The following is a 230686-nucleotide window of genomic DNA, read 5'->3' as shown; positions in this document are numbered from 1 at the left end:
TCTCGTCATCATCTCTCAAAATCGCCGCGCGACCTTGATCAATACGCCAGCGTCGCTCGGCAAGGCCTTCGTTCCGGAGCGCTAAGAACAACAACCGGACGGATTTCGTAAGTTATGTCAAACCAGCAGGGGTAACCATGAAGAAACTAGCACTCACACTCGCCACCACGGCCGCCGCCATTATCGGCTTCGCTGCCGCGGCCGAAGCGGCACCGACCAAGGTCTGCTTTGTCTATGTCGGCTCGCACACGGATGGCGGTTATTCGCAGGCGCACGATCTCGGCCGTCAGCAGGTCCAGAAGGAGTTCGGCAACAAGATCGATACGCCCTATCTCGAAAATGTTCCGGAAGGCCCGGACGCCGAACGCGCCATCGAGCGCCTCGCTCGTTCCGGCTGCTCGCTGATCTTTTCCACGTCGTTCGGCTTCATGGATGCCACCGTCAAGGTCGCCGCGAAGTTCCCTAAGGTGAAGTTCGAGCATGCGACCGGCTTCAAGAGCGGCCCGAATCTCGCCACCTACAACTCGCGCTTCTATGAAGGCCGCTACATCCTGGGGCAGATCGCCGCCAAGATGTCGAAGAATCACGGTGCCGCCTACATTGCTTCCTTCCCGATTCCGGAAGTGGTGATGGGCATCAACTCCTTCGAGCAGGGCGCGCGTTCGGTCGATCCGAGCTTCAAGCTCAAGGTCATCTGGGTCAACACCTGGTTCGACCCAGGCAAGGAAGCCGATGCTGCCAAGGCGATGGTCGACCAGGGCGTCGATATCCTGACCCAGCATACCGACACCACCGCGCCGATGCAGGTGGCCGAGGAACGCGGCATCCATGCCTTCGGTCAGGCCTCCGACATGATCGCCTCCGGCCCGCACGCGCAGTTGACCGCTGTCGTCGACACCTGGGGTAACTACTACTCCAAGCGCGTCCATGCGCTGCTCGACGGCACCTGGAAGGCCGAACAGAACTGGGACGGCCTGAAGGACGGCATCTTGAAGATGTCGGACTACACCAACATGCCTGACGACGTGAAGAAGATGGCTCAGGAAACTGAAGCCAAGATCAAGTCCGGCGAACTCGCTCCCTTCACGGGCCCGATCAACAAGCAGGACGGAACGCCTTGGCTGAAGGCTGGCGAAAAGGCCGATGACGCTACGCTGCTCGGCATGAATTTCTACATCGAAGGCGTCGACGATAAGCTTCCTGCCGCAAAGTAAGCCTCTAAATTTGAGACGGTTGAAAAAGGGCGCCCCGAGCGCCCTTTTTTGTTGCAGTGCATCACACAATGTCGATTTACAAAAGTATTACTATATGATTTTTTGCCACTGGCCGTAAGAGACGGCCAATTGGGAGGACATCATGAAATTGAAGACTGCACTGGTGAGTGCCACGATTCTTGCTGCTTGCATGTTTACGTCTGCGTCGGCAAAGAATTTGGTTGTCGGCTTTTCGCAAATCGGCTCGGAATCTGGCTGGCGTGCGGCGGAAACGACCGTTACCAAGCAGCAAGCTGAGAAGCGCGGGATCGATCTCAAATTCGCCGATGCGCAACAGAAGCAGGAAAACCAGATCAAGGCAATTCGCTCTTTCATCGCACAGGGTGTCGATGCGATTCTGCTGGCTCCCGTTGTTGAAACGGGCTGGGACGCCGTTCTGAAGGAAGCAAAGGAAGCCAAGATCCCGGTCATCCTGCTTGACCGCACGATCAACGCACCGAAGGATCTCTATCTGACCGCCGTTACCTCGGACCAGATCCACGAAGGCAAGGTTGCCGGCGACTGGCTTGTGAAGACCGTCGGCGATAAGAAGTGCAACATCGTCGAGCTCCAGGGCACCACCGGTTCTTCGCCGGCGATTGCCCGCAAGAAGGGCTTCGAAGAAGCCATCAAGGGCCATGACAACCTGAAGATCGTTCGTAGCCAGACGGGCGACTTCACCCGCGCCAAGGGCAAGGAAGTCATGGAAAGCTTCCTGAAGGCTGAGAACGGCGGTAAGGATATCTGCGCGCTCTACGCTCATAACGACGACATGGCCGTCGGCGCCATCCAGGCGATCAAGGAAGCCGGCCTGAAGCCGGGCAAGGATATCCTGACCGTATCCATCGATTCGGTTCCGGACCTCTTCAAGGCCATGGCTGCCGGCGAAGCAAACGCGACGGTCGAACTGACGCCGAACATGGCCGGCCCCGCCTTCGATGCTCTCGACGCCTACCTGAAGACCAAGAAGGAGCCGCCGAAGTGGATCCAGACCGAGTCCAAGCTGTACACGCAGTCTGACGACCCGCAGAAGGTCTACGAGGAAAAGAAGGGCCAGGGTTACTGATGTAAGAAAGCAAACCGCATCGGCCGGCAAACGGCCGGTGCGGGCTTTTCGACGCGGAACTGCGGGCGCGCTGAAACTTCACGAATTCGGGTGAAATCACCTGAATGGGAGTAAGATGAACGCACGGCGCTCTAGCGAGCGGCGTATTTCGCGCTTTTGCATAGCGGCTCAATTCAAGGAAATTCTTGGCCCATGGCTCACGATGTCGAGCGTCTTCTGACAGCTACCGGCTTCTGCAAATATTTTCCCGGTTCCACCGCCCTGGATCATGTCGATTTCACATTGCGGCGGGGTGAGGTTCATGCGCTTCTCGGCGAAAATGGTGCTGGGAAATCGACGCTGATCAAGTGCATGACTGGCGCATATCGCCGCGACGCAGGCAGCCTCGTTCTCGATGGCGCCGAAATCGATCCGCATGATACGCTCGCAGCGCAGAAGCTCGGCATCGGGACGGTTTATCAGGAGGTGAACCTCCTTGCGAATTTGAGTGTCGCGGAAAATCTGTTTCTCGGCCGTCAGCCGAAACGCCTCGGCATGGTCAGCAGCCGCGTGATGAACAGCATGGCGAAAGACCTGTTGTCGCAATACGGCATAGACATCGATGTCAGCCGTCAGCTCGACCGTTTCTCCGTGGCAATCCAGCAGGTGATCGCGATCGCGCGTGCCGTCGATCTCTCCGGCAAGGTTTTGATCCTCGACGAGCCGACGGCCAGCCTCGACACCCATGAGGTCGAGATGCTTTTCGGTATTATCCGAAATCTGAAGCAGCGCGGTTTAGGCATTGTTTTTATTACGCACTTTTTGGAACAGGTCTATCAGATCTGCGACCGCATAACCGTGCTGCGCAACGGCCGCCTTGTGGGGACGCGCGATGCTGAGGGCCTTTCGCGGCAAACCCTGATCGCCATGATGCTTGGCCGCGAACTTGCGCACGCCGAAGCGACTGCGAAGCAGGCGGTCAGCGAAAGCGGGCCGGTGAGGTACCGCTTCACCAATTTCGGCAAGCGCGGCAAGATCAAACCCTTCGACCTCGAGGTTCGTGCCGGCGAAGTGGTTGGGATTGCCGGTCTGTTGGGCTCCGGACGCACGGAAACCGCAGAGGTGCTCTTTGGTGTCGAGCGCGCCGACAGCGGCGAGGCAAAGATCGAGGACCGGACGGTGGCTCTTTCGAGCCCGCGTGCCGCGATCAAGAGCGGCTTCGGCTTTTGCCCGGAGGACCGCAAGACGGACGGCATCATCGGCGATCTGTCCATCCGCGAAAATATAGTCATGGCGCTTCAGGCCCGCCGCGGCTGGGCACGCCCATTGCCGCGCAGCGAGCAGAATGCGCTCGCTGATCGCTATATCAAGGCGTTGGATATTCGTACCACCGACCGCGAAAAGCCGATAAGGCTGCTGTCCGGCGGCAATCAGCAAAAGGCCATTCTGGCCCGCTGGCTGGCGACCAATCCCAACTTCCTGATACTGGACGAGCCGACGCGCGGCATCGATGTCGGTGCGCACGCCGAGATCATCCGCTTGATCGAAGACCTTTGCCAGCAGGGAATGTCGCTGGTGGTGATTTCGTCCGAGCTGGAGGAGCTCGTAGCCTATAGTTCCCGTGTCATCGTGCTGCGCGACCGCGAGCATATTGCCGAACTGACGGGCGACAAGATTACTGCCAGCCATATCGTCGACTCCATAGCGACGGGCGAGAGCAAGCGAGAAGAAGCATGAGTTCCCAGATCAAGGCCCTGTTATTTCGATTGGCTCCGCAACTCATTGCGTTGGCAGCCATTCTTCTTTTGAATTTCATTATGTTCCCGCAGTTCTTTCATCTGGAAATGCAGAATGGCAGATTGTACGGCAGCATCATCGATGTTCTCAATCGCGGTGCGCCGGTAGCACTTCTGTCGATTGGCATGACGCTCGTCATCGCCACCAAGGGCATCGATCTCTCGGTCGGCGCGGTGATCGCAATTTGCGGTGCCGTCGCGGCATCCGCCATCGTCTCCGGGAATTCTCTCGCCTACACGCTGCTGCTGACCATCGGCGTCGGGCTTGCATGCGGGCTCTGGAACGGGTTCCTCGTCGCGGTTCTCGACATTCAGCCGATCATCGCTACGCTGGTGCTGATGGTCGCAGGCCGCGGGATAGCCCAATTGATCACCGAAGGCGTCATCATGACCTTCAATGACGATGGGTTGATCTTCCTGGGGAGCGGGTCTTTCGCCTCTCTGCCGATGCCTGTCGTCATCTGGCTGCTGGTGGCATTGGCGGTCATTCTTCTGGTGAGGCGCACGGCGCTCGGCATGCTTGTTGAGGCGATCGGCATCAACCGTCGCGCCAGCACGCTGTCGGGCATCCAGACGCCGGTGCTGCTGATCGCCGTCTATGCCCTGAGCGGCCTTTGCGCCTCAATCGCCGGCATCATCGTTTCCGCCGATATCAAGGGCGCCGATGCGAACAACGCCGGTCTCTGGCTTGAGCTGGACGCGATCCTCGCCGTTGTCGTCGGCGGCAATTCCCTTCTTGGCGGTCGTTTCAGCATTGTCGGCTCGCTGGTTGGAGCGATGATCATCCAGTCGGTCAATACGGGCATTCTGTTGTCCGGCTTCCCGCCGGAATTCAATCTGGTGATCAAGGCCGTCATCGTCATCATCATTCTGGTCATCCAGTCTCCAGCTCTCCAATCCGTCTCGGCGTTTTTCTGGCGTCGGCGGGGTGCGGCGCAGATGATCCATGAGGAGCAGGCAAAGTGAATTCGAAATATCTTCCCCTGCTCGTGACGATCGTCATTTTCCTGCTGGCCTATACCGGCTGCGTGCTGCAGTTTCCGACCATGCTGTCGACGCGCGTTATCGGCAATCTGCTGACGGACAACGCTTTTCTCGGAATTGCCGCAGTCGGCATGACCTTCGTCATCCTTTCCGGCGGCATCGATCTGTCGATCGGTTCGGTTATCGCCTTTACCGGCGTCTTCCTGGCGATCGTTCTGCGGGATACCTCGATCCATCCTTTGATCGCCTTCGCGCTTGTTCTGGCGATCACGACGATCTTCGGCGCGGGCATGGGTGCCATCATCCACTATCTCAGTATGCCGCCCTTCATCGTCACGCTGGCGGGCATGTTTCTCGCGCGCGGCATCGCATTCGTCCTGTCGATCGACAGCATCCCGATCGAGCATGATTTCTATACGCAACTCAGCGATCTCTATCTGCTGCTGCCGGGCGGCGGTCGTCTGACGCTGATCGGCGGTATCATGCTGATCGTCTTTGCCGGCGGCATCCTGCTGGCGCATCGCACCCGCTTCGGAGCCAACGTCTATGCGCTGGGCGGCGGGGTGCAGACGGCTCAGTTGATGGGTGTTCCGGTCGGCCGGACGACCATCCAGATCTATGCGCTGTCCGGCTTTCTCGCCGGTCTATCCGGAATCGTTTTTTCTCTCTATACGTCGGCTGGATATTCGCTGGCTACCGTTGGTGTCGAACTCGATGCCATTGCTGCGGTGGTCATCGGCGGAACGTTGCTGACGGGGGGAGCAGGGTTCGTTGGGGGAACGCTTATCGGAATTCTCATACAGGGCTTGATTCAGACTTACATCACCTTTGATGGAACACTTTCCAGTTGGTGGACTAAGATACTGATCGGGCTGCTGCTGTTTGCATTTATTCTGATGCAGAAGGGTCTTCTGCTGCTTTCCCGCTTCAATCGTCGTTACGCCTGAGGGAAGGACAGAGTGCTTGCGCAGCAGATTGCTTGAATCAAGAAAAACCGAAAGAAAGTCACGAACCAGCCATGCGCAGGTCGTGGATGATCTCGGAAAAGCGATCGTGTCGGGAGCCTTTCCCATAGGCAGCATTCTCCCCGGTGACAGCGAGCTTCTGCAGCGGTTCAAGGTGTCGCGTACGGTTCTGCGCGAGAGCATGAAGACCCTGGCCGCAAAAGGCTTGGTCGTTCCGCGCGCCCGCGTCGGAACCCGCGTCACCGAGAAGATCCATTGGAACATGTTCGACACCGCAGTGCTGACCTGGCACTTCGAAAGCGGTGTCAACGAAGAGTTCCTCCTTCATCTCTATGACATTCGCTTGGCATTCGAGCCGTTTGCCGCCAGCCTCGTCGCGGAGCGCGCCAGCGCTGAGGAAATCGAGGCGCTTCGGCGGCTCGCGATGGCCATGGCTGCGCCGGAGCACACGCCAGACAGCCTTGCCGTCGCCGACCTTCATTTTCATCTGGCAATCACGGAAGCGTCCCACAATCCCTTCATGCGCACGCTCGGCGGCCTGATCGAAGCAGCCCTCGTTGGCATGTTCCGGATGAGCGCGCCGCCCGCCAGCAACGGCTTCGGCAACATAGCCGATTCGCATATGGCCATCGTGGAGGCCATCGCCGCCCATGACGGACCGGCGGCGCACAAGGCGATGGAATTCGTTATTTTCGACGGCCGCCGGCATGTTCAGCAAACCTTCGCGGCACTCGTAGACGCTTGACGCCTACCTCTAAATTCGCCGTAGTTCACCGCTCAACTAGTTGCTATGAGGAGACGAAGCCTGTTCTTGGGCCGTGTCGGACCGCATCTTTCGGAGCTTGAAATGGAACGCACCTGCCTCGCCATCATCCTCGCCGCTGGCGACAGCACCCGTATGAAGTCGTCGATGTCCAAGGTGCTGCACCCGATTGCCGGTCGTCCGATGATCGCGCATGTGATGGAAGCGATCGCAAAGACAGATATTTCCGCTGCAGCGCTCGTCGTCGGCCGTAATGCGGAAGAGGTCACCGCCGCAGCCTCCGTCGGCGGCGTCAAGGTGGAAGCCTATCTGCAGAAGGAGCGTCTCGGCACCGGGCATGCTGTGCTCGCCGCTCGTGAGGCGATTGCTGAGGGCTATGACGATATTCTGGTGGCCTATGGCGACGTGCCGCTGCTCACCGACGCGCCGCTTCGCGCAGCGCGCCGTGGGCTTGCCGAAGGCAATGACATCGTCGTCATCGGCTTTCATACGGAAAATCCGAATGCTTATGGCCGGCTGCTCGTCAAGGATGGTGAGTTGATCGCCATCCGCGAAGCGAAGGATGCGACCGATGCCGAGCTCGCGGTCACCTGGTGCAACAGCGGCCTGATGGCGATCAACGGCCGCAAGGCGCTCGACCTTCTCGACCGCATCGGTAACGACAATGCCAAGCACGAATATTATCTGACCGATCTTGTCGAGATCGCCCGCTCCCTCGGCGGCCGTGCAGTCGCCGTCGACGCGCCCGAAGTGGAGATGACCGGCTGTAACAACCGTGCGGAGCTCGCCTTTATCGAACGCCTCTGGCAGGAGCGGCGGCGTCACGAGCTGATGCTTTCGGGCGTCACCATGATCGCGCCGGAAACAGTGTTTCTTGCCTATGACACGGTGATCGGCCAGGACGCGCTGATCGAGCCGAATGTCGTCTTCGGTCCCGGCGCCGTCATCGATGGCGGTGCGGTCATCCACGCTTTCTCGCATATCGAAGGCGCCCACGTCAGCGCAGGCGCCACGGTTGGCCCCTTCGCGCGGCTGCGTCCGGGTGCGGATCTTGCCGACGGTGCAAAGGTCGGCAATTTCTGTGAGGTGAAGAACGGCAAGATAGCTGAGGGCGCGAAGGTCAACCATCTGACCTATATCGGCGACGCGACCGTCGGGGCCGGCAGCAATATCGGCGCTGGCACGATTACCTGCAACTATGATGGCGTCAACAAACACGAGACCCATATCGGCGCAAACAGCTTCATCGGTTCGAACTCGTCGCTGGTGGCGCCCGTGCGCATTGGCGACAGCGCCTATGTCGCCTCGGGCAGTGTCATCACCGAGGATGTCCCGGCGGAAGCGCTGGCCTTCGGACGCGCTCGCCAGGAGGTAAAACCTGGCCGTGCCAAGGTCATCCGCGATCGGGCCTTAGCCATCAAGGCGGCGAAGAAGGGCAGCCACTAAGCCTAAAGTCCAGCGCAGGAGCCCTTAAATCGGAATCGATTTAAGGAAAGGATTGTGCGCTACTCTAAAGTCCTGCTGTGTCCGCAACGCATCCTTTGGATGCCTCGGCGCGGTAGGGTCGCGTAACGGTCAGAAATCGAAAGTGACCATCGCGGCGATTGAGAAAACGATTAGAATCATTAGGACTTGCTCCAATATTTTGGGCAGACGGAGAATTGCATGTGCGGCATTGTCGGGATCGTCGGAACGAAGCCTGTGGCGGAGCGATTGGTGGATGCCTTGCGGCGTCTCGAATATCGCGGCTATGATTCGGCTGGCGTTGCCACCATTCATAACGGCGTCATGGATCGTCGCCGCGCCGAAGGAAAACTCTTCAATCTCGAAAAGCGGCTGGACGTCGAGCCGCTGCCCGGCGCAACTGGCATTGCTCACACCCGTTGGGCGACGCATGGCGTTCCCAACGAAACCAACGCCCATCCGCATTTTGTCGAAGGCGTCGCCGTCGTCCACAATGGCATCATCGAGAACTTCTCCGAGCTGCGCGAAGAATTGAAGGCCGAGGGCAGGATTTTCGCCACCCAGACCGATACGGAAGTCGTTGCGCATCTCCTGGCGAAATATCTCCGCCAGGGCCTCGATCCGCGCGCAGCCATGCTGAAGATGCTGAACCGCGTCACTGGTGCATATGCACTGGTCGTCATGTTCCAGAACGATCCCGACACGCTGATGGCGGCCCGTTCCGGCCCGCCGCTCGCCATCGGTTTCGGCAATGGCGAGATGTTCCTTGGCTCCGACGCCATCGCGCTGGCGCCCTTTACCAACGAGATCACCTATCTGGTCGATGGCGACTGCGCGATCATCACCCGCGCTGGCGCCACGGTCGTCGACTTCAGCGGCCGGGAGGTCAACCGCGTTCGGCAGATATCGCAGGCGACCGCCTATGTTGTCGACAAGGGCAATCATCGCCACTTCATGGAAAAGGAAATTTACGAGCAGCCGGAGGTGATCTCTCACGCGCTCAGCCATTATGTCGATTTTGGCAGCCATCGGGTGCACCCGAATGCGTCGTCGATCGATTTCAACGCCGTATCCAGCCTCGCGATCTCAGCCTGCGGCACGGCCTATCTCGCCGGCCTGATCGGCAAATATTGGTTCGAGCGCTATGCCCGTCTGCCGGTCGAGATCGATGTCGCCTCCGAATTCCGCTATCGCGAGATGCCGCTCTTGCCATCGCAAGCCGCGCTGTTCATCTCGCAGTCCGGCGAAACGGCCGATACGCTGGCGTCGCTGCGCTACTGCAGGGACAATGGCCTGAAGATTGGTGCCGTCGTCAATGTCAAGGAATCGACCATCGCGCGCGAATCCGATGCCGTCTTCCCGATCATGGCCGGCCCCGAAATCGGCGTTGCCTCGACCAAGGCCTTCACCTGCCAACTTGCAGTCCTGGCGTCTCTGGCAATCGGCGCCGGCAAAGCGCGTGGTACGGTCAGCGCCGAGGATGAACAGGCGATGGTGGGCCATCTCGTCGAGATGCCGCGCATCATGGCCCGGGTGCTGAATATCATCCAGCCGCAGATGGAAAGCCTTGCCCGCGAGATCTCCAAATTCAAGGATGTGCTTTATCTCGGCCGTGGCACCAGCTTCCCGCTGGCCATGGAAGGTGCGCTGAAGCTCAAGGAAATCTCCTACATCCACGCCGAAGGCTATGCCGCCGGTGAGTTGAAGCACGGTCCGATCGCGCTGATCGACGAGAACATGCCTGTTATCGTCATCGCTCCCTACGACCGCTTCTTCGATAAGACCGTCTCCAATATGCAGGAAGTAGCGGCGCGCGGCGGCCGCATCATCTTCATCACCGACGAGGCGGGGGCAGCGGCTTCTACCCTGCCGACCATGGCGACGATTACCCTGCCTATTGTCGATGAAATCATCGCGCCGATGATCTTCTCGCTGCCGATCCAATTGCTCGCCTATCACACCGCTGTCTTCATGGGCACGGACGTCGATCAGCCGCGTAATCTGGCCAAGTCGGTGACGGTGGAATAGGCTGCATTCCCCGCTGTTTTCCTAAAATAACGTCGTCGTGAACGGGGCTCTGATCCCGCCGATGACGTGACTGGCGGGTTGTGCTACGTGCCGATTTCTGGCACGTTTCACATAGGAGATGGTGGGGGAATTTGCCGGTTAGCGGTGGCGACGGAACGGAGTTTTCGAACGGCGAATGACGGATAGACCCATCAAAGTGTCTGTGGCAACGCGGATCAGAAACAATTTCCTGGCGGGCCTGATTATCTGCGCGCCAATCGCCATTACGCTCTGGCTCACCTGGTCGGTGGTCCACTGGGCAGATAGCTGGGTCAGGCCCTATATTCCGGCGCGCTACGATCCCGAGAGCTATCTGAATTTCGCCGTTCCCGGCACTGGCCTAGTGATCGCTATGATCTTCATCACGATCGTCGGTTTCCTCGCCAAAAACCTGATCGGTCAGAGCATCGTCCGCTTCGGCGAATCGATCGTGCAGCGCGTGCCGCTGGTGCGAACCATCTACAAGAGCGTGAAGCAGATTTTCGAAAGCGTGCTGAAGGAGCAGGGCACGTCTTTCAAGAAGGTCGGCCTCATCGAATATCCGAGCCCCGGCCTCTGGTCGATGGTGTTCATCTCGACCGACGCCAAAGGTGAGATCGCTTCGAGGTTCAACGCCATGGGGCATGACATGGTGGCCGTTTTCCTGCCGCCGACGCCCGTCCCGACAGCCGGCTTCCTGGTTTTCGTGCCGCGTGAAAAAATCACGATCCTCGACATGAGCCCGGAAGATGGCGCCAAACTGCTGATCTCCGGCGGCCTGGTTTCGCCGGAATATCGGGAAAAGCTGATCGGCAAGGAACTGCCGCCGCCGGCGCCTGTCCCCGTAAAAACGCTGTCTTAGAACTACGCTTTTTCTGATCTCTTCCTCTCTCGCCCACGCGTTTGGGGCGAGTTGTCATGTCCTTATCATGTTGCCGTCTTAGACCGTCTGCCGGAAAGGCAATCGGGGCGCACCTCATTGTCGAAGTCCGGATCACTAGAACCGGATGCATCGTTCGACACGGCTTTGGCCGTGTCTGAAGGTGAATGCCGTTCCAGCAAAAAGGGCTTTTTCATCAGGAGGATATTGCCTTGAAAAACGTGCGTTCAATGACATTGCCGCTGCTCTCCGCAGCGCTCGCCACTTTTGTTTTCTCCGCGCCGATCGCTGCCCTCGCCGATAGCTCCGTCGCCGTCGGCGGCGTCATGTTGGTCAACAAGGGCCGCGTCGCCGTTGGCCGTATCCCGGCCAATCTGCGCGACAAGTTCGGCGAGACCTTCGGCTCCGGTTCGGGTATGTCCATCGACACCAAGAGCTGGGTGCGCAATGCCGATGGTTCCTACAAAGGTTCGCTGTGGCTATTGCCCGACCGCGGCTACAATGCTGTCGGCACGACCGACTATCGCCCGCGTCTCAACACCATCGATGTCCAGTTGACGCCGGTTGCTCCGGGCGCAACACCGCCGGTCGGCAAGGAACAGTCTGGCGTCGATGCCAAGCTCGCCGACACCGTGCTGCTGACCGACAACAAGGGCGCCGACACGACCGGTCTCGATCCGGCTAACGGCACCCGTCAGCCGGCTGATGGCATGCCGCTGCTGCCTCAAGCGCCGAACGGCAAGATTTCGCTCGATACCGAAGCCGTCGCCCGACTGCCCGATGGCACCATGTTCATCAGCGATGAGTATGGCCCCTATATCTATCGCTTCGCCGCCGATGGCCGCATGATGGCCGCAACCCCGCCGCCGACTGCGCTGCTGCCGATGCGCAATGGTGCCGTCAACTTCGCCTCCAACAATCCCGGTCCTGGCGAATCCGCTCCGGACCCGAAGGATCCGACCAGCGGCCGCCAGAACAATCAGGGCCTAGAAGGCATGTCCCTGACGCCGGACGGCAAGTTCCTGATTGCCGTGCTGCAGTCCGCAACCCGCCAGGATGGCGGCGATTCCAGCTCGACGCGCCAGAACACCCGCACTTTGGTCTACGATGCCACCGATCTGGCCCATTTGAAGCTGGTGCATGAATATGTCGTGCCGCTGCCGGTCTTCACCGACGCCAAGGGCAAGACGGCCGTCGCCGCCCAGAGCGAAATCGTGGCTCTCTCGCCGCAGACCTTCCTCATGCTGGCCCGCGACAGCAACAACGGCTACGGCGTGAAGGGCGATAAGTCGCTCTATCGCAGCATCGACATTGTCGATGTCTCAGCCGCAACCGATATTCACGGCACGGCATTCGATGCCGATAAGCCGGTCGCTCCCAAGGGTGTCGTCGATCCCTCGGTGAAGCCGGCGGCTGTGAGCCAGTTCATCGACATCAACGACAGCGCCGATCTCGCTCGCTTCGGCCTCCACAATGGTGCGCCGAACGATCGCAACAATCTCTCCGAAAAGTGGGAAGCCATGTCGCTCCTGAGCGTCATGGATCCGAAACTGCCGGACGATTACTTCCTGTTCGTCGCCAACGACAACGACTTCCTGACCCAGGACGGTTTCCAGGTTGGCGCGGCCTATAAGGGCGATGGTGGAGCTGATGTCGACACCATGTTCCAGGTGTTCCAGGTCACGATCCCCGGCCTTTCGGCCAAGTAACGGCCTATGATTTGGATGGACGCGATTGCCGCGTCCATCCACCTATCCCGCTCTCAGAAAACGGATCGCCTCGTCGCGGCGGAAGAGATAGAGCAGGGTACGCACAGCCATGCCACGCTCACCCGTCAGCTCCGGATCGCGCTCGATCAGATAGGCGGCGTCCTTGCGGGCGATTTCCAGGAGATCGGCATGGGCCTCGAGGCTGGCGATGCGGAAGCCGGGCGTTCCGGACTGGCGCGTGCCGAGCAACTCGCCCTCACCACGCAGCTTCAGATCCTCCTCGGCAATGCGGAAACCGTCCTCGGTGTCGCGCATGATCGACAGCCGGGCATGACCAGTTTCACCCAACGGGCCCTTATAGAGCAGGATGCAGGTGGACGCCTCGTCGCCACGTCCGACGCGCCCGCGCAACTGGTGCAACTGCGCCAGACCGAAACGCTCGGCATGCTCGATCACCATGATCGTCGCGTCCGGCACATCGACGCCGACCTCGACCACCGTTGTGGCGACCAGCAGGCGGATATCTCCATTCTTGAACGCCATCATCACGGCATCTTTTTCCGGTCCGCTCATGCGGCCGTGAATGAGCCCGATCCCAGGCCCCAGCGCCTTGGTCAAGCTCGCATGCCGTTCTTCGACCGACATTAAATCAGATTCTTCGGTTTCCTCGACAAGTGGGCATATCCAATAGGCTTTTTTGCCTTCGGACAAAGCGCTCTTCAACCGTGCAACGATATCGCCGGTTCGCTCGGTCGGAATGGTGATCGTCTGGATCGGCTTGCGGCCGGCGGGCTTCTCGGTGAGCTTGGAAACGTCCATATCGCCGAAGGCGGCAAGTACCAGTGTGCGTGGGATCGGCGTGGCGGTCATGACCAGCATATGCGGCGAGATGCCCTTCGCCGTCAGCCGCAAGCGCTGGTGCACGCCGAAACGGTGCTGCTCGTCGACGACGGCCAGCATGAGATTGGCGTAGCTCACGCTATCCTGAAACAGCGCGTGCGTGCCGATGACGATCTGCGCTTCGCCGGACGCGATGCGTTCCAGGATGGCGTCGCGCTCGCGGCCTTTGGTACGGCCCGTCAGCACTTCGACGGTAAGATTGGCACTGGCGGCAAATTTCGAGATCGTCGCATGATGTTGTCGCGCCAGGATTTCGGTCGGCGCCATCAACACCGCCTGGCCGCCGCTTTCGATGACCGCGGCAATCGCCATCAATGCCACCAGCGTCTTGCCGGCGCCGACATCGCCCTGCAGGAGCCGGAGCATGCGCTCCGTGCCCGCCATGTCCTTGAGAATATCGGCCACGGCTTCCTTCTGACTGTTCGTCATGGAGAAGGGAAGGGATTCCAATATGTTCCGGCTGATTGTTCCCGTAGGACGCACGGGCTGGCCGGCAACCTTGCGCAGACGCTGGCGCACAAGCGACAGCGACAACTGCCCAGCCAGGAATTCGTCATAGGCAAGCCTGCGGCGGGCTGGCGCCTGCGGATCGATATCGGCAGCATCCCGCGGCGCATGCAGCATGTGGAAGCCGTCTGAAATCGAGGGAAAGCCTTGCTTCTGTGTGAGCGCCGCATCGTCCCATTCCGGCAGTTCCGGTATGCGCGTTGTGGCCGCTTCGATGGTCTTGCGCAGGAATTTCGGCGAGAGCCCGGCGGTAAGGGGATAGACCGGCTCGACCAACGGCAGGTTCTCCGCCTCGCTTTCGCGCATGATGTAGTCCGGATGCACCATCGACGGCCGGCCGTTGAACCAGTCGACCTTGCCGCTGACGGTCACTACTTCATCGATCGGCAGTTGCTTTTCCAGCCATTGCGCCTTGCCGCGGAAGAATACCAGACCGAGTTCGCCGGTTTCGTCATGCAGGAAGACGCGGTAGGGCACGTTGCTGCGCGCATTCGGCGGCGGCTGGTGGCGGTCGACGCGGCCGGTGATGGTGACGATCGCGCCCTGCGGCGCCCGCGCAATGCCCGGCTGCTCACGCCGGTCGATGATGGAATGCGGCGCATGAAAGAGCAGGTCGATGACCCGGCAGTCGTCGATGCTTTCCCGATCGAGCAGCTTCACCAGCAGTTCGGCAATCTTCGGCCCGACGCCGGGCAGCGAAGAGACGGAGGTAAACAGCGGATCGAGGATGGCGGGTCGCATGGCCGGCAAAATGCGACGGGGAGGGTGGCTTGGCAAGGCCTGAGGGTCATGCGAGCTTCTAGGAGGCACATACTCCCCGGAAAATTGCGCTCGGCATGCTTTTTTCCGAAAAACCGGTTCCCACCTTTCAAGGCTGGTTTTATAGAGACCCATCAACATAAAGGTGTTTTTGATGACTGGGCTGACTCTCAGCAGTGCCGATCTCGATCCCCGCCGCCGGCGCATTCTCTTTCGCTGTTGGCACCGCGGTATCCGCGAGATGGATCTTGTTTTCGGTCAGTTCGCCGACAACGAATTGCCCCGGCTTGCCGAGGCCGAACTCGATGAACTCGAGCGCATCATGGCCGAGGAAGACAACGATCTCGTCAAATGGATACTCGGAACGCAGCCGGTGCCGGAGCATCTGCGGACGCCGTTATTCATACGCCTTGCCGCCTACCAGCCCGATTTCGAGCAGGTCGCCGAAAAGCTTGGGATAACCAGATGATCCCTGGTTTCGACGCGAAGAAACTGATCGCGGCAAGCGAGCCGCTGACGATTGGCCATGTTCCCGCCGGCCTGGAGCCTTTTCTGCTGGCCGAGCTGGCGAAAACAGGCCAACCGGTTGCCTATGTCATGTCCGATGGCCAGCACATGGCCGACGTCGAACAGATGCTCGGTTTCATCGCGCCCGATATTCCGGTCCTGACGCTGCCCGCCTGGGACTGCCTTCCCTATGACCGCGTTTCGCCGAGTTCCGACACCTCGGCCCGCCGCCTGGCAGCGCTCTCCGGTCTGATCGCCCACCATCACAAGCCGCATGCCGCGATCGTCCTGGTGACGGTCAATGCCATGCTGCAGAAGGTGGCGCCGCAGGATGTGATCGAGAGCCTGGCCTTCTCTGCCCGGCCGGGCAATCAGGTGCATATGGATGACATCGCCGGCCGTCTGGAGCGCAACGGCTTCGATCGTGTCGCGACGGTGCGCGAAGTCGGCGAATATGCCGTGCGCGGCGGCATTCTCGATGTTTTCGTGCCGGGTACGGAAGAGCCGGTGCGCCTCGATTTCTTCGGCGACACGCTGGAAAGCATCCGCAGTTTCGATCCCGCCAGCCAGCGCACCACCGGCCAGATCCGCTCCCTCGACCTCAACCCGATGAGCGAAGTGACGCTGACGCCGGATACGATCAGCCGTTTCCGCAAGAACTATCTTTCAGCTTTCGGCGCGGCGACGCGCGACGACGCCCTCTATGTCGCTGTCTCGGAGGGACGTCGCTATGCCGGCATGGAACACTGGCTGCCGCTGTTCTATGAGAAGCTGGAGACGGTTTTCGACTATCTCCGCGGCTTCCGGCTGGTCACCGATCACACGGTGCGCGAAGCGGCCGAAGAGCGTTCCAAGCTCGTCTTCGACTATTACGATGCCCGTCTGAATTCCGGGCAGGCGGCCAAGGGGCAGATGGCGCAGGGCACGCCCTACAAGCCGGTAACGCCCGGCCAGCTCTATCTTGACGGCAATACCTTCGCCAAGGCACTCGATGCCTTCAATGCTATGCGCATCTCGCCCTTCAATGAACATGAGGGCGAGGCGCGCCGCGTCGTCAGTGTCGACGCCCGTCAGGGGCCGCGCTGGGCACGATCCTCCACCGAGAGTGCCGATAGCGAGCGCGTCAACGTCTTCGATGCCGTGGTCAAGCACATCGCCGACCGCCGCGCCGCCGGCGGCAAGGTCTTGATATCGGCCTGGACGGAAGGTTCGCTCGATCGCCTTTTACAGGTGCTGGCCGAACACGGGCTTGCCCGCGTCAAGACGATCGAAGCCTTCAAGGATATTGGATCGCTGGAGAAGGGCGAGGCGGCCGCCGCCGTGCTGAGCCTGGAAGCAGGCTTCGAGGCCGGCGATCTCGTCGTCATCGGCGAGCAGGACATTCTTGGCGACCGCATGGTGCGCCGCTCCAAACGCCGCAAACGCGCCGCCGATTTTATCTCCGAAGTGGCTGGTCTGGACGAGGGTTCCATCGTCGTCCATGCCGAACACGGTATCGGCCGTTTCGTCGGCCTCCGGACCATCGAGGCGGCCGGCGCGCCGCATGCCTGCCTCGAGCTGCAATATGCCGACGATGCCAAACTGTTCCTGCCGGTCGAAAATATCGATCTCCTGTCGCGCTACGGCGGCGAGGGCACGGAGGCGCAGCTCGACAAGCTGGGCGGCGGCGCCTGGCAGATGCGCAAGGCCAAGCTTAAGAAGCGCCTGCTGGACATGGCCGGCGCGTTGATCCGCGTCGCGGCCGAGCGCCTGACGCGGCATGCGCCGGTGCTGACCTCGCCGGAAGGGCTTTACGACGAGTTTGCTGCCCGCTTCCCCTATGACGAGACCGAAGATCAGATGAACGCCATCGACGCGGTGCGCGACGATCTCGGCGCTGGCCGGCCGATGGACCGCCTCGTCTGCGGCGACGTCGGCTTCGGCAAGACTGAAGTGGCGCTGCGCGCCGCCTTCGTGGCCGCCATGAATGGCGTACAGGTCGCCGTCGTCGTGCCGACGACGCTGCTTGCCCGCCAGCATTTCAAGACCTTCTCGGAGCGCTTCCGTGGCTTGCCGATCCGCGTCCAGCAGGCCTCGCGCCTTGTCGGCGCCAAGGATCTGGCGCTGACCAAGAAGGAAGTGGCCGATGGCAAGACCGATATCGTCGTTGGCACGCATGCGCTGCTTGGCTCCGGCATCCAGTTCGCCAATCTCGGCCTACTGGTGATCGACGAGGAGCAGCACTTCGGCGTCAAGCACAAGGAGCGGCTGAAGGAGCTGAAGAGCGACGTGCATGTGCTGACGCTGTCGGCAACGCCGATTCCGCGCACGCTGCAGCTCGCCATGACCGGCGTGCGTGAACTGTCGCTGATCACCACCCCGCCGGTCGACCGCATGGCGGTGCGCACCTTCATCTCGCCCTTCGATTCGCTCGTCATCCGCGAGACGCTGATGCGCGAGCATTATCGCGGCGGCCAGAGCTTCTATGTCTGCCCGCGCCTGGCCGATCTCGCCGACATCCACGCCTTCCTGCAGTCGGATGTGCCGGAGCTGAAAGTGGCTGTCGCGCATGGTCAGATGCCGGCCGGTGAGCTCGAAGACATCATGAACGCCTTCTATGAAGGCCGTTATGACGTGCTGCTGTCGACTACCATCGTCGAATCCGGTCTCGACGTGCCGACGGCCAATACGCTGATCGTCCACCGCGCCGACATGTTCGGCCTGGCGCAGCTCTATCAGTTGCGCGGCCGCGTCGGTCGGTCGAAAGTGCGCGCCTTCGCCCTCTTCACCTTGCCGGTCAACAAGGTTCTGACGACGACCGCGGAGCGCCGCCTGAAGGTGCTGCAGTCGCTCGACACGCTCGGCGCCGGCTTCCAGCTCGCAAGCCACGATCTCGATATCCGCGGCGCCGGCAATCTGCTTGGTGAAGAACAGTCCGGTCACATCAAGGAAGTGGGCTTCGAGCTTTACCAGCAAATGCTTGAAGAGGCTGTCGCCGAGGTCAAGGGCGTCGACGAGATCCAGGATACCGGCTGGTCGCCGCAGATTTCCGTTGGCACGCCTGTCATGATCCCCGACGATTACGTGCCGGACCTGCATCTGCGCATGGCGCTCTATCGCCGCCTCGGCGAGATCACCGAGATCAAGGAGATCGACGGCTTCGGTGCCGAAATGATCGATCGATTCGGCCCGATGCCGCTGGAGGTGCAGCATCTCCTGAAGATCGTCTACATCAAGTCGCTTTGCCGCATCGCCAATGTCGAAAAGCTGGACGCCGGCCCGAAGGGCGTCGTCGTGCAGTTCCGCAACAAGGAATTCCCGAACCCGGCCAACCTCGTCGGCTATATCGCCAAGCAAGGCACCATGGCAAAGATACGCCCCGACCAGAGCGTCTTCCTGACCCGCGACCTGCCATCACCGGAAAAACGGCTCCAGGGCGCGGCTGTGGTGATGACGCAGTTGGCGGAATTGGCGAAGTAGTGGGTGCGATGGTATGTAGCAAATACCATCAGCAGCAACTCGCGATTCGATACGGATACTGGCGTGTTGGGCCGAGGACAAAAGTCAATAATATTCCCCGTCAAGGGTCTGGCTATGGGAGCTCATGCTATAGGCAACCTTGTCACTCCACGTGTATTTTAAACCTCCAAGAGTGAGCTAGCTCTCGCAATACAGACTGCACTCAAGTCGATTGCGGCTGCAAATATCGGTCGCGGAGATGAACTGTAGTTTGATCTATGCTCGGGTAAACCGTTGTTGCATTAATATTGATGCTGTCGAGTTGGGCGAGGATATGCTTCTTGTTCGTGATCCCTATTCGAGCGATTTCAATCCCGTCGGTGCCAACTTCCGGCAATATCGCCTCATGTCCAAATAGGAGGAATGCACCGGACTGAGATTTTATTCTACTGTTCGTCCTCTTAGCTTTGACACAGAGGATGGAGCCGAGATCATCGGGCTGGATGCGACCTTCAAAGTAGCTTTTTTCCGATTTGATATGGTGAAGTAGCTTGTGAGCGACATCTTCATTGTTAAACTGGATCAACTCCATACCGAGATTAATTTCGCTCTTTTGGCTGTTAGTGAGATTGGACAAATTGGATAAGCAACTCACAGTATCAGAGTCGTAGTATTTGATCTTCTCACGCTCGATACGGAATATGATGACTTCTCCGTCACTGTTCATAAGATCTTCCCTGCAATAACAGGCAAAAAATAGCGCCATTAGTGGATTGCCGGAGATATCCAACAGGCGGGTGGGTAGCCCGTAGTGCTGCATACGAACCAGGCGGTCAAAGCAATATTGATCGCCTTGGAATTCGTCATAATGCGCTATGAGTAATTCCTTACAGAGCCGATCCTCGTTCGGCATGTATTTCCATGCTCCATCCGGCCATTTCCTGAGAAGCGAAGGCGTCAACTCAAAGCTCGCATCCTCATGTCCACGATAGAAGTTTTCCATCGAGGTATTAACGGGCAATCCATGGAGTAAGCCAAGGAAAATCTCAACGCTATCTGCTACACCGATGATATTCTTCTCGCGCACCGGAGGCTCGGCAACGACGGTTGTCTCATCGGGAGTTAGCTGTTGTTCGATAGCGCCATGAAACTCTGGATAAGCTTGCGCAATCTTCCTAAGAATGTCTCGAAAATCACCCGATCGAACGGCCCAGTGCGTCCGGTAGAGCTGAAATCCGTCAGCCCCGAAGAGCTCTTTAGCCTCTTCTACGCTATCAAACTTTACCTCTCCAAAATCGATCACCACCTTAAAACGGGTCGAAACCTCTTTTCTGTCTGCTTGCGTCTGTCCTATGTGACCGTACTTGATCAGCATCGACACGAAGCCCAAATCTTTTGAAATCTCGCTACATAAGAATGTCGGCAACTTCTCAAGAAAGTCTATGGCGGTCGATCCAACCCCCTCGAGCCGCTTCTCGATATCTGTAGGGGTATATTCGAACATGCGACCTCTGCTCATGGTGAGGTCAATTTCATCCCCGTCTAGATAGTCCCGGTTGCCAAAGGAGATATAATTGAAGTTCTCCGACACGCCAGCGCTCCTCTGCGGCATATGCAGCCCTGCAATAGTCTGGGCTAGTATTCACATCTATCACCCCTACAATAAGATCTGGCTAACGGCCATAATATTGGAGCGGTGAAATTGGCGACGCGATACCTAACAAGATGAAGATCTTTTTCCGGGAGGCTGCGCTTACCTTAAGCCGAATTTTCGTGCCTCCGAGGAAAACTACGCACTGATTGCAATCTATCTGACCACGAGAGAAAACTGGAATGCGACGGGAAAGCCTCGAATCTAGAAATTAAGGCTCCACAATTGGCACAAAGCGGTCTCCCACCTCTCTAAAATGGTCGTCAACCTTTGCTCCCTAACGATGGAAATAGGAATACGCTCAATTCATCCCAGCCCGCGCTTCCGCCTTTAGCTTGGCGATATCCCGCAGCGCCCCAACCAGAACGTCAGGCGTTTGAGCACCGCTCACCGCATATTGCTGGTCGAAGATGAAGAAGGGCACGCCGTTGACGCCGATCTTTTGGGCGGCGTCGATTTCGCCGACGATGAGATCGCGGTCGGCGTTGGAGGAGAGCAGGGTGGCGATGACGGAGCGGTCGAGGCCGGCCTTTTCGGCGATGTCCAGCAGCACGGCATGATCGCCGACATTGCGGCCTTCTTCGAAATTGGCCTTGAACAGGGCGGTGACCACCTTTTCCTGCTTCTCGCGGTCCTCGGTGCCTGCCCATTGGATGAGGCGATGGGCGTCAAGCGTGTTCGGGCCGATCTTGATCGCTTCGAAATCGAACTTGATGCCCACTTCGCGGCCGAGATCGGTCAGCATCTTGTGCGCCTGCGCGACGCGCTCGGCGCCGCCGAGCTTCTGCTCAAGCGCCGTCTTCTGGTCGACGCCTTCGGGCGGATAGTCGGGATTGAGGCGATAGGGCCGCCAGTTGATGTCGACGCCCACTTCGTCCTGCACCTCGGCGATTGCCAGCTCCAGCCGAGCCTTGCCGAGATAGCACCACGGACAAACGACGTCCGAGACGATATCGATCGTGATGCGTTCCATGGCTCAATCCTTCCGATCTATGGGGCTTTAAGGTGCCATCTAGGCCTTTAGGGCGGAGGCTTCAACCAGTTACCGAAAAGGAACCGGGTAACAATTGGCGGCGGAAGCCTTTATTGCACCGATGCATCCCACCAAACGGGCAACTGATAGCCATAGAGCGGCAGGACATCGGGATGGGCGATACGGCTGCGCCGCGCCACCCATTGCTGACCAATATGGTAGAGCGGCACGACATAGTAGCCGGAAATCAAGATACGATCGAAGGAGCGCACCGCATCCCGGAAATCTTCGGCGGAGCGGGCGGCAAGGAAATGATCCATCAACATGTCGACGTCAGGATCGGCGACACCCGCAAAATTGAGGCTGCCCTCGGTTTTGGCGGCAACAGACCCCCAACGCCCTACCTGCTCGATGCCAGGCGACAGCGATGACGGGTAGGCTTTCAAGATCATATCGTAATCGTAGCTTATCGTCCGGCGCTGATATTGCGAATCATCGACGGTGCGGATGGTCACCGCGATGCCGAGCAGCGCTAAAGATCGGCGATAGGCGATTGCGATACGTTCCTGGTCGGGATTCTGCGTCATGATCTCGAAGCTGAGTTGACGCCCGGTGCTATCGACCATCTTTTCGCCTTTGATCGTGTAGCCGCCCTGCTTGAGCAGATCGACGGCCTTGCGCAAAATGGCGCGGTCGCGACCAGAACCGTCGCTGACGGGCAGCCTGTAGGTGCCATCAAGTACATCTGGATCGATGCGATCCTTGATCGGGCCTAGCATGGCAAGCTCGCGTGCATCCGCGGGCACGCCGAGCGAGGAGAGGTCGGAGTTCTGCCAATAGCTCTGCGTGCGCGTATAGGCGTTCGAAGAGAGGCTCCGGTTCACCCATTCGAAATCAAAGGCAAGTGCTAGGCCCTGGCGAACCTTCTTGTTGGCAAAGATCGGCCGGCGCGTATTGAAGACGAAACCGAACATGCCACTCGGCAATTCCGGCTTAAAAACGTCTTTGACGACAGCGCCGGAGGTCACTGCCGGGAAATCATAGGCCACCTGCCAATGGCCGGGGCTGCCGTCGGGATAAATGTCGATGTCGCCTTTCTTGAAGGCTTCAAACAGCGTGGTTTCCTGCAGGAAATAATTGACTGAAATCTCGTCGTAATTGTCGACGCCGACTTTCACGGGAATGTCCTTGCCCCAATAATCGGGATTGCGCTCAAACACGATGCGCTGGCCGGGATCGATGCTCTTGACCCTATAGGGGCCAGAGCCGATCGGAATGCTGAGCGTCGTCCGGTCGAAATTATCGGGGTCGATCGCATGTTTCGGCAGGATCGGCAGCGACGAGGCGATGATCAGTGGCGTTTCGCGATTGGCCTTTTCGTTGAAATGGATCAGGACGCTATGCTCGCCGACCTTCTCCATCTTGCCGATCGTTTCCAGCCAGGACGAAAGCGGCACGCGACCCTTATCGTGCAGCAGTTGGAGGGTGAAGATCACATCCTCGGGCGTTACCGGCTGCCCATCCGACCACTTGGCATTCGGATTGAGGTTGAACTGAATATAGCTGCGGCTGTCGTCCCATTCGACCGTCTTCGCCAGCAATCCGTAAAGCGTGAAGGGCTCGTCACGCGAGCGCTGCATCAGCGATTCGTAGATGAGATTGCCGTAATCCGGATCCCACATGCCGCGCGCCGTCGTGCGCATGCTTTTCAGGATGAAGGGATTGAGATTGTCGAATGTGCCGACGACACCATAGTTGATATGGCCGCCCTTTTTTACGTTCGGATTGACGTAGGGAAAATGCGTATAATCCGCCGGTAGGGCGGGATCTCCATGCATAGCGATACCATAGAGCGGCTGAGCGAGCGCGGCACCGCAGAATGCTGAGAAGAACAGGAAAATAGCGATCCGGAGCGCTTGCATGGCATCCTTTCCGGTAAGGGGCATGATTCTGCGGAACCTTATCATGAGAGTGCCGAATCCAACACGCGCCTACGGGAATTCTTAGGTCTCGACAGAAAAGACCAAAGAAAAGCTGGATATCCGCGCCGGTGCGATGTAACAGGGGTGCCGGGTTTCTCGGGTCATGCATTTGCCTTAATCTTTCGACAGGTGGACGGCGGTTTGACCCGATTGGCATGGGGCGGCAGGCTGTCGTCCCGCATCGGATTTCAGGAGGCGGTTTCGCTATGACGTTCAAGACTGACAACAAAATGCGGGCAGGACTTTCTGCTCTGGCTCTCATGATCGGTGCAGCGCTTCCGGCTGCTGCTTTCGCTCAAGATGCCTCGGATGCAGCTCCTGCTGATGGTGGCGGTAACGCCGCTCAGCCGCGCCTCGGCTGGTACAAGACCTGCACCAAGCAGGACGACGCCGACATCTGCATCGTTCAGAACCTGATCATGGCCAACAACGGCCAGTTGGTGACTGCAGTCGGCCTCATCTCGGTCGACGGCAAGGTCAACCGCAAGATCCTTCAGATTTCCGTTCCGACCGCACGTCTGATCGCTCCCGGCATCACCATGCAGGTCGACGGTGGCAAGGGCCAGAAGATCGATTACGCCGTATGTCTGCCGGACAAGTGCACGGCCGAAGTGCCGCTGACCGACGCCATGATCGCAGCCTTGAAGAAGGGCACCGACGTGACCTTCACCTCGATCAACTTCCGTCGCGCTCCGAACCCGATCAAGATCTCGCTCGAAGGCTTCGGCGCTGCCTATGACGGCGCGGCAATCTCCGACTCGAAGCTGGCCGAAAGCCAGAAGAGCCTGCAGGACAGCATGCAGAAGAAGGCCGAAGAAGCTCGCAAGAAGCTGGAAGACGCCCAGAAGGCTGCAAAGCAGCAGTAAGCCGCAGGGCTTGCAGGGGTTGGCGATTGGCTGATCCCGCCTGGCCAGATCCGGGAAGTGATTCCCGACTAAAATCAAAAACCGCTTGCAACCGATTGTTGCGAGCGGTTTTTTCATTTGCCGGATGAAGGTATTCAAGCTTGACGCATCATACTGCCGCTTGCGGAGCTACAGGTGAGTCGAATGCAAGCCCCTGAGGAATTTCTGACGTCGATCGTCATCGCCGCGAACTGTTACTGGATGCCGGCAATTGGCCGGTGTCCGCTCAAAACGAAAGGGAAGACGTTGGGAGCGTCTTCCCTTCGAAAACTTGCATGAAATTGACGCTTAGTGGGCGAAGCTCATCTTGGGCTTGAACTCGCCTGTGGGCGCTTTATCGAAGATCTGAGCAATCTGCGGGTTACGGAGCGGGACACCGCTTTCGTCGCTGATCAGGTTCTGCTCGGACACGTATGCGACATATTCCGTCTCGTCGTTTTCGGCGAGAAGGTGGTAGAAGGGCTGGTCCTTGCTGGGCCGCACTTCTGCCGGGATGGAATTCCACCACTCTTCAGTGTTGGAGAATTCCGGATCGACGTCGAAGATGACACCGCGGAAGGGAAACATCCGGTGCCGAACCACGTCGCCTATGTTGAATTTTGCGTAGCGTTCTTTCATGGCGCGACTTCCTTTCAAGCAATCATGTGGTGAATTCCACCGCCGATATCAAGGATTTTGCCCCGTTTCCTTCATGCAATCGTCACATTCGATCAACGCTGTTCGCCCTACATTGTTCGATTGCGCGATACACGAATTGTAATGTCCAGTAAGGCAGCCGCGACCGAAAATACGTCTGCCTTACGCTTGCCAGCAAGCAAAAGCCCCGGCTGACCGGGGCTTTCACCTCGGTTCTTATGCCGAGTAGTACATATCGTATTCAACCGGATGCGGGGTCATTTCAAAGCGCATGACTTCCTGCATCTTTAGCTCGATGAAGGCATCGATCTGATCGTCGTCGAAGACGCCGCCGGCGGTCAGGAACTTGCGGTCCTTGTCCAGGCTTTCGAGCGCTTCGCGCAACGAGCCGCAGACCGTCGGGATCTTCTTCAGCTCCTTCGGCGGCAGATCGTACAGGTCCTTGTCCATGGCCTTGCCCGGATGGATCTTGTTCTTGATGCCGTCGAGGCCGGCCATCAGCATGGCGGCAAAGGCGAGATAAGGGTTGGCGGTCGGGTCGGGGAAGCGAACTTCGACGCGCTTTGCCTTCGGGTTGGAGCCGAACGGGATACGGCAGGAAGCCGAGCGGTTGCGAGCCGAGTAGGCGAGCAGAACCGGAGCCTCATAGCCCGGGACGAGACGCTTGTAGGAGTTCGTCGACGGGTTGGTGAAGGCGTTGATCGCCTTGGCATGCTTGATGATGCCGCCGATGTAGAAGAGGCAGCTCTCGGAGAGACCAGCATATTCGTCGCCGGCGAAAGTCGGCTTGCCGCTCTTCCAGATCGACTGGTGAACGTGCATGCCCGAGCCGTTGTCGCCGAAGATCGGCTTCGGCATGAAGGTTGCCGTCTTGCCATAGGCGTTGGCGACCTGATGAACGACGTACTTGTAGATCTGCATCTTGTCGGCGTTGCGCACGAGCGTGTCGAACTTGATGCCGAGCTCATGCTGGGCAGCCGCGACCTCGTGGTGATGCTTTTCGACGACGACGCCCATCTCGGCGAGAACCGTCAGCATCTCCGAACGCATGTCCTGGGCGCTGTCGACCGGCGGAACCGGGAAGTAGCCGCCCTTGACGCGCGGACGGTGGCCGAGGTTGCCGGTTTCATAGTCGGTATCGTCGTTGGACGGCAATTCGCTGGAGTCGAGCTTGAAGCCGGTGTTGTACGGATCGGCCTTGTACTTGACGTCGTCGAAGACGAAGAATTCGGCTTCCGGGCCGAAGAAAGCGGTGTCGCCGATGCCGGATGCCTTGAGGTAGGCTTCGGCCTTCTTGGCGGTGCCGCGCGGATCGCGGTTGTAGGCTTCGCCCGAGACCGGATCGAGAATGTCGCAGAGGATGACCATGGTGGACTGCGCGAAGAACGGATCCATGTGAACCGTGTCGGTATCGGGCATCAGCACCATGTCGGACTCGTTGATGGCCTTCCAACCCCCAATCGAGGAGCCGTCGAACATGACGCCATCGGCGAACATGTCTTCGTCGACGCAGACGACGTCCATCGTGACGTGCTGCAGCTTGCCCTTGGGATCCGTGAACCGCAGGTCAACGAACTTGACGTCGTTATCCTTGATTTGTTTGAGAATTTCGCTTGCGGTCGTCATTAAAACTACTTCCCTTGACTTAGATGACGATTACGAGCCTCGGCGTTGACGGCCGGGCCGGTTAGATGGCGTCTATACCTGTTTCTCCGGTGCGGATTCGAATGACCTCTTCCACATTGGAGACGAAAATCTTTCCGTCGCCGATCCGGCCGGTTTGCGCAGCCTTGCGGATGGCGTCGATCACCGCTTCCGCATTTTCGTCCGCCAATACGACTTCGACCTTCACCTTAGGCAGGAAGTCGACGACGTATTCGGCGCCACGGTAAAGCTCCGTGTGGCCTTTCTGACGACCGAAGCCCTTCGCTTCCGTGACAGTGATGCCCTGCAGACCGACTTCCTGAAGGGCTTCCTTCACTTCGTCCAGCTTGAAAGGCTTAATGATCGCTTCGATCTTTTTCATGAGAAAATGTCTCTCCGCTTCTCCCGTTACAGCAGGACCATTCCCCGCTTGGCCAACCTGATGCATGTATCATGCCAGTTTACGGAGGCCTGCCGTAAAAAATCCCGGCGAATTGATGCCGAGACCCCGGATTGATGAGGATTTTTCGGAAAAATGGAAGCGATTTCGCACCGAAATGCACGAGATAAGCAAAATTTTGCAAAAAAGTGCTGTATTTCTCACAATTGTACTTCGGGAGGATTTTGGATGTGTTTGCGTAATTATTATGCAAATGCGCGATATGTGGGCAAATGATGCCTCGGAATGGCGATTGTTTTTCAGGCAGGTTTCGCATTCAATGGCGTCCATCATGATGTCACCGCTCGCCGATCTGCTTCTTTCGCCCGAGGATATGGCCGCTGTCGATCAGGCGGCTGCCGCCTCTGGCATCGACTCCTACGGACTTATGGAAAGGGCAGGCCAGGCGGTGGCTGCGAGCGCCCTTCGGCATTTCCCGGAGGCCCTGCGATTTATCGTGCTCTGCGGCCCCGGCAATAATGGCGGCGACGGCTATGTCGCGGCGCGCGCCCTACGGCAAACCGGTGCGGAGGTTCGGGTCTTTCACCTTGGCGATCCCAAAATATTGAAAGGAGATGCCGCCCGCGCCTTTAAGGATTGTCCTGATGATGGAGAGGCGCTCGGGCGGTATGCGCCGCGCCCGGGAGACATCGTCATCGACGCCATTTTCGGCGCTGGCCTGTCCCGTCCCGTCTCCGATGAGGTGGCGGCGATCATCGCAGAAATTGCCGAGGCCCGCATTCCCGTCATCGCCGTCGACTTGCCCTCGGGTCTCGACGGCCGCAGTGGGCAGGTGCTGGGTGCTGCCTTTCGCGCCGTTCGCACGGTCACCTTCATGACCCGCAAACCCGGTCACCTGCTGATGCCAGGTCGCGACCTTTGTGGCGCGCTGGAAGTTTTCGACATCGGCATTCCCGCGCGCATTGTCCGCGCCCATGCGAACGGCCTGATCGCAGAAAACATGCCGGTGCAATGGCAGGCGGACCTGCCCCCGGCTGACACGGACACCCATAAATACAAGCGCGGTCATCTGGTGGTCTTTTCCGGCGGTGCGACCGCCACGGGTGCTGCCCGCATGTCGGCCATGGCGGGGCTGAGGGCGGGGGCAGGGCTCGTCACCATCGCCTCGCCGGAACAGGCGCTGTCCGTCAATGCCGGGCTGCTGACGGCGATCATGCTGCGCGCAGTCGACGACGAGGCCGCCTTGCGCGCCTGGCTCACCGACCAGCGCCTCTCGACTTTCGTCCTCGGTCCCGGTTTCGGCGCCGGCGAGAAGGCCCGGCAATTCGCGCTGGCTGTGAGTGACCGCCATCTGGTCCTCGACGCCGATGGCATCACTTCGTTTCGCGATGAACCGCAGCACTTGTTCGATGCTTTCTCGGAGGGCCCGACACGCCTGGTCTTGACGCCGCATGAGGGCGAATTCGCCCGCTTATTTCCCGATCTTGCTGCCGATGACGCATTAAGCAAGGTCGAGAAGGCGAGGGCGGCAGCAGCGCGCGCCCATGCCGCCATCATCTATAAAGGTGCCGACAGCGTTATCGCCGCACCCGACGGCCGGGCTTTGATCAATGCCAACGCGCCGCCATGGCTTGCCACCGCCGGCTCCGGCGACGTGCTCGCCGGCATCATCGGCGGGCTCCTGGCGCAGGGCACATCTGCGTTTGAAGCGGCGGCGGCCGGTGTCTGGCTGCATGGCCTTGCCGGGCAGCGCGCAGGCAAAGGGCTGACGGCCGAAGATCTCGTCGCCCATGTTGCTCCCTTCTAAGAGCAATTCCAGGAAAAGTGCGAAGCGGTTTTCCGTCCGGAATGCGTAAAAGCAAAGGGATAGAGCGATTACTTAGCCACTTCCTCCTGCAGCGCGATCGCGCCATGCGGAGCATTGACCTTGCCTTCATGGATCATGAAGGCAAAGACGTCGCGCGGCTCAGCCTTGACCTTGCGATCCCCATCGATCAGCGCCAGGTCATCGGGTATCTTGCCCTCCGCCCAGGTTTCCAACCGCTTCGCCCAGGCCTTCAATTCTTTCGGCGGATAACAGGTCTTGATGTCGTCGGATCCCTTCTGTAGGCGGGCATAGACGAAATCGGCGGTCACATCGGCGATCATCGGATATTCGAAATGCTCGGCGCAAACCGGCGCGACATTGTATTTGGCGAGCAAAGCGATGAATTCCGGCACTTTGAACGAGTCATGCCGGACCTCGACAACATGCTTCAGCGCCAAGCCGTCCTGCTTGTCCGGCAGCAATTTAAGGAACGCCTCGAAATCATCCGGATCGAACTTCTTGGTCGGCGCGAATTGCCAGAGAAGCGGCCCGAGATGATCGCCCAGTTCGCTGATGCCGGATTCAAGAAAGCGCTGCATCGATTCACCGGCCTCGGAAAGCACCCGCCGGTTGGTGACGAAACGTGTCGCCTTGAGTGAGAAGATGAAACCACCAGGAACATCGGCAGCCCATTTGGCAAAAACCTCCGGCTTCTGCGTGCTGTAATAGGTGCCGTTGACCTCGATCACCTTCAGCTTGCGGCTGGCAAAATTGAGTTCGTCCTTCTGCTTGAGCGTGTCGGGATAGAATGTCCCGCGCCAGGGCTCAAAGGTCCAGCCGCCGATACCGGTTCGGATCGTGCCTGCAGTGGTCATTCTCTCCTCCATTGATCGGCGAGGCTAACTTACTCCGCCGCCGCTACCTTCTTCATTGGCCGCCGCTCCAGCAGTTCCTTCAGAAACTGGCCGGTATAGGATCGCTTCTCCTTGACGATCGTCTCCGGCGTGCCCGCGGCGACGATTTCGCCGCCGCCGTCGCCGCCTTCGGGACCGAAGTCGAGGATCCAGTCGGCCGTCTTGATGACCTCGAGATTATGCTCGATGACAACAACCGAATTGCCCTGGTTGACCAGTTCGTGCAGCATTTCCAGCAGCTTGGCGACGTCGTGGAAGTGCAGGCCGGTGGTCGGTTCGTCGAGGATATAGAGCGTGCGCCCGGTCGATCGCTTCGACAGCTCCTTGGCCAGCTTGACGCGCTGTGCTTCGCCGCCCGAAAGCGTATTGGCCTGCTGACCGACCTTGATGTAGCCGAGACCGACATCCTTCAGAGATTGCAGTTTGTCGCGCACGGCAGGAACAGCCGCAAAGAAATCGACGCCTTCTTCGACCGTCATGTCGAGCACATCGGCGATCGACTTGGTCTTGAAGGTGACGTCCAGGGTCTCCCTGTTATAGCGCTTGCCGTGGCAGACGTCGCAGGTAACGTAGACGTCGGGCAGGAAGTGCATTTCGATCTTGATGACGCCATCGCCCTGGCAGGCTTCGCAACGGCCGCCCTTGACGTTGAAGGAGAAGCGGCCCGGCTGATAGCCGCGCGCTTTGGCCTCCGGCAGGCCGGCAAACCAATCGCGGATCGGCGTGAAGGCGCCGGTATAGGTCGCCGGGTTCGATCGCGGCGTGCGGCCGATCGGCGACTGGTCGATATCGATCACCTTGTCGATATGTTCGAAGCCATCGATGCGATCGTGGTCGGCCGGGATTTCGCGTGCGCCCATGACGCGGCGTGCGGCTGACTTATAGAGCGTCTCGACCAGGAAGGTGGACTTGCCGCCGCCTGAAACGCCGGTGACCGCGGTGAAGACGCCAAGCGGGATCGAGGCAGTGACGTTCTTGAGGTTGTTGCCTCTCGCGCCGATAACCTTGATCTCCTTGCCCTTCTTGGCCTTGCGGCGCTCGTCGGGAACGGGCACGCCGAGTTCGCCGGAGAGATATTTGCCGGTCAGCGATTTCGGATTGGCCATGATGTCCTGCGGCGTGCCATGCGCCACCACCTGGCCGCCATGTACGCCAGCGGCGGGACCGATATCGACGACATCATCCGCCGTCAGGATCGCATCCTCGTCGTGTTCGACGACGATCACCGTATTGCCGATGTCACGCAGATGTTTCAGCGTTTCCAGCAACCGGGCATTGTCGCGCTGATGCAGGCCGATCGACGGTTCGTCGAGGACATAGAGCACGCCCGTCAGGCCCGAGCCGATCTGCGAGGCCAGGCGAATACGCTGGCTTTCGCCGCCGGACAGCGTGCCGGAATTGCGCGATAGGCTCAGATATTCGAGACCGACATCGTTGAGGAAACGCAGTCGATCGCGGATCTCCTTGAGGATACGCACGGCGATCTCGTTCTGCTTGTCGGTGAACGTTTCCGGCAGCACATTGAACCAGTCGCGAGCGACCCGGATCGACATTTCCGCGACCTGGCTGATATGCAGCTTGTTGATCTTCACCGCCAGCGCTTCCGGCTTCAGGCGATAGCCGTTGCAAGCCGGGCAGGGCGCGGCCGACATGAAACGCTCGATCTCCTCGCGCGCCCAGGCGGAATCCGTTTCCTTCCAGCGCCGCTCGAGGTTCGGCACGATGCCTTCGAAATTCTTGTGCGTCGTATAGGAACGGGCACCGTCGGCGTAGTGGAACTCGATCTTATCCTCGGTGCCATTCAGAATAACGTCCTGCGCCGTGTCGGACAGGTCGCTCCAGCGGCTGCCGAGCTTGAAGCCGTAATGCTTGCCGAGCGCTTCCAGCGTCTGATTGTAATAGGGCGAGGTCGATTTGGCCCAGGGCGCGATCGCGCCGTCGCGCAGCGTGCGCTCCGGTTCCGGTACGATCAGGGCCGAGTCGATCTTTTGCAGTGAGCCAAGCCCGTCGCAGGAAGGGCAGGCGCCGAAGGGATTGTTGAACGAGAAGAGCCGCGGCTCGATTTCCGGAATGGTGAAGCCGGAAACCGGGCAGGCGAATTTTTCCGAAAACAGCACGCGTTCATGCGTCTCGTTCAGCGACTTGTTGGCGGAGCCGCCGGCCGCGGTTTCTTCCGGCGGCAACGGCTTATCAGCGAATTCTGCAACGGCAAGGCCGTCGGCGAGACGTAGCGAGGTTTCGAAGCTGTCCGCCAGGCGAGCCGAGACATCGGGTCTGACGACGATACGGTCGACCACAACGTCGATGTCGTGCTTGTATTTCTTGTCGAGCGCCGGGACATCGGCAATCTCGTAAAACTGCCCGTCGACCTTGACGCGCTGGAAGCCCTTTTTCATGAGCTCCGCCAGTTCCTTCTTGTATTCGCCCTTACGGCCGCGCACGAGCGGCGCCAGGATATAAAGCCTGGTACCTTCGCCGAAGGCGAGCACGCGGTCGACCATTTGGCTCACCGTCTGGCTCTCGATCGGCAGGCCGGTTGCCGGTGAATAGGGCACGCCGACGCGGGCAAACAGAAGACGCATATAGTCGTAGATTTCGGTAACGGTGCCGACCGTCGAGCGCGGGTTGCGCGACGTGGTCTTCTGCTCGATCGAAATCGCCGGCGACAGGCCGTCGATCTGGTCGACATCCGGCTTCTGCATCATCTCCAGGAACTGCCGCGCATAGGCCGACAGGCTCTCGACATAGCGGCGTTGTCCTTCGGCATAGATCGTGTCGAAGGCGAGCGAGGATTTGCCCGAGCCGGAAAGGCCGGTCATGACGATCAGCTTGTTGCGCGGAAGATCGAGATCGATCCCCTTGAGATTGTGCTCGCGTGCGCCACGTATGGAAATAGTCTTCAGTTCACTCATCGTCGTCTGCGGTCCCTTGGTGTCTGCCCTTATTTAGTGATGCTCGCCCGTGAGTCGAGGCTGAAATGAAGGACAGCGCCGGGTTTTCGATTCGGTTGACAGGATCATAGAGGTGAATTAGAACAAAGAAAGAACAAATTTGCCTTTGGGTCAAGGCCACATGTGATTTCGCATGTCATATAATGTCTGTGGATGAGCGCGGCAGATGGTGCCGCATAAATAGCGCCTGATGGCGGCAATGGTCTAAGGTGCTTGGATAGAATTTGGGAAGCCGTCGATGGGCGGCAAGCAGGGTAGGTAATCATGGCCGGTAGTGTGAACAAGGTAATTCTGGTTGGAAATCTCGGGGCGGACCCGGAAATCCGCCGTACGCAGGACGGCCGTCCGATCGCCAACCTCAATATCGCGACGTCGGAAACCTGGCGCGACCGCAATTCCGGCGAGCGCCGGGAAAAGACGGAATGGCACCGCGTCGTGATCTTCAATGAAGGTCTCTGCAAGGTTGCTGAGCAGTATCTGAAGAAGGGTGCCAAGGTCTATATCGAGGGCGCGCTTCAGACGCGTAAGTGGCAGGATCAGAACGGCCAGGATCGTTATTCGACCGAAATCGTGTTGCAGGGCTTCAATTCGACACTGACCATGCTGGATGGCCGTGGCGAAGGCGGCGGCGCTGTCGAAGGCGGTCGCGGTGGACGAGGCGGCGGTGACTTTGGCGCTGGTTACGGTGGCGACTATGGCGGTGACGACTATGGCCAGCCTTCGTCGCAGTCCTCCGGTCGTGGCGCTAGCGGTGGCCGTAGCGGCGCCGCAAGCAGCGGCGGCAGCAATTTCTCGCGCGATCTGGACGACGATATCCCGTTTTGATCGCCGCCTTGTTCGGTGGTCATGCCAATTGAGTTGAACAGGCCCGCTTTTCCGGCGGGTCTTTGCTTGTATGCTTCAGTCTATGTGAGCTTCAGTGCCGCTTTCGCGCCGTCCACCACGAATTGGGCGGCGAGCGCGGCGAGGATGACGCCGAGCAGGCGCGTCAGGATGGCGCGGCCGGTTGATCCCAGCATGCGGTCGAGCCGGTCCGAGATCGCCAAAGCCCCGTAGACCAGCCCGAGATTGACGGCGATAACGACGATCAACTGGGCTCGGTCGAACATTGTCTGAAGCGAACCGGCCAGCAGGATGGTTGCCGAAATGGCGCCGGGACCGGCGATCAGCGGCAGAGCCAGGGGAAATACCGCGATATTCTGGATATGATCCTTGGTGATTGCGACCTCCGTCGCTTTTTCCTTTCTGTCCTGCCGTCTCTCGAACACCATCTCGAAAGCGATCCAGAAGAGCAGCAGGCCGCCGGCAATGCGGAACGCGCCGATGGAAATGCCGAGAATGCCGAGCACGCTCGCGCCGAACAAGGCAAAGGCCGCCATGATGAAGAAAGCAATCAGCGAGCCGCGCAGCGCCACCTGATGGCGCTGGGCCCGGTTCATACCGGCTGTAAGGCCGATAAAGAGTGGAGCAAGACCTGGGGGGTCGACCGTGACGAGCAGCGTTGTGAAGGCATTGATCAGCGTATCCGCGCTCGCCATATAACCCCCGGGACATTTGTTTCTATTCGTTATTAGCCCATTGATATGCGAGGAATGACGTTTCGCAAAGCGCAATGCGGTGTAACCAAAACCTTCTGCCACGGAAATGTGCGATTTAGCGGGTTAAGAGGGCAAAAGCCTGTTTAAAAGCACCCGTCAAAATTGGCGCTTGCAGGGCCTTTCGGCTATAAATTTCGCAGTGATTCTAAAAGAGATCGTGATCTGTTTTGACTGAGCAAACACCACCCGGTGGCGGGAAGCTCCCGCCAGGCATCGAGCCAATTTCCATTATGGAGGAAATGCAGCGGTCGTATCTCGATTACGCGATGAGCGTGATCGTCAGCCGCGCGCTTCCCGATGTTCGCGATGGTCTCAAGCCCGTCCATCGGCGCATTCTGTACGGCATGTCGGAACTCGGGATCGACTGGAACAAGAAATATGTGAAATGCGCCCGCGTCACCGGTGACGTGATGGGTAAATACCATCCGCACGGCAACCTGGCGATTTACGACGCGCTTGCCCGCATGGCGCAGCCTTGGTCGCTTCGCCTGCCGCTGATCGATGGTCAGGGCAATTTCGGCTCCGTTGATGGCGACCCGCCGGCGGCTGAACGTTATACGGAATGCCGCCTGCAAAAGGTGGCTCATTCGCTGCTCGACGACCTCGATAAGGAAACCGTCGATTTCCGCGAGAACTATGACGGCACGTTGAGCGAGCCTGTCGTGGTGCCGGCAAAGTTCCCGAACTTGCTGGTCAACGGCTCCGGCGGCATCGCCGTCGGCATGGCGACCAATATCCCGCCGCATAACCTCTCCGAAGTGATCGACGGCTGCATTGCGCTGATCGACAATCCGGCGATCGAGCTGCCGGACATCATGCAGATCATCCCGGGTCCGGATTTTCCGACCGGTGCCAAGATTCTCGGCCGTGCCGGGATCCGTTCGGCCTACGAAACCGGACGCGGCTCCATCGTCATGCGCGGCGTCGCGACGATCGAGCCGATGCGCGGTGACCGCGAACAGATCATCATCACCGAAATTCCCTATCAGGTGAACAAGGCGACGATGATCGAGAAGATGGCCGAACTCGTGCGCGAAAAGCGCATTGAAGGCATCTCCGACCTGCGCGACGAATCCGACCGTCAGGGCTATCGCGTGGTGATCGAGCTGAAGCGCGATGCCAATGCCGACGTCATCCTCAATCAGCTTTATCGCTACACGCCGCTGCAGACCTCCTTCGGCGCCAACGTGGTCGCGTTGAACGGCGGCAAGCCGGAGCAGTTGACCCTGCTCGACATGCTGCGGGCTTTCGTCTCCTTCCGCGAGGACGTGGTCAGCCGCCGAACCAAGTATCTGCTGCGTAAGGCGCGCGAACGCGCGCACGTCTTGGTCGGTCTCGCCATCGCCGTCGCCAATATCGACGAAGTCATCCGCGTTATCCGCCACGCGCCCGATCCGCAATCGGCCCGCGAAGAACTGATGACGCGTCGCTGGCCGGCCGCAGACGTCGAATCCCTTATCCGGCTAATCGATGACCCACGTCACCGCATCAATGACGACGGCACCTACAATCTTTCCGAAGAGCAGGCGCGCGCAATTCTCGAACTGCGTCTTGCCCGCTTGACGGCACTCGGCCGCGACGAAATCGGCGATGAATTGAATAAGATCGGTGCCGAGATCAAGGACTATCTCGAGATACTGTCGTCGCGCGTCCGCATCCAAGCCATTGTAAAAGAAGAGCTTATTGCCGTTCGCGACGAATTCGGCACGCCGCGCCGCACCGAGATCGTCGACGGCGGCCTGGAGATGGACGATGAAGACCTGATTGCTCGCGAGGATATGGTCGTCACGGTTTCGCATCTCGGCTACATCAAGCGCGTGCCTCTGACCACCTATCGCGCCCAGCGCCGCGGCGGCAAAGGCCGCTCCGGAATGACCACGCGCGACGAGGATTTTGTTACCCGGCTATTTGTTTTGAATACGCATACGCCGGTTCTATTCTTCTCGTCGCACGGCATCGTCTACAAGGAGAAGGTCTGGCGTCTGCCGATCGGTACGCCGCAGTCGCGCGGCAAGGCGCTGATCAACATGCTGCCGCTGGAGCCCGGCGAGCGCATCACAACGATCATGCCGCTGCCGGAAGACGAGAGCACCTGGGACAATCTCGACGTCATGTTCTCGACGACGCGCGGCACAGTGCGCCGCAACAAGCTGTCGGATTTCGTTCAGGTCAACCGCAATGGCAAGATCGCCATGAAGCTGGAGGAGGAGGGCGACGAAATCCTCTCCGTCGAGACCTGCACCGAACATGATGACGTGCTTCTGACGACGGCGCTCGGCCAGTGTATCCGCTTCCCGGTTTCGGATGTTCGCGTCTTTGCTGGCCGCAATTCCATCGGCGTTCGCGGCATTACGCTGGCGTCGGGCGACAGCATCATCTCGATGACCATCGTCAATCACGTCGACGCCGAGCCGTGGGAGCGTGCCGCCTATCTCAAGCGCGCTGCCAGCGATCGCCGCTCGACCACGGGCGAGGATGAGGAAATCGCGCTGGTCGGTGAAGAAGTCACCGAAGAGGGACAGCTTAGCGATGAACGCTATGAAGAGCTGAAGGCGCTGGAACAATTCGTGCTGACGGTCTCGGAAAAAGGCTTCGGCAAGCGCTCGTCTTCGTACGATTTCCGCATTTCCGGCCGCGGCGGCAAGGGTATCCGCGCCACTGATACGTCGAAGACCGGCGAGATCGGCGAGCTTGTGGCCGCCTTCCCCGTTGCGGAAGGCGATCAGCTCATGCTCGTCTCGGATGGCGGCCAATTGATCCGTGTTCCTGTCAACGGCATCCGCATTGCCAGCCGTGCGACCAAGGGTGTCACCATCTTCTCGACCGCCAAGGATGAGAAGGTCGTTTCGGTCGAGCGCATCAGCGAGCCGGATGGCGAGGACGATACGGGTGACAATGGTGCCGAGGACGAGGTTCCGAACGGTGATGCGGAAGTCTCGAACGGTGATGCCGAGGGCGGCAGCGAGGAGTAAATCCTTCGCTGAGTTCCAACGAGGGAAGCTTGCAGCCTAACAGGCGCTCGTAAGTACCAATGGAATGTTTTCAATCGCATGAGCCTCACCACAGGCTCATGCGATTGTTTTTGGGGCATAGCCCAAGCAGAGCTTGCCGAATGATCGCGGTAGTTCCTATTCCGATTGCTTGTTGCTTTGGGAAAAGGGAGGAAGAACCTCCAGGCTTCCTCGCTCCAACTGTGCGAAAATCTCATCGTAGCCGAAGCGCGAGTGCCATCTGAGGGCGGTGCCTGCAGATTTCGATGCGTAAACACGATCGATGCTTTGCGGCAAAGGCCAGCTTCGTCGCGTGAATTCGGCGGCAAGCCTTGGCGCGCGCAATTTGATGATGGAGGCCGCATCGACGGCGAGCGCCTCGCAATCCTCTGGTATAAATGGCGTGCCGGCGGAGATGATATGCCGTTGAAAATGATCACCGTTGTTCGTCAGTGCCGCAGCATGAGCATCCGCGACATCTCGGATATCGACGCCGCGATGCAGCCGATAGGCAGCCATTACATTTGCCGGTTCTGGAAAGCTGCGAGACATGCGCAAAATCCGCACTTGCAGATCCGGGCCGGCCATATCCTCCAATATCCGCTCGGCTTCCAGCTTCGTGCGATGATAGATGCTTCTGGGTTGTGGCACGGTGTCTTCGTCGATCCACGTGCAGCGGCCCGGAAGAACCGTGTGGCCGTAAAGCGCCGTCGTGCTGGTAAAGACCAGTCGCTTCACGCCGGCTGCCAAGGATGCCTCAGCCAGCAGACGTGTTCCTTCGACATTGACGCGATGGAACTCGTCATCGGAGATCGTTCCGACATGAGGCGCGTGCAGGGCTGCGCAATGGACGATCGCATCCGCGCCCGTCAGCGCTTCGCGCAACAGCACCGCATCCGCAAAATCTCCGACGAGATGCGTTGTCGAAAACGGTGAGCGATCGACCGCTACAACCGCGTGATTTGGCGCCAAAGCGTTGAAGATCGCACGGCCGAGCCGCCCTGAGCTGCCGGTAAGAACAATGCGCACGTCGATCCCCTATGAAAACTGAATAGCCATAGCACGTTTGACGCGATTGCCGCGTGTCTTCGCGCAAACCAGCATCTTGCGGCAGCGGTAAGAGGCTCGCGGTGTAATGGGCACAAAAAACCGGACGCTGGGGGAGCGTCCGGTTCAAATTACCCCGAGCGATTGGAGGGCCGCACTCGGGATGGGGAGATATCGGAATACTTTGTCGTTCAAAGCGCCTTATGGTGCTTGTTCAGCTTCTTGCTCTCTTCGCTTTCGCGATGGAGCGCTGAGATTGTGGACGCGACGGACACAACGAACATGCTGCTGATGAAGAGCGTAAGCACCGTTAATATCGTGAACATGATCGCTCCCTTCCTCTCGTGGAACTAGCGTTCAGATCCCTTAATACTGGCTGGTGGTAACGAAGGGACGAGCCGAAGCAAAGGGACCGTAGATCTTCGACTGGTCAGGCTTTTGATCATAGAGAGCGATTGTCGCTGCAAGCATTCCCGAAATTACGGTCATCCAAACAACATTAATAAGGGTGATCTTATCGGGCATACTCTGTTTCCTTCTTACCGCAATGAGCAAATCTAAGGTTCGGGCTTTAACGCAGCGGCTGGTGATTGGTTCCGCCTGATGTTGAGCCTCTGTTTACCAACGTCCGTCTGAAGCGACCTTGAATGCCTTGTTCATCTGGCGTTCAGATTCGCGATTTCGCGATGCGTTTTACGCATGGCAATGACGATTTCTTGTGCAGAATTGGTGGTGTCGGCCTGGGGCGCCCATTCTATTTCGTAGTTGTCCGCGAAAAGATGAACGAGGTATTCGACGACGAAAGAGCCGATAATGGCAACTGCAACAATGAGGACCAACATGGCCTGATCTTCCCTAAGCCGGAGGCGGTGGGCCGATGAAAGCGGCCCGTTTCGATGTTGATGCGAATAAAGCATTGTTGATCTGAAACGGGCTTGAACGCCGCATTCATCTGCTGTTCAGAGGCAGCCAAGGGGTTGTAAATGACTTGCGATACCGGCCCATCCGTGACAAAAGGCGTCGAAACAATGGGCCGGTTTGGTATGACGACAGCCTTTTATCCTGGATCCTTCGATCCGATGACCAATGGACATCTGGATGTCCTCGTGCAGGCGCTGAACGTCGCCTCCAAGGTTATCGTCGCGATCGGCATTCATCCTGGCAAGAAACCGCTTTTTTCCTTCGAGGAGCGGGCGGAACTGATCACCCGATCGCTCGCCGAGGCGCTGCCGCAGAAGGTCGGCGATATTTCCGTCGTCGCCTTCGACAATCTGGTGGTCGATGCGGCTCGCAAGCATGGCGCGAGTCTCTTGGTGCGTGGCCTGCGCGACGGCACCGATCTCGACTATGAAATGCAGATGGCGGGCATGAACCGCCAGATGGCGCCCGATATTCAGACCCTGTTTCTGCCGGCCGGCACGGCATCGCGGCCTATAACCGCCACATTGGTGCGGCAGATCGCATCCATGGGCGGCGATGTCAGCGCTTTCGTGCCAGCAGCGGTTCTTGAAGCCCTGATGGGCAAGTTAAAAGATACGGTCCAATAAAAGACTGGCCGAAATTCATCTTCCGAACGGAGCACCCATGAAACTCTTTCATCTCGCATTGGCAGGTTTTCTCAGCCTCGCCGCCTTCGCAGGCAGCGCCTTCTCGGCAGCGGCCGACGATTTTCTGACGATCCAGCTCAAGGATGGTCCCGTCGTCATTCAGTTGATGCCGGATGTTGCTCCGAAGCATGTCGCGCAGATCGAAGCGCTGGCGAAGAAGGGTGCATACGACAACGTCGCCTTCCATCGTGTCATCGACGGCTTCATGGCCCAGACCGGCGACGTGCAGTACGGCAACATGTCGAAGGGCTACAATCCCCAGAAGGCCGGTACCGGCGGCTCCGATATGCCCAACCTTCCGGCTGAGTTCTCCAAGGTTCCGTTCAAGCGCGGCACGGTCGGCATGGCCCGCGCCCAGGATCCGAATTCCGCCAACTCGCAGTTCTTCATCATGTTCGGTGACGGCGACTTCCTGAATGGCCAGTACACGGTCGTCGGCAAGGTCGTTTCCGGCATGGAGCTGGTCGACAAGATCAAGCGCGGCGAAGGCCAGAACGGCGAAGTGAGCAACCCCGACCGCATGGTCAAGGTTACGGTCGGCAAGAAGTAAGATTCGAGAAGAGAAGAGGAAACGAAAATGGCTGAGATCAAGGATCCCGAAAACACCCTCATCCTGGAAACCACCAAGGGTCAGGTCGTCATTCAGTTGCTGCCGCAGGTAGCGCCCGAGCATGTCGCCCGCATCAAGGAACTTGCCCGCGAGAAGGCTTATGACGGCGTCGTTTTCCACCGCGTCATCGACGGCTTCATGGCCCAGACCGGCGACGTTCAGTATGGCAAGCAGGGCAGCGAAAGCTTCAATCCCGGTCGCGCCGGCATGGGCGGCTCCTCCAAGCCGGACCTGAAGGCTGAATTTTCCGCCACGTCGCACATTCGCGGCACCTGCTCGATGGCCCGTTCGCAGAACCCGAACTCGGCCAACTCGCAGTTCTTCATCTGCTTTGCCGATGCTCCGTGGCTGAACAAGCAGTACTCCGTTTGGGGTCAGGTTATCTCCGGCATGGAATTCGTCGACCAGATCAAGCGCGGCGAGCCGGTGCGTGATCCGGATTCGATCGTATCCGCACGGGTTGCCGCCGACGTCTGATCGTGATTATTCCTGAAGCCCGCCTCTCGCGCTTCGGCGTTGGGGGCGGGTTTCGCTTTGCTGAGATTGCCTGAATGCGCGTTGACCTTTTCGATTTCGACCTGCCGGATGAGCGCATTGCGCTGAGGCCCGCCGAGCCGCGCGACAGCGCGCGCCTGCTCGTCGTCGATCCGAATGGTGGTGAAGCGACTCTGCGCGACTATCAGATCCGCGATCTGCCGTCGTTCCTACGACCGGGCGACGCTGTCGTCTTCAATGACACAAAGGTCATCCCGGCTCAGTTGGAAGGCATTCGTCATCGCGATGGCGCGCCCGGCCAGCAGGTGTCGGCGACGCTGCATATGCGCGCGGCACCCGACCGTTGGAAAGCCTTTGCCAAGCCGGGCAAGCGTATCAAGATCGGCGATCGCATCCAGTTCGGCCATGGCGAAAATGTCTGCATCCTTGGTGCACTTGATGCTGTGGTGGAGGAGAAGGGCGAGGGTGGAGAGATCACGCTGCGCTTCGACCTTTCCGGTCCGGCGCTGGATGAGGCGATCGCCACTGTCGGCCATATTCCGCTGCCGCCCTATATCGCTGCCAAGCGCCCCGAGGATGAGCGCGACCGCGCCGACTACCAGACGATCTACGCTCGCGAGGAGGGCGCCGTCGCTGCCCCGACCGCGGGGCTGCATTTCACCCGGTCGCTGTTTGTCGCGCTGGATGCCATGGGCGTCGAGCGGCATTTCGTGACGCTGCATGTCGGCGCCGGCACCTTCCTGCCGGTCAAGGCCGACGACACCGAAGATCACAAGATGCATTTCGAGATCGGCTATGTCGACGCGACGACGGCGACGAAGCTGAATGCCGTGAAGGCGCGGGGAGGGCGCATCGTCTGCGTCGGCACGACCTCGCTCCGCTTGATCGAAAGTGCGGCTGGCGACGATGGAACGATCAAGCCCTGGCATGGCGCGACCGGGATCTTCATCACGCCCGGCTATCGATTCAAGGCGGTCGATCTTTTGATGACCAATTTCCATCTGCCGCGTTCGACGCTGTTCATGCTGGTATCGGCCTTTGCCGGCCTTGATACCATGCGCGCGGCCTACACCCATGCTATTGAGACAGGCTATCGCTTCTATTCCTATGGCGATGGCAGCCTGCTCTACCGGAAAGACTAAGACGAAATGAGCGAGAGCTTTCAGTTCCAGTTGAAGAAGACCGATGGCGGCGCCCGTCTCGGCGAAGTTTCCATGCCGCGCGGCGCGATCCGCACGCCGGCCTTCATGCCGGTCGGTACGGTCGGTACCGTCAAGGCCATGTATCTCGATCAGGTACGCGAGACCGGTGCCGACATCATCCTCGGCAATACCTATCACCTGATGCTCCGCCCGACCGCAGAGCGCGTCGCCCGTCTCGGCGGCCTCCACGAACTGATCCGCTGGCAGCACCCGATCCTAACCGACTCCGGCGGCTTCCAGGTGATGTCGCTCTCCGGCCTGCGCAAGCTTGATGAGAAGGGCGTTACCTTCAAATCGCATGTCGACGGCAGCACGCATCATATGTCGCCGGAGCGTTCGATCGAGATCCAGGGCCTGCTTGGCTCCGACATCCAGATGCAGCTCGACGAATGCGTGGCGCTGCCGGCGACGCCCAAGGAAATCGAGCGCGCGATGGAAATGTCGCTGCGCTGGGCGGAACGCTGCAAGGTGGCTTTCGGCAATCAGCCCGGCAAAGCCATGTTCGGTATCGTGCAGGGCGGTGACGTTCCGGAGCTTCGCGTCCGTTCCGCGCAGGCGCTGAGCGGCATGGACCTCAAGGGTTATGCGGTCGGCGGCCTTGCCGTCGGTGAGCCGCAGGAAGTCATGCTGCGCATGCTCGAGATCACCCTTCCCGAACTGCCGAAGGAGAAGCCGCGTTATCTCATGGGCGTCGGCACCCCGGACGATATTCTGAAATCCGTCGCACGCGGCATCGATATGTTCGATTGCGTGATGCCGACCCGCTCCGGTCGCCACGGCCTGGCCTTCACCCGTCGCGGCAAGGTGAATATCCGCAATGCCCGGCACGCCGAGGACATGCGCCCGCTCGATGATCAATCGAACTGCCCGGCCTCGCGCGACTATTCCCGCGCCTACCTGCACCATCTCGTCCGCGCCAATGAGGCGCTGGGCGGCATGTTGCTTTCCTGGCACAATCTCTCCTACTACCAGGAGCTGATGCAGGGCATCCGCCAGGCGATCGCCGAAGGCCGCTTTGCCGATTTCATGGCCGAGACCCAGGAGAATTGGGCGAGAGGCGATCTGGAGCCGGTGTAAAAATTTTTCGCCGTTGAACGTAAATGCGGCTAATGTCTTCCGTTCGCAGGTTTAAAAAAATAGTAAATTATACCAATAGGGTACGGTGTAATTCTCGATTTTTAAATGAGGAAGTGCGGCGGAAATGTGCCGACCTTTCCCAAGCGGGCCATGATGATGCCGCAATATAAAAGCATTTGGAAAAACAGTGAATCGAAATAAACATCGTTCGCCGATGATAAGATTCGCTGGCCATTTTTTGATGCTTTACGTTTGAAATTCCTTAGAACTTCGGCTACAAAGCATCCCACTTAATCGATAAGGGCTCACTAATAAAATAGGAGGCACCTGCCGTTGAGGGCGCAACGCGCATTGGGGACCTGTCTTTCCGGACTAATTTTTGTCGGATTGGCGGCCACGGGCTGTACGACGGTGGCGAAAGCACCCTCGGCCAGCAACAACTCTTCCAAGTCCATTCGACCGACGAAGGTAACTTACAACTACACCGCAAAAGATCGCGACTGTTTGAAACGGGCCATGTATTTCGAGTCGGAGCACTCGGACCATGCCGGATACCTGGCAGTAGGAACGGTCGTGATGAACAGGTTGACCTCGGGCGCTTATCCGCCGTCAATCTGCGGCGTAGTCTCGCAACAAAGGCAATTTGCGCCGGGAGTCATGACGAGGGTGGTCAGCGATCTGGCCGAACCCGAGCTCGACCAAGCGGCATCGGCGGTTCTCGGCGGACAACGGCATCCGGACGTAAAGGATGCTATGTTCTTCCATACCGAGGGCCTGAAGTTCCCTTACAATAACATGCACTATGTTGCCGTGGCCGGCGGAAACGCTTTCTATGAGAAACGCGGGCAGGACGGGGCACTTGAAACGCCGGCGCCGCTGCCGGCCTATGAAGTTGCGATGAACTACGTGCCTGTGAAAACGGTCGCGACAACGCAATTTCCGATTTTGTTGCCAACTGCAGACCAGATCCCGATCCCAAAGCCGGATCCGATGACGACTGCAAGTATCAGCGCAACGCCAACGTCTAGCGTAGCCGTTCCCTTACCCCGGCCTGCGTTTGATGGGGCGACGGTTCAGCCCGTCAGTTTCATCAAGGCGGGCGGCTAAAGCTCATCTAAGCGTGATGGGGATTTGATCGATGTTAGCAGACGCAACTCCGGTCAAATTCCCTCGCTCGTCGTGTTCGGCAGGATCTGCACGCCGTTTATCTTGTAACTGCCATCGGGCTGATGGGTGATCTGATAGATCGCCGTCCAGTCCTTGCCGTCCGTGCCGGTGATCAGCACTTCCTGATAGACGACAGCGCCGTTGTCGAGGGCGCGGCTCTTGCCGAAGGCGTAGTTGCCGGGATGGTAGACCGGCTGATAGCTTCTCTTCACCATTGCGAAGAAGGTGTCCTTATCCGGAAAGAGCGCCTGGATGTCGGGTGCAGCGAAGGAATAGGCCGAAGCCGCATCATCGCGCAGGAAAGCTTCGATCTGTTGCTGAATCAGCGTCTGGGCCGACTGCACCGGATCTTCCGCTCGTGCGGCCGGCGCGAAGGCGAGGGTGATGCAGAAGGCGGCTGCGAGAGATAAGGCGCGCATGGACGATCTCCGGCAATATCCGGGAGAGCATAGCGCGCTTTGAGCCTTCGCAGAAGGGACGACTGAGGGGCGCCGGCATCAGCGCCTATGGTCCGATGGTCGCCGAAGCCAAGCCCGACTAATGCCAGCGGCGGAACAGAGCGCTGGCATTCACGCCACCGAACCCGAAACCGTTGGAAATGGCATATTCCATTGCCATCGGTCGCGCGGTCGCGCCGACAATATCGATGCCCTGAGCCGCCGCGTCCGCCTCCTGCAGATTGCGAGTTGGAGGCGCAATCTGATCGCGCAATGCCATGATGGTGAAGACCGCTTCCAGGCCGCCGGCCGCACCCAGAAGATGGCCCGTCGCCGCCTTCGTGCCGCTGACGGCGATGCCGCCATCGCGGCCGAACACCGTCTTGATCGCCTCCATCTCGCCGCGGTCGCCAACCGGTGTGGAGGTGGCATGCGCGTTGAGATGCTGGACCTCACCGGGCGAAATGCGGGCTTGAGAAAGAGCCGCCAGCATCGCCCGGCGCGCACCGTCGCCATCTTCCGGGCCGGCTGTCATATGATAGGCATCGGCGGCGGTACCGTAGCCGACGAGTTCGGCAAGCGGGACAGCGCCGCGCGCCAGAGCATGGTCCAGCGTCTCGATCACCAGCATGCCGGCGCCTTCGCCCATGACGAAACCGTCGCGGCCGACGTCGAAGGGACGGGAGGCTTCTTCGGGTCGGTTGCTGAAGCCGGTGGAGAGTGCGCGCGCCGCCGCAAAGCCGCCGAGGCTGACCTTGTCGATGCAGGCCTCCGCACCGCCGCAGATCGCCACATCGGCTTCGCCGGCACGGATGAGCCGCGCCGCATCGCCGATCGCCTGGACGCTTGCCGCACAGGCCGTCACCGGCGCGCCGAGCGGCCCCTTGTAGCCATAGCGGATGCTGACCTGGCCGGCCGCCAGATTGACGAGGAAGGAGGGGACGGTGAAGGGCGAGAGCCGCCGCACGCCGCGCGTCTCGGCAGTGCGTACAGCATCGGCGATCGCCGGAAAGCCGCCGATGCCGGAGGCGATGACCGTGGCAGTGCGTTCTAGCTCTTCGGGATTGGTCGGCTGCCAACCGGCTTGTTTGATCGCTTCTTCGGCGGCCGCCATGGCGAAGAGGATGAAGCGATCCATCTTCTTCTGGTCTTTCACCGGCACGTAGCGATCGACATCGAAGCCGGCTTCGCTATCCTCTTCCAGGGTCGGTACGACACCACCGACCTTGGCGGCAAGATCGCCGACCATTGTCTCCGGCAGAAGCCTAAGACCCGAGCGTCCTTCGATCAGCCGCTTCCAGGCGGCGTCGACACCGACGCCCAGTGGCGAAACCAGGCCCATGCCCGTTACGACGATTCGATCCATAGTCGGGTACTCCTATTTTATCAGGCGTCGAAGCCCAGGAACCAAGCCTTCATCTGCGCTATCCGTTCGTGGACAGCCTCATCGGCCGCCGGTCCGGGCACCAGAATCGTGTCTTCGGGATGAAAGGCGCGTCCGGTCACGCGGTCGATCAGAAGGGGATCGCGATCCTCGCCCGTCGCCGGGTCGGCCAGACGCATTGCCACTTCCCCGGGCGGCAAATGCCGGTTGCCCCAGGTAAACAGCGCCATGAGAACAGGAAAGAAGTCGCGCCCCTTTTCTGTCAGCACATATTCGTAGCGCGGCGGCCGCTCGCTGTAGAGGCGGCGCTCGAACAAACCTTCATCCGTCAGATGTTTTAGCCGGCGCGTGAGGATATTCGGCGCAACGCCAAGATTCTTCTGGAATTCATCAAACCGCGTCAGCCCCTGCAGCGCATCGCGCAGGATCAAAATGCTCCACCAATCGCCGACGCTTTCAAGCGCACGGGCGGCGGGACATTTGAAGGCACTGAAGCTTGTTCTCTGCATGGCCGAGGCGAATAGCATGAGTGACTATCATCATGCAAGTCACTAGGCTCGAGTGGCGCGGTGTCCCGCTGCACAGCGTAAATACCGAAAATAGCCTAGCCGGCCCAAAGCCGAGATTCCGGCCACGTAAAAGAACATATTATGGACCTCGCATTTGCGAGGATGGCAGACGGAAATGCACCTAAAAAAGCTCTATTCTGGCAATCCACCTAACCGCGTCCGCCACTTTCCATTCCTCAGCCATCTCCTGAATCATGCAAGTCGGCTCCGCTTTTTGCCGAAGGCGCAATGCCACCAATGCCCATGGGTGAACCGTATGTTGCCAATTCCGCGTCTTGCGGAGATGCGTGAACGTCTGCAATGGGCTTGAGTTTTCCTTGGTATCTGAAGGAAATGAGAAAAATATAGATCAATAATAAGAGAAACGGTGTTGAGCGGACAATGCCGAGCCAAATCTCGGTTGGCGCATACAGAGCTAAGAATGCGTCTAGCGTTGCTAACACCAATGCCCAGGCAAAAAGCATCAAGTAGATTTCGCGCCACACCTCATCCGCAAATAATGAGCTTTTCTCGAACAATATTGTTCTGGCAAGGGATCTCCAGAAGGCAAGCATGAGGAAGATCAGTGCGAAATATGTGGCTCGCAAGACCGGTTCGAGCTTTATGCCGAATTCCGTAAGTCCGAAGAAGTGTTGAAATATCTGATCTGGAGCGCCGTTAAATATTACTCCTCCAATGAGTACGATCTGAAAAACTCTCCACAGTATCGACAGCGACGCTTTTGCATAGCGTCTGAAAAATGTGATCAACTCTTAAATCTCCATGTGTTCGGTTTTAAAAGGAATTGCTAGGTACGCGATTCCACTGGCACAGATGCCACGACTTCCTCTTCGGGAATATCGTCGAACGAGGCGTAGTTGAGATTATAGAGCTTCGAATAGAGCTTGCCGTTGGCCATGAGCTGATTGTGATTGCCGCTCTCGATCAACTGGCCGTTCTGCAGCACGATGATCCGATCAGCCTCGCGGATGGTGGCGAGGCGATGGGCAATGACGAGGCCGGTGCGTCCCTCGAGCAGCTTCACCAGCGCCTTCTGGATCAGCATTTCGGTGTAACTGTCGATATTCGCTGTGGCTTCGTCGAGCACGAGTATTTTCGCGTCGGCGATGAGGGCGCGCGCAAAGCTGACGAGCTGGCGCTGGCCGAGCGACAGGCCACCGCCACGCTCGCCGAGAACGGTGTCGTAGCCGTCGGCAAGCCGCATGATGAACTCATGCGCGCCCACTGCCTTTGCAGCCTCGATGATCTCCTCACGCGTCGCCTCGGCTTTGTTGTAGCGAATGTTCTCCAGCACGGTGCCCGTGAATAGGAATGGCTCTTGCAGCACCATGGCGATCTGTCGGCCAAGCGAATCCTGGGTGAGGGAGCGCACGTCATGGCCGCCAACGAGCACCTGTCCCTGCTGCACGTCGTAGAAACGATGGATCAGGGCCATGGAGCTTGACTTGCCTGAGCCGGTCGGCCCGATCAGCGCCACGGTCTCACCGGGATTGACCTTGAAGCTGACATTCTTCAGCACCGGATGCTTCGAATTATAGCCGAAGACGACATCGCGGAATTCGACCGAGCCGTCCATATCAGACGACAGCACCTTGGCATCAGGCGCATCCTGGATGTCGATCGGCACGTCAAGCACATCCGTCAGCCGCTGGCCGGAGGCCATGGCGCGCTGCATGACGGAATATTGCATGGTGAGCGAGCGGATAGGGTCGAAGAAGCGCTGAATGTAGAACAGGAAGGCGACCATGACGCCGACATCGAGCCGATGGTTCAGTACCATCGACCCGCCAACGATGATGACGATGGCCATGGCCATGCCCGTCAGCGTATCGACGATCGGCACCATGATCTGTGCGTATCTCGCCGCAGTCAGATGCGCCTTGAGATTGGTATAGGCCTTATCGTCGAAGAGGCCGAAATTGACGCTCTGCCGGTGCATGCCTTGAACGGCGCGTACGCCGTGGATCGCCTCGGCCAATGCGCCGCTGGTGACGGAATTTGTCTCGTGCGCGTTCATGAAAGCGACACGCGCCTTCGGCAGCCAGAAAAGACGGACAACGAAGAGGATAGGCATGACCGACAGCGTCAGCAGACCAAGCCGGAAATCGAGCAACAGCATGACGACGATGATGCCGAAGAGCAGGGCAATATCGCCGACGGAAAGCACTGATGTTTCAAGGAATTCCTGCATGGAGTTGACGTCGCCCTGCAGGCGTGACATCAGCCGCCCGACCTCGGTCTTGTCCATGAAGGAGAGCGATATCCGCTGAATATGCGCGAACATCGCCCGGCGGATATCGAAGAGCACTTCTTCCGCTACCTCGCCGACAAAGGTCTCCTGCACGTAGCTTGCAGCGTAGTTGACGAGAATAGCTGCGGCGAAGATCGCCAAGGCCAGCCAAAGTGCCGAATAATTGACAGCGCCAGCCGCCATCCCATGGTCGATCGCATAGCGGATAACGAGCGGGATGATGATCTGCGACCCGGTGAAGAGAAGCACGGCGCCGACCGAGATGTAGATCTGGCGGCGATAGGGGCCGACGAAGCTCCAAATGCGGCGGATGATCTTGCCATCGAAGACCTTGCCGAAAATCTCTTCCTCGACGCGATGGGAGCCGACCACGGCGCGGGGAGGGCGCCGCCCGTCCTCGCGCACGTCGTTGCGCTCGGTTTCCATGGTTTCCGACATTGTCAGGCCTTCCTTTTCGCCTCGGCGACCCTGTCGCTAGACACTTTCGCGTCGTCGTCGTCCGGGCGAACCTGCAGGTCGTACAGCGCCTTGTACCGTCCCCCGGCGGCCAAAAGCTGCTCATGGGTTCCGCGCTCGACAATCTCACCGTCTTCGATAAACAGGATCTGGTCGGCATGCATCAGCGAGCTCAGCCGATGGGCGACAATGAGGGTCACCCGGTCGCGGGCAAAACGCTTCATGGCGCTGCGGATGCGTTGCTCGGTTGCCGCGTCGATCGCCGCGGTGGAATCGTCGAACACCATCACTGCCGGCTTCAGCATCAGCGTACGCGCGATCGTCAAACGCTGGCGTTGGCCACCGGAAAGCGACACGCCGCGTTCGCCGACGACGGTGGTATAGCCGGCCGGCAGGCCGAGAATATAGTTGTGCAGTTGTGCGGATTCGGCGGCGCGCTCGATGCGCTGTTCCTTCGCCCAGGGATCGCCATAGGCGATATTGTTTTCGATGCTGGTGGTGAACAGGAAGGAGTCCTGCTGCACGACGGCAACCGACTGGCGCAGCGATTGCAGCGTCGCCTTGCGGATGTCCTGGCCATCGATAGTGATGCGGCCGGATGTGACGTCATAGAAGCGCGGAATCAGGTGGGCAATGGTGGATTTGCCGCTGCCGGGTGGGCCGACGATGCCGATCGTCTCGCCGCGCCGCGCCTCGAAGCTGATATTCCTGAGGACGGGGCGCTTTTCCGGGCCGGGATAGGTGAAGCCGACATTTTCGAAGCGCAGAACGCCGTCCTTGACGACAAGCGGCTTGGCGTCCGGAGCATCCTTGATGGCGATGTCGAGGTCGAGCAGAGCGAACAGCCGCGACCCGCAGGTCGAAGCGCGGGCAAATGCGTTGACCATCAGGCCGAGCTGGCGCACCGGCATCTGCAGAATGGTCATGAAGGTCAGGAATGAGGCGAGGGTACCGACGCTAATCTCGCCCGCAATCACCTTGCTGCCGCCGACCCACAATATGAGGCCCATGGCTGCGAAAAAGGAAAAGTTCATGGCGCTGGTATTGGCGACGCGGATGCCGACGCGTTTGTGGGCGAGGGTAAGCGCATTGTGCGACGCCCTGTCGAACTTCATCAGTTCATGGGCCTGTGCGGCGAACGCGCGCACGACGCGAATGCCGCCAAGGTTCTCTTCCATCACGCGGGTCAGCACCGAAAGCCGTTCCTGGAGGTCGAGCCAGGTCGCACGCAATCTTAGCTGCGTCACGGAGGAGCGCCAGGCAACGAAGGGCACGAAGCTCAGTGCCAGAAGCCCAAGCAGGACATCCGTCGACAGCAGCATATAGGCGCCAACGCCGATCAGCATGGTGAGCAGTATCATGCGTACCAGCGCCGTCGAAAAATACATGCGCACGCCTTCGAGATCCAAAAGGCCGACGGTGATGAGATCGCCCGAATGCACCTTGTCGTGGAAGCTGAAGGAGAGCTGCTGGATCTTTTCGTAGCAAGCGAGCCGCAACTCATAGCCCATATGGTGCCCGACAGATTCGCTGTAATAGTTCTGCACCATCGTGAAAAGGCCACGCATGATGCTGACGACCAGCAGAAGCAAAGCGGTGGTCACCAGCGCGTTTTCCGCGAGCTGGCCGGCCGCGCCGCCGGCAATCACCGTTTGCGTCTGGTCTACTGCACGGCCGAGCAGGCGTGGGATCAGGAGCTGAAGCGTCGCCGCAACGAACGTCGAGCCGATCGCCAGACCGGTTTGCCAGGGATGGCGTAGCGTCATATGCGTGATCCGCACGATGGTGGAGAGACCTCGACCCCAACCAGCCGCATTGACATGCGCCAACGAAGCCAATGGCTTCGCCGCGCTTCTTGATGAATCGCTGCTCACGCTCTTATCCAGGCATTTTTGAACGAGGCGGGCCCGAAATCGGGTTCGGATCGCAAAGGGAACATTGGTAGGACGAATGTCGCCGATTCCAGCCCGTCATTCAAGAGTCAATTGGTCACAAGTGCCACCTGGGCGTTAGATTGCGTGTTCGGTGATGAGGGTGTTCGGCTATGCCGCGGCGCCGCGAATTTGCGCTCGGACATGGGGCTAGCGCGGCAGGGATTGCCGACGAAGAGTTTCAGACAAAATTCCAAGCTCCTGTCGGTTTCACCCGAGGAGAAACGTCCTCGGATCGACAAACCCAAATCCAAGGAGAACATCATGCGCAGGATCATCGCAGCCACATTCGTCAGCCTCGACGGCGTCATGCAGGCGCCGGGCGCTCCGGAAGAAGATCCAACCGGCGGCGGATTCCAGTTCGGCGGCTGGACGTTCCACTATTTCGACGAAGCAACAGGTGCGGCCTTGGATCAGATATTCGACAAGCCGTTCGATCTGCTGCTTGGCCGCAAGACCTACGACATTTTTGCCGCACATTGGCCCTATGCCGGCGAAGACGATCCCATCGCCGTGTTGTTCAACAAGGTCACAAAATATGTTGCGACCCGCGGCGACACCGCACTTGACTGGAATAACAGTCGATCACTCGGCACTGACGTTCCGGCAGCGCTGACCGAGCTTAAGAAAGGCGAGGGGCCGGATCTTCTGATCCAGGGGAGCAGCGATCTCATTCAGACCTTGCTTCGCCACGGATTGATCGATGAATACACCGTGCTGATCTTCCCTCTGCTGCTCGGCAAGGGCAAAAAGCTTTTCGGCGAAGGAACGGTTCCGGCCGCGCTGAAACTCATCCGCTCCCAATCCTTTCCGAGCGGCGTCATCATGGCAACTTATCAGCCGGCCGGCGATATCAAGACCGGTTCCTTTGCCCTTAAGGACCCGTCCGAGGCCGAGCTTCGGCGCCGAGAAAGCTTGAAGTAGCCGGCCAATGACTCGGGATCCCGCCAGCCCTACGTCCGTCGGGCATGGCGGGGTGACCGGAATATTCGGCAACGACTGGAATGGCGTTTGATCCGGCACGCGACGGACGGCAAGGGGCGGATTTTGCCGTACTTCAGCCGGAAACATCGGTGATGACGATGCGGCCTGCCACTTCCACCGCATTTTCGCCAGCCACGGCATTGCGGTCGTCTTTCGCCTCTCGCAACCCGAACCATTCCGGAGAACATTTATGACAGACGCCGCAGCATCCTCGAAACTGCGCATCGCCTTGCTTTTCGGCGGGCGCTCCGCCGAGCACGCAGTCTCGGTGCTGTCTGGGACGAATGTCATGCGTGCTCTGCAGCCCGCCAAATATGATGCCGTGCCTATCTTCGTCACCCGCGAGGGCAAGTGGCTCTTGAGCTCCTTCGAAGACGGCAAACTATCGACGCCGGAGAGCGGGACGGAGGTTTGCCTTGTGCCCGGTGGACGCGGACGAATGATTGCGCTTCCGGCCGCCGACAGCGCCTACGAAATGCCGAAGATCGATATCCTGTTTCCTGTCCTGCATGGACCGCATGGCGAGGATGGTTCGGCCCAGGGACTTGCGGAAGTCGCCCGTGTGCCGCTGGTGGGCTGCGGCATTCTCGGCTCTGCCGCAGCTCTGGACAAGGACATCGCCAAGCGGCTCCTGAAGGAGGTGGGGCTGGCGACAGCGCATTCCGTCACCATTCTAGAAGACAGCCGGCCCTCCTTCGCTGATCTGGAACGCAGCCTCGGGCTACCCGTCTTCATCAAACCGGCGCGGCAGGGGTCCTCTGTTGGCGTCAGCAAGGTTACGACGGCCGGCGAGTATGAAGCGGCGCTGGTTGAAGGCTTCAAGCATGACCGCAAGCTGCTTGCGGAGGAGTTCATCCGCGGCCGCGAGATCGAGTGCAGTGTGCTCGAGGATACGGCAGGCAATCTCTTCGTTTCGCGTCCCGGCGAAATCGTGCCGGCGGAAAGCCACGGTTTCTACAGCTACGACGCAAAGTATATCGACGAGAAAGGTGCGGCTTTGAAAGTGCCGGCCGAGCTGCCGGAGGAGCTCGAGCGCCGGATCCGTGAGATGGCTGGCAGGGCTTTTCGGGCCGTTGGCTGCGATGGCATGGCGCGCGTTGATTTCTTCCTGACCGCGGACATGCAGTTTCTCATCAACGAGCTGAACACGATCCCTGGATTTACCGATATCAGCATGTATTCCAAAGCCATGGCAGCGAGCGGCGTCAGCTACGCTGAAACCATCGACCGGCTTGTGGCGCACGGGCTCGCACGCGCCGCTCGATAAGCATGGCGCCGTGCCGCCGCAAATCCTCTGAATTTCTTGCGGCGGTTGACAATCAATGGGCGAAAAAAGGCTCGAAATGCCTATCTTGGAGGGTAGGGGATCGGGTTCCCTCGTACAAATGTGCGGTCTTATATTGACTGTGGAACCCCTTCATTTCACTGCGCTTATGGCGCCCCGATAGGATCAACGCCGTACAATGAATGCACAACGGGCTGGGATATCTGGTTCTAGTTGTGTTATCCTCCAAATACCAAGGATCCATCTACCGTTGGCTGCAACTGGTCTGATGCCCCTTAAGGACCTTGGAAATACCTGGACGCATTAGGTCAAGCTGGGAGGAAACCGGGATGACCCATGATGCGCGTTTGACGCGTGAGCGCGACTTTCACAATGAACGCTTTGGTGCTGTTGAAGAACGCAAGCAGGACTCGTTCTATTTCGCCGCCCAGCCCGCTATGGACGCCTATTGGCGGCTGGCCAGGGCCGCTTGCCCGGGAAGAGAAGTACTGGAATACGGATGCTCAAACGGTATGAGCAGCATCGGTCTCGCTCGTTTCGCCAAGCGGATCACCGGTATCGACATTTCGGATGTCGCTGTTCAGCAGGCCACGAATGCGGCGGTTCGCCGTGGAATCAGCAACGTGACGTTCCAGGTCGACAATGCGGAGAACATGAATCTGCCATCAGCGGGTTTCGACGTCGTCTTCGGTAGCGGTATCCTGCACCATCTCGTCCTGGAAAAAGCGCTTGGCGAAGTCCGACGCGTGCTGCGCCCGGGCGGCAAGGCCTTCTTCTTTGAGCCACTCGGCCATAACCCTGTGATCAATCTCTATCGCAATTGGACGCCCACGGCGCGCACCGTCGACGAACACCCATTGTTGAAATCCGACTTCGAGATCGTGCGCAAACATTTCTCGAATTGCGATTTGGAATTCTTTGCGCTTGCTACGCTTGCCTCCATTCCGTTTCGCAGAAGCCCGCTCGGCGCCGCGATCCGGGCGGTCGGCAAGCAGATCGACATGCCGCTGCTGAAAATCCCCGGCGCCAAATGGCAGGCCTGGATTGTCGTTATGGCCTTGGAAGCATAAGCGGTCTGCCAAGCGACTGAAGTTCCGACCTGCCGTTACCGTAGCTGCTCAATCAATCTACGAACGTCCGGCGATCGGCGAGGGTTGGCTGCGAATAACATCAAGACATGCCAAAATCGCTAAAGTGAAGCCATTGAAATCATTAGCATGTCGCACTTGGAAATAGAATGTACCCCGCCACATCTGAAAGTCACATAAGATAGATTATGGAACTAAAATCCATGTGAAGGAGGCAAGCTAAGCTCGCCTCAAACCGCCTTTACGCGGATAATCTGGGCTCCAGTCTTCTCCGCCAAGGTTTTTGGATCGCAAGCAAAGATGCTGTCCGGCCGTCCTGCTGCGCACCACACTTGGTCGTAGCTCAACAGGCTTTCGTCGATAAAAACCGGTAGTTTCACACGATGGCCGATCGGTCCGACGCCGCCGATGGCGAAGCCGGTTTCGTCGCGAACCCGGTCGATGTCAGCGCGCTTCAGGCGCAGTCCGTAAGTGGTCGCGATATATGCTGTATCGGCATTGTGGGCGCCGGAAACAAGAAGCAGCGTCAGGCCGTGAGTCTCTGCATTGACGAAGACCAGCGATTTGACGATCTGGCCAACAGCGCAGCCGGCCGCATTGGCAGCTTCTTCCGCCGTGCGGGTCGATTGCTCCATGCGTTTGATGACGATGTCGAGGCCGAGATCGCGAGCTGCCAGTTCGACGCGCTCCAGGCTTGAAAGCTTCTTGCTGTCCTCGCTCATAGATCATCATCCTCCACATCGAGTTCGATCCGCATTTGATCGTAGGCCGGCTCGACATTGTCGGGTGTTTCAGCAAGCACGGTCGCATAGTCGAGCGGTGTGTGCATATGCGTCAGGATCGCGTGCCGTGGCTGCAGCCGTTCGATCCAGGCAAGCGATTGCTCCAGCGAGAGATGGCTCGGGTGTGGCCGGTATTGAAGCGCATCGATGATCAGGACGTCGAGGTTTTGAACTCTCTCGACAGATTCCGCCGGGAAGTCACTGATATCGCTACAATAAGCAAGGTTGCCGATGCGAAAGCCAAGCGAGTGGATGTCGCCGTGCTGCTGCTTGTGCGGCCAGAAGGTGATCGGGCCGCCCGGCCCTTCGACCGTGAAGCTTTTGTCCAGGCTTTCAATGATGATCGGCCGCACGATCGGCGGATAGTTGCTGCCTGGCGGCGTCTCCAGGCAATAGCCAAAACCCTCACTGATGCGGTCCATGGTCGGCTGATCGGCATAGATCGGAATGCGCTCATGAGAATTGTGGAAGAAGCCGCGCAGGTCGTCCAGGCCGTGGATATGGTCAGCGTGGGCGTGCGTATAGAGCACTGCGTCGATGGAGCCGACGCCGGCACGGATCATCTGCTCGCGAAAATCCGGCCCGGTATCGATGACGACAGTGGTAACGCCGCCATCCGGCGCGATCTGCTCAATCATGAAAGCAGCACGCGTACGCCGGTTTTTCGGATTCTTCGGATCGCAAGCGCCCCAATCGCCGGTGATGCGCGGCACGCCCGGCGACGACGAGCAGCCCAATATGGTGAAGCGCCGCCGATGGGTCACGCCGTCAGACCCTCGTCATCCGGGAGAAGCAGCGGAACGCATTCTCGGTGGTGACCGCAGCGATCTCGTCCATGCTGACGCCGATCGTATCCGCCAGCACCTCGGCTGTATTGACGACATAGGACGGCTCATTGCGCTTGCCGCGCCAGCGTTTGGGCGCGAGATACGGCGCATCGGTCTCGACCAGCAGCCGGTCATGCGGGATCGTCTTGGCGATCTCGCGCAACTCCTCGGATTTCGGGAAGGTGAGAATGCCGGAGAAGGAAATATAGCCGCCAAGCTCGACGCCGGTGCGGGCGAGGGCCGGGCCGGAGGAGAAACAATGCAGGATGAAGGGGAAGGCCCCCTTCCCTGTTTCGTCGGTCAGGATCGCGGCCATGTCCTCGTCGGCGCTGCGGCTGTGAATGACCAGCGGCAATTGCGTTTCGCGCGCAGCCGCGATGTGACGCAGGAAGCCGGTCTTCTGATCTTCCGGTTTCACGGTGTCGTAGAAATAGTCCAGCCCCGCCTCGCCAATCGCGATGATCTTCTCGTGCTGCTTGGCCAGCCGCACGAGATCTTCCGTCTGGATATCCAGCTCCTGATCGGCGCTGTTCGGATGCGTGCCGACCGAGCAGAAAACCGACGGATAGCGCTCGGTGAGTGCCAGCAATCCATCGAGCTTCCTGACCTTGGTCGAGATGGTGACCATCTGCTTGACGCCAACCTCATGGGCGCGCGCAACGATCGCGTCGCGTTCCTCCTCGAAGTCGGCAAAATCCAGATGGCAATGCGTATCGATCAGCATGGAAAACCTTATTCGGCAGTCGGCGCGACGTAGCGCGGGAAGACCGGTTTCGGGGCTTCTAGCGGCGTTCCGGCAACAAGACGTCCGGCCTCGCCGAGTGCGGCGAAATCGCGCTTATCGGCAGGAATGGCGATCAGATCCAGCAGCTTGGCCGAAGACTCTGGCATGAAGGACTGCAGGAGAATGCCGATCTGGCGCACGACATCGGCGGTGACGTAGAGCACGGTCGCCATGCGGGCCGGATCGGTCTTCTTCAGCGCCCACGGCTCCTGGCCAGCGAAATAGCGGTCGCTTTCGGAGACGACGGCGATGATCGAAGCCAGAGCGCGATGGATGAGCTGCTTGCCCATGTCTTCGCGGGTCGACGCCAGCAGTGCATCGGCCTGCGCCAGCAATGCCTTGTCCTCGTCGGTCAGCTCTCCGCATTCCGGGATCTTGCCGTCGCAATTCTTGACGATCATCGACAGCGAGCGGCTGGCGAGATTGCCGATACCGTTGGCGAGATCGGAGTTGATGCGCGTGCCGATCGCCTCTTCGCTGTAGCTGCCGTCCTGGCCGAAGGAAACTTCGCGCAGGAAGAAATAGCGCACCTGGTCGAGGCCGAAATGGTTCACCAGATTGACCGGATCGACGACATTGCCGAGCGACTTCGACATCTTCTCGCCCTTGTTGAGCAGGAAGCCATGGGCATAGACGCGCTTCGGTAGCGGCAGCTTCGCTGACATCAGGAAAGCCGGCCAGTAGACGGCGTGGAATCTGATGATGTCCTTGCCGATGATGTGAACATCGGCCGGCCAGTATTTCGCCCGCGGATTGTTCCGGTCCTCGATATAGCCGGTCGCCGTGATGTAGTTCGTCAGCGCATCGACCCAGACATACATGACGTGAGCCGGGTCGTTCGGGACCTTGATGCCCCAGTCGAACGTCGTACGCGAGATCGACAGGTCTTTGAGGCCTGATTTGACGAAAGAGATCACCTCATTGCGGCGTTCGGCCGGCCCGATGAAATCCGGGTTCTCCTCGTAGTGCTTCAGCAAGCGGTCCTGGTATTCCGAGAGCTTGAAGAAATAGCTTTCCTCCTGCACCCATTCGACCGGCGTGCCTTGAGGCCCATAGCGCACGCCGTCGGCGCGCAGCTCGGTTTCGTTTTCCTGGTAATAGGCTTCGTCCCGCACCGAATACCAGCCCGCATAGGAATCCTTGTAGATGTCGCCGGCGTCGGCCATCAGGTTCCAGATGTTCTGCGAGGTCTCGTGGTGGCGGGCCTGTGTGGTGCGGATGAAGTCGTCGTTGGACGCGTTCAGCAGCTTGCCCATCGCCTGGAATTCATCGGAATTGCGATCGGCTAGCTGCTGCGGCGTCAGGCCTTCGGCGCGCGCCGTCTGCTGCATCTTCTGGCCGTGTTCGTCCGTGCCGGTCAGGAAAAACACATCACGCCCGTCCAGCCGCTGGAAACGCGCCATGGCGTCGGTGGCAATCAGCTCGTAGGCATGGCCGATATGCGGCTTGCCGTTGGGGTAAGCGATCGCGGTGGTGATGTAGAACGGGGTCTTTTCGGTCATATCAGGCAATGGTCCGGTTTACGGTTTCGTCATTGTTATTCTTGCTCTCGCTCGCTTTAGCGCATGTTTGCCGGGAGCGAAACATCAAGTTTCGCGCACGCAGCATTCCTTGCTTTGTGGGCGTCTCTCGCTTGACTCGATCTCACCTCGGCTTTACCCCTTCAGAAAACCAAAGAGCAGGACAGGGGCCGTCGTGAATTCCATTTTCATTTTTAGCAGCCCGTCCAACGGCTTGAAAGGGCCGTGGCTTTGAGTTTTCCTGCGTCGTTCCAACCCCTCTATTCTTTTTCCGGCTTCTTCGTCGGCATGCTGGTGGGCATCACCGGTGTCGGCGGCGGGTCGTTGATGACGCCGTTGCTGGTCCTGTTGTTCGGCGTGCATCCGGCTACTGCCGTTGGAACCGATCTTCTTTATGCCGCGATCACCAAGACCGCCGGCACTGCGGTTCACGGCATTCACGGGCGGGTGAACTGGAAAGTAGTGGGCTTGCTCGCCTCGGGAAGCGTGCCCGCTGCGCTCGCGATGCTGTGGATCATGGCTGGCGTCAATCGCGAGAGCCCAGCGGTTGCCCATGCGATCACCGTGTCCCTGGGCTGTCTCCTGTTTCTGACGTCATTGATGCTGATCTTTCGCGGCCAGGTGCTGAGCGCTATCCGGAAATGGCGGGGCGAGCGCGGGACGCTGACGCCCCGCACCGTCGCGCTGCTGACGCTCGTCCTTGGTCTTATGCTCGGCACGCTCGTCACCATGACATCCGTCGGCGCCGGCGCGCTCGGCGTCACCGTGCTGCTGGTGCTCTATCCGCACCTCGATGTGCGCGAGATCGTCGGCTCGGACATCGTCCACGCCGTGCCGCTGACCTTGATCGGCGGCATGGGCTACTGGTTCATCGGCGAGATCAACTGGACGATGTTGTTCGCACTGCTGCTTGGCTCGATTCCCGGCATCGTCGCAGGCAGCCTGCTGGCGCCGCGCCTGCACGAGCGGCTGATCCGGATGGTTCTAGCCGTCACCTTGATGATCGTTGCCTGGAAACTACTCTTTCCTTAAGCGGAAAGCTGCTGCTTCAGATCGCCGAGAATAGTGATGATCGTTTGCTTGCGGTCGAGGTTATAAGCCTGTGATACGGTAAGCCGCTCGGTGACATCGGCATAGAGCCGGGCAAGTCTTTCGGCCACGGTGAGGTGTCCCTCCAGAGCAGCCGCCCTCGCCCGGGCCATGATGTCGTCGCCGATATGGGACACGAAGAAGCCGAAGATCGTGTCGCTTTCCTTCGCCGAAAGGGCGTCGGCGAGGCGATGCATTGCCCGGCGTGCCGCAGGACCATCCGTCGAGATGACCTGCTCATAGGCCGCGACGATCTCGCCGCCGCCATAGTTCAGCAATTTCAGGGCTTCGCTGACGCTCCCCTTGGCCGCAGCAAGCAAATCCGCGCCCTGCCCCGGTGACAAGCCAATACCGAGATGTGCCAGCGCCTTCCCCAAAGCATCGTCGCTCAGCGGCGCCAGTTTTAGCGGTAGGCAGCGCGAGCGGATGGTCGGCAGCAGCTTGCCCGGCGCATGCGACAGTACCAGGAACAGCGCCCGCTTCGGCGGCTCCTCGAGGATCTTCAAGATGGCATTGGCAGCGCTGCGATTGAGATCGTCGGCCGGATCGATGATGACGATGCGCCAATTGCCGGTGCCGGAGGTCTGTGAAAAGAACTTGCCGGCACGGCGCACCTCATCAACGGTGATCGCGGACTTTACCTTGCCGGTCTTGTCGTCGACCGGACGGGCAAGATGCAGCAGGTTGTGCGAGGCTCCGCCGGAAATCTGCCGGCTGATAGCGGAAGCCGGGTCTGGGTCGCCGATCGTCTCGGGCGCCGTGGCAGGATCGGGGTAAGACAGGACATGATTGGCAAAGCGAAAGGCGAGCGTTGCCTTGCCGATGCCTTCCGATCCCTCGATCAGAACGGCATGGTGACCCTTGCCCGAGCGATAGGATTGCGCCAGGAAGGCTTCGGCCTCCTCATGGCCGAAGAGACGCGTGTTATCCTGCGGCGCAATCGCACCGTCGAGAACGCCTGGCCGCTCTTCGCTCATTGCGCCACTTCCGGTCTGACGGCTGGCATACCGTCTGCTGATGTCAGCCGCTCTTCGACGATGCTGGCAATTTCATCGGCAATGTCATTTTCGGAGCGCTGCGCATCGATGACGTGACAGCGGCCGGGGTCGCGCGCTGCTATGTCGAGAAAGGCCTCGCGGCGCTTCTCATGCGTCTGCATTTCCTCTTTCTCGAAACGATCCGGTGCAGCGCTTGCCGAAGCACGCTTGCGGGCACGCTCCAGGCCGATCTTGGCGGGAATATCAAGGATCAGCGTGCAGTCCGGCACCACGCCGTTGACCGCGACGCGTTGCAGAGCCTCGATGAAATCAGGTTCGAGATTGCCGGTAACGCCTTGATAGACGCGCGAGGAATCCATGAAGCGATCGCAAAGTACGATCGTACCGCGCGCGAGCGCAGGGCGGATGACCTCTTCGACGTGATCGTTGCGCGCGGCGGCAAACAGGATCGCCTCCATGCGCGTGCCGAACATTTCCGCTGCACCCGAAAGCAGGACATGCCGCACCGCCTCCGCACCCGGCGAGCCGCCCGGTTCCCGCGTCACCAGCACGTCATGACCGAGCCCGCGCAACCGTTCCGCCAGGCGGCGAATCTGGGTCGATTTGCCTGCCCCTTCCCCGCCTTCAAAGCTCACGAACAATCCGGTTGCATCAGCCAATGATCATGTCCTGCACTTGTTTTCCGCATTTTTGCCGTAGCGTGACCTGTGCCCTGTTTAACCCAAGATGTTCGCCGGCGAAACCACGCAAACTATCCGAGCCTGACATTCTATATAGGCTGTAAACAAGGGATTTCACAGGACGGGAAACAATCAAGTCGGCGTCGGCGTGTCCCAAAGCCAGGAGAACAGCAGCGATTCCGTCAGCTCCATGAAGGCATCGAAGGCGCGGCTGCTGAGCGTCCCCTGGGCGACTGCATCTTTTGTATAGAGCGGCAATTCGCGCAACAGCCGCGCGCCGGAAAAGACGCGAAGCGTGCCCGCTTCGTAGCCGGCTGCGACGGGCGCCGTCAGCGGCCAGCGATAGACGATGCGGGCCGACAGGCGGTCGGGATTGTTGAGCGGCACATAGACATCGACCGGGACCTTGGCGAGCAGGCCGACCGTCGACTGCGCGCCACCATAGACGCTGGCATCGCCGATCACCTCGCCATCGGCAAAGATGCGCTGGCTCTTGAAGTTGCTGAGGCCCCATTCCAGCACGCGGCGGGTTTCCTCGGTGCGTTCCTTGTCCGATTTCAGGCCGCCAAGCGCCAGGAACAGCCGCCGGCCGTCGCGCTGGATGGAAGCGACGATCGAATAGCCCTCGCCCTCCGTAAAGCCGGTGCCGAGGCCGTCGACGCCGATATTCAGCAAGAGCAGCGGATTGCGGTTGCGCTGGTAGATCCTGTTCCAGGTAAAATCCGCCTGGCCGAGGTATTTGTAGAGATCGGCGTGTTTCTGCTGCAGGTCCTGCGCCAGCGTCACCAGTTCGTGTACGGAGACCTTGCTGCCGCCATTGGGATCGTCAGGATCCGGAAGACCGGTGGAATTGGTGAAGACCGCTTTCGGCATGCCGATCTCGCGCGCATGCGCCGTCATGCGCCGGGCGAATTCCGTTTCATTCACGGAAATGCCTTCGGCAAGGATCATGCAGCCGTCATTGGCCTGCTGCACGGCGACACCCTGGATCAGGTCGCCGACACGCACGCGCGATTTCAGCGCTGCGAACATGGTCGATGCGCGCGACGGTGCGCCACCCTTGCGCCAGGCATTTTCGGAAACGGGATATTCCGTATCGAGCGAAATCTCCCCTCGCCCGACAGCATCGAAGATAACATCGAGGGTCATCAGCTTGGCAAGCGAGGCCGGGGAAATCGGTTGATTCTCATCCTTGGCGAGCAGGATCGTGCCGGTGGAGGCTTCGATCATGAAGGCCTGTGCGGCCTTGGTGTCGAAAGCGGGCGCCGGTGCCTGTTGCGCGACGGCTGGCAGGCACTCAATTCCGATAAGGAAGAAGGAAAACGCGAAAAAGAGGCGTCTTAGCATGCCGGCTCCCCAATCCGATCGACCCCAAAATCATATTAGCCAGGGGTGAAGATTCAGGCAATGACGCCGATCATTCGACTTGCGTTTGAGCTTGATGCTGACGGTGATAGGCGGAGAGGATCGATTCCTGCGTCAGCCCGTCATTGCGCACCATGACAGCATCGAAAGCGAGATCGACATAGACTGTCTTGACCGGTGCGTCCTGATAGGCAGCGAGTGACGACGGCGCATCGAGGCTCGCCATGCCCGGTGCGAAATCCGGACGCTCATAGGGAACGGGGCCGATCTGCGGCAGAACGACCATCGTCGGCTCGACGGGATCAACCGACGGCATGGCGCCGCCGTTCCAGGTCATCGGCGGCGGATTGTTGCGCTTGTTACCGTTGTAGGAGGTCGGCGTCGAGCCGGCAAAGGCGGTCGCGGAATAAGGCGACTGCCGCAGGATCGGCGCGAGCGATGGCGCGGTGTTGAAGCTGCGCTGCTGGCGGTTCGGTCGGCGGACACTATCGGAATCAGGCAGTTGATCGGCGGTAATGCCGCCATTCGAAGCGACCATCACGCCCGTTGCGATCTGGCCGCCGGGATTGATGCTCGGCAGGCGCGAGCCCTTCGGAATGTAGGAGGCCATCAGATAGGGGTCGTCATGGCCGTCCATGCGGGCGCGGCCGACATATTGCACGCGCACGTCGCCGGTGCCGCTGTGTTGAAGGTCGAGCATCTGCGCCGTCTTATTGGAAAGATCGATGATGCGGCCAGGATGATAAGGCCCGCGATCGTTCACACGCACGATGATGGAGGAACCGGTTTCGACGTTGGTGACGCGCGCATAGCTCGGCAGCGGAAAGGTCGGATGCGCGGCGGTGAGCGCCTGCTGGTCGTAGACCTCGCCGTTTGCGGTCAGGCGTCCGTGAAAGGCCGAGCCATACCAGGAAGCGATACCGACCTTGTTATAGGCATAGTCTTCCTTGGGATAATACCACTGGCCCTTGACCTGGTAGGGATTGCCGACCATGAACCGGCCGCCGCCCTTCGGGATCGGTCCGTTGAAGGCAACCCGCGGGCTCGCCTTAACGCCGTATTCTTTTTCAGAGAAATATTCTTTGCCGTGCTGACGCTTCGTCGCAACCTGCTGGGAGGTTCCGCAGGCGGAAACGGTGGCGCACATCAGAGAGAGAGCAAACCAACGCATACCCGTTGCGTATGTCACCGCACGATTCTCGAATTTCATCTGTCCCACGCCGTTAATCAAATTACTATGGCAAGGCATGCACCGGCATATCCCTCAACCGGTTTCCTGCTACGCCTCAATCACCTAACGGTACTTTAATCATGATTGCATGTTGTCGAATTTGCGATCGGATTTAAGCGGAAACGGATATTTCTGAAGATTATGGTTAATGAATGACTAAAATTGGCTAAGCTGAAGTAGTGGCGCTGAGTGTATTTCCAGTCCACTGATGGCTTCCCCGGATCGCGACAGACGCGATCGGATTGCTATTGCACTCGGCATATTTGGGGGCAGTTCTTTCAGGCGCCTGTCTCAAGACGCATCAGTATTTTGTCGTGATAGATATCGCCAACTATCAGTGTGGCATCGCGCCGATAGCATGCCGCAGCTTGTCCGGATTGCGCGTGCAGTAGATGGCAACGACCTTTTTCTGCTCTATGTGCAGCGCGGTCGTCTGCACGACATTGCCGCCTTCCACCGTTACGAAACCTGGTAAGCCATCGATGACGGTATAGTGGATCAGTTGTGAGGGTTGCGCCCGGAAAATTCGTGCCAACTGCTCATGAAGCAGCATGACGGCTGTGAGCCCGATGTGTGGCCGCCGCGACGTCGCCACCTTGCCGCCACCGTCGGCATAGACAACGACATCCTCGGAAAGCAAGGCTTGAAGGGCTGCCATGTCTCCCGTTCTCGACGCAGTGAAGAAGGCGGTGGCAAGCTTGAGCCCCTGCTCCTTGTCGACGGCAAAACGAGGCCGGGCCTCAGCGACATGCGCCCTCGCCCGGCTTGCAAGCTTGCGGCAAGTGGCAGCTTCGCGACCGATTGCTGAGGAGACGTCGTCGAAATCCATGCCGAACACGTCATGCAGGAGAAAGGCGGCACGCTCCAGAGGTGAAAGACGCTCCAGCGCTAGCATCAGGGGCAAGGTTATGTCATCGGCCGCATCGCCGTCCTCCGGATCGAAGATCGGTTCGGGCAGCCAGGACCCCACATAGGACTCCCGGCGACGGCGAGCGGATTTCAACTCGTTCAGACAAAGCCTGGTGACGATGGTCCGAAGGAATGCCGCCGGTTCGCGAACGGAGGCATGATCGGTCCCAAGCCAGCGCAGCCAAGCATTCTGCACGATATCCTCCGCGTCCGCGACGGATCCGAGCATCCTATAGGCAAGCCGGACGAGGCGCGGGCGCTGTTCGGAAAAGATCGGATCGGAAGGCGCCTCAGTCATGGGCGGCAAGAGCGTATTGGAGCGGGGCGGCTTGGCGGCCACGAACGAACTGCAGCGTCGTCACAACGCCACACGCCGCCCAAGATAGCGCGCAGTCGCGAGATCGGATGCTGGCGGCGCGGTCTCCGGGCCTTCATCCGTGTTCGCCTGTGCCGCCGCACCGAGCCAGAAACCGAGACGGTTCATGTCCTCTTCGGAGCCGGTTGAGGAGCAGTTCGCCGGCGGAAGATCGAGGCCGACCCAATGCATTCCGTGCTGCGCCGCAAAGATCATCATCTGAATCAACGTCGAAAGCTTGTCACCGGATCGTGACCCGGAGGTGGTGAAGCCAGCCGCGATCTTGTCCTTCCACAGATAGCCGCTGGCGAGAACGGCATGCGATGTTGCCTCCTGGAAAGCTTTGAACGACGCGGAGACTGAGCCCATATAGGTCGGCGACCCAAAGATGATCGCCTGCGCCGCATTGAGATCATCCCAGTGGCGCTCCACCTTGTCCACACTCAGCAGAAGGGCCTCCATCCCCTCGACCTGCTCAACACCCGCCGTCACGGCTTCGGCCTGACGGCCCGTATGCCCGTAGCCGCTATGATAGACGATTGCGATACGCTGGCGGATCATTGTTTTCTCCTTCGAAAATGGTGTTGCGAAGGACATGACAAGGTAGGGGGCTGATTGTGACATGGTCAGGTGTTTTTTGACGGTCGTCGGCTGTCCTCATCATGACACCTTGGATTCTCTGTTCGCATGTTTTGCCGGGAATGCAGGCTGATGCAGCCGAACAAGTTGACGCGGCGTTGCAAGTCGCTATAAGCGCAAATCGGAAACTGAAGTAGCTGCGACGCGCGTAATCAATCACGGCGGCAGCACTTGATATTAGAAGAATAAAATCCTTTAATATCAAACTGATGGAAGAGTGTCCGAGTGGTTTAAGGAACCGGTCTTGAAAACCGGCGTGCGGGAAACCGTACCGTGGGTTCGAATCCCACCTCTTCCGCCAAAAGCCCAATCTATCAATCGTGGATCACGAGGCATCTTACTTATCCGGTTGGGCCGGTTTCAGATGCCTAGTTTGGCTGGGGCTTTGACAGCCATACACATTTATTATTTTGCATTGAACTGCTTTTGGAACGTCGTGAGCGCATCGCGATTTTGGTTGCTCAACTGAACGCTCTGATCACTTTTCTTAAGGAGATCTTCAAAAAATGTAGGTTGGCTGTATTTTCCCCAGTCGAATTTTACTGGTGGCTTAGCTCCCCCGTCTTGGGGGGCTGGATTTTGCGACGTCTGACCACCCGCTTCCAGCCTATTAAGTCGCTCATTTGCAACTTTTAAGGCTTCCGTGGTCTGCTTTATCGTTTCATTAGCTTGTATGTTGTCCTCAGCCAATTTTTTAACTTGACTAGCAAGATCAGCAGTCTCATCGCGCCGGGTATATTTGAGGCCACCATTAGACCATTCAAAATTGGAGACTGATGGAAGAAGCATCAGCGCAGCGCCCGCAGCCAGCACCATAGCGTGGCCGGAAGAAACTTCTCTACCTTGAAAGATCAAAATAAGCGTGATCGCTACGATGACTATGCCTGACAATGAGGCAATATTATCAGATGTGAAGATGCCCATCACGACTACTCCCCCAAAGTTGTGAACATAGATAATGCCTCAACGATAGGAAAAGTAAATTGGTGGAGTACCAGCTCAAATTCCGCACATTTTCCATATGGCGTAACGGAAACCGGCAGGCTTGATGAAGTGAGTTTCTTTCCACTACTGAGCAATTTTTGGCCCGTCGCCAGCATTTTCCCTGCACGCGTTGGCGCGTCTAAGGTGTTGACGCTCAAGCAGAAGAACTCTGCGTCCAACGAATTCGCTCACGCAGATGGTGCCGCTATCTCCTTGGTTCGCCGCCGGGCGCATAGTGAGATTTCTGCTTGAACGGGAAGACGCTGCCACAGCGGCAGCGGATCATGTATTTCGCCGGATCGTTCGATTTGCGTTCGTCGGAAAAGCCCGACGGCATTTCGTCCACGAGAAAACCGGGGTTCTCGCGGCGGGGATTGTCATCCTCCGAGACCTCGGCAAAGCCGTTATTGCCACAACGAGAGCATTCGAGCTTTCTTGAATATCGATCCCGCGCAGCCATTTTCTTCCAGTCCGAGTCTCACACGCCCCTTCCCTATCAGAGAACATTTCGTTTCTGAACCCGCATAAAGAAATGATACAGATCGATGCGATGAAACCCATCCGGCCATGATCTCCGCGACAAAATTCCCGAGATGTGAGAGCCTTGCACACAAGACTCGGCATCGAATAACCAACGGACGCCGCCCTCGCCTATGACGCCCAGCGATCAGCCCCTATCAATCGGCCCCAAGCCTCTGACTGGCCCTGCCCTCACAGCCTTCTTTTCCCGCGACGCAACTATCATTGCGTCCGAGCTGATCGGCACTCGTCTCACCGTTGCCGGCGCCGGCGGTCGCATCGTCGAGACAGAGGCCTATCGGCCTGATGACGAGGCATCCCATAGCTTTCGCGGGCCGACGGCGCGCACGGCGGCGATGTTCGGTCCGGCGGGGCGTGTCTATATCTACCGGTCATACGGCATTCACTGGTGCCTGAATTTCGTCTGCGCAGGTGCCAGCGCCGTACTCATCCGTGCGTTGGAGCCGGAGAGCGGCATTGAGGACATGGTCCGGCGGCGCGGTGTTGCCGACTTCGTCGATCTCTGCAACGGGCCGGGAAAGCTGACGCAGGCCTTGGGCGTGGATATCAGCCTGAACGGGCTGGCGCTGGATGCGGCACCCTTCGAATTCGCCTTGGCCGAACCGATACCGGTGGTGGCCGGCAAGCGGATCGGGATTACGAAAAACATCGAGCCGCTATGGCGCTTCGGCGCCGCCGGCTCGCGCTTCGTTAGCCGCCGCTTTCCTTAAAAAAGAAAAAGGACCGCCGGGGTGGTGCCCGGCGGCCCATGCTGCCGCGCAGTGAAACTGGAAAGACTGCGCGGTTACTCCATCGCGATGCTGTGGTCGACGGCCGGCGGCGCCTTGGGCTTGCGCAGCAGCACAAGCAGCGGCATGGCGCAGATCGACATCAGCATCAGCAATTTGAAATCGTCCATATAGGCTATGATCGTCGCCTGCGTGGTGATCACGCCGTCGAGCGCGGCGCGACCTGCCAACGTGACCGGGCTGACGGCCTGAGCGACCGTCGCATCGAAAGCATGGTTGAACGGCGTTACATAGGCGGCGATCGATTCGTGATTGACCTGGGTATTCTCGGTGATCAGCGCCGAGACGACGGAGATGCCCACGCTCGAGCCGATATTACGCGAAAGATTGTAGAGGCCGGTCCCCTCGCCGCGCATATGAGCCGGCAGCGTCGCAAAGGCGATCGTCGTGAGCGGCACGAAGAGGAAGCCGAGGCCCGCGCCCTGGACGAAGCCGACCGAAATCAGCGTCCATTGCGAGACATCGGGCGTCCAGCCGGTCATGTCGTACATCGCCCATGCGGTCAGGGCGAGGCCGAAGAACAGCAGCCAGCGCGTATCCACCTTGCCGATCAGCCGCCCGACGACGAACATGCACAGCATCGTGCCGAGGCCGCGCGGCCCCATGACGATGCCGGCTGTCACGACTGGGTAGCCCATCAATGTCTGCAGATAGGGCGTCATCAGCGCCAGCGATGCCAGATAGGTGACGCCGACGATGAAGATGAACAGCATGCTGACGGCGAAATTCTGGTCCAGGAACAATCGCGGGTTCACGAAGGACCGCTCCGCCGTGAACGTGTGCACCAGGAAGAGATAGAAGGCCGCGGCGCAAACCAGAGCCTCGACGATGATTTCGCCTGAATAGAACCAATCGAGCTGCTCGCCGCGATCCAGGAAAAGCTGCAGGGCGCCGATGGCGACCGACAGCATGCTGAAGCCGAATATATCGAGCTTGGCGAGCGCGTCGAACTTGGTTTCCGTCACATAGATGACGATGCCGGCAAAGGCGAGCGCGCCGATCGGCACGTTGATGTAGAACACCCATCGCCAGCTCATATTGTCCGTCAGCCAGCCGCCGATAACAGGCCCGAGCACCGGGCCGACCATGACCGAGACGCCGAACAATGCCATGGCCTTGCCGCGCTCCTCGACATTGTAGATGTCGAGGAGAATACCCTGCGACAGCGGCACGAGTGCCGCACCGAACAGGCCCTGCAGCAGGCGGAAGCCGACGATCTGGTTCAGCGATTGCGCCAGGCCGCAGAGAACGGAGGCGACGACGAAGCCAGCGATCGCAACCAGCAGCACGCGCTTGCGCCCGAACTTTGCCGACAAGAAGCCGGATGGCGGCGTCATGATGGCGGCGGCAACGATATAGGAGGTCAGAACCCAGTTGATCTGATCGGCGCTTGCCGAAACGTCACCCTGTATATGGGGCAGAGCAACGTTGGCGATAGTGGTGTCCAGCGCCTGCATGATGACCGCCAGGATGACGCAGGCGGTGATCGCGCCGCGATTGGCGATCGGGCCGGAGGGTGAAGCCGCGGCGTTACTCATGGTCCTGACCGCGGGATTGACCCAACAGGTTTGCAACGAAGTCCGGCAGGCCGCGGGCATGACCGGTATCCACATCGGCGACGACGCTCATGCCGACGCGCAACGGCGGCTTGCCCTGCATATCGTCAATGCTGACGATCATCGGAATGCGCTGCACGACCTTGACCCAGTTGCCGGTAGTGTTCTGCGCCGGCAGCAGCGAGAAGCTCGAGCCCGAGGCCGGCGAGATGCTGGCGACGGTGCCCTTCCAAGTTACGCCCGGATAGGCATCGACCGAGATCGAGACCTTCTGGCCGGGCCGGACATGCGTGAGCTCGGTTTCTTTCGGGCTGGCGTTGATCCACATATGGGTGGTGGAAACCAGCGAGAAGCCCTGCTGCGCAGCCGTCAAATAGGCGCCGACCTGAAGCGACGGAACATTGGCGGTGATGCCGTCGAATGGCGCGCGCACGACCGTGTCGTCGAGCTCGCGCTGCGCATTGTCGACGGCCGCCTTGGCCTGCAGGTAGACCGGATTTTGTTCCACCGGCTGGTCGGCATTGCCGCCGAGCTGCGCGAGTGTGGTTGCCGCCTGTGCCTGGGCGACGGAGACCTTTTGCTGGGCCGCATCGAGATTGTGCTTGGCCTGGTCATAGGCCGCCTTGGAGGCGACCGAGCTGTTGATCAGGTTCTGCTGGCGGTCATATTCGGTCTGGTAATAGGGAATGTCGGCCTGCGCCTGGGCGATTTCCGCCAGCGACTGCTTGTAGCTCGCCTGCAGGTTCAGGATCTGGTTGCGGGCAGTGCCGAGCTGCGCCTCAGCGCCGTCCAAGGCAATACGGAAGGAATCGGGCTTCAGGCGGAAGAGCACCTGCCCCTTCTTCACCGTCTCGTTTTCATGCACGTCGACCGAAATCACCGTGCCGGAAACATCGGTCGAAACACCGACCATATCGGCCTGAATATAGGCATTGTCGGTGGACATGATCTGCCCGCCGGTGACGTAGTAATAGCCGCCGATGACAAGGGCGACCGGCAGCATCGCGAAGAGGATCGGCCGTGTCGGGCTGCGGCGCTTGCGCGGCTTCTCAGGGGGAGCAACTGGAACGGCGGCACCGGCAGCAGCGGGCGCCGGCGCCGGATTGGAAGACGGCGCCTCGGCGACGGCGGCTTGGTTCTGCCCGATTGCGGTCTGTTCGTTAGCGGAATTTGCGTTCGCGGGTACGCGAAGCGAAGAGGATGCATCAGCCATGATTTGTCTCTTTGTCGCCCACCGTCATGCGGCAGGCCTGGACGAGGTTCGATTTCATAACGGTGAGCAACTGATAAAGGCGCTCATGATCTTCGGCAGAGACCCCATCCAGGGCCTCCTTGCGGGTTTGGTCGCCCATGCTGCGCATGGTGTCGAGCAGCGGCCGCGCTTCCTCGCGCAGGTAAAGCAGCCAGCTTCGGCGATCGTTCGGATGCTGACGGCGCTCGACCAGGCCGCGCTCGCCCAACTTGTCGAGAATTCGCACCAAGGTGATCGGCTCGATTTCCAACATCTCGGCAAGACCCGCCTGATGGATCCCCTCATTGTTCGAGAGATAGGCGAGCGTTTGCCACTGCGAACGCGTCAATCCCATATCCTTCGCGCGCTGCTCGAACCGCTTGCGAAGAAGCCGGGCAACGTCATGCAGGAGAAAGCCGAGAGTGGGTGTCGCATTCATGATATAAGAAGCCTGCTATTCATAAGCAACCTTATAATGCTTGCTACGTATAGTAAGTGACCATGCGATACAAGGGGCCAAGGCCCGATGTTGCGCAGATCGTCAAAAATGTCGCAGGGAGTGTCGCAAAGAAGTCGCAGGGGCGCGGGTGTTAGGTGCGCCTAACGGGAAAGCGTGTTTTCCGTTACATGTCGGGCGACAATCAGCCCGATTAGCGCCGCATAGACCAGGGCGTTGATCGCGGCAAAGATAAAGAAGCCTTGGGCAGTCTCCCGGTCGAAAGCAAAGGCCATCGCCTGCGCGGAACCGAGGCTGAGCACGATATAGGGCGCCAACACGCGAAGCAGCAGCGCTTGCCCTGCTGCCACCCTCTTCGGCGCAACGTGGAAATCGCCTCGGGAATGTGTAAGACGGTCGCGAATAGCGGCTGCGCAGCCAATGAGCGACCAAGGCCAGCGCAGGAGAAGAAATGCCACGCTCTCCCAGCTTGCGATCTTGGCATTGGCGGGTCGGAACGTGCCCGTCGCACGCCAGATGAAGACCAGCGCGATCAATGCGGCAACGATCGGCAGGAAATGCAGCAGGAAAGCGGGATAGGTAACGTCGACAAAGCTATGGCCCGTCAGAAGCGCCACGATCGGCAGGATGAAGAGGACAGCCAAGCCCAGGGAAAACAGCGGATAGCAAAGCTCGGAGAACAGGAACTGGAACTTCAACCATCCGGACAGTTTCGGCATGTAATCCGGCGCATGCCGCAGCAGGGTCGTCATCCGGCTGCGTGACCGGTCAAATTCCTGCATCATCAGATCGGTGAAAGTCGCCGGACCGTTGCCGTGGGCGATCGCATCCAGCGCATGTATCCCGCGCCAGCCGCCGGCGTTCATCGCCAGCGTCGTCGAAAGACCTTCTGCCGGTTCCTGTCTCGGCCCACCGATTTCTTTCAACGCCGCTGTGCGTACAGCGTAATGCGTGCCGACGCAGAGTGGCGCCCAGCCGTTGTTGTAGCCGGACTGCACCAAACCCTGAACGCCGGCTTCGGCAAAGAGCATGCCCCTCGCCGCCCAGCTCGATGCCGCATCGGCGTCACAGATGCTCGGCGCCGACACATAGCCGATGCCGGGGTCGCGGAACGGCCGAACCATCTCACGGAGATACGTCCTCTCGGGCACGTCGCCGGCGTCGAATTGCACAACGAAATCATATCTTTCATAGCCGAAGTGGTCGTAGAAGGACGTGAGATTGCCTTGCTTGCAATGCAGCGAAGTATCGCGAGCGTCAGCCCCGGCACTCTCGCGCGTCGTGGAGGTGAAAACGCCGTGTTCCATGCACCATTTCATCATGTCCAGGCTGGGTTTTTCCTCCGCCAACCAGACATCGAAATCGCAGCCCGTTTGATCGAGCATCGCCCGCAACGTCGTCTGCACGAGGGAAAGAGATTCGGATGATGCTCTGGTCACGACCATGGCGATGCGCCCCGCAGGCAATGGCCCGGCCTGCGGCATACGCCGCGCATCATGGACGATGACGATGAAATAGGCCGGCAGCCCGGTGATCAAGGCAAGAGCCAGCGTCACCAGCAGATAGGACGGCCAGCCGATCACATGATCGCTGCGCAACCACCACAGCCAGAAGAAGGTCATGGTCGCCGTCCAGACGGTAATGCCGATCAGGTTGGCAAAGCGCATCCTGCCTTCGAATACCTGCTCAGTCGCTGGACCGATATCGCCTGGATTGACGGACGGCCGACGCATGGCGTGGACACCGATAGCAGCGGGGATCTTGCCCATGACATCACCTTCGGAGCGAAAGAGAGGGTGGCGGCGTTCCGCCGCTGACAAGAACCGTTTCAGCTTGATGGAGGGGGGTGGATGGCGATCTTTTTGAGGAGAAAAAATCGCCATCCGTCGGAACAAATCTACGCACTACACCTCCATCCCCTTGTCAACTAACGGCGCCTGTAGGCCGCATGCTGTACTTAAAAGACTTTGAATGAGAATAGTAACGCAAATTTATTTGCAGTAATAATTCGTGTGAATCGCCAATTTTTACCAGTATCGAATCGGATATTAACTTGGTGAATAAGCAGATGATAAAACGACTTTACGCTACGTCAACGGAAATCTGATGAATGATTAGGCAAACTATACTAAATAGCTATTTCACAGGTGAGTTATTGGCCGCGTCGCGCATAAGCGTAGTCCACTTTCAGGAGGGACCTAAGCGGCTGGATTAACGCTACGGCAGGGAGGTGGGGCGCCAGTTGATTGGCCTCGATCAGAGCCTTGTTCGGCGCGATGGGATTTCCGGCTTGGGGCCTGCAAACAAAGAAAACGACCGCCCACGATGTCGCGAACGGTCGTCCCCTCTCAATTCCTATCTGTGGATCAGTTTCGCCACCGACGCGACGGATCCCGATCCAGCCCGTTGTCCGAATTGAAGAAGCGTGAGGCCGCCTCCGTTCGATTGCGGACATTCATTTTCTTGTAGATGTTGCGGACGTGAACTTTGACCGTATTTTCGGACAGGCTGAGCTGGTCCGCTATGATCTTGTTCTGTGTCCCCTTGCAAATGAGATCCAATATTTGGACCTCGCGTGTGGTCAGCGCCTGTAGACTGCCGCTGCGCATGGCGATAGCATCCTCGTAGGGTCTATGGCCGTTGGTAAAGCGCGTCTGTGCCTGATAGAGCGGCTGATTGAGATGCGGCGTGTCCCCAGAGAGCCGGCGCAGGAGCGCCGAGGGGAAGTGTTCGCCACCTTTCATCAACAGATCGATCGCTGCCATGAACACATCGAGGCGGAGATTGAGCGGCAGAACGCCGTGTATATTCCGTCCTTCGACAAGTCTGGCCACGTATGGATCGTGCAGATCGATCGTTTCGACGACCAGCCCGATTGATATTCCAGGCGAATTCGCCCTTATTGTATGTAAAGTATCCTGCATGTCCTCGGATTGAAGATGGTATAGCAGGATCAGTTTAACGCCCTCCAGAGCTTTGCCCTGAAGCGCCTTCGGGTCAGTAATGCTGATGATGTCGTATGCTGCAAATCTGGTGCCCAAAGTTTGCACCAGGCATTCAGAAAAGAGATCGGCATCCGCCAGTACGACGATAGTCTCTTTTAAGTTTATGATATTGTGGTTGTCTTCAGCATCCCCTGTTCTTACGCTTGCGATGTACATTTGTGCATCCCCCAAAGCTCGCAGCCATGTCTAGTTAACCCGCTTTTTGCCGGAATGTTTTTTATGAGCACGGTGCCCTGATAGGACTGTTTATGCAGTCTTCTTAATTAATATAAAACTATATTAATCCATGCGATCGTAGTTGGAAATTGCCCAAAGGGGTTAGTTTTGCCGCGAAAGCTCTAAAAATTATCACAAATGTGGGAATTTGGCCAAATTGGGTGCCGTACTTGTGCTTAGTTCTGCACATTTTCGGGCGTTTCTGTTTAATCAGCTAACCTAAGGTGGAGGTCACCCGTCGACTGATAATGGCCTAAATCGACCGAAATCGGTAGAACGACTCGGTGAACTGAAGACTGGCTCAAAGCATAGTAAGCGTCGATATACTTTTTATTACAATTTGAAATTTCATAGGCATGATCCATTTTTGCAACGGCTGCCGACTTAGTTAGATTTTTGAAATATATTACTTGGATGTGGCGCGACAATTTCTAGTCGTTTAAGCCGGTCGGATTAAGACTATACCAACGGCGATAACGCATTCGTGATGCCGACGAGACGACGGGTAGCCGAGAAAATCTTGAAAAACCGAATGACAACAGCGCTTTAAATCCTTGGCGCTCCTCGGGCGAAATCCGATTTATGAAACCGAAACAGGGCGCTAGCCCGAATTGGTATCTATGAGCTTGCCTTGTTTTGGGTCAAAGTCCCACCGTTCCGCACCAACCGCGGAGCTTGGGGAAAAAACGGCATTCCGGTCCTTTGTCTCGCGTCCCGGACAACCTCCTCCTCCCCTGATTTCTTAGAGACAACAGAAAGCAGAAGGCGTTGACGCTCTAACCAAGCGCCAGGGCGGATTTGCGCATTTTGTTTGGCGTAGCTGCAAATCCCAATAGGCCAGGTCTGAACCAACAGGCCGGTTTTGTCGGTAGACATGTAGTGCGTACACCTGCCGCAACGTTAACAGTTGGGGCCGCCGCGAGAAAGTCCCGTTTAGATGAGAGGGATTTCCCGAGACGGCCTCCTCATTTGGAGGAAATGTATGATGTCTCCTGATTTTGATATTGCCAATGTCAGCGCGGATGACGACCTGAAAGTCGGCGCGCTGGCGGATGGCCTCGCGACCAGCGCCGTTAATTCCACGGAAGTGGATGACGGTTCGACTGGTCTTGTTGGCGTTGCCAACAACAACAACAGCAACAATACCACCGATACGGATCTCGACGTCAAGAACAACGGCGACAATCGCGACAACACCAACAATGGCGACAATCGCGATAACAGCTATGATGAAAACCACGACAACAAGGTAATCACCAAGACTGACACCGACATCCATACGGAGGCCAACAACAACGGTGATAATCGCGACAACAGTTACGATTATGACTACAAGGCCATTACCAAGACCGATACCGACGTCCACACCGAAGCCAACAACAACGGTGACAACCGCGACAACTACTCCTACAGCGACTCCAGCACTCATTCCACTTCGGACTACGATTTTGGAACGATCAAGGATGTCCATGATGTTGGCAATCTCGGCGTAGCCGGCCATGATCTGACCTTCAATCTCGGAGACGATTACTCCTTCAATCTTAATATCGATGGCGTGCTCAACAATGCGCTGGGCGGCGGCGGCAATGATACCGGCTTCAGTCTGGTTCAGGCCAACAATCTCGCCGATCAGGATCAGGCCTATGATGTGCAGATGCAAAACCAGGGTGCCAGCATCGACCTAACGGCCGAGGGTGGCCATTCCCATGCCGACGGTCTCGATCTGGACCCGACGTTCAATTGGAACGGGGTGCCGAGCGTGGGCCACGACATGACCGGTACGGCGACAGCGGATTCTACCGCCATCATCTCCAATTCGGGCTTCCATCAGGAAGTGGTCCAGGGCGCCAATCTGCTCACCAATACTGCCGATATCACCGTAGGCGGCGATCATCACGTGACCTCCGGCGACTCCTGATTTCGAAGCGAGAGCCACGCGTTATGTGCACCGGCCGGAGGACAGGCCGGTGCACATGTCGTGGCTTGAACCTGGATTTCCTTGAAATGACAGCCGTCGGCAGCGGCGGCATCGACCCGGATAGGCCAGGCGTTTCGGAAAATTGGGGGACCATTCATGCACGCGGAAAAAATTTCGGAGATCATCGCCCATTTTATTGGGCTCTTCGACACGCAGATCGAGGATCTGCGTCTGCGGCTGAACTACACCGATGCGACATTGCCGGAGGACAAACCGGAGGAACAGCCGGACCCGACCTTGGCAAAGGATGATTTTAGTTCCGGGTTGACGGTGGTCGACTACGCGCCCGAGGTGAAATACATCGACTCGCCCTATTACTTCCGTGCTGGCTACATACATCCGCACGACAATCCCTATCACGAGCGCATGCACGATCATGAAGGCCTGGCCCCGGTGGAGGTCTCCGTCGTTCACCGCCCCTCCGAGATCGAATTCCAGCCTGCGACTCTGCCTGGAAAACTTGACGTCTACGTGGGTCCTGGTTCGGAGGTCACCCATGTGGTGCAGGCCAATGTCTTGCGCGACGACGACGTGCTCGACATGACGAATTCTTCCCACCACATCATCCGCGATGTCTCCGACGTCTACGACTGGCTGGGCCAGGCGACCGTGAAAGCCGAGGAACTTTCACCCTTTGCTTCTCTCCAGCGGCCAGAGAGCAACGAGGGCATGATAAAGCTCAACGATGATCTGCACGCATTTGCCAAAACCATCGAAGAAAGCGGCGGCACCTACATCCAAGACCCCGACGGCAGCCACTATCTGGCGATTGCCGGCAATGAGCTTGACGGCGTCTTCGTCAACGGCGTGCAGGTCACGAGCGCGCCATATCTCGAAGACTCCATGCCGGATCGCGGTCTGGCAAAAACGGACACCGAAGGAACGGACGGGGTTGTTCATCAGACAGGACCGGGTCCGAATTCCCTCAACATCGAGGCCGGCGGCAATATCGTCGCAAACCTCGTCAACATCGTCGACACGAATATCATTTCGCACGTCATGGCCGTCATGGGCGACTATCATTCCATCGACGCGATTTCACAGAGCTATATCTACAGCGACAATGATAAAGTTGATTGCCTTTCAGGCAATGACGACCAGTCTTCGCAAAGCGCCTTGACGATCGGCAGGAACATCGCCGTTTTCCAGCACAGCGAATTTCAGGCGGCCGCGACACCAGAACATTCCGACGACGGCAATCCGGCTTTCCCGAGCTTCTGGCGTGTCAGCGTCATCGAGGGCGACGTCTCGTTCCTGCATTGGACGGAACAATATAATTTCCTCTCGGACAACGACACGATGCGGGTGACGACCACCGGTGCCGAGACGACGCTGCTGACCGGCGGCAATACATTGCTCGACCTCGCCTCCTATTTTGGTCTCGGCATGCAGTACGATCTGATGATTGTCGGCGGACACGCGTTCGACATCAATTCGATCAGCCAGATCTCGGTGCTCTACGACAATGACGTGGTGACCACCACTCAAAGCGGCGAGCATGTTCAGACCGGCGGCAATCTGCTCTGGAACCTCGCCTCCATCAGCAATGTCGGCCTGTCGGATCGCTTCACTGCGATGCCCGATTTCGTCAACGACACGGTCAAGAATATCCAGAACCACACCAACGAAATACCGGACGGCCTCGCCCATGACTCGAATTTCGCCGGTCAGGAAGCGCTGAACGTTCTCTACATCACCGGCAACTTCTTCGACGTCAACGTTATCAAGCAGATCAACGTCGTTGGCGATTCCGACATCGTGCATCAGGTGGCGAGCGATGTGGTGGCGAACAACCAGAACGCCACCGTATCGATCGACACCGGCAGCAATGCCTTGGTCAACATCGCCAGTATCACCGATTACGACAGCGTCGGTCATACGACCTACGTCGCCGGCAATCTCTATTCCGATACCGTCCTTATCCAGGGCGGGCTGGTCGATCATGAGCAGACCACCAATGCGAACCAGCAGCAGAGCCAACCGTTGGCCAATGAAGCGATCGCTTTCCTTGGCGATCACGATTCACAGCCCACGCAGAATGAAACCATCGATCTCGGCCACGACATATCCTGGCACAACGGCACTGTCGGCGACGTCATGCAAACCGTCACGTAGCCGGAGACAGTAGGGGGCGCATCTGATGAACCAGTTTTCCAAGCTCAGCATGATGGAAAGCCGAACATTGCACCTGACGTCGCTGCCATCCAGCGAGGATGAGCGCGCTGCTGAGCGCAACACCGCTTCCTATATGGCGGCCATAGAGGATGCCGTGGATAGCCTGAAGCGGTTGCGGCGCGAGCCCAAGGCTGCTGTTGCATCTCCCTCACCTTCCCAACCGCAAATACTGGATGCAACGCCTGCGCCCGCCACGGAGACTGAGACTGTCCCCGCGCCGCCTGCGGCGTTTTCCGTTGTGACGAAGGTTGAGGATGGGTCCGCCACATCGACGACCGAGATCGAAATGAGAGTAGTATCGCCCACTCCGGAGGTCGATCCGGTGCCCGTGATCGAACCGGCACTCCGGGCGCCGGAAGCGGAAATGCCAAAACCCGAGATGCCAAAATCCGAGATGAAGGTGAGCCAAGCTCGGCCTTTAGCTCGCACGATCGACAGCGATACCGGCCCCGTGCGTGAGAACGAGCGCCGGTCGCTTGGCGGCGGCGGTCAAGGTGGCAATGGCGAAAGCGGCAAAGGTGGTGGTGGAGGAGGCAATGACGGCAGCATCTTTCACAAACGCAGCGCCCAGCCTATCAACTTCGCCGCCAGCCTGCGCCAAGGCATTTCCGTCGTTCAGCGCAACATGCTGATCGTGATGATCTTCACCTTGGCGATCAACATTCTGGTGCTGGCAATCCCGATCTATCTGTTCCAGATTTCCGACCGTGTTCTGACCAGCCGCTCGATCGATACGCTGGTCATGCTGACCATCGCCGTCGTCGGCGCCATTCTCCTGCAGGTCATCATGGATTCCGTGCGCCGCTTCATCCTGATGCGCACGGCGGTCGAGTTGGAAGTGCAGCTCGGCGCGCCGATCTTGAGCGCGGCCGCCCGCGCATCCCTGAACGGCAACGGCCGTGACTATCAAACGCTTGCCGATCTCCAGCTACTCCGGTCCTTTTTGACTTCGGGTACGCTGCTTGCCTTCCTCGACGCACCATTGATGCCGCTCTTTGTCGTCGTCGTCTATCTCGTGCATCCGCACCTTGGCGTGATCGTCATGACGTGCTGTGCCGTGCTGTTCATCATTGCCTATCTCAATCAAAAGATGACGGCGAAACAGTTTGCCGAAGCCAATGCCTTCGTCAGCCGCGCCAATTTCCATCTCGATTCCATGGCGCGCAATTCGCAGATCATCAATGCCCTGGCGATGATCCCCGAAGCGGTGAAAATGTGGGGGCGTGAGACCGCAGGATCGTTGAAATCGCAGGTGGCCGCCCAGGACCGCAACATCGTCTTTTCCGGCCTCACCAAGGCTTGCCGCCTGATCACGCAGGTCACCCTACTTGGCTGGGGCGCGCACCTCTCGCTTTCCGGTCAGTTGACGGGCGGCATGGTGATTGCAGCCTCGATCATCTCCGGCCGAGCCCTGGCGCCGGTCGAAGGGGCGATCGAGGGTTGGAACCAGTTCAACCATTCCCGCGCCGCCTACGGCCGCATCAAGCAGTTATTGTTGAACTCGCCGCTGAATTTCCCGCGGCTGCGCCTGCCCAATCCAGAAGGACGGCTCGATGTGGAGCGCATCCTCTTCGTTCCGCCGCCACAGAAGCGGGTCGTTTTGAACGGCATCTCCTTTTCGTTGAAAAAGGGAGAATCGCTTGCCGTCATCGGCAATTCCGGTTCCGGCAAGACGACGCTCGGCAAGATGCTGGTGGGTTCGATCCTGCCGACCTCGGGCAATGTGCGGCTCGATCTGATGGACCTGCGCAACTGGGACCAGCGCCAGTTCGGCGAGAGCATCGGCTACCTGCCCCAGGACGTGCAACTCTTTCCGGGCACCATCAAGGCCAATATCTGCCGCATGCGTGACGATGTCGACGACCGGCTGATCTACGAGGCGGCCGTCCTTGCAGATGTGCACGAGCTGATCGCCACTTTTCCGCAGGGCTATGAAACGGTGGTTGCCGCCGATGGCGCGCCGCTTTCCGGCGGGCAGAAGCAGCGCATTGCGCTTGCCCGCGCCTTCTTCGGCAATCCGAAATTCGTGGTCCTCGACGAGCCGAATTCCAATCTCGACACCGCCGGCGAGGCTGCCCTCGCCCGCGCGCTCATTCACGCCAAGAAGCAGGGCATCACCACGGTGACGATCACCCAGCGCCCTGCCCTGCTGCAATGCGTCGACAAGATCCTGGTTCTGAAGGACGGATCGGTGGCGCTGTTCGGTGAGCGCACCGAGGTGCTGAGAACGCTGAGCAATAAGCCTAATAACGAGATCGGCAATCGGCCGGCGGCAAGGATCGAAGGGTGAACGCCATGTTCGGGAGAACCAAGGGCAAAAAGAAAGAGGACAACGAAACCGGGCAAATCGAGTGGTACAGCGAAGTGCCGCGGTCCATCAGGCTCTACAGCGTCTCGGGTCTGGCGATCCTGTTCGCCTCTTTCGGCGGTTTCGGCTATTGGGCCGCGACCGCGCCGATCGCCTCGGCCGTCATTGCTCAAGGCAGCTTCGTCGCGACCGGCAATAACAAGATCATTCAGCATCTCGAGGGTGGCATCATCAAGGAGCTGATGGTGAGCGAAGGACAGGTCGTGCAGGAGGGGGATATCCTGCTCACCCTTGATCCGACGGCGGCGCTCGCCAATGATCGGGCGCTGAAGCTGAGGCGGCTACGGCTGGAAACGGTGGTCGCCCGCTTGAGAGCCGAAGCCCAGGGCAATGAAGAATTCAAGGTTCCCGATATCGTCACGGCGGAGGCCGACGATCCCGATGTGACCGCACTCATCCAGAGCCAGGTTGTCGTCTTCCACAGCAAGCAATCCAAGCTGCAGGAACAGCTCAACCTTATCGAAAAGAACATCCGCTCGCTCGAATATCGCACCCAGGGATATCAGGGTCAGCGGGATGCCTTCGTGACGCAGCTCAAGCTTCTGACCGATGAACAGGCATCGAAAGAAAAGCTTGCCAATATCGGCGTCGTCAGACGTTCCGACCTTCTGGCCGTGCAGCGCGCAGTCGCCGACGCCATGGGCGACCTTGCACGCATCGACGCTGAGCTGAACGAGAACGAAGCCCAGGTGGCCAAGTACCGCCAGGAGGCGATCATTGCCATCAACGCCAACAAGCAGGCAGCGCTCGACGCATTGGAAACGGCCGAATCCGATCTCGACAGCGTACGCGAGCAGGTGCGCGAGGCCGCGGGCGTGCTCGACCGCACCGTCATCCGTTCGCCGGTCAGCGGCACGGTCATCCGCTCCTACTATCATACCGCCGGCGGCGTCATCACGACGGGCAAGCCGATCATGGAGATATTGCCGAACAACGTGCCGCTGATCATCGAGGCACAGGTGTTGCGCACCTCGATCGACCAATTGCGCGAAGGCGAATCCGCCTCTATCCGCCTGTCGTCGCTCAACCGGCGTACGACGCCGGTTCTGAACGGCAAGGTGTTCTACGTCTCCGCCGACTCGATCGAGGACAATTCCGGTTCGACGCAGCGCGATGTCTATGTTGTTCGCGTCCAGATCCCGAGCGAGGAGATCAAACGCATTCCGGGCTTCAAGCCTGTACCCGGTATGCCTGCGGATATTTTGATCCAGACGTCCGAACGCACCTTTTTCGAATATCTCTCCAAGCCGGTGGTCGACAGCATGTCGCGCGCCTTCAGAGAGCGGTGAATGAGTTTGTCCTTTCGATGAGTTGAGCATAGGACCGCGCCATGCCTGCAATGTCCGATATTCTGCTTCGCGTCGGCCGCCTGAACTATGTCTGGACCAATACCGAAAGCCTGCTGATCTACATCATCGCGCATCTGCTGAGGGTGGAGAAGGACGCGGCCATCATCGTCTTCCTGACGCTTAACACGACGCGCGCGCGCATCGATCTGGTCGAGCGTCTGGCGAAGCTATCCTCGACACCTGCGGAAGACAGCCACGCAGTCCTGGCGTTGATGGGTCGCTTGAAGCGGGAATCGAAGATGCGCAACAAATACAATCACTGCATCTATTCCTTCGATGAAAACGGCGAAATCTCGAGCACGCAGCTCATGCGTCTTGTAGAAGACGACCGGCACGTCAAATACGGCAAGGTCGAGCAACTGGATCTGCGCGAAATCGAAAGGCTGGAAAGCTCGATCAAGGAGATCGTCGAGATCAGCAAGGCGCTTTGGGCCTTCATCCGCGCCAGCCCAACTTTTCACGACGAGCTTTAGAATACGGGCTAGCCACCTAGCGGCGGCTAAGAAGGCCAATCAGATAACCGATGCCTGCGGCTGCCGCGACCATGAAGATCGGCTCCTGGCGAACTCTTTCGCGCAGTTGATCGGTTATTTCCTGAGCCTCTTCGGTGACGACCGACTTTGCGCCCTGCCCGACCGCGGCCATGCTGCGCGAGAGCTTCGCCAGATCCTCCCGAAGCGCGGCGATCTGCAGGTTAAGGTCTTCGACAGCGGTTTCAGCCTGGGCCTGTGCTGCAGCAGATTGGGCGGAAGCGGTTTTCGTCTCGGCCATCGTCGGCTCCTCTGTTTCCCTCAGCTTTCAACGTCGATCCCTGGCAAAGGTTCCGGGTTCGCAGCACCCAGCCGGGTGATTTCCTTGGTGGCTCTTCAATTCCGGTTCGGATTGTTCTAAGGAACTCCGATTGCTTCGCCCGCGGGCGAAGACGGTATTCATGACGAGGTTTGCCTTCCGATGTTCGATGTGTTGAGAAAAATCGCCCAGACCTGGGTTGCCAAGGGCTTGATGCTTATTCTGGCGGCGGCCTTCGGCATATGGGGGGTCGAGCGTTCGCTCATCAGCGGAGGCGGCAGCAACACCGTCGTAACGGTCGGCGATCAGCAGATCGGTACCAATGAATTCCGCCTCGCCTATCGTCGCCAGATCCAGGCGATCAGCCAGCAATTGCGCATGCAGATCACGCCGGAGCAGGCGCGTGCATTTGGCATCGGACAGCAGACGGTCGCGCAGCTTGTTGCCGGCGCTTCGCTCGATCAGCTTGCCAGCGATATGAATCTCGGTCTGTCGCAGGATCGCCTCGCCCAGCTTATCGGCGACGATCCGGCATTCAAGGCGCCGAATGGCGCCTTTGACCGACAGAAATTCGAGAGCCTGCTGCGCAACAGCAGCATCAATCCCGACGACTACATCAAGGAGCGCAGCAAGGTTGCGATCCGCAGTCAGATCGTCGAGGCGGTCTCCAACGGCTTTACCGCGCCGAAGGTTCTGGTCGAGGCCGTCAAGCAATATCATGATGAAAACCGCAGCATCGATTATCTGCTTTTGACCAACGCCAATATCGACCCGATCAAGGCTCCGGCAGAGGATGTGCTGTCGAAATGGTTTGACGGCGTCAAGTCGAAGTACCGCGCGCCCGAATACCGCAAGTTCGCCTACGTAAAGCTGCAGGCCGATGATGTCGCCGATCCCGCAAGCGTGACCGACGATGCGGTTCGTGCCGAGTTCGAGAAGCGCAAGGACAGCTACACGACGCCGGCAACGCGCACTATCGAGCAGCTCACCTTCGCCAACAAGGACCTCGCCAACGCTGCAGCCGACGCGCTGAAGACGGGCTCGACATTTGATCAGTTGGTCACCGATCAGGGCAAAAAGCCCGCCGACGTGCTGCTCGGCACCTTCACCAAGGATCAGGTTCCGGATCAAACGATCGCCCAGGCCGCCTTTGCCGTTGCCAAGGAAGGCGGCACCACGCCCGTCGTCGATGGTTCGTTCGGCCCGGTGATCTTGCGCGTGACCAATGTCAAGGCGGAGACGGCGAAGAGCTTCGACGAAGTCAAGGAAGACATTCGCAAGCAGATTGCGCTCAACAATGCCGCCGATGAAATCACCAGCGCTCACGACAAGTTCGAAGACTTGCGCGGTTCGGGTGCGTCGCTGCAGGAAGCCGCACAGCAACTGAAGCTGAAGATGGTGACCGTCGATTCGATCGACGCCACCGGCCTCGACCAAGCCGGCAACGAGGTCAAGGACCTGCCGGCCAAGCAGCAATTGCTGGGTGAAGTCTTCAAGGCGGACCAGGGCGGCAATGCTGCACCTGTGGCCGTCGGCAACGATGGCTATGTCTGGTACGACGTGCTGAGCATCACGCCTGACCACGACCGCCCGCTTTCCGAGGTGCATGACAAAGCCGTTGCCGACTGGACTGCCGAGCAGCAGAAGATCGCGCTCGCCGCCAAGGCGGTCGAGCTGAAGCAGGAGGCGCAGAAGGGCAAGTCGCTTGCCGACATCGCCGCGCCGCTCGGTATTGCGGTCGAAAACAAGTCTAACATGACCCGCACCACGGACGATCCCGTTCTCGGTCGCGGTGGCGTCGCTGCCGCTTTCTCTGGCCCGGTCGACACGGCTGCCAATGCTGTCGGCGCCGACGACACGACGCAGATCCTCCTGAAGGTCACCGAGGTCAACGACAATCCGACGACGGATGCATTGGACAATGCCGATCAGCAGGCGACCCAGATTGCCAACGCCGCCGGCGACGACATTCTCGACCAGATCGTCAGCGACCTGCAGTCCAAGTACAGCGTCACGGTCAACCAGAGCCTCGCCGAACAGGCGATGTCTCACTAGGCCCGGTCGGGAGGATCGATAGCCGATGGCTGATTTGAAACCTTTCCTCGCCAAGGTCGCCAACCGCGAGGCGCTGACACGGGACGAGGCCCGTCAGGCATTCGATATCCTGATGTCGGGCGAAGCCACGCCCTCGCAGATTGGCGCTTTCCTGATGGCGCTGCGCGTGCGCGGCGAGACGGTCGACGAAATCGTCGGCGCGGTCACGACGATGCGCGCCAAGATGCTGCCGGTGGAAGCACCGGCGGATGCGATCGATATCGTCGGCACCGGCGGTGATGGCGTCGGCACCTACAATATCTCGACGCTCGCTTCCTTCATCGTGGCGGGCGCCGGTGTACCGGTCGCCAAGCACGGCAACCGCGCCCAAAGTTCCAAGGCCGGGACGGCCGATACGCAATCCGTGCTGGGCATTAAGCTCGACATTGGTCCCGAGGTGATTGCCCGTTGCATTCGCGAGGCCGGCATCGGCTTCATGTTCGCGCAACTGCATCATTCCTCGATGCGCCATGTCGGCCCTTCGCGCGTCGAGCTTGGCACGCGCACGATCTTCAATCTGCTGGGGCCGCTGTCGAATCCGGCCGGCGCGCGTCGGCAACTGCTTGGCGTCTTCGCGCCGCAATGGGTCGTGCCGCTCGCCGAGGTGCTGAGGGATCTGAATGCGGAAAGCGTCTGGGTCGTGCACGGCAACGGTCTGGACGAAATCACCACGACCGGTACGACCTCGGTGGCAGCACTTGAAAACGGCAAGATCCGGACCTTCGAGCTGACCCCTGCGGACTTTGGCCTGCCGCATGCCTCTCTCGAAGACCTCAAGGGTGGCGATGGTACCGTCAATGCGGCAGCGCTCCGCGACGTGCTCAGCGGTGCCAAGAACGCCTATCGCGATATTTCGCTCGCTAATGCCGCGGCGTCCCTAGTGATTGCGGGCAAGGCGGAAACGCTTCATGATGGCATGAAGCTCGCAGCTCAGTCGCTCGATAGCGGCGCGACCGCGGCTGCATTGGAAAAGCTGATCGCCGTCTCCAACGCCGAAGAATAGGATTAGGACATCATGACCGATATCCTCCAGAAGATCGAAGCCTACAAGCGCGAGGAGATCGCCGCCGCCAAGGCCAAGGTCTCGCTTGCCGACCTCAAGGCGATGCAGGCCGGCCAGTCCGCGCCGCGCGGCTTCCATAAGGCACTCGTCGCCAAAAGGGACGCCGGCGCTTTCGGTCTGATCGCCGAGATCAAGAAGGCGAGCCCGTCCAAAGGGCTGATTCGTCCCGATTTCGATCCGCCTGCCTTGGCCAAGGCCTACGAGATGGGCGGGGCAGCCTGTCTCTCCGTGCTGACGGACAGCCCAAGCTTCCAGGGCGCACCGGAATGCCTGACCGCCGCCCGCGCCGCCTGCTCCCTGCCGGCCTTGCGCAAGGATTTCATGTTCGAAACCTATCAGGTGCACGAGGCTCGTGCCTGGGGCGCCGACTGTATTCTCCTGATCATGGCCTCTCTTTCCGACAGCGACGCCGAGCGCCTCCAGGATGAGGCCTTCGGCCTTGGCATGGATGTGCTGGTTGAAGTGCATGACGCCGAGGAGATGGAGCGGGCATTGAAGCTGTCCTCGCCACTCGTCGGCATCAACAATCGCAATCTGCGTACCTTCGAGGTCAGCCTGACGGTCAGCGAAACCCTGTCCACCATGGTTCCCGAAGGCCGGCTGCTGGTCGGCGAAAGCGGTATTTTCACCCATGCCGACTGCAAGCGTCTCGAGACCGTAGGCATCACCACCTTCCTCGTCGGCGAGAGCCTGATGCGCAAGGACGACGTGGCGGCAGCAACACATGCGCTGCTCACAGGTGAAACCGGCGTTCTGGCGGCCGAGTGAAATGAGCGCAGACAAAGCCGTTCTTACCCATATCGGCGCCTCCGGCGAAGCTCATATGGTCGATGTCGGCGACAAGGCCGAAACGACCCGCATCGCGACCGCCGAAGGCCATGTGAAAATGAAGCCCGAGACGCTGTCGCTGATCCGTGAAGGCAATGCCAAGAAAGGTGATGTCATCGGCACGGCGAGGCTCGCCGGCATCATGGCCGCCAAGCAGACCGCCAATCTCATCCCGCTCTGCCATCCGCTGATGCTGACCAAGGTCACGGTCGACATCGCCGAAGATGCTACCCTGCCCGGCCTGCGCGTGACTGCCACCGCAAAGCTCACCGGCCGCACGGGCGTTGAGATGGAGGCGCTGACGGCGGTTTCCGTTGCCTGCCTGACGATCTACGATATGGCCAAGGCCGCTGATCGGACGATGGAAATCGGCGGTATCAGGCTATTGGAAAAGTCCGGCGGCAAATCCGGCGATTTCCGTCATCCGGAGGCCTGATACATGAGCCTTTTACCCGTCGCCGATGCCCAAGAGCGCCTGCTGAATAGCGCAACGCCGCTCCATCGCATCGAAAGCGTATCGCTCGACATGGCCGAAGGCCGGGTTCTGTCCAAGGACCTCATGGCACGCCTCACGCAGCCGCCTTTCGATGCCTCGGCCATGGATGGCTATGCGCTTCGTTTCGAGGATGCTGCTGAACCGGGAGCGGAGTTGACCGTGACTGGTGTTTCTGCCGCGGGCCATGCATTCGAGGGTACGCTTGGCAAGGGCGAAGCGGTGCGCATCTTCACCGGTGCACCGGTTCCGGCCGGAGCCGATACCGTGTTGCTGCAGGAAGACGCTGAACGGCTGGAGGACGATCGCATTCGCACGACCTATCCTCTGCGCAAGGGGCAGCACATCCGCCCGCGCGGCCAGGATTTTGTCGAAGGCGAAGCGGTGCTTCCGGCGGGCACGGTGATGGATTTCTCACGGCTGACGGTTGCCGCCGCCATGAATCACCCCGCACTCGATGTCTACCGCCGCCCGCTGGTGGCGATCCTCGCGACCGGCGATGAGCTGGTGACGCCCGGCAGTGAGCCCGGTCCCTCGCAGATCATTGCATCCAACACATTCGGCATTGCGGCTCTTGCCCGCAGCGCCGGCGCCCATGTGCTCGATCTCGGCATCGTCCCGGACGATCAGGCGGAAATCACCGCGGCGATCGGCCGGGCGCAGGTGGCGAAGGCCGATGTCATCGTCACGCTCGGGGGCGCCTCGGTTGGCGATCATGACCTAGTGCAGGCAACTATGCTCGCCGCCGGCATGCAGCTTGATTTCTGGCGTATCGCCATGCGTCCCGGTAAGCCGCTGATGGTCGGCAGTCTCGGCGAAACCCATATCCTCGGATTGCCCGGCAATCCGGTTTCCAGTCTCGTCTGCGGTTTGTTGTTCCTCGAGCCGCTGATCCGCAAGCTCGCCTCCTTGCCGCCGGTGAAGCGTGAAGCCATGGCGCGGACTGCGGTGAAGCTCGCCGCCAACGATCAGCGCCAGGATTATATTCGCGCAACGCTGACGAAATCAGCAGATGGCGGCTGGCTCGCCGAGCCTTTTTCCAAGCAGGATTCTTCGATGATGAAGGTCTTTTCCCGCTCGGATTGCCTCATCATCCGCCCGGCGCGCACGCCCGAGCTTGCTCCCGGGTCGCCCTGCCCGGTTCTGTTGCTGCGCCCGGATCTGATAAGCTAAGCCGGATATGAAAATGCCGGGCAGTTTGGGCCGCCCGGCATGAATTTTATCAAATCGAAAGAGCGAATTACTTCGCCGGCTTCTCGTGGTGGCCGCCGAAGCCTGCGCGCATGGCCGACAGCACCTTGTTGGCATAGTCGTCATTGCCGCGCGAGGCGAAACGGCCATAAAGCGCGGCGCTGAGAACCGGCGTCGGAACACCTTCATCGATTGCAGCCGAAATCGTCCAGCGACCTTCGCCCGAATCCGATACGCGGCCGGCATATTGCGACAGCGCGGCGTCGCCATGCAGCGCGTCGGCCGTGAGGTCAAGCAGCCAGGAGGTGATGACGCTGCCGCGGCGCCAGACTTCGCTGATCTCGGCGATGTCGAGGTTGTATTGATAATATTGCGGATGCGACAGCGGCGCGGTTTCGGCGTCGGCTTCGGTGGTCTGCAGGCCGACATTGGCATGGCGCAGCACGTTGAAGCCTTCGGCGTAAGCGGCCATCAGGCCGTATTCGATGCCGTTATGAACCATCTTGACAAAGTGGCCGGCGCCGGACGGGCCGCAATGCAGGTAGCCCTGCTCGGCAGTGCTGACGCTCGAGGCAGCTTCGGAGCGCATCTTCGACGGGGCGACGTCGCCGATGCCCGGTGCGAGCGTTGCGAAGATCGGCGACAGGTGCTGAACAGTCGCCTTTTCGCCGCCGATCATCAGGCAATAGCCGCGCTGCAGGCCGAAAACGCCGCCGCTGGTGCCGACGTCGACATAGTGAATGCCCTTCGGCTTCAGCTCTTCGGAACGGCGGATGTCGTCATGATAATAGGAGTTGCCGCCGTCGATGACGATATCGCCGTCTTCGAGCAGCGGAACGATCTTGGCCAGCTCCTTGTCGACGATCGCAGCCGGCAGCATCAGCCAGACGGCGCGCGGGCGGGAGAGCTTTGATACGAAATCTTCGAGCGACGTGCTGCCGGTGGCGCCGAGCTGCTCAAGCGCCGAAATGCTTTCCGGACGCGCATCGAAAACGACGGCGCTGTGGCCGCCATTCATCAGACGCTGCACCATGTTGCTGCCCATACGGCCAAGGCCAATCATTCCGATTTGCATGTGTAGTCTCCTAGGAGGGGTTTAATCGGTTTGAAAACTCCATAAAGACATTTCGCCATATTTGCCAATGAACAAATGACGAGCAAGCCATGCGGGCGCGCTGGATCGGGCTGAAAGCGCCGCGCTCACGCATCTGTGATATGCCATCGCTGCCCCTGCCTTCTTGTTAGCGCGATCGTGCCTCTCTGGCTTGAACAGAAACGGCTATTTCGACGAAATTATCAAAATTCGACACCCCATTTTCGTCAGACGCACAGGCGCAATTCGATGCGAAATGGGGTAAGTTCCCGATCGATCCGGTTTTCCTCACGCAGCTCGTCTACCAAGGCGTTTAACGTCCGTCGTCAAAGGAGACACCATGGCCACTCCCCTGAAACTGCCGCTCGTTCCGGCTGCATTCTTTGGCATAGTGCTTGGCCTCTCCGGTCTCGGCAATGCCTGGCGGGCCGCAACGCGTGTCTGGCAATTGCCGGCGGCAATTGGTGAGACGATCGTCTTCGTCTCGGTCGCTGTCTGGGCAATACTGATCGTGCTTTACGTGCTGAAATGGGCGGTGGCGCGTGAAGAGGCATTGAAGGAAGTGGTCCATCCTGTGCAATGCTGTTTCATTGGCCTCGTAGGGGTCGCCACCATGCTGGTGGCGGGTAGCTTGTTGCCCTATTCCCGCGTCGGTGCTGAAACCCTGTTCATCCTCGGCGCCATCTATACGCTTGCCTTTTCGGTCTGGCGAACCGGCGGTCTCTGGCAGGGCGAGCGTGACGTCGCCGCCACGACCGCCGTGCTTTATCTGCCAAGCGTGGCCGGAAGTTTCGTGACTGCCATCGTCGCATCAGCCCTCGGCTTTCCCGAATGGGGTCAGCTCTTCTTCGGCGCCGGATTTTTCGCATGGTTGGCGATCGAATCCGCGCTGCTGCATCGGCTTTTGACGGCGCCGGCATTGTCGCCGCCGCTGCGCCCGACACTCGGCATTCAGCTTGCGCCTCCGGCTGTCGGCGCGGTCGCCTATATCAGCGTCACGCAAGGGCCGCCCGACCTGCTGGTGCACGCCATGATCGGCTATGGCGTCCTGCAGGCTCTGATCATGCTGCGCCTCTTGCCGTGGATCAGCAAGGAGGCTTTCAGCCCTGCCTATTGGGCCTTCACCTTCGGCGCGACAGCACTTGCGACCGCACCCTTGCGCCTGATCGAGCGCGGTGATGCTGGTCCCGTCGCACAGCTTGCGCCGATCCTCTTTATCGCTGCCAATATCGCCGTGGGACTGATCGCGCTCGCGACGATCTGGCTGATCACCAATCGCAAACTGACCATCGGCTGGGCTGAGCTGTCGCGTCAAAATACCGGCGCCATTGGGCAGCGTTGACCCGATTGGAGCGTACCGGAGAGTCAGGAGTGGATATGCTGGATCATGTTACAATCGGAGTTCGCGATGTGGAACGGTCGAAGGCCTTCTACGACGCGGCCTTGCTTCCTCTTGGTATCGAACGTTTATATGGCGACGGCGTAATTTTTGCGGGATATGGGATCAGGCCGAGGGCCTTTTTCTGGATAGGACATCGGGACGCATCCCAAACTGGCGTGCACGTTGCCTTCACGGCTCAAAGCAGAGCCATCGTCGATCAGTTCTATGAAGCGGCATTGGCGGCAGGCGGGTTGGACAATGGAAGGCCAAGCATCCGATCTCACTATCATCCCGACTACTACGGCGCTTTTGTCTTTGATCCCGATGGACACAACATAGAGGCCGTTTGTCGCTTGCCGGTGACTTGAGCCTATCCGTGGAGTACCTGCCCGGATCGACTTTCCTGGCGCAGGCGCTCGCCGATCACTCCACCGGCGGACCGACGTAACGCGCGCGTGGCCGGATGAGGTGACCGCTTACGGATTGCTCCATGGCGTGTGCCAACCACCCGACGGTGCGGGAGAGCGCGAAGATGATCAGCGGTGCGTCCTGGGGCAGATGATAGGCCGATGCCATCGCCGTCAGCGCAAAATCAACGTTGACGCGTTCTCCAACCAGCTCTTCGGCCACGTTGCGAACCTCTGCGAACAAAGGCGGCAGCGTAAAGCAGGCAAGCAGTGCCTGAGCGCGTGCATCGCCATCGGGGTAGAGCCGGTGACCGATCGCCGTTAGCGGCCGCCCTTCTGCGAGATAGCTTCGGACCGCCTCTTCTGCGCCGATCGCAGCGGCCCGGTCCATCAGTGAACGCACACTTTGCCAGGCGCCGCCATGCAGCGGCCCTGTCAGTGTCGCCAGGCCCGAAAGTACCGCGGCCGACAGTGTCGCACCCGCGGACGCGGTGATCCGCGCCGTGAAAGTCGAAGCGTTGAGTTCGTGGTCGGCGAGAAGCACGAGAGAACAGCGGATGAGTTCGCCGGCATCTGACCGGTTCCACACTTCAGCAAGGCGCTGGTGCAGCGGCAAATGAGATGGGCCGGGTGCCAGAGCATCGGCGACCGTACCGAATACGCTTTCCGCTTCGGTTTGCAGCGCTGGCAACGATCGTCCAAGCGATGGCAGGTCCGTTGGGGCGCGTTCGGCCAAAGCAGCAAAGGCGGTCGTGAGCGTCGGTAGCCGGTTATGGGCGCCCTTCCCTCCCAAACGCAAAGGCCGCTTCATGTCCCATAGGAGCAGCGCGACTTCTTCCAGCGTCGCATGCTCAGCGAGCTTCGCCGCATCCTGCCCACGGTAAAACAGCCGGCCATGCGAGATCGTCGACAATGCTGAAGGCAATACGGGATCACCCCACTGAATGGCGTCGGCTGCCACGAGCTCGGTTTTTCGTCGCCCCGCGTGGCGTGCCGCCAGCCGCTTGACGTCATCGGCGAAATAAAGGCTTCGCCGCGTATCGGCCGGATCGGGTTTCGCACGGATGCGGCCGCGGCTGACATTGGCGTAAAGCGTCTGCGATTTGGTGCCCAGCAGGGTCAGAGCCTGCTCTGTCGTCAGCCAGCTCATGGTTCCTCATATTGATCAATTGCATCAAGATTGACGTCAATGAAAATAGGACTGATCTAAGCGGATAGTCAAAGGAGAATAGTGATGAAAAGTGGTCTCGAAGATATCATTGCTGCCGAAACCAAGCTGTCCGACGTCGATGGCGCCGCCGGCCGGCTGATCATCCGCGGTGTGTCGCTGGACGATCTGGTCGCGACCAGCCGCTTTGAGGATGTCGCTGCGCTGCTGCTGGACGGCTTGTTCGAGCAACATGCCGATGCCGTAAGCATCCGAACGCAACTAGGCGCCGCGCGTGCAGAACTGTTCGCACATGTCAAAGCGGCAGACACGGTATTGCTTTCTCTGCCGCCGGTGGAAGCCATGCGCGCGCTACTGGCTCGTATCGGAGACGGCGATGATTTTGCCACCGCCATCCGTTTGATGGCTGCGCCGGCGGTATTCCTGCCTGCCGTGCTGCGTCTTCAGAATGGTGAAAAGCCGATCAAGCCAGATGCCTCCCTATCTCAATCCGCTGATATTCTGCGCATGCTCACTGGCAAACGTCCCACACCGCAGCAGACTGCCGGCCTCGACGCCTATCTGGTGACGATCTCGGATCATGGGTTGAATGCTTCCACCTTCGCCTCTCGCGTCATCGCCTCGACCCATGCCGGCCTGACCTCGTCGGTGTTGGCTGCGATCAGCGCTCTCAAGGGACCGCTGCATGGCGGCGCGCCCGGCCCGGTACTCGATATGCTGGATGCGGTCGGCGAGCCGGAGAATGCGCGTGCGTGGCTGTCGCAGGCGCTTGACCATGGAGAGCGGCTGATGGGCTTCGGCCACCGCATCTACCGCGTCCGTGATCCCCGTGCCGATGCTCTGAAGACGGCGCTGCGGCCAATCTTTGCGAGCGGTCAGGCCGATGCCGGCCGCATCGCGCTCGCCGAGGCGATCGAAGCCGCGGCTCTGGCGCTGTTGAAGGAGCGCAAGCCCGACCGCCCGCTGGAAACCAATGTCGAATATTATACCGCCCTGCTGCTCGATGCCCTCGGCTTCCCGCGCAATGCCTTCACCGGCGTCTTTGCGATCGGCCGCACAGTAGGCTGGATTGCCCATGCGCGTGAACAGATGCTCGATGGTCGCCTGATCCGCCCGCAGTCACGTTACGTCGGGCCTTTGCCAAAAGCGGCCTGATACAGAAGCGGCCAACCGGCCGAATCGCTCCTCAAGCGGCTGCCACCTGTCGCGGCCGCATCAGTCCCTCGCGGATATGGCGGGCAAGTTCCGTTGCGGGCGGCGTCGCTTCGCTTTTGGACAAATAAAGGCTGACGGAAAAGATAGGCAGATCCGGCAGGCCGTCGCCCGCGCCGAGAATATCGAGATCGGCAGGGACAGTAGAGGCAAGCCAGGCGGTGATCGCAAGGTCGGTGCGCACTGTCGCCGTCGTCGCCTCGATATTGCCGTTCTCAAACACGGTGCGCCAGCGCCGCCCGTCGTCCCGCAGCGCCGCGAAAACCGATGGCCGGAAAGCGCAGGTATCGGCCACCATCGAAATCGGCAGCGGATCCTTTCGGTAAGCGGCACCCGCTTTCGCGCCGACCCAGACCAGCCGGTCGATGCTGAGGCATTCGCCTTTGGAGGTGCCGAGCGGCTCCTCGATGACACCGAGATCGATTGCACCGTTATTGAGTGCCTGCATCAGCTCCGGCGATGAGCCGCAGACCAGCGAAATCTCGACTTGCGGATGACGTTCGGCATAGGATCTGAGCACGGGCGCCAAAACCGTCCCGACGAGATCATGGGGGACGCCGAGCCGCACGCTGCCTTCGACGGTGGTTTCCGTCATATCGGCCCAGATATCGTCGTTGAGGATCAGCAGCCGGCGGGCGTTGCCAAGCAGTCGTTCGCCCGCATCCGTCAGCCGCAATCTGCGATTTTCCCGTTCGAAGAGGGCACAGCCTAGCATGTCCTCCAGCCGCTTGATCTGCTGACTTACGGCGCTCTGCGTCATGTGCAGCATATTGGCGGCAACCGTCATGCTGCCGTGATCGGCAACTGCGGCAAAAGTTCTGATGAGGGCGATATCGAAGTTTCTAGCCATATCCGCATTATAAACGCTAATACATCGGCCATTCAATATTCGTTTTTCTGATGGCAGCTATTCGCCTATCTCTTCACTGCAAAATGAAGATCGGCCCTTCATGGCTATCGAAGCCTGTCGCAGTGGTCCGCGCTCAGTCTTTTCCTGCCTGCCTGCTTGTGATTTTCATCATTCACTTGTGGCGCGGATAAAACGAAAAATGACGCATATGCCGCCAAATATGTGGGTTTTTGCGTAGTTTGAGTTAGCGAAAATGGTGGAATTATAGCCCTTACCACAAAGGGACTAGCCACAAAGACCGCTCGCTTCTTGGCCTGATTCGGTGCTATCTGCGCCCCCTAAATGTTTTCCAACTGCCATGGTGCAATATGGAACGCTACGCACGACATTGTGACAATATCGGCGTAAACTGCAGCCTTAGACCACAGGATGAATTCGGGGGGCACTTGGAGCGCCGACTGACTGCCATTCTGGCTGTCGACATCGTGGGCTACAGCCGCTTGATGGGAATGGACGAGGCCGGCACGCTGGCAGCGGTCAGGAAGCATCGCGCCGAAGTTCTGGACCCAAGGATCGCCGAACATAAGGGGCGCATCGTCAAGCACACCGGCGACGGCATGCTGGTCGAATTTTCGAGCGTCGTGAATGCGGTGGCCTGCGCTGCCGAAATCCAGCGCGATATGCTGACGCGGAACGAAAGCGCGCAGCAGGACCGCCGCATCGAGCTGCGTATCGGCATCAATCTCGGTGACGTCATCGTCGAGGATGGCGACATTTTTGGTGAAGGCGTCAATCTGGCGGCTCGTCTCGAAGCCATTGCCGAGCCGGGCGGCATCGCCGTCTCCGGCTCGGTGCGCGATCATGTCGGTTCGCGTCTCGGCGTTTCCTTCGAGGATCGCGGCGAGCATTCCCTGAAGAACATTGCCCACAGCGTCCGCGTCTATACCGTTTCTCTCAGTGCACCGACGACCTCAACGGTCGTCGCCTTGCCGGCCCGGGATGGCCGCAAGCGGCTGGTGGCGGTCCTGCCCTTCGTCAACATGAGCGACGACCAGGAACAGGAATATTTTTCCGACGGAATTACCGAGGATCTGATCACCGATCTCTCGCAGATTTCGGGCCTCAACGTCGTCGCCCGCAACACCGTCTTCACCTACAAGGGCAAGTCGGTGAAGGTGAAGCAGATCGCGCAGGAACTCGGCGCGGACTTTGTTTTGCAGGGCAGCGTCCGTAAGGCGGCTCAGCGCGTCCGCATCACCGGTCAGCTTATCGACGCCCGCAACGGCGCGCATCTCTGGGCCGGTCGTTTCGATCGCGATCTGACCGATATTTTCACGATCCAGGACGAGATTACCCATGCGATCGTCGATCAACTGAAGATCAAGCTGCAGCCGGAGGAGAAGAAGGCGATCGAGAGCGAGCCGACCGCCAATATCGAAGCCTATACCTACTATCTCCGGGGCCGGCAGTTTTCGCATGCCTGGACCCGGTCTTACCTGCTTCTGGCGCGGCGCATGTTCCTGAAGGCCGTCGAGCTGGACCCGGATTACGCCCGCGCCTATGCCGGCATCGCGGATTGCGACTCGGCGTTGCGGGACTGGAGCCCGCGCGAATATCCGCTGGAAAGCATCATGGCGATGAGCGCCAAGGCACTGGAACTCGATCCGGATTTGGCTGAGGCCTACGCTTCGCATGGCCTGGCCTTGCATCAGAGCGGCCTGAACGAGGAGGCGACGGCGGCCTTCGCACGGGCGATGGCGCTGCAGCCGAACCTGTACGAGGCGAATTTCCATTATGGCCGCTTCCTGTTCATGCATGGCCGGTTCGAGGAAGCCGTGCGCTATTTCGAGCGCGCGGCGACCATCCGTACCGACGACTACCTGTCCCCCGTGCATCTCATCAGCGCCTTTCGCTCGCTCGGAAAGACGAAAGAGCTGGAATACTGGGCAAGGATAGGCATCGAGCGTGCGGAACGGGCGCTGGACCTCAACCCGGAAAACTCAGGCCCCGCCCACCGCGGCGCCATCGCCCTTGCCCACCTTGGCGAGGCCGGGCGCGCCAGGGAATGGGCGGTGCGTGCCCTCACGATTGATCCGGACGACATCTGCGCTCAATACAATGTTGCCTGCGCCTATGCCGTGCTCGGTGATCGCGATGCGGCGCTGGACCTGCTAGAGAGATTGCTGCCCATGAGTTCTGCCTATCAGGTGCTCTGGTTCAGCAATGATTCCGATCTGGATTCGCTGCGTGACTCGCCGCGATTCCAGAAAATGTTCGAGAGGTTCAACGTTGGGCATGCCTCGGCAGAGGAAAGAGTATCCAGCGAAGACGAAGCTCTGTGTTAGAGCGCCGCACTTTTCGGGATCATGTTCGGCTGCGCCATAGCCAGACGGTCAGGGAGCCGGCACGGCCGCGCAGGCTTGCGTCGATCGGACCATCGAGCTTGCCTTCCGTATAGGGCGCGCTATCGCGTCCGGCCGACTGCAGCAGATCGTTGCTGAATGCGATCTCGACATGGTTGCGGGCAGCTACCTCCATCAGGCGGCTGGCGACATTGACGGTGTCGCCGGTCGCCGTGATCTGCTGGCGGCCGTGAGCGCCGAGCCTGGAAGCAACGATCGTGCCGAAATGTGCGCCGATCTTGAAGCCGATGCGAGATGTCATGGCCTCCGGCAGCGTTCCAAACCAGCCTCTCATTCTGTCAGCCAGGCGAATGCAGCAGCTTGCCGCATTGGCAGGATCGTCCCCCTTCGGCTGCGGCAAGCCGAACAAGATCATGGCGCCATCGCCCATGAAGCTGGTGATGGCACCGCCGCAGGCCGTCACTTCCTCGTCAACGAGATCGTAGAAACCGTTCAGCAGTTCGCGCACCGCCGTTGGGCCGATCGCCTCGCTGAGACCCGTGAAGCCGTTGAGATCGATGAAGACCACGGCCGCCTCCTGGCGCACCGGCTCCGCCAGGAAGCCGGGATCGCGGGCAAGATGTTCGGCAAGGCCAGGCGCTTGAATACGCTGCAGAAGCTCGCTCTGCTGCGCGAAATGCCGGGCCTGTTTGCGGCCGAGCCAGAGCTGCGCAGCGCCGAACAGCAGCGCCGGCGGCATCGCGGCTGCGATCGGCACGGCGGCACTCAGCCAGATGCCGTGTTTGAAGGCGCTGATGTTGACCGCCAGCCAGGCAAGGACGACGCAGAGCGCCATGATCAGGCCGATGGTGTTGCGCCGCCAGGCCAGCAGTCCGACAAGAACGACGGGCAGGCCTATGGCGAAGCCGAGATCAATGAGGCGCGCATTGTGGTCACGGACCAATCCGTCCCCGGCGATCAGATGCGTGATCGATGTGGAAATGACCTCGACGCCCGGCAGGACCGGATCGAAGGGCGTCGGGAAGACGTCGCCGCCGCCGGTGACGGTCGCGCCGATGACGACGATGTGGTCCCTAATCGCATCCTCCGGCAATTGCCCGGTCAGGGCCGCGCTGGCGCCGATGGTGCGGATCGTACCACGAGGACCGTAGAAGGAGAGCGGCATCAGATAGCCGGTGTCGGTATGCACCTGACGGTCGCCGAGCTTGATGCGATCGGAAATGACGGTCGCAGGCTCCCCGGTCGCGGCGGAAACGACGCGCAACGAGAAGGACGGTTCGATCCGCTCGCCGCTGCGAAACAGCATGGGCACGAAACGCGGCGTCCCGGTCTTGTCGGTCTGGACGTTGACGACGCCATAGGTCGCCGCCTGCGCAAACCGCGGCTGCGGCTCCAGGAATTGCAGGGCGCTGGGCACGCGCGCAAGCGGCTCCTTGCTTTCGTCGGCAACGCGCTGGCGACTTTCGGGAAAGATACCAGCGACGGCGAGCACGGCGTTGGTCTGTCTCAGTGATTGCGCCAGCGCTGCATCGTCAGCCTCCGCGCCGGGATCGACCAAAAGCATGTCGAGCCCGATCGCTTTCGGCTTCAGCACGGCGATGGCATCGATGACTTTCGCAAGCGTGGCACGGGGCAGCGGGTAGTGGCCGGCTTGCCGCGACGCCTCATCATCGATGGCGACGATCGTAACGACATCGGGCGGCTGCCGGCTGCCACCGAGCACATTCCTGAGATTGGTCAGCGTCGCCTCGGCACCATCGATAAAAGGAATGTCGCCCCGCAGATGGGCGATGCCGAGACCCGCACCCCAGACGGCGGTCAAGACGAGCGCAATCAACGTCTGCAGCGGTGGTCTGCGCATGGGAATCAGGATCTCACTGGCCGAGGCGGCCCATCAGCGCGTTTATGCGTGGTTGCCCCCAACTCGTAACATGCAAGGGGCCGCGGCTGTGATCGACATCGACCCCCTGCCCGCGCCCTAGCGTAACGCCTTGTCCGGTTGAAACCTTATTCACGGCGACGCGGCCGCGCAGCACCAGCACGGATGTCTTGCCACGCGCCGCGTCGACTGCCCATCGTGTGCCGCGCACCGCAGCGATCGCCTGCGGCGTCACCACTTCGAACCCGCCCTTGATGCGGCTGCTGTCGACATCGACCAGCGCCGCCTTGCTGTTGAGCACGATAGCATCCACCTGGCCGTCGCGATTGCGGTCGGCAAACCGGTAGCTCGCCCCGCGCTCGATGGTGATGCTGAGGCCCGGCTCGCAATTCAGCGTCTGGCGTTCAGCACTGACCGCCGGTCGCAGCGAACAACTGGCGGTTTGTGCGGTGGCCGAACCGGTCCCGATCACGCACAGAACGACGACTCCGGCTGCGCCGAGAAAACGGTTTGTCTGGGTCATGATTGTGCCCCCCATGAAATATACGTGTGGCGGCTGGCCCCTAAATTCCAGCCGCAGCAATATAAATCCGTAGGAAGTGATGATGCGTCAGGAGCGGTTAATCTGCAAGTTGTCGTAGCCCTTGGCTTTGTAGAGGATGGTCGAAATCAGCCAGCTCAACAGGAAGATGCCGACGACAGCGAAGCCGAAGTTGGCGAGATTGTCGTTGAGGTCGCTGATGAAGCTCCAGACGCCGCCTTCGAGGCCGAGCTTGTCGGAGATCAACCCCAGCGCCTCTATGCTGCCGATGAAGACGGCAACGACAACCGAAGCCGCGGTGATTGTCAGATTGTACCAGAGCTTGCGCATCGGCTTGACGAAAGCCCAGCCATAGGCGCCGGTCATCAATATGCTGTCGCTCGTGTCCATCAGCGACATGCCGGCGGTGAAGAGTGCCGGGAAGACGAGAATCGTCCAGAAGGACATGCCCTGTGCCGCCTGCGCTGCGGAAATGCCGAGCAGGCCGATCTCGGTCGCCGTATCGAAGCCGAGACCGAAGAGAAAGCCGATGGGATACATGTGCCAGGACCGCCTCACCACCTTGAACATCGGGCGGAACACGCGCGCCAGCAAACCGCCGCCGGTCAGCAACGCATCGAGGTCTTCCTCAACAATCCTCTCACCCCTTCGTGCGCGATCGAAGGCCGACCACACGCCCTTCAACACGAACAGGTTGGCGATGCCGATGAGAAGCAGGAACGCGGCCGAGACTGCCGTGCCGATAACGCTACCGATATCATGGAAGGAATCGAGCTTGCTCTGCATCGCAGCCGCCGTCGCGGCAATGACAACAGACGCAAGCACCACAATCGTCGAATGCCCCAACGAGAAGAAAAAGCCGACGGCATAGGGCTGTTTTCCCTCCTGCATCAGCTTGCGCACCACATTGTCGATCGCCGCAATGTGGTCTGCGTCAAAGGCGTGTCTCAAGCCGAACATATAGGCGAGAAATGCGGTACCCAACAGCGACGGCCTATCGGCAAAGGCGGCCCATGCCCAAGCCCAGCTAGCGACATTGAACGCAACCAGAACAATATAGGTGACGGCAATTTTGGTTTTCGACCGTTCCATCCGATCGTCAAATGGATTGAGCATCATACGTTTGTTCCCACTATGCTGACCGGCAAAGTGCCACGGAAATGGGGACCACGCGACAGTCAAATGACGTAGCGGCGGGGCTTTTTGCAGTGCGGAAAACCAGCGGGCTAGCGAGGCCTGGCGATAATGCTGGTCAGATCTTCCTTCAGCCTGACCGGCAAATCCATTCTTTCGTGCAGGATGCTCATCACGCCGATCTTGCCGCTCGGCAGCTCTCGGAAAAATATGTAATGCCGCTCGTACCGGCTTAAAAATATCGATGTCTCGGAATCGGCAGGCGCGACCAAATTTTTTGGTAGCCTGCGCCAAAGAGCTTTTGCTTTGGAAAGCTGCTCCAAGTGGGCATGAAGCCCTAGGATATATTTATTTGCTTGAGGCTCGCCCCATCGCTCAGCGGTATCGATCCAGATGCGGTTTTGAGCTGCATCCGCCCGAGAATAGAACAAATATCCGTTCATGCTAACGCGATTGGTTGCGGCGGATTACGTCTTCGGCGGAGACAGCGACAAATTCGCTTTCATCGGCCCGCAGGGCGGGCTCCAGCTCGTCCCGCAGCCATTCCCAGGCTTCGGCGCGTGTTTCCAGATCGCGGCGAATAAGTGCCCGAATATATTCGCTGGCATTTTCATAGAGACCGTTCTCGCCGATTTGCCGTTGAATGTGGGCCTGCAACTGGCCGCTTACCCGCACGTGAATGCTATTTTCCGATGCCATATCGCACTCCGTCGGTCTCTAACTGAAGGGAGCGTGTAGCACATAATGCCAATAATTGACACAAAATTTGGGAAAGGGGGCCGATCCGCAAAAGACATGGATCGGCCTTCCATCATTATCAAACCAGTCGGCTTTGCTCCGTCGCCGCCTCGATGAAGCTCGAAAACAGCGGGTGCGGTTCGAGCGGTCGGGACTTCAGTTCCGGGTGATACTGAACGCCGATGAACCAGGGGTGATCGGGGTATTCGATCGTTTCCGGCAGCACGCCGTCCGGCGACATGCCGGAGAAGACGAGACCGCAATCTTCCAGCCGCTCCTTGTAGTCGATGTTGACTTCGTAGCGGTGGCGATGGCGCTCGGAAATGTCGGTCGAGCCGTAGATTTCGGAAATCTTCGTGCCCTTCTTCAGTGCCGCCTTATAGGCACCGAGACGCATCGTGCCGCCGAGATCGCCGGATGCCGTGCGCTTCTGCAGTTCGTTGCCCTTCAGCCACTCCGTCATCAAGCCGACGACCGGTTCCTGGGTCGGACCGAATTCGGTGGAGGACGCATGATCGACGCCGGCTAGATTGCGGGCCGCCTCGATGACAGCCATCTGCATGCCGAAGCAGATGCCGAAATACGGCACCTTGCGCTCGCGGGCGAAGCGGGCCGCATGGATCTTGCCCTCGGAGCCACGTTCGCCAAAGCCGCCGGGCACGAGAATGCCGTGGACCTTTTCGAGATACGGCGCCGGATCTTCCTTTTCGAAGACTTCCGACTCGATCCATTCAAGCTTGACCTTGACGCGATTGGCGATGCCGCCGTGATGCAGCGCTTCGATCAGCGACTTATAGGCATCCTTGAGGCCGGTATATTTGCCGACGATGGCGATCGTTACCTCGCCTTCCGGCGTGCGGATGCGGTTGCAGACCTCTTCCCACTGTTCGAGCCGCGGCTTCGGCGCCGGCTCGATGCCGAAAGCGGCCAGCACTTCGTTGTCGAGGCCTTCCTTATGGTAGGCCATCGGCACATCGTAGATGTTGGCGACGTCGAGCGCCTGGATGACGGCCGAAGGACGGACGTTGCAGAACAGCGAAAGCTTGCGACGCTCGGCCTCGGGGATTTCCCGGTCGGCGCGCACCAGCAGGATATCGGGATGAATGCCGAGCGCCTGCAGTTCCTTCACGGAATGCTGCGTCGGCTTGGTCTTCAGCTCGCCGGCAGCCGGGATGTAAGGCATCAGCGTCAGGTGAACATAGATCGCCGTGCCGCGCGGCAGGTCGTTGCCGAGCTGGCGGATCGCTTCCATGAAGGGCATGGCTTCGATGTCGCCGACTGTGCCACCGATCTCGCAGATGACGAAATCATAGTCGTCATTGCCTTCGGTCACGAAATCCTTGATCTCGTTGGTGACATGCGGAATGACCTGAACGGTGGCGCCGAGATAGTCGCCGCGACGTTCCTTGTCGATGATGTTCTTGTAGATGCGACCGGTGGTGATGTTGTCGGTCTTGGTGGCCGAACGACCGGTAAAGCGTTCGTAGTGGCCGAGATCGAGGTCGGTCTCCGCACCGTCGTCGGTCACGAAGACCTCGCCGTGCTGGGTCGGGCTCATCGTGCCCGGGTCCACGTTCAGATAAGGGTCGAGTTTGCGCAGGCGGACCCGATAACCACGGGCCTGCAACAACGCTCCGAGAGCCGCGGCCGCAATTCCTTTTCCGAGGGAAGAAACCACGCCGCCAGTGATGAATACATATCGCGCCATGGGAGTCACCGGATACCTTTTAACAAATGATTCCGCCAGCCCTAAAATTCGTTTCCGGAATTTTGGACACAGAACGCGGAATGTTGACAAAACAAAACCGGCAGATCCGAAGATCTGCCGGAGGATGATAGTCGATGACCGGGCTTACTGGCCGGTCGGAACGCCGTTGCCACTCTGGGCTGGCGTTGTGGTCGTCGCGGGCGCCGTCTGCTGACCGGTGGTCGGAGCAGGCTGCGTCGTGGTCGTGGTTGCGGGCTGGGTCGCCGTAGCGGCCGGGGCCTGCTCAGTTGTCGTCGCAGCCGGTTGAGTCGTCGTCTGAGACTGCGGAGCAACCGCGCCGCTGTTCGGAACGCCGTTATTGTTGGCCGGCTGGGATTGGCCGGCTGCCGGTGCTGCGCCCTTCTGGCCGCCGAGCGAATCGAGAATGCCGTTACCCTGGCCCGCGGTGCTCGGAATACGGTTGAGAATGTCGGTCGGACGTCCCTCGAACCGCGAGTAAATATTCATCCCCAGCGCCAGTACAAAGAACAGTGCCGCGAGGATCGCCGTGGTGCGGGTCAGCGCATTGGCCGTGCCGCGCGCGGACATGAAGCCCGATCCGCCGCCAATGCCCAGGCCACCGCCCTCCGAGCGCTGAATCAGCACCACGCCGATGAGGGCGATGACAACCATGAGATAGATGACAAGCAGTACGGTTTGCATAGGTCCAGTCCTGCCCACGGGCGCGGGCATCAAAAAGAAAAGCTCGCGGCTCTTTACATGAGGCTCTCGCCTATTCCAAGTCCTTTTAAGACTGGAATTCCGGCAAGTGAAACCTTCAGGCGAACTGCCGTTCGAATGCGCCATAGATGGCGAGGAAGTCGACGGCTTTCAAGCTTTGCCCGCCGACCAGCACACCGTTGACATTGGCGACCGCCAGCAGATCTGCCGCATTCGCGCCACTGACCGAGCCGCCGTAGAGGAGACGGAATTTCTCGCCGTCGCCGCCGAAGCGCGCTACCAGCTCCTTGCGGATGAAAGCATGCGCTTCCTCGACATCGGCGGAAGTGGGAACCTTGCCCGTGCCGATCGCCCAGACGGGTTCATAGGCGATGACGGTCGTTTCCGAGACTGCGCCGTCGGGTGTCGAAGCGGCAAGCTGGCGCTTGAGCACATCCAGCGTCTGGCCTTGATCGCGCTCGTCGGCAGTCTCGCCGATGCAGATGATGGTGGTAAGTTCAGCCGCAAGTCCTGCTTCCGCCTTGGCGCGCACCAGCGCGTCGCCTTCGGCGTGATTCCTGCGACGCTCGGAATGGCCGACGATCACATGGGTGCCGAAGCAATCGGCGATCATCGCAGCGGAGATGTCACCGGTATGCGCGCCGCTGACCAGTTGATGGCAGTCCTGCGCACCGATCGCCAGCGGACTGTCGTCGCAGAGTGCCGTTGCGACATAAAGCAAGGTTGCCGGCGGGCAGATGAGCGTGTCGATCTTCTCGGATAACGGCGCCTTCACACCCTCGGCGATTGCCTTGATCTGGTCCAGGCTGGCCCGGGTGCCATTCATCTTCCAGTTTCCCGCCAGGAGCGGTCGAATTTTATCTGTCATTCCGCGTTTCCTCTCACCTCTCTGCCGCACTAACAAAACTGGGACGGAAAGAAAAGTTATTGAAAGCAGTCGGAACGAATTCAAACCATTTAAAAAGATCACTCTTTTGAAAATAAGCCGAAATTTTTCCGAAAAGAATTATGACGGCTGTGGATCGATGATCCAATTCAGCACCTTTCGCCAATCGGTCATCCGCACCGGCGTGCCATGGTTGCCGGTGGCAAACAGCGTGAATCGCGTCGGGTAATGCGTCTTGTAGAGTTTTTCAAACAGGGCTTCCTGGTCAGTGGCGGCGTAGACCGGGTCCTTGCTGCCATGGGTGAACCAGATCGGCAATTTCGCCTTGTAGAAGGCGCTCTTGACGAAATCCTGATCGGTGACCCCGCTCAAAATCGCCATCCCCTTCAGGCGCTGGACGCTTTCGGCGTCGCGCGTGATGCCCCAGCAGATGAAGCTGCCCATCGAAGCGCAGGTGAGGATGACGGGCCGGCCGCCGGATTGCTCGTAGGAATAGCGGATCAGGGCCGCGATGTCGGCGACGCCGTCGCTATCGAAGCTCTTCACGCTCGGCGCGTAGTACGTGCCGCCATTGTTGTAGGCGAGGTTCTTCAGCCGGTTGAAATTACCGCCGAACGTAAAGTCGTTGGACCCCAGCCTGCGGTCGCCGCCACGGCCGTGGATGAAGATCACCGTGAAGGCCTGCTTGGATGCCGGGCCGATGCGGGTGACATCGAGCTTGCGGTTGCCGAGCGGCAAGGTCTCGTCTTGCTGCTCTTTCCAGCGCACGCCGGTTGCGACGTAAGCCGGCTTGACACGCCGTTCCGGCACCTCGTCGCGGCCGTTGATGTCGCGCATTTCCTGATAGTCGATCGTCTGAAAAGCACCGTTGTCATGGCTTTCGAGGACCGTCTGATTGGAAAACAGGTCATCCTTGAAGGGCTTCAGCGCTTCCGCAGCGGCACCCGACGCGGTTGCCAACGGCAAAAACGCCGCAATTGCGGCTAAAATCGACAAATGAGCTGTGGACATTCGCATGCGGACACTTCCCTCGATAGGCCCACGGGCTTGCCATTCGCCGCCCGGCAACGCAAATCTTTTTTCCGAATTTGCCCCGTTATCGGGGTGCCATCGCGCTCGGGCATCGTTTCTGGCAGAATCACGGTGATTCGCGAAACTGACGGCAATTGCGGTGATTTTGGGGTATGACCCCTTCAAGGACAAATCTGAACAGCCCCATGGATAACAGCAACGATCTCTTCTCCGCACTGCCCCTTTCGCCGAAACCGGAAGCGGAGGACAAGCCGGTCGTCAAGGCTGAAAAGCCTGTGGCCGTCCCTGCCCCACGCGCAGCACCGACAACCTCGAATGCTGATGAATATGGGGCGAATTCGATCCGCGTTCTCGAAGGACTGGAGCCGGTGCGCATGCGCCCCGGCATGTATATCGGTGGCACCGACGAGAAGGCGTTGCATCATCTCTTCGCCGAAGTCATCGACAATTCCATGGACGAGGCCGTCGCCGGTCATGCCGATTTCATCGAAGTGCATCTCGACCAGCGGGGCTATCTGACCGTCACCGATAACGGCCGCGGCATTCCGGTCGAAAATCATCCGCAGGTACCGGGTAAGTCGACGCTCGAAGTCATCATGACCAAGCTGCATGCTGGCGGTAAGTTCGACGGCAAGGCCTATGAAACCTCGGGCGGCCTGCATGGCGTCGGCGTCTCGGTCGTCAATGCCCTGTCCGATGATCTCGAAGTCGAGGTGGCGCGCAATCGCAAGCTCTATCGCCAGCGCTTTTCGCGCGGCCTGCCGCAAGGCGGCCTGGAAGAGCTCGGCGATGTCCATAACCGTCGCGGTACCCGCGTCCGTTTCCATCCCGATCCGCAGATCTTCGGCGAGCATGCCAAATTCGATCCTGCTCGTGTCTTCCGCATGGCACGCTCCAAGGCCTATCTCTTCGGCGGCGTCGAAATCCGCTGGAGCTGCGATCCGGAATTGGTGCACGGAGCCTCCGATGTTCCGGAAAAAGCGGTTTTCCATTTCCCCGGCGGCCTGAAGGATTACCTCAAGGCGACGATGGGCAACGAGTTCACCGTCACTCGCGAGATTTTCGCCGGCAAGTCGGAGAAGGCAAGCGGCCATGGTTCGCTGGAATGGGCGATCACCTGGTATGGCGGGGACCCGCAGATCCACTCCTATTGCAATACCATCCCCACCCCCGAAGGCGGCACGCACGAGGCCGGCCTGCGCATCGCGCTGACCAAGGGGCTGAAAAACTATGCCGAGATGACGCAGAACAAGCGCGCCGCCGGCATCACCACCGACGACGTGATGATCTCCGGCGTCGGCATGCTTTCCATCTTCATCCGCGAACCGGAATTCGTCGGCCAGACCAAGGACAGGCTCGCAACCGTCGAGGCGCAGCGTATCGTTGAAAATGCGTTGCGCGACCCCTTCGATCACTACCTGACCGACAATCCGGCCGAGGCCGAGAAGCTGCTTGAATGGGTGATCGAGCGTTCCGAAGAGCGCCTGCGCCGCCGTAAGGAGAAGGAAGTCAACCGCAAGACGGCGGTGCGCAAGCTGCGCCTGCCGGGCAAGCTCGCCGATTGTTCGCAGAACACCGCCGAAGGCGCCGAACTCTTCCTCGTCGAAGGTGATTCGGCAGGTGGCTCCGCCAAGCAGGCGCGCAATCGTACCAACCAAGCGATCCTGCCCCTGCGTGGTAAGATTCTCAACGTCGCCAGCGCCGGTCGCGAAAAGCTATCCGCCAACCAGCAGATCACCGATCTCGTCCAGGCGCTCGGCTGTGGCACGCGTTCGAAATATCGCGAAGAAGACCTGCGCTATCAGCGCGTCGTCGTCATGACCGATGCCGACGTCGATGGCGCCCATATCGCCTCGCTGCTGATCACGTTCTTCTATCAAGAAATGCCTGAGCTGATCCGTGGCGGCCACCTTTTCCTGGCGGTGCCGCCGCTCTACAAGATCACGCAGGGGTCGAAATCCATCTATGCCCGCGATGACGCCCATCGGCTGGAGCTGATGGAGAGCGAGTTCAAGGGCAAAGGCAAGATCGAGATCAGCCGTTTCAAAGGTCTTGGCGAAATGCTTCCCGCCCAGCTCAAGGAAACGACGATGGATCCGGCGAAGCGCACCCTGTTGCGCGTCGAGATCGACGAGGTGGATTTCGAGGGCACCCGTGAGGCCGTCGACAATCTCATGGGCACCAAGGCAGATGCCCGTTTCCGCTTTATCCAGGAACGCGCAGCGTTTGCGGAGAATTTGGATATTTAGCAGCCGCGTCCCCGCCGCGGCAAAAACGACCTCGCGATATTTTTATCGAACTGACCGATATCCGTAACGAAAGCGTCACGGGCGGATGCATAGATGCGGCATCTCTGCGAACCCGCCAACTCGTAAACCGGATGTGACGATATCGCCATGTTGAAGCCCTTTTTGACGACTGCCGCTGCTGCCTTTCTTCTCGGTTCCGCTGGTGCCCGCGCTGCCGATATCGGCACGGTCATCGACGTTCCTTGCCCCTTCGGCGACTGCAAGGCGGGTATCAGCCTCTCCTATCTCGGCGAATACGATATTCCGACGGGCTTCATGGAAAGCGGCGTCGAAGTCGGTGGTCTCTCCGGCATCGATTTCGATCCTTCGACCGGCCACTATATCTCCATCAGCGATGACCGCTCCGAAAAGGCGCCTGCCCGCTTCTACGATCTTGACATCGATGTCAGTGCCGTTGGCCTGAAGGGCGTGACCGTTCTCGATCATGTGACACTGAAGGACAAGAACGGCCAACCTTTCGCTTTTCGCACGGTTGATTCCGAGTCGATCCGCGTCGGCAAGGACGGCATCTATTGGAGCAGCGAAGGCGACGGCAAGGCACTGCTGCCGCCTTTCGTGCGGGTTGCCAATCGCGATGGCAGCTTCGTGCGCGAACTGCCGCTGCCGGCAGGTTTCGCACCGACCGCGGACAAGAGCACCGGCATCCGCGACAACCTTGCTTTCGAGGGTCTGAGCTTCCTCGCCGGTAGCGATCTTCTGGTCGGCATGGAATCCGCGCTCTATCAAGACGGACCGATGACGACGCTGACCAATGGCGCGCTTGCCCGTTTCATCCGCTACGATGCGGTCACGGGCGAACAGAAGGCGCAGTATGTCTATCCGGTCGCGCCGATCCCGCAGGCCGCCTCCAAACCCGGCGGCTGGAATGATTTCGGCATGTCGGAAATCGTGGCGCTGGACGACCGGCATGCGCTGTCGATCGAGCGCGGCTATGCGCAGGATGTCGGCAATTCCGTCGTCATCAACATGTTCGATCTCGAAGGCGCGACCGATGTCTCGAACATCCCATCTTTGGCCAAGACCGACCAGCGCATCGTGCCTGTGCGCAAGGTCCAGGTGATGGACCTGCGGGCGCTCGGCCTTGCCCCTGACAACATCGAAGGTGTCAGCCTCGGCAAGGCGAAAGACGGTACGGATGTGCTGATCTTCGTTGCCGACAACAATTTCAATCCGACGCAGAAGACGCAATTCTTTGCCTTCAAGGTCATCCGTCGGCCGCAATAGTCGGCCGTCTACTCTCGCATCGGTAGTCGTTCGGCTGTCACGGCAACGGATTATATAGGCTTTCAAGTGGTGGCCCTTGAAACAGCCTAGATCATACCCCATAACCGGTTGATCTAATAAAAAGAGTGAAGCAAGTCCGGTGGGTGTATTCGAACGTCATAAGCCGAGGGAGCCGCGTTGGCTGGGCCCAAGCGCGCCCGCGCGCATGGCTCTTATTCCGTCGATTTCTGCGGCGCGTTGGCTGCTGATCCTGATTGCGGCGGCCGGCATCTATTTCTTCTACGGTTTTCTCGTTCCGGTGTTGGCCGCGGCTGTGATCGGCTTTGCCACCTGGCCGCTTTATAGCGATCTCGTGCGCCGAACCAACGGCAATACGACGCTTGCGGCAACCATCGCCATCGCCTTTATCGTCACCTTCCTCGTGCTGCCGATCGTGCTTTCGGCCATCTATATGGTCGGTGAAGTCCGCGAATGGTTTACCTGGGCGGTGCATGTCAATCGCGATGGTGCCCCGCCGCCGCAATGGATACTCGCGCTGCCGATCGTCGGCTCCTGGCTCGGCGATCAGTGGACGCAATATATCGGCAGCCCCGGTTCCATCGGCGAATTGGCGCAACTCGTCAGCGGCGCACATATCGGCAATATCTACCGGGCGGTGCTTGCTGCCGGCGGCGGCGCGTTCCATGTCGTGCTGACTTTGCTGTTCATGCTGATCGCCCTGTTCTTCATCTACCGCGACGGGGCCAGTTTCGTCCGCCAGGTCGATCTTTTGGGCGAACGTATCTTGCCGAACCGCTGGGAGCGCATCTCCCGCGTCGTGCCGGCGACGATCAGCTCCACCGTCATGGGCATGACGTTGATCGCCATTGGCGAAGGTGTGGTGTTGGGCGTCGCCTATTGGATCGCGGGCGCGCCATCGGCAGTCACCCTTGGCGTTCTGACCGGTGTCATGGCGCTCGTGCCTGGTGGTGCGCCGCTCTCCATGTCGCTCGTATCCATTTATCTGCTCGCCAGCGGCTCCCCTTGGGCCGGCGCCGGGCTGTTTATCTGGGGGACGGTCGAACTCTTCATCGTCGACAAGACGCTTCGGCCGAAGCTCGTCGGTGGTCCGATCAAGCTGCCCTTCCTGCCGACCTTTTTCGGCCTTGTCGGCGGCGTCAAGACCATGGGATTCCTTGGCCTGTTCATCGGTCCGGTACTCATGGCCATTATCGTGGCCATCTGGCGTGAATGGATCCGCGAGGCGGAACTGACCGAGGAACAACACGCTCAGGAGCCGGAACTGCAATTGCGTGTCAGGGACGGTTCCGACGGCTGACAGGCCTCTTAAGCCTGCGGAAGCGTCTTCTCCATGAACAGGCTAAGTGGATCGGGCTCGTAGCTGCCGAATGGTCCGATCTCGATGTAGCCGAACTTGCGGTAGAGGCCGATTGCCTCCGGCTGGTATATGCCGGTTTCGAGCCGTAGCGCCGTCAGCTTTCTTTCTGTCGCTTTCTCTTCCGCTGCTTTCATCAGCATCTGTGCGACCCTGCGTCCCCTGGCAAGCGGATCGACAAACATGCGCTTGATCTCTGCGGTGCCATCCCCCGCCTCCACCAGAGCGCAGCAGCCGACCATATCGCCATCGAGCCGTGCGACCCAGAAGGTCACGTCGGGGCTCTCCAGAGCGTCCAGATCGAGCATATGATTGCTCTCTGGCGGATAAAGCGATTGTGCGTAGGCACTGGACATGTCGAGGAGACGGATAACGCCATCCTGGCGCGGTGATTCAACAGTAATCGTCAGTGACAAGACACATTCCCAAAGCTGCAATAGCCGATGACTATCACGCTGCGGCAAGAGCCGCCAGCGCCGCGAATGTCCGCGCCGTCTGCCGCCGTTCGGCGTTGGCGAGCTTCTCCACCATATCGAGCAATTGCACCGCCGCGACAGGGGACTGGTCTGCAAGTCGGAATTTATGCATCAGCCGCGCCGAAACATTTTCTAGCATGGTGCCGCCATTGGCGCGCGACGCCTCGCGCCAGATCAATGTCGCCTCGACAAAGACGATGCTGATATCGCGCGACAGGCCGGCAGATTCATAAAGCGCACGGACGGCATAGACGCGGCCGGTGGAAAGGATGGAGCGCACGCGGCGCTCGTCACAGGCCGAAAGGTTGGTGATCGCGCCGGCGAAGAAGTCCACCTTGCCCGAGCAAAGCGCATGCATCAGGAAAGCCGGTGTCAACCAGCCGGACTGCCGCAGGTGCTCGACCAGATCGGGAATGTCCTCATGCTGTACCGTGCCGGCGATGGAGACCGTCGCTGCCTCGCTGGCCTCGCGGGTAATATGCTGAAGCCTGCCAGCGCCGATCGTAGCCTGAATGAGGCTTGAGCCGGTCAGTGCCTCGCTCACATGCCGCATCAGCAGGTGGCGGACGTCGGATGGCAGCGCGTCACGATCAAGAAGCAGACCGCGTATGTCGGCCTGATCGCCAAGGCGTTCGGCGATCCGCTTCAGCGAGGCGCGCGACAGCGAGGCGCCGTCGTTTTCCAGCAGGCAAAGGACTTCGGTCTCGCCGCCGATTTCGGCGAGTGCTGCCGAAACCGACCGCGACACCCGGCCGCGCGAGGCGATCAGGACGCGCGTCACATTGCTGCAGCGCAGCGCAAGGTCGACAAGATCGGCATCGGTAAACACCGGTGAGAAAAGAATGACCTGCCCTGCGATCTCCGGCTGATCCTCCGCCAGCGACAGGATGATGTTGCGCGGCGCGTTCGGGGAGCGTGCCACGGCCTCTGCAAGCGACAGACGCACGCGCGGCGACGGATCATCGAGTAGATAGGTCATCGCCATCTCGGCGGCGGCGCGCTCTTCTCGCGGCATCTCCGATTGCAGATAGGCTCGCCCAAGTGCATTGGCCGCCCTCGCCCTACTCTCTGCCTTGGCGGTCTCAGCCCAGCGAAGAAATGCTTCTATGATCACATAACGCCCCGATATCGGCGGGACGATTCCCGACCCGCGAACTCATATCGGACACGTTAGCGATGAAAGGTTTACGGGCCGTTTACCTTGTTTATTAACCACTAATACGAGACCGAAAGGCGCTGATGTTACGGCGCTTTTGGCCGCAGCAGCACGAAGACATCGCTGCCTTCGCTGTAGTCCATGTAGCCCATGCGGGCGACAGGCCGCGCGAGCGCCATGTCGAGCCGACCGTTGCGAATGATCGCCTCATCGATATGGATGCCGATGACCTGGCCAAAGACCATGATATTTTCGGATGGCTCGCCATCGAGGCCCTTGGGCTGCATGATCTCGGTCACCCGGCATTCGAGGACAGCAAAGGCCTCGCCGACGTAAGGCGCATCGACCAACTCGCCAGGTTTTGCAGTCAGTCCAGCCAGTTCGAATTCATTGACGCCGTAGGCGACGGCGATCGACGAATGATTCATCTTCTCCACGATATGACGGCTGACGAGGTTGGCGGTGAAAACGCCCGTTTCCTCGACATTGCGCACGCTGTCCTTTCTGCCGGCAGAAGAGAACATCACCAGCTTCGGCCGGTCGCTGACCGCATTGAAAAAGGAATAGGGGGACAGGTTCAGCGAACCGTCCCTGCCCTTGCTGCCAATCCAGCCGATCGGCCGTGGCGCGACGATGGCCTTGAAGGGGTCATGCGCCAGACCATGCCGATTGGTGTCCGTCGTGTAGAACATCACGCTCCCTCGCCGCCGACCCAGGTTACGGTCTCCGTCAGTTCCGGGCGCGGGCGTTCGGTGGATGGGAAGGTGGACGAACCGATATGAATGAAGCCAGCTACCTTTTCGCCTGGCTGCACGCCGAGCAGCGGATAGGCGCGCTCGTCATAGGCGAACCACTCGGTCAGCCAGTTCGAAACCCAGCCGTGCGCGTTGGCGGAAATCAGCAGATTGAGGCAAAGCGCGCCCGCTGACATCAATTGTTCCCATTCCGGAATTTTGAAATGCGGTCCCGCCTTGCTGACAACGGCGATGACGACGGGCGCACGGGTGAAGCGCGTGCGCTCGACCTGGATCATCTCTTCGGAAAGGTCCGGCTTGGCTTCCAGCGCGAGCTTCAACAGCTCCTCGCCGATCCGCGCGCGCTCCTCGCCGCGATAGACGATGAAGCGCCAGGGGGCGAGCTTGCCGTGATCCGGCACGCGCGAAGCGAGCCGCAGAATATCTTCGATTTCGGCTTTGTCCGGGCCGGGTTCCATCATCTGAAAAGCGGGAATGGATCGGCGGACCGCCAGATAATCGACCAGCTTGATATCGGTTTTCATCGAATGATTGCTTTCATTTTCACGCGCGGGAGGAAGTGGGTCTTGAATTTGCCACTCCGTTGGTCTTGAAGTGGCCTGTGTTTTACCGGAAGTCAATCGGTTGGGAATTCATGTCAGGCATTTCATCCGCTCGCCGATTGGGCACGGCGTTCGCAATGCTCGCGAGCCTGAGCACCGCTGCTTCGGCGGAAAATGCCTTCCAGGAATTCAAGCAGCTCGACGGCAGCGTGAAGATGCCGAAGCTCAATGCCTTTGTCGCGCCAGGCGGCGAAAACTCGTCCGGTCAATCGCTGCACGATGTTTCGCTCGAGGCCAAGCTTGCCTCTGACAGCGGCCCGCAATTGCAGGGTCTCTCCTGGTATGTCTTCAGCCCCTTTGCCGGCGCCGACGGCAAGCTGCCGCTGGTCGCAAGCTCGAAAGGCGGCTCGGCATCCTTCCATCTCCTTCCCGGCGATTATTTCGTCAACGTCTCCTTTGGCCGCGCCGGTGTCACCAAGAAGTTGACCGTGCCGGAAAGCGGCGTGCTGCAAAAGCAGATCATGGTGCTCGACGCCGGCGGTATGGTGCTGAACGCTGTCTCCGGCTCTGACGTGCGCATCCCGCCGGATGAGCTGAGTTTTTCGATCTATTCCAACGATGCGAAGGAAGACGGCGAGCGCGGTCTCGTCATGTCCAACGTCAAGCCGAACACGCTGGTTGGCCTCAGCGCCGGCACCTATCACATCGTCTCCGAATATGGTGCCGTCAACGCCGTCATCCGCGCCGATATCCAGGTGGAAGCCGGCAAGGTCACCGAAGCGACGATCCAGCACAAGGCGGCGAAGATTACTTTCAAACTGGTATCGGACAAGGGCGGCGAGGCGATTGCCGATACGGCTTGGTCGATCCTCACCTCTGCCGGCGATATCGTCGGCGAAAGCCTTAGTGCTTTCCCCACCATGGTGCTCGCGGAAGGCCAATATACGGCCATTGCCCGCAATAAGGACAAGATCTATCAGCGCGACTTCACCGTCGGAGCCGGCAAGAATACCGATGTCGAAGTGCTGATGAAGGAACAGCAGCCGCAGGACGCCAACGATCAGCAGCCTGCACAGCAGATCCCCATTCCGCCGGCACAGGTGCAGCAAAACCAGGCCCCGCAGACCCAGCCGGCCGCCTCAGGCCAGCAGCGCCCCTTGCCGACCTACGAGCAATTGGCGCCGTCGTCTGGCGGCGACGATGGCGAGAGTATGGACTGAGGCCGAGACAGGCTGCGAATTTGGATCGGCGGCCTCCGTTATACGGCCCTTTTTCGCAGCGCTCGCTTAGGAGGCGCCATGGAAAACACCGCGCTGTAGAGCTTCGACAACAGATCCTTGCGATCGTTGCCTTCGCTGAGCGCCTCCCACGTCATCAGCCTACCGACATGGGCGGTGATGGTGCTGCCGGAAAGACGGCGGAATTCGCGGATCAGCAGGGAAAGACGCAGCGTCAGCGACACACGGCTGGCGAGATGAAACAGCCGGCCGTTCTGCCCCTCGAAATAAACGGGAATGACGCTGGCGCGCGCCGCTTGAATGAGCTTCGCCGGGAAAATTTTCCACGGCAGGTCCTCGGCACGGCCGAAGCCCTTCTTCGCCGTTGCAACCCCGCCGGCCGGAAAAACGATGATCGTCGTGCCTTCCTTGAGCAGGCGAACCGCCTCGTGGCGCGTCTTCATGTTGATCGCCATCGCCTCCTTGGTTTCCTCGAAGGAAACCGGCAGCGAATAATCGGCCATCTCAGGCACTTTCAGCAATTCGTTATGGATCAGCACCTTGAAGGGTCTGCCGAGCTGCTCGGCAAGCGCCAGGATCGCGATGCCGTCGCCGATACCGAAGGGGTGGTTGGCGACGATGACGATCGGCGCATCGGGAATTTCCTGTGGCGGCCATTCGCCCTTGGCAACCAGGCTCACATCGATGAGATCGAGCATCTTGCCGAAGACGCGTTCGCTCTTGCCGACGATATCGCTGCGCCAGATGTCGTAAAGCCGGGCATAGCGATCGCGCCCCGACAGGCCTTCGATGGAGCGGATGAACCAGCGCTTAATGCGCGTATCCCGTTCATTGGCGTAGGATAATTCTTTGAAATCCAAATCCGCGACGGGCTGCCCCGCTCCTTAAATTCTACAGGGCTGCATGTCCGGCAGGGCGCGCAGCCCTCTGAATCATTGTCTATATTAAAGTTTCATGTCAGTTGTCTGACGGCTCTGTGAAGATGCCGCCAGACGACATTTGATATCAAGCGGCTTTGGACCGCTTGGCTTCACGCTTGCGCAGGATATCCGGCGGCGTGGCTTCGAGTGAAAGCGAAGCGATGGCCTCGTCGAGCGATATTGCCGTCTGCGCCTGGCTGCCGAGGCGGCGGATGTTGACCGAGCGCTCCTCGGCTTCCTTCTTGCCGCAGACGATAATGACCGGGACCTTGGTCACCGAATGCTCGCGGATCTTGTAGTTGATCTTCTCATTGCGGAAATCGGTCTCGACATCGAGCCCGGCTTCGCGCAGCGCTTCCGCAACCTCGTTGCCATATTCGTCGGCTTCCGAGGTGATGGTTGCCACCACCACCTGCAGCGGCGACACCCAGAGGGGCATATGGCCGGCGAAATTCTCGATCAAGATACCGAGGAAGCGTTCCATCGAGCCGCAGATGGCGCGATGGATCATCACCGGCTGCGTCTTTTCGGAATGCTGGTCGATATAGAACGCGCCGAAGCGTTCCGGCAGGTTGAAGTCGACCTGGGTCGTGCCGCACTGCCATTCACGGCCGATGGCGTCCTTGAGCGTATATTCGAACTTCGGCCCGTAGAACGCGCCCTCGCCCGGCAGAATGCCGGTTTTGATGCGTCCTTCGGACTGAGCCTCGATGGTCTTCAGCACGTCCATCATCACGCTTTCGGCACGGTCCCAGAGGTCGTCGGAACCGACGCGCTTGTCCGGGCGTGTCGAGAGCTTCACGACGATCTCCTTGAAGCCGAAGTCCTCATAGACCGAAAGGATCAAATCGTTGATCTTCAGGCATTCGGCGGCCATCTGCTCGTCGGTGCAGAAGATATGCGCGTCGTCCTGCGTGAAGCCGCGCACGCGCATCAGCCCGTGCAACGCACCCGAAGGCTCGTAGCGATGCACTGCGCCGAATTCCGCAAGCCGGATCGGCAGTTCGCGGTAGGACTTCAAGCCATGCTTGAAGATCTGGATGTGGCCGGGGCAGTTCATCGGCTTCAGCGCGAAGACGCGATCGTCATCGGTCTCGTCGCCGGCGACGGTGACCTTGAACATGTTGTCGCGATACCAGCCCCAGTGACCGGAGGTTTCCCAAAGCGACTTGTCGAGCACCTGCGGCGCGTTGACTTCCTGATAGTCGCCCTGCAATCGCCGGCGCATATAGGACACCAGCGTCTGGAACATCCGCCAGCCCTTGCCGTGCCAGAAGACGACGCCGGGGCCTTCTTCCTGGAAGTGGAACAGGTCCATTTCGCGGCCGAGACGGCGGTGATCGCGTTTTTCGGCTTCGGCGAGGATGTGCAGGTAGTTGTCGAGATCGGCCTGTTCGGAGAATGCCGTGCCATAGATGCGGGTCAGCATCGGATTGTTGCTGTCACCGCGCCAATAGGCGCCCGCCACCTTCATCAGCTTGAAAGCCGAACCGATCTGGCCGGTGGAAGCCATGTGCGGCCCACGGCAAAGGTCGAACCAATCGCCCTGATAATAGATCTTCAGGTCCTGCCCTTCCGGAATGGCATCGACGAGCTCGACCTTGTAGCGCTCACCCTTGGCGGCAAAGACTTCCTTTGCCTTCTCGCGCGACCAGATCTGCTTTGTGAACGACGCATTGCGCTGGATGATCTCGCGCATCTTCTTTTCGATGACCGGCAGGTCGTCGGGCGTGAAGGGTTCGTTCTTGGCAAAGTCGTAGTAGAAGCCGTTTTCGATGACCGGGCCGATCGTCACCTGCGTGCCGGGCCACAGTTCCTGCACCGCTTCTGCCATGACGTGCGCCGCGTCATGCCGGATCAGTTCCAGCGCGCGGTCGTCATTGCGGGTGATGATCTCGATCTTGCCTTCGGTCACCGGATCGGAAAGGTCGCGCACGGTGCCGTCGATCGCAACGGCGACGGCCTTCTTGGCAAGCGACTTGGAAATGGATTCGGCGACATCTCTGCCGGTTGCGCCAGCATCGTAGCTGCGCACGGAACCATCGGGAAATGTCAGGGAAACGGATTGGGACATCGAAATTCTCCTTGTCCAGTCCCGCCAACGAATGCGGGTGGTTTTGAAAGATGCGGTCAATCGATCTTGATTGAACGCGGTCGCCTGATAGCGATATTCGGCGATTTAGTAAAGGAGAAGCGGCTTTACTCGCCGATCATCTCGACCAATCCGCGCACCGTGTTCCAGTTTCGCAACGTGCCGACGCCAAGGCGTTTGGTGGTCAGCGCCGAGAGGAGACGGGTCTCGCTCGCCTTGCCGCCGAAATCGATCCATAGGTCGCCATCAACCACCGCCAGGCGTTCCGGGTCGTTCCTGTGTTTGCCGAGGGCTGCTATCACCGACGGCTCCAGCGGTTTTCGCATGACGCGGACGACGACCTCACTACCCTTGCCGTCGCTGAACGGATTGCCGGCGGCAAGCCTGCGCCAAGTCTCGGCATCGCGAGCAATGATATCGACAGCCTTGCCAAAACTCTTCGCGAAGCCTGCTTCGAGCCGTGCCTCGATCTCCGCAATTGGTTGCGCGTCAGCCTCGAAAACGAGATTGCCGGTCGCGACCAGCGTCTTGACGTCTGAAAATCCAATGCTCTCCGCCATGGCCCGCAAATCGCTCATGACGACGCGCCGACCGCCGCCAAGGACGATACTGTGCAGAAGCGCGATGTAGACCGCCATGCCGTCAGGCGGCCTTTTGGCCAAGGCGGAAATAGCGCCACGGGGTCCACCAATGATAGCGGTTTTCCAGCGTTTCCGGCACGGGATCGAGCCCGCTTGTGCCTCCGGGACCGCAGCGCGCCACGCGGAACAGCGTCATCCAGCCGCCGGCCCACAGGCCATGCCGGGCAATCGATTCATAACCGTATTCCGAGCAGGTCGGGATATGGCGGCAGGAATTGCCAATGAAGCCGGAAAGCGTCAGTTGATAGAAACGGATGAGACCCATGCCAAGGAGCCGATCGGGTGTCTTGCGGAAGGGGCCGGAATAATTGCGGGATTGGCGTGGCTTGCTATTGCCGTGGGGCGGTGCTTTGTCGCGCCTTATCCTTTTGGAGCCCGCGGCCGCTCCTCCCTCATCTTCCTCATCTTGCATGGAGCAGAGATGGCACATCGCCGGCAGCCTTGATCAAACGGCTTCGCTCGCTATGGCCCTGGCGGGTTCGCGCGCCGCCTCGATCTGACCGACCGCATCCACCACGGCATCGAATGTCAGCATCGTCGACGCATGCCGGGCCTTGTAGTCCCTGACCGGTCGCAGATAGCGCATGTCTTCGAAGCGCCCTGTCGGCCCCTCGCCGTCCGCCTTCAGCATCGCCAGCATGTCTTCGCGCGCCTGGCGCAACTCGCTGGCGGTGGCGCCGACGACATGGCGGGCCATGATCGAGGAAGAGGCCTGTCCGAGTGCGCAGGCCTTGACGTCGTGGGCAAAATCGGTCACGACGTCGCCGTCCATTTTCAGCCAGATTTTGACGCGAGAGCCGCATAGTCTGGAATGGGCCTGAGCGCTTGCATCGGCGTCGGAAAGGCTGCCGATGCGTTCGATATTGCCGGCAAATTCCAGAATCTTGCTGTTGTAGATGTCGTCCATTATCGCTTTGCTCCGACGCGCCCGTTCTTTGTTTCATAACAAAAAACACAGCGTGTCTCGTTAGGACACTTTCACAGGGACAATGCCATACTATATGTATGTCGTTCGAAGACCATCAAAATGCAATGGTCTTCTGTAAGTTTGATGGGAAACCGTGCAGGACGGCAGGCTTGTCCGCCAGCCAGAACGCCCCGGAGCCCGCCAAAGGTGCATAATTCTCCAGGTTCGGGAGGATACCAGTGGCGAGTCCGACAAAATAAGATCCGCGATGCGGATCAGGAGACCACAGGTAATGGACGCCATTGTAAAGAACTTTCCGCAAGCAGTTGAATCCAATCCGGTATTGGACCGTCCGTCCCAAAAGGAAGCCGAGGACGCAGTCCGCGTTCTGCTTCGCTGGGCAGGTGACGATCCGCAGCGCGAAGGGCTGCTCGATACGCCGACCCGTGTCGCCAAGGCGTATCGCGAACTCTTCTCCGGCTACGATTTGAACCCCGAGGACGTGCTCGGCCGCACCTTCGAGGAGGTTTCCGGCTATGATGACATGGTTCTCGTGCGCGACATTCCGTTTTTCTCTCATTGCGAACACCACGTCGTGCCGATCATCGGCAAGGCGCATGTCGCCTACCTGCCGAACGGCCGCGTCCTTGGTCTGTCCAAGATCGCCCGCGTCGTTGAAATTTTCGGCCGCCGCCTGCAGACGCAGGAGGCCATGACCGCCCAGATCGCAAACGCAATCGACGACTCCCTGCGTCCGCGCGGCGTCGCCGTCATGCTCGATGCGGAGCATATGTGCATGGCGATGCGTGGCGTGCAGAAGCAGGGCTCGTCGACGTTGACGACGACCTTCACCGGTGCCTTCAAGGCCGATCCGGCCGAGCAGGTCCGCTTCATGACGATGGTCCGGAGCCGCTGATTAGGCTTCAAAGAAAGAGCCGGAAATGAACTTGGTATTCAACGAGCCTTCCGCAGACAAATCCGAACTTGAGGATGCAGGCGATTTCACCCCCCGTTTCGATGATCGCGGCCTGATCACCGCGATCGTCACCGATGCCCATGACGGTGAACTGCTAATGGTCGCGCATATGAATGCCGAGGCATTGGCACTGACCATAAAGACAAAAACGGCGCACTACTTCAGCCGTTCGCGCGGAAAAATCTGGAAAAAGGGTGAAACTTCCGGAAATCTGCAGACGGTGAAGGAGATGCGTACCGATTGTGATCAGGATGCTATCTGGCTGAAAGTTGAGGTCGCCGGTCACGATGCAACGTGCCATACTGGACGGCGTTCCTGCTTCTATCGCACTGTCGAGCTGGAGGATGGAAAGCCGGTGCTGAACGTCGTCGACGATCACCTGCATTTCGATCCCGGCGAGGTCTATGGGCAGTAAGCACCGCCCGCCGGCTAATAAGCAACAGCCAAATATACGATTTGGAAACAAAAAAGGGACAGTATTTTAGCAAGAGGCAGGTTTATGCCTCGGAGGATTCCATGTTGAACTGGGGGTTGATTCGTCAGAGCGCCGGGCAGGTTCCTGCCGGTACAGGTCCGACCACCTCACAGAACATACCTGCACCGCCCGCTGTCCCCGCTCCCCCAAAAAAAGTGAAGATCGCGCTGGCACTCGGCGGTGGCGCTGCTCGTGGCTGGGCGCATATCGGCGTGCTGCGCGCCCTGACAGAGGCTGGAATCGAAGTCGGCATGATCGCCGGCACCTCCATCGGAGCTCTGGTCGGCGGCTGTTATCTCGCTGGCAAACTTGACGAGCTGGAGGCTTTTGCCCGCTCGCTGACCATGCGTCGCATCGCCAGCCTTCTCGATCTCACTATTGGCGGCAGCGGTCTTTTCGGCGGCATGCGGCTCACCAAGCGCATGCAGGAACACCTTGAAGGCTTCACCATCGAGGATCTGGACCGCCCCTTCGTCGCGGTCGCTTCTGAACTGAATACCGGCCACGAGGTCTGGATCACCAATGGCTCACTGATCACGGCGCTGCGGGCATCCTATGCCCTGCCCGGCATTTTCGAGCCGGTGCGCACCAATAGCCGCACGCTGGTCGACGGCGCGCTGGTCAATCCGGTGCCTGTTTCCGTCTGCCGTGCCTACGAACAGCCACTCGTGGTCGCCGTCAACCTGCATTACGACCTTTTCGGTCGTTCGGCCGTCGTCAAGCACAATGCCGGTCCATTGAATGGCGAGCAGCAGCGTCGTGATGAAGCGCCCTATACAAAGCTCGGCATGACCGGTGTCATGGTACAGGCTTTCAACATCATCCAGGATCGGATTTCCCGCGCACGTCTCGCCGGCGATCCGCCAGACCTGGCGCTGCACCCGCGCCTCAGCGACATAGGTCTCTCAGAGTTTCATCGTGCCGGCGAAGCGATCGAGCGCGGCTATGAAGAGACCTCCGTCCGGCTTGTCGAAATCAGGCGCATGCAGGAAGCCTTCGCCCGATAGGACGTTAATCATTCGGATTTGGAGCTGATTTCGTCTTTGGCGAGCACCGGCTTGGCGCCTTTGGCTCAAGGCGTTCGTGGCGGCAATCGCCCTCTTCAGACGATTGCTCTGGTTGCTACGAACCGTTCTTCACCCTTACCCTGCGATATAAGCCTTGATTTGCTCTGTCTCGAGTTCGATTTCGCGGATGCGCCATTTGACGACGTCGCCGATCGAGATGATGCCTGTAAGCTTGCCTTTTTCTTCGACCGGAACATGGCGGAAGCGGCGGTGCGTCATCAGTTCCATCAGTTCATCGGTGGTGGTGTCTTCCTTGCAGCGGTGCACCTTTGCCGTCATCAGCGAAGCGATCGGCTGGTTGAGGCTCTCCGGGCCGTGCTTGGCGACTGCGTTGACGACATCACGCTCGGTGAAAATGCCGGAAATCTTGCCCGCCATCCCGACCACGACAATTGCGCCGATGCGGTTTTCACTCAGAATTTTGGCGGCTTCCGCAAGGGTCGTATTCCCTCCGGCGGTGGTAACATTGCGACCTTTGGCATCAAGTATGGCTTTAACGGAGACTGACATTCGATCCTCCCATCTCGAAAGCAAAGTGAACAATTGAGCCTCGGATTTGTTCCGAATCGCCTCAGGACTCGGGCCGATGCTGCTTTCATCGACCGCGCCGGTCTCCTCCCTTCGCGGCCGATGAGCATGAATGGTGCGCTAGTGGGGGTCAGAAAGCAACAGCTTCATTTCGCCTATGCAGCCGAGTCTTCGAGCTCGACAGGCGCGCGCCGGTCGAACAGGGCAAACAGCAGGAAGCCGAAAAGGAAGCCACCGATATGCGCATCCCAGGCGACCGGCTGGGCACTGTCGCCGACGATGGTTATGCCGAAAGCGACGAGCGCATTGCCGGCGATCCACATCACGATATAGGCGACGACCGTGCGGCTGCGCATCGAGGCTGCAATCGATAGACGCGGATTGAGATGTGCCTGCCGAATGCCGACACGGCGGCCGTCCATGGCGGGAAAGGCAAAACGGCAGGCCGCTCCCATCAACCCTGAAACGACGCCCGATGCACCGATCAGCAAGCTTTGGTCGCCCCAATAGATGACGGCATGCAGGAATGCGGATGCGGCGGCCGAAAGAATCCAGAAGATCACATAGCGTGCAACGCCGATGCGGCGCGCAACGGGCGCGGCAAAGACCATCAGCCACAGTCCGTTGAAGACGATATGTTCGATGCTGCCGTGCAGGAGCGAATAGGTAACCGGCGTCCACAGCCATTCCAGCCCCTGTTGCGACAGCGGAAAGGCGTAACGCGCGGGAATGAAGCTGAAGGTGAAATACAGCCAATTCAGCGTATCGTCCGACCACCAGGGCAGATTTTGAATAGCGAAGACAACGAGGAGCAAGCCGAGGCTTGCAACGATGACGGGCGGCAGATTGAAGGCAGGAACTCGCCCCGGCGGCCGATTTTCCTCGGGCTCGTGGCGCGGCGGCTCTGCATCATCCATGACTTGCTCTGACATCTTGAGAAGGGACTCGAGACATACAGCAGCGAATATCAAAAAAAAAGCCGCCCAACCCTGTTGGACGGCTTGCTCGGGCGCTCCTCGCTGGGATGTGCCGCAATGGTATGTCCCACGCCCGAGATAGTTTGTGCTGAAGGTCACCCTCGTGAAGTGATGGTCTATTTCTCCCACTCATGGCCGTTCAAGGCAAACGAAACCCTCTGTTAACCTTAATGGCCCGACCTTGGCATGGAATAAGCATGGCATCCTGCAAGGGCAATGAATGCTCCGGCTTTTGAACTGAAATGGGACACGGACTCGTCATGCGGCAGAAAACCAGCACAGAGATATTTACCTACTGGGAACAACTTCGCTGCAATGCGGATGCACCCCTGCGCAATTTGATACAGCCTTCGGCAGTCCGCCACATCCTGCCTCAGCTCTTCATTCTGGAGTCGGTGCCGAATGAGGCGCCACGCTTTCGGCTGGCCGGAACGGCGATCTGCAGCTTCATGGGGCGTGAGCTTCGCGGCGAGAGCTTTGCTACATTGTGGGCCGGCAGTCAGCCTGATGATCCCGTGCGCATTGCCGCCGGCGTGATGGCACATGTGGTTCCCGCCTTGATCAATGCGACCGGTTATAGCATCAGCGGTCGCAACATCGCCTTTGAAATGGTGCTGATGCCGGTGCGTTCGGCCGGCGATGTCTGCGACCGGCTGCTCGGCTGCCTGACGCCCGTCGCGCCAGCGTCTTGGCTCGGCAGCGAGCGTCTGGAATTCCTAGCGCTCGACCGCAGCAGCCTGCTGTATGAGCGCCCTGCCCGCCGCGTCGAATTGCCAATGTATTATCCGGAGCCTGCCGATTTGGTCTCCCGCCATGACGGCGTAGGGCTCGGTGAATTGATGCGCCGCGCGCTGAATCCGAAGGCGGCTGGCCACGATCACGGAAAGGTTGACCCATCGCGATACAGATTCAATCGTCTTCTCTGAGCTATCCCTCAGAGAAGACAACATTACCTTAAGAAGTTTCGGCTAGTGATTGCACGAAACATAATTGGTTGAAGAAGCCCTTTCATGCATTCATTCCAGCCAGCCCAGACGACACGGCCAAACCAATTGGCAGGAAATTCGTCTCGCATGGATCAGCGGACCTTTCAGCGGGTTCCGATCAACATGCAGGGCCGGTTGATGCTGGCCAACTACGAAGAATTCGAATGCCTGGTCACGGATATGTCGCCCGGCGACATGTACGTCACCTGCCTGGGCCGTCCGCGCACCAATGAGCGTGTCGTGGCCTATATCGACCATCTCGGCCGGGTCGAGGGTAATGTCGTTGCCGTCGACGCCCGCGGCTTTAGCATGTCGATCAACGCAACCGACCGCAAGCGCGAGAAACTCGCCGCTCAGCTCACTTGGCTGGCCAACAAGCATGAGCTCGGTCTGCCGGAAGATCGCCGCCACGACCGTCTTACACCGCGCAACACGCTCAGCGAATTGACGCTGGAAGACGACACCCGCTATGTCTGCCGCATCATGGACCTGTCGCTTTCGGGCGCTGCCGTCGACATCGAGGCACGCCCGCCGATCGGAACGCCAGTCCGCCTCGGCAACATGCGCGGCCGCATCGTGCGCCACTTCATGGAAGGCGTCGCGATCGAATTCCTCTCGCTGCAATCTCGCGAGACCTTGCGCGAATTCCTCTAGGCCGTCGTCTTAAGCTCTGGCATCAGATCCCCATCGTAATGACAGCAGCGCGAAAAGAGTTCGTGAAGTTGGTCTGACATTGCGCTCGGTCTCCTTGGCGTTATAGAGGCAGACACGCGATGGCGATTGATGTCATACCGTTACGAGAACGAGAGTTCTTGATCCAACTCTTCGCTGTTCCAAATATTTCGGAGCAAGTCGACTTCGGTCGATACTATGAAGCTTTCTGCGAAATCGCCTTGGAACGCGGCGAAATAATCCATCATAAATGTGTTATTCACAGGCCAAATAACAGACGGAATGTTGTTGGCTTCAGGTAAGCGACTGGCTGGTACTTCTCATCGAAACTGACCTCACCTCAACGGAGCTTTCCCGAGCAACTATCAGTATCAGCCAATGCCTGGTCGAGATAACAGAAGCTGATATGTTGGCTCGCCGGAGCCAAGTTTGACAGCGAGGGTCAATTAGGCCGTCGCAACCCTATTATGATTTTCACCCCTCAGCCTGTGTGACGGCCGATGAAGACGCTTTATCCTGAAATTGAGCCGTACGATCAGGGCATACTCAACGTCGGCGATGCGCAACGCATTTGCTGGACGCAATCAGGCAATCCGAACGGTGTTCCCGTCGTTGTCCTGCATGGCGGTCCGGGCTCCGGCAGTTCCGCCAGCGCCCGCCTTTTTTTCGATCCAGAACATTATCGCATAATCCAGTTCGACCAGCGCGGTTGCGGCGGAAGCCTGCCGCATGCGTCCGAGCCGGAGGCCGATCTTTCCGCCAACACCACATGGCACACGGTTGGCGACATCGAGCAGCTTCGGTGCTTTTTCGGCATCGAGCGCTGGTTGGTCTACGGCAATTCCTGGGGCTGCACCTTGGCGCTGGTCTATGCCGAGACGCATCCGCAATGCGTCGCAGCCCTCGTTGTTGTTGGCGTCACCATGACACGGCAATCCGAGGTCGATTGGCTCTATAGCGGACTTGCCCGTTTCTTTCCGGAGGAATGGGCACGCTTCCGTGCTGGCGTGCCGGAGAGCGAGCGTGATGGCGATCTGGTTGCCGCATACTATCATTTGCTTCGTAATCCGGATCCAGCCATCCATGCCAAAGCCGCCAAAGACTGGCACGACTGGGAATCTGCTTCGATCCTCGTCGATATCAGGGCGACTTTACCCGGTCGCTGGTCCGATCCCCGATATTTCACCGCAAGAGCGCGCATCATTACGCATTACTTCCATCATCGCGGTTGGTTGGAAGACCAACAGATATTAAGGGATATCCACCGGCTCAGCCGTATTCCCTGTGTGATGATCCAGGGCCGGCTCGATCTCGAGGCGCCTATCGTCACCGCTTGGGAACTATCGCGGGCATGGCCCGCGGCGAGACTGGTCGTGGTTCCCAATTCCGCCCATTCTCCGTCGACGTCGGAGATGGCGGCAGCCATTGTCGAAGCAACGGACGAATTTCGCGTCATCGGCTGACGGCAGAAAAAAATTCAAATATTTTTTGGCTGACATTTTCCCAAAATGGCACAGTTCGAGGAAAATTCCGGCACTAGCGAGGTTTCGGCGATGTGCTGAGATGAAGCGACTGCTCCGTTTTCACGCCACTGCCGGCAAATGGTGTGCTTCGCGGATTTCTGCCGCAGGCAAGAAAATCATTTGAAAACAAATAAATATGGGGAATCCCAACGCGGCAGCTCGCTCGGAAAAACATTCGAATTTTAATCGAATTCTCCGAAAGTTCGATTCAAGTTTTGCTCTCATTTTATGACAATTTGATCCGCATTTGAATCAACTAAGTCCTTAATTTGACTACGCAATTTTGCGTCGGATAAAAGCCTGCATGTCATTCTGTTCCCAATAAACAGGGACACGGACATGAGCTTTCAATTCCTTTTTCGCGGCTATGCCGCCATGGCTCTTTTCACCTTCGGCTGTCTCGGCTTCGCCCATGCGACGCCGGCCAATATGACGATCACTGGCGATGCTGCACCCCCGATTGGTCATTATGAGTTCTGCAAGGAAAACCCGAAGGAATGCGCTTATGCCGGTGGCGATGCCGGTCCCGCTATTCTGACCGAAGATCGCTGGAAGGCCATCCTGAAGATCAACTACACGGTCAACACGACGATCAAGCCGATGACCGATATGGATCTCTATGGCGTCGAGGAAAAGTGGGCGATCCCGACCACCGCCGGCGACTGCGAGGATTTCGCGCTGCTGAAGCGAAAGGAACTGATCGATGCCGGCTTCTCTGTCTCCGATCTGCTGATGACGGTCGTGCTGCAGCCGAACGGCGAAGGCCATGCCGTGCTGACGGTGCGCACCGATCGCGGCGACTTCGTTCTCGATAACATGCGCAACAAGGTAAAGCTTTGGTCGGACACCGAATACACCTTCCTGAAACGTCAGTCCGCTGACGATCCTGCCCGCTGGGTCAAGATACAGGATGGCCGCGCCGTCGCAGTCGGCAGCTTGAAGTAATTCGTGTCCACCACGCGATCGCCGGTGGCCTAGCACCGGCGGTCCCAGTCAAGGCCCGGTCCGTCCCCGCATTTCTGTCCCGACCGGCGCCTTAGAGCCGTTCCCGCTGTCCCGGGGACGGCTCTTTTCGTTTCTAAGGTGTGCGCAAGGTCATAGCAGTGGAAAACGCGCACGCTGCCCACCGGCCCCGAATTCCGCCCCGATTTTCGGAGAGGTATTTGTGCCGATAAATATGTGAGCCGACGCATTTTTAATGGCTCGTTAACCACCATGGCGGCAATCATTCCACAGCGAGACTCATCAGGGGTCTTGAGCCGCGGCGGACGCGTCATCGACGATCGTTTCCAAGGCGGATGGAACCGAAGGCAAGAGCATGACCCCTCCTCTGTCGTCCGCCTACACGATCGACGAACAGCCGCTGATATCGAGCGGCCTCATTTACCGTCTGACCGCGGGCGTTGCCGTACTTGCCGCTCTCACCGTTGCCATCACCATTGGCGGTCGCTGGCTCGGCGAAAAGATCTCACTGGCCGGCCACACTGCCGATACCAAGCCGATCACGGCGACGATCGGCGAGGATACGCTGCGTCTTGGCGCCAATACCATCCGCTTTCCGAGCGAACGTGTGAGCGGTGTCGCGGAGCGCGTTGATCTCTATCTCACCTGGCCGCAGATGCAGGGCTATAGCGATGCCGACCGCCTGCGCTTTGACGATATTTCCCAGGCCTCGTCGCTGGTTTTCCTCCAACTCAGCCAGAGCACGATGTCGCGCGACATGTCCGGCCGGCTGGAGCCGATCTATTCGCATCTGATGGAAGGCGACGCCTTTGCCGGTCCGCATGGGCTGACGGCGCATCGCCTGCGCGCTGACGCCGGCTACAATGGCGAAGTGCTTCTGACCGCGCCGCGCGCCGGCGAACCGGATTATGTCGTGCGCTGCATCTTGCCCTCCTCGCCCGATCAGGCGACCAGCGGTGACTGCCAGCGGGATATCAAGGTGGGCAAGGATCTCAGCGTGCTCTATCGCTTTTCCAGTCATCAGCTTGGCGACTGGCAGGCGATGGATGCCGCTGTCCAGAATTTCGTGAAGACGCGCCTTGTCGATACAACCGGCGCAACAGAATCTCCGTAAGTGATGACTAAAATTATGCGGAAACCTGAAACCAACTGTTCATCATAAACCGATTGGTAACGCTAAGCCTCTACTCTCGAACCCCAACGGGCGTTCATGGAGGCGGCGGCCGGATAATCGAGAGCGTAAATGCAAGCAGAGAGTGAAGTAGTGTCCAGATCAATTTTTTCCGCATCCTCTTCAAACGCCGGCAAGTTTTTGGCGAGGGCGCTGTTCGGTTTTGTGATCACGACTGCGACGGTAACGGTTACCGTTGATGTGTCTGACGCAGCCGGAGGCCCGAAATACGCGGGCATCGTCATTGATGCGAACACAGGCAATGTCCTCTACAGCGAAAATGCGGATACGCTTCACTATCCCGCCTCGCTGACCAAGATGATGACGGTCTATCTGACTTTCGAGGCGCTTGAGGCCGGTCGGATCACGCTCGATACTCCTGTCGTCTTCTCGAAAAACGCTGCCTCGCAGGCCCCGACCAAGCTTGGTATCGGTACTGGCCGGTCCGTGACCGTTCGGGAGGCGATTCTCGGCATCGTCACCAAGTCCGCCAACGATGCGGCGATGGCGCTCGGCGAAATGCTTGGCGGTTCGGAAGACAATTTCGCCCGCATGATGAACAACAAGGCTCGTGCGCTCGGAATGACGCGCACGACCTATCGCAACCCGAACGGCCTGCCGAATACCGCGCAGATGACGACGGCGCGCGATCAGGCCCGTCTTGGCGTCGCCCTGCGTGAGCACTTCCCGCAATATTACGGCTTCTTCTCCGAGACGAGCTTTCGTCTCGGCAGCAGAGTGATCCCGGGGCATAACCATCTGCTCGGCTCGGTCCGCGGCGTCGACGGCATCAAGACGGGTTACACCCGTGCTGCTGGATACAATCTCGCCACTTCGGTGAAGGTTGACGGCCGCTCGATCGTCGGTGTCGTGCTTGGCGGCGCTTCGACGCCCGCGCGCGACAACCAGATGCGCAAGCTGATCGCCACCTATCTGCCGCAGGCATCCGCGAAGCATATCGCCTCGAACGTCGTAGCCCAGACGGCAGCGGATGCGCCGAACGTCCAGGCTGCGAGCGCCCGCATGGCGGCTGCCGGCAGCGCCAAGATGAGCAAAGACGAGACCGCCGAGGCTGACGACGACCAGCAGCCGTCGAGCGCTGCGGCTTTCGCGGCGATAACGCCGAAGTCGAGCAATCCGCTGCTTGCGACTAAGCAGAAGCAACGCGCCGCATCCGATGAAGTTGCTTCCATCCAGCCGGCATCGACGGTTCCGGATCAGGACGATGCGGATGAAGTCGACACCGTCACGACAGCATCCACGTCCAAATCGGATACCAAGATCATCAAGACCCAAAAGGTTGAGAAGACGGAGAAGGCTGAAAAGCCTGAGAAGGTTGCCAAGGCGAGCAAGGCTGAGACCGGCCCGACCGGCTGGGTCGTCCAGATCGGCGTTTCCTCCAGCAAGGACGGAGCCAACGATCTGCTCGATACCGCCAAGAGCAAGGGCGGCAAGGCTTTGCACTCGGCCAAGCCCTATGCGCTTGCCTTTGATGGCGGCTACCGCGCCCGTTTCGGCGGCTTCGAGGACCAGAATGCGGCGGTTAACGCCTGCAAGGCTCTCAAGAAGGCCGGCGTGAAGTGCTGGGCGAGCTTGGAATAAGGATGTGACACGGTTTTTCGTGCCCCATCGTTCAGAAATCTACCGGATGGCCCGTTGGGACATCCGGTTCTTCCGGCCACGGATGACTATGGGGCCGGCCCTGAGTTTGTAATGTGTTGCGGGGATATGAAAATGGCGATGAACGAGAACTTTCCGGGTTTCTCGCTCGATGGCGGGGGAAAGATAAAATCGAAGAGCTTTGCTCTTCATCCGCTGCATGAGGCAGCCATGCGGTTGGCCGATCTCGGCCTCAACCGCTCGCGTTCGCGCAACAAAACGAAAGACCTCATCGGCATCCTGCTCTGCCACGGAGCTCGCGCTTGGCGCTATTCTCAGCCGGAAGCCCACATCCACCTGCATATTACTGCGCCGAACGGCCAAGCCCCGGTGTTGATGCGGTTGCGCTGAGCAATACCGGAAAGCCTGCGAAGCGGCTTTCCATCCGGCATCGCAGAAGAGACAGAGCGGTTCTGCATTCCTTGATTTGAACCGCTCTACGCAGTCGCCCTACAATAATCCCAGTTCCGAGAGTTCACGCCTGAGATCGGCAGGCAGTTCGGCGACGCCGCCAAGGCTGTCGAGATCGCGCGGCACATCCTCTTGCGGCAGGTATCGCCAGCCTTGGAAGGCACGGCGCGGCTGGCCGGCAGTCTCGACAACACTTGGATCGAGAATGAGCCGGCAACGCTGGATGCCGTCAGCATCGGTGAAGGTTTCAATGCCAAGCAGTTTCTGTCGCGCCTGCACCTGCCCCTTGATCACCCAATAAAGCGAGCCGCCATCCAGCAGCTCTTCCATCCGCTTGGGCACCATCCGGGTCGTATGGGTGGTATGCGGCTCCAGACCGGCGGCGATGGCGCTCATCGCCCGTTCCGATACCCATTCGCGCAGATCCTCAAGCGAGTCTGCGCCCACGCATAATTTGATGAGATGCAAAGCCATGCCGCCCGTTGAAATCCTTTTGGCGGGCAGCGTCAAGCTTTTAGCATCAAGCGTCCACACTCAACACTCGACGACATTCACCGCGAGGCCGCCCGTGGAGGTTTCCTTGTATTTCTCGCTCATGTCGTGGCCGGTCTGGCGCATGGTTTCGATGCAAGCGTCAAGCGGCACGAAATGCTGGCCGTCGCCTTTGATGGCGAGCGATGCGGCCGTCACCGCCTTGACGGCGCCGAGCGCGTTACGCTCGATGCAGGGCACCTGCACGAGGCCGGCGACGGGGTCGCAGGTCATGCCGAGATGGTGTTCCAGCGCAATCTCTGCAGCGTTTTCGATCTGCTCGGGCGTTGCGCCCATGACGGCGGCAAGCCCCGCAGCCGCCATCGCGGCCGCCGAGCCCACCTCGCCCTGACAGCCCACTTCGGCGCCGGAAATCGAGGCATTGTGCTTGATGATGCCGCCGACGGCGGCAGCGGTCAGTAGGTAATTGCGGATGCCGTCCTGATCCCAATCCTCATGGAAATGCTGGTAGTAGCGGATCGTCGCGGGAATGACCCCGGCAGCACCATTGGTCGGCGCTGTGACCACGCGCCCGCCCGCGGCATTCTCCTCGTTGACGGCCATGGCGTAGACGCTCAGCCAATCATTGGCGAGCAGCGGATTGATGCGGTTGCTGCGCCATTCTTCCTGCAGCTTGTCATGGATGGCGCGCGCCCGGCGGCGCACCTTCAGGCCGCCCGGCATGATGCCCTCGACCTTCAAGCCCCGATCGATACAGCTATTCATCGCCGCCCAGATGCGGTCGAGCCCGGCGTCGAGCTCTTCGCTGCTCATGCGCGTCTCTTCATTGGCGCGCTTCATCTGCGCGATCGAGAGACCGGAGCGCTCGGCCATTTCGAGCATCTGCTTGGCGGTGGAAAAGGGGAACGGAATTCGCTCGCCGGAGGAAGCCTTCTTCTTGTCGGCGCGCATCTGTTCGAGTTCGGTGTCGGTGACGACGAAGCCGCCGCCGACGGAATAATAGATGCGCTTGACGAGCAGGCGTTCATCCTTGTCGAAGGCGGAAAAGCTCATGCCGTTGGCATGGCCCGGCAGCGGCACCTTCTTGTCGAAGATCAGGTCGGTTTTCGGTTGGAATTGATAGGCCGGATGGCCCGGCGGCGTGATGCGCCCGCTGCGTTCCACCTCGTCGATGATGGCATCCATCCGGTCGGGGTCCACCGAATCGGGCCGCTCACCCATCAAACCGAGAATCACCGCCCTGCCCGTACCGTGCCCTATGCCGGTATGGGCGAGCGAGCCGTGCAGGCTGACCTTGATCGAAGCGACATGCACGTTCGAGGACGGACGCGGCCATTCGCTTGACAGCACGAGGTCGAGGAAACGATTGGCGGCCGACATCGGACCCATCGTGTGCGAACTGGAAGGCCCCACGCCGATCTTGAAAACATCGAAAACTGAAAGAAACATGGACCTGTGGTGCCTCCTCGGCAAATCAGCAAACGGCGAAGCTACGCCATCGGAACAACCCCGCATAGCGATCGACCGACATCGGATTTCATGCCTGCGACATTACATGTAGGCACGATGCTGCGCAAACATAAGGCCATTGCGCCCGAATGGCCGTACGCTACAGTCGCCGGCAAATAGACTTGGAGAATCTGCTTTCATGACGACCGCCGACTATGTCGCTCTCGCCCTCTTCGTTCTTCTCTGGGCCGCGCACAACTGGATCATCAGTAGCGCCCGCTTCTTCAACCGCACCAGCCTGACGCTGGCAATGAATGAGCGCCGGCGCGAATGGATCTACAACTCGCTGCGCCGCGACCTTAAGATGATCGACACGCAGATTCTCTCCGGCCTGCAGAACGGCACCGGTTTCTTCGCCTCCACGTCGATCTTCGCCATTGGTAGCTGCTTCGCCTTGCTCGGCGCCACGGACAAGGTCAACGCCTTCTTCTCCGACCTTCCTTTTATCATCAACGGCGGCCGCACGGCATTCGAAATCAAGGTGGCGGGACTTGCCTGTCTGTTCGGCTATGCCTTCTTCAAATTCGGCTGGGCCTATCGCCTGTTCAACTATTGCACCATCCTCTTCGGCTCCTTGCCGATGCTGGCAGATGCCGAACTCGATCCGGTGCGGGCCGAACGCGCCGCCGAGCGGGTGATCCGCATGAATGTCATCGCCGCGCGCAACTTCAATGCGGGTCTGAGAGCGATCTTCCTGTCGATCGGCTACCTCGGCTGGTTCCTCAGTCCCTATGTCTTCATCGTCACGACAGTCTTCATCATCATCGTCCTGATCCGCCGGCAGTTTTTTTCCGATGCGCGTCTGGCCATCATGGATATCGATGTGCCATGACATCGCCACGCCGGCGCTATCAAGTCGGCGGTCAAGATTTAAATTCATGCCTGGAAGGACCTGCCAATGGCCGTTATCGCCGAGAGCATCGATGCGCCGCAGAAGATGCCCCGCATCGGCATTCTGGATACGGCCCGCGGCATCGCGCTTCTGGCGATGGCGAGCTATCATTGCACCTGGGATTTCGAGTTTTTCGGCTATCTCGAACCGGGCACGGCGGAGACCGGCTGGCTGAAAATTTACGCCCGCGCCATTGCGAGCACTTTCTTGTTTCTGGCCGGCTTCAGCCTTGTGCTTGCCAACACGCCTGAAATTCGCTGGCGCCCCTATTTCAAGCGCCTCGGCATGATCGTCGCCGCTGCGGTAGCGATCTCCGTCGTCACCTTCATCGGCATGCGCGACGAATGGATATTCTTCGGCATCCTTCACAGCATCGCCGCCGCCAGCATTATCGGCCTGCTCTTCCTGCGCCTGCCGGCTTTCGCAACGCTGCTGATAGCAGTGCTGCTTGGCGCCGGCATTATCGTCGACAATGTCATTGCTCCGCTTTCGCTGCATTCCGCTGTGTTCGACCAGCCCTGGCTCTACTGGCTCGGCTTGTCGGATAACCTGCCGCGCTCGAACGACTACGTACCGGTCTTCCCCTGGCTGACGCCATTCCTCTTTGGGCTCGGTATCGCCCAACTGGCCCTATCCTTGGGATGGCTGCGGTCATTGGCGAAGCTCGGCCCTGGCCGCAACCTGATCGCCCGCATCGGCCGCCACAGCCTGGCTTTCTACCTTGTCCACCAGCCGGTGCTCTTCGGTCTCGTTTACCTTCTGTCGCTGGTCGCGCCCGCGCCGGCCCCTGATCCCACGCTTACCTATCTCAGGCAATGCCAGGCCTCTTGCGTGCGATCCGGCAGCGAAACCATGTGCCGCAGCTTCTGCCAATGCACGCTTGATAAATTACAGGCGCAAAACCTCTTTTCGCCCCTGGAATCCGGGGCAATCAAAGCAGATAGCGATGAACGAATAAACCGAATCGCGTTACAGTGCTCGGAGCAAGCGCAATGACAGGGTTATTCTATGAATGCCTATCGTTCCAAGTCGCTGAGTTTTCCATGGCCGCCTTTAATTTATAGTCTTACAGTTATAGCAGCGCTTTACTTGAATGAAGATTATCCCGTGCGGCTGCCCTATCTTGGGGCTGTCATCGCTTGGGGCATGGGCGCCCTTTTGACGATTGCTGCGGTCACCTTGAATGTTTGGGCAGTGAAGACGCTGTTCGAAAGCCGCACGACCGTGTTGACGCAGCGCTGCACGGCGCATCTGGTGACCAAGGGCCCGTTCCGCTTCACCCGCAACCCCACCTATCTTGGCTACAGCCTGCTGACGGCAGGCCTCGGCCTGATGATCGGCAATCTCTGGTTCGTCGCCATGGCCGCCGTAGCGGCGGCGCTGACCACACCGCTGGTCATCCGCTGCGAGGAAATGCACCTGCTCTCCCGCTTCGGCTGCGAATTTGAGTTCTATTGCAAGCGTACGCGGCGCTGGATCTGAAAGCGGGAGGTGCCCGCAGTCGCTGCTTATCGGTATTCAGCGAGGAGTAAAATCCGACCGATCTTTGTTCTCGTACGTTGCACGAGATCCATCGCGACTGAATCATTTTCACCGGCATAAAGATCGAATTCACGACCTTTTTTCCCATCAGAAACCCCTTCCAGCCGGGTCGATGTTTTCCAAGCCCGAAAAGAGCAGCCGAGGTCACCGCACCGGACGCTGATGTCGCCCGCCAAATATCGATTCGAATCGATGGTAACGCTTAGCTGAACGTGAGTGTCCTGATTGTCGATAAGCAGGCAGCGAACATGAATTTGGCAATCGAGTTGGCCATAGATCGCATCCTTGCCGTCCAGCAAAAGGGCGTAGGCAACCGGGATATCGGCATTGTCGTTATCGGCCGCTTGAGTATTCCCGACATTGAACGGAACGAGCGCGATGCCCATCGCGAAGACGAAGCTAAACCTTGCCGCCATACGCCATAACCTTCTGTGAATGCTCGGTTATCTACAAAGCATTCTCGTTAGAATTGTGGCGGCGATGATGTGCCTTATGCTTTGACGGTAGTAATCAGGTCCCCACACCAATCTCAGCCAGGCGGCCGAGGCAGGCTTCTTCGACATTGTCGAGTTCGGTCAGCGTGTCTTCGATATCCTTGCGCTTCTGGCGCAGTTCCTCGCGCTTTTCGTCGACGCGCTTCATCAGGAGCTTCAACTGGCCGATCTCGCCTGGCGGCTCCTTATAGACCTGAATGATCTCGCGGATTTCGGCGATGGTGAAGCCGATGCGGCGGCCGCGCAGGATTTCCTGGATCAGACGGCGGTCGGCTGGCCGGAAAAGGCGCGTGCGGCCCCTGCGCTCGGGATGGATAAGACCTTCATCCTCGTAGAAACGCAATGTGCGGGTGGAAACGCCGAATTCCCGCGTCAGCTCCGTTATGCTATAAAACCTGTCCAACAATAGTCCGCCTCTCTGGTCCAGGGCCTATAATATTGACTTTTACGTAATAGTCAATTTCAGCCCGGCGGCGACGGACTTTCGATCTTCAAAGATGCCTTGAATTCAAAGGCCTAGCGGCCTAAGTGAATGGAAAACCACCAGGTTGCCAGACCCAGGAACGAAAAATATCCCGTACAATCCGTGACCGTAGTGACGAATGCCGACGAGGCAATGGCTGGGTCAGCGCCGAATCGGTGCAGCACCAAGGGCAGCAGGATACCGCCAAGGGCGGCCGCGACGAGATTGATGATCATTGCCGCGCCGATGACGATGCCGAGCTGGAAATCATGGAACCAGAAGGTAGCGATCGCACCCATGATGATCGCGAAGAGGATGCCGTTGAGAAAGCCGACGCCCGCCTCTCTCCGGATGACGCGGAAGGCATTGTAGATGTCGAGGTCGCCGGTTGCGAGCGCGCGCACGGTAACCGTCATCGTCTGTGTGCCGGCATTGCCGCCCATCGAGGCGACGATCGGCATCAGCACGGCAAGCGCAACCATTTTCTCGATAGCACCGTCGAAGACATCGATAATGCTGGATGCAAGTATCGCCGTGATCAGATTGACCGCCAGCCAGACAAAGCGTGAGCGCACCGTAGAGGTGATATTGTCGGACAGCTCTTCGTCGCCGACGCCGCCCAGGCGCTTGATGTCTTCGTCCGCCTCTTCATGGATGACGTCGACCACGTCGTCGATGGTCAATACACCGACGAGGCGGTCGTTTTCGTCGACGACAGCGGCAGACAGCAGGTCATATTGTTCGAAGACCTGCGCGGCCTCTTCCTGGTCCATCACGGCCGGAATCGGATGCGAGGTCTCGCGCATGATGCTCTCGACCTTCGTCTGCCGCTTGGCCCGCAAGATGCGGTCGAGATCGACGCTGCCGAGCAGCTTGAAAGTCGGATCGATGACGAAGATCTGGGTGAAGGCTTCCGGAAGCCCCTCCTCTTCGCGCATGTAGTCGATCGTCTGGCCGACCGTCCAGAACGGCGGCACGGCGACGAATTCCGTCTGCATGCGGCGGCCGGCTGAACTCTCGGGATAATCGAGGGCGCGCCGCAGCCGCACGCGCTCGGTGAACGGCAGTTGCGAGAGGATCTCGTCACGGTCTTCCTGGTCCAGGTCTTCGAGAATGTAGACGGCATCGTCCGAATCGAGCTCGCCGATGCCGGCGGCGATCTGGTCGTTCGGTAACTGGTCGACGATCTCCATACGGATCGCGTCGTCCACTTGCGTCAGCGCCGTCATATCGAAGTCGTCGCCGAGCAATTGCACCAGGGCCAAACGTTGATCGGCAGGCAGCGATTCCAAGAGGTCGCCGAGCTCCGATTCGTGCAGCCGGACGACATTTTGTTGCAGGAACGGAGTGTCGCCTCGCTCGATGGCGTCGTTGACCTCGGTCAGGAAATCGGAGCGGACAACACCGTCCTCGTCGTAGATGTCTGGATTGGTTTTCGTGGAGGCGTTGCGAGTGCGTTCGTCTTCGTCGGTCGTCGTCATTTGCCGCCTCCCTTCTTGCTTCTGTTCAAGGAGAATGACGGCAAAAAGCTGATTGTCAACAATTGGATAGGCGGGAAAGCTAACAATTTGTATCGCGTCTGTAAGACGGTGGCGCCCGCGGCGTCTTGCCCCTATCCTTAGGCCGCGAACATGTCGTCCCGTTAACAGAGAGTGCCGTGTCAGTCCGTCCCATTATCCGCTTCCCCGACCCCTTGTTGAAAACAGCCTGCGCTCCTGTCACCGTCTTCGACGACGGCTTGCACGGGCTCGCCGCCGATCTCCTGGATACCATGCGCGCCGCCCCCGGCGTCGGAATCACCGCCGCCCATATCGGCGTGCTTCAGCGCGTCACCGTGATCGAACTCAGCCGCGAGGACGGGGCTTGCACCTATATCAATCCGGAGATTATCTGGTTTTCCGAGGAGACGATGCGGCACATGGAGGGCAGCGTCTCCATGCCCGGCCTTACGGACGAGATCGTCAGGCCGAAAGCGATCCGCTTTCGCTATCAGGATATCGACGGTCACACTCACGAGGCCGAAGCCGAAGGCTTTCTTGCCATCTGCATCCAGCATGAAGTCGACCAGCTCGACGGTCTGTTCTGGCTGCAGCGGCTTTCGAAATTGAAGCGCGACCGGCTGGTGAAGAAATGGGAAAAAGCGAAGGCCTGATCCCCCGTCCCCATGCAAATGTGTCTGCGTATCAATGTCCGCACATAAAAATGCGGGCGCCCTTGAGGCGCCCGCCGGATTGTCTGCATGAAGCGGCAGATTAGCCCTTGAGCTTGGTGTTGCAGAGGCTGTAATAGCCGCCGCCCTTCTGGATCCACTTCAGGCCGTTAAGCGTGTTCTTGGCCTTGTTGTCGTTGTAGGCGTCGACGCAGGTGTGGAAGCGGCCCTTGCCGGGCGTTTCGCTTGCATACTTCGGATCGACAGCCTTCGGGAAGGTTACGCCAGCCGGCGCTGCAGTCGTTGCCTTCGGCGGCTCCTTGGCCGGCGGGTTGGCGGCATCCGGCTCATCGGTAGCAGGCTTGGCAGCCGCCGTCGTCTTGGCGGTGGTGGTGGTCTTTGCCGGCGCAGTGGTCGTCGGTGCCGTGGTGGCAGCACTTGCGTCAGCAGCGCACTGCGAAGCACGGAAATCATTCCACGTCTGGCCGTTCAGGGTGCCGGCTTGCTTGGCGGCCTGATACTTGGTGCTGCACTCTTTCATGGTCAGCGCAGAAGCCGGTGATGAGAGGGCCATCGAGCCCACAACTGCAAGAGACGCAAAAGACATCAACAGGATGGCACGACTGGTCATTGGCAAATCCTCCGCTCTATGACGAATGTCGAAACTATTAATCATCCCGCCCTTTCGATTGTCAATTGACGCACGAGTCGTGGGCGAGCAACGACACCATATGGGGAAGAACATGAACGGTAACTGTACGGAAATATCTATCGAAGATGGTATCATCCTCTGATGTGCAACTCTCAAAGGACGCGGCGGCGCCGATCGCCGGCAGGAGATGCCCAAATGATCGGCGAGACGAAACACCATCTGCCGCACCGCCGTTAACCTCGTCCATCAACCAATTTCGGAGGTTTCGATTGCGGCTACATTAACCGAATAGTAACCATCTTTCTTATTGCAAGCTTAGAGATGGAATACGAATGCCGCCTATTGAAATTCCTTTTGAATACAAAATCGAAACAAAAGAAGTGCGATTTGGCCGTTGGATCTATGTCATTCATTTGAACGAGGACAGAAGCCGGCCCAGCAGAAAATTTCGAACGCAGGAAGCTGCACTCGACGACGCTTACGAGATGCTCTCTTATATGCTCTGATCCATTATCGCGTCCGTACTCTGTGAGGATTCGAGAGAATGTTTTTGTCAAAAGGTTCCAATTGGTCTGGGCAGTAACACCGGTGCGAAAAAACCTGTCTCTTTTGTTTTTTATGGTGCTCTTGGCATTCAGCGCAACGTCCCAGGCCGCCACGGGAGATGACACGTCCTATAGACAGGATTCATCTGCCCGTGCGAGTGCCGCGCATCGCTTCCGGGCCACCCTACCGACAAGAGAGGGGCAAGTTTTTGCGGTCGATTCCGGCAAAGTCTGGTGCACCGGGAAATCTTCAAGGTTTCAGCACGACCAAGCGGTCTTCCCCGTCTTCTGCTCCGGCAATGAAATCGGCTCGGCAAAAGCGACCGTTAAGTGGGTACGCACTGGCACGTATCCCGAAGCCGAAATGAAGGTTGATTTTGCTGACGGCAAATCGCTTGGCTACAGTATTAGACGCGGCGCAAGCCCAAGGACCGCTTCCCAAGGCGTGCGCTGCACCGCCTGCTATAGGTGGCACAGGGGTTGCCTTGGCACTTTTGTGACTCGTCCGCATTTGTTGTGCGGATAGAATCAGGCCCGCCCTGGAGCCGAACGTGCTCCACAGGGAATGTAGGACACTGAAGCAGCGGCAGAAGACGAATTCGGCACGTCGAATCAAATCCGGAACGCTGAAAACTTGCACTTGGAGCAATCGAGAGGGTCAATGTGTCCCAAGCATTGTTCTAACGCGGGACACCGAACGCCAGAAAGCAAAAAACCCGCCGAAGCGGGTTTTCTTGGTGCGGTCGAGAAGACTCGAACTTCCACGGGTTGCCCCACAGCGACCTCAACGCTGCGCGTCTACCAATTCCGCCACGACCGCATCGTGGTAGGGCCGGATTGCTCCGGCGCGGCTGCATGTAGCAAAAGCATTCGGGGGGCACAAGAGCGATATGTCAGATTTTTTAACATTCCCACACAGCGCCCATGAGCGCGCCTTTGGATTCACGGCATCGGTCTCGTAGATGTTTGAATTCTTATCCAAATGGCTCCATATGTGGATAACCTATCGGCGCGCCAAATTTCCAAGAGAGCTGTCTGCCGAACAGGCGCAAAGGACTGGCTGATGCTACGCACCGATCTCCAACACCAAATGCTTCCGCTCGCCGGCTCGCCGCCCGTGCGCTGGCGTATCGCCGATGGACTCGTGCCCTATGACGAAGCGGTGGCGACCATGGAGAAGGAAGTGGCAGCGATCGGCGAAGGTCTGGCGCCGGAGCTTGTCTGGCTGGTCGAGCATCCGTCTCTATATACTGCGGGCACCAGCGCCAATGCGGCCGATCTCATCGAGCCCGATCGTTTTCCGGTCTTCGCGACCGGGCGCGGCGGCGAATATACCTATCACGGCCCCGGCCAGCGCGTCGCCTATGTCATGCTGGATCTGAAGCGCCGGCGCCAGGATATCCGCGCCTTCGTCGCAGCGTTGGAAGAAGTCATCATCAGGACCCTTGATTCGATGAATGTCCGCGGCGAGCGGCGTGAGGATCGTGTCGGCGTCTGGGTGCGCCGTCCGGAGAAACCGCTGCTGCCGGATGGCACCATGTCTGAAGACAAGATCGCCGCCCTGGGCATCCGTGTACGCAAATGGGTGACGTTTCACGGCCTATCGCTGAACGTCGATCCCGATCTCAGCCATTTCTCGGGCATCGTGCCCTGCGGAATTTCTGCTTATGGGGTCACCAGCCTCGTCGACCTCGGCTTGCCGGTGATGATGGCGGATGTCGATATCCGCCTGCGCGAAGCTTTCGAGCAGATATTCGGCGACACCGCCAATGAGAGCCTTAATGAGGCTTAGTGCGCGACGTCCTTGCTGACATTGCGTAGCCGGATTTGATGGTCGAGCCTTTCGATCTGCCGGGTCGTCGTCTCGATGAGCAGGCCGATTTCCTGATGTGCGGAGCGCAGGCGCGAAAGTTCGATTTTTACGGCTTCCAGGGCGCGTTGGTCGCTATCCTCTCCCGGTCCATCGCCGGTTCCGGTCATCAGCCAGCTCGGCGAAACGCCGAACATGGCGGCCATTTTGACCAGAACGGATGGTTGCGGTTCCGAGCGGTCCGATTCCCAGGCGATCATCGTCTCCTGCCTCACGCCCAATTGGCTTGCCAGCGATTCGAGGCTGATGCCAGCGGCGTCGCGGGCCATGGAAAGGCGCCCGCCCAGAGTATCGTCGCCTTCATCCGAAAAAACGGTCGTCTCTTGTTCCGTCTTCAACATCGGTGCGATCCTTGTTTTGGTCACGCCGGTAAGTTTTTGACGGCGCGCCCGCTTTTTCTAGCGGATTTACTTACCAGACATAGGTCTAGGGGCGTCATGCCGCCACCGCGATATGGCCGAATTGGGAAAGTCCGGCGTTTTGCGCCCAATGGTGTGATGAAATGGCAACGGAGCTTGATACCACATCTTGATCGGACGAGGTTCCTGTGTTTGATGGCCCGTCATGTCCCAAATATCAGCCGTCCCCGCCCAACAGAATCCGCTGCAAGGTATGGCCATCATGGCCAGTGCCATGATCGTGCTGCCGGTGATGGACGCAATCGCCAAATACATGGCAACCTTCGAGGCGATGTCGCCGGGACAGGTGACCTTCTATCGTTTCTTCTTCCAGCTCGTCTGCACCCTGCCGCCGCTCTTCGCCGTCTTCGGATGGGCCGCGCTTTCGGCCAAGCGACCCTGGATGAACCTGTTGCGCGGCGCGCTGCACGGCGCGGCAAGCCTGCTGTTCTTCGTGGCGGTGAAATACATGCCGCTTGCCGATGTCTTCGCGATCTATTTCGTCGAACCCTTCATCCTCACAGCCCTTTCGGCACTGTTTCTTGGCGATAAGGTCGGCTGGCGGCGCTGGCTGGCAATCGTGGTCGGCTTCGGCGGTGCGATGATCGTCATTCAGCCAAGCTTCGAGATTTTCGGCTGGAAGGCCCTGCTGCCGGTCGCCTGCGCCTTTCTCTACGCGCTTTATCTCTTCATGAACCGTGCCGTTGGCGAGGCGGATTCGCCGTTGACCATGCAGACGATGGCCGGAATCGGCGGCACGATCTTCATGGCAGGCGCGCTTTGGATAGGGGCATCGGCTGGCGTTGCCGATTTCACGCCGTCCCTGCCCGCTTCCTGGCTCGGCCTCGCATTGCTGCTGATTCTCGGCACGATCTCCGGCTATGCGCACATGCTGATCGTCCGCGCCTTTCGGCTGGCACCGCTATCGCTGCTGGCGCCCTTTCAATATTTCGAGATCATCTCGGCAACCATTTTGGGCTATGCGTTATTCGGGGACTTTCCGAATATTTCCAAATGGATCGGCATCCTGATCATCGTTGGATCGGGCCTCTTCATCATCTGGCGCGAGCGTGTTCAGTCGCGATCGATGAAATCGGCCTGAATACGCCCATCTTCCGCATGGACCGCCGGCGCGATTTATGGCTAAAACGCTGATAGGGCTATGCATTGGGCGGAGTTTCCATGTTCAAGAAAATCCTGATCGCCAACCGGGGCGAGATCGCCTGTCGCGTCATCAAGACGGCGCGTCGGATGGGGATCCTGACGGTGGCAGTCTATTCCGACGGCGATCGTGACGCCCTGCATGTCGAAATGGCCGACGAGGCCGTGCATATCGGTGCCGCCCCCGCGGCCGAAAGCTATCTCGTTGCCGAAAAGATCATCGCCGCCTGCGAGGAGACCGGCGCCGAAGCTGTGCACCCAGGCTATGGGTTCCTCTCCGAGCGCGCCTCCTTTTGCGAGGCGCTGGAGAAACAGGGCATCATCTTCATCGGTCCGAAGCCGAAGGCGATCAGAGCCATGGGCGATAAGATCGAATCGAAGAAATTCGCCAATGCCGCCAAGGTTTCCACCGTGCCCGGCTATCTCGGCGTTATCGACGATGCCGACCATGCCGAAAAGATCGCCGCCGAGATCGGTTATCCCGTGATGATCAAGGCTTCGGCCGGCGGTGGCGGCAAAGGCATGCGCATCGCCTGGAGTGACGACGAAGTGCGCGACGGTTTCGCGCGCGCACGCTCGGAGGCGAAAAGCTCCTTCGGCGACGATCGCGTCTTCATCGAGAAATTCGTGGTCGATCCGCGGCACATCGAAATCCAGGTGCTGGCGGATGGCCACGGCAATGTCGTCTATCTCGGCGAGCGTGAATGCTCGATCCAGCGCCGGAATCAGAAGGTTGCCGAAGAGGCGCCCTCGCCTTTCCTCGACGAGGCCACACGCAGAGCCATGGGCGAACAGTCCGTCGCACTCGCCAAGGCGGTCGATTACCAGAGCGCCGGGACGGTCGAGTTCATCGTCGACCGCGACCGCAATTTCTATTTCCTTGAGATGAATACCCGCTTGCAGGTCGAGCATCCGGTTACGGAGCTTGTCACCGGCATCGATCTTGTCGAACAGATGATCCGCGTCGCCGCCTGCGAAGAACTGCCTTTTGCCCAGGACGATATCAAGCTGAACGGCTGGGCGATCGAAAGCCGCCTCTATGCCGAAGACCCCTATCGAAATTTCCTGCCCTCGATCGGCCGGCTGACGCGCTATCGTCCGCCGCGCGAGGGCAAGAGCGGCAATACCATCATCCGCAACGATACCGGCGTCTTCGAAGGCGCTGAAATCTCCATGTATTATGACCCGATGATCGCCAAACTCTGCACCTGGGCGCCGACGCGGCTTGAAGCTGTCGAGGCTATGGGCGAAGCACTGGACGGTTTCGTCGTTGATGGCATCGAACATAACGTGCCGTTCCTGTCTGCACTGATGAAACATCCGCGCTGGCGCGAGGGCCGCCTTTCCACGGGCTTTATCGCCGAGGAATATCCGGACGGTTTCGCGCCGATGATGCCGGAGAAAAGCGAATCCGCAATACTTGCCGCCGTCGCACTCTCTTGTGGCCTTATCGATGCCAACCGCCGCGAACGTTATGCCGACAGGCTGCGGCCGGCGGCGGGGCCGCTGCGCGAACAGTGGGTGGTCAAGCTCGGCGCGGATTATGTTCCGGTGACGCTGCAGGATGGGCTCGTGACCATCCCATTCGAGATGGATATGCAGATCAACGGCGGGACTTTGGCGGTCGCGACCGATTGGCGTCCGGGCGATGCCGTCTGGGCCGGAACGGTCGGTGGTCGGAAAGTGACGGCGCAAATCCGTCCTTTCCTCAACGGGCTGCGCATCGACTGGCAGGGACTTTCGATCCGCGCCAAGGTCTTTACGCCGCGCCAGGCGGAACTCGACAAACTGATGCCGGTCAAACTGCCGCCGGATACGTCGAAGCTCCTGCTTTGCCCCATGCCTGGCCTCGTCGTCGCTATTGCCGTTGCGCAAGGCCAGGAGGTCAAGGCCGGCGAAACGCTGGCGATTGTCGAGGCGATGAAGATGGAGAACGTCCTGCGCGCCGAGCGCGACTTGGTCGTCGGCAAGATCAATGCGAAGCCGGGCGAGAGCCTTGCGGTCGACGCCGTGATCATGGAATTCGCCTAATCCGTATTCGCTACGAAACACCTGATTTTTCGCTTGAGCCATCCGGCGCGACCATGCCAATGTCGCGCTAATCAAATCATTAATTTAGGAGGGAGGAAACAATGGACGTACGCGCCGCCGTAGCCGTTGCCGCCGGTAAACCGCTGGAAGTCATGACCGTTCAGCTCGAAGGCCCAAGGGCCGGCGAAGTGCTGGTCGAGGTCAAGGCGACCGGCATCTGCCATACCGACGATTTCACGCTCTCAGGCGCCGATCCGGAAGGCCTGTTTCCGGCGATCCTCGGCCATGAAGGTGCCGGCATCGTCGTCGATGTCGGCCCCGGTGTCACCTCGGTGAAGAAGGGCGATCACGTCATTCCGCTTTATACGCCCGAATGCCGCGAATGCCCGTCGTGCCTGTCGCGCAAGACCAATCTCTGCACCGCGATCCGCTCCACCCAGGGCCAGGGGCTGATGCCGGACGGCACCTCGCGTTTTTCGATCGGCAAGGACAAGATCCATCACTATATGGGCTGCTCGACCTTCGCCAATTATACGGTGCTGCCGGAGATTGCCGTTGCCAAGGTCAACCCGGACGCCCCCTTCGACAAGATCTGCTACATCGGCTGCGGGGTGACGACCGGCATCGGTGCGGTCATCAACACCGCCAAGGTGGAGATCGGCGCAACCGCCATCGTCTTCGGTCTCGGCGGTATTGGCCTCAACGTCATCCAGGGTCTGAAGCTCGCCGGTGCCGACATGATCATTGGCGTCGATCTCAACAATGACAAGAAGGCCTGGGGCGAGCGCTTCGGCATGACGCATTTCGTCAATCCGAAGGAGGTCGGCGACGACATCGTGCCTTACCTCGTCAACATGACGAAGCGTGGTGCCGATCAGATCGGCGGGGCGGATTATACCTTCGACTGCACCGGCAATACCAAGGTGATGCGCCAGGCGCTGGAAGCCTCGCATCGCGGCTGGGGCAAGTCCGTTGTCATCGGCGTTGCCGGCGCCGGCCAGGAGATTTCGACGCGTCCGTTCCAGCTCGTCACTGGGCGTAGCTGGATGGGCACGGCCTTCGGTGGCGCGCGTGGCCGCACCGATGTTCCGAAGATCGTCGACTGGTACATGGAGGGCAAGATCCAGATCGATCCGATGATCACCCACACCATGCCGCTCGAAGACATCAACAAGGGTTTTGAGCTCATGCATTCGGGAAAGAGTGTCAGGGGCGTGGTGCTTTACTAAGACGATCGTCGATCAAGACGACGACACGGGAGAATGTCGCACGACTTTGAATAGCACACGGCCTTTTCGCAAATCGATCCAGATTTGGGGGCCGTGGGCAACCAAGGAGGAGGAAGCTGAACATGCCAAGTCAGGTATCGATACACCCGGCGCTCGACGGCGGAGTGAAGGCGGGACAGGCGAATTTCAGCGGTGGGACGCTGGTCTGCGCCTGCACCGATCGCCCGGTCAAAGTCGCCATCACCGGCGGGATTGCTCATAACCACGCCTGCGGCTGCACGAAATGCTGGAAGCCGAACGGCGCAGCCTTTTCGATCGTCGCCGTCACACCGCATGAAAACGTCAAGGTCCTGGAAAATGGCGACAAGCTCGCGGTCGTTGATCCCGACGCCTTGATCCAGCGGCACGCCTGCAAGGCGTGCGGCGTGCACATGTACGGCCCGGTAGAGCGCGACCATGCCTTCAAAGGTCTGGATTTCATTCATCCCGAGCGTTTTCAGGAGAGCGGCTGGCCCGAACCCACCTTCGCCGCGTTCGTCTCGTCGATCATCGAGTCGGGAACGCCGCCATCCGCCATGGCCTCCGTTCGCAGCCAGCTGAAGGAACTTCGCCTTGAGCCTTACGATTGCCTGAACCCAACGCTTATGGACGTTCTGGCAACCTGGGTGGCGAAAAAAGCGGGCACATTAAGGGAATAGGTCTGGCCCCTGATGGCGGACTTCGCTAAACCGCGACTGCGCGTTCGGCCGGATGCGCAGCGCTCTCCAATGAAGCAACTTCTGCTCCCATGATCTATGTCGATGCCGATGCCTGTCCGGTCAAGCCGGAAATTTTGAAAGTGGCCGAGCGCCACGGCATCGAGGTGACGCTCGTCGCCAATTCGGGCCTCAGACCCTCACGCGATCCGATGGTGAAGAATATTATCGTCTCCAACGCTTTTGACGCCGCCGACAATTGGATCGCCGAACATGCCGGTTCCGGCGACATCGTCGTCACGGCGGATGTGCCACTCGCCGGTCGCTGCGTCGCCTCCGGCGCGCTGGTGACCGGACCAACCGGCCGCATTTTTGACAATACCAATATCGGCATGGTCACCGCGATGCGCGATCTCGGCGCACATCTGCGCGAGACCGGCGAGAGCAAAGGCTACAATGCCGCTTTCTCGCCACGCGACCGCTCCGCCTTTCTCGAAACGTTCGATCGCCTTTGCCGGCGTGCCAAAGCTCATAATCCGCCTGGAGGTCAGCCTTGAACATCATTTCCCAGAACACCGCTTTCGGCGGCATGCAGGGTGTCTTTTCGCATGAATCGGAGGCCTGCCAGTGCGAGATGACCTTCGCGGTCTTCGTGCCGCCGCAAGCGATCAAGGAGCCCTGCCCGGTCGTCTGGTATCTCTCCGGTCTTACCTGCACGCATGCCAATGTGATGGAAAAAGGCGAATATCGCCGCATGGCCGCCGAACTCGGCCTGATCATTGTTTGCCCGGACACCAGCCCGCGTGGCAATGATATTCCTGACGAACTGACCAATTGGCAGATGGGCAAAGGCGCAGGCTTCTATCTCGACGCCATCGAAGAGCCCTGGGCCGAGAACTACCGGATGTACACCTACATCACCGAGGAACTGCCCGCCCTCGTCAGCCAGCAGTTCCGCATGGATATGAGCCGGCAAGGCATTTTCGGCCATTCCATGGGCGGCCACGGTGCGATGACGATTGCGCTGAAGAATCCGGATCGCTTCAAGAGCTGCTCTGCCTTTGCGCCGATCGTGCAGCCCTCGACCGCCGACTGGTCGGCGCCGGCGCTTGAGAAATATCTCGGTGCCGATAAGGCCGCCTGGCGCAAATACGACGCCTGTGCCTTGGTCGAGGACGGCGCACGTTTCCCGGAGTTTCTGATCGATCAGGGCAAAGCCGATGGCTTCCTCGAAACCGGCCTGCGTCCATGGTTGTTCGAAGAAGCGATCAAAGGCACCGGCATCGACCTGACGCTGCGCATGCACGAGCGCTACGATCACTCCTACTATTTCATCTCCAGCTTCATGGACGATCACCTCAAGTGGCATGCCGAACGGCTGGCGTGAAACGGGTGGCATAGCAGCCATGCGCTCCCCAACTTGAAAGAGCGATTCAACTGAGGCATATATTCCCCCGCGCAGACGACTGCGGCGGTCGGCACCGGATTTCCGGCCGTAAGACACCGCGGGGACGGCCTCGCTCTTAAAAAGGAGCGTAACATGGCTTGGTTCCTGCTTTTTCTCGCAGGTCTATTTGAAATCGGCTGGGCCGTCGGCCTGAAATATACCGATGGCTTCACACGGCCGATCCCAACGGGTCTCACCGTCATCTCTATGGTGGCGAGCGTCGTGCTGCTTGGCCTTGCGGTGAAGACCTTGCCGATGGGAACGGCCTACGCCGTCTGGACCGGTATCGGCACGGTCGGCACTGTCCTGCTTGGCATCTGGCTGCTGGGCGACCCCGCGACCCTCGTTCGCCTGTTCTGTATCGGCCTGATCGTAGCAGGCATTGCCGGACTCAAGCTCGTCGCCTGAGCCTTAATTGGCATCATGAGCGCTGGAGGTTGTCCAGCGCCCAGCGGCCCGGTCCCGCAAACACCATGTACAGGAAGATGAAGCAGAAGAGCACCGCGCCGTCGCCCTGATTGTTGGCAGGGAAAAAATCGATCGGCATGTGCACCATGAAATAGGCGAAGGCCATTTCACCGCTGAGGATGAAGGCGACGGGCCGGGTGAAGAGCCCGAGTAAAATCAGAATGCTGCCGATGAGTTCGATCACCCCGGCTACGAAAAACAGTGTCGAGATTTCAAAAGGTGCCGGGGGGAAATCGAAGAGCTTTTGCGTGGCGTGTTCGAAGAACAACAGCGCGGTCACGATTCTGAGGACCGCAAGGGCGGCGGGCTGATGCTGCGACAGGCGCTCGAAAACCGGCATGAAAATCTCCGTCTGAACTGAGAAGGCGGCCTGTACCTCTAGGGAATATGGTCGCTTTCTGCTGATATCGGAGTCAACACGCGAACGGCGAAATTATTCGCCGGGCTCGGAATGTCGATCCAAGCCCGGCGATTGCATGTTATTTGCTGCGATTGTCGACAGCCAGAGGGCCCGGGCCTGAGAAGATCAAGAACAGGAAGACGAAGCAGAACAGGATGGCTGCGTCGCCACCGTTGTTGACCGGGAAGAAGTCCTTCGGCTGATGCGCCATGAAATAGGCAACCGCCATATTGCCGGCCAGAATGAACGCAACCGGGCGCGTGAACAGGCCGAGGAAAATTGCCAGGCCGCCGAAGGCTTCCAGAATGCCCTGAACCAGCATCAGTGTCGGCAGCGGACCATCGCCATGACCACCAGCCGGGAAGCCGAAAAGCTTCTGCATCCCATGCTCCATAAACAGTAGGCCGATTATGATGCGCAGCACAGTCAAGGCATAAGGCTGATATTGATTCAAGCGTTCGGAAAGTGTCATATTTTACTCCAGTTTAGCTTTCTAGAGTCACCATTAGTTTGTATGTAGGCGAAGGTGAAGACACGGCTTCTGACACCCAATCAATTTTCCGTGTAGAATCCGTGACTTGTTGTCACATATTTAAAGGGGAATATTATCGTGCTTCTTCCAGGGATTGGTCAGATCCTTGTTGCGCAGCATTCTGAGCCCCTGTGCCAGCCGCCGCCGCGTCGAGTGCGGCATGATCACTTCGTCGATATACCCGCGCTCGGCGGCGACGAAAGGTGACAGGAAACGGTCCTCATACATCTTCGTATGCGCCGCAATCTTATCGGGATCGGCGATATCCTTGCGGAAGATGATCTCGACCGCGCCCTTGGCACCCATGACGGCGATCTGTGCCGTCGGCCAGGCATAGTTCAGGTCACCGCGAAGATGTTTCGACGCCATGACGTCGTAGGCGCCGCCGAAAGCCTTGCGAGTGATGACGGTGAGTTTCGGCACGGTGGCTTCGGCATAGGCAAAGAGCAACTTGGCGCCATGCTTGATCAACCCGCCATATTCCTGCGCGGTTCCCGGCAGAAAGCCGGGCACGTCGACAAAGGTGACGATCGGGATATTGAAGCAATCGCAGAAGCGCACGAAACGTGCCGCCTTGCGCGACGCGTCGCTGTCGAGCACGCCCGCCAGCACCATCGGCTGATTGGCGACGAAGCCGACCGTCGCTCCCTCGATGCGACCGAAGCCACAGACGATATTCTTGGCGAAGCTGGCCTGGATCTCGAAGAAATCGCCCTCATCCGCCACCTTCAGGATCAACTCCTTGATGTCGTAGGGCTTGTTGGCATTGGCCGGGATCAGCGTGTCGAGCGAGGCGTCGGGATCTGTGACCGATTGATAGCACTCGATCTCCGGGAGATCAGCGGTATTCGACTGAGGCAGGAAATCGATGAGCCGGCGCACCTGCAGCAGCGTGTCGATATCGTTGTCATAGGCAGCGTCGGCGATCGAGGATTTCGTCGTATGCACCGAGGCGCCGCCGAGCTGCTCAGACGTCACAGTTTCGTTGGTGACGGTCTTCACCACGTCCGGGCCGGTGACGAACATGTAGGACGTATCGCGCACCATGAAGATGAAGTCGGTCATAGCCGGCGAATAGACATCACCGCCGGCACAGGGGCCCATGATGATCGAGATCTGCGGAATGACGCCGGAGGAGAGCACGTTGCGCTGGAATACCTCGGCATAGCCGCCGAGCGCGGCCACGCCTTCCTGAATTCGCGCGCCGCCGGCATCATAGATACCGATAATCGGCGCGCGGTTTTTCAGCGCCATGTCCTGGACCTTCATGATCTTCTCGGCATGCGCTTCCGAAAGCGAGCCGCCGAAAACCGTGAAATCCTTGGCGAAGAGGAAAACGGTGCGGCCATTGACGGTGCCCCAGCCGGTGACGACGCCGTCGCCGGCGATCTTGGTCTTGTCCATGCCGAAATCGATCGAGCGATGTTCCACGAACATGTCAAACTCTTCGAAGGAGCCTTCATCGAGGAAGATTTCGATACGTTCGCGCGCCGTCAGCTTGCCGCGTGCATGCTGCGCATCGATACGCGCCCGCCCGCCTCCGAGCCTTGCGATCTCACGGCGACGTTCCAATTCCTGCAGGATCTCTTTCATGATGGCCCTCTTCTCCGCTTATCCGGCTTAGCATGGCCTAGCCGCCGTTTGAAGCCGTCGGCTCAGTTCACCAACGATGGCGTCTTCAGCACGAAGATGGAGCGGATGCGGGCAGCGATGTCCTCGGCCATCAGATTGTCGGCCGCAATCGGGTCCGGAGTGAAATTCGACGTATCGAAGGAAGCAATGGCAAGCACGGCGCCGGTATCGACCGAAGCGGCGTCGATATTGACCTTGGCCGTGTTGCGGTCGTGGTTGAAGCTCCCTGCCTTGCGAACGTCCGTCAGGCGGATGGTGAGCGCCACCTTCGGCAAGGGTGTATCGCGGGTCGTCACGGCGATGGCGGCATTGACGCGTTCGTTGAGGCCCGAAATCAGCGCAGGAGAAACAGGCGGCACAGCCTGATCGGCAACGACGGTGGCACTGCGTACGTCATAGGCCGGGATTGACGGCTTCGGCGTGAGCGACCAGCTCGAGCATGCCGCCAGCGCCAAACATCCTGCGAGCGCCGATACCGCACCCGACCTCAACGATACCATGATTCGCGTCCCGAAATTCCCAACCCGTGAGATGCAGAGTTCGATATAACGGACTGGAAATCAACAATATTCAACTACGAAGCGCGGAAAAAACATCCGTGGCCGCCTGAAACTCTTCGAAGCGCTGGGCGCGGCGCTGCTCTGCCTCGTCGTCGCGGCCCCAATGTTCGATCGTCCAATCCTCGTCGAGATGGGCGAGCGACCACACCTCGTCGAGCGGCAGCCGGCCTTCGGCGAAAGCGAGTGCCAGGATCGCCGAGCCCGTCAGCGTCGTGATCGTGTGCAGGCTGGCGAGTTCTAGCGGCGTGTCATATTTGCGCAGCGTCACGGCAAACGCGGCAATCGCTTCGCGGGGCTGCTCCTGATGCATGACGCCTTCGGCCAGGATGAAACGGGCACCGAGTTCGTGCGCGGCCCAATCGATCAGCGGGTTCCACTGCTCCGATTGCCGCTCTACCAAGCGCTCCGGCCCATCGGCACGATAGCAAAGCATGTCGCTGGAGGAAAAGCGCAGGATGTCCTCGAATACCGCCTGGCTATCGGTTGCCACACCATCGAGCGCCGTGTTGACCAAGCGCGTCACCGGCATGATGGCCGGATCGATGACCTCGACCTGCCGCGCCCACTCGGCTGCGACCAGCTTTGCCAGCGCCTCGGTCGGCACGGCGAGTGATCGGCGGGCGGGCGTCTTGACCACCTTGCCGTCCAGCTCGATCACATGGCCGTCTTCGCTCTCGCGGATACTCACATCCTTGTAGAAACGCTTCGGCAGCGGCTTCTTCATCTGGATCTGTGCCCGGCGGATGGGGTCGGGATGGCTCAGGTCTTCGGAAAGGTCGTTCAACAGGTCGCGCATGGCGTCACCTCACAGAATATGGCTCAACAGGTCGTTCGGGTGATGGGCGATCGTGTCGGCGCCTGCCGCCAGCAGTTCTTCCACTGACGCATAACCCCAGGCCACACCGATAGCAGTCGCACCCGCCGCTTTCGCCATCTGCATATCGTAGACCGCATCGCCGATCACGATCGTATCATGCGGGTCCATGCCCGTCTCGCTGCAGCATTCCGTGACCATCGCGGGATGTGGCTTCGAGGGGCAATCATCGGCGGTGCGCGAGACCACGAAATAGGGCGTAAAGCCATTCACTTCAAGAATATGCGTCAAGCCGCGGCGGGACTTGCCGGTCACGGCACCGATCAGCAATTCATCGTGGGCGGCCAGTGTTTCGATCAGCGGTCTGATGCCGTCGAAAAGCGGGGTCTGCATATCCCCTTCGTCGCGCACGCCGGTAAAGATCGACTTGTAATGCGCCGTCATCGCGATCGCCTCGTCATCGACATGCGGCTTGCCCTGCATGCGTGCAATGGCGATATCCAACGTCAGGCCGATGACCGACTTGGTGGAGGCGACATCGGGACGCTTGTAGCCGAAATCGACGAAAGTGCGCGCCATGACTTCGTGGATCAGCCGGGCGCTGTCGACCAGCGTCCCGTCGCAATCGAAAAGCACCAGCCTCATTCGTCGTCCGGCTCCCCTGCCGATGCCTCGTCAAAGCCGAGGAGGTTCCAGGTCTGTACCATATGCGGCGGCAGCGGCGCGGTGACGCGCAGGCGCCCGCCATTCGGATGCGGGATATCGATATGACGAGCATGCAGATGCAACCGCTTCTGAACGCCGCCTGGAAAATCCCAATTCGGATCGTCCTCGAAATATTTGGGATCGCCGATGATCGGATGGCCGATATGCAGCGCATGGACGCGGAGCTGGTGCGTGCGGCCGGTATAGGGCTCCATTTCCAGCCAGGCGAGACGCTGGGCGGCGGTTTCGACGACACGGTAAAAGGAGACCGCGTGATCGGCGCCCTCCTCACCATGCTTGGCGATGCGCATCCGGTCGCCATCGGCGGTGGCTTCCTTCACCAGCCAGGTCGAGATCTTGTCCTCGTGCTTGCGCGGCACGCCCTTCACCAGCGACCAATAGGTCTTCTTGGTGTCGCGCTCGCGGAAGGCGGCCGTCAGCTTCTGCGCGGCACCACGGGTGCGGGCGACCACGAGGACGCCTGAGGTGTCGCGGTCGAGGCGATGCACCAGACGCGGCTTCTCGCCCTTCTGGCTCGTCCAGGCTTCCAGCATCTTGTCGATATGGCGGCTGACGCCTGAGCCGCCCTGCACGGCAAGGCCGGCCGGCTTGTTCAGCACATAGACCTTGTCGTCCTCATGCAGCAGCATACGCGCCAAAAGCTCGGCATCGCCGGAATGCTTCAGCTCCTTGCCGGCAATGGGGCCGCTCTTCGACGCCTTGGCATCGACGTCGAGCGGCGGCACACGCACCATCTGTCCCGGCTGCACACGCGCGTCCGTCTTCACGCGGCCGCCGTCGACGCGTACCTGGCCGGAGCGCATCAGCTTCTGCAACTGGCCAAAGCCGAGCCCTGGAAAATGTACCTTGAACCAGCGGTCGAGGCGCATGCCAGCCTCGTCGGGCTCGACCTTTATATGCTCAATCCCGGCCATTCGTCTTCTTTCAAGAACCGCGACATGATTCCAAAGCGCGAAACGGTTTCGGACAAGATCATGCCAAATCAAAGGACTGGGGCAGCCTTGCCCCAAGGGGCCGGGTCATCCCGGCCTTTTGAGGTGGCTTTAGAGCATTTCGACGAAAAGTGGAAACCGGAATTATCTACGGGCGGGAATTTTGTGTCAGCGATGCATCCCGGCGCCCCGCAAACCTCATTTTGCGTTCGGCGCAACCACCGGCAGGTCGATATCGACCATACCCGCCTTATCGAACATCAGCATCACCGGCACCGTGCCGCCCTGCTTGAATGGCGTCTTCACCTGCTTGAACATCATGTGCATGCTATTTGGCGAAAGCGTCACGGTGGCGCCGGCGGGAATGGCGATGCCTTCCTTGATTTCCCGCATCTTCATCACCTCGCCTTGCATCTTCATCTCGTGCAGTTCCACCTTCCCGGCGGCAGAAGAGGTCACGGACGTCAATTTGTCGTCGCTGCTGCCGCCATTGTGGATGGTGATGTAGCCGCCACCGACAGGCTGGCCGGGCAGCATGGCGCGAACATAACCGCCGCTGATGTCGAGGTCGCCGAGCTTGGCTGCCGCCGAACCCGCCGGCGCCTTGCCCGCATCCATGTGCATCCCGGGCATTTTGCTCATGTCATTGCTCTGCTGGGCCATGGCGGTCGCAGCGGAGAAGGAAAGTGCGGTCGCCGAAATCAGCAATGCGGCGGCGATTTTACGGTTCATCATTGTCTCCTGCCCGGCTCCTCTATTCAACTCATGGGATAGCCTCTCGAAGCGGGATTGCAAAGTCCCCTGCATCGATCGGTCGCGCACATCTGCATTTGCTCAAACAAAGGACACGACAAAAATTTGTTTCAGGGCGACATTTGCCCCTTGCCATCTTTAGCGTCTACCAGATAATGGCACTCAACCCTGTTGGGAGAATCCGGTGCAAGCCGGTGCCGAAGGAGCAACCGCCCCGGAAACTCTCAGGCCAAAGGACCAACAAGGGGCAGACGGAACTCTGGAGAGAAGCGCGCAAGCGCTCGCCGAAGGGATAACAATCTCAGGCAAACAGACAGAGGGGGCTCATCGTAAGGCGCAGCCGCGCCGAAATTTTGAGCTCTGCGCTAAGCGCAAACCCCGGAGGCGTCATTTGGACGAGACCGCTGCCCTCAAGAAAACACCCCTTCACGCCCTGCATCTGTCGTTCGGTGCTCGTATGGTGCCGTTCGCCGGCTATGACATGCCGGTTCAATATCCTGCGGGCGTGCTCAAAGAGCATCTCTGGACGCGCTCATCGGCCGGCGTGTTCGACGTCTCTCATATGGGGCAAGTTACGATCCGTGCCCGTTCCGGCAAGTATGAGGATGCCGCACTGGCGCTGGAAAGCCTTGTGCCGGTCGATATTCTCGGGCTTCCCGAAGGTCGTCAACGCTACGGTTTCTTCACCGATGATAACGGTGGCATTCTTGACGATCTGATGATCACCCACATGGACGACTATCTTTTCGTGGTCGTCAACGCCGCCTGTAAGGATGAAGATCTCAAGCATCTTCAAGATCATATCGGCGATAGCTGCGAAATCACTTTACTTGATCGCGCGCTGCTCGCACTGCAGGGACCGCGTGCCGTTTCGGTTCTCGCCGAACTCTGGGCCGATCTCGCCCATATGAAGTTCATGGATGTCCGCCATTGCCGCCTGCATGACGTTTCCTGTCTCGTCTCCCGTTCCGGCTATAGCGGCGAAGACGGCTTTGAGATTTCCGTACCGGTCGACAAGGCCGAGGATATTGCCAAGCGGCTGCTGGAGCATCCCGATGTCCAGCCGATCGGCCTCGGCGCCCGTGACTCCCTGCGTCTCGAAGCCGGGCTCTGCCTTTATGGTAACGATATCGACCAGACGACGACGCCGGTGGAAGCCGCGCTCGAATGGGCAGTCCAGAAGACCCGCAAAACCGGCGGTGCCCGCGCCGGCGGTTTTCCCGGCGCCAGCCGCATCCTTGCAGAGCTTGACAGCGGCGCATCGCGCCGCCGCGTCGGTCTGAAGCCGGAGGGCAAGGCGCCGGTACGCGGCCACGCCAAGCTTTATGCCGACGCCGAGGGCAAAACCGAGATCGGCGAAGTCACCTCCGGCGGCTTCGGTCCGAGCGTCGAAGGACCTGTGGCCATGGGCTATGTGCCCGTCGGTTTCGCCGCGCCGGGGACGCAGATCTATGCCGAGGTTCGCGGCAAATACCTGCCGGTCACCGTCTCTACCCTGCCCTTCGTCACCCCCACCTACAAACGCTGAAAACGTCATATTCCAGAGAGGATCCTCCATGCTGAAATTCACCGAAGAACATGAGTGGCTCAACATTGAAGGCGATGTCGCGACCGTCGGGATTACGGCGCATGCCGCCGAACAGCTCGGCGACCTCGTTTTCGTGGAATTGCCCGAGGTCGGCGCCAGCTTCTCCAAGGGAGACGATGCCGCGACCGTCGAATCCGTCAAGGCGGCCTCCGAGGTCTATTGTCCGCTCGACGGCGAGATCACCGAGATCAACGAAGCCATCACCGCCGATCCGGCGCTCGTCAATTCCGACCCGATGGGTGCCGGCTGGTTCTTCAAGCTAAAGCTTAGGAATATCGCTGATGTTGATGGTTTACTGGATGAATCCGGCTACAAGGAGCTCATCGCGTAATGAATACGCCTACGGAATTCACATTCACGGATTACCAGCCCTACGATTTCGCCAATCGCCGCCATATCGGCCCGTCTCCATCCGAAATGGCCGACATGCTGAAGGTAATCGGCTATGGCAGCCTCGACGGGTTGATCGATGCGACGCTGCCGCCCTCCATCCGTCAGAAGGCGCCGCTCACCTGGGAGGCGCCGATGACCGAACGCGAGGCGCTCGACAAGCTGCGCGAGACCGCCAACAAGAACAAGGTGCTCGTCTCGCTGATTGGTCAGGGCTATTACGGCACGATCACGCCACCCGTCATCCAGCGCAACATTCTGGAAAATCCGGCCTGGTACACGGCCTATACGCCCTACCAGCCGGAAATCAGCCAGGGCCGCCTCGAGGCACTGCTGAATTACCAGACGATGATCTGCGATCTGACAGGCCTTGATGTTGCCAATGCCTCGCTGCTTGATGAAGCGACCGCTGCCGCCGAAGGCATGGCGATGGCAGAGCGCGTGGCGAAATCCAAAGCCAGGGCCTTCTTCGTCGACGCGGATTGCCATCCGCAGACCATCGCATTGATCAAGACCCGCGCCGAGCCGCTCGGCTGGACCGTCGTCGTCGGCAATCCCTTCACCGATCTCGATCCCGTCGATGTCTTCGGTGCCATTTTCCAATATCCGGGTACACATGGTCACATCAATGACTTCACCGGCCTGATCTCAAGGCTGCATCAGACCGGCGCCATCGCCGTCGTTGCCGCCGATCCGCTGGCGCTGACGCTGCTGAAATCGCCCGGCGAAATGGGTGCGGATATCGCCATTGGCTCATCGCAGCGCTTCGGCGTGCCGGTCGGCTATGGCGGTCCGCATGCCGCTTACATGGCCGTCAAGGACGCCTATAAGCGCTCCATGCCCGGCCGCCTGGTCGGCGTTTCCGTCGATGCCCGCGGCAACCGTGCCTATCGCTTGTCGCTGCAGACGCGCGAACAGCATATCCGCCGCGAAAAGGCGACGTCGAACATCTGCACCGCACAGGTGCTGCTCGCCGTCATGGCGTCCATGTATGCCGTCTTCCACGGTCCCCAGGGCATCAAGGCTATTGCCCAGCAGGTGCATCAGAAGGCCGTATTGATGGCAAAGGGGCTGGAAAAGCTCGGCTACAAGATCGAACCGGAGACCTTCTTCGACACGATCACCGTCGAGGTCGGTCACATGCAAGGCCTGATCCTGCGCGCGGCTGTCGCCGAAGGCGTCAATCTGCGCAAGGTAGGCGAAACTAAGATCGGCATGAGCCTCGACGAGCGCTCGCGTCCGGCAACGCTCGAAGCGGTCTGGCGTGCGTTCGGCGGCAACTTCCGTCTCGCCGACTTCGAATCCGGCTATCGTCTTCCAAAGAATATGCTGCGCGCCAGCGAATATCTGACGCATCCGATCTTCCACATGAACCGTGCCGAAAGCGAGATGACCCGCTATATCCGCCGGCTCTCCGACCGCGATCTGGCGCTCGACCGCTCCATGATTCCGCTCGGCTCCTGTACGATGAAGCTTAATGCAACGGCTGAGATGTTGCCAATAAGTTGGCCGGAATTCTCGGATATTCATCCTTTCGTCCCGGCCGACCAGGCGCTCGGTTATCGCGAGATGATCGATGACCTGACGGAAAAGCTCTGCGCGGTGACGGGCTATGACGCCTTCTCCATGCAGCCGAATTCCGGCGCGCAGGGCGAATATGCCGGCCTGCTCACCATTCGCAACTACCACATCGCCAATGGCCAGGGCCACCGCGACATCTGCCTGATCCCGACCTCGGCGCACGGCACCAATCCGGCATCCGCACAGATGGCCGGCATGAAGGTGGTCGTCGTCAAAGTCAGCGATGACGGCGATATCGACATGGCGGATTTCCGTGCCAAGGCTGAGCAATACGCTGATAATCTCTCCTGCTGCATGATCACCTATCCGTCGACGCACGGCGTCTTCGAAGAGACGGTGAAGGAGATTTGCGATCTTGTGCATATGCACGGCGGTCAGGTCTACCTCGATGGCGCCAATATGAACGCCATGGTCGGCCTCTCCCGTCCCGGCGACATCGGTTCCGATGTCAGCCACCTGAACCTGCACAAGACCTTCTGCATTCCGCATGGCGGCGGCGGTCCCGGCATGGGTCCCATCGGCGTCAAGGCGCATCTGGCGGCACACCTGCCCGGGCATCCGGAGACGGACGGTCGCAGTGGCGCGGTGTCTGCGGCGGCTTTCGGATCGGCTTCAATCCTGCCGATCTCCTGGAGCTATTGCCTGATGATGGGCGGCGAAGGGCTGACACAGGCGACGAAGGTTGCGATCCTCAACGCCAACTACATCGCGGCGCGGCTGAATGGCGCTTACGACGTGCTCTATAAGTCGAAGACTGGCCGTGTGGCGCATGAATGCATCATCGACACGCGTCCGCTGGTCGACAGCGCCGGCGTCACGGTCGACGATGTTGCCAAGCGCCTGATCGATTGCGGCTTCCACGCCCCGACCATGAGCTGGCCTGTTGCCGGCACGCTGATGATCGAGCCGACCGAATCAGAGACCAAGGCCGAGCTTGACCGGTTCTGCGAGGCGATGCTGGCGATCCGCGAGGAAGCCCGCGCCATCGAAGAAGGCCGGATGGATAAGACCGACAACCCGCTGAAAAACGCGCCGCACACGGTCGAGGACCTCGTCGGCGAATGGAACCGGCCCTATTCCCGCGAACAGGCCTGCTTCCCGCCGGGTGCCTTCCGGGTCGACAAATACTGGTCGCCCGTCAATCGTGTCGATAATGTCTACGGCGATCGAAACCTCATCTGCACCTGCCCGCCAGTAGAGGCCTACGCTGAAGCCGCGGAGTAAATGTTTCCAAAAAAGCGAAGCGGCTCAGCCGCTTCGCTCATGGCCGACATAAATCTATCGCGAAAAATCACTATGACAGCGCCGCGTGTCCGATCGGACGCGCGGCGTTTTTGACAATGCATGTCGCGCAAAAGTGTGCGGCGGTTTTGCGAAAACGACCTGCACAAACAAGGAGCTAAAGCGCGGGAGCGAATCTGAAAGATCGCGACGAGCTTTAGCGCGACGAAAGACGGCGCTGGAAGTCGGATATCATGCCGGAACTGCCAGAATTTCATCTCATTGCCGGACGGGAAGGTTCTTCCTTTCCGCCGCTTCTTCTGCTGCATGGCAGCAGCGGAAGTGAGGCTGACCTCATTCCTCTTGCCGATGAGATGGCGCCGCAGCGACCCTATATGTCCTTGCGTGGCGCCGTGGAATGGGAAGGCGGTTTTGCCTTCTTTCGCCGCAATCCTGATCGTAGTCTCGACTATGACGATCTCGGCTTGCAGACGGAGTTGCTCTGTCGGTTCATCGCCGGGCTCATGCTGAAGCAAGCGCCGATCCTCCTTGGTTTTTCCAATGGGGCGATCATGGCCACGTCGATTCTACGCTCTCAACCGAGCTTGGCCTCTGGAGCCATCTTGCTGCGCCCACTTTCTCCGGCACCAGAGGCGGCTTTTCCGCCAATGACTGGCCTGCCGGTCCTAATCATTGCAGGCGAACACGATCAGCGCCGGGAAGCCGCTGACGCCGTGCTCGTCAAAAATCAATTTGAGAACTGCCACGCAGATGTCAGCGCCTATGTGCTGCCCACGGGACATGGCTTGCATGCAAGCGAGCCCGCTCTCATCCGCGACTGGCTTATACGGAAAGGCATATAGGATGGATGAGGAAAGCCCCATCAGCATGGACGCTATAGACGGCTATATTGCAGCCGCTTTCGAAACCGACGATCCCTCCTCTATAGCCAAGGCACTTGGCGCCGTGGCGCGAACGCGCAACATGAGCAAGCTTGCCAAGGACGTCGGCATGAACCGCTCGGCGCTCTATCGCGCGCTCAGCGGCGACGGAAATCCGGAATTTGCGACGATTCTGAAGGTCGTGAAGGCGCTTGGCCTGACATTGACGCCGGTGCCGGTGATCGACCGGAAATCGGACGCCGCCTGATACAAGGCGGCGTAAGGATGCTCAGACAGCCGGAGCCGCCTGACGCTGTGCCGCCAAAGCAGCGAGATCGGCGGGCTTCAACTCGACGGATTCGCCGCAGCCGCAGGCCGATGTCTGGTTGGGATTGGTGAAGGTGAAACCGGAGCGCAGCGTCGTGGTTTCAAAGCCCATTTCGGTGCCAAGCAGATAAAGCACCGCTGACGGCTCCACCCAGACCTTGGCGCCGTTGCGCTCGATCAGGTCGTCCTTGGCATTCGGTTCGGTTACGAGGTCGATGGTATATTCCATCCCGGCGCAGCCGCCCTTCTTGATGCCGACGCGAACGCCCTTAGCATCAGGACCGGAATTCTCGACGATTGCCTTGACGCGCGCCGCAGCGTCATCCGTCATGCTCATCACTGCAAAGCCCATGGGCTTATTCTCCTCTGGCATCGGCCCGAAAAGTGGATCCGGTTTTCGGATCAGCCGATGCCCACTTAAATGCAACCGGGGTCAAGATCCGGTGCTTCGAGTCATAATGTAAAGCGAGCGGCTTAAAGCTTCAATACCAGCCGACTGCCACCTGCGCCTCTTCCGACATGCGATCCGGCGTCCATGGCGGGTCGAAGGTCATGGCGACCTGGACGCCGGAAACGCCTTCGACGGCGCCGACCGCGTTTTCGACCCAGCCCGGCATTTCGCCGGCGACCGGGCAACCCGGCGCAGTCAGCGTCATGACGATCTTCACCACGCGATCGTCTTCGATGTCGATCTTGTAGACCAGGCCGAGTTCGAAGATGTCGGCCGGAATTTCAGGGTCATAGACCGTCTTCAGCGCGGCGATGACATCGTCGCTGAGGCGTGCCAGCTCGGCCTCGGGAATGCTGGAATGCACGATGCCCTCGCGCACGTCGATCTTCTGTTCGCTTTCATCGAGTGACATCGCTTGCCTCCTTAGGCAAAGAATTTACGCGCATATTCCAGCGCATCGGCCAGGGCATCCACCTCGGCACGGGTATTGTACATGCCGAACGATGCACGGCATGTGGAGGTCACGCCGAAGCGTTTCAAGAGCGGTTGGGCGCAATGCGTGCCTGCGCGCACGGCAACGCCCTGACGATCGATCACCATCGAAACGTCGTGAGAATGGATACCTGCGAGCTCGAAGGAGAAGATGCCGCCTTTACCGGGTGCCGTGCCGAAAACGCGCAGCGAATTGATCTCCCGCAGCCGTTCCGCTGCATAAGCCGCGAGATCGGCCTCGTGCCGCGCGATCGCCTCCCCGCCGACGCTCTCCATATAGTCGAGCGCGAAGCCGAGCCCGATCGCCTGGACGATGGGCGGGGTGCCGGCTTCGAAACGATGCGGCGGATCGTTGTAGGTCACGTTGTCCTCGGTGACGTCGAAGATCATCTCGCCGCCGCCCTGGAAGGGGCGCATCTCGCGCAACCTGTCCTTCTTGCCGTAAAGCACGCCGATCCCCGAAGGGCCGTAGAGCTTGTGACCGGTCATAACGTACCAGTCGCAATCGATGTCCTGCACGTCGACGGGCAGGTGCACGGCGCCTTGCGATCCGTCGATCAGCACCGGAATGCCGCGTTCATGGGCGATTCGGCAGACTTCCTTGACCGGGACGATCGTGCCGAGCGCATTCGACATATGGGTGATCGCGACGAGCTTGGTGCGCTCCGTCAGGCTCTTTTCGAAATCCTCGACATGGAAAGCGCCATCGTCATCCACCGGCACCCAGACCAGCTTGGCGCCCTGCCGCTCGCGGATAAAATGCCAGGGCACGATGTTGGAATGATGCTCCATGATGGACACAACAATCTCGTCGCCCTCACCGAGTTTGGGCATGCCCCAGCCATAGGCGACGGTATTGATCGCCTCGGTCGAGTTCTTGGTGAAGACGATATCGTCTACCGAGGGCGCATTCAGGAAGCGGCGCACTTTTTCGCGTGCAGCCTCATAGGCTTCGGTGGCCGCATTGGAGAGGAAGTGCAGGCCACGATGCACGTTGGCATATTCGCTGGAATAGGCGTGCGATATCGCATCTATCACGCTTTGCGGCTTCTGAGCTGATGCACCGTTGTCGAGATAGACCAGCGGTTTGCCATGAACGGTAGTCGACAGGATCGGAAAATCCCGGCGAATCGCGTCGACGTCATAGGCGGTGACTGGTACGATCTTGTCCACGAGCATTGCTCCAATCAGGCGTGATTTTCCAGCCAGGCCGAAATAACGCCTTCCAGCGCCTCGACCAGGGCTTCGTCTTCCAGCTCTTCTATAATTTCGGCCACGAAGGCATTGACCAGCATGGCGCGAGCCTTGTTCCGGGGAATGCCGCGGGCCATCATGTAGTAGAGATGGTTCTCGTCGATATCGGCAACCGTCGCGCCATGGCCGCACTGCACGTCGTCGGCGAAGATTTCCAGCTCCGGCTTGACGGAGAATTCGGCATCGTCGGACATCAGCAGCGTGTTGCAGGCCATGCGGGCATCGGTCTTCTGTGCATCCGGAGCGACACGGATCATGCCCTGGAAGATGCCGCGGGCGCGGTCGAACACCACGTTGCGAACGATCTCCGTCGAACCCGTATGCGGTACGTCATGGCCGAGCACCAGCGTCACATCGGTATGCGTGTCGCCACCGAGCAGGTTGACGCCGCGCAGCACGAGGTCGGAGCCCTCGCCCGTGACCTTCACATGCAGCTCCTGGCGCACCAGCTTGCCGCCGGCATTGATGACAAACAGCTTCAGCTTCGCATCCGCGCCGAGGTCGACGCGGATCTGGCCGAGATGCGTATCCTCGGTTCCCTGCTCCTGCAGGATGATCCAGGTCACTTCGGCACCCTTGCCGATCTTGATGTCGCTGACCGAGGAGACCAACGCAGCAGCACCGGGCACAGCCTGATGGCGCTCGATCACGGTCGCCTTGACATCTGCGCCGAAGGAGACCGGTAGCCGGCTGTGGATCTGGCCGCCAGCATGCACGAACTGGATCTCCAGCGGCGCGTCAAGCTCGGTCCCATCGGGAAACTCGATGACATAGCCATCGCGCACGAAGCTGCCGTTGATGCGGCCGATGGCGTCGTCCCTGCCGAGCGCGGTCAATCTTGCGGCGGCGGTACCATCCGCCAGGCTATCGGCATAGCGGCGAACGACCAGGCCATCGACCGAAGTCTTGTCATTCGCGCTGCCCTGTAGAACCGGCAGAACGGCCGAACCGGGAACGGTCGGCGACAGGGTCTCGACACTGCCGGCGCCGAGGTCTGTCGGAACCGAACGTAGCAGGTTCTTGAAATCGGTATAGTGCCAGGCTTCGAAGCGGCGCGTCGGCAAGCCTGCGGTCTTGAGATCGTCCAGCAGGCGGTCGCGGACGGCGAGCACGTCGCCATCGCCCGGCAGATCGCCCAACTGGTTGTTATAAGCCTCGATCAGCGCCGTCTCAGCGGCGGTCAGACGGCTCGTCGTCTGAATGTTCATCGACGTATCCTTTCCGCCCCGATCAGGCCGCAGCCCCGATGATATCGGCATAGCCGTTGGCTTCGAGTTCGTGCGCCAGCGTCTTGTCACCGGACTTGATCACCTGGCCCTTGTAGAGGACGTGCACGGTGTCCGGAACGATATAGTCGAGCAGACGCTGATAGTGGGTAATGACGATCACGGCGCGGTCGGGCGAACGCAGCGCGTTGACGCCATCGGCGACGATCTTCAGCGCATCGATATCGAGACCGGAGTCGGTTTCGTCGAGCACGCAGAGCTGCGGCTCCAGAAGCGCCATCTGCAGGATTTCGGCACGCTTCTTCTCACCGCCGGAGAAGCCGACGTTCAGCGGGCGCTTCAGCATCTCGGTGTTGATCTGCAGTTTGCCGGCAGCGTCCTTGACGCGGCGCATGAAGTCAGGCGTCGTCAGTTCGGCTTCGCCGCGCGCCTTGCGCTGCTCGTTCATCGCCACCTTCAAGAACTGCATGGTGGCAACGCCGGGGATTTCGACCGGATACTGGAAGGCAAGGAAGATACCCTTGGCGGCGCGCTCGGCGGCGTCGAGTTCCAGAATGCTCTCGCCGTTGTACAGGATATCGCCTTCCGTCACCTCGTAGTCGTCGCGGCCGGAAAGGATATAGGAGAGCGTCGACTTGCCGGAGCCGTTCGGCCCCATGATAGCAGCCACTTCGCCGGCCTTCACCGTCAGGTCCAGACCGCGAATGATCTCGGTGCCATCTTCGGCGATGCGGGCGTGCAGGTTCTTGATTTCAAGCATAGTAGAATCCTATCGAAGGAATGAAGGTGCGGCGCGCGTGGCGCGCCAAAGCTAATTCTGTTTCGTGGACGTCAGCCGACGCTGCCTTCGAGCGAGATGCCGATCAGCTTCTGCGCTTCGACAGCGAATTCCATCGGCAGCTCCTGCAGGACTTCCTTGACGAAGCCATTGACGATCAACGCGATCGCTGCTTCCTCGGGAATGCCGCGCTGCAGGCAGTAGAACAACTGATCTTCGGAGATCTTCGACGTCGTGGCCTCGTGCTCGAAATGCGCGGACGAGTTCTTCGCCTCGATATAGGGCACCGTATGCGCACCGCACTTGTCGCCGATCAGCAGCGAGTCGCACTGGGTGAAGTTACGGGCATTCGTCGCGCGGCGATGTGCCGAGACCTGGCCGCGATAGGTGTTCTGCGACACGCCGGCGGCAATACCCTTCGAGATGATGCGGCTCGACGTGTTCTTGCCGAGATGGATCATCTTGGTGCCGCTGTCGACCTGCTGATGGCCGTTGGAGACGGCGATCGAGTAGAACTCGCCGCGGCTGTCGTCGCCGCGCAGGATGCAGGACGGATATTTCCAGGTGATCGCCGAACCGGTCTCGACCTGGGTCCAGGAGATCTTCGAGCGGACGCCGCGGCAATCGCCACGCTTGGTGACGAAGTTATAGATGCCACCCTTGCCGTGCTTGTCGCCCGGATACCAGTTCTGAACGGTCGAATACTTGATTTCGGCGTCGTCGAGCGCAATCAGCTCGACTACGGCCGCATGCAATTGGTTTTCATCGCGCTGCGGCGCCGTGCAGCCTTCGAGATAGGAGACATAAGCTCCCTCTTCGGCGATGATCAGCGTGCGCTCGAACTGGCCGGTGTTCTTCTCGTTGATGCGGAAATAGGTGGAAAGTTCCATCGGGCACCGCACGCCTTTCGGCACAAAGACGAAGGAGCCATCGGTGAACACGGCCGAATTCAGCGTCGCATAGAAATTGTCGGTCGTCGGAACGACGGAGCCGAGATATTTGCGCACGAGATCGGGATGCTCGCGGATCGCCTCCGAGATCGACATGAAGATCACGCCGGCCTTCTTCAGCTCTTCCTTGAAGGTGGTGACCACCGAAACCGAATCGAACACCGCATCGACGGCGATCTTCGGCTTCTCGACGCCGGCAAGAATTTCCTGCTCGCGCAGCGGAATGCCGAGCTTTTCATAGGTCTTCAGCAGTTCCGGGTCGACTTCGTCGAGCGATTTCGGACCGGCGAACTTCTTCGGCGCGGCATAATAGTGAATGTCGTTGAAGTCGATCTTCGGATAGTCGACGCGCGCCCATGTCGGCTCTTCAAGCGTCAGCCAGCGGCGATAAGCCTCAAGGCGCCATTCCAGCATCCATTCCGGTTCCTGCTTCTTGGCAGAGATGAAGCGGATAATGTCCTCGGAAAGACCCTTGGGAGCCTTTTCCACCTCGATGGTGGTCTCGAAACCGTACTTATACTGGTCCACGTCGATCAGGCGGACCTGATCAACCGTTTCCTGGACTGCAGGCATGTCGTTCTCCAATCTCGCCGGATCCAAGGTCCGGCAGCTTGTCAACGTTGCGGCAGACTGAAATGTCTACCCTCTATGTAGTCGGCCAAAAGGGACTTTTCAGCCCGCTTGGCAAGCGGAAATTTGCGTTTCCGCAAAATTGTGGCCGTTAGGCCGCAGCTCCGGCGGGTTTACGCCGCCCGGCAATTCTGCCAAACGCAGCAATCGCGCGCTCGACATCCTCTTCGGTCGTCGCAAATCCAAGCGAAATACGCAGCGCCCCGAGCTTGGGGTCGCAACCCATCGCCATCAGCACATGGCTTTCGCCCACCTTGCCGGAGGAACAGGCGGAGCCCGCCGAAATCGCCACTCCTTCGAGATCGAAGGCGATCTGTCCGGTTTCGGACTTCAACCCCGGCAGGGTGAAGAAACTGGTATTTGGCACGCGGGGACCGCCTTCGCCATGTATAATGACATCCGACGCGGCAATCCGCATGCCCTCCTCCAGCCGATCGCGAAGTTTCGCGACGGCCGCGTTGCGGCTATCGAACTCAGCAATGGCAGCCACAGCGGCCGCACCGAAGCCGATGACGGCCAGCGCGTTCTCGGTGCCGGAACGATGCCCTTTTTCCTGTCCGCCACCATGAATCAGCGGCTTTGGCATCAGCACTTCGCCGCGGGAGACGAGCGCGCCGGCCCCCTTCGGTCCGCCGATCTTATGCGACGAGACGATGAGGAAATCGGCGCCGATCTCGTTGATATCGATCGGAATCCGGCCTGCCGCCTGCACGGCGTCGACGACGAAAATGCCGCCGAATGCCTGCACGATGCGAGCCGCTTCGTATACGGGCTGCAGAATACCGGTTTCGTTGTTGGCAAGCATGATCGCCACCATCGGCAGCCCGCTTGCCTTGTCATGCGCAGAAAGCATCGCTTCCAGCGCAAGCAGATCGACGACACCGTCCGAAGTCACCGGAATTTCGCTGATCTTTTCCTTTGGGAAACGACCGCCTTCGCGCAGCGCGGGATGCTCGATTGCCGATATATAGAGATGGCCGATCGCAAGCGGCGTGCGGCCCATGCGGAATTCCGGCGTCAGCACCATGTTGGCGGCTTCAGTCGCGCCGCTGGTAAAGACGACATGCGCTGGTTCGGCGCCCGTCAGACTTGCGACCTGCCGGCGCGCGGCTTCGATCGCCGCCCGGGTGGCACGGCCTTCGCCATGAACAGAATTGGGGTTTCCATAGAGGTCCAAGGCGTGCAACATAGCGTCGCGCGCCGCCGGATGAAGCGGTGCGGTGGCATTCCAGTCGAGATAAAGGCGCGTTGCCGCCATAATCTTCTTCCTGCCTGACGAAGCCTTGTTGTGCCCGGCTCATTTTCCTTGAAATTTCAGCCGGGCATGCCTTATGACACGTTCCACAAACCGTTGCACAAACAACGCGTGGAAGATCGTGCCAAGTTTCGAATTGTTCTAAACTGCGTTCTAGAAAAGATGAGCGCATTAGTCAAGTCAACTTGCTGCGTCCCACATGGTTTGAACGCAGAAAAAGAAGAGCCGGAGTATCGATGCCCGAAGTTATTTTCAACGGCCCCGCAGGCCGCCTTGAAGGCCGCTATCAGCCCTCCAAGGAAAAGAGCGCCCCGATAGCGATTATCCTGCACCCGCATCCGCAATTCGGCGGCACGATGAACAATCAGGTCGTCTACCAGCTCTTCTATATGTTCCAGAAGCGCGGTTTCACGACGCTTCGCTTCAATTTCCGCGGCATCGGCCGCAGCCAGGGCGAATTCGACCATGGTGCCGGCGAATTGTCGGATGCCGCATCGGCGCTCGACTGGGTGCAGAGCCTGCATCCGGATTCCAAGAGCTGCTGGGTCGCCGGCTATTCCTTCGGCGCCTGGATCGGCATGCAGCTTCTGATGCGCCGCCCGGAAATCGAAGGCTTCATGTCGATTGCGCCGCAGCCGAACATCTACGACTTCTCGTTCCTGGCGCCCTGCCCGTCCTCCGGCCTGATCATCAACGGTGATTCCGACAAGGTCGCCCCGGAAAAAGACGTCAACGGCCTCGTCGAAAAGCTGAAGACGCAAAAGGGCATCCTCATCACCCACAAGGTCGTCCCCGGCGCCAACCACTTCTTCAACGGCCAAGTCGATACGCTGCTCGGCGAATGCGAAGACTACCTCGACCGTCGTCTGAACGGCGAACTGGTGCCGGAACCGGCAGCCAAGAGGATCAGGTAATTTTATTCCCTTCTCCCCTCGGGGAGAAGGTGCTCGAAAGGCGAATGGGGGCTCGTCGCATCGCGGCGGCGAGCTGCTGAAAAGCAATATCACCTCCCAATGACGCCCCCTCAACCCGAGCTTCGCTCGGCCTTCTCCTCGTTGGGGCGAAGGTATGCGTTACCGCGACATCTTAAAACAAAGACCTGAAACGCCATCAATGATGATCGGCGAACGGTATTGCATGCCGATCTTGCGGAGAACCCGCTGCGACGCGGTGTTTTCCGGATGCGTGAAGGCGATGAACTGGCTGGCGAAACCGCGTTGGAAAAACCAGTCGGCAAGCGCGCCCGCAATTTCGGTCGCATAGCCGTTTCCCCAGGCGTCCTGGCGGATGGAATAGCCGAGCTCGAATTCGCCGCGGTCGCGCTCCTCCTGAAACCGGGAGAAGCCGGCCCGGCCGATGAAACGGCCGTCGTCGCGTCGGAGCATCTTGTATTTCGTCACGCCGTCGCCGGCCTGCTCGCCAAACCAGCTTTTCAGGCGATCCTCGGCCTTCTCCAAAGTCCAGGGAGCGGCGCCGGAAAGATAACGCGTCGTCTCGATGGTCGAATGCAGTTGCCGAATCATTTCGGCATCATTTTTGTCCCACATCGTTAGAATCAGGCGCGGGGTTTCGAGTATGATGGTGTCACTCATTTGCCTGCCTGCTTTCGTGATGGATCTGAAGCCCGCGATACGCCGCATAAGTGCTAAACGCACGGCAGGATTTCAACAAGCGCGATCAGGCGGCAATCCTGATGGAAAAGGCCCGCCGAAGCGGGCCTTCAGATCATCGCGAGATATTATTCAATCACTGGCATGCAGGCAGGCCCGGAGCACCGCACTTCTTCTTTTCCGGAGGTTTTTGCGGCGCGGGTGGCGGTTTCTTTGCCTGCGGCTGAGGCTGCGCCCTGGGTTGAGCCTGCGGCTTCGGAGCCGGTGCCTGCTGCTGGACGACCCTTGGCTGGGGTTGTGGCCGAGGTTGAGCCTGTGGTTTCGGAGCGGGTGCCTGCTGCTGCACGGCTACATGAGGCGCAGGCTTTGGTTGGGCAGCGGGCGGATTGACATGTCGTGGCGGCGCCGCAGCGACATGTGGCTGGTTGCCGACCTGCGGCTGTCTATTAACGACCGCATTGGGTTTCGGGGGAACCTTGGCGACAACGGGCGGCGTCGCTGGATTCACCGGCTGGCCATGAGCATTGGGTTTCGGGGCTGCGGCAACAGAATTCTGCTTCACGCTTGGAGCCGCCTGAGGTGCCGGTGTCTTTGCAACCTGATTTTGACCCTTCACAGCAGGCGTGTTGCCAGCAGGTGGTAGCGGCTGCTTTGCCTGAGGCGCTCCCTGATTGTTCGGCACCTTGCCGGCAGGCGGTAGGGGCTGGCCACTGGCACCGGGAAGTGTGTGAGCGGCAGCGTTTCCAGTCTGTGGCTGAACCGAAGGTGCCACCGCCGGAGCGGTTGCGGGCGCCGCTTTGACGGCTGGAGCCGGAGTCTGCTTCTGCAGAACCGCGGCCTTCTTTTGCACCGAAGGCGGCAAGGCAACGTGCATCGCCGCCGCGCCCGCTCCGGCGATGACGGCTGCGGCGCCGAGCTTCTGTCCTGTCGTCAGCCCCGGTGCGGTAGGTGCAGCCCCGTTTTCGTTCACGGTCGTATTGTTTACGACGGTGTTGTGGATGTTGTTGAAGTAGATGTTGTTTTGGGGCGGCGCGACATCGCGTGGCGGCTCGACCCATTCTTGAACCGGAACAAAGACCGGGTCCGGCAATACGTAGAGATCGACCGAAGACCGCGGCGGCTCAAGCACGACGAAATCCGGTGGCGGCGGCGCCAGGAAGACGACGGGCGGCGGCGGAGCGTAACCGAAGTCGGCATCATCGAAATAAAGGACGCGCCGGTCGACATAGACGATTTCAGGCGGCGGCGGTGGCGGCACGTCATATTCGATCACGGTGAACGACGACGGCGGTTCAAGTGCTGCCTCGAAATGTTCCAGGCGGCGCCGGGCATCCCAGACATGAGGACCTCGCGGATAGCGTCTTAGGTAGGACCAATAGGCCTCTGGCGTGTCCGCAACCCAGGTCTCGCGCCAAGTGATTGCTTCGCGACGGGCGGCCATGATGGCGCGCACCCGCCTCGCCATGGGGTCGTTCGGATAGGCGGCCAGGAAATCCTCATAGCCCCGCATCGTGTCGCGATCGAGCGCGGCGAAATAGGCATCCCGTTCGTCGAAATCGCGGATCGCCTTCGTTCGGATCGCAGCATTATCGTAGCTGGAAACCTGAGCGGCTGGCGCATTGGGGCCGCGATCGAAGAAGGTGAAGGCGTTGTTGAATTTGGAGGCATTCCACGAGATCTGCGCGCCCTTGGTCAAATCGCTAACCCGCAGTCGTGTCCGGTCGAACACATCGCCGAGCGACAGGCCGCCGACGCGGATCATCTCCGCCAGCGCATGCGCATAGGAACCATAGGGGCCTGCCTCCTGCGGCGCGACCGTACCGGGTGCCGCATTGAAGGCGATCAACTGATTGGCGTCGGGATCGACAAGCGCCAGGCCACCGGCGAGCGGCTGATTGGACTGCACGAATGGATTGGCCCTCGCCGCATCGAGCACGACGATGCTGCCGCGATTGTTGAGAGCGGCCAGCGATTTGGTGAAATCGCTCGTCCGCACGGCCTGGAGTGGAACATCCGTGGCATTGGCTATTTGAGCGTCCACAGGCACGAAATAATTATCGCCCTGATACTGCACTCCGTAGCCCGCCAGATAGACGAAAACGATGGTATCGGGACCTGACGCATTCGCTTTCGTCAGAAAGTCCCTCATCGCGTCGCGTAACCCGTTCTGGTCGAGGTCGCGCGCGCCGATCACATCGAAGCCGGCGGCCTGCAGCGTTTGCGCAATCAGGCCGGCATCATTCGCCGGCGTCGGCAAGGCGCCTGCCTGGTAGGCGGCATTGCCCACCACAAGCGCTATTCTCTTTTCGGGGGAACCTTGGGCTGCGGCTGCGCTTGCAACAGCGATACCAGCCAAAACCAACATCATGGCAAAGAATGCCCGGATCGTCTTTCTGAGTGACGATCCCATCATCGAAAGCATTGGTGACATACTCGTTTCTTCCACGAAACACGCGACGCACACCCCAGTCAGCATAGAACATTAGGATTGGATTTGGGCGAATGCGCGGCATGTCCCCGGCGGCTTCGGGGCGATGTTGCGATCTATTCACGTTCGGACACGCCCATTTACAGACCTACCCCCGCCGAAACTTTCTATCCGTTCCACCAAAATGATGACGCGTCGGCAAATCGATGCTAAACGCGCCCGGCGACATTCAACAACAGCGACTTCGCCGCCTAGTACACCTGCGGCGCCCCGAGAGACCAAGATCATGGCTGAGTTCAAATCCGATTTCCTGCGCACCCTGCAAGAGCGCGGCTTCATCCACCAGATTTCCGATGAAGCCGGCCTCGACTCTCTGTTCGCCAAGGAAACCGTGACGGCCTATATCGGCTTCGACCCGACGGCGCCGAGCCTGCATGCGGGCTCGCTGATCCAGATCATGATGCTGCATTGGCTGCAGGCGACCGGTCACCGCGCCGTCTCGCTCATGGGCGGCGGCACCGGCATGGTGGGCGACCCCTCTTTCAAGGAGGAATCGCGTCAGTTGATGACGGTCGATACGATCGAAAGCAACATCGCCTCGATCAAGCGCGTCTTCTCCAACTACCTGACATATGGCGAAGGCCCCAAAGACGCATTGATGATCAACAATGCGGAGTGGCTGCGCTCGCTCAACTACCTCGAATTCCTGCGTGACGTCGGCCGGCACTTCTCCGTCAACCGCATGCTGTCTTTCGAGAGCGTCAAAATGCGCCTGGATCGCGAACAGTCGCTGTCCTTCCTCGAATTCAACTACATGATCCTGCAGGCCTACGATTTCGTGGAGCTCGCCAAACGTTACGATTGCCGCCTGCAGATGGGCGGTTCGGATCAGTGGGGCAATATCGTCAACGGCATCGATCTCGGCCACCGCATGGGTACGCCGCAGCTCTACGCACTGACTTCGCCGCTGCTCACCACCTCCTCCGGCGCCAAGATGGGCAAGTCGGCCTCGGGTGCGGTCTGGCTGAACGCCGACCTGCTCTCGGCCTACGACTTCTGGCAATACTGGCGCAACACCGAGGATGCGGACGTATCTCGTTTCCTGAAGCTCTACACCACGCTGCCGATGGACGAGATCGCGCGCCTCTCCGCGCTCGCCGGCTCGGAGATCAATGAGGTCAAGAAGATCCTCGCGACGGAAGTCACGGCGATCCTGCATGGCCGCGAAGCAGCCGAACTTGCGGCCGAAACCGCACGCAAGACCTTTGAGGAAGGCGGCCTTTCCGAAAACCTGCCATCCGTCGACGTTCCCGCGTCCGAACTTGACGCAGGCATCGGGCTGCTTTCGCTGATCGTCCGCGCAGGTCTCGCCGGCTCGAACGGCGAAGCCCGCCGTCACGTCCAGGGCGGCGCCGTGCGTATCAACGATCAGGCGATCAGCGACGAACGCAAGGTGATCGGCAGCGGCGAAATCACCGCAGATGGCGTCATCAAGCTTTCGCTCGGCAAGAAGAAGCACATTCTGATCCATCCGGCGGCTTAAGAGGCTGCCCAACACTGAAACGCAAGAAGCCGGCGCATTTCGCCGGCTTCTTCGTTTTCAACGACTGAGCGCTCGATCTAGGCAATAGCCGAACAAGCCGCATTGACGAAATATCGGCGCCGGAAGCAATTTTGTGCTCCATCATGTCGGACCGATGCATTTCCGTACGTCCTATGCAGAGATCAATTCTGGAGGTGAGTTATGGACGAGCTGCCGGTGATCAAAACGAGGCGTAAAGGCAGAAGCCTCACGCAGAGCATGCTGATTCCAAGCGAGGAAATGGTCGCTGGGGCGCTTCGGGCGGCCCCACGAGGCGAGTTGTCAGATATTGCGGAGATAAGACGGGCGCTTGCCAAGGAACACGGGGCGGATGCCTGCTGCCCTATCACCGTTCAGAGACACCTCGTACAAATCAGTCAAAGCGGCGCCGCTCCCTTTTGGCGCGTTGTAGATCCCGATCGCCCCTTCGCTCGACGCATGATCGGTGGGCCGGAACGCATACGCGAGCGGTTGGCGGGTGAAAAATGACCCATGTCCTCCAATGCCTGCCGATATGAGATGACAGTGGTGGAAATTGAAATGGGACCGGCGTAGCCGATAGCAACCGCCCTACTCCGTGCGTTTACTTAGAACTCGAAGATCTGCCGGAACACGCCCGGCGCTATGATCGACAGCGGGTTGATCTGCAAGTTCGGTTTCTCAAAACTGCCGGTGAGCTTGAATGTGATGCCGATCAGTCCGCGGTCGCTGCCGTTGCCAAGGATGAAGCCAACGATCGGCACTTCGGCGAATAGCCGGTTGAGGCCGTAGGCGGGCATGAAGGTGCCGGTCAGGTCCATATTGCCGTTCGCGTCCTTCACCGTGCCCTGGAACGTTGCGCCCACTTGCACGCCTCTGACAACGCCATTTTCCACCGCAAGCGTCCCCTTGCGCAGCACCAGCCGCGCGAAGCCGCGCTCGAAACTCTGTGATCGCGTATCGATATTTTGTTTGACGGCCGAATTCAGGCTCCGCCCATTTTTGCCGCTCGGCGTGGAAACGATGGTCGAGAGCTTCTTTTCGTCGATGACGGCGAAGTTGCGGATATCGAGTGAGCCATCCCAGGCATCCGGCCCCGTGGAGCGCAGCGACAGATTGAGCAGGCCGCCTTGCAGATGCTTATAAAGATCGGCAAAACGCGCCACTGCGCCGGCATCACCGCTGGTGATGCGAATGGTCCCGCCATCTCCGCCCTTGCTCATTTGGCTGACGACAGCCTCACCGCTGCGCGTCAGGCCGGAGAAATCCGCAGCGATGGTGCGGCCGCCGGCGATGGAATAGACGCCCTTGAGATTCCCGATCGTCTCGTCGTTGAAACCGACGACCTTGTCGAGATTGGCGCGGATCGTAGCGCCGGACGAATCATCCTTGTCGTCGCCTTTGTCGCTTGACGATGTCTTCAACCGCGCCAGGACCGGCCGGAGATCGGCCGAGTTGCCGGCGACGGATATGTCGTAATTGCCGCTTTTGCCGCGCTTGACCGACAGTGCGAAATCATCGAGCGCGGAAAGCTTGACGGTATCGAAATTAGCCGACGACAGGCCGCCCTTGCTGACGACGAGATCGCCGCTGACACCGAAGCCATCACCTTTGAGGGTGAAGTTTTTCAGCACCGTCTGACTGTCAGGCCCGGAAGCCTCGAACTGGGCGCTGGCGGGGATGCCGCTGCCCTTCGACCAGCCGACCCACGGCACCGTCAAGGCCGCCTTGGCGAGGTCGACCTTGACGCCTTGGCGATCGTCATCGATGCGCGTCATTTCTATCTTGATCGGGCCGTCGATAATATCGTTGAGGCCCGGCATGACGCTGTTGCGCTGGGCATCGGTGAGCGTGGCGGTGATTACGCGGCTGCGTTTGACCGTTGATTTAGCGTCCGTCGGCTCGACCATGTCGATTTGCGCAGGAATGCCGTCAATCTGCGCCTGCGCATCCAGATGCACGGATTGGGGATCGGCGTCGATCTCACCTGTAAGATTGGAAATCTTACGATTGTTCATCGGCTTCAGCAGATCGACATCATTGAGCTGCAAGTTCGCCGTCCAGACTGGCGGCGGCGGCTTCTGGTCGCTGATCAAGCCAATCGTTGCATCGACCTTGGCGACGATCTTGCCGTTGAAATTCTCCGGCTTGAATTCGGTTCGCTGCAGCACTTCCAGGGGCTTATAGGTCAACAACTCGCCGATGGAATCGCCTGAGCCGGATATTTGCAGCTTGAGTTCGGCCATCAGCGGCTTGTCGTAGGCGGAAGGGATCGAGAAATTGCTGTCGCTCAGCGTCACCGAACGGCCTGAAGGGAAAAAGGAGGTGCCGCTCGCAATGTCGACGCTCATCGTCGGGCCGGTCAGATCGAAATGCGCCTTGGTGTCCCTGATTGGCGGAATCTCGCCCGGAACGTCGAGGCGGGTGTCGTCGATATCAAAGGCGATGTGCAACTCATTCTTTCCGAGTTGCAGCTTGCCTGTCTTCGCCGCCTGCGCCAGTCGTCCGGCGGGAATGAAGACCGAAATAACTCCATTGGTCACCGTGCCGCCGAAGAGGTTTTTTTCCACCCAGACCCGGGGTTTGGAGGCCATCCAGAACGGCCAGAGCTGTTTGATCGCCGCGGTATCGAGCTTATCGGCGCGGCCGCCGAAACTGATTTCCGGCGAGCTGTCGCCGAGTTTCATATGCAGGGAGCCGAACAGCGCGCCAAGCGGCGTCGACATACCCAGGTTTTCGAGTTGCAATTCCTTGGTCGCCGACAGGAATCGCCCCGTCGCCTGACCGTCGAAGCTGACGGGCTGCTCGCCCGAAAGAGCCGACGCGGCTGTGCCTCCGCGGATCAGGAAGTCGACGCCGAATCCCTTGCCGGCATTGGCGTCGATGCGGTCGAGGTCGATCAGCGCGCCGGAAAATGGCACCATGGTGCCGACGAACTGCGCTTTCGACGGCACGATCTCAAGCGTGTGGTGATCGAAGTTATAGGCGAGGTTGACGTTGGCCTGCGTGAGATCCTGCGGGTCGCGGTCCATATAAAGCATGCCGGGCTGGACATCGATCGAGGCGCTGAGCTTCGGATCGACACCTTCGCCGCCACGGATGGCGGTCACCGTCATTCCGGCGAAGCTCATGATGCCCTGGCGCGGCGTGCCGTTCTGATCATACGCCATCGTCAGCGGCTTCAGATCGAGATTGGCGACCTTTGCGATCAGCGAAGAGCTGCGGCCAGCCTCCTGTTGATCGGCTAGCACATCCAGCGTTGCGACGGAGCCGTTGACTGCGACCTGTCCGTAAAGGTGCAGCGATGTCGGTCCGCTGCGCTCGAAGGTGAGATTATCGACCACGAGCGAGATCGGCTCGCCGCCCTCCTGCCGCGCCAGCTTGACGGCAAAACCGGAAATACGCACCGAGTTCGTGCCGCCGCGCTCGACGAAACGCTCGAGGAAATCAAGGTTGTCGAAGGCTGATTTCAGCGCTTGCGGCAGCGCGTCGACGCGCAGCGCCGTCAGGTCGACGGGATCGCCCTGCGGCAGCAGCGAGGCGTCGAGCGCGATGCCCTCTGCCGCCACACTGGCCACTTCGACACGGCCTTCGACAAGCGCCAGCGGATCGAGCAACATGCTGACCGCCGCCATGGTCGACAGATGCTTGCCGCTCTCCTGGTCGACCACATTGACGTTGCGGGCTTCAAGTTCCAGCCGCAGGCTGGGCGTGAAGCGGACGACGGTCGAGCCGACTTCAGCCTTGTAGCGTGGCCCGATCGCCCGATCGAGCGCGAGCTGAGCCTTCTGCGACAGAGGCTCATCGAAAATGCCGTTTTCGATAGTGAAGATAATCGCGCCGATGATCAGGGCTAGGAAGGCAGTGAAGACGAGCGTAATACGGCAAACATGCCAGACATGCGAGCGCTTGCGGCGGACCGGCTCGGGGACATGCACGATCAAAGGATCGTCCACCTGAGCGGAAGGCAAGTGGTCGAGCGAGACGAGATCCTTTTTGCGGAATGTAATCTTTTCGCCTCGGATCACTCCCGTGCGTCCCTTTCGTTTTTCGTAATTTTGTTGGTGACGCTGCGTCCGATGTGGACGGCATACCGATCCAGTATATATGGCTGATATTTGGTGTCATCCAAAATCCCGGCAAAAGAAAGGTTTTCCCGTGACCGAAATCTCTCTGGTTGAATTAGGCATCGGCGACAGAGCGCCAGATTTCGATCTTCCGCGCGACGGCGGTGGCCGTGTGCGCCTCGCTGATTTTGCCGGTAAGCCATTGGTGCTGTTCTTTTATCCCAAGGACGACACGACCGCCTGCACCACCGAATCGATCTCCTTCACCGCGCTTGCGGCAGACTTCGAGAAAGCTGGCGCGGCCATACTCGGCATGTCGCCGGATTCGGTCAAAAGCCATGACAAATTCGTGAAGAAGCACGCCCTGTCCGTGCCCCTCGCCTCCGATGAAGAAAGGACCGCCGCAGAAGCTTACGGTGTTTGGCGGGAAAAGAGCATGTATGGCAGGACCTATATGGGTGTGGTGCGCTCGACCTTCCTTATCGGTGCGGACGGCAGGGTCGTGAGGATTTGGAGCAAGGTCAAAGTGGCTGGCCATGCCGAAGAGGTCTTGGCCGCCGTCAAAGACCTCTGATGCCCGTGGTCATGCCGGTGGAAATCGAGACCATCACTTCGCTGCGCGGCGGCGCGATTGCCGCTATCCGCTCGGCCGATCTCGATCGTAAGACGGCGCTTGCCCAGGAATCGGCGACCCGCTGGTTCGCACGCACCCTCTCGCTGCGCTCGCCGCTCGATCCGGCATTGGCCGATCGCCCCGGCCGGCCGGAAAAGCCGGAACTGGTGCCGCCGAGGCATATGGAAAAGCGCTCGCTGCACACGGTCAAAGGCCGCATCGCGCTGTTGCATGCCATCGCCCATATCGAGCTCAACGCTGTCGATCTGGCGCTCGATATCGTCGCGCGCTTCGCGACCGAACCGGTGCCCAATTCCTTTTTTGACGGCTGGATGCAGGTCGCATTCGAGGAGGCCAAGCATTTCCGTATGGTGCGGACGCGTCTCCGTGATCTTGGCGCCGACTATGGCGATCTACCTGCCCATGACGGTCTGTGGCAGGCCGCGCATGCAACCCGCAACGACCTCACCGCACGTCTCGCCGTGGTCCCCCTGATTCTCGAAGCGCGCGGCCTCGACGTGACGCCGGCGCTGCAGGCAAAGATGCGCGAGACGGGCGACATGGAGAGCGCTGCTGTCCTCGATGTGATCTACAATGATGAAAAGGGCCATGTCGCCGTCGGCGCTAAATGGTTCCGTTTCCTCTGCGCCCGCGAAAGGCGCGATCCGGCCCGCACGTTTCAGGATTTGGTGCGCGCCAATTTTCGCGGTTCGCTGAAGGCGCCGTTCAATGACATTGCCCGCGCCGAAGCCGGCCTGACACCTTCCTTCTACCGCTCGCTCACGTCTACAAGTAATGCATAACATACTAAACTATAAGAGTTTTTTTGTTTTCTAGGGGTGGGGCAGAAAGCAATCGTTAACCATAATTCCGTGTAGTCATCAGTGGATGCCGATGCGCATCGATTGGGAGATTCTCGGTGACCGCCAAGCCTCAGAACCGGGTTTTCGGCAAGCAGAAACGGCAGCACACGATAATCGTGGCGAGCGGCGATACCGTGCGCCACATGACTGTACGCCCATGGATGGCGGCGCTCGTCGTCTGCCTCGTCGGCGTCTTTTCCATCGGCTATCTCCTCGCCACGTCCTATCTCGTACTGCGCGACGACCTGATCGGCGCCACCATGGCCCGGCAGGCGCGCATGCAATACGACTATGAGGATCGCATTGCGGCTCTGCGCGCCCAGGTCGATCGCGTCACGTCCCGTCAACTCCTCGACCAGCAGGTCGTCGAGGAAAAGGTCGACAAGCTGATGGAGCAGCAGCAGGCCCTTTCATCGCGCCATGGCAAGCTCGACGCGCTGCTCGACCGCGCCGAGAGTTCCGGCCTGATGAACAAGGATGCACCCGCAAGTGCAAATGCGGCGGCAGCCAAAGGCGATCACGCGGAACTGACGGGAGGGCTCAAGTCGATCGAGAGGCTTCTGTCGAGCGGCAAGCCCGCCGATGCGACCCCCGACAATTCCACCCTCGCCTATGTTCCTGCCCCTGAAACCGTTGCTGATCGTGCCGACCGGGTATTTTCCAAGGTGACATTGTCGCTGAAACATATCGAACAGGATCAATTGAGCCGCGTAAGGCATCTGACCTCCGGCGCTTCGGAAACTGCCGATCAGATCCAGTCGATCATGCAGAATGTTGGCGTCAAGGTTCCGACCGTGATGGCCAGCGCTGCAAGCAAGGATGACGGCGCCGCAAATGATGACGGGGGCGTCGGCGGCCCTTATGTCGCACCGGAAAACGTCGATCAATTCGATCAGTCCATGGCTGATCTCGATAGCGCGTTGACGCGCCTCGAGACCGTGCGCGGCGCAGCCGAAGGCCTGCCCTTCCGCAATCCTGCACCGGGCAAACTGATCACAAGCCCCTTCGGCAATCGCAAGGATCCCTTCTTCGGTAAGCTGGCGCTGCACACCGGCACTGATTTCCATTTCAGCCCCGGGGAAAAGGTCAAAGCCACCGCGCCGGGCAAGGTCATCTCCGCCGGATGGACAGGCGGTTATGGCAACATGGTCGAGATCGACCACGGCGATGGCATCTCGACGCGTTACGGCCATATGGAAGAAATACTGGTCAAGATCGGAGACACGGTCAAAACCGGCGACGCCCTCGGTCTTGCCGGCAGCACGGGACGTTCGACGGGGACGCATCTACATTACGAAGTGCGCGAAAACGGCCGTCCGATCGACCCGATGTATTTCATCAATGCAGGTATGAAGCTCGCAAGTTATATCAACGGACTAGGCACAATTTCACCGCGAGAATTGTGACAAACGAGCAACAAAAGTGGCGCTAATCTAAAAATTGCGTTATCTATTGCTCTGAAGCTCTCAGAAGCACCCGCTTTCCTTGACTTCGCGGGTGTTTGGTTCTATGTCGCGCTGCATTGCGGCATGCTAGGGCATGTCGACTCACGAGTGTTCGACCGAACCGGAACGGAAATAGTTTTCCCTTTGACAACATTTGCTGACCTTGGCCTGAGCCAAAAAGTCCTATCCGCGGTAACTGACGCGGGCTACACCACACCGACTCCGATCCAAGCCGGCGCAATTCCATTTGCGCTGCAGCGTCGCGATATCTGCGGGATCGCCCAGACGGGTACCGGCAAGACTGCCTCCTTCGTTCTGCCGATGCTGACGCTTCTCGAAAAGGGTCGTGCCCGTGCGCGCATGCCGCGCACGCTGATCCTCGAGCCGACGCGCGAACTTGCCGCGCAGGTCGCGGAGAATTTCGAGAAATACGGCAAGAATCATCGCCTGAACATCGCACTGCTGATCGGCGGCGTTTCTTTCGAAGATCAGGACCGCAAGCTGGAGCGTGGCGCCGATGTGCTGATCTGCACGCCCGGCCGCCTGCTCGACCATTTCGAGCGCGGCAAGCTGTTGATGAGCGCCGTCGAAATCTTCGTCATCGACGAAGCCGACCGTATGCTCGACATGGGCTTCATCCCCGATATCGAGCGCATCGCCAAGCTCATTCCCTTCACGCGCCAGACGCTGTTCTTCTCGGCCACCATGCCCGGTGAAATCCAGAAGCTGGCCGACCGCTTCCTGCAGAATCCGGAACGTGTCGAAGTCGCCAAGCCCGCTTCGACGGCAAAGACCGTCACGCAGCGTTTCGTTGCCTCGCATGGCAAGGATTACGAGAAGCGCGCCACGTTGCGCGACCTCATCCGCTCCCAGACCGATTTGAAGAACGCCATCATCTTCTGCAACCGCAAAAAAGACGTTGCCGATCTCTTCCGTTCGCTGGAACGCCATGGCTTCTCGGTCGGCGCATTGCACGGCGATATGGATCAGCGCTCGCGCACGACCATGCTGCAGAACTTCCGTGACGGCAATATCCAGCTTCTCGTCGCTTCCGATGTTGCGGCGCGCGGTCTCGATCTTCCCGATGTCGGCCACGTCTTCAATTTCGATGTTCCGATCCATTCGGAAGATTATGTCCACCGCATCGGCCGCACCGGCCGTGCCGGTCGCTCGGGTTCCGCCTTCACCATCGTGACGAAGCGCGATACCAAGCATGCCGATGCGATCGAAAAGCTGATCGGCGAAGAGGTCGAATGGCTGAATGGCGACCTGTCGTCCTTGCCGCCGGTCGAAGAAAGCCGGGATGACGATCGTTCTTCCCGTCGCCGGGATTCCAAGGGCAGAGGCCGCGACCGTGATCGCAGCCGCGGAGGCCGGAGTGCCTCGAGTCATAAATCTGATATCGACGTCGAGGATAATGGCGTCGAAGTGATCGAAGCAGCACCAGCAAAGGCAGAAAGCGTGAGAAACGAGCGCAAGTCTGAGAACAATAACAAGTCCCACAACGGTTCTCGTAACAATCACCGTCCCTTCCCTGCTGCCAATGACGACAACCGCGAGCGCCGCAATCGCTACCGCGATCAGGACGACGGTCCGACCCCGGTCGGCTTCGGCGACGATATCCCGGCCTTCATGCTGATCGTTGCCAACGCCAAGGGCTGATAGGCCCGCAGCGCGTGGGAAAACCCGGCATCGATTTCCCAGGATTAGGAACCGGTCTCGCAATTTTGCGAGACGGAAAACTGTTGCTTTACAGGCGCCTCAAGGCGCCGGAAGCCGGCTTCTGGAGCATCGTGGGCGGCAAGGTCGACCACATGGAGCCGGCCGCGAATGCCGCTATTCGTGAGGCGGAAGAAGAAAGCGGTCTTTCCATCGGCAAGATAGATTATCTCTGCACCGAGGAAGTCATCATTGAGGCCGACCGCCAGCACTGGATCTCGCTGATCTATGTCTGCAGGGATTTTTCAGGCGAACCGCGCCTGATGGAGCCGGACAAGCTCTCCGATTTCGGCTGGTTCGGCCGTGACGAGCTGCCGACTCAACTTTCCGACTTTGCCAAAGCAACCATCGCCCATCTGAGCGAAGAAGACTTCCGCTGACGTCTATTTATCCGCCCGCACCGCGGCCTCGTAAGCGAGCCTCACCCAGCGGGCCATGATATCCGGATCGTCGAAAGCATCGTCCGGGATCGACCAGTAGGGCATGTTGACGGGTTTGCCTTTCTTCCCCTCATAGGCCCAGCGCCGGGCACCCGCCGCTTCGAATTCCCGGGCGCTGACGTCATCGGCCTTCAGCAGCATCTCGTCGCTCACTTCGACAGCGACGATACGACCCATGTGATAGACGCCCTTGCCGCCGAACATGCGCTTGATCGTCACCGGGCCGAGCGCCTGGAACATCTCTTCGATCTCAATATTGTCCATACCCTACCCCTTCAAAATACCGCCAGCGGCTAATACGGCTTCGGGCGTATCCACATCAAGATGGGCTGCATCGCCGATGTCGGCATCGATGATGGGAAGCCCAGCAGTTTCGATGATATGCCGGGCACCGACATCGCCCTCGAGCCGCATCACGGCGTCGAAGACGGCGCGCGGCAGGATGACAGGATTGCCGCGTTTACCGCGCGACACGGCACGAACGATCGCCTGGCCGTTCGCCTTGCGGAAGGCCGCAATCAGCGTCTTCAGGTCGCCACTGGTGACACCCGGCATGTCGGCCAGCATAACCAGCACGCCGTCAGCCCGTTGCGCCGCTGGGGTGCTGATGCCTGCAACCAACGAGCTTGCCATGCCAGAGGCATAGTCCGGATTGTGCACACGCTCTACGGCTAGGCCGGCTAGCGCTTGTTCGATGTCCTCGCGGCGATGGCCGGTGACGGCAACGACGGCGGAGGCTCCGCTTGCCAGGGCCGTTATGGCCGAGCGACGCACCAGAGGTATGCCGTCAAATTCCGCCAACAGCTTGTGCGGCCCGCCCTCGCCCATGCGGCGCGCCTTGCCGGCGGCAAGAAGCACGATGGCGACGGAGATCTGTGCTTGCGGTTTGACGGCGATATCGCGCGGTCTTGGCCGCGACTGAATTTCCATGAGAAGCCCTCCGACACCCATGCCGCTGATCTCCTGCGGCGTCGGCTTCTCGCCGGCAAGGATGCGATCGAGCACCCAGTCGAAACCATTTTCCTTCGGGCTGCGGGCGCAGCCGGGTGCGCCCACGACATAAACATCGCCGACGCTGCCGAGCACCAGCAGATTGCCGGGATCGACCGGCATTCCGACCTGGATCACTTGGCCACCCGCAAGCCGGATCGCCTCGGGGATAACGTCACCGGCGTCGATGACGGCGGATGCACCGAAGACGATGACGAGCTTCGACGATTGATCCGCCGCCTGCAGCGCCTTACCGATCGCTTCCGCGACCGCTGGCGCGCGATGGGCCACTCGCTCTTCCCTCTCCAGGGTGCTGCCGGCAAGCTGTAGCCGTTGTGAAAGGATACGCGTCGTCTTGTCCATCACGGAGGTCTTCAGCGACGGCAATTCGGTTGCGACCAGCGACACCGCATGCGGCCTGAATGGCTTCACCTCGAAGACGGTCGTCTGCTGCAGGATGTCGACGCCTGCGGCAACCTTCTCACCTGAAACCGCCAGCGGAATGATCTTGAAGGTCGCGACCATATCGCCACGACGCACCGGCACATGATCGGCAAGACAGGCAAGCGTGATAGCCGGATCGACACTGTTCAGCCGGTCGACGGCGGCGCGGTTCGCAACGAACAGGCCATCGACCGCGCTATGGACATTGACACGCCCCGTCGCCGCTTCGGAAAACGTCAGATGATCCGGAGCGATCGCCCGCGCCAAACGCGTCGCGGCCTCATTTTCCATAAGATCGTCAGGTTCGACTTTGGCGGCGGTGACATGGGCGATATTGGCCGCAACGAGGCGATCGAGATCGGCGCGGTCAAGCACATGCCCCTTGGCAAGGCTGCCATCGGACAATCGGATGGAATGCGCAAGCACGGCGCCTTCGGCTTCCGCTGTGGCAAAATCACCGAATTTCATCGCTTGTCACCCTTCGGTGACGAGACGTCACGGCCGCGCAGCGCGGCGATGATCTCGGCCAGAATGGCGACGGCGATTTCCACTGGGCTCGATGCGCCGATGGGAAGGCCGATAGGAGCATGAATCCGGGCAAGGTCGGCCTCCGTCAAACCCTCGCGCTTCAGTCGTTCCACGCGACTCGCATGTGTCTTACGACTGCCGAGCGCCCCGACATAGAAACAGCCGACCTTTAGCGCCTCGGCAATTGGGAAATCATCGATCTTCGGATCGTGGGTGACTGCAACCAACGCCGTATAGGCATCGAGCGGCTGCTCCTTCAAAACATCCACCGGCCAGTCGGCAATGAGATCGGCGCCATCGAAACGCTCAGGCGTCGCAAAAGCAGTGCGGGGATCGATGATGCGGATGTCAAAGCCTGCAAGCTCGGCCATACCAACCAAAACCTGGCTGATATGTACGGCGCCGATGACGACGATTTGCGGCGGCGGCAGGTGAACATTGAGGAAGAGGCTTTGTCCTCCGATCTCTACCGCCGAGGACTTTCCCGAGCGGAAGGCGGACGCGACGGCGTCGGCAAACGGACCGTCGACGACATCACCCTCGACGATCAGCCGATCCTGCCCGCCGGAGAGATCGGTCGCCAGGATCACCGCTTGCCGCGCCCGCCGCAGCCTGTTCAATTTCGTCAGTACCTGACGGTCCATCAGACAAGCCTCTCGACATAGACGCGAATTCGGCCGCCACAGGACAGGCCGACGCGCCAGGCGGTTTCATCCGCAACGCCGAACTCCAACATGCGGGCCTTGCCGCTTTCGATCACGTCCAGCGCCTCGGTGATGACGGCGCCCTCCACGCAGCCACCGGAGACCGAACCGTGAAAATTGCCTTCGCTGTCGATGACAAGATGGCTGCCGGTCGGGCGCGGCGCAGAACCCCAGGTATCGACGACAGTCGCCACTGCTACGTTGCGGCCAGCGGCAGCCCATTCCTCCGCAATGACAAGCGGGTCCAGGCTTTCGGGTGCATGTGTCATGGGTGCCTCACAGCTTGGCGAGAAAACGGCGTGGATCATAGGCGCCGGCGCGACCTACGCTCAGGGCCGATACGAGATCGGCCAGAGATAATAGATTGTGAACCGGACGGAATTCGTCAACATGCGGCAGCATGGCGCGAACGCCGCGGGCACGGGGTTCGAAGCCTTCGAAGCGCAAGAGCGGATTGAGCCAGATCAGCCGCCTGCAGGAGCGGTGTAGCCTGTCCATTTCGCTTTGCAGAAGCTCCACACCCTCCCGCTCCAATCCATCGGTGATGAGTAGCACGATCGCGCCCTGCCCCAGCACCCGCCGCGCCCAGAGCCGATTGAATTCCTTCAGCGTCTCGCCGATCCGTGTGCCGCCCGACCAGTCGCGGACGGCGGCAGCGCATTCGTCGAGCGCCTCATCCGGGTCCTTGTGACGCATCTGGCGGGTAACGTTGGTGAGCCGCGTGCCAAATAGAAAGGTATGCACCCGCCGCCGCTTCTCGGTGAGTACATGCAGGAAATGCAGGAAGATGCGGGTATATTGGCTCATGGAGCCGGAAATGTCGGCGAGCACCACCAAGGGCGGTTGCATTTCCTTCGGCTCGCGATAGCGCGGCAGGATCAGCGTGCCGCCGGTGCGAAGCGCGCTCCGCATGGTCGCGCGCGGATCGACCTTGGACGAGGAGTGCGACGGCACGAAACGGCGGGTACGGACGCTGTCGAGTGGCAATTCCAACTTCGCCAGTTCTTTCTTCGCAGCGGCAATTTCCGCAGCCGACATCTGGGCGAAATCCATGCGGCGCAGGAGTTCGTTACCCGATGTCGTGAAGCGGGCATCGATCTCGATATCCGGCATCTCGCGCTGTGGCCGGCGGTCTTCGCGGTCACCAAGCAGGGCGTCGCTGGCGCGGAGTTCGGCAGGCTTCGGCTTTTCCGTCTCGCGATTATCGGGCGCGACCGGCGACATCATCGCAATCATCTTTTGCACGAGATCGCGCGAGCGCCAGAACAGCCGGAATGCCTCGTCGAAAAGCGCAAGGTCCTCATGCCGTTTGACGAAGACGGAAGACAATGCCGCATGAAACTCGTCGCGCGAGCCGATGCCTATGGTTTCGACGGCTTCGATGGCGTCGGCGATGGTCGCCGGCCCGATCTTCAGGCCGGCCTTGCGTAAGGCACGAGCGAAGAAGACGATATTATCGGCCAGACGCCCGTCACCGGGCGGTGACGGCGGCGCTGCGATACCGTCTTGCATTGCCGGCCCCATGGTCGCTCATCCTGTCGCCAGCAGTTCGGATTTGACCTCGTCCAGCACCCGCTTGCCCTCGCCGCCCTGGATGCGGGCGATGTCGTCCTGGTATTTCAGCAGGGTGCCGAGCGTATCGGAAATCGTCTCGGGATCGAGCGCCAGCCGGTCGAGCTCGGTCAGCGCCGTCGCCCAATCGATGGTTTCGGCGACGCCGGGGTTTTTGAAGAGGTCGAGTGTGCGCAGCTTCTGCACATAGGCGACGATCTGGCGCGACAGCGCGTCGTTGCAGCCGGGCACCTTGCGGCGGATGATATCGAGCTCCTGCTCTGCTTCGGGGTAGTCGACCCAATGGTAGAGGCAGCGTCGCTTCAGAGCGTCGTGCACCTCTCGGGTGCGGTTGGTAGTGATGATGACGATGGGCGGTTCGGCGGCGCGGATGGTCCCGAGTTCGGGAACGGTCACCTGGAAATCGGAGAGCACTTCAAGCAGGAAAGCTTCGAACGCTTCATCGGTGCGGTCCAGCTCGTCGATCAGGAATACCGGCGCACGTCCTCCCATGCTCGACAGTGCTTGCAGCACGGGCCGGCGGATGAGATAGCGCTCTGAAAAGATATCGGCCTCGATCCGGTCGCGATCGGTGAGTCCGGACGCCTCGGCAAGGCGGATTTCCAGCATCTGTGCCGGATAGTTCCATTCATAGACGGCGGAGGAAATGTCGAGGCCTTCATAACATTGCAGGCGGATCAGCGGCCGGTCGAGCGCCTTCGACAGCACCTTGGCGATCTCGGTCTTGCCGACACCGGCCTCGCCTTCGAGAAACAGCGGCCGTTTCATTTTCAGTGCCAGAAACAACACCGTGCCCAGCGCACGCCCCGCGAGATAGTCGTGCGCGCCGAGCAAGGCTATTGTGTCGTCGATTGAACCCGGCAGCGAAGGTGCGTGATGATGATCAGGCATACTCTCTCCCATTACTACGCTGCGCGTCCCATCGGACGCTCTGATGACGCAGTAACACTTCAAACCGGCACATAGTCCCTCCCTTGGATCGATTCAGATCCAAGGGGTTGTGCTCTCAGGAGGTTATAACGTGTGATAGTCCCGGTTCATATAGAGCAGCGCCGGCTTTGTTTCATCGAAATGCACGGCCACGACTTCGCCGAAGATGATGTTATGCGTCGAAGCCCGCTTGATTTCGATGACGCGGCAATCGAAAGCCGCCAGCGCGTCGGCGAGCACCGGGGCGCCGGTCACCAGCGTATCGAACTTGCCCGTCGCGAAACGCTCGTCGGTGGTCAGGTTCGTCTTGCCGGAAAAGGCGTCGGCGAGCGCCTGGTGGTGGGCGCCCAGCGCGTTCAGGGCGAAGATGCCGCTTTTGAAGAAGATCTCGTTCTTCGCATTGTTGTTGTTCAGGCAGATCAGGATCGTGGCGGGATTGTCCGAAACCGAGCAGGCGGCCGTGATCGTCACCCCGCGCCGTTCATTGCCAAGCGCCGTGGTCACTAGCTGCACATGCCCCGCATAGCGGCTCATGGCGTCGCGATAGAGCACCGGATCCATACGCTGCTTGTCTAGCACGATTGCTTCCCTCGTTTTCGTCATTTCTCGTTTTCATTCAATATGGCGGGCACACGTTAGCTTTTCTACAATAGGATTATTGAAATCAACGAGATTTCGCTGCTTTTTCTTTGACGGCGACCTTCAGGCGGATAAAAGGGCAGGAGAATTGTCCAGGATACCATGTCGATGAACGTTCTGCGTCGCACACCGCTTCTGATTTCGCTGCTTCTGGCGGCAAGCAGCGGCTATGCCGCAGGTATCAATATCGGCATTGTCGCGCCGCAGGACGGGAACTTTGCATCCCTCGGCGCCCAGATCACCACAGGCGCCAATTTTCAACTGCAGGCACAGCAGGATTCCGCCACAGTCGTCAACGAACCCTGCACGGAGGATGGCGGCAGGGCGGCGGCCGAGTCATTGATCACCGCCAAGGCCCAGGTCGCAATCGGCTTTCTCTGCAGCGAGACGCTGGCAGGCGCGCTGCCACGACTGAAGGAAGCCGGCATTCCCGTCATTACCGTTTCCGTCCGCTCCCATATCGTGATGGAAGACGCGTTGAAGAACGGTTGGCAGCTTTTTCGTCTCGCTCCGGTTGACAGCGCCGAGGCTGCCCTGGCGGCCGACGTCATCCTGAAGAACTGGGCGGCCGAGCCGATAGCGCTTATCGAAGACGGCACGATCCACGGCCGCGAACTGGTGGAAGCGGTGCGTAATGCGCTGGAGGAGAAAGGCTTGAAGCCGGTCTTCACCGACACCTTTCGCCCCGGGCAGGACCAGCAGATCGCCCTTGTCCGCCGGCTGAAGAAGGCTGGCGTCACCCGTGCTTTCATCGGCGGCGATCGCAGCGACGTCGCGGTCATTGCCCGCGATGCGCACAACGAGAACATTCCCTTGACGCTGATGGGCGGTGACGCGATGCGCGCCGCCAACCAGCCGGTGCCTCTGGCAGACGGCGTACAGGCCATCGCCCTCCCCGATTTCGCCAGCCTACCCGCTGCCCAAGCGACCGCGCAGGCGATGCGCTCCAAAGGTATCGAACCGGATGGTTATATTCTGCCGGCCGCCGCGGCCGTGCTGATTGCCAACCAGGCTGCGGAAAGTGCCAAGGCGGAAAACAAGCCGATTGCCGACAAGCTGATCGGTACGACATTTCAGACGCCGATCGGCCCCGTCACCTTCGGTCAGCATCACGAATTGATGGAGAATCCTTATCGGCTGCTGGAATGGCGCGGCAGCGCCTTCGTGCCGGTGACATCGCCGTCGAACTGATATGGTCCGTGCAAGGCTGGCGGACTAGGTTGTTTGCCTGCCGAACCGGTGATAAGCCAAGCGCGATAAAACCAGACGGAGTTCAGCCATCCCATGACATTGCCGATCCGCATTGCGCCCTCCATCCTCGCGGCCGATTTCGCCAAGCTCGGACAGGAAGTCAAAGATGTGACCGAAGCCGGGGCGGACTGGATCCATCTCGACGTCATGGACGGACATTTTGTGCCGAATATCTCCTTCGGCCCCGATGTCATCAAGTCGCTGCGTTCCTATACCAGCGCCACCTTCGACTGCCATTTGATGATCTCGCCCGCCGATCCCTATCTCGAAGCCTTCGCCAAGGCCGGCTGCGATCGCATTACGGTTCACGCCGAAGCCGGCGTGCATCTGCATCGTTCGCTGCAGACCGTTCGTCATCTCGGCAAGAAGGTCGGCGTCACCCTCAATCCGGCAACACCTTTGTCCGTTCTGGAAAACGTGCTGGATGACATCGACCTGATCCTGATCATGTCGGTCAATCCCGGCTTCGGCGGCCAAAAGTTCATTCCTGCCATGGCCGACAAGATTCGGAATGCCCGGTCGCTGATCGGGGACCGCCCGATCGAACTCGAGGTCGACGGCGGCGTCACCGTCGACACGGCTCCGATCGTCACCGCCGCCGGGGCCAATGTCCTCGTCGCCGGCTCGGCGATCTTCAAGGGCGGATCCGCCGAGGCCTATCGGCAGACGGTCTCCGACCTGCGCACTGCGGCAGAACGAGGCCGCGTTGGATCAAATTAATCCGGCCAGCGCTGTCGTGACCACCGGACGGCTGAGGGTAGCCTTTCCGTCCTATCGACAGCTTCTGCTCGGGGCGCCCTGCTGGGGCATGGCAATGGCGAGTTCAGCGCTATCGGTGCTCTATTTGCGCAACGGTCTACTGACGAGCCATCTGCCCGCGCTCATGGCGGTCTATTTCTTTGGCGGCACGCTCGCTTGGCCGTTTACGCTGCCGCTCGCGCGGCTGCTTGCGCACCGCCGGCCGCTCGAAACGCGCTTTGCTGCTTTCTTTCTGGCACTGTCGCTTGGCACCGTCGCCATGACCGCCTTTCTTTTCGCCATGGACTATCGCTGGTTCTATGCACGCTGGCATGCGCCTTTCGGCACGCTCATCTGGGCGTTTCAGTTTGTTTTCACCAGCGCCAGCGCCGTCTATCAGTTCGCCATCCTCGGCCTGGGCCTGTTTCTGCCGCTCGGCTTCATCTTCCTGGTGGTGGCGAGCCTTTATCTCGCCAGACATATGCGTTGAGTTGAAGTAAAGATTGATCCAGAAACATTGAGCCAGAAAACATTGAGATTACCTCCCGTCTTTGTTATGGGGGCGCCGAGGATACGTTTCCCCTTACCCAAGAAAGCTTGAGCCTATGATCCCGCGCTACTCCCGACCGGAAATGGTCGCCATCTGGTCGCCCGAAACCAAGTTCCGCATCTGGTTCGAGATCGAAGCCCATGCTTGCGACGCGCTGGCCGAACTCGGCGTCATTCCGAAATCCGCAGCCGAAACCATCTGGGAAAAAGGTGGCAAGGCGACCTTCGACGTCGCCCGCATCGACGAGATCGAAGCCGTCACCAAGCACGACGTCATCGCTTTCCTTACGCATCTCGCCGAAATCGTCGGTCCCGATGCCCGCTTTGTGCATCAGGGCATGACCTCTTCGGACGTTCTCGACACCTGCTTCAACGTTCAACTCGTCCGCGCCAGCGACCTGCTGCTCGCCGATATCGACAAGCTTCTGGAAGCCCTGAAGCGCCGTGCCTTCGAGCACAAGGATACCGTCACTATCGGCCGCTCGCATGGCATTCATGCCGAGCCGACCACCTTCGGCGTCAAGCTGGCGCTTGCCTATGCCGAGTTCGAGCGTTGCAAGCAGCGCCTGATCGCAGCTCGCGAGGAAGTCGCCACCTGCGCCATCTCCGGCGCCGTCGGCACTTTTGCCAATATCGATCCGCGCGTCGAGGAACATGTCGCGGCGGCTCTGGGCCTGAAGCCGGAGCCGGTGTCGACCCAGGTCATCCCGCGCGACCGTCACGCCATGTTCTTCGCAACGCTCGGCGTCGTCGCCTCCTCGATAGAGCGTCTCGCCACCGAGATCCGTCATTTGCAGCGTACCGAAGTGCTGGAGGCCGAGGAATATTTCTCTCCCGGCCAGAAGGGCTCGTCGGCCATGCCGCACAAGCGTAATCCGGTGCTGACCGAAAACCTGACCGGCCTTGCCCGCATGGTTCGCTCCTATGCCATGCCGGCGATGGAGAATGTGGCACTGTGGCATGAGCGCGATATTTCCCACTCTTCCGTCGAGCGCATGATCGGCCCCGATGCGACAGTGACGCTCGATTTCGCCCTGGCCCGCATGACCAGCGTCGTCGACAAGCTGCTCGTCTACCCGGACAATATGATGAAGAATCTGAACAAGTTCCGCGGACTTGTTCATTCTCAGCGTGTGCTGCTGGCGCTGACACAGGCAGGTGTTTCCCGCGAGGATTCCTATCGCCTCGTCCAGCGCAACGCCATGAAGGTTTGGGAACAGGGCAAGGACTTCCTCGAAGAATTGCTCGCCGACAAGGAGGTCCGCGCAGCGCTCTCGGAAGAAGACATCCGCGAAAAATTCGACTTGGGCTATCACACCAAGCACGTCGACACGATCTTCAAGCGCGTGTTTGGCTGATCTATTGTTGATCGAGATCTGACGAGGCGGCGCCGACGACGCGCCGCCTTTTCTGTTTCATGCTGGGATTCCCGTCAGCCTCATCCTCTTTGCTGGCGCCGCCCGGCCTCTCTCCATCGCGCTTGGCTGCCTTCGCCACCAGACGATCGAGATGTTTCAAATCTTCTTCGTCGAGATTTTCTATGCCGATGAAACGGTTCTCGGCAGCGCTGGTCAGGATGAGTTCGTTGAGCTTGGCTTGAATGGCGCGGGTGTCGCGCGTCTGCGAATTCTGCAGCAGGAAAACCATCAGAAAGGTAATGATGGTCGTGCCAGTATTGATGACCAGTTGCCAATTTTCGGAAAAATCGAAGATCGGTCCGGTGATACCCCAGACAACTACCGACATCAGAGCCAATATGAAGACGACCGGTTTTCCAGTCCACTCCGAAACAATGGCGGCAAAACGGGAGAAAATATGCTTGAGCCTTGCCATATGATCCGCATCTTCCGCCGGGTCGCATGTCCAAACGGACATGCAAATATCCAAGCCTCGTTTGCACGCCTCTCCCGAATTCGTTGAACCCGAAAGAGGCGTGCGAGTTGATGCGGATCAACGTTGCAAGGTCACGGGCGGTTCCATTTGATCTGACTGGAACCGCAACGCGGCTGAATTCAGCTTGGGCCGACCGGCATCACGAGTTTGCGATAGAGATGCCAGGTGGCATGTCCGAGAATGGGCATGACCACTGCAAGCCCCGCAAAGATCGGGATCGTACCGACGACAAGAAGCCCGGCCACGATCAGTCCCCAGATTGCCACCGGCACCGGGTTGATGAGCGTCGCACGAATGCTGGCATCGACCGCCGCTACGGCACCGACATCACGGTCGAGCAGCAGCGGGAAGGTAACGACGGTTGTCGCCAGCACAACGAGCGCAAAGACGAATCCGACGAGGTTGCCCCAGAACATCATGCTCATGCCCTGCTGCGTCGTCACCACGTTCGACACGAAGGACGAGAGCGTTGCAGGCACGCTATCGCCGAAATAGGCGGTATAGATGGTTTGTGCCACGACCAGCCACACGATGAAGAAGCCAAACAGCAGCAGGCCGACCACAATGATGGACGGCAATGCCGGAGAGAAACGGACATCGAAAGCATGCCGCCAGGACGTATCCAGCCCCTGCTCCCGCCGCCGGCTGATCTCATAAAGCCCGATCGCCGCCAGTGGTCCCAGCAGCGCGAAGCCGGACATCAGCGGAAACAGTAACGGCAGCAGATTCTCGCCGGAACTCCAGATCGCCAGAGCTATGCCCGCGATCGGATACATGAGACACAGGAATACGTAATGCGATGGTTTTTCGCTGAAGTCGTCCAGCCCCAGTTTCAGGGCATCGATGAGATCGGCAATGCCGATCTTGCGGATGGCCGGACGCGTAAAGGTGTGGTTTGCGCCAGCCATGACATGAAATGCCGTCATAGTATTCCTCCTCCTCATCAGCCTATATGAGTTTAGCTGGCGGCACGAAAACGTCGGGCAACTAGAGGCGCCGACATCATCATTCGCTACCGGCAGGCGGGATCCTAGCAAATTTTGCCGCAATTGTCGCCTTTTCCCTTGACACCTCGGCCTTCCTTTTCCACATCGGCGCCATCATGAAAGCCTCCGACGCAGATATCCTCATCATACCCGGATACACCAACTCCGGTCCGGACCACTGGCAGACGCGCTGGGAGCAGAAGCTCTCCACGGCGCGACGGGTGGAGCAGGCCGAATGGTCGAAGCCCGTGCGCGATGATTGGGTTGCCCGTATCGCCGAAGAAGTAAACGCCTCGACCCGGCCGGTCGTATTGGTGGCGCATTCGCTTGGCGTGCCCTCGGTGATCCACGCGATCCCGCATTTCCGCAACAAGGTGGCCGGCGCCTTCTTCGTTGCACCGCCCGACGTCGCCAATCCGAAGATCAGGCCGAAGCATCTGATGACGTTCGGTCCTTATCCGCGCAATCCCCTGCCTTTTCCGTCGATCACCATCGCCAGCCGCAACGATCCCTTCGGCAGCTATGAGCATGCCGACGATATTGCAGGTAGCTGGGGCTCGCTGTTGATCGACGCTGGCGAGGCCGGCCATATCAACGCCGATTCCGGTCATGGTCCCTGGCCGGAAGGCACGATGGTCTTTGCCAAGTTTCTCGGCCAGCTCAAGCCGTGATTGCCGCCAAGCCGTGGTATAGTGGCCCAAGCCATGCTCACTAGCCTGTGAAGTACAGGAGCGGCTTCATTCCATCGTCAAATAAAAGCCTGTAGAACATGTGAGAACAGGATCGCGATTCTCGCATTGGTATAGAACCAAAGCCGGAATTCCGAGGAAGGAGGCGCTGGCGGATTGTGAATTCGCTTCTTATCCGTTATGGGGACGCCCACAGATCGATCCACTTGCGCTATTTCAGAGCGCTAACGACAGAGAACATTACCGATGAACCGTCGCCGCCGTATTTACGAGGGCAAGGCCAAGATCCTTTACGAAGGGCCTGAGCCGGGCACGCTGATCCAGTTTTTCAAGGATGATGCTACCGCCTTCAACAAAAAGAAACACGAAGTCATCGATGGCAAAGGCGTTCTGAACAATCGTATTTGCGAATATATTTTCAGCCATCTGAACAAAATCGGCATTCCCACGCACTTCATCCGCCGCCTCAACATGCGCGAGCAGTTGATCAAGGAAGTGGAGATGATCCCGCTCGAGATCGTCGTGCGCAATGTTGCCGCCGGCTCGCTCGCCAAGCGCCTCGGTATCGAAGAAGGCGTCGTGCTGCCGCGCTCGATCATCGAGTTCTACTACAAGTCCGACGCGCTCGAAGACCCGATGGTCTCGGAGGAGCATATCACTGCTTTCGGCTGGGCCAATCCGGCCGAGCTCGACGACATCATGGCGCTTGCCATCCGCGTCAACGACTTCATGACCGGCCTCTTCCTTGGCGTCGGCATCCAGCTCGTCGATTTCAAGATCGAGTGCGGCCGCCTGTTCGAAGGCGACATGATGCGCATCATCCTTGCCGACGAAATTTCGCCGGACTCCTGCCGTCTCTGGGATATCGAAACCCACGAGAAGATGGACAAGGATCGTTTCCGCCGCGATATGGGCGGTCTGCTGGAAGCCTATTCCGAAGTCGCCCGCCGGCTCGGCATCATCAATGAAAACGAACCCGTGCGCGGCACGGGCCCGGTTCTCGTCAAGTAAGCGCAGGAAGGACTATCGTGATCAAGGCTCGTGTAACCGTCACGCTGAAAAACGGCGTTCTCGATCCGCAGGGCAAGGCAATCGAAGGCGCCCTCGGCGCCCTCGGCTTCGACGGCGTTCATCAGGTTCGTCAAGGCAAGGTTTTCGACCTGGAGCTTGACGGCACCGACAAGGCCAAGGCCGAAGTCGAGCTGAAAGCCATGTGCGAAAAGCTCCTCGCCAATACCGTGATCGAGAACTTCAGCATTTCGATCGACTGATCGCCCTCCTTCGTGAGCCATTCTTTCTTTGCAACAGGCAAAGGAGTATGGCTTGACGGAGCATATTCCAGCGATCGCCACTCGCCTCTCTCGGGAACAGCATCATGAAATCAGCAGTCGTCCAACTCCCCGGCCTCAATCGCGATCGTGACATGATCGCGGCGCTGACCAAGATTTCCGGCAATGCGCCTATCACGGTCTGGCAGACAGAGACCGAGGTCCCGGACGTCGACCTGATCGTCATTCCCGGCGGCTTTTCCTATGGCGATTATCTGCGCTGCGGCGCGATCGCAGCCCGCATGCCGGTTATGCAGGCGATCAAGGAGAAGGCCGACAAGGGCGTCAAGGTTCTGGGCGTCTGCAACGGTTTCCAGATCCTTTTGGAAGCCGGCATGTTGCCCGGCGCTCTGATGCGCAATGCGTCGCTGAAATTCGTCTGCCGCGAGATCAAGCTCGAGGTCGTCAATGCCGAAACGGATTTCAGCCGCGCCTATGCCAAGGGGCAGGTGATCCGCTGCCCGGTCGCCCATCATGACGGCAATTTTTTTGCCGACGCGGAAACGCTGGCGACGATCGAGGGCAATGGTCAGGTGGTGTTCCGCTACGCCGAAGGCACCAATCCGAACGGCTCTATCAACGATATCGCCGGTATCATCAACGCCAAGGGCAATGTGCTTGGCATGATGCCTCATCCGGAGAACCTGATCGAAGCGGCCCATGGCGGCGCCGACGGCCGCGGTCTCTTCGCTTCCGCTCTCGACGTGATCGCTGCCTGATAAGCAGCATCGAAACCATAAAATCGGCGTCTTTGCATAAAACAGCAGGGCGCCGGAACGCCATTTGGCCGCCTCCGGCAGAACAGCCTTAATTCATTGGCCCTAACTGCTTTATTGGAAAGAGATTGATGCGCCCTCGCCTCCTGACAGGATTTTACTCCGCCGCTGCCATCGCGACGCTTGGGCTGCTGGTGACCTCGTGCGGTCCGCGTCCGCCGAGCATCAGCGCAACCGATCACAGCGCTCTGTCGACGATGGAGCGCGTCATGGTCAACGCCAATGCCTGCTGGTTCAAATCGGCTGATCCGGCCTTCGCAGGTTATCAGCTTGCTCCCGAGCTTAACTCCTATACGGGTCGCCCGCGCATTCTCGTGGTTGATAAGAAACATCCGACCGGCCGGCCGTCTCTCGTCGTTCAGGCGGAAGGCAGCCCGGCGCAGTTGCAGGCCTTCGGCCCGATGATGTCAGGCGCCTCCGGCGGCCGCATCACGGGTGACGTCAACCGCTGGGCCGCAGGCACGAAGGGCTGCTAAAGCCTAGCCCAAATCGCCCGATATCCTGGGCAAACGTGGCTGGCCCGCAAGTTCGGGGATCGCTGTCTTGGATCGATTTGTCATCATTTCCGGATGTTCGGGCGGAGGCAAGTCGACGCTGCTTGAGGAGCTTAGGCGCCGCGGCCACCAAGTCGTAGAAGAACCGGGACGTCGGATCGTCATCGAGGAATTGGAACGCGGCGGTTCGGCCCTGCCTTGGCTTGATGCACCCGCATTTGCCCGCCGGGCCGTGGGGATGTCGATATCAGATCGTTCCTCCGCAGCCTCGGCTCCCGGCCTGGTATTCTTCGACAGAGGTTTGATCGATGCTGCTGCCGCTCTTCACCATCTGACTGGCGAAGCCGACCTGGCCGTACTGGGACAATCCCATCGCTACAACAGACATGTCTTCCTGACGCCGCCATGGCCGGAAATATATGTCGCGGACCGCGAGCGAAGGCATGATCTCTCAGCAGCCATCGCGGAATACGATAGGCTGAGCTCGATCTATCCTTCGCTCGGCTATGAAGTTCACATCTTGCCGAAGGTGTCTATCGAGAAGCGTGCGAACATCGTGCTTTCCGTGTTGGATGGCGCCTAGCCGTCGTGCGGCTTGACCTCGTCGCTCGTCGCCGCGCCGTTCAGTCCCAGAAAAACGATTTGCTCACCTCGGTCATCGCTTCCCGGCGGGTCAGGCCGATGTCGCGCAATTCGTCGTCCGTTAGATAGCGCAAAGTCCCGCGCGTTTCCCGTTTCTGCAGCCAAGCTGCAAAACTTTCAAAAAGGCGACGCGCCAAGCGCGAGATCGGCATGAAGGTGCGCGGAGTCTCCCCGCCGCCAACTATGGTAGTCTTACCGAGGTGAATTGTCTCTATTGTATCCATTTCCTGCTCGCTTGATCGTGACAATCGAAATGTATCGAGCCAAACGACACGAATTGACTCATAATATTGACTCTATTCGCGAAGCAATCTAGGAAATTGTCATTATGACAAATTGGCTGCCTGACATATCCAGCGGAACCGGCCCGGTTTACATTCGCGTCGCCGATAGCATCGAGAATGCGATCACCCACGGCGTGCTGCCGCCGGGCACGAAGCTGCCGCCACAACGCAATCTCGCCTACGATATCGGGGTGACGATCGGCACGGTCAGTCGCGCCTATGCGCTCGTACATGAGCGCGGCCTTGTGGCCGGTGAAGTCGGGCGTGGCACCTATGTGCTGGAGCGCGCCAACGGCAAGCAGATCGAACCCATCGACCCGATTACGCAGGCGCTTGCCGGCACCCGCGGTCTCGAGATCCCCGGCGACAAGATCCGTTTCGATACGACGGCAGCCCCCGATATCGGCCAAGGCGAGATCATCGGCCAGCTCTTTGCCGATATCAGCCGCGATCATCGGGCGGAGATTTCCTCTTATTCACGAAACTTCCCGGCGAACTGGTTTCGCGCCGGCCAGGTCTGGCTTGCCCGCAATGGCTGGCAGCCGGCGATCGAAACGGTCGTGCCGACACTCGGCGCTCACGCCGCCGCCATCGCCGTCATCTCTGCGGTCACCTCGCCGGGCGACAAGATCGTTTTCGAGAACCTGACCTATACGCAAGTCAGCCGCGCTACCCGTCTTCTCGGCCGCCGCTCCATCCTGGTGGACTCCGATGAGCACGGCATTATCCCCGACGATTTCGAACGGCTTTGTCAGCAGCAGCATCCGCGCCTGGCCTTCCTGATGCCGACGGCGCACAATCCGACGCTGGTGACCATGCCGGAGGCGCGGCGCCGGGCAATCGCCGCCATAGCGCGCCGCCATAGCGTCTGGCTGATTGAAGACGATCTCTATGGGGGCATGACTGAAGATCCTAACCCGCTGATGGCGGACATTGCGCCGGAGCGCACGTTCCTCGTCAGTGGCCTGTCAAAATCGGTGACCGCCGGCGTGCGCGGCGGCTGGGTCGCCTGCCCGCAGCATTTCGCCCAACGCATCAAGGTCACCCATAAGATGACGACCGGCGGCCTGCCCTTCATCCTGGCTGAAACCTGTGCCCGGCTGGTGCTGAGCGGCCACGCGATGGCATTGCGGCGGCAGGCGGTCGAGGAAATTCGCGTTCGTGAGCAATTGGCGCGGGAAACACTGTCGGGCTTCGAATTCACCTCGCATCCGCATGTGCCGTTCCTGTGGCTGAAGCTGCCGGAACCCTGGCTTTCGGGTACGTTCAAGAATGCCGCCCTTGCCGAGGGCGTCCTCGTCGACGACGAGGACGAGTTCAAGGCCGCCCGCACGGACAAGACCTATCACCGCGTTCGCGTCGCCTTTTCGTCACCACAACGCCGCGACGAGGTCGCAAGCGGGTTCATGACGTTACGTCATCTGCTGGAAAACGGGTCCGCGAGCTACGACAGCCACATATGATGGCTACCGGCCATCTCGGCCATTTATGACGTCACTGTTGCAGTTTCGCTGCAGTTTTTGCGAAATGCACTGTCATATATTTTGGCCTACTTTACCCCGACCTTAAGGATGTTACCACTTGGTTAACGACTGCGAATCGCTTGCCATCTGGGGGTTGGGTGCATGGCTTTTGACGCTATTTCTGGTAGCCGTTTTTGGACGTGTGCGATCACCTCTTTGGTAATGTTTGGTTCGGTTCTTATCGCTGAATCTGCTGCCGCCGCGGACATTGCGGACACAAAAGCAGCGACGGGCACCAAAATATTCGATGAGCTTCGCTTCGGCGCCAGCGGCTCCATCCAGACTGGACATGACCACGAAGCCGGCGTCTTTCCGGAAGTCGAAGTGCTGTTCAATCCCTTCGGCTATGATCCGACAGACGGTTGGAAAGATCAACTTCTGCGCCCGCGCATTCACCTGGGCACCTCGATCGGCACCACGGATACCGCAGCGACGCAAGTCTTTACCGGCCTTTCTTGGACACTTACCCACAGTAACGGCATCTTCACGGAAGCCGGTTTCGGCGGCACCGTGCACACCGGCAATCTCGACGATTGGACCAAAGACGGCCCGATGCTCGGCTGTCGTCTGCTTTTCCACGAATATGCAGGGGTCGGCTACAATTTCGACAATCATTGGAGCCTCATGGCGCAAGTGGCGCATTCTTCGCATGCCAATCTCTGCGATGGGCCGAATGCCGGCATGACGCGAGCCGGGCTGCTGGTGGGCTACAAGTTCTGATCGCCAGGCAGCAATTGAAAATAGCGATGCCCGCTCTTCACCCATTGTGAATGGCGGGCATTTTCCTGTCGCACGACGGGTTCACATGCGCTAAAGAGACCTCGATCCCCTGACCGGCCTTCAAACCCTTTACAGGCAAGGACCATCGAGCGCCCATGACCATTTCCAATTCGATCCAGATCACCCCCGAACTGATTGCCGCCCACGGCCTGAAGCCGGATGAATATCAGCGCATTCTGGATCTGATCGGCCGCGAGCCTTCCTTTACCGAACTCGGCATCTTCTCGGCCATGTGGAACGAGCACTGCTCGTATAAATCCTCGAAGAAATGGCTTCGCACCTTGCCGACCACGGGTCCGCGCGTCATTCAAGGCCCTGGCGAAAATGCCGGCGTAGTCGACATCGATGACGGCGACTGCGTCGTCTTCAAGATGGAGAGCCACAACCATCCCTCCTATATCGAGCCCTATCAGGGTGCTGCGACCGGCGTCGGCGGCATTCTGCGCGACGTCTTCACCATGGGCGCGCGCCCGATTGCGGCGATGAACGCTCTGCGCTTCGGTGAGCCGGATCATCCGAAAACCCGTCACCTCGTCTCCGGCGTTGTCGCTGGCGTCGGCGGCTACGGCAACTCCTTCGGCGTGCCGACCGTTGGCGGCGAAGTCGAATTCGACGCGCGCTACAACGGCAACATTCTGGTCAACGCCTTTGCTGCTGGCCTTGCGAAGTCCAATGCCATATTCTTGTCTGAAGCCAAAGGCGTCGGCCTGCCGGTCGTCTATCTCGGCGCCAAGACCGGCCGCGACGGCGTCGGTGGCGCGACGATGGCATCGGCCGAATTCGATGAATCGATCGAAGAGAAGCGCCCGACCGTTCAGGTTGGCGACCCCTTCACCGAAAAGTGCCTGCTGGAGGCCTGCCTGGAGCTGATGCAGACGGGCGCTGTAATCGCCATCCAGGATATGGGTGCGGCCGGCCTCACCTGCTCGGCTGTCGAAATGGGCGCCAAGGGCGACCTCGGCATCGAGCTCGATCTCGACAAGGTGCCGGTGCGCGAAGAGCACATGACGGCCTATGAGATGATGCTGTCGGAAAGCCAGGAGCGCATGCTCATGGTGTTGCAGCCGGAAAAGGAAGCCGTCGCCAAGGCGATCTTCGTCAAATGGGGCCTGGATTTCGCCATCGTCGGCAAGACGACGGACGATCTGCGTTTCCGCGTTATCCATCAGGGCGAGGAAGTCGCCAATTTGCCGATCAAGGATCTTGGCGACCAGGCACCGGAATATGATCGCCCATGGCGCGAATCCGACAAGCGTGCCGACCTCCCTGCCAATCTCGTCGCCGCCCCTGAGGATTACGGCCAGGCGCTGTTGACGCTCGTCGGTTCGCCCAATCAATCCAGCCGCCGCTGGGTTTACGAACAATACGACACGCTGATCCAGGGCAATTCCCTGCAGATTCCGGGCGGTGACGCCGGCGTCGTTCGCGTCGAAGGCCATCCCACCAAGGCACTCGCCTTTTCCTCGGACGTGACGCCGCGCTATGTCGAAGCCGATCCGTTCGAAGGTGGCAAGCAGGCCGTCGCCGAGTGCTGGCGCAACATCACGGCGACGGGCGCCGAGCCGCTGGCCGCGACCGACAACCTGAACTTCGGCAATCCGGAAAAGCCGGAGATCATGGGCCAGTTCGTCGGCGCCATCAAAGGCATCGGCGAAGCCTGCCGGGCGCTGGACTTCCCGATCGTCTCGGGCAATGTCTCGCTTTATAACGAGACCAACGGCGTTGCGATCCTCCCGACGCCGACGATCGCCGGTGTCGGGCTTCTGCCGGATTGGAAGGCGATGACGCGTATCGGCTCGGCTTCGGAAGGCGACCGGATCATCATGTTCGGCGTAGACGGCAGCCATCTCGGCTCCTCGGTCTACCTGCGCGATATCCTCGGCTCAACGGACGGCCCCGCCCCGGAAGTCGATCTCTTTGCAGAGCGTCGTAACGGCGATTTCGTCCGTTCGGCTATCCGCAACGGTCAGATCAACGCCTGCCACGACATTTCCTCGGGCGGCCTTGCGGTGGCGCTCGCCGAAATGGCAATGGCGTCGGACAAGGGATTGCACATCGATCTCGCTGAATCCAAGGGCCTGCCCCATGCCATCCTCTTCGGCGAGGACCAGGCGCGCTATGTCGTGGCCGTGCCTGCCGACGTCGCCGATTTCGTCTGCATCAATGCGGAAAGCGCTGGCGTGCCGTTCCGTCGCCTTGGCACGGTTGAGGGCGATAAGCTTGCCGTCGAGGGACTGCTATCCGTTTCCGTTGAGCAGTTGCGCGAGGCGCATGAATCGTGGTTTCCTGCCTTCATGGATGGCAGTGCACTCGCCGCTGCCGAATGAAGTGAGGTAAATCACTAATGCCAATGAATCCCGGCGATATTGAAGACATGATCAAGGCCGGCATTCCCGGCGCCAAGGTGACGATTCGCGACCTGGCCGGGGATGGCGACCACTATGCGGCCGAAGTCGTGGCCGAAGCCTTCCGCGGCAAGAGCCGCGTGCAGCAACACCAGATGGTCTATGACGCGCTTAAGGGAAATATGGGCGGCGTGCTGCACGCCCTGGCGCTACAGACCTCAGCGCCCGACTGAGGAAAGCCGGGCGTTTTCGTTGTCATTGCCAGCTCCGAAAGTCCGATCTGGCATATTGGCCTGGGTGAATGTTGCAAAGCTCGAAGCCGGCAGCGGGCTGGCCGTCAAAAGCGTGAAATCGAAGGGAGCTCGGACATCCGGTCCGAGCACATATTGCCTGTGCACGCGCAGGAAATCCCGCCTGATCTTGGCGTAGTGCTGCGACGTCAGCATCTTCTTGAAGCGAACGAATATGATCGTGGGCTGCAGCCCTCCCGCATGTCCGCAAACAGTGGCAACCTTCGCCTTGTAGAAATGGATTGCATCGGTCAGGCAATGGACGTCGAGCCAAAAGATATCCTGGCAGCGGGCCAGCAGACCAACACGCGAGCGCAGCACTGCGGCGGGCCGCAGCAATGCACATTGCAGGATAGCGCTGCCGAGCGTCGTGAACACAACGCGCTTGCCTTGAAACAGCTCAGGTTCCCGTTCGAGCAGTAGTCCGATCACATGGGCTGCAACGCTGGAGCCCATGCTGTGCGATGAAATCACATATTCGTCGGCCGGTTCGTCAAGTGCCTGACGGGCGCTGATGGCGCAGGCTTCAATCCACTGCTCGGCGCCAATACCGTTCAATCCCGCCATAGCGACGGCCATTTCCCAGTCGGCAAAGAGGTGCAGCGTATGCAGCTTCTCGGCCTGCGGCAGGAAGACATAGAGGAAGAAGGCCACCGCCAAGGGGATGCTGCCGATATGGCTCCAGGAGGGAAGGCCGAACGCAAAGGGTGCGAGAGCGATGGACAGGCTGGTAAGCAGCCCGACCAGCATCAGCAAAAACGGAAAGATGAAGAACAGGCCGAAGCGCCAGGCATGCCGAAAATACCCTGTTAAACCGCCTGACAACGCGACCTTGGCCGCGGCCAGATAACCCTGCCCCATCCGCACGGAAAAAGGCCTGCCATTCAGCCTGGCGACTAGATCGTTATGATCGAGGATATGAATGCGGCTCTCGGTTTGCCAGTCCGCGCCCTTGGTATTGACGTCGAAATACGGCGCCCTTCCGAAATTTCGAAGTGTGTCGACAGCTACCGAAAAATCCCATGCAGCGGCACTTTGTTTGGCGGAGCGCTCGTAACGCGCCCTATGCGCCGCTGCATCCAATGGTTCAAAACCGGGGAAGTGAAGGACCACCCTCTTCTTTATACTATTCATTTTGTTCTTAATTCCCGGCGGGTTACATAGGATGCTGTCAACACCATGACCTGTCGGCTTTTTCATGGCAGTCTATCGTGAAAGCTGTGCGGGAGGTTCCCACGATATGGTTAAGGAATCTCCGATATCAGCAATCTCTTCCGGCATAGGGCGAGAGGTCGGAGCAGGAATCGCTCGACGGAGCAGTCATGACCTTCTGAATGGTCGCAGCCTGGGCCTGCTGCGTTGGCGTTGTGGACCCGTGATAACCGAAAGCGAAGCTGAGAACCAAGACGATGATGCTGACGGAGATGGCGCTGTTCAGCATCGATGCTCTGGGGGGACGAACATGCTCGTAATACTCCCGTTCGCCTTCACTCGTTTCACTGGCGCCATAAAATTCGCGCTCTTCGCCGACCTGGCCGTCGGAATAGTGATGATGGCTCATGGTGCCCACTCCCTCAAAAATGCATGTCAAAAAAAGGGACTGGTATCCGTCACGCCGCCTTCGTCGGCATGAATCAACATTTCCCACCCCCGGCAAAAATAGGCCCGCGGCACGATACTAAGCGTCCCTTGTTTCTTGCTATGTGTGTTGTTCAGCTTCCACGTTGAAGGTGCGATTTCAAAACGCACTGTTCAAAAAAAGTCGCTAATTCCCGAGTTGCGCCATTATTCGGAACCATTGTTGCGCGAAAGCCCATTCATGCGATGAAAAACATCGCGGGTGCATGATTGCGGCTGGAAATCGAACCTTCACCTTGCTATTTAAGGATAAGATTTGAAGCTGCGGACCTTGAACCCGCATGTGAAAGGACGAGACATGAGCGGCATTAACGAATTCATCGACAACGAAGTGAAGAGCAACGACGTCGTTCTCTTCATGAAGGGTACTCCGCAGTTCCCGCAGTGTGGTTTCTCGGGCCAGGTGGTCCAGATCCTCGACTATATCGGTGTCGACTATAAGGGCATCAATGTTCTGGCCGATTCGGAAATTCGCCAGGGCATCAAGGACTATTCCAATTGGCCCACCATCCCGCAGCTCTACGTGAAGGGCGAATTCATCGGCGGTTGTGACATCGTGCGCGAAATGTTCCAGGCGGGCGAGCTGCAGCAGCATCTTCAGGAAAACGGCATCAGCGTGCGCGGCGCCGCCTGACCGGTCACCGGGCACTTTCGTCCGGTTTCCATAGTCCAATTCAGTTGATAAGGCGCTGCCGCCGGGCGGCGCCTTGATATGTTTATGGGAATAAAACCGTGACGACTACATCCCAGGCTACGGCCCAGGGGCAATTGCCCATGGGTAAACGCGAGTTCATTGTGCTCGCGGCCTTCCTGATGGCGGTCAATTCGCTGGCCATCGACATCATGATCCCCGCCCTGCAGCAAATCGGCTCCAGTCTCGGCGTGGAAAACGAAAACCACCGGCAGTATGTCGTAACCGCCTATCTGATCGGTTTCGGCTCTGCGCAGCTTTTCTACGGCCCGCTATCTGACCGCTTCGGCCGCCGCGTGCCGCTGCTGATCGGCCTTGCCGTCTACATCATCTCCGCCTTCGGCATTGCGCTGATCCCGTCCTTTGCAGGCCTGCTTGCCTTGCGCTTCATCCAGGGCCTGGGCTCGGCTGCAACGCGCGTCATCACCATCTCGATCGTCCGTGACGTTTTCGGCGGCCGTCAGATGGCCGAGGTCATGTCGCTGATCATGATGGTCTTCATGATCGTACCGGTCATCGCGCCGGGAAGCGGGCAGGTCATCATGCTGATGAGCACCTGGCACATGATCTTCGTCTTCATAGGCACTATGGCGACGCTTGTCGGCATCTGGATGTATTTCCGACTGCCGGAAACGCTCAAGCCGGAGAATGTCCGCCCGCTTACCGTAAAATCGGTCATTTCCGGCTTCGGCATGGTTCTGACGAACCGCGTCGCCCTGTGCTACACGATCGCCAACACCTTCTTGTTCGGGGCGCTGTTCGGCTTCATCAATTCGGCGCAGCAGGTCTATAACGACATTTACGGGCTTGGCGTCTACACACCCCTTGCCTTCGGCGGCGTCGCGCTGTTCATGGCGCTGTCCTCCTTCATAAATTCGCAACTCGTCGGGCGCTTCGGCATGCGGCGGCTGTCGCATGCCGCTCTCATCGGCTTCGCAACCATCACCTTCCTTTGGCTAATGGTGCAGATCTATGGCCCGGCGCCGATGCCCTTCCCGCTGTTCATGATCCTCTTCGCGCTGGCCATGTTCCAGTTCGGATGGATCGGCTCGAACTTCAACTCGCTCGCCATGGAGCCATTAGGCCATGTCGCCGGCACCGCTTCTTCGGTGCTTGGTTTCATGAGCACGGTCGGCGGCGCCTCGATCGGCGCGGCGATCGGTCAGCTCTACGACGGGACGGCAACGCCGATGATCATCGGCTATTTCACGGTCTCGCTAGTCGGCATCGGCTTCGTGCTCATCGCCGAGAAGGGGCGCCTCTTTAGGCCGCAGAATGCGCCCCCGCCCTCCGACCAGTCCCTCGCCCTTCACTGACAGGCATTTTGACATGAACCCGACCCAAACAAAGCCCGCGGAGCAATCCGGCTCCGCCCGCATCGGCCTCGGCATCGTCGAATTCATCATCATCATTGCGCTGATGACGGCGAGCATCTCGATGGGCATAGACAGCATGTTGCCGGCCCTGCCGAATATCGGCCAGTCGCTGGCGGTCGCCAATCCCAATGACACGCAATTGGTCATCGGTGTCTATTTCCTCGGCTTCGGTATCTGCCAGCTATTTTTCGGCAGCCTGTCCGATGCCTATGGCCGGCGGAATATCCTCCTCGGCGGCCTCATCTTCTATACCGTAACGCTGTTTGCTGCCGCTTGGAGCGGCAGCCTTACGACGTTGCTCGTGTTGCGCTTCATCCAGGGCGTCGGGGCTGCCGCCGTTCGGATCACCACCTTGGCGATCGTCCGCGATTGCTTCGGCGGCCGCGAAATGGCGCGAGTCATGTCCTATGTCACCATCGTTTTCATGATCATGCCGATGGTCGCCCCTTCCGTCGGTCAGTTGATCGTTGCCCATTCGAACTGGCAATGGATCTTCATTGCGCTGGGTATCGCAAGCGCCGCTCTCTTCCTTATCGCGTTCTTTCGCATGAAGGAAACCTTGCCTGACAATGAGCGCCTGCCGCTCTCCATCAGTTCGGTGATGTCCGGCTTCAAAACAGTCCTGACCAACCGCGTCACCTGCGGCTACATGCTCGGTTTGACGCTCTTTACCGGCGTCATCTGCGCCTATGTGGTCTCGGTTCAGCAGGTCTTCGGCGAAGTCTATGGTCTCGGCGATTGGTTTCCGATCGCTTTTGCAGCAACGGCGGGAGGCACTGCGGTTGCTCAGTTTGCCAACGGCTATTTCGTTCGCAGCTACGGTATGCGGCGCATCTCCCATGTCGCGATGATCATCTTCACCGTTCTCGGCGCCTTCGGTTATGTCGCTGGCACGGCGGGGCTGCCGAGCTTCCTGTTCACCTATATTCTGATCTCGGTGATGTTGATGATGTTTGCGGTCATCACCACCAATTTCATGGCCATCAGTCTGGAGCCGATGGGTCATCTGGCGGGCACGGCTGCAGCAATTACCAGCTCCGTTTCCACCACCGGCGGCGTATTGCTCGGCGGCATCGTCGGTCAGATGTTCGATGGAACCGTCCAGCCGCTGATTGCCGGCTTCACGATTTTCGGGGCCTTGACGATTGTTGCCACGCTATGGGCGGAAAAGGGCAAGCTCTTTACTCATCCGGGCGACAGCCCGCAGCTTGAGCCTGGCATGGGGCATGTTTGAGCAACAGTCTCTCAACGCGGCGTCAGATGTCGCCGCGTTGGCGCTTAACCCAGCGAATGCCGGCAAGAACCGCTAGACCCAATAGCGGCCAGATCACCCAGGGTGTGCCGTGCCATGATAGAAAGTTGACACCGACGAGGCCGGCGCCGACCACCGCGAAAGTGGCAAGGCGGCGATCAAACTGCGTATTCGTCCGCGCCCAGCGAAGCCCGGCGGCCATCGTTATGCCAAGCACTGGCCACGCCGCCCAAAACTCGCCGTGCCATGTGAGAATATTGAGCGCCACCAGACCCGCAGCGATCACCGCAAGCACGCCGTAACTGCGCTCACCTCGCACAGCGGCTTCCACGATGGTCGTGGGCGTACTGGGAGCTTGTTCTCGGACGCTGCGAGGATGTGTCGGTGATGAATCCGTTTGAGATGCGCCAATCCGCACCGCATAGCTCGGTACGCCGCCGTCGATGTTCTTGACCTCCAGTTGGCCGAGAAAATCGAAGCCTACTGCCACCTTGTTACGGACCTGGTCGTAGACCGTATTCGAAATGACAATGCCGCCGGCGACTGCACATGCCTGAAGGCGGGCGGCGATGTTGACACCATCGCCATAGATGTCGTTGCCTTCGGCGATGACGTCGCCAAGGTTGAGACCGATGCGGAAGAGCATCTGCGTATCGGAGTCGCTGCTGGCATTATAGCCGGCAAGTTCGTTTTGTACGTCGATTGCCGCGCGCAAGGCCTCGACAACGCTGGGGAATTCGGCAAATACCCCGTCACCCCAGGTGTTGATCACCCGGCCGCCGTGCGCTTCGATCAGTCGCGCCATGGCGTCGCGATAGCGTTTCAGCGTCGCGAGCGTGCCTTCCTCGTCGTTCCGCATCAAGCGCGTATAGTCTTGAACGTCGGCGGAGAAGATGGTGGTCAGCTTGCGGCTCGTTTCGGTCATCTAGCTTGTCCCAGCCGGAGATCCCGCCAAACGGCGGTTGCATAGCGTGAGTGAACATAATGTTCCGCTGACGACTTTCCAAGTGGGAACACCGCTATCTCAAACGGTGAAAACCTCTCGCCTCAACACGTCCCATGATGCCCTGTCCGGTGCAATCAACAGGCCGCCCTCGACATGATGCGGCAGATAGGGCGAGCCATCGAGGCGCCTGGGGTATGCGCCCGCCTCCTCCGAGATCAGGGTGCCAGCCAAATGATCCCAAGGCATCAGCTTGTTATACATGAGATAATGGACGTGCCCGCCGGCAAAGGTGCGGTATTCATGGGCCGCGCAGCGGTAGTTGGTGAGAAAGCGAACCTTGGCGAGATTGCCCATGATCTCCGCACGCTTGCCCTTCGGCAGGTAACCGGTGGAGGCCATGCCGACCATGTCTTCCAGTGCAACCGGCGTTGCCACGGAGAGGCGCTGCGCCTCGCCATCCGGCCGTCGGAGCCAGGCCCCGCTGCCCTTTTCCGCCAGCACCCAATCGTCACCCATTGGGTCGAAGATGATGCCGGCCACTGTCTCACCCTTGGAGATCACCGAAGCCATGACGCCGAATGCGGGGATGCCGGAGGCGAAATTGAAGGTGCCGTCGACGGGATCGACGATGATGGCCAGCTCCGCCCCGGATATCTTATCGATCAGCGCGGGGTCTGCGGCAACCGACTCTTCGCCGATGAAAAGCGCGCCCGGCCAAAGCTGTTTGGCCTCCGCCTTGATCATCCGCTCGGCCTGCTCATCCGCTTCGGTCACGAGATCGGTCGCCTCGCTCTTGGCGCGGACATCGTCACTGCCGAGTCTGCGAAAACGTGGCAGAATTTCCGCCTGCGCTGCACGGCGCAAAAGCTCGGCCAGGGTCGTAATGTCAACGGGCGATGTCATGATGCAATCCTTTCCAATCAGCCAATGATCTCGCGGCGGATCATCCGCCAGCTTTCCTCATCAGGTGCCAAAATAATGCCGCCCGTCGTTTCAGCGGGAAGATAAGGCGTGCCGTCGAATTTTGCGGCAAAGCCGCCAGCCTCCTGATGAATGAGCACGCCAGCGAGATGATCCCAGGGCATCAGCCTCGCGTGACCAATGAAGTGGATCCTGCCCGACGCAATCAACCAATATTCATAGGCCGAACAATTCAGCGAAAAAGGCATGCGTATCTTCGCCATATTGGTGCTGATGCGCGAACGATCCGGCTCGTCCAAATAGAGCCAGGATATCAAGCCCGCCATCTGGCTCAACGGTACGACCGGAGCAACCGCGAGCCGGCTCACCTGCCCTCCCCGTCGCCGCAAATAGGCGCCGGCACCACGTATGGCGGTGACCGTATCCCCAAGCACGGAATCATGGATGATACCGGCAATCGTCTCGCCCTTGGCGACAACGGCGAGGATCGTTCCGAAAAGAGGCGAACCGGATGCAAAATTGAAGGTTCCGTCTACGGGATCGATGACAAAGGCGAGTTCCGCATCCGCCAACGCCGGCACGACCGACTTGTCGGCCTCGTAGGCTTCCTCCCCCACGATGAGTGCGTCGGGAAAGCGCGCTTTCAGCGCCGCTGTGATATGTTTTTCCGCCAACAGATCAGCTTGCGTCACCACATCGATGGCCGAGGTTTTTTCGGAAATACCACCAACGCCCAGATTGCGGAAGCGCGGCAGGATTTCCTGCGCCGCAGCCTCTGCTACTGTTGCCATCAGATATTCGAAGTCTAAATCGGAGAGCGTCATCGGTGGCCTTTGTCTGAAGAGGGAGCCCCTCTTATGCCCGATTCGATGACGCCGATGTGGCAAAAGCTCAGCTTTTAGCGACTGCCTAAGCCCGCGCCTGCCGTGCTGCGTCTATATAAAGATCCAAGGTCTGACCCAGCCGCCGATACATCATGTTATCAAAGGCTTCGTGTCCACCGCCACGTTGCTCCTCTTCCAGAGCGGCAATGTAGGCAGGGCGATCTTCGGGTCGGATGGCTATAGGCGGAAATCCGGCTCTAAGCAGCACCAAATTCATCAGCAGCCGGGCGGTACGCCCGTTGCCGTCGTTAAAAGGATGGATGCGGACCAATTGCCGATGTGCTCTGAACGCTGTTTCCGGCGAATTCTCCGCATGTCCGAGCCAGCGGCAGAAATCACCCATCAATGCCACAACTTCGGTCGGTGACGGAAAATGATGCGCACCAGCATCCGTGTTGACGTAACGGGCACGATCCGCATAGCGGCCGGCGATCTCGGGCTTTGATTGGGCGACCACCAAATGGTGGAGATTGCGTATGTCCGCCTCCGTGATCGGTCCGCTGCCGTCGGCGGAAATCTCGACCACCCAATCCAATGCCCGCGCGTGGTCGATGGCCTCCAGATGGTCCTTGAGCGGCTTTCCGCCGACGGTGATGCCCTTTTCAATGACCAGAGCCGTCTCGCCCGCAGTCAGGGTGTTTCCTTCGATCGCGTTCGATGTGTACGTAATGTCGATCCGCTGCGCATGTTCCAGACCGTCCAACCCGCCCACGACCATGTTTCGCTTGAGTTGATCAAGCTCATGCTTTTTGGCGAGAAGTTGCTCCGCGTCTTGGGACGGCGTCATGACGGACTGCTTTCGAATTTCGACGATCCGATTGTAGGTTAGACGGAAAAAGCGCCGAGAACCATCGCCTTATCTATTCCGGCTTCGCAGTCATCAGCGCAGCAAAATCAAACAGCTTGGGGTCCAGCAGATGCGACGGGTTCACATGCGCCAGCGCCCGCAGCATCGTATCCTTGCGGCCGGGCATGCTACGTTCGATATCGGCCAGCATGTCCTTCATCGCATTGCGCTGCAGACCGTCCTGCGAACCGCAGAGATCGCAGGGGATGATCGGAAACTGCATGGCGGCGGCAAACTTGGCGAGATCGTCTTCGGCGGCATAGGCGAGCGGACGCAGCACCATCAGGTCGCCCTCGTCGTTCAAGAGCTTCGCCGGCATCGAGGCCAGCCGACCGCCGTGGAAGAAATTCATGAAGAAGGTTTCGAGGATATCCTCACGATGATGACCGAGCACCAGGGCGTCACAGCCCTCTTCACGGGCGATGCGATAAAGATTGCCGCGGCGCAGGCGCGAACAGAGTGAGCAATAGGTGGCGCCCTCCGGCACCTTTTCCTTCACGATCGAATAGGTGTCGCGATATTCGATCCGGTGTTCGACACCGATCTTCGTCAGATACTCCGGCAGTATATGCTTCGGGAAATTCGGCTGCCCCTGATCGAGATTGCAGGCGATCAACTCGACCGGCAGCAGGCCGCGCCATTTGAGATCGAGCAGGATAGACAGCAACCCATAGGAATCCTTACCGCCGGACAGACCGACGAGCCAACGCTTCTGGCCCTTCAGCATCTGGAAATCTTCGAGCGCCTGACGCACCTGACGCAGCAGGCGCTTGCGCAGCTTATTGAAGGAGACCGACCGCGGCGCGTCGGCAAACAGCGGATGGACGGCACCATGGCCATCCTCGGCTTCGATATCGAGCTCGTCCGCTACCGTCGTTGCGATATTCATCTTGTCATACCTCGGGCTTCGCCACGCTGATACCAGAAAGCAAGGCGGGAAGACACCATATCAATCACCGAAGACCGACCATCCGGTACGTGCGGCGAGCATTTCCAGCGCCACCGCACCAAGCTGCGAATTGCCGACCTTGTTCAGCCCCGGCGACCAGACCGCGATCGAACCGATACCCGGCGCCACCGCGAGAATGCCGCCACCGACGCCGCTCTTGCCGGGCAAGCCGACATGATAGGCGAAATCGCCGGAGCCGTCATAATGGCCGCATGTCAGCATCAGCGCATTGATGCGTCGCGCCCTCTTCGGCGATACGACGGAATGGCCGGTGATCGGATTGGTGCCGCGAGCCGCGAGATAAAGGCCCGCCTTGGCCAGTTGCTCGCAACTCATCGACAGAGCGCATTGATGGAAATAGACGCCGAGTACGTGCTCCACAGGATGATCGAGATTGCCATAGGCGCGCATGAAATTGGCGAGCGCGACGTTACGGTAACCGGTCTGCGTCTCCGAGCGCGCCACCTTATCGTCAATGGTGATCGACTCGTCGTCGGCGACGTAGCGCACGAAGCGCAACAACTCACCGATCGCCTCCCGTGGCGCATGGCCGGAGAGCACGATATCGCTGACGGCGATCGCACCGGCATTGATGAAGGGATTGCGCGGAATTCCCTCCTCCCGCTCAAGCTGGACGATAGAATTGAAGGCCGTACCGGAAGGTTCGCGCCCGACGCGCTTCCATAGGCTTTCACCCACCTTGCCAAGCGCCAAGGTCAGCATGAAGACCTTGGAAATGCTCTGAATGGAAAAGGGAATATCGGCGTCGCCGATGCTGCGGACATTGCCGTCCACCGTCGCGATCGCCATTCCGAACTGGTTCGGATCGACCTTGGCGAGCTCCGGAATATAGTCGGCGACCTTGCCTTCGCCGAGGCGCGGCAAAAGCTCCGCATGGATGCTGTCGAGAATTGCCTGCAAATCGCTCATCGGCCGCTCCAAAGACAAAAAAGCCGCTCGAAAAGAGCGGCTTTTGCATTCGTAAGAAGATATCCGCCTATTAACGCGAATAGAATTCGACGACCAGATGCGGTTCCATGACGACCGGATACGGTACATCGCCGAGGGCCGGAACGCGAGCGAAGGTCGCAACCATCTTATTGTGGTCGGCTTCGACGTAGTCCGGAACGTCACGCTCAGCGAGGCTAACAGCTTCCAGAACGGTCACGAGCTGCTTCGACTTTTCGCGAACTTCGATAACGTCGCCGGCCTTGCAGCGGTAAGAACCGATGTTGACGCGAACGCCGTTCACCGTGACGTGGCCATGGTTGACGAACTGACGGGCAGCGAAAACGGTCGGAACGAACTTGGCGCGGTAGACGATCGCGTCGAGGCGCGATTCGAGCAGGCCGATCAGGTTTTCCGAAGTGTCGCCCTTGCGGCGGTTAGCTTCATCGAAGATGGCACGGAACTGCTTTTCACGCAGGTCGCCGTAGTAGCCCTTCAGCTTCTGCTTTGCGCGGAGCTGCACGCCGAAGTCGGAGAGCTTGCCCTTGCGGCGCTGGCCGTGCTGGCCCGGGCCGTATTCGCGGCGGTTGACCGGAGACTTCGGACGGCCCCAGATGTTTTCGCCCATACGGCGGTCAATTTTGTATTTGGACGATTCGCGCTTGCTCATCGCATTTCCTTTCAAAGTGTTGTAGCGGCCCGTTGCCGAACCGCGAAGGAAACACGCCCTCCTCTGAACCCCTTTTGCGAGCTCTGACAGGTTTCTCACGTTAGCGAACGGACGAAACCACGGGACATGTCAAATGAAACACCGGACATTTCTGCCCGGCGTTGGCGCGGTCTCTAAGGGGTCGTCATGAAAATGTCAACAGCGCCAAACGCGCTTTGCGGAGAATACGACAGTTATTCCGCCGCCGCCTGCTCCCCGCCATGGACGTCGGGCGCATTGGCGTCACCCGGCGTAGTCTGGCAGCCGATGTCCGGGAATGCGACGATGCGCTTGCCGGAAAAATCCGTGTGGACGACGACGCTGCCCTGTTCTTCGAAATAGCTGAGCAGGCGCCGGGCGCGACGGGCCGAGTGGGTGCCGTAGGCACGGGCTATGCGGGCGTCGGAGGGGCATGGCTCGCCACAAACGGCCGCCTTGGCAAGCAGCAGGAAGACGCCCTGGAGATCGTCGGTGACACCGGAGGAGAGCGACAGAGCTGTCGCCCAGGCGTCAGTCGCCATCGTCGCCTCATCGGCACCAGAGCGTACGATGGCAACGCGGCGGCGAAACTCCGGCAGCGATATCGGCACACCCGGCACGCGACGCATACGCAGCCGGACAAGGAATTCCTGATAGAGCACTGAATCGGTGCGGAAGGCCGAGGCTGGATCATCGAGGATTTCGGAGAGTACGGCACTCACCCTCGCCTCGCGGTCCTCAGCCGACAATTCCGGCTGGCTCACCTTCGGTTCAGCCGGCGCAGCACTGGCAGCAGGCGCTGAGCGCGAGAGCTCCGCCAGAATATCCGTCGTCGGACGCGGTGCCGGCGTGGCGCGGCGAATGGCCGGCCGTGAGAATTCCTCCGGATCCGGCGTGAAGATCAAATCCTCCACATCCTGCGGCGCGTCCGGCAACGGCATCAGCTTGGGGCTAGAGGAGCGCGCCGAGGTTTCGACCGTGCCGATGGTGATTGGCAGCGGCCGACGCGACAGCGCCGGACCGAGCGCTACGAAATTGCCCCGCTTCAGGTCGCGGAACATTTCCGCCTGTCGTCGGTCCATGCCGAGCAGGTCGGCCGCACGGGCCATGTCGATATCCAGAAAGGTGCGGCCCATCAGGAAATTCGAGGCCTCGGCCGCAACGTTCTTGGCAAGCTTGGCGAGGCGTTGTGTGGCGATGACGCCGGCCAGTCCGCGCTTGCGGCCGCGGCACATCAGGTTGGTCATGGCGCCCAGCGACATCTTGCGCGCATCTTCCGAGACGTCGCCGCCGACCGAGGGGGCAAACATCTGCGCCTCGTCGACGACGACGAGCACTGGATACCAATATTCGCGATCGGCATCGAACATGCCGTTCAAGAAGGCGGCGGCGGCACGCATCTGTTGCTCGATGTCGAGCCCTTCCAGCGTCAGAACGCAGGAGACGCGATGCTGGCGGATGCGGTTGGCGATCCCGGCAAGTTCAGCCTCGGTGCGCTCGCCATCCACCACCAGATGGCCGAACTTGTCAGCCAGCGTGACGAAATCCCCCTCGGGATCGATGATGACCTGCTGCACCCATTGCGCCGATTGCTCCAGCAGACGCCGCAACAGATGCGATTTTCCGGAACCGGAATTGCCCTGCACGAGGAGACGCGTTGCCAGCAGTTCCTCGATATCGAGTTGGGCGCTGGTCCCGCCGGACGCCGTTCCCATGTCGATGCCGACCTGCAATGCACTACCCCTTTGACAAGACTCAGATGTGAAGGCGCCCATCTTTCAGAAACGGGGCACCTCCGTCTATCAAAGATTTCCAGGCTTCGCGCCCGTGGATTGAAAAAACCCACAGGCGATTGCTGATATCAGCGGAACCGAATATTGGCCCGCGACAGCTCGCTGACCGAGGTGCATCCCATCAGCTTCATGTCGCGCTCGATCTCGGTGCGCAAATGCCGTAGCGCGCGCTCCACACCCGCCTGACCGGCAGCGGCCAGCGGATAGAGATAGAAGCGGCCGATACCGACAGCCTTTGCGCCGAGCGACAGGGCCTTCAGGACATGCGTGCCGCGTTGGATGCCGCCATCCATCATCACATCGATGCGGTCACCGACGGCATCGGCGATCTCCGCTAGTTGGTCGAAGGCGGAGCGCGAGCCGTCCAATTGCCGGCCGCCATGGTTCGAAAGCACGATGCCCGTGCATCCGATATCGACCGCACGCTTGGCGTCCTCCACCGACATGATGCCCTTCAGGCAGAACTGCCCGTTCCAGTGCTTCACCATTTCGGCGACATCGTTCCAGTTCATCGACGGATCAAGCATCTCGGTGAAATACTTGCCGATCGACATGGCGCCGCCGCTCATGTCCACATGCTCCTCGAGCTGTGGCAGGCGGAATTTCTCGTGCGTGAGATAGTTCAGCGCCCAGGCAGGCTTGATGGCGAACTGGGTGACACCAGCCAGATTGAGCTTGAACGGAATGGAGAATCCGGTGCGAAGATCACGCTCGCGATTGCCGCCGGTAATGCTGTCGACCGTCAGCATCATTACGTTGACGCCGGCATCCTTCGCGCGCTCCATCATCGCGCGGTTCAGCCCGCGATCCCTGTGGAAATAGAACTGGTAAACCTGGGGCCCCGGATACTTCTTGCGGATTTCTTCGAGGCTGACGGTGCCGAGCGACGAAACGCCGAACATTGTGCCGAGCGAAGAGGCTGCGGCTGCAACCGCATTCTCGCCCTCATGATGGAACAGCCGCTGCAACGCCGTCGGCGAGCAATAGAAGGGGGTAGCGAGCTTTTGTCCCATGACGGTGACAGACATGTCGATCTCGCTGACGCCGCGCAGGACGTTGGGAACGAGATCGCAGCTTTCGAAGCTCGACGTATTTCGCCGCAGCGTCACTTCGTCGTCGGCTGCGCCGTCGATATAGTTGAAGATCGGGCCGGGAAGACGCTTTTTCGCGAGAAGGCGAAAATCATGGAAGTTGTGGCAATCACGCAGACGCATGGCTTGCCTCGACAACGACACTGCAATCATTCTCAAAAGACATCAAATATCGACCTCCCAATAGTCCGCCGCTCAGTCCGATCGTGAATTACATCCGGTGCAAGCGTGCTTCCCACTTGTAAAGCACATCCGGCTCCTTTTCCTCATTGCCTGCCCCGTCAGACTCGTCAACTGCGAAGAAGCCGTGTTTCTCGTAAAAGCGGCGTGAAGGCTCATTTCTCTTGAATGTCCAGAGCGATAGAACTGGATAGGTCGATTTTGCGATATCGAGCAGGCGGCTGCCGATGCCACGTCCCTGCGCCTCGGGCAGAACATAAAGCTGGTCGATCCAATCCTCGAGAAAGGCGATGACGCCGACGAGGCGGCCACCCTCTTCCGCACCCCAGATTTGGCAATCCTTGAAGACCACCGCCCTCCAGAAGCCGACATCCTCTTCCGGCGTGTGAAGTCCGGCAAGCGTCGGCAGCCGCTCGTTGAAGGAAGCGCGGTGGACGGCCGCAGCCGCCGGCATGTCCGCGAGATCGAGTTTACGCAACGAAACCTTGTCAGTCATCATCAAGCCTTGAGCCCAAAACCCTGCATCAGCCGGCGGGTGGGGAAATCCGGCGCACCGGAGGTGAAGACGGCAAAATCGAAATTGTCTGGATGCACGGCATCGGCCACCTGCTGCACCAGGCTGCGGGCACGGCGTGCGATCGCTTCGGCAGGATCGAGCCAATCGACCGGCCAGGGCGCCAGCCGGCGGAAGATATTGGCCATGAAGGGATAGTGCGTACAGGCGAGCACGACGATATCGGTCTTCCGCCCTTCCTTCTCGACGAAACACTGGTCGATTTCGGAGCGAACGGCATCATCCGAGACGGCATCGCCACGAATATAGGCTTCGGCCATGCGCGCCAGATTCTCGGAACCGACCAGACGGACATGGCATTGGGTCGCAAAGGACTGGATGAGATCGCGCGTGTAGGCCCGTTTGACAGTGCCCGGCGTCGCCAATACCGAAACCAGCCCCGAGCGCGTGCGCTCTGCAGCCGGTTTAATCGCCGGCACGGTGCCCACAAAGGTCATCTGCGGAAAGGCGGCGCGCAGATCGGCGCCCGCGAGCGTGAAGGCCGTGTTGCAGGCGATAATGCAGATTTCGGGATCGTGGTCCGTGAGTAGCTTGGCGAAGAGGCTGACGATGCGCTCCCGCAAGGCCTGTTCTTCCCAGCCGCCGTAGGGAAAGCCGGCATCGTCGGCGACATAGATGAAACCACGCTCCGGCATCAGCACACGGGCTTCCCGCAGCACGGTCAGCCCGCCGATGCCCGAATCGAAGATTAGAATGGGTTTCAGCTCATTCGCCGTTGCTGTCATCGCTTGTGGTTTCCTTGGGCGCAGCAGAGGATCGGGGGTGCGAGCCGCTGCCGCGCGGAGATTTGCGCGAGAAGCGGTCGAGGGACGAGATCACACCGCGCAGGACGCTGATTTCCTGTTCCGTAAACGCCCGGCGCGAGAGGACTGCGCGCAGATTGTCGACCATTTTCGGCTTTTTCCCGGCAGGATGGAAATAGTTGCGCGCATCCAATGCTTCTTCGAGTTGATCGAACAGGCCGAAGAGCTGCTCCTTGGTGGAAGGCCGCTGTCCCACCGCCTGGAAGGGCACGGCTCCCAGATCCTCCATGCCGGATTTCATCCACTCATAGGACATCAGCAGCACCGCTTGTGCGATGTTCAGCGAGGCGAAAGCGGGGTTGACGGGAAAGGTCACGATCTCGTCGGCAAGCGCCACTTCTTCGTTGGTCAGCCCCCAGCGCTCGCGGCCGAAGAGAATGCCGGTGCCCTCGCCGGCTGAAAATCTCGCCCGCAGCGTTTCGGCGGCGGCGACCGGAGAGCGCACGGGCTTATAGCCATCGCGTTCACGCGCGGTCGTGGCGTAGACGAAATTGAGATCGGCGATCGCCTGCTCCAGCGTGTCGTAGACTTTGGTCGCCTCGATGATGTGATCGGCCTTGGAGGCGGTCGCCTGCGCCCTCTCATTCGGCCAGCCGTCGCGCGGATTGACGAGGCGCAATTCCGCCAGGCCGAAATTTGCCATGGCGCGGGCCACCATGCCGATATTCTCGCCCATCTGCGGCTCGACCAGAATAATGGCCGGCCCTTCGGCTAGAAGTTGACGCTCGCTATTGGTACCTGCCATGAACTCAAATCCCCAGGCGGTAAGCATACCGCTCAAACAAGGGCCGGAATAGCGGCGCGAGCCTCAATCGGCAAGGGAGAAGTCGGTTATCGGCACCGATTGGGCCGTGGCTGTAGTCGGCAATGCCGCTATCGTCCGGCGAGATAAGGCCCCGCCGGCGATAAGCTGATCATTGCGGCTGGTCCTGCTGTGGCGTCTGATCCGTCGGCTGCTGTTGCTGCTGCTTGACGATGTCCTGCATGACCGACTTCAGCGAATTGGTTTGGCCGGCATCATCGACCGTGATGATGTCATCGATGACGGGCTTTCCAGCCTCCTTAATGACTTCGAAGCGCACGGTGGTCGTTTTCTGGTAGTCAGCTTCGGTGCCCATACAGACGGATTTCTTGAAGGTGGCGATCACCTCCGTCGTGTCGCCTTTCGGCGGTTGCGGGGCAATGTTCAGCTCCTGCAATGGGCATGCATCCTGTCCGCCGACGATGACATCATAATCGAAGGGCGAAATACCGTCTTCATCGGCAGCGGGGAACTGTGCCGCCGCCTGGTATTTCGCAATGAAATCCTTGCTATAGAGATCCTTCAGCTTGCTCTCGTCGAAAATATCCTGCCAGTCGCTGTCACCACCTGCCCAATTGGACACGGTCGCATCCATCACCGTCTTGACCGGCGTCATCGCGTCGGCTGCCGCGGCCGAATTGGCGCCTAGCGAGAGCGGAAGGAAGACGGCGAGAAGCGCGGCAGCGGCAATTTTTTGCATGATAAAAATCCGTGATGATCGGCGAAGCGTTCGCGCGACATTAGTCGCATCCAGCACTTTGGCAATGGCCCGGACCTGAAAAGCATGCATCGCGATGAAGTGGGCGTGATCGGCAAAAACGCCGTTTCAGCGCCTCTATCGGCTTTGCGTTCCGGACTTGCGGTGCTATAGCCCTCGGGACTTCATATCACTCACTGGGACATCCGGTCCCCATCAGCTTAAACGAGGCAGAAGCATGAAGAAGATCAAGGTCGCAAACCCAGTTGCCGATCTCGATGGCGACGAAATGACTCGCATCATCTGGCAGCTTATCAAAGAAAAACTGATCTTCCCCTACCTCGATATCGATATCGACTATTATGACCTCTCGGTCGAAAACCGCGACGCCACCAACGACCAGGTGACCGTCGACGCCGCCAACGCCATCAAGAAGTACGGCGTCGGCATCAAGTGCGCCACGATCACGCCGGATGAAGCCCGCGTGAAGGAATTCAACCTCAAGGAAATGTGGAAGAGCCCGAACGGCACGATCCGCAACATCCTCGGCGGCGTCATCTTCCGTGAGCCGATCATCTGCAAGAACGTTCCGCGCCTGGTTCCGGGCTGGACGCAGCCGATCGTCGTCGGCCGTCACGCTTTCGGTGACCAGTATCGCGCCACCGACTTCAAATTCCCCGGCAAGGGCAAGCTGACCATCAAGTTCGTCGGCGAAGACGGCTCGGTCATCGAGAAGGAAGTCTTCAACGCTCCGGGCGCCGGCGTTGCCATGGCCATGTACAACCTCGACGAATCGATCCGCGAATTCGCCCGCGCCTCGATGATGTACGGCCTGATGCGCAAATGGCCGGTCTACCTGTCGACCAAGAACACCATCCTCAAGGCCTATGACGGCCGCTTCAAGGATATCTTCGAAGAAGTCTACCAGAACGAGTTCAAGGCTCAGTTCGACGAAGCCGGCATCACCTACGAGCATCGCCTGATCGACGACATGGTTGCCTCCGCCTTGAAGTGGTCCGGCGGCTACGTCTGGGCCTGCAAGAACTACGACGGCGACGTCCAGTCCGACACGGTTGCCCAGGGCTTCGGCTCGCTCGGCCTGATGACCTCGGTTCTCCTGACGCCGGACGGCAAGACGGTCGAAGCCGAAGCCGCACACGGCACGGTGACCCGTCACTACCGCCAGCACCAGAAGGGCCAGGAAACCTCGACGAACTCGATCGCCTCGATCTTCGCCTGGACCCGCGGTCTCGCGCATCGCGCCAAGCTCGACGACAATGCCGAACTCGCCAAGTTCGCTTCGACGCTCGAAAAGGTCTGCGTCGATACCGTCGAAGCCGGCTACATGACCAAGGACCTGGCGCTGCTGATCGGCCCCGACCAGCCGTGGCTTTCCACCACCGCTTTCCTCGACAAGATCGACGAAAACCTCAAGAAGGCCATGGCCGCTTAAGCCTCGGCACCATCAAGCTTCCAGGAAACCCGGCCTCAGCGCCGGGTTTTCTTTTGCCGGAAAATCTTGCCGTCAAGCTTGGCTGGTGGCAAAAATATCGCAAGATTGATGAGGAGGAGCATATGACCGAGGAACTCGTTTTCTACACCAACCCGATGTCGCGCGGGCGCATCGCCCGCTGGATGCTGGAAGAGATCGGCCAGCCCTACCGCACCGAATATCTCGACTTCGGTACGACGATGAAGGCGCCAGGCTATCTCTCGGTCAATCCCATGGGCAAGGTGCCGGCCGTCAAGCATGGCGACATCATCGTCACCGAATGCGCCGCCATCTGCGCGTACCTGGCCGAGACCTTTCCGCAGGTCGGTCTTGCGCCGACGGCAGCCGAACGCGGCCGCTATTTCCGCTGGATGTTCTTTGCCGCCGGCCCAATGGAGATGGCGGTGACCAACCGCGCGCTGGGATTCGAAATCCCTCCGGAACGCCTGCGCATGGCCGGCTGCGGCAGTCTGGCCCATGTCTTCGACACTCTGGAACAGGCCGTCAGCGTCTCGCCGTTCATCGCCGGCGACCGTTTCACGGCCGCCGACGTCTATGTCGGTTCGCATGTCGGCTGGGGCCTGAATTTCGGCACCATAGAGAAGCGTCAGGCTTTCATCGATTATTGGGGCCGCGTCAGCGACCGCGACGCCTACCGCCGCGGCAACGAACTGGACAACGCCGCGATGCCAAAGCAACCGAACCCCTGATAAGACAATCAGTTATAGCTAAAATATCAAGTGAGATATCATGCTGCTATTGCAGCGGCATGTGAATTTCCGTCAGCAATTCCGTCGGCGGCACGTCGCGAGGATTGTTGAGATATTCCTCGAACATCACGGCATCGCGCAGTTGCCGGCCGGAAGCAGGCAGCCATTCCGCATAGAGCCATTGATAGGCCTTGTACATATCGGAATATGGCCCCTTGTGCCGTAGCACAGCATATTCGCCGCCATCGATTGTTCGCCGCTCCAGCGGCGCATCGGCGGCAACCTCGTCGACCGCGTTGACGCAGGCATAGGAGCGCAGCTTGTCTACATCCACAACATCGGGATCGTCCAGATAGACACCGATCATGCGCATATCCGGCTTGCCAAGGCCGCGGGCATAGATGGTGCCGAAGAGTGTTTCGAAAGCCTGACCGATCTGCATATAGGAGCCGCGATGGGCGACACCGATCAGTGACATCGGAGAAATGGCGCGAAGCGTAACATCGAACATAACCGTGATCCTTCCTTGGGTACTGGGTTCGAAGATCGTGTGGCTTCCCTCATTCCGATATCGCGCCGGCGGCATGCCGTAGACGGATTTGAAGATGCGGTTGAACGATTGGAGGTTGGGATAGCCCGACCGCTTTGCAATGTCGTTGACGGATAGACAGGTGTTGACGAGATCGCCGGCGGCACGATGCAGCCGCAGCCGCTTGACGGTGGCAGCCGCCGTCTCGCCATAGATCGCCCGATAGATCCTGTGCCAATGATAGCTGGACATGCAGGCGATCTCGGCAAGCTTTTCCATATCGAGCTCCTCATCCAGATGCTCATGGATATAGGCCGAAACCCGCCTCAGACGGGTTTCATAAAGCGCCCATGCCGTTTCGCCGTTCATGTCAAACCTCTTGCAAATCGATCGGCCTCAAGGAACCATATCTCGATTTGACAAATCCTGCTGACTTCCGTGCACAAACGAAAACGGCGGGAGCTATCAGCCCCCGCCGGTTGTAAATATGCATATGAAAACTGGCTATTAGCCGGCGAGCGCTGCAGCAACCGCCTCAACTGCATCATCGGCCTTGGCGCCGTCCGGACCGCCGGCCTGGGCCATGTCGGGACGTCCGCCCCCACCCTTGCCGCCGAGAGCGGCCGAGGCGATGCGCACGAGATCGACGGCGCTGAAGCGACCGGTTAAGTCTTCAGTCACCGCGACGACAGCGCTGGCCTTGCCGTCTTCGGAGACGCCAATTAGAGTCACGACGCCGGAGCCGAGGCTGGTCTTGCCCTCATCGGCAAGCCCCTTGAGATCCTTCGGATCGACGCCGGAAATGGCCTTGCCAAGGAACTTGACGCCGCCGATTTCCCGCACGGCATCCGCCGCGCCGTTCTGACCGCCGCCCATGGCGAGCTTGCGCTTGGCGTCAGCCAGTTCGCGCTCCAGCTTTCGACGCTCATCCATCAGCGCCTCGACGCGCGACACGACATCGGCAGGCTGCACCTTCAATGTCGAGGCAAGTGTCTTCACGCGCTCATCCTGCTCGGCAAGATAATCGCGCGCAGACTCACCCGTCACCGCTTCGATGCGGCGAACGCCGGCGCCGACGGCACTTTCGCCGAGGACGCGGATAAGACCGATCTGGCCGGTGCCTGAGACATGTGTGCCGCCGCACAGTTCAACGGAATAGGGCTTGCCGGATTTAGCGCCGCGCACGCCCTGCCCCATGGAGACCACGCGCACTTCATCGCCGTACTTTTCGCCAAACAGCGCCATTGCGCCTTCGGCGATGGCGTCGTCGACGCTCATCAGGCGGGTTGTAACCGGCGAATTCTGCAGCACGATTTCATTCGCCATATCCTCGACGATTTTCAGCTCTTCGGCCGACATCGGCTTCGGATGCGAAACATCGAAGCGCAGGCGCTCAGGCGCGACCAGAGAGCCTTTCTGCGCCACATGGGTGCCAAGCACCTCGCGCAACGCTTCATGCAACAGGTGGGTCGCCGAGTGGTTGGCGCGCAGGCGCGAGCGCCTGTTGTGATCGACCGTCAGGACAACAGCGTCGCCGACCTTGATCTTGCCTTCCGACACTTCCGAGCTGTGAACGAAAAGGCCCTCGCCCTTCTTCTGGGTATCGCTGACCGAAAGCTTGCCGTGGTCGCTGGAGACCACGCCGGTGTCGCCCATCTGACCGCCGGATTCGCCATAGAAAGGCGTCTGGTTGACGATGATCTGCACCTTGTCGCCGGCCGAGGCGCTGTCGACGGCAACACCATCCTTGACGATCGCCTGGATCACGCCTTCAGCCGCTTCGGTGTCGTAGCCGAGGAATTCGGTCGCGCCGAACTTCTCCTTGAGCTCGAACCAGATGGTTTCGGTCGCCTTGTCGCCGGAACCTGCCCAATGCGAGCGTGCCTCAGCCTTCTGCCGTTCCATTGCATCGGTGAAGCTCGATATATCGACGCCGATGCCGCGGGCGCGCAATGCGTCCTGTGTCAGATCGAGCGGGAACCCGTAGGTGTCGTAGAGCTTGAAAGCGGTCTCGCCGTCGAGGCTGTCGCCCTTGTGCAGCGTGGAAGTCGCATCGGCAAGCAGTGACAGGCCGCGTTCCAGCGTCTTGCGGAAACGGGTTTCTTCCAGCTTCAGCGTCTCGGAGATCAGTGCTTCGGCGCGCACGAGCTCAGGATAGGCGCGGCCCATCTGCTGAACCAGCGTCGGCAGCAGCTTCCAGACCAGCGGATCCTTGGCGCCGAGCAACTGCGCATGGCGCATGGCGCGGCGCATGATACGGCGAAGGACATAGCCGCGGCCTTCGTTCGACGGTAGCACGCCGTCGGCGATCAGGAAGGCAGACGAGCGCAGGTGATCGGCGATGACGCGGTGGCTTGCACGGCGCTCACCCTCGGCCTTGACGCCGGTCGCCTCTTCCGAAGCTTCAATCAGCGCGCGGAACAGGTCGATATCGTAATTATCATGTTTGCCCTGCAGCACAGCCGCAACGCGCTCGAGGCCCATGCCGGTGTCGATCGACGGGCGCGGCAGGTCGACCCGCTGCTCCTTGGTGATCTGCTCGAACTGCATGAAGACGAGATTCCAGATCTCGATGAAGCGGTCGCCATCCTCTTCCGGCGAGCCAGGAGGGCCGCCCCAGATATGATCACCATGATCGTAGAAGATTTCCGAGCACGGTCCGCAGGGGCCGGTATCGCCCATGGCCCAGAAATTGTCACTGGTGGCGATGCGAATGATCTTGTCGTCCGAGAGACCGGCGATCTTCTTCCAAAGATCGTAGGCAACGTCGTCGGTGTGATAGACCGTCACCAGCAGCCGCTTGGCATCGAGGCCGAATTCCTTGGTGATCAGGTTCCAGGCAAGCTCGATGGCGCGCTCCTTGAAATAGTCGCCAAACGAAAAATTGCCGAGCATTTCGAAGAAGGTGTGGTGACGGGCGGTATAACCGACATTGTCGAGGTCGTTATGCTTGCCGCCGGCGCGGACGCATTTCTGTGCCGTCGATGCCGTCTTGTAGGGGCGCTGCTCCAGGCCGGTGAAGACGTTCTTGAACTGCACCATGCCGGCATTGGTGAACATCAGCGTCGGATCATTGCGCGGAACAAGCGGGCTCGACGGTACGATCTCGTGGCCGTTCTTCTTAAAATAGTCGAGAAAGGTCGACCGGATTTCGTTCACACCGCTCATATTGGGCCCTTCAGTCCTTGCCTCGAGCGAGATTTCGTCTCGCTCATGTTCCTTCACCTAGTATGATCCTGTTCAAAAACCGCTTCGCACTTTTTCGGGATCACGCGCTGGCAAAATTTAATAAATCCAGTGGCTTTTATCGTCCGCTCCCGGCCCTGTCCAGCCGCACAAGCAAAACCGGCCGCACATCCCTTGGACAATACGGCCGGTTTTGAATTTTAGTCTTGATCAGTCCTGAAATCGCTCGCGGAAATTACGCGTCCGCGGCGTCGCTGTCATCAGCATCAGGTCCGCCATTCTGCAGGAAGCGATCGGCGATGAGACCGGCATTCTGGCGCAGCGACAGCTCGATCTCACGGGAGAGATCCGGATTGTCGCGCAGGAAGAGCTTTGCGTTTTCTCGACCCTGACCGAGACGCTGGCTGTTATAGGAGAACCAGGCACCGGACTTCTCGACGATGCCAGCCTTGACGCCGAGATCGATCAGCTCACCGGTTTTGGAAACGCCCTCGCCATACATGATGTCGAATTCAACCTGCTTGAAGGGAGGCGCCATCTTGTTCTTGACGACCTTGACGCGGGTCTGGTTGCCGACCACCTCTTCGCGCTCCTTGACGGAGCCGATACGGCGAATGTCGAGACGGACGGAGGCATAGAACTTCAGCGCATTACCGCCAGTCGTCGTTTCCGGCGAGCCGAACATGACACCGATCTTCATGCGGATCTGGTTGATGAAGATCACCATGGTGTTGGACTTCGAGATCGAAGCCGTGAGCTTGCGCAACGCCTGGCTCATCAAACGAGCCTGAAGGCCCGGCAGGCTGTCGCCCATTTCGCCTTCGATTTCGGCGCGCGGCGTCAGCGCGGCAACGGAGTCGACGACGAGAACGTCGATGGCGCCGGAGCGCACCAGCGTATCGGTGATTTCAAGCGCCTGTTCGCCGGTGTCCGGCTGCGAAATCAGAAGGTTCTGCAGGTCGACACCGAGCTTGCGGGCATAGACCGGATCGAGCGCGTGTTCGGCGTCGACGAAGGCGCAGATGCCGCCCTTCTTCTGGGCTTCTGCAATGGTCTGCAGCGCCAGCGTCGTCTTACCCGAGCTTTCCGGTCCGTAGATCTCTATGATACGCCCCTTCGGCAAGCCGCCGATGCCGAGCGCGATATCGAGGCTCAGAGAGCCGGTGGAAACTGTTTCGATTTCGACCACATTCTCGTTCGAGCCGAGCTTCATGATCGAGCCCTTGCCGAACGACCGCTCAATTTGAGAGAGTGCCGCTTCAAGTGCCTTGCTTTTATCCACCGATTTGTCCTCTACAAGCCGCAAAGAATTCTGAGACATCCGATCCACCTTTAGGTTATTGAAGCCGCTCAAGCAATGTCGCCGCTGATGAGAATTGTGTACTCTATTTGTTCTCATGCTACAAGAGCACAACAAGCAATTGAAAGAAAAAGGTAAAATGAATTCCGTTCTACATTTGTTTTCTTCTTTCATAGCAAGCACTTACGTGCCCTTGTCCGGCATTCTGCGCGAAAAATTCCCCGGCTCGATTCGCCTTTGGAACCGCTGAGGAGATCGGGATGGCAAAGAAGATTCTTGTTCTGGGTGGTGCCCATATCGACCGGCGCGGCCGCATCTTCGGCGAGACGGCGCCGGGGGCCAGCAACCCGGGCGCCTGGTTCGAGGAACCGGGCGGCGGTGGCTTCAACGCGGCACGCAATCTGGCCCGCCTCGGCTTCGATGTACGGCTGATCTCGCCGCGTGGCGGCGATGCGGCCGGCGAGATGGTGGCGGAGGCGGCGCTCAATGCCGGCGTCGACGACAAGCCCTTCGTTTTTCTCGACCGCAAGACGCCGAGCTATACGGCGATCTTGGAGCGCGACGGCAATCTGGTGATCGCGCTTGCCGACATGGAACTCTACAAGCTCTTCGTTCCGCGCCGGCTTGCGGTCCGCGCCATCCGTGACGCCTTCGAAGCCGCCGATCTCATCCTTTGCGACGCCAATCTGCCGGAAGAAACGTTGGCTGCCATCACGATGCGCGCTGCCGCCAACAGCAAACCGCTAGCCGCCATCGCGATTTCCCCAGCCAAGGTGATGCGCCTGAAGCCTTGCCTTGCCGGTATCGGCCATCTTTTTCTGAACGAGGCCGAAGCCGCGGCGCTGACGGAGAGCCGTCCGGACGATCCGCGTCGTTGGGTCGCCGGGCTGCGAGCGCTCGGCCTCAAGGGCGGCGTCATCACGCGTGGCAAACGCGAGTTGATTGCCTTCTCCGGTGACGACGCCATCAGCCTGCAGCCGCCCGTCGTCGATGAGGTCGCCGATGTCACCGGCGCCGGCGATTCGCTTGCCGCCGGCGTTCTCGCCGCCCTGCTCGCCGGTCACGATCTTAGCGAGGCCGCGCGCCACGGGGCAGCGGCAGCCGCGATCACCGTGCAATCACCTTTTGCCACGGCGGAGGATCTTTCGCCCGAGCTTCTGAACGCAATGCTGGCTCTTGTTCCCGAAGCCGCTATCTTGTCGTTAAACCCATGAATTTCGCATCTCCCATCTCAGCCAATCGGATACAACCATGAGCAAGCCTATTTCTCCCCTGCTGCCGATCTCCTATTCGAAGGAGGTTGCTGCGGCAAAATTGCGCGGAGCGCCGTTGGTGGCATTGGAATCGACCATCATCACCCATGGCATGCCCTATCCCGGCAATATCGATATGGCGCGCAGCGTCGAGGCCATCATCCGGCAGGAAGGCGCCGTGCCGGCAACGATCGCCGTCATTCACGGCGTGCTGCATATCGGCCTGGAGCCTGAAGAGTTGGAAGCGCTTGCCCAAACCAGCGGCGCGATGAAGGTGTCGCGTGCCGACCTCGCCTTCGCGATTGCCGAGCGCCGCACGGGCGCCACCACGGTCGCCGCGACGATGATCGCCGCGGCGCGCGCCGGCATCAAGGTTTTCGCGACCGGCGGCATAGGCGGCGTGCATCGCGGCGCCGAGGAAAGCTTCGATATCTCGGCCGACCTGGAAGAGCTAGCGCGCACCGATGTCATCGTGGTTTGCGCCGGCGCCAAGGCGATCCTCGATATTCCGAAAACGCTGGAAGTGCTCGAAACTCGCGGCGTACCCGTCGTCACCTACGACAGCGCCGAGTTCCCCGCCTTCTGGTCGCGTTCTTCCGGCCTGCCGAGCCCGCTGACGCTGAACAGCCCGGCCGCGATCGCCAACTTCCAGACAACGCGTGAACAGCTCGGCATCAACGGCGGCATGCTGATCGCCAATCCCGTGCCGGAAGCCGATGAAATCCCGCGCGAGGAGATGGAAATCTACATCGAACGCGCCTTGGATAGCGCCGAGCGCGACGAGATCGCCGGCAAGGCAGTCACCCCCTATCTGCTCAGCACCATCTTCGACATCACGGACGGCCGCAGCCTGAAGACCAATATCGCGCTGGTCGAAAACAATGCCCGCCTTGCCGCTGAAATCGCGGTTGCCCTGACGGATTGAGACAAGAAAGGCAGCCGCTCTAGGCTGAAAACCCAATCATATAGTTGATTATATATTGTCTTTCTGATTCAATCTAGCTGTTTGAAGGAGATTGGATCATGGCAGGGGAATTCTGGCTCGATGATTATCAGTGGGCGGCGATTGAGCCGCTGCTGCCGACGAACCAACCCGGAGCGCACCGCAC

Annotated in this window: 213 protein-coding genes, 2 tRNA genes, 2 pseudogenes and 1 riboswitch (1 of these 218 cut by a window edge); of the genes and pseudogenes, 103 read left to right on the top strand and 114 right to left on the bottom strand. The window is 59.6% G+C overall.

Annotation, left to right across the window (positions count from 1 at the left end):
• The 11 genes from QD357_RS01085 to QD357_RS01035 all read left to right on the top strand — a co-directional run.
• Nucleotides 1–85: the 3' portion of an ABC transporter permease gene (locus QD357_RS01085; protein ID WP_107107986.1), read on the top strand. 836 nt of this gene lie to the left of the window's left edge; only the last 85 of its 921 coding nucleotides appear in the window; its start codon lies beyond the left edge, outside the window; the stop codon is at nt 83–85.
• Nucleotides 86–137: 52 nt separating this feature from the next.
• Entirely contained in the window at nt 138–1214 is a 1077-nt protein-coding gene (locus tag QD357_RS01080; protein ID WP_107107987.1) for a BMP family ABC transporter substrate-binding protein, read from the top strand.
• A 142-nt stretch (nt 1215–1356) separates the two neighbouring features.
• Nucleotides 1357–2319 carry a galactofuranose ABC transporter, galactofuranose-binding protein YtfQ gene (gene ytfQ, locus QD357_RS01075; protein WP_107107988.1) on the top strand — a complete coding sequence of 321 codons (963 nt, stop codon included), beginning with the start codon at nt 1357–1359 and terminating at the stop codon, nt 2317–2319.
• Between the two features lie 192 nt (nt 2320–2511).
• Nucleotides 2512–4035, top strand: a complete 1524-nt coding sequence (gene ytfR / locus QD357_RS01070; RefSeq protein ID WP_107107989.1) for a galactofuranose ABC transporter, ATP-binding protein YtfR — start codon at nt 2512–2514, stop codon at nt 4033–4035.
• On the top strand, nt 4032–5060 hold the full coding sequence (locus tag QD357_RS01065; protein WP_107107990.1) for an ABC transporter permease: 1029 nt from the start codon (nt 4032–4034) through the stop codon (nt 5058–5060). Before ytfR ends, QD357_RS01065 begins: the two co-directional genes overlap by 4 nt.
• Complete coding sequence (gene yjfF, locus QD357_RS01060; RefSeq protein WP_107107991.1) at nt 5057–6025, top strand: galactofuranose ABC transporter, permease protein YjfF; 969 nt, start codon at nt 5057–5059, stop codon at nt 6023–6025. Before QD357_RS01065 ends, yjfF begins: the two co-directional genes overlap by 4 nt.
• A gap of 16 nt (nt 6026–6041) precedes the next feature.
• Complete coding sequence (locus QD357_RS01055) at nt 6042–6788, top strand: FadR/GntR family transcriptional regulator (protein ID WP_107107992.1); 747 nt, start codon at nt 6042–6044, stop codon at nt 6786–6788.
• A gap of 102 nt (nt 6789–6890) precedes the next feature.
• The gene (gene glmU / locus QD357_RS01050; protein ID WP_107108142.1) at nt 6891–8252 is read left to right on the top strand and encodes a bifunctional UDP-N-acetylglucosamine diphosphorylase/glucosamine-1-phosphate N-acetyltransferase GlmU; all 1362 of its coding nucleotides are present in this window, start codon (nt 6891–6893) and stop codon (nt 8250–8252) included.
• A gap of 219 nt (nt 8253–8471) precedes the next feature.
• Entirely contained in the window at nt 8472–10298 is a 1827-nt protein-coding gene (gene glmS, locus QD357_RS01045) for a glutamine--fructose-6-phosphate transaminase (isomerizing) (protein ID WP_107107993.1), read from the top strand.
• Nucleotides 10299–10473: 175 nt separating this feature from the next.
• Nucleotides 10474–11178, top strand: a complete 705-nt coding sequence (locus QD357_RS01040; RefSeq protein ID WP_107107994.1) for a DUF502 domain-containing protein — start codon at nt 10474–10476, stop codon at nt 11176–11178.
• Nucleotides 11179–11408: 230 nt separating this feature from the next.
• A complete protein-coding gene (locus tag QD357_RS01035; protein ID WP_107108143.1) occupies nt 11409–12905 on the top strand; it encodes an esterase-like activity of phytase family protein in 1497 nt (498 codons plus the stop codon).
• A 42-nt stretch (nt 12906–12947) separates the two neighbouring features.
• Here the strand turns inward: QD357_RS01035 and recG are convergent, their stop codons facing one another.
• On the bottom strand, nt 12948–15053 hold the full coding sequence (gene recG / locus QD357_RS01030; RefSeq protein WP_107107995.1) for an ATP-dependent DNA helicase RecG: 2106 nt from the start codon (nt 15051–15053) through the stop codon (nt 12948–12950).
• Nucleotides 15054–15225: 172 nt separating this feature from the next.
• Between recG and QD357_RS01025 the strand changes: the two genes are divergently transcribed.
• Both QD357_RS01025 and mfd read left to right on the top strand, forming a co-directional pair.
• Nucleotides 15226–15540 carry a succinate dehydrogenase assembly factor 2 gene (locus QD357_RS01025; RefSeq protein WP_107107996.1) on the top strand — a complete coding sequence of 105 codons (315 nt, stop codon included), beginning with the start codon at nt 15226–15228 and terminating at the stop codon, nt 15538–15540.
• The gene (gene mfd / locus QD357_RS01020) at nt 15537–19037 is read left to right on the top strand and encodes a transcription-repair coupling factor (RefSeq protein WP_107107997.1); all 3501 of its coding nucleotides are present in this window, start codon (nt 15537–15539) and stop codon (nt 19035–19037) included. Before QD357_RS01025 ends, mfd begins: the two co-directional genes overlap by 4 nt.
• Nucleotides 19038–19239: 202 nt before the next feature.
• On the opposite strand, the gene QD357_RS01015 is transcribed toward mfd, so the two are convergent.
• The 3 genes from QD357_RS01015 to QD357_RS01005 form a co-directional block, all read right to left on the bottom strand.
• Nucleotides 19240–20607: an FRG domain-containing protein gene (locus tag QD357_RS01015; protein WP_245407459.1), complete on the bottom strand. Its 1368-nt coding sequence runs from the start codon at nt 20605–20607 to the stop codon at nt 19240–19242.
• 361 nt (nt 20608–20968) lie between these two features.
• Nucleotides 20969–21640 carry a DsbA family oxidoreductase gene (locus QD357_RS01010; RefSeq protein ID WP_028753186.1) on the bottom strand — a complete coding sequence of 224 codons (672 nt, stop codon included), beginning with the start codon at nt 21638–21640 and terminating at the stop codon, nt 20969–20971.
• Nucleotides 21641–21750: 110 nt separating this feature from the next.
• Complete coding sequence (locus QD357_RS01005) at nt 21751–23562, bottom strand: extracellular solute-binding protein (RefSeq protein ID WP_107107998.1); 1812 nt, start codon at nt 23560–23562, stop codon at nt 21751–21753.
• Between the two features lie 266 nt (nt 23563–23828).
• Between QD357_RS01005 and QD357_RS01000 the strand changes: the two genes are divergently transcribed.
• Nucleotides 23829–24488: an invasion associated locus B family protein gene (locus QD357_RS01000; protein ID WP_107107999.1), complete on the top strand. Its 660-nt coding sequence runs from the start codon at nt 23829–23831 to the stop codon at nt 24486–24488.
• Nucleotides 24489–24815: 327 nt separating this feature from the next.
• Here the strand turns inward: QD357_RS01000 and hspQ are convergent, their stop codons facing one another.
• The 3 genes from hspQ to QD357_RS00985 form a co-directional block, all read right to left on the bottom strand.
• Nucleotides 24816–25145, bottom strand: a complete 330-nt coding sequence (gene hspQ / locus QD357_RS00995; RefSeq protein WP_107108000.1) for a heat shock protein HspQ — start codon at nt 25143–25145, stop codon at nt 24816–24818.
• Nucleotides 25146–25379: 234 nt separating this feature from the next.
• Nucleotides 25380–26789 carry a type I glutamate--ammonia ligase gene (glnA, locus tag QD357_RS00990; RefSeq protein WP_107108001.1) on the bottom strand — a complete coding sequence of 470 codons (1410 nt, stop codon included), beginning with the start codon at nt 26787–26789 and terminating at the stop codon, nt 25380–25382.
• Nucleotides 26790–26850: 61 nt separating this feature from the next.
• Nucleotides 26851–27189 carry a P-II family nitrogen regulator gene (locus QD357_RS00985; protein WP_003539626.1) on the bottom strand — a complete coding sequence of 113 codons (339 nt, stop codon included), beginning with the start codon at nt 27187–27189 and terminating at the stop codon, nt 26851–26853.
• A 349-nt stretch (nt 27190–27538) separates the two neighbouring features.
• Here QD357_RS00985 and QD357_RS00980 point away from each other — a divergent pair, with 349 nt between their 5' ends.
• Nucleotides 27539–29014, top strand: coding sequence for an NAD(P)H-hydrate dehydratase (locus QD357_RS00980; RefSeq protein WP_107108145.1), 1476 nt, complete (start codon nt 27539–27541; stop codon nt 29012–29014).
• 68 nt (nt 29015–29082) lie between these two features.
• On the opposite strand, the gene QD357_RS00975 is transcribed toward QD357_RS00980, so the two are convergent.
• A complete protein-coding gene (locus QD357_RS00975) occupies nt 29083–29889 on the bottom strand; it encodes a DUF72 domain-containing protein (protein WP_107108002.1) in 807 nt (268 codons plus the stop codon).
• Nucleotides 29890–29918: 29 nt separating this feature from the next.
• On the bottom strand, nt 29919–32840 hold the full coding sequence (gene uvrA, locus QD357_RS00970) for an excinuclease ABC subunit UvrA (protein WP_107108003.1): 2922 nt from the start codon (nt 32838–32840) through the stop codon (nt 29919–29921).
• Between the two features lie 303 nt (nt 32841–33143).
• Between uvrA and QD357_RS00965 the strand changes: the two genes are divergently transcribed.
• Nucleotides 33144–33704 carry a single-stranded DNA-binding protein gene (locus QD357_RS00965; RefSeq protein WP_107108004.1) on the top strand — a complete coding sequence of 187 codons (561 nt, stop codon included), beginning with the start codon at nt 33144–33146 and terminating at the stop codon, nt 33702–33704.
• An 80-nt stretch (nt 33705–33784) separates the two neighbouring features.
• Here the strand turns inward: QD357_RS00965 and QD357_RS00960 are convergent, their stop codons facing one another.
• Complete coding sequence (locus QD357_RS00960; RefSeq protein WP_107108005.1) at nt 33785–34417, bottom strand: MarC family protein; 633 nt, start codon at nt 34415–34417, stop codon at nt 33785–33787.
• A 227-nt stretch (nt 34418–34644) separates the two neighbouring features.
• On the opposite strand from QD357_RS00960, the gene gyrA reads away from it, so the two are divergent.
• Complete coding sequence (gene gyrA, locus QD357_RS00955) at nt 34645–37449, top strand: DNA gyrase subunit A (protein WP_107108006.1); 2805 nt, start codon at nt 34645–34647, stop codon at nt 37447–37449.
• Nucleotides 37450–37605: 156 nt separating this feature from the next.
• Here the strand turns inward: gyrA and QD357_RS00950 are convergent, their stop codons facing one another.
• From QD357_RS00950 to QD357_RS00935, 4 genes are all read right to left on the bottom strand, one after another.
• On the bottom strand, nt 37606–38496 hold the full coding sequence (locus tag QD357_RS00950; protein WP_107108007.1) for an NAD-dependent epimerase/dehydratase family protein: 891 nt from the start codon (nt 38494–38496) through the stop codon (nt 37606–37608).
• Between the two features lie 209 nt (nt 38497–38705).
• A complete protein-coding gene (locus QD357_RS00945; protein WP_280951160.1) occupies nt 38706–38840 on the bottom strand; it encodes a hypothetical protein in 135 nt (44 codons plus the stop codon).
• 40 nt (nt 38841–38880) lie between these two features.
• The gene (locus QD357_RS00940) at nt 38881–39039 is read right to left on the bottom strand and encodes a hypothetical protein (protein ID WP_181316044.1); all 159 of its coding nucleotides are present in this window, start codon (nt 39037–39039) and stop codon (nt 38881–38883) included.
• 131 nt (nt 39040–39170) lie between these two features.
• The gene (locus QD357_RS00935) at nt 39171–39431 is read right to left on the bottom strand and encodes a hypothetical protein (protein WP_246451047.1); all 261 of its coding nucleotides are present in this window, start codon (nt 39429–39431) and stop codon (nt 39171–39173) included.
• 126 nt (nt 39432–39557) lie between these two features.
• Here QD357_RS00935 and coaD point away from each other — a divergent pair, with 126 nt between their 5' ends.
• From coaD to QD357_RS00905, 6 genes are all read left to right on the top strand, one after another.
• Nucleotides 39558–40061: a pantetheine-phosphate adenylyltransferase gene (gene coaD / locus QD357_RS00930; RefSeq protein ID WP_107108146.1), complete on the top strand. Its 504-nt coding sequence runs from the start codon at nt 39558–39560 to the stop codon at nt 40059–40061.
• Between the two features lie 37 nt (nt 40062–40098).
• The gene (locus QD357_RS00925) at nt 40099–40671 is read left to right on the top strand and encodes a peptidylprolyl isomerase (RefSeq protein WP_107108008.1); all 573 of its coding nucleotides are present in this window, start codon (nt 40099–40101) and stop codon (nt 40669–40671) included.
• A gap of 27 nt (nt 40672–40698) precedes the next feature.
• A complete protein-coding gene (locus QD357_RS00920; protein WP_107108009.1) occupies nt 40699–41208 on the top strand; it encodes a peptidylprolyl isomerase in 510 nt (169 codons plus the stop codon).
• A 74-nt stretch (nt 41209–41282) separates the two neighbouring features.
• Nucleotides 41283–42368 (top strand): tRNA preQ1(34) S-adenosylmethionine ribosyltransferase-isomerase QueA, encoded by a 1086-nt coding sequence (queA, locus tag QD357_RS00915; protein WP_107108010.1) that lies wholly within the window; start codon nt 41283–41285, stop codon nt 42366–42368.
• 6 nt (nt 42369–42374) lie between these two features.
• Nucleotides 42375–43505 carry a tRNA guanosine(34) transglycosylase Tgt gene (gene tgt, locus QD357_RS00910; protein ID WP_107108011.1) on the top strand — a complete coding sequence of 377 codons (1131 nt, stop codon included), beginning with the start codon at nt 42375–42377 and terminating at the stop codon, nt 43503–43505.
• 333 nt (nt 43506–43838) lie between these two features.
• On the top strand, nt 43839–44612 hold the full coding sequence (locus QD357_RS00905; RefSeq protein WP_107108012.1) for a cell wall hydrolase: 774 nt from the start codon (nt 43839–43841) through the stop codon (nt 44610–44612).
• Nucleotides 44613–44665: 53 nt separating this feature from the next.
• Here QD357_RS00905 and QD357_RS00900 read toward each other — a convergent pair whose 3' ends face one another.
• The 6 genes from QD357_RS00900 to QD357_RS00875 form a co-directional block, all read right to left on the bottom strand.
• Entirely contained in the window at nt 44666–45091 is a 426-nt protein-coding gene (locus tag QD357_RS00900) for a DUF4864 domain-containing protein (protein ID WP_107108013.1), read from the bottom strand.
• 118 nt (nt 45092–45209) lie between these two features.
• Nucleotides 45210–46475 (bottom strand): beta-ketoacyl-ACP synthase II, encoded by a 1266-nt coding sequence (fabF, locus tag QD357_RS00895; protein ID WP_107108014.1) that lies wholly within the window; start codon nt 46473–46475, stop codon nt 45210–45212.
• Nucleotides 46476–46495: 20 nt separating this feature from the next.
• Nucleotides 46496–47002: a winged helix-turn-helix transcriptional regulator gene (locus QD357_RS00890; protein ID WP_107108147.1), complete on the bottom strand. Its 507-nt coding sequence runs from the start codon at nt 47000–47002 to the stop codon at nt 46496–46498.
• Between the two features lie 236 nt (nt 47003–47238).
• The gene (locus QD357_RS00885) at nt 47239–47811 is read right to left on the bottom strand and encodes a hypothetical protein (RefSeq protein WP_107108015.1); all 573 of its coding nucleotides are present in this window, start codon (nt 47809–47811) and stop codon (nt 47239–47241) included.
• A gap of 38 nt (nt 47812–47849) precedes the next feature.
• A complete protein-coding gene (locus tag QD357_RS00880) occupies nt 47850–49751 on the bottom strand; it encodes an ABC transporter ATP-binding protein (protein ID WP_107108016.1) in 1902 nt (633 codons plus the stop codon).
• 2 nt (nt 49752–49753) lie between these two features.
• Nucleotides 49754–51643: an ABC transporter ATP-binding protein gene (locus QD357_RS00875; protein WP_107108017.1), complete on the bottom strand. Its 1890-nt coding sequence runs from the start codon at nt 51641–51643 to the stop codon at nt 49754–49756.
• 321 nt (nt 51644–51964) lie between these two features.
• Between QD357_RS00875 and QD357_RS00870 the strand changes: the two genes are divergently transcribed.
• From QD357_RS00870 to QD357_RS00860, 3 genes are all read left to right on the top strand, one after another.
• On the top strand, nt 51965–52624 hold the full coding sequence (locus QD357_RS00870) for a dihydrofolate reductase family protein (protein WP_107108018.1): 660 nt from the start codon (nt 51965–51967) through the stop codon (nt 52622–52624).
• Nucleotides 52625–52874: 250 nt separating this feature from the next.
• Complete coding sequence (locus QD357_RS00865; protein WP_107108019.1) at nt 52875–53951, top strand: D-alanine--D-alanine ligase family protein; 1077 nt, start codon at nt 52875–52877, stop codon at nt 53949–53951.
• 347 nt (nt 53952–54298) lie between these two features.
• Nucleotides 54299–55039: a class I SAM-dependent methyltransferase gene (locus tag QD357_RS00860; RefSeq protein ID WP_107108020.1), complete on the top strand. Its 741-nt coding sequence runs from the start codon at nt 54299–54301 to the stop codon at nt 55037–55039.
• Nucleotides 55040–55287: 248 nt separating this feature from the next.
• On the opposite strand, the gene QD357_RS00855 is transcribed toward QD357_RS00860, so the two are convergent.
• From QD357_RS00855 to metG, 4 genes are read right to left on the bottom strand one after another with little or no spacing between them, the layout of a single operon-like run.
• Entirely contained in the window at nt 55288–55779 is a 492-nt protein-coding gene (locus QD357_RS00855; protein WP_107108021.1) for a YbaK/EbsC family protein, read from the bottom strand.
• Entirely contained in the window at nt 55776–56603 is an 828-nt protein-coding gene (locus QD357_RS00850) for an MBL fold metallo-hydrolase (protein WP_107108022.1), read from the bottom strand. Before QD357_RS00850 ends, QD357_RS00855 begins: the two co-directional genes overlap by 4 nt.
• 4 nt (nt 56604–56607) lie before the next feature.
• Nucleotides 56608–57390, bottom strand: coding sequence for a TatD family hydrolase (locus QD357_RS00845; RefSeq protein ID WP_107108023.1), 783 nt, complete (start codon nt 57388–57390; stop codon nt 56608–56610).
• Nucleotides 57391–57398: 8 nt separating this feature from the next.
• Complete coding sequence (metG, locus tag QD357_RS00840) at nt 57399–58952, bottom strand: methionine--tRNA ligase (protein WP_107108024.1); 1554 nt, start codon at nt 58950–58952, stop codon at nt 57399–57401.
• 306 nt (nt 58953–59258) lie between these two features.
• On the opposite strand from metG, the gene QD357_RS00835 reads away from it, so the two are divergent.
• Entirely contained in the window at nt 59259–60002 is a 744-nt protein-coding gene (locus QD357_RS00835) for a sulfite exporter TauE/SafE family protein (RefSeq protein ID WP_414124012.1), read from the top strand.
• On the opposite strand, the gene QD357_RS00830 is transcribed toward QD357_RS00835, so the two are convergent.
• The 6 genes and pseudogenes from QD357_RS00830 to QD357_RS00805 form a co-directional block, all read right to left on the bottom strand.
• Nucleotides 59999–61036: a DNA polymerase III subunit delta' gene (locus tag QD357_RS00830; RefSeq protein ID WP_107108025.1), complete on the bottom strand. Its 1038-nt coding sequence runs from the start codon at nt 61034–61036 to the stop codon at nt 59999–60001. The two genes, QD357_RS00835 and QD357_RS00830, sit on opposite strands and share 4 nt — an antisense overlap.
• Nucleotides 61033–61716, bottom strand: a complete 684-nt coding sequence (gene tmk, locus QD357_RS00825) for a dTMP kinase (RefSeq protein WP_107108026.1) — start codon at nt 61714–61716, stop codon at nt 61033–61035. The genes QD357_RS00830 and tmk overlap by 4 nt, the downstream gene beginning before the upstream one ends.
• A 153-nt stretch (nt 61717–61869) precedes the next feature.
• The gene (locus QD357_RS00820; protein ID WP_107108027.1) at nt 61870–63084 is read right to left on the bottom strand and encodes a D-alanyl-D-alanine carboxypeptidase family protein; all 1215 of its coding nucleotides are present in this window, start codon (nt 63082–63084) and stop codon (nt 61870–61872) included.
• A 70-nt stretch (nt 63085–63154) separates the two neighbouring features.
• On the bottom strand, nt 63155–64312 hold the full coding sequence (locus QD357_RS00815) for a septal ring lytic transglycosylase RlpA family protein (RefSeq protein ID WP_107108028.1): 1158 nt from the start codon (nt 64310–64312) through the stop codon (nt 63155–63157).
• Between the two features lie 355 nt (nt 64313–64667).
• Nucleotides 64668–65540 carry a sigma-70 family RNA polymerase sigma factor gene (locus QD357_RS00810; protein ID WP_107108149.1) on the bottom strand — a complete coding sequence of 291 codons (873 nt, stop codon included), beginning with the start codon at nt 65538–65540 and terminating at the stop codon, nt 64668–64670.
• Nucleotides 65533–66158 (bottom strand): annotated as a pseudogene (locus QD357_RS00805) (flavodoxin family protein). Before QD357_RS00805 ends, QD357_RS00810 begins: the two are co-directional and overlap by 8 nt.
• 289 nt (nt 66159–66447) lie before the next feature.
• Here QD357_RS00805 and QD357_RS00800 point away from each other — a divergent pair.
• Nucleotides 66448–66537: transfer RNA gene (locus tag QD357_RS00800), tRNA-Ser, on the top strand.
• 104 nt (nt 66538–66641) lie between these two features.
• On the opposite strand, the gene QD357_RS00795 is transcribed toward QD357_RS00800, so the two are convergent.
• A complete protein-coding gene (locus tag QD357_RS00795) occupies nt 66642–67160 on the bottom strand; it encodes a hypothetical protein (RefSeq protein ID WP_107108030.1) in 519 nt (172 codons plus the stop codon).
• A gap of 713 nt (nt 67161–67873) precedes the next feature.
• Here QD357_RS00795 and QD357_RS00790 point away from each other — a divergent pair.
• Nucleotides 67874–68470, top strand: a complete 597-nt coding sequence (locus QD357_RS00790) for a DNA-3-methyladenine glycosylase (protein WP_107108032.1) — start codon at nt 67874–67876, stop codon at nt 68468–68470.
• Nucleotides 68471–68544: 74 nt separating this feature from the next.
• On the opposite strand, the gene QD357_RS00785 is transcribed toward QD357_RS00790, so the two are convergent.
• The 5 genes from QD357_RS00785 to QD357_RS00765 all read right to left on the bottom strand — a co-directional run bounded on the left by QD357_RS00785 (nt 68545) and on the right by QD357_RS00765 (nt 74953).
• Nucleotides 68545–70086, bottom strand: coding sequence for a DHA2 family efflux MFS transporter permease subunit (locus tag QD357_RS00785; protein ID WP_107108033.1), 1542 nt, complete (start codon nt 70084–70086; stop codon nt 68545–68547).
• Nucleotides 70079–71317, bottom strand: a complete 1239-nt coding sequence (locus QD357_RS00780; RefSeq protein WP_107108034.1) for an HlyD family secretion protein — start codon at nt 71315–71317, stop codon at nt 70079–70081. Before QD357_RS00780 ends, QD357_RS00785 begins: the two co-directional genes overlap by 8 nt.
• Entirely contained in the window at nt 71310–71774 is a 465-nt protein-coding gene (locus QD357_RS00775; RefSeq protein WP_107108035.1) for a MarR family winged helix-turn-helix transcriptional regulator, read from the bottom strand. Before QD357_RS00775 ends, QD357_RS00780 begins: the two co-directional genes overlap by 8 nt.
• A gap of 161 nt (nt 71775–71935) precedes the next feature.
• Nucleotides 71936–73561 (bottom strand): glycosyltransferase, encoded by a 1626-nt coding sequence (locus QD357_RS00770; protein WP_245407461.1) that lies wholly within the window; start codon nt 73559–73561, stop codon nt 71936–71938.
• Between the two features lie 597 nt (nt 73562–74158).
• On the bottom strand, nt 74159–74953 hold the full coding sequence (locus QD357_RS00765) for a helix-turn-helix transcriptional regulator (RefSeq protein WP_107108036.1): 795 nt from the start codon (nt 74951–74953) through the stop codon (nt 74159–74161).
• A 1045-nt stretch (nt 74954–75998) separates the two neighbouring features.
• On the opposite strand from QD357_RS00765, the gene QD357_RS00760 reads away from it, so the two are divergent.
• From QD357_RS00760 to QD357_RS00740, 5 genes are all read left to right on the top strand, one after another.
• The gene (locus tag QD357_RS00760; protein ID WP_107108037.1) at nt 75999–76931 is read left to right on the top strand and encodes a fibrinogen-binding protein; all 933 of its coding nucleotides are present in this window, start codon (nt 75999–76001) and stop codon (nt 76929–76931) included.
• Nucleotides 76932–77087: 156 nt separating this feature from the next.
• A complete protein-coding gene (locus tag QD357_RS00755; RefSeq protein WP_107108038.1) occupies nt 77088–79106 on the top strand; it encodes a hypothetical protein in 2019 nt (672 codons plus the stop codon).
• A 25-nt stretch (nt 79107–79131) separates the two neighbouring features.
• Complete coding sequence (locus tag QD357_RS00750) at nt 79132–81456, top strand: type I secretion system permease/ATPase (protein ID WP_107108039.1); 2325 nt, start codon at nt 79132–79134, stop codon at nt 81454–81456.
• A 5-nt stretch (nt 81457–81461) separates the two neighbouring features.
• On the top strand, nt 81462–82823 hold the full coding sequence (locus QD357_RS00745; protein WP_107108151.1) for an HlyD family type I secretion periplasmic adaptor subunit: 1362 nt from the start codon (nt 81462–81464) through the stop codon (nt 82821–82823).
• Between the two features lie 41 nt (nt 82824–82864).
• Complete coding sequence (locus QD357_RS00740) at nt 82865–83356, top strand: hypothetical protein (RefSeq protein ID WP_107108040.1); 492 nt, start codon at nt 82865–82867, stop codon at nt 83354–83356.
• A 16-nt stretch (nt 83357–83372) separates the two neighbouring features.
• Here QD357_RS00740 and QD357_RS00735 read toward each other — a convergent pair whose 3' ends face one another.
• Nucleotides 83373–83654 carry a hypothetical protein gene (locus tag QD357_RS00735; protein WP_107108041.1) on the bottom strand — a complete coding sequence of 94 codons (282 nt, stop codon included), beginning with the start codon at nt 83652–83654 and terminating at the stop codon, nt 83373–83375.
• Between the two features lie 180 nt (nt 83655–83834).
• On the opposite strand from QD357_RS00735, the gene QD357_RS00730 reads away from it, so the two are divergent.
• Genes QD357_RS00730 through glp form a run of 5 tightly spaced genes read left to right on the top strand, consistent with a single transcriptional unit; the run spans nt 83835 to nt 89323 of the window.
• A complete protein-coding gene (locus QD357_RS00730; RefSeq protein ID WP_107108042.1) occupies nt 83835–85727 on the top strand; it encodes a peptidylprolyl isomerase in 1893 nt (630 codons plus the stop codon).
• A 25-nt stretch (nt 85728–85752) separates the two neighbouring features.
• Complete coding sequence (trpD, locus tag QD357_RS00725) at nt 85753–86769, top strand: anthranilate phosphoribosyltransferase (RefSeq protein ID WP_107108043.1); 1017 nt, start codon at nt 85753–85755, stop codon at nt 86767–86769.
• 12 nt (nt 86770–86781) lie between these two features.
• Complete coding sequence (gene trpC, locus QD357_RS00720; protein ID WP_107108044.1) at nt 86782–87597, top strand: indole-3-glycerol phosphate synthase TrpC; 816 nt, start codon at nt 86782–86784, stop codon at nt 87595–87597.
• Between the two features lies 1 nt (nt 87598).
• Nucleotides 87599–88093 carry a cyclic pyranopterin monophosphate synthase MoaC gene (gene moaC, locus QD357_RS00715; RefSeq protein WP_107108045.1) on the top strand — a complete coding sequence of 165 codons (495 nt, stop codon included), beginning with the start codon at nt 87599–87601 and terminating at the stop codon, nt 88091–88093.
• 3 nt (nt 88094–88096) lie between these two features.
• Nucleotides 88097–89323: a gephyrin-like molybdotransferase Glp gene (gene glp, locus QD357_RS00710; RefSeq protein WP_107108046.1), complete on the top strand. Its 1227-nt coding sequence runs from the start codon at nt 88097–88099 to the stop codon at nt 89321–89323.
• Between the two features lie 67 nt (nt 89324–89390).
• On the opposite strand, the gene gnd is transcribed toward glp, so the two are convergent.
• Nucleotides 89391–90416: a phosphogluconate dehydrogenase (NAD(+)-dependent, decarboxylating) gene (gene gnd / locus QD357_RS00705; RefSeq protein ID WP_107108047.1), complete on the bottom strand. Its 1026-nt coding sequence runs from the start codon at nt 90414–90416 to the stop codon at nt 89391–89393.
• A 358-nt stretch (nt 90417–90774) separates the two neighbouring features.
• Between gnd and tehA the strand changes: the two genes are divergently transcribed.
• Nucleotides 90775–91776 (top strand): dicarboxylate transporter/tellurite-resistance protein TehA, encoded by a 1002-nt coding sequence (gene tehA, locus QD357_RS00700; protein WP_107108048.1) that lies wholly within the window; start codon nt 90775–90777, stop codon nt 91774–91776.
• Between the two features lie 35 nt (nt 91777–91811).
• The gene (locus QD357_RS00695) at nt 91812–92183 is read left to right on the top strand and encodes a VOC family protein (RefSeq protein ID WP_107108049.1); all 372 of its coding nucleotides are present in this window, start codon (nt 91812–91814) and stop codon (nt 92181–92183) included.
• A gap of 55 nt (nt 92184–92238) precedes the next feature.
• Here the strand turns inward: QD357_RS00695 and QD357_RS00690 are convergent, their stop codons facing one another.
• Nucleotides 92239–93372 carry a citrate synthase gene (locus tag QD357_RS00690; protein ID WP_107108050.1) on the bottom strand — a complete coding sequence of 378 codons (1134 nt, stop codon included), beginning with the start codon at nt 93370–93372 and terminating at the stop codon, nt 92239–92241.
• A gap of 84 nt (nt 93373–93456) precedes the next feature.
• On the opposite strand from QD357_RS00690, the gene QD357_RS00685 reads away from it, so the two are divergent.
• Entirely contained in the window at nt 93457–94545 is a 1089-nt protein-coding gene (locus QD357_RS00685; protein WP_107108051.1) for a citrate synthase/methylcitrate synthase, read from the top strand.
• 31 nt (nt 94546–94576) lie between these two features.
• On the opposite strand, the gene QD357_RS00680 is transcribed toward QD357_RS00685, so the two are convergent.
• Nucleotides 94577–95452 (bottom strand): LysR family transcriptional regulator, encoded by an 876-nt coding sequence (locus QD357_RS00680; RefSeq protein ID WP_181316045.1) that lies wholly within the window; start codon nt 95450–95452, stop codon nt 94577–94579.
• Nucleotides 95453–95898: 446 nt separating this feature from the next.
• Between QD357_RS00680 and QD357_RS00675 the strand changes: the two genes are divergently transcribed.
• Nucleotides 95899–97797: a FlgO family outer membrane protein gene (locus tag QD357_RS00675; RefSeq protein ID WP_181316046.1), complete on the top strand. Its 1899-nt coding sequence runs from the start codon at nt 95899–95901 to the stop codon at nt 97795–97797.
• Between the two features lie 19 nt (nt 97798–97816).
• Here QD357_RS00675 and QD357_RS00670 read toward each other — a convergent pair whose 3' ends face one another.
• The 9 genes from QD357_RS00670 to QD357_RS00630 form a co-directional block, all read right to left on the bottom strand.
• Nucleotides 97817–99676: a CHASE2 domain-containing protein gene (locus QD357_RS00670; RefSeq protein WP_107108054.1), complete on the bottom strand. Its 1860-nt coding sequence runs from the start codon at nt 99674–99676 to the stop codon at nt 97817–97819.
• Between the two features lie 13 nt (nt 99677–99689).
• The gene (locus QD357_RS00665; protein WP_107108152.1) at nt 99690–100217 is read right to left on the bottom strand and encodes a FecR domain-containing protein; all 528 of its coding nucleotides are present in this window, start codon (nt 100215–100217) and stop codon (nt 99690–99692) included.
• Nucleotides 100218–100304: 87 nt separating this feature from the next.
• Nucleotides 100305–101354, bottom strand: coding sequence for a HoxN/HupN/NixA family nickel/cobalt transporter (locus tag QD357_RS00660; RefSeq protein ID WP_107108055.1), 1050 nt, complete (start codon nt 101352–101354; stop codon nt 100305–100307).
• Between the two features lie 107 nt (nt 101355–101461).
• A complete protein-coding gene (locus QD357_RS00655; protein ID WP_107108056.1) occupies nt 101462–101812 on the bottom strand; it encodes a type II toxin-antitoxin system RelE/ParE family toxin in 351 nt (116 codons plus the stop codon).
• A gap of 1 nt (nt 101813) precedes the next feature.
• Nucleotides 101814–102068, bottom strand: coding sequence for a type II toxin-antitoxin system ParD family antitoxin (locus QD357_RS00650; protein WP_107108057.1), 255 nt, complete (start codon nt 102066–102068; stop codon nt 101814–101816).
• Between the two features lie 118 nt (nt 102069–102186).
• Entirely contained in the window at nt 102187–103815 is a 1629-nt protein-coding gene (locus QD357_RS00645; RefSeq protein ID WP_107108058.1) for a CTP synthase, read from the bottom strand.
• Between the two features lie 144 nt (nt 103816–103959).
• Complete coding sequence (gene secG / locus QD357_RS00640; RefSeq protein WP_107108060.1) at nt 103960–104517, bottom strand: preprotein translocase subunit SecG; 558 nt, start codon at nt 104515–104517, stop codon at nt 103960–103962.
• A 115-nt stretch (nt 104518–104632) separates the two neighbouring features.
• The gene (gene tpiA, locus QD357_RS00635; RefSeq protein ID WP_107108061.1) at nt 104633–105403 is read right to left on the bottom strand and encodes a triose-phosphate isomerase; all 771 of its coding nucleotides are present in this window, start codon (nt 105401–105403) and stop codon (nt 104633–104635) included.
• 138 nt (nt 105404–105541) lie between these two features.
• Nucleotides 105542–106438 carry an alpha/beta hydrolase gene (locus QD357_RS00630; protein ID WP_414123939.1) on the bottom strand — a complete coding sequence of 299 codons (897 nt, stop codon included), beginning with the start codon at nt 106436–106438 and terminating at the stop codon, nt 105542–105544.
• Between the two features lie 200 nt (nt 106439–106638).
• Between QD357_RS00630 and parE the strand changes: the two genes are divergently transcribed.
• From parE to QD357_RS00615, 3 genes are all read left to right on the top strand, one after another.
• Nucleotides 106639–108702 (top strand): DNA topoisomerase IV subunit B, encoded by a 2064-nt coding sequence (gene parE / locus QD357_RS00625; RefSeq protein WP_107108063.1) that lies wholly within the window; start codon nt 106639–106641, stop codon nt 108700–108702.
• 147 nt (nt 108703–108849) lie between these two features.
• Nucleotides 108850–109986 carry an esterase-like activity of phytase family protein gene (locus QD357_RS00620; RefSeq protein WP_107108064.1) on the top strand — a complete coding sequence of 379 codons (1137 nt, stop codon included), beginning with the start codon at nt 108850–108852 and terminating at the stop codon, nt 109984–109986.
• 139 nt (nt 109987–110125) lie between these two features.
• Nucleotides 110126–111304: an AI-2E family transporter gene (locus QD357_RS00615; RefSeq protein ID WP_414123938.1), complete on the top strand. Its 1179-nt coding sequence runs from the start codon at nt 110126–110128 to the stop codon at nt 111302–111304.
• Nucleotides 111305–111312: 8 nt separating this feature from the next.
• On the opposite strand, the gene QD357_RS00610 is transcribed toward QD357_RS00615, so the two are convergent.
• From QD357_RS00610 to QD357_RS00595, 4 genes are all read right to left on the bottom strand, one after another.
• Complete coding sequence (locus QD357_RS00610) at nt 111313–111777, bottom strand: GNAT family N-acetyltransferase (RefSeq protein ID WP_181316047.1); 465 nt, start codon at nt 111775–111777, stop codon at nt 111313–111315.
• Between the two features lie 34 nt (nt 111778–111811).
• A complete protein-coding gene (locus QD357_RS00605) occupies nt 111812–112966 on the bottom strand; it encodes a DUF2336 domain-containing protein (protein WP_107108066.1) in 1155 nt (384 codons plus the stop codon).
• A 113-nt stretch (nt 112967–113079) separates the two neighbouring features.
• Nucleotides 113080–113685 (bottom strand): flavin reductase family protein, encoded by a 606-nt coding sequence (locus tag QD357_RS00600; protein WP_107108067.1) that lies wholly within the window; start codon nt 113683–113685, stop codon nt 113080–113082.
• A complete protein-coding gene (locus QD357_RS00595; RefSeq protein ID WP_107108068.1) occupies nt 113685–114272 on the bottom strand; it encodes a nitroreductase in 588 nt (195 codons plus the stop codon). Before QD357_RS00595 ends, QD357_RS00600 begins: the two co-directional genes overlap by 1 nt.
• Before the next feature lie 110 nt (nt 114273–114382).
• Here QD357_RS00595 and QD357_RS00590 point away from each other — a divergent pair, with 110 nt between their 5' ends.
• Nucleotides 114383–115510, top strand: coding sequence for a hypothetical protein (locus QD357_RS00590; RefSeq protein WP_107108069.1), 1128 nt, complete (start codon nt 114383–114385; stop codon nt 115508–115510).
• A 38-nt stretch (nt 115511–115548) separates the two neighbouring features.
• Here the strand turns inward: QD357_RS00590 and QD357_RS00585 are convergent, their stop codons facing one another.
• From QD357_RS00585 to QD357_RS00565, 5 genes are all read right to left on the bottom strand, one after another.
• Nucleotides 115549–116388, bottom strand: a complete 840-nt coding sequence (locus QD357_RS00585; protein ID WP_107108070.1) for a lysophospholipid acyltransferase family protein — start codon at nt 116386–116388, stop codon at nt 115549–115551.
• A gap of 145 nt (nt 116389–116533) precedes the next feature.
• Nucleotides 116534–118522: a threonine--tRNA ligase gene (gene thrS, locus QD357_RS00580; protein ID WP_107108071.1), complete on the bottom strand. Its 1989-nt coding sequence runs from the start codon at nt 118520–118522 to the stop codon at nt 116534–116536.
• A gap of 125 nt (nt 118523–118647) precedes the next feature.
• The gene (locus QD357_RS00575) at nt 118648–119178 is read right to left on the bottom strand and encodes a DUF1697 domain-containing protein (RefSeq protein WP_107108072.1); all 531 of its coding nucleotides are present in this window, start codon (nt 119176–119178) and stop codon (nt 118648–118650) included.
• Nucleotides 119179–119182: 4 nt separating this feature from the next.
• A complete protein-coding gene (gene yidD, locus QD357_RS00570) occupies nt 119183–119611 on the bottom strand; it encodes a membrane protein insertion efficiency factor YidD (RefSeq protein ID WP_107108073.1) in 429 nt (142 codons plus the stop codon).
• 15 nt (nt 119612–119626) lie between these two features.
• Complete coding sequence (locus QD357_RS00565) at nt 119627–120088, bottom strand: iron-sulfur cluster assembly scaffold protein (protein ID WP_181316048.1); 462 nt, start codon at nt 120086–120088, stop codon at nt 119627–119629.
• 292 nt (nt 120089–120380) lie between these two features.
• Here QD357_RS00565 and folE point away from each other — a divergent pair, with 292 nt between their 5' ends.
• From folE to QD357_RS00550, 3 genes are all read left to right on the top strand, one after another.
• A complete protein-coding gene (gene folE, locus QD357_RS00560; protein ID WP_414123937.1) occupies nt 120381–121004 on the top strand; it encodes a GTP cyclohydrolase I FolE in 624 nt (207 codons plus the stop codon).
• A 25-nt stretch (nt 121005–121029) separates the two neighbouring features.
• Complete coding sequence (gene hisI, locus QD357_RS00555; RefSeq protein ID WP_107108076.1) at nt 121030–121479, top strand: phosphoribosyl-AMP cyclohydrolase; 450 nt, start codon at nt 121030–121032, stop codon at nt 121477–121479.
• Between the two features lie 101 nt (nt 121480–121580).
• Complete coding sequence (locus tag QD357_RS00550) at nt 121581–122546, top strand: patatin-like phospholipase family protein (protein ID WP_107108077.1); 966 nt, start codon at nt 121581–121583, stop codon at nt 122544–122546.
• Nucleotides 122547–122681: 135 nt separating this feature from the next.
• Here the strand turns inward: QD357_RS00550 and QD357_RS00545 are convergent, their stop codons facing one another.
• Both QD357_RS00545 and QD357_RS00540 read right to left on the bottom strand, forming a co-directional pair.
• Nucleotides 122682–123116, bottom strand: coding sequence for a CBS domain-containing protein (locus QD357_RS00545; protein ID WP_107108078.1), 435 nt, complete (start codon nt 123114–123116; stop codon nt 122682–122684).
• Nucleotides 123117–123289: 173 nt separating this feature from the next.
• Nucleotides 123290–124066, bottom strand: a complete 777-nt coding sequence (locus tag QD357_RS00540) for a rhomboid family intramembrane serine protease (protein WP_181316049.1) — start codon at nt 124064–124066, stop codon at nt 123290–123292.
• A 305-nt stretch (nt 124067–124371) separates the two neighbouring features.
• Here QD357_RS00540 and QD357_RS00535 point away from each other — a divergent pair, with 305 nt between their 5' ends.
• The 7 genes from QD357_RS00535 to QD357_RS00505 all read left to right on the top strand — a co-directional run bounded on the left by QD357_RS00535 (nt 124372) and on the right by QD357_RS00505 (nt 131436).
• Entirely contained in the window at nt 124372–125037 is a 666-nt protein-coding gene (locus QD357_RS00535) for a PAS domain-containing protein (RefSeq protein WP_245407462.1), read from the top strand.
• An 84-nt stretch (nt 125038–125121) separates the two neighbouring features.
• The gene (locus tag QD357_RS00530; RefSeq protein WP_107108081.1) at nt 125122–125751 is read left to right on the top strand and encodes a PilZ domain-containing protein; all 630 of its coding nucleotides are present in this window, start codon (nt 125122–125124) and stop codon (nt 125749–125751) included.
• A gap of 518 nt (nt 125752–126269) precedes the next feature.
• Nucleotides 126270–127232, top strand: coding sequence for a prolyl aminopeptidase (pip, locus tag QD357_RS00525; RefSeq protein ID WP_107108082.1), 963 nt, complete (start codon nt 126270–126272; stop codon nt 127230–127232).
• Nucleotides 127233–127631: 399 nt separating this feature from the next.
• The gene (locus tag QD357_RS00520) at nt 127632–128237 is read left to right on the top strand and encodes a transglutaminase-like cysteine peptidase (protein ID WP_107108083.1); all 606 of its coding nucleotides are present in this window, start codon (nt 127632–127634) and stop codon (nt 128235–128237) included.
• Nucleotides 128238–128610: 373 nt separating this feature from the next.
• Entirely contained in the window at nt 128611–129369 is a 759-nt protein-coding gene (locus QD357_RS00515; protein ID WP_107108084.1) for a hypothetical protein, read from the top strand.
• Between the two features lie 129 nt (nt 129370–129498).
• The gene (locus QD357_RS00510) at nt 129499–131028 is read left to right on the top strand and encodes a serine hydrolase (protein WP_107108085.1); all 1530 of its coding nucleotides are present in this window, start codon (nt 129499–129501) and stop codon (nt 131026–131028) included.
• A gap of 132 nt (nt 131029–131160) precedes the next feature.
• Nucleotides 131161–131436, top strand: coding sequence for a hypothetical protein (locus QD357_RS00505; RefSeq protein ID WP_107108086.1), 276 nt, complete (start codon nt 131161–131163; stop codon nt 131434–131436).
• Nucleotides 131437–131535: 99 nt separating this feature from the next.
• Here QD357_RS00505 and QD357_RS00500 read toward each other — a convergent pair.
• Together QD357_RS00500 and QD357_RS00495 are read right to left on the bottom strand one after the other, a co-directional pair.
• A pseudogene (locus tag QD357_RS00500) lies at nt 131536–132007 on the bottom strand (DUF1489 family protein); the annotation flags it as partial.
• 23 nt (nt 132008–132030) lie between these two features.
• Nucleotides 132031–133437: an L-serine ammonia-lyase gene (locus QD357_RS00495; protein ID WP_107108088.1), complete on the bottom strand. Its 1407-nt coding sequence runs from the start codon at nt 133435–133437 to the stop codon at nt 132031–132033.
• Nucleotides 133438–133636: 199 nt separating this feature from the next.
• On the opposite strand from QD357_RS00495, the gene QD357_RS00490 reads away from it, so the two are divergent.
• The 3 genes from QD357_RS00490 (at nt 133637) to QD357_RS00480 (ending at nt 135871) form a co-directional block, all read left to right on the top strand.
• Nucleotides 133637–134329 carry a DUF599 domain-containing protein gene (locus QD357_RS00490; RefSeq protein ID WP_107108089.1) on the top strand — a complete coding sequence of 231 codons (693 nt, stop codon included), beginning with the start codon at nt 133637–133639 and terminating at the stop codon, nt 134327–134329.
• A 66-nt stretch (nt 134330–134395) separates the two neighbouring features.
• Nucleotides 134396–135385, top strand: coding sequence for a DUF1624 domain-containing protein (locus tag QD357_RS00485; RefSeq protein ID WP_107108090.1), 990 nt, complete (start codon nt 134396–134398; stop codon nt 135383–135385).
• A gap of 12 nt (nt 135386–135397) precedes the next feature.
• Nucleotides 135398–135871, top strand: a complete 474-nt coding sequence (locus QD357_RS00480) for a methyltransferase family protein (protein WP_107108091.1) — start codon at nt 135398–135400, stop codon at nt 135869–135871.
• Nucleotides 135872–135897: 26 nt separating this feature from the next.
• Here the strand turns inward: QD357_RS00480 and QD357_RS00475 are convergent, their stop codons facing one another.
• From QD357_RS00475 to mgtE, 3 genes are all read right to left on the bottom strand, one after another.
• A complete protein-coding gene (locus QD357_RS00475; protein ID WP_146143991.1) occupies nt 135898–136347 on the bottom strand; it encodes a hypothetical protein in 450 nt (149 codons plus the stop codon).
• A 94-nt stretch (nt 136348–136441) separates the two neighbouring features.
• Complete coding sequence (locus QD357_RS00470) at nt 136442–136828, bottom strand: MerR family transcriptional regulator (RefSeq protein WP_104823169.1); 387 nt, start codon at nt 136826–136828, stop codon at nt 136442–136444.
• 113 nt (nt 136829–136941) lie between these two features.
• The gene (gene mgtE / locus QD357_RS00465) at nt 136942–138369 is read right to left on the bottom strand and encodes a magnesium transporter (protein ID WP_107108093.1); all 1428 of its coding nucleotides are present in this window, start codon (nt 138367–138369) and stop codon (nt 136942–136944) included.
• Nucleotides 138370–138545: 176 nt separating this feature from the next.
• Here mgtE and QD357_RS00460 point away from each other — a divergent pair, with 176 nt between their 5' ends.
• Complete coding sequence (locus tag QD357_RS00460; RefSeq protein WP_107108094.1) at nt 138546–139040, top strand: peptide deformylase; 495 nt, start codon at nt 138546–138548, stop codon at nt 139038–139040.
• Between the two features lie 100 nt (nt 139041–139140).
• On the opposite strand, the gene QD357_RS00455 is transcribed toward QD357_RS00460, so the two are convergent.
• A complete protein-coding gene (locus QD357_RS00455) occupies nt 139141–139668 on the bottom strand; it encodes a hypothetical protein (protein ID WP_107108095.1) in 528 nt (175 codons plus the stop codon).
• A 1301-nt stretch (nt 139669–140969) separates the two neighbouring features.
• Nucleotides 140970–141054 (bottom strand) — tRNA-Leu (locus QD357_RS00450).
• Nucleotides 141055–141297: 243 nt separating this feature from the next.
• On the opposite strand from QD357_RS00450, the gene lipB reads away from it, so the two are divergent.
• The gene (gene lipB / locus QD357_RS00445; protein WP_107108096.1) at nt 141298–142026 is read left to right on the top strand and encodes a lipoyl(octanoyl) transferase LipB; all 729 of its coding nucleotides are present in this window, start codon (nt 141298–141300) and stop codon (nt 142024–142026) included.
• Here the strand turns inward: lipB and QD357_RS00440 are convergent.
• On the bottom strand, nt 142023–142445 hold the full coding sequence (locus tag QD357_RS00440; protein ID WP_107108097.1) for a helix-turn-helix domain-containing protein: 423 nt from the start codon (nt 142443–142445) through the stop codon (nt 142023–142025). The two genes, lipB and QD357_RS00440, sit on opposite strands and share 4 nt — an antisense overlap.
• 223 nt (nt 142446–142668) lie before the next feature.
• Between QD357_RS00440 and QD357_RS00435 the strand changes: the two genes are divergently transcribed.
• From QD357_RS00435 to sugE, 7 genes are all read left to right on the top strand, one after another.
• Nucleotides 142669–143604: a DMT family transporter gene (locus QD357_RS00435; protein ID WP_107108098.1), complete on the top strand. Its 936-nt coding sequence runs from the start codon at nt 142669–142671 to the stop codon at nt 143602–143604.
• A gap of 80 nt (nt 143605–143684) precedes the next feature.
• The gene (locus tag QD357_RS00430; protein WP_107108099.1) at nt 143685–145694 is read left to right on the top strand and encodes an acetyl/propionyl/methylcrotonyl-CoA carboxylase subunit alpha; all 2010 of its coding nucleotides are present in this window, start codon (nt 143685–143687) and stop codon (nt 145692–145694) included.
• 101 nt (nt 145695–145795) lie between these two features.
• The gene (locus QD357_RS00425; RefSeq protein ID WP_414123936.1) at nt 145796–146923 is read left to right on the top strand and encodes an S-(hydroxymethyl)glutathione dehydrogenase/class III alcohol dehydrogenase; all 1128 of its coding nucleotides are present in this window, start codon (nt 145796–145798) and stop codon (nt 146921–146923) included.
• Nucleotides 146924–147045: 122 nt separating this feature from the next.
• Entirely contained in the window at nt 147046–147621 is a 576-nt protein-coding gene (gene gfa, locus QD357_RS00420) for an S-(hydroxymethyl)glutathione synthase (protein WP_183940787.1), read from the top strand.
• A gap of 89 nt (nt 147622–147710) precedes the next feature.
• Nucleotides 147711–148175 (top strand): YaiI/YqxD family protein, encoded by a 465-nt coding sequence (locus QD357_RS00415; RefSeq protein WP_183940790.1) that lies wholly within the window; start codon nt 147711–147713, stop codon nt 148173–148175.
• On the top strand, nt 148172–149005 hold the full coding sequence (gene fghA / locus QD357_RS00410; RefSeq protein ID WP_183940793.1) for an S-formylglutathione hydrolase: 834 nt from the start codon (nt 148172–148174) through the stop codon (nt 149003–149005). The genes QD357_RS00415 and fghA overlap by 4 nt, the downstream gene beginning before the upstream one ends.
• A gap of 153 nt (nt 149006–149158) precedes the next feature.
• Nucleotides 149159–149473 (top strand): quaternary ammonium compound efflux SMR transporter SugE, encoded by a 315-nt coding sequence (gene sugE / locus QD357_RS00405; RefSeq protein WP_183940795.1) that lies wholly within the window; start codon nt 149159–149161, stop codon nt 149471–149473.
• A gap of 13 nt (nt 149474–149486) precedes the next feature.
• Here the strand turns inward: sugE and QD357_RS00400 are convergent, their stop codons facing one another.
• The 8 genes from QD357_RS00400 to QD357_RS00365 form a co-directional block, all read right to left on the bottom strand.
• Nucleotides 149487–149873, bottom strand: a complete 387-nt coding sequence (locus tag QD357_RS00400) for a DoxX family protein (RefSeq protein ID WP_183940798.1) — start codon at nt 149871–149873, stop codon at nt 149487–149489.
• A 139-nt stretch (nt 149874–150012) separates the two neighbouring features.
• The gene (locus tag QD357_RS00395) at nt 150013–150405 is read right to left on the bottom strand and encodes a DoxX family protein (protein WP_183940800.1); all 393 of its coding nucleotides are present in this window, start codon (nt 150403–150405) and stop codon (nt 150013–150015) included.
• Between the two features lie 120 nt (nt 150406–150525).
• Nucleotides 150526–152058 carry an acyl-CoA carboxylase subunit beta gene (locus QD357_RS00390; RefSeq protein WP_107108154.1) on the bottom strand — a complete coding sequence of 511 codons (1533 nt, stop codon included), beginning with the start codon at nt 152056–152058 and terminating at the stop codon, nt 150526–150528.
• 62 nt (nt 152059–152120) lie between these two features.
• On the bottom strand, nt 152121–152597 hold the full coding sequence (locus QD357_RS00385; protein ID WP_107108155.1) for a hypothetical protein: 477 nt from the start codon (nt 152595–152597) through the stop codon (nt 152121–152123).
• 70 nt (nt 152598–152667) lie between these two features.
• The gene (locus QD357_RS00380) at nt 152668–153453 is read right to left on the bottom strand and encodes an ATP12 family chaperone protein (protein ID WP_107108156.1); all 786 of its coding nucleotides are present in this window, start codon (nt 153451–153453) and stop codon (nt 152668–152670) included.
• Between the two features lie 9 nt (nt 153454–153462).
• Entirely contained in the window at nt 153463–154116 is a 654-nt protein-coding gene (locus QD357_RS00375) for an HAD-IA family hydrolase (protein ID WP_107108157.1), read from the bottom strand.
• Complete coding sequence (locus QD357_RS00370) at nt 154113–155111, bottom strand: RluA family pseudouridine synthase (protein WP_107108158.1); 999 nt, start codon at nt 155109–155111, stop codon at nt 154113–154115. Before QD357_RS00370 ends, QD357_RS00375 begins: the two co-directional genes overlap by 4 nt.
• A 216-nt stretch (nt 155112–155327) precedes the next feature.
• Nucleotides 155328–155861, bottom strand: coding sequence for a copper chaperone PCu(A)C (locus QD357_RS00365; RefSeq protein ID WP_107108159.1), 534 nt, complete (start codon nt 155859–155861; stop codon nt 155328–155330).
• A 183-nt stretch (nt 155862–156044) separates the two neighbouring features.
• A riboswitch (glycine riboswitch) is annotated at nt 156045–156132 on the top strand.
• Nucleotides 156133–156273: 141 nt separating this feature from the next.
• Between QD357_RS00365 and gcvT the strand changes: the two genes are divergently transcribed.
• The 5 genes from gcvT (at nt 156274) to QD357_RS00340 (ending at nt 161811) form a co-directional block, all read left to right on the top strand.
• Entirely contained in the window at nt 156274–157410 is a 1137-nt protein-coding gene (gcvT, locus tag QD357_RS00360; RefSeq protein ID WP_107108160.1) for a glycine cleavage system aminomethyltransferase GcvT, read from the top strand.
• 28 nt (nt 157411–157438) lie between these two features.
• A complete protein-coding gene (gcvH, locus tag QD357_RS00355; protein ID WP_107108161.1) occupies nt 157439–157801 on the top strand; it encodes a glycine cleavage system protein GcvH in 363 nt (120 codons plus the stop codon).
• Nucleotides 157801–160665 (top strand): aminomethyl-transferring glycine dehydrogenase, encoded by a 2865-nt coding sequence (gene gcvP / locus QD357_RS00350; RefSeq protein WP_107108162.1) that lies wholly within the window; start codon nt 157801–157803, stop codon nt 160663–160665. The genes gcvH and gcvP overlap by 1 nt, the downstream gene beginning before the upstream one ends.
• Nucleotides 160666–160916: 251 nt before the next feature.
• Nucleotides 160917–161525 carry an alpha/beta hydrolase gene (locus tag QD357_RS00345; protein ID WP_107108164.1) on the top strand — a complete coding sequence of 203 codons (609 nt, stop codon included), beginning with the start codon at nt 160917–160919 and terminating at the stop codon, nt 161523–161525.
• A gap of 25 nt (nt 161526–161550) precedes the next feature.
• Complete coding sequence (locus QD357_RS00340) at nt 161551–161811, top strand: addiction module antidote protein (RefSeq protein ID WP_414123935.1); 261 nt, start codon at nt 161551–161553, stop codon at nt 161809–161811.
• A 21-nt stretch (nt 161812–161832) separates the two neighbouring features.
• Here the strand turns inward: QD357_RS00340 and sufA are convergent, their stop codons facing one another.
• From sufA to QD357_RS00305, 7 genes are all read right to left on the bottom strand, one after another.
• On the bottom strand, nt 161833–162222 hold the full coding sequence (gene sufA / locus QD357_RS00335; protein WP_104823195.1) for a Fe-S cluster assembly scaffold SufA: 390 nt from the start codon (nt 162220–162222) through the stop codon (nt 161833–161835).
• Nucleotides 162223–162352: 130 nt separating this feature from the next.
• Nucleotides 162353–162733, bottom strand: coding sequence for an SUF system Fe-S cluster assembly protein (locus QD357_RS00330; protein ID WP_107108166.1), 381 nt, complete (start codon nt 162731–162733; stop codon nt 162353–162355).
• A gap of 11 nt (nt 162734–162744) precedes the next feature.
• Nucleotides 162745–163986: a cysteine desulfurase gene (locus QD357_RS00325; protein WP_414123934.1), complete on the bottom strand. Its 1242-nt coding sequence runs from the start codon at nt 163984–163986 to the stop codon at nt 162745–162747.
• A 14-nt stretch (nt 163987–164000) separates the two neighbouring features.
• Entirely contained in the window at nt 164001–165275 is a 1275-nt protein-coding gene (gene sufD, locus QD357_RS00320) for a Fe-S cluster assembly protein SufD (protein WP_107108167.1), read from the bottom strand.
• Nucleotides 165276–165297: 22 nt separating this feature from the next.
• Nucleotides 165298–166053 carry a Fe-S cluster assembly ATPase SufC gene (gene sufC / locus QD357_RS00315; protein ID WP_028753102.1) on the bottom strand — a complete coding sequence of 252 codons (756 nt, stop codon included), beginning with the start codon at nt 166051–166053 and terminating at the stop codon, nt 165298–165300.
• 71 nt (nt 166054–166124) lie between these two features.
• The gene (gene sufB, locus QD357_RS00310) at nt 166125–167594 is read right to left on the bottom strand and encodes a Fe-S cluster assembly protein SufB (protein ID WP_107108168.1); all 1470 of its coding nucleotides are present in this window, start codon (nt 167592–167594) and stop codon (nt 166125–166127) included.
• Between the two features lie 148 nt (nt 167595–167742).
• Nucleotides 167743–168909: a cysteine desulfurase family protein gene (locus QD357_RS00305; protein WP_107108169.1), complete on the bottom strand. Its 1167-nt coding sequence runs from the start codon at nt 168907–168909 to the stop codon at nt 167743–167745.
• A gap of 233 nt (nt 168910–169142) precedes the next feature.
• On the opposite strand from QD357_RS00305, the gene QD357_RS00300 reads away from it, so the two are divergent.
• Nucleotides 169143–169820, top strand: a complete 678-nt coding sequence (locus QD357_RS00300; RefSeq protein WP_107108170.1) for an alpha/beta hydrolase — start codon at nt 169143–169145, stop codon at nt 169818–169820.
• 159 nt (nt 169821–169979) lie between these two features.
• Here QD357_RS00300 and QD357_RS00295 read toward each other — a convergent pair whose 3' ends face one another.
• Together QD357_RS00295 and QD357_RS00290 are read right to left on the bottom strand one after the other, a co-directional pair.
• Nucleotides 169980–170498, bottom strand: a complete 519-nt coding sequence (locus tag QD357_RS00295; RefSeq protein ID WP_107108521.1) for a GNAT family N-acetyltransferase — start codon at nt 170496–170498, stop codon at nt 169980–169982.
• Nucleotides 170499–170652: 154 nt separating this feature from the next.
• Nucleotides 170653–172947, bottom strand: coding sequence for a caspase family protein (locus QD357_RS00290; RefSeq protein ID WP_414123933.1), 2295 nt, complete (start codon nt 172945–172947; stop codon nt 170653–170655).
• 283 nt (nt 172948–173230) lie between these two features.
• Between QD357_RS00290 and tyrS the strand changes: the two genes are divergently transcribed.
• Complete coding sequence (gene tyrS / locus QD357_RS00285; RefSeq protein ID WP_414123932.1) at nt 173231–174487, top strand: tyrosine--tRNA ligase; 1257 nt, start codon at nt 173231–173233, stop codon at nt 174485–174487.
• A gap of 201 nt (nt 174488–174688) precedes the next feature.
• Nucleotides 174689–175015, top strand: a complete 327-nt coding sequence (locus QD357_RS00280) for a hypothetical protein (RefSeq protein WP_107108173.1) — start codon at nt 174689–174691, stop codon at nt 175013–175015.
• A gap of 98 nt (nt 175016–175113) precedes the next feature.
• Here the strand turns inward: QD357_RS00280 and QD357_RS00275 are convergent, their stop codons facing one another.
• Nucleotides 175114–178533 carry a DUF3971 domain-containing protein gene (locus tag QD357_RS00275; protein WP_414123931.1) on the bottom strand — a complete coding sequence of 1140 codons (3420 nt, stop codon included), beginning with the start codon at nt 178531–178533 and terminating at the stop codon, nt 175114–175116.
• Nucleotides 178534–178663: 130 nt separating this feature from the next.
• Here QD357_RS00275 and QD357_RS00270 point away from each other — a divergent pair, with 130 nt between their 5' ends.
• From QD357_RS00270 to QD357_RS00250, 5 genes are all read left to right on the top strand, one after another.
• A complete protein-coding gene (locus QD357_RS00270; RefSeq protein ID WP_107108175.1) occupies nt 178664–179146 on the top strand; it encodes a peroxiredoxin in 483 nt (160 codons plus the stop codon).
• Complete coding sequence (locus tag QD357_RS00265; protein WP_414123929.1) at nt 179146–179988, top strand: ferritin-like domain-containing protein; 843 nt, start codon at nt 179146–179148, stop codon at nt 179986–179988. The genes QD357_RS00270 and QD357_RS00265 overlap by 1 nt, the downstream gene beginning before the upstream one ends.
• Nucleotides 179989–180104: 116 nt before the next feature.
• Nucleotides 180105–181454, top strand: coding sequence for a M23 family metallopeptidase (locus QD357_RS00260; RefSeq protein WP_107108176.1), 1350 nt, complete (start codon nt 180105–180107; stop codon nt 181452–181454).
• 183 nt (nt 181455–181637) lie between these two features.
• Nucleotides 181638–183155: a DEAD/DEAH box helicase gene (locus QD357_RS00255; RefSeq protein ID WP_107108177.1), complete on the top strand. Its 1518-nt coding sequence runs from the start codon at nt 181638–181640 to the stop codon at nt 183153–183155.
• A gap of 14 nt (nt 183156–183169) precedes the next feature.
• Nucleotides 183170–183592 (top strand): NUDIX domain-containing protein, encoded by a 423-nt coding sequence (locus QD357_RS00250; protein WP_107108178.1) that lies wholly within the window; start codon nt 183170–183172, stop codon nt 183590–183592.
• Between the two features lie 3 nt (nt 183593–183595).
• Here QD357_RS00250 and QD357_RS00245 read toward each other — a convergent pair whose 3' ends face one another.
• The 7 genes from QD357_RS00245 to QD357_RS00215 form a co-directional block, all read right to left on the bottom strand.
• On the bottom strand, nt 183596–183916 hold the full coding sequence (locus tag QD357_RS00245) for a TfoX/Sxy family protein (RefSeq protein ID WP_107108179.1): 321 nt from the start codon (nt 183914–183916) through the stop codon (nt 183596–183598).
• 3 nt (nt 183917–183919) lie between these two features.
• On the bottom strand, nt 183920–185554 hold the full coding sequence (locus QD357_RS00240; RefSeq protein ID WP_107108180.1) for an NTP transferase domain-containing protein: 1635 nt from the start codon (nt 185552–185554) through the stop codon (nt 183920–183922).
• Nucleotides 185551–186258, bottom strand: coding sequence for an XdhC family protein (locus tag QD357_RS00235; RefSeq protein WP_107108181.1), 708 nt, complete (start codon nt 186256–186258; stop codon nt 185551–185553). Before QD357_RS00235 ends, QD357_RS00240 begins: the two co-directional genes overlap by 4 nt.
• Complete coding sequence (locus QD357_RS00230) at nt 186258–186587, bottom strand: XdhC family protein (RefSeq protein WP_107108182.1); 330 nt, start codon at nt 186585–186587, stop codon at nt 186258–186260. The genes QD357_RS00235 and QD357_RS00230 overlap by 1 nt, the downstream gene beginning before the upstream one ends.
• 7 nt (nt 186588–186594) lie before the next feature.
• Entirely contained in the window at nt 186595–187842 is a 1248-nt protein-coding gene (locus QD357_RS00225) for a vWA domain-containing protein (protein WP_107108183.1), read from the bottom strand.
• Between the two features lie 6 nt (nt 187843–187848).
• Nucleotides 187849–188781, bottom strand: coding sequence for an AAA family ATPase (locus tag QD357_RS00220; protein WP_414123928.1), 933 nt, complete (start codon nt 188779–188781; stop codon nt 187849–187851).
• A gap of 123 nt (nt 188782–188904) precedes the next feature.
• Nucleotides 188905–189423 (bottom strand): flavin reductase, encoded by a 519-nt coding sequence (locus tag QD357_RS00215; protein WP_181316059.1) that lies wholly within the window; start codon nt 189421–189423, stop codon nt 188905–188907.
• A gap of 144 nt (nt 189424–189567) precedes the next feature.
• Here QD357_RS00215 and QD357_RS00210 point away from each other — a divergent pair, with 144 nt between their 5' ends.
• The 4 genes from QD357_RS00210 to purB all read left to right on the top strand — a co-directional run bounded on the left by QD357_RS00210 (nt 189568) and on the right by purB (nt 193355).
• Nucleotides 189568–190650, top strand: coding sequence for a branched-chain amino acid ABC transporter substrate-binding protein (locus QD357_RS00210; RefSeq protein WP_107108524.1), 1083 nt, complete (start codon nt 189568–189570; stop codon nt 190648–190650).
• A 93-nt stretch (nt 190651–190743) separates the two neighbouring features.
• The gene (gene rpe, locus QD357_RS00205) at nt 190744–191430 is read left to right on the top strand and encodes a ribulose-phosphate 3-epimerase (protein WP_107108185.1); all 687 of its coding nucleotides are present in this window, start codon (nt 190744–190746) and stop codon (nt 191428–191430) included.
• 88 nt (nt 191431–191518) lie between these two features.
• Entirely contained in the window at nt 191519–191938 is a 420-nt protein-coding gene (locus QD357_RS00200) for a hypothetical protein (RefSeq protein WP_245407474.1), read from the top strand.
• A gap of 115 nt (nt 191939–192053) precedes the next feature.
• A complete protein-coding gene (purB, locus tag QD357_RS00195) occupies nt 192054–193355 on the top strand; it encodes an adenylosuccinate lyase (protein WP_107108186.1) in 1302 nt (433 codons plus the stop codon).
• A gap of 1 nt (nt 193356) precedes the next feature.
• Here purB and QD357_RS00190 read toward each other — a convergent pair whose 3' ends face one another.
• A complete protein-coding gene (locus tag QD357_RS00190) occupies nt 193357–193830 on the bottom strand; it encodes a low affinity iron permease family protein (RefSeq protein ID WP_107108526.1) in 474 nt (157 codons plus the stop codon).
• A 179-nt stretch (nt 193831–194009) separates the two neighbouring features.
• Complete coding sequence (locus tag QD357_RS00185) at nt 194010–194816, bottom strand: DUF2189 domain-containing protein (RefSeq protein ID WP_107108187.1); 807 nt, start codon at nt 194814–194816, stop codon at nt 194010–194012.
• A gap of 176 nt (nt 194817–194992) precedes the next feature.
• Here QD357_RS00185 and QD357_RS00180 point away from each other — a divergent pair, with 176 nt between their 5' ends.
• The 6 genes from QD357_RS00180 to QD357_RS00155 all read left to right on the top strand — a co-directional run bounded on the left by QD357_RS00180 (nt 194993) and on the right by QD357_RS00155 (nt 198746).
• A complete protein-coding gene (locus tag QD357_RS00180) occupies nt 194993–195547 on the top strand; it encodes an RBBP9/YdeN family alpha/beta hydrolase (RefSeq protein WP_107108188.1) in 555 nt (184 codons plus the stop codon).
• A gap of 264 nt (nt 195548–195811) precedes the next feature.
• Entirely contained in the window at nt 195812–196576 is a 765-nt protein-coding gene (purC, locus tag QD357_RS00175) for a phosphoribosylaminoimidazolesuccinocarboxamide synthase (RefSeq protein ID WP_015340039.1), read from the top strand.
• Nucleotides 196577–196593: 17 nt separating this feature from the next.
• On the top strand, nt 196594–196836 hold the full coding sequence (gene purS, locus QD357_RS00170; RefSeq protein WP_107108189.1) for a phosphoribosylformylglycinamidine synthase subunit PurS: 243 nt from the start codon (nt 196594–196596) through the stop codon (nt 196834–196836).
• A gap of 104 nt (nt 196837–196940) precedes the next feature.
• Complete coding sequence (gene purQ, locus QD357_RS00165) at nt 196941–197612, top strand: phosphoribosylformylglycinamidine synthase subunit PurQ (RefSeq protein ID WP_107108190.1); 672 nt, start codon at nt 196941–196943, stop codon at nt 197610–197612.
• A gap of 128 nt (nt 197613–197740) precedes the next feature.
• Nucleotides 197741–198145 (top strand): hypothetical protein, encoded by a 405-nt coding sequence (locus QD357_RS00160; RefSeq protein ID WP_107108191.1) that lies wholly within the window; start codon nt 197741–197743, stop codon nt 198143–198145.
• A 67-nt stretch (nt 198146–198212) separates the two neighbouring features.
• Complete coding sequence (locus tag QD357_RS00155; protein ID WP_107108192.1) at nt 198213–198746, top strand: AAA family ATPase; 534 nt, start codon at nt 198213–198215, stop codon at nt 198744–198746.
• A gap of 40 nt (nt 198747–198786) precedes the next feature.
• On the opposite strand, the gene QD357_RS00150 is transcribed toward QD357_RS00155, so the two are convergent.
• The gene (locus QD357_RS00150; RefSeq protein ID WP_245407475.1) at nt 198787–198957 is read right to left on the bottom strand and encodes a DUF1127 domain-containing protein; all 171 of its coding nucleotides are present in this window, start codon (nt 198955–198957) and stop codon (nt 198787–198789) included.
• 176 nt (nt 198958–199133) lie between these two features.
• On the opposite strand from QD357_RS00150, the gene QD357_RS00145 reads away from it, so the two are divergent.
• From QD357_RS00145 to QD357_RS00130, 4 genes are all read left to right on the top strand, one after another.
• A complete protein-coding gene (locus QD357_RS00145; RefSeq protein WP_414123927.1) occupies nt 199134–200552 on the top strand; it encodes a PLP-dependent aminotransferase family protein in 1419 nt (472 codons plus the stop codon).
• 222 nt (nt 200553–200774) lie between these two features.
• Nucleotides 200775–201332: an acyloxyacyl hydrolase gene (locus QD357_RS00140; protein ID WP_107108195.1), complete on the top strand. Its 558-nt coding sequence runs from the start codon at nt 200775–200777 to the stop codon at nt 201330–201332.
• Nucleotides 201333–201487: 155 nt separating this feature from the next.
• Complete coding sequence (purL, locus tag QD357_RS00135; RefSeq protein ID WP_107108196.1) at nt 201488–203719, top strand: phosphoribosylformylglycinamidine synthase subunit PurL; 2232 nt, start codon at nt 201488–201490, stop codon at nt 203717–203719.
• A gap of 17 nt (nt 203720–203736) precedes the next feature.
• Nucleotides 203737–203970 (top strand): BolA family protein, encoded by a 234-nt coding sequence (locus tag QD357_RS00130; protein ID WP_004108912.1) that lies wholly within the window; start codon nt 203737–203739, stop codon nt 203968–203970.
• Here QD357_RS00130 and QD357_RS00125 read toward each other — a convergent pair.
• Together QD357_RS00125 and QD357_RS00120 are read right to left on the bottom strand one after the other, a co-directional pair.
• On the bottom strand, nt 203956–205161 hold the full coding sequence (locus QD357_RS00125; RefSeq protein ID WP_107108197.1) for a hypothetical protein: 1206 nt from the start codon (nt 205159–205161) through the stop codon (nt 203956–203958). The genes QD357_RS00130 and QD357_RS00125 overlap by 15 nt on opposite strands.
• Before the next feature lie 127 nt (nt 205162–205288).
• The gene (locus QD357_RS00120; RefSeq protein ID WP_107108198.1) at nt 205289–205588 is read right to left on the bottom strand and encodes a hypothetical protein; all 300 of its coding nucleotides are present in this window, start codon (nt 205586–205588) and stop codon (nt 205289–205291) included.
• 375 nt (nt 205589–205963) lie between these two features.
• Between QD357_RS00120 and grxD the strand changes: the two genes are divergently transcribed.
• The 3 genes from grxD (at nt 205964) to QD357_RS00105 (ending at nt 208966) form a co-directional block, all read left to right on the top strand.
• A complete protein-coding gene (grxD, locus tag QD357_RS00115) occupies nt 205964–206299 on the top strand; it encodes a Grx4 family monothiol glutaredoxin (RefSeq protein ID WP_107108199.1) in 336 nt (111 codons plus the stop codon).
• 140 nt (nt 206300–206439) lie between these two features.
• A complete protein-coding gene (locus tag QD357_RS00110) occupies nt 206440–207672 on the top strand; it encodes a multidrug effflux MFS transporter (RefSeq protein ID WP_107108200.1) in 1233 nt (410 codons plus the stop codon).
• Nucleotides 207673–207685: 13 nt separating this feature from the next.
• The gene (locus QD357_RS00105; RefSeq protein WP_414123926.1) at nt 207686–208966 is read left to right on the top strand and encodes a multidrug effflux MFS transporter; all 1281 of its coding nucleotides are present in this window, start codon (nt 207686–207688) and stop codon (nt 208964–208966) included.
• Nucleotides 208967–208988: 22 nt separating this feature from the next.
• Here QD357_RS00105 and QD357_RS00100 read toward each other — a convergent pair whose 3' ends face one another.
• The 13 genes from QD357_RS00100 to QD357_RS00040 all read right to left on the bottom strand — a co-directional run bounded on the left by QD357_RS00100 (nt 208989) and on the right by QD357_RS00040 (nt 221110).
• The gene (locus tag QD357_RS00100; protein ID WP_107108202.1) at nt 208989–209909 is read right to left on the bottom strand and encodes an adenylate/guanylate cyclase domain-containing protein; all 921 of its coding nucleotides are present in this window, start codon (nt 209907–209909) and stop codon (nt 208989–208991) included.
• 99 nt (nt 209910–210008) lie between these two features.
• A complete protein-coding gene (locus tag QD357_RS00095; RefSeq protein ID WP_107108203.1) occupies nt 210009–210833 on the bottom strand; it encodes an inositol monophosphatase family protein in 825 nt (274 codons plus the stop codon).
• Between the two features lie 17 nt (nt 210834–210850).
• A complete protein-coding gene (locus tag QD357_RS00090; protein WP_107108204.1) occupies nt 210851–211675 on the bottom strand; it encodes an inositol monophosphatase family protein in 825 nt (274 codons plus the stop codon).
• 85 nt (nt 211676–211760) lie between these two features.
• Nucleotides 211761–212522, bottom strand: a complete 762-nt coding sequence (locus tag QD357_RS00085; RefSeq protein WP_107108205.1) for a Fic family protein — start codon at nt 212520–212522, stop codon at nt 211761–211763.
• Nucleotides 212523–212595: 73 nt separating this feature from the next.
• Nucleotides 212596–213471 (bottom strand): tRNA 2-thiocytidine(32) synthetase TtcA, encoded by an 876-nt coding sequence (ttcA, locus tag QD357_RS00080; RefSeq protein WP_107108206.1) that lies wholly within the window; start codon nt 213469–213471, stop codon nt 212596–212598.
• A 60-nt stretch (nt 213472–213531) separates the two neighbouring features.
• Nucleotides 213532–214461, bottom strand: a complete 930-nt coding sequence (locus QD357_RS00075) for a glutaminase (RefSeq protein ID WP_107108207.1) — start codon at nt 214459–214461, stop codon at nt 213532–213534.
• Nucleotides 214462–214531: 70 nt separating this feature from the next.
• Entirely contained in the window at nt 214532–215149 is a 618-nt protein-coding gene (gene rpsD, locus QD357_RS00070; protein ID WP_107108208.1) for a 30S ribosomal protein S4, read from the bottom strand.
• A 233-nt stretch (nt 215150–215382) separates the two neighbouring features.
• Nucleotides 215383–216900 (bottom strand): ATP-binding protein, encoded by a 1518-nt coding sequence (locus tag QD357_RS00065; protein ID WP_107108209.1) that lies wholly within the window; start codon nt 216898–216900, stop codon nt 215383–215385.
• A 128-nt stretch (nt 216901–217028) separates the two neighbouring features.
• Nucleotides 217029–218174: an alpha-hydroxy acid oxidase gene (locus QD357_RS00060; RefSeq protein WP_107108210.1), complete on the bottom strand. Its 1146-nt coding sequence runs from the start codon at nt 218172–218174 to the stop codon at nt 217029–217031.
• An 88-nt stretch (nt 218175–218262) separates the two neighbouring features.
• On the bottom strand, nt 218263–218727 hold the full coding sequence (locus QD357_RS00055; protein WP_107108527.1) for a GNAT family N-acetyltransferase: 465 nt from the start codon (nt 218725–218727) through the stop codon (nt 218263–218265).
• A 2-nt stretch (nt 218728–218729) separates the two neighbouring features.
• On the bottom strand, nt 218730–219530 hold the full coding sequence (gene murI / locus QD357_RS00050; protein WP_107108211.1) for a glutamate racemase: 801 nt from the start codon (nt 219528–219530) through the stop codon (nt 218730–218732).
• Nucleotides 219511–220353: an RNA methyltransferase gene (locus QD357_RS00045; RefSeq protein WP_107108212.1), complete on the bottom strand. Its 843-nt coding sequence runs from the start codon at nt 220351–220353 to the stop codon at nt 219511–219513. The genes murI and QD357_RS00045 overlap by 20 nt, the downstream gene beginning before the upstream one ends.
• Nucleotides 220354–220522: 169 nt before the next feature.
• The gene (locus QD357_RS00040; protein ID WP_107108213.1) at nt 220523–221110 is read right to left on the bottom strand and encodes a hypothetical protein; all 588 of its coding nucleotides are present in this window, start codon (nt 221108–221110) and stop codon (nt 220523–220525) included.
• Between the two features lie 235 nt (nt 221111–221345).
• Between QD357_RS00040 and QD357_RS00035 the strand changes: the two genes are divergently transcribed.
• Both QD357_RS00035 and QD357_RS00030 read left to right on the top strand, forming a co-directional pair.
• Nucleotides 221346–222560 carry an NADP-dependent isocitrate dehydrogenase gene (locus QD357_RS00035; protein WP_107108214.1) on the top strand — a complete coding sequence of 405 codons (1215 nt, stop codon included), beginning with the start codon at nt 221346–221348 and terminating at the stop codon, nt 222558–222560.
• A gap of 122 nt (nt 222561–222682) precedes the next feature.
• Complete coding sequence (locus QD357_RS00030) at nt 222683–223309, top strand: glutathione S-transferase family protein (protein WP_107108528.1); 627 nt, start codon at nt 222683–222685, stop codon at nt 223307–223309.
• Nucleotides 223310–223355: 46 nt separating this feature from the next.
• Here the strand turns inward: QD357_RS00030 and QD357_RS00025 are convergent, their stop codons facing one another.
• From QD357_RS00025 to recA, 3 genes are all read right to left on the bottom strand, one after another.
• Entirely contained in the window at nt 223356–224207 is an 852-nt protein-coding gene (locus QD357_RS00025) for an AraC family transcriptional regulator (protein ID WP_107108215.1), read from the bottom strand.
• A 138-nt stretch (nt 224208–224345) separates the two neighbouring features.
• Complete coding sequence (gene alaS / locus QD357_RS00020) at nt 224346–227006, bottom strand: alanine--tRNA ligase (RefSeq protein WP_107108216.1); 2661 nt, start codon at nt 227004–227006, stop codon at nt 224346–224348.
• 253 nt (nt 227007–227259) lie between these two features.
• On the bottom strand, nt 227260–228345 hold the full coding sequence (gene recA, locus QD357_RS00015) for a recombinase RecA (RefSeq protein WP_107108217.1): 1086 nt from the start codon (nt 228343–228345) through the stop codon (nt 227260–227262).
• A 239-nt stretch (nt 228346–228584) separates the two neighbouring features.
• On the opposite strand from recA, the gene QD357_RS00010 reads away from it, so the two are divergent.
• Together QD357_RS00010 and QD357_RS00005 are read left to right on the top strand one after the other, a co-directional pair.
• A complete protein-coding gene (locus tag QD357_RS00010) occupies nt 228585–229538 on the top strand; it encodes a carbohydrate kinase family protein (protein WP_107108218.1) in 954 nt (317 codons plus the stop codon).
• A 37-nt stretch (nt 229539–229575) separates the two neighbouring features.
• Entirely contained in the window at nt 229576–230502 is a 927-nt protein-coding gene (locus QD357_RS00005; RefSeq protein WP_107108219.1) for a pseudouridine-5'-phosphate glycosidase, read from the top strand.
• Nucleotides 230503–230686: the final 184 nt, after the last annotated feature.

Origin of the sequence: Rhizobium sp. BR 317 (assembly GCF_047445835.1) — a bacterium.
Taxonomy (GTDB): Bacteria; Pseudomonadota; Alphaproteobacteria; order Rhizobiales; family Rhizobiaceae; genus Rhizobium; species Rhizobium paranaense.
The sequence above is the reverse complement of the archived record's forward strand: the minus strand, read 5'-3'. Positions and strand labels throughout refer to the sequence as shown.

Bases quoted from the DNA above. Each gene is read 5' to 3' on its own strand.
- QD357_RS00845 (WP_107108023.1), bottom strand. From the start codon at position 57,390: ATGCTGATCGATACGCATTGCCATCTGGATTTTGCCGACTTCGAGGAG.
- QD357_RS00090 (WP_107108204.1), bottom strand. From the start codon at position 211,675: ATGACGCTCTCCGATTTAGACTTCGAATATCTGATGGCAACAGTAGCA.
- purB (WP_107108186.1), top strand. From the start codon at position 192,054: ATGATCCCGCGCTACTCCCGACCGGAAATGGTCGCCATCTGGTCGCCC.
- mfd (WP_107107997.1), top strand. From the start codon at position 15,537: ATGATCCCTGGTTTCGACGCGAAGAAACTGATCGCGGCAAGCGAGCCG.
- QD357_RS00330 (WP_107108166.1), bottom strand. From the start codon at position 162,733: ATGTCACTCGATGAAAGCGAACAGAAGATCGACGTGCGCGAGGGCATC.
- QD357_RS00530 (WP_107108081.1), top strand. From the start codon at position 125,122: ATGCATTCATTCCAGCCAGCCCAGACGACACGGCCAAACCAATTGGCA.
- ytfR (WP_107107989.1), top strand. From the start codon at position 2,512: ATGGCTCACGATGTCGAGCGTCTTCTGACAGCTACCGGCTTCTGCAAA.
- QD357_RS00340 (WP_414123935.1), top strand. From the start codon at position 161,551: ATGGACGCTATAGACGGCTATATTGCAGCCGCTTTCGAAACCGACGAT.
- QD357_RS00265 (WP_414123929.1), top strand. From the start codon at position 179,146: ATGCCCGTGGTCATGCCGGTGGAAATCGAGACCATCACTTCGCTGCGC.
- QD357_RS00755 (WP_107108038.1), top strand. From the start codon at position 77,088: ATGCACGCGGAAAAAATTTCGGAGATCATCGCCCATTTTATTGGGCTC.
- purC (WP_015340039.1), top strand. From the start codon at position 195,812: ATGAACCGTCGCCGCCGTATTTACGAGGGCAAGGCCAAGATCCTTTAC.
- QD357_RS00920 (WP_107108009.1), top strand. From the start codon at position 40,699: ATGGCTGAGATCAAGGATCCCGAAAACACCCTCATCCTGGAAACCACC.
- QD357_RS00395 (WP_183940800.1), bottom strand. From the start codon at position 150,405: ATGACACTTTCCGAACGCTTGAATCAATATCAGCCTTATGCCTTGACT.
- sufC (WP_028753102.1), bottom strand. From the start codon at position 166,053: ATGCTTGAAATCAAGAACCTGCACGCCCGCATCGCCGAAGATGGCACC.
- QD357_RS00385 (WP_107108155.1), bottom strand. From the start codon at position 152,597: ATGGTATCGTTGAGGTCGGGTGCGGTATCGGCGCTCGCAGGATGTTTG.
- QD357_RS00750 (WP_107108039.1), top strand. From the start codon at position 79,132: ATGAACCAGTTTTCCAAGCTCAGCATGATGGAAAGCCGAACATTGCAC.
- QD357_RS00590 (WP_107108069.1), top strand. From the start codon at position 114,383: ATGTCAGGCATTTCATCCGCTCGCCGATTGGGCACGGCGTTCGCAATG.
- rpsD (WP_107108208.1), bottom strand. From the start codon at position 215,149: ATGAGCAAGCGCGAATCGTCCAAATACAAAATTGACCGCCGTATGGGC.
- QD357_RS00375 (WP_107108157.1), bottom strand. From the start codon at position 154,116: ATGAGGCTGGTGCTTTTCGATTGCGACGGGACGCTGGTCGACAGCGCC.
- QD357_RS00430 (WP_107108099.1), top strand. From the start codon at position 143,685: ATGTTCAAGAAAATCCTGATCGCCAACCGGGGCGAGATCGCCTGTCGC.
- QD357_RS00160 (WP_107108191.1), top strand. From the start codon at position 197,741: ATGCGCCCTCGCCTCCTGACAGGATTTTACTCCGCCGCTGCCATCGCG.
- uvrA (WP_107108003.1), bottom strand. From the start codon at position 32,840: ATGAGTGAACTGAAGACTATTTCCATACGTGGCGCACGCGAGCACAAT.
- QD357_RS00660 (WP_107108055.1), bottom strand. From the start codon at position 101,354: ATGATGCTCAATCCATTTGACGATCGGATGGAACGGTCGAAAACCAAA.
- QD357_RS00890 (WP_107108147.1), bottom strand. From the start codon at position 47,002: ATGCAGAGAACAAGCTTCAGTGCCTTCAAATGTCCCGCCGCCCGTGCG.
- QD357_RS00645 (WP_107108058.1), bottom strand. From the start codon at position 103,815: ATGGCGCGATATGTATTCATCACTGGCGGCGTGGTTTCTTCCCTCGGA.
- QD357_RS00985 (WP_003539626.1), bottom strand. From the start codon at position 27,189: ATGAAAAAGATCGAAGCGATCATTAAGCCTTTCAAGCTGGACGAAGTG.
- QD357_RS00770 (WP_245407461.1), bottom strand. From the start codon at position 73,561: ATGGGCAAGATCCCCGCTGCTATCGGTGTCCACGCCATGCGTCGGCCG.
- QD357_RS00480 (WP_107108091.1), top strand. From the start codon at position 135,398: ATGAATGCCTATCGTTCCAAGTCGCTGAGTTTTCCATGGCCGCCTTTA.
- secG (WP_107108060.1), bottom strand. From the start codon at position 104,517: ATGCAAACCGTACTGCTTGTCATCTATCTCATGGTTGTCATCGCCCTC.
- murI (WP_107108211.1), bottom strand. From the start codon at position 219,530: ATGACAGCAACGGCGAATGAGCTGAAACCCATTCTAATCTTCGATTCG.
- QD357_RS00740 (WP_107108040.1), top strand. From the start codon at position 82,865: ATGCCTGCAATGTCCGATATTCTGCTTCGCGTCGGCCGCCTGAACTAT.
- QD357_RS00005 (WP_107108219.1), top strand. From the start codon at position 229,576: ATGAGCAAGCCTATTTCTCCCCTGCTGCCGATCTCCTATTCGAAGGAG.
- QD357_RS00455 (WP_107108095.1), bottom strand. From the start codon at position 139,668: ATGACCAGTCGTGCCATCCTGTTGATGTCTTTTGCGTCTCTTGCAGTT.
- QD357_RS00945 (WP_280951160.1), bottom strand. From the start codon at position 38,840: ATGTTCACGATATTAACGGTGCTTACGCTCTTCATCAGCAGCATGTTC.
- QD357_RS00650 (WP_107108057.1), bottom strand. From the start codon at position 102,068: ATGGCATCGGAAAATAGCATTCACGTGCGGGTAAGCGGCCAGTTGCAG.
- QD357_RS00400 (WP_183940798.1), bottom strand. From the start codon at position 149,873: ATGCCGGTTTTCGAGCGCCTGTCGCAGCATCAGCCCGCCGCCCTTGCG.
- glmS (WP_107107993.1), top strand. From the start codon at position 8,472: ATGTGCGGCATTGTCGGGATCGTCGGAACGAAGCCTGTGGCGGAGCGA.
- QD357_RS00085 (WP_107108205.1), bottom strand. From the start codon at position 212,522: ATGACGCCGTCCCAAGACGCGGAGCAACTTCTCGCCAAAAAGCATGAG.
- QD357_RS00415 (WP_183940790.1), top strand. From the start codon at position 147,711: ATGATCTATGTCGATGCCGATGCCTGTCCGGTCAAGCCGGAAATTTTG.
- QD357_RS00150 (WP_245407475.1), bottom strand. From the start codon at position 198,957: ATGCCGATCTCGCGCTTGGCGCGTCGCCTTTTTGAAAGTTTTGCAGCT.
- sufD (WP_107108167.1), bottom strand. From the start codon at position 165,275: ATGAACATTCAGACGACGAGCCGTCTGACCGCCGCTGAGACGGCGCTG.
- QD357_RS00780 (WP_107108034.1), bottom strand. From the start codon at position 71,317: ATGGCTGATGCATCCTCTTCGCTTCGCGTACCCGCGAACGCAAATTCC.
- QD357_RS00145 (WP_414123927.1), top strand. From the start codon at position 199,134: ATGACAAATTGGCTGCCTGACATATCCAGCGGAACCGGCCCGGTTTAC.
- QD357_RS00045 (WP_107108212.1), bottom strand. From the start codon at position 220,353: ATGGCAGGTACCAATAGCGAGCGTCAACTTCTAGCCGAAGGGCCGGCC.
- QD357_RS00960 (WP_107108005.1), bottom strand. From the start codon at position 34,417: ATGGCGAGCGCGGATACGCTGATCAATGCCTTCACAACGCTGCTCGTC.
- QD357_RS00600 (WP_107108067.1), bottom strand. From the start codon at position 113,685: ATGTTCTACACGACGGACACCAATCGGCATGGTCTGGCGCATGACCCC.
- gfa (WP_183940787.1), top strand. From the start codon at position 147,046: ATGCCAAGTCAGGTATCGATACACCCGGCGCTCGACGGCGGAGTGAAG.
- hspQ (WP_107108000.1), bottom strand. From the start codon at position 25,145: ATGAAAGAACGCTACGCAAAATTCAACATAGGCGACGTGGTTCGGCAC.
- QD357_RS00595 (WP_107108068.1), bottom strand. From the start codon at position 114,272: ATGAAAACCGATATCAAGCTGGTCGATTATCTGGCGGTCCGCCGATCC.
- QD357_RS01040 (WP_107107994.1), top strand. From the start codon at position 10,474: ATGACGGATAGACCCATCAAAGTGTCTGTGGCAACGCGGATCAGAAAC.
- QD357_RS00670 (WP_107108054.1), bottom strand. From the start codon at position 99,676: ATGCGCAGACCACCGCTGCAGACGTTGATTGCGCTCGTCTTGACCGCC.
- QD357_RS00495 (WP_107108088.1), bottom strand. From the start codon at position 133,437: ATGTTTCTTTCAGTTTTCGATGTTTTCAAGATCGGCGTGGGGCCTTCC.
- QD357_RS00685 (WP_107108051.1), top strand. From the start codon at position 93,457: ATGAAAAGTGGTCTCGAAGATATCATTGCTGCCGAAACCAAGCTGTCC.
- QD357_RS00100 (WP_107108202.1), bottom strand. From the start codon at position 209,909: ATGACCGAAACGAGCCGCAAGCTGACCACCATCTTCTCCGCCGACGTT.
- QD357_RS00510 (WP_107108085.1), top strand. From the start codon at position 129,499: ATGCAAGCAGAGAGTGAAGTAGTGTCCAGATCAATTTTTTCCGCATCC.
- QD357_RS00295 (WP_107108521.1), bottom strand. From the start codon at position 170,498: ATGAGTGACACCATCATACTCGAAACCCCGCGCCTGATTCTAACGATG.
- QD357_RS00735 (WP_107108041.1), bottom strand. From the start codon at position 83,654: ATGGCCGAGACGAAAACCGCTTCCGCCCAATCTGCTGCAGCACAGGCC.
- gcvH (WP_107108161.1), top strand. From the start codon at position 157,439: ATGCTGAAATTCACCGAAGAACATGAGTGGCTCAACATTGAAGGCGAT.
- QD357_RS00190 (WP_107108526.1), bottom strand. From the start codon at position 193,830: ATGGCAAGGCTCAAGCATATTTTCTCCCGTTTTGCCGCCATTGTTTCG.
- QD357_RS00655 (WP_107108056.1), bottom strand. From the start codon at position 101,812: ATGAACGGATATTTGTTCTATTCTCGGGCGGATGCAGCTCAAAACCGC.
- QD357_RS00130 (WP_004108912.1), top strand. From the start codon at position 203,737: ATGCCAATGAATCCCGGCGATATTGAAGACATGATCAAGGCCGGCATT.
- QD357_RS00025 (WP_107108215.1), bottom strand. From the start codon at position 224,207: ATGAACGGCGAAACGGCATGGGCGCTTTATGAAACCCGTCTGAGGCGG.
- QD357_RS00760 (WP_107108037.1), top strand. From the start codon at position 75,999: ATGTCTCCTGATTTTGATATTGCCAATGTCAGCGCGGATGACGACCTG.
- yidD (WP_107108073.1), bottom strand. From the start codon at position 119,611: ATGTGCCATCTCTGCTCCATGCAAGATGAGGAAGATGAGGGAGGAGCG.
- QD357_RS00110 (WP_107108200.1), top strand. From the start codon at position 206,440: ATGGGTAAACGCGAGTTCATTGTGCTCGCGGCCTTCCTGATGGCGGTC.
- glnA (WP_107108001.1), bottom strand. From the start codon at position 26,789: ATGACGACCGCAAGCGAAATTCTCAAACAAATCAAGGATAACGACGTC.
- QD357_RS00060 (WP_107108210.1), bottom strand. From the start codon at position 218,174: ATGCGTCTGCGTGATTGCCACAACTTCCATGATTTTCGCCTTCTCGCG.
- tehA (WP_107108048.1), top strand. From the start codon at position 90,775: ATGGCCACTCCCCTGAAACTGCCGCTCGTTCCGGCTGCATTCTTTGGC.
- fabF (WP_107108014.1), bottom strand. From the start codon at position 46,475: ATGGATCGAATCGTCGTAACGGGCATGGGCCTGGTTTCGCCACTGGGC.
- thrS (WP_107108071.1), bottom strand. From the start codon at position 118,522: ATGTCCCAATCCGTTTCCCTGACATTTCCCGATGGTTCCGTGCGCAGC.
- QD357_RS00475 (WP_146143991.1), bottom strand. From the start codon at position 136,347: ATGGCGGCAAGGTTTAGCTTCGTCTTCGCGATGGGCATCGCGCTCGTT.
- QD357_RS00695 (WP_107108049.1), top strand. From the start codon at position 91,812: ATGCTGGATCATGTTACAATCGGAGTTCGCGATGTGGAACGGTCGAAG.
- QD357_RS00140 (WP_107108195.1), top strand. From the start codon at position 200,775: ATGTTTGGTTCGGTTCTTATCGCTGAATCTGCTGCCGCCGCGGACATT.
- moaC (WP_107108045.1), top strand. From the start codon at position 87,599: ATGAGCGCAGACAAAGCCGTTCTTACCCATATCGGCGCCTCCGGCGAA.
- tgt (WP_107108011.1), top strand. From the start codon at position 42,375: ATGAGCGAGAGCTTTCAGTTCCAGTTGAAGAAGACCGATGGCGGCGCC.
- recA (WP_107108217.1), bottom strand. From the start codon at position 228,345: ATGTCTCAGAATTCTTTGCGGCTTGTAGAGGACAAATCGGTGGATAAA.
- QD357_RS00835 (WP_414124012.1), top strand. From the start codon at position 59,259: ATGCTGGTGGGCATCACCGGTGTCGGCGGCGGGTCGTTGATGACGCCG.
- QD357_RS00125 (WP_107108197.1), bottom strand. From the start codon at position 205,161: ATGAATAGTATAAAGAAGAGGGTGGTCCTTCACTTCCCCGGTTTTGAA.
- QD357_RS00665 (WP_107108152.1), bottom strand. From the start codon at position 100,217: ATGACCCAGACAAACCGTTTTCTCGGCGCAGCCGGAGTCGTCGTTCTG.
- hisI (WP_107108076.1), top strand. From the start codon at position 121,030: ATGAACTTGGTATTCAACGAGCCTTCCGCAGACAAATCCGAACTTGAG.
- QD357_RS00010 (WP_107108218.1), top strand. From the start codon at position 228,585: ATGGCAAAGAAGATTCTTGTTCTGGGTGGTGCCCATATCGACCGGCGC.
- QD357_RS00300 (WP_107108170.1), top strand. From the start codon at position 169,143: ATGCCCGAAGTTATTTTCAACGGCCCCGCAGGCCGCCTTGAAGGCCGC.
- QD357_RS00380 (WP_107108156.1), bottom strand. From the start codon at position 153,453: ATGCGCGACCTGTTGAACGACCTTTCCGAAGACCTGAGCCATCCCGAC.
- QD357_RS00865 (WP_107108019.1), top strand. From the start codon at position 52,875: ATGACAGACGCCGCAGCATCCTCGAAACTGCGCATCGCCTTGCTTTTC.
- QD357_RS00280 (WP_107108173.1), top strand. From the start codon at position 174,689: ATGGACGAGCTGCCGGTGATCAAAACGAGGCGTAAAGGCAGAAGCCTC.
- QD357_RS00810 (WP_107108149.1), bottom strand. From the start codon at position 65,540: ATGACTGAGGCGCCTTCCGATCCGATCTTTTCCGAACAGCGCCCGCGC.
- glmU (WP_107108142.1), top strand. From the start codon at position 6,891: ATGGAACGCACCTGCCTCGCCATCATCCTCGCCGCTGGCGACAGCACC.
- tyrS (WP_414123932.1), top strand. From the start codon at position 173,231: ATGGCTGAGTTCAAATCCGATTTCCTGCGCACCCTGCAAGAGCGCGGC.
- QD357_RS00795 (WP_107108030.1), bottom strand. From the start codon at position 67,160: ATGGGCATCTTCACATCTGATAATATTGCCTCATTGTCAGGCATAGTC.
- QD357_RS00575 (WP_107108072.1), bottom strand. From the start codon at position 119,178: ATGGCGGTCTACATCGCGCTTCTGCACAGTATCGTCCTTGGCGGCGGT.
- QD357_RS00185 (WP_107108187.1), bottom strand. From the start codon at position 194,816: ATGACGGCATTTCATGTCATGGCTGGCGCAAACCACACCTTTACGCGT.
- QD357_RS00345 (WP_107108164.1), top strand. From the start codon at position 160,917: ATGCCGGAACTGCCAGAATTTCATCTCATTGCCGGACGGGAAGGTTCT.
- QD357_RS00370 (WP_107108158.1), bottom strand. From the start codon at position 155,111: ATGGCCGGGATTGAGCATATAAAGGTCGAGCCCGACGAGGCTGGCATG.
- QD357_RS00440 (WP_107108097.1), bottom strand. From the start codon at position 142,445: ATGTTGAAGACGGAACAAGAGACGACCGTTTTTTCGGATGAAGGCGAC.
- QD357_RS01010 (WP_028753186.1), bottom strand. From the start codon at position 21,640: ATGGAACGCATCACGATCGATATCGTCTCGGACGTCGTTTGTCCGTGG.
- QD357_RS00980 (WP_107108145.1), top strand. From the start codon at position 27,539: ATGATGTCACCGCTCGCCGATCTGCTTCTTTCGCCCGAGGATATGGCC.
- QD357_RS01065 (WP_107107990.1), top strand. From the start codon at position 4,032: ATGAGTTCCCAGATCAAGGCCCTGTTATTTCGATTGGCTCCGCAACTC.
- QD357_RS00220 (WP_414123928.1), bottom strand. From the start codon at position 188,781: ATGCCTGATCATCATCACGCACCTTCGCTGCCGGGTTCAATCGACGAC.
- QD357_RS01005 (WP_107107998.1), bottom strand. From the start codon at position 23,562: ATGCAAGCGCTCCGGATCGCTATTTTCCTGTTCTTCTCAGCATTCTGC.
- QD357_RS00230 (WP_107108182.1), bottom strand. From the start codon at position 186,587: ATGACACATGCACCCGAAAGCCTGGACCCGCTTGTCATTGCGGAGGAA.
- QD357_RS00900 (WP_107108013.1), bottom strand. From the start codon at position 45,091: ATGCGCGCCTTATCTCTCGCAGCCGCCTTCTGCATCACCCTCGCCTTC.
- mgtE (WP_107108093.1), bottom strand. From the start codon at position 138,369: ATGACGACGACCGACGAAGACGAACGCACTCGCAACGCCTCCACGAAA.
- QD357_RS00745 (WP_107108151.1), top strand. From the start codon at position 81,462: ATGTTCGGGAGAACCAAGGGCAAAAAGAAAGAGGACAACGAAACCGGG.
- QD357_RS00545 (WP_107108078.1), bottom strand. From the start codon at position 123,116: ATGTCAGTCTCCGTTAAAGCCATACTTGATGCCAAAGGTCGCAATGTT.
- QD357_RS00290 (WP_414123933.1), bottom strand. From the start codon at position 172,947: ATGTCACCAATGCTTTCGATGATGGGATCGTCACTCAGAAAGACGATC.
- QD357_RS01000 (WP_107107999.1), top strand. From the start codon at position 23,829: ATGACGTTCAAGACTGACAACAAAATGCGGGCAGGACTTTCTGCTCTG.
- queA (WP_107108010.1), top strand. From the start codon at position 41,283: ATGCGCGTTGACCTTTTCGATTTCGACCTGCCGGATGAGCGCATTGCG.
- QD357_RS00515 (WP_107108084.1), top strand. From the start codon at position 128,611: ATGACCCCTCCTCTGTCGTCCGCCTACACGATCGACGAACAGCCGCTG.
- QD357_RS00075 (WP_107108207.1), bottom strand. From the start codon at position 214,461: ATGAGCGATTTGCAGGCAATTCTCGACAGCATCCATGCGGAGCTTTTG.
- QD357_RS00855 (WP_107108021.1), bottom strand. From the start codon at position 55,779: ATGAGCGAGGACAGCAAGAAGCTTTCAAGCCTGGAGCGCGTCGAACTG.
- QD357_RS00680 (WP_181316045.1), bottom strand. From the start codon at position 95,452: ATGGCTAGAAACTTCGATATCGCCCTCATCAGAACTTTTGCCGCAGTT.
- QD357_RS00240 (WP_107108180.1), bottom strand. From the start codon at position 185,554: ATGAAATTCGGTGATTTTGCCACAGCGGAAGCCGAAGGCGCCGTGCTT.
- QD357_RS00425 (WP_414123936.1), top strand. From the start codon at position 145,796: ATGGACGTACGCGCCGCCGTAGCCGTTGCCGCCGGTAAACCGCTGGAA.
- QD357_RS00730 (WP_107108042.1), top strand. From the start codon at position 83,835: ATGTTCGATGTGTTGAGAAAAATCGCCCAGACCTGGGTTGCCAAGGGC.
- QD357_RS00225 (WP_107108183.1), bottom strand. From the start codon at position 187,842: ATGGGGCCGGCAATGCAAGACGGTATCGCAGCGCCGCCGTCACCGCCC.
- QD357_RS00485 (WP_107108090.1), top strand. From the start codon at position 134,396: ATGGCCGTTATCGCCGAGAGCATCGATGCGCCGCAGAAGATGCCCCGC.
- QD357_RS00210 (WP_107108524.1), top strand. From the start codon at position 189,568: ATGAACGTTCTGCGTCGCACACCGCTTCTGATTTCGCTGCTTCTGGCG.
- QD357_RS00105 (WP_414123926.1), top strand. From the start codon at position 207,686: ATGAACCCGACCCAAACAAAGCCCGCGGAGCAATCCGGCTCCGCCCGC.
- rpe (WP_107108185.1), top strand. From the start codon at position 190,744: ATGACATTGCCGATCCGCATTGCGCCCTCCATCCTCGCGGCCGATTTC.
- lipB (WP_107108096.1), top strand. From the start codon at position 141,298: ATGCTACGCACCGATCTCCAACACCAAATGCTTCCGCTCGCCGGCTCG.
- QD357_RS00550 (WP_107108077.1), top strand. From the start codon at position 121,581: ATGTTGAACTGGGGGTTGATTCGTCAGAGCGCCGGGCAGGTTCCTGCC.
- gcvP (WP_107108162.1), top strand. From the start codon at position 157,801: ATGAATACGCCTACGGAATTCACATTCACGGATTACCAGCCCTACGAT.
- parE (WP_107108063.1), top strand. From the start codon at position 106,639: ATGGATAACAGCAACGATCTCTTCTCCGCACTGCCCCTTTCGCCGAAA.
- QD357_RS01025 (WP_107107996.1), top strand. From the start codon at position 15,226: ATGACTGGGCTGACTCTCAGCAGTGCCGATCTCGATCCCCGCCGCCGG.
- QD357_RS01080 (WP_107107987.1), top strand. From the start codon at position 138: ATGAAGAAACTAGCACTCACACTCGCCACCACGGCCGCCGCCATTATC.
- sufA (WP_104823195.1), bottom strand. From the start codon at position 162,222: ATGGGCTTTGCAGTGATGAGCATGACGGATGACGCTGCGGCGCGCGTC.
- QD357_RS00215 (WP_181316059.1), bottom strand. From the start codon at position 189,423: ATGACGAAAACGAGGGAAGCAATCGTGCTAGACAAGCAGCGTATGGAT.
- QD357_RS00815 (WP_107108028.1), bottom strand. From the start codon at position 64,312: ATGAAATTCGAGAATCGTGCGGTGACATACGCAACGGGTATGCGTTGG.
- QD357_RS00245 (WP_107108179.1), bottom strand. From the start codon at position 183,916: ATGGACAATATTGAGATCGAAGAGATGTTCCAGGCGCTCGGCCCGGTG.
- QD357_RS00235 (WP_107108181.1), bottom strand. From the start codon at position 186,258: ATGGACCGTCAGGTACTGACGAAATTGAACAGGCTGCGGCGGGCGCGG.
- QD357_RS00520 (WP_107108083.1), top strand. From the start codon at position 127,632: ATGAGCTTTCAATTCCTTTTTCGCGGCTATGCCGCCATGGCTCTTTTC.
- QD357_RS00540 (WP_181316049.1), bottom strand. From the start codon at position 124,066: ATGTCAGAGCAAGTCATGGATGATGCAGAGCCGCCGCGCCACGAGCCC.
- QD357_RS00880 (WP_107108016.1), bottom strand. From the start codon at position 49,751: ATGTCGGAAACCATGGAAACCGAGCGCAACGACGTGCGCGAGGACGGG.
- QD357_RS00435 (WP_107108098.1), top strand. From the start codon at position 142,669: ATGTCCCAAATATCAGCCGTCCCCGCCCAACAGAATCCGCTGCAAGGT.
- QD357_RS00785 (WP_107108033.1), bottom strand. From the start codon at position 70,086: ATGAGTAACGCCGCGGCTTCACCCTCCGGCCCGATCGCCAATCGCGGC.
- purQ (WP_107108190.1), top strand. From the start codon at position 196,941: ATGAAATCAGCAGTCGTCCAACTCCCCGGCCTCAATCGCGATCGTGAC.
- QD357_RS00055 (WP_107108527.1), bottom strand. From the start codon at position 218,727: ATGACTGACAAGGTTTCGTTGCGTAAACTCGATCTCGCGGACATGCCG.
- QD357_RS00305 (WP_107108169.1), bottom strand. From the start codon at position 168,909: ATGGCGGCAACGCGCCTTTATCTCGACTGGAATGCCACCGCACCGCTT.
- QD357_RS00820 (WP_107108027.1), bottom strand. From the start codon at position 63,084: ATGCTAAGACGCCTCTTTTTCGCGTTTTCCTTCTTCCTTATCGGAATT.
- gnd (WP_107108047.1), bottom strand. From the start codon at position 90,416: ATGCAAATCGGAATGATTGGCCTTGGCCGTATGGGCAGCAACATGGTG.
- folE (WP_414123937.1), top strand. From the start codon at position 120,381: ATGGACGCCATTGTAAAGAACTTTCCGCAAGCAGTTGAATCCAATCCG.
- QD357_RS00040 (WP_107108213.1), bottom strand. From the start codon at position 221,110: ATGCAAAAAATTGCCGCTGCCGCGCTTCTCGCCGTCTTCCTTCCGCTC.
- ttcA (WP_107108206.1), bottom strand. From the start codon at position 213,471: ATGAATATCGCAACGACGGTAGCGGACGAGCTCGATATCGAAGCCGAG.
- QD357_RS00775 (WP_107108035.1), bottom strand. From the start codon at position 71,774: ATGAATGCGACACCCACTCTCGGCTTTCTCCTGCATGACGTTGCCCGG.
- QD357_RS00925 (WP_107108008.1), top strand. From the start codon at position 40,099: ATGAAACTCTTTCATCTCGCATTGGCAGGTTTTCTCAGCCTCGCCGCC.
- QD357_RS00180 (WP_107108188.1), top strand. From the start codon at position 194,993: ATGAAAGCCTCCGACGCAGATATCCTCATCATACCCGGATACACCAAC.
- QD357_RS00765 (WP_107108036.1), bottom strand. From the start codon at position 74,953: ATGTACATCGCAAGCGTAAGAACAGGGGATGCTGAAGACAACCACAAT.
- recG (WP_107107995.1), bottom strand. From the start codon at position 15,053: ATGCGACCCGCCATCCTCGATCCGCTGTTTACCTCCGTCTCTTCGCTG.
- QD357_RS00940 (WP_181316044.1), bottom strand. From the start codon at position 39,039: ATGCCCGATAAGATCACCCTTATTAATGTTGTTTGGATGACCGTAATT.
- QD357_RS00120 (WP_107108198.1), bottom strand. From the start codon at position 205,588: ATGAGCCATCATCACTATTCCGACGGCCAGGTCGGCGAAGAGCGCGAA.
- QD357_RS00535 (WP_245407462.1), top strand. From the start codon at position 124,372: ATGCGGCAGAAAACCAGCACAGAGATATTTACCTACTGGGAACAACTT.
- metG (WP_107108024.1), bottom strand. From the start codon at position 58,952: ATGACCGAAAAGACCCCGTTCTACATCACCACCGCGATCGCTTACCCC.
- QD357_RS00620 (WP_107108064.1), top strand. From the start codon at position 108,850: ATGTTGAAGCCCTTTTTGACGACTGCCGCTGCTGCCTTTCTTCTCGGT.
- ytfQ (WP_107107988.1), top strand. From the start codon at position 1,357: ATGAAATTGAAGACTGCACTGGTGAGTGCCACGATTCTTGCTGCTTGC.
- QD357_RS00830 (WP_107108025.1), bottom strand. From the start codon at position 61,036: ATGAGCGAAGAGCGGCCAGGCGTTCTCGACGGTGCGATTGCGCCGCAG.
- QD357_RS00505 (WP_107108086.1), top strand. From the start codon at position 131,161: ATGGCGATGAACGAGAACTTTCCGGGTTTCTCGCTCGATGGCGGGGGA.
- QD357_RS00365 (WP_107108159.1), bottom strand. From the start codon at position 155,861: ATGAACCGTAAAATCGCCGCCGCATTGCTGATTTCGGCGACCGCACTT.
- QD357_RS00390 (WP_107108154.1), bottom strand. From the start codon at position 152,058: ATGAAAGAGATCCTGCAGGAATTGGAACGTCGCCGTGAGATCGCAAGG.
- sufB (WP_107108168.1), bottom strand. From the start codon at position 167,594: ATGCCTGCAGTCCAGGAAACGGTTGATCAGGTCCGCCTGATCGACGTG.
- QD357_RS00935 (WP_246451047.1), bottom strand. From the start codon at position 39,431: ATGCTTTATTCGCATCAACATCGAAACGGGCCGCTTTCATCGGCCCAC.
- QD357_RS00870 (WP_107108018.1), top strand. From the start codon at position 51,965: ATGCGCAGGATCATCGCAGCCACATTCGTCAGCCTCGACGGCGTCATG.
- QD357_RS00790 (WP_107108032.1), top strand. From the start codon at position 67,874: ATGACGCCCAGCGATCAGCCCCTATCAATCGGCCCCAAGCCTCTGACT.
- pip (WP_107108082.1), top strand. From the start codon at position 126,270: ATGAAGACGCTTTATCCTGAAATTGAGCCGTACGATCAGGGCATACTC.
- glp (WP_107108046.1), top strand. From the start codon at position 88,097: ATGAGCCTTTTACCCGTCGCCGATGCCCAAGAGCGCCTGCTGAATAGC.
- QD357_RS00565 (WP_181316048.1), bottom strand. From the start codon at position 120,088: ATGGACGACATCTACAACAGCAAGATTCTGGAATTTGCCGGCAATATC.
- trpC (WP_107108044.1), top strand. From the start codon at position 86,782: ATGACCGATATCCTCCAGAAGATCGAAGCCTACAAGCGCGAGGAGATC.
- trpD (WP_107108043.1), top strand. From the start codon at position 85,753: ATGGCTGATTTGAAACCTTTCCTCGCCAAGGTCGCCAACCGCGAGGCG.
- QD357_RS00975 (WP_107108002.1), bottom strand. From the start codon at position 29,889: ATGACCACTGCAGGCACGATCCGAACCGGTATCGGCGGCTGGACCTTT.
- QD357_RS00630 (WP_414123939.1), bottom strand. From the start codon at position 106,438: ATGCGAATGTCCACAGCTCATTTGTCGATTTTAGCCGCAATTGCGGCG.
- QD357_RS00095 (WP_107108203.1), bottom strand. From the start codon at position 210,833: ATGACATCGCCCGTTGACATTACGACCCTGGCCGAGCTTTTGCGCCGT.
- QD357_RS00490 (WP_107108089.1), top strand. From the start codon at position 133,637: ATGACGACCGCCGACTATGTCGCTCTCGCCCTCTTCGTTCTTCTCTGG.
- coaD (WP_107108146.1), top strand. From the start codon at position 39,558: ATGACGACAGCCTTTTATCCTGGATCCTTCGATCCGATGACCAATGGA.
- QD357_RS00035 (WP_107108214.1), top strand. From the start codon at position 221,346: ATGAAGAAGATCAAGGTCGCAAACCCAGTTGCCGATCTCGATGGCGAC.
- QD357_RS00860 (WP_107108020.1), top strand. From the start codon at position 54,299: ATGACCCATGATGCGCGTTTGACGCGTGAGCGCGACTTTCACAATGAA.
- grxD (WP_107108199.1), top strand. From the start codon at position 205,964: ATGAGCGGCATTAACGAATTCATCGACAACGAAGTGAAGAGCAACGAC.
- QD357_RS00690 (WP_107108050.1), bottom strand. From the start codon at position 93,372: ATGAGCTGGCTGACGACAGAGCAGGCTCTGACCCTGCTGGGCACCAAA.
- purL (WP_107108196.1), top strand. From the start codon at position 201,488: ATGACCATTTCCAATTCGATCCAGATCACCCCCGAACTGATTGCCGCC.
- QD357_RS00200 (WP_245407474.1), top strand. From the start codon at position 191,519: ATGGCAATGGCGAGTTCAGCGCTATCGGTGCTCTATTTGCGCAACGGT.
- tpiA (WP_107108061.1), bottom strand. From the start codon at position 105,403: ATGACAGATAAAATTCGACCGCTCCTGGCGGGAAACTGGAAGATGAAT.
- QD357_RS00965 (WP_107108004.1), top strand. From the start codon at position 33,144: ATGGCCGGTAGTGTGAACAAGGTAATTCTGGTTGGAAATCTCGGGGCG.
- sugE (WP_183940795.1), top strand. From the start codon at position 149,159: ATGGCTTGGTTCCTGCTTTTTCTCGCAGGTCTATTTGAAATCGGCTGG.
- QD357_RS00030 (WP_107108528.1), top strand. From the start codon at position 222,683: ATGACCGAGGAACTCGTTTTCTACACCAACCCGATGTCGCGCGGGCGC.
- alaS (WP_107108216.1), bottom strand. From the start codon at position 227,006: ATGAGCGGTGTGAACGAAATCCGGTCGACCTTTCTCGACTATTTTAAG.